This is a genomic window from Thalassospira lucentensis, from assembly GCF_011806425.1.
GTDB lineage: Bacteria > Pseudomonadota > Alphaproteobacteria > Rhodospirillales > Thalassospiraceae > Thalassospira > Thalassospira lucentensis_B.
The window spans coordinates 980,418-1,211,103 of sequence record NZ_JAATOV010000001.1 but is presented as its reverse complement, the minus strand read 5'-3'; the positions used below and the strand labels follow the sequence as shown (position 1 = coordinate 1,211,103).

Genomic DNA, 230,686 nt, shown 5'->3' with positions numbered 1-230,686 from the left:
ACATTCTCCGTCCCCCGCATCTGGCGGCAAGCCACTTTGGCGCAAGTTATGGCCGATCGCCATATTGCTGGCTGGTTTGGCAATTGCGAGGTCGGCTGGTGTTCTCGATTTTCTGTCATTTGATACGCTGCGCGACAATCGCCTGATCTTGCGCGACTTTGTCAGCAACAACCCCGCGGTTAGCGTCATTACCTTCATGGCGATTTATGCCGTATCAGTCGCACTTTCCTTGCCAATCGGATCACTTTTAACGATAGCAGGCGGGTTTATGTTTGGTGTCTGGTTGGGCACGGCTTACGTGGTGGTTGCGGCAACGCTTGGGGCGGTGATTGTTTATCTCGCCGCACGCTATGCACTGTATGATCTGATGCATGCCAAGGCCGGTAATGCCATTCGCCGGATGGAATCGGGTTTTGCTGAAAACGCGCTTAGCTACCTGATGGTGCTGCGCCTCATCCCGATTTTCCCATTTTGGTTGGTTAATTTGGTTCCCGCGCTTTTAGGAGTCAAAATACGGTCCTTTATCTTGGGTACAGTCATCGGCATCATCCCCGGCACGTTTGTTTATGTTTCCATCGGCGATGGATTGGGGGCCTTGTTTGACCAGGGCAAAACGCCCGATCTTGGCGTCATCTTCGAACCGCGCATTCTGACCCCGATCATCGGACTTGCCGTTTTGGCAATGCTTCCGGTTGCCTATAAAAAGCTGCGCAAAAATAGCAATAAGGCCCCATTGGATGCCGCAATTGATGAATAACGTTATCAAAACAGATATCTGTGTGATTGGTGCCGGGTCCGGCGGACTTTCGGTTGCGGCTGGTGCGGTGCAAATGGGTGCCGATGTTGTCCTGATTGAAAAGGGCAAGATGGGCGGTGACTGCCTTAATACCGGATGTGTCCCATCAAAGGCGTTGCTTGCGGCCGGCCATGCCGCGGAAAATGCCCGAACCGCTGGGCGTTTTGGGGTTTCAGCTGGGCCGGTTAAAGTCGATTTTGCCAAGGCAATGGAACATGTCCATGGCGTGATCGCGGGCATTGCACCGCACGATTCAGTTGCTCGTTTCGAAGAATTGGGCTGCACCGTCATTCAAGCCGAAGCAAAGTTTACGTCCCCAACTGAACTTGTTGCCGGCGGCAAAACCATTCATGCAAAACGGTTTGTTATCGCAACCGGATCACGGGCCGCTGTGCCACCGATTAACGGCTTGGACACGGTTTCATACTTCACCAACGAAACCATCTTTGAGAACAATACCTGCCCGGATCATTTGATCATCGTCGGCGGCGGCCCGATCGGCCTTGAAATGGCACAGGCCCACCGGCAGCTGGGTGCCAAGGTCACTGTCATTGAAATGGCAACCATCCTGCCCAAAGACGATCCAGACTTGGTTGACGTTGTGCGCACCGAAATCGACGCATCTGGCATTAGCCTTTATGAAAACGCCAAAACCGAAAAGGTCGAACCAAATGGCGATCAAATCCGCGTTGTGATCACACATAACGGGGCAGAGATCACCATCGAAGGCAGTCACCTTTTGCTGGCAACCGGGCGCGCACCGAATGTCGATAACCTTGGCCTCAAAGAAGCCGACATCAAATTTGACCGCAGCGGCATCGAAGTCGACGCACGTCTCAGAACAAGCAACAAAAAGATATTTGCCATCGGCGACGTGACGGGTGGTCTGCAATTTACCCATATGGCCGGATATGACGCTGGCATTGTTATTCGAAATGCCCTGTTTCGTCTGCCGGCAAAAGTCAATCACGATGCCGTGCCATGGGTAACCTATACCAGCCCCGAACTGGCCCAAGTCGGGCTGAATGAAACCGCTGCACGCGAAAAATTCGGCGACACCATTCGGGTCGTGACGTGGGATTATTCGGAAAATGACCGTGCCCGGGCCGAAGACGCAAAACAGGGCTTTATCAAAGTCATCACAAAATCAAACGGTCAGATTTTGGGGGTGGGCATTGTCGGACGCCAAGCTGGCGAGTTGATTAGCATCTGGACCTTGGCGATTTCACAGAAAATGAAAATCGGCGCGATGGCCGGGTTTATTGCGCCGTACCCGACCCTTGGCGAATTGTCCAAACGGGTTGCCGGGGCGTGGTACACACCGAAATTGTTCAGCGAAAAAACCCGAAAACTCGTTCTGTTCTTGTTAAAGTTCGCATAAGGCCGTTATCTGCGCCGATGTCGCTGTATCTCTGTACATTTTCATGCGTCTCTGACTAACATCGCCGATGGAAAAACCGCATCTTAAACTGCCCCCTTGGGCCAAATCACTGTCGGCACGCTTATTGGTGCTTACCGTCAGTTTTGTGATGCTTGCAGAAGTCTTTGTTTTTGCTCCCTCAGTTGCGCGTTTTCGCATTGATTGGTTCGAATCCCATCTGGATTCCGGATATTTGGCGGCCCTTGCCCTTGAAGCCACCCCCGATCAAATGATCCCCGATGATTTGGAAAAGGAATTACTGTCCAATGCCGGGATCGAAGCCGTTATTTTACGCCGTGCGGATCGCAAATTACTGCTTCAACGCGATGATATGCCCGCCAAAATCGACAAAGATGTCGATTTAACCCGCTTTTCCATTCCGATGGCCTTGTTCGAGGGTTTATCCACCCTAACCCAAACCGGAAACCGGATGTTGCGCGTGGTCGGCATGCCATCGATGGCCCCGGACTTTAAGATCGAAATTCTGGTTCACGAAAAGGCGCTGACCAAAGCGACGCGTGATTTTGGCTGGCGGGTGATGGGCCTGTCTTTGATGATTTCGTTCTTTACCGCCGGACTGGTGTATTTTGCACTTAATCGCATGATGGTCCGCCCCATGCGGACACTCACCCGGGATATGATCCGGTTTCGCGAAACCCCACAGGACAAAACAGCTGTCATTGATCCGGGGGATCGCGATGATGAAATCGGTGTGGCACGTCAGGAACTGGCAAATATGCAGCAAGATCTGCAAGCCATGCTTAATCAACGCAGACGCCTGGCCGCACTTGGCACGGCGGCCACCAAAATCAGCCACGATCTGCGCAACGCCTTGGCAACATCGATGCTAATGACCGAACAGCTTGCCAAAAGTCAGGACGACGAGGTCCGCGCGGTCGTGCCCCGGCTGCTGTCTTCGATGGAACGTGCTGTCTATATCAGTGAACAAACATTATCCTTTGCCCGCGAAACGCCGCCACCGCGTGACTTGGTTAAATTCACGCTTGTCGAATTGATCGAAGAAGTCCGCGATCAGATTTTGCTGCATAAGCCTGATCCGCTGACGGACGGCGCACCGCGGGATAAAGCAGCACAAACACAACCATGCACCGCCCAGATCAAGATCAATCTGCCCGATACGGTGATGCTAGAAGCAGACTACGAAATGCTGTTTCGCGCCTTTAGCAATTTGATCAGAAACCCACTGGAAGCCGGGGCAGACGAAGTAACGATCTCCCTCCTGCCGCCAGAGGGTCAAAATCAACCGCCTGAAAGCGAGCACCTTATCGAGGTTGTCATCGCCGATAACGGACCGGGCTTGGCGGAAAAAGCAATCAAGAACCTGTTTGTTCCCTTTGCCGGTAGCGGCCGCGAAGGGGGGACAGGACTTGGCCTTGCCATCGCACGCGAATTGATTGCGGTTCATAATGGCGATCTGCGTCTTGCGGCAACCGGGCCAGATGGCGCTGTATTTTGCGTAAAGCTGCCGGTTTCGCTTTGATCGCTTGCATGAACAATGCGCTGGCCCGGAATAAATAGATTTAATCTATCGATTTTAAATTAATAACCGATTTTAACTTTCACTGCCAATTTGGCACTTTGGGACTTAGGGCGATACCGGGCCTAAATCCCGATCCCCGATCCGCTCCTGACCCAGGGTTCGGTATCGTCCTCCCCCGCTCTATCCGACGATCCAGAAACAACATCCCGCACGACAAAATCGATCTGGTTTGAAATCAGGTTGGCCGGATGAATGAACGGCGAATTTCATCGATTTTAGGGCGCAAAAAACATCCCTCTGTGTGATCATTGATCAAGCCCATCGCCTGCATAAAGGCGAACATGGTGGTGGGGCCGACAAACTTCCATCCGCGCTTTTTCAAATCCTTGGACAACGCGACAGAGGTCGGGGATGTCGACATCGTTTGCGGAACGGCAACTTCTTTTTCATCTGGCTCAAACCGCCAAAAATACGCGGCCAATGATCCTTCCTGTTCGATCATCTCGCAGGCCCGCTTGGCGTTATTAATTGCCGCTTCGATCTTGCCGCGATGGCGAATAATACCCGCGTTTTGCAGCAATCTTTCAACATCCTGATCGGTGAACTTTGCGACTTTGTGAAAGTCAAAATCGGCAAATGCAGCGCGAAAGTTCTCCCGCTTTGTCAGGATCGTGCGCCAACTTAGTCCCGATTGAAAACCTTCCAGACAGATCTTCTCAAACAGGCGCTGATCATCCGCCACCGGAAAGCCCCACTCTGTATCGTGGTAAACATCAAAGTCCGGCGCCGTATCACACCATGCGCAACGACATTTCCCATCTGAACCAATTGTGGTTTTCGTCATGCGTCACCCCATCAGAAAATCAAGACGCTCATCCGCCCGTGCCGGCGTGATTTCAAAAATTTCATCCGTAACAATGCCTTCAATGACGAACGGATCATTTTTGATGCGGGCTTGAAGGTCATCACGCGTCACCCCGTGCGCCAGGATTGCACCGCCCAAATTCGTCTGCAAACTACCGACCATCACAAAGACCCCGTCATCGAACCCTTGCTTGATCCACTCTTTATGCCCGTCCATTAATTCCGGCGCTTTTGCCCGGTGTTCAGCGAACTTCAAAAAAACCGCAAACATGGTTTTATCCCTGTATCGTTCATTGATAATGGTGGCGTAATGCAATGATGTGTCGTTTGGTCATCAATGGCGAAGCAACCCGATCTGGTCATCAAGCCAGGCGCACATCAAATCAACTTCACGGCGCAGAAACGCATCATCGTTAAATGCATTTGCAAGTGTTGCCACACCCTGGCTACGACCAAGGATGTGCATTGCCAGTTCATCGGACTTGTCTGCAAATCCAAGCCGCTCGAACTGCCGACGCAGCCAGTTTCTAAACAAGGTAAATAGCGACGCGGCGTTCGGTTGTGCGGCATGATTGAGCTTGGCCAGTTCTGATGACAACGTCCCGACCGGGCAGCCGAATTTTCTGATTTTCTCGCCGTTAAAAATCAGAATGTGAATGAAACTACGAATGCGATCCGCCGGATCATCTCCCTCAATCTCCCAGCGATCCAACATTTGCTCAGTGTTGGCCAGACGGCGGTTAATCACCCCATCAAGGATGTCGTCCTTGGTCTTGAAATGATGATAAAAATTCCCCCTCGAAATACCGACAGCAGATGCAATATCGGCAAAGGATGTTGCCTCGAACCCCTGTTGATAGAACAGAAGATCCGCCGTTTCTAAGATCCGGTCGCGCGTCGCGGTTGCCATTCGAAACTCCTGCACGCTGCCTGCATGCCTCGGTTAAATCTGCCTACGCCCAAAATAGGACGATTGACCTAAAACAAAGAAATAGGTCAATTGTCCTATTTTGTCAATTCACGAAAAGCAAAGACCCGGACGAACGATAAGCTCGACCGGGTCTATGAATTTCGCGACACAATGACTTGATGAAAGTGACGGGTTTTAATCCCGCCAGAAAGCGGGGAATAGCAGCACAAGCACGGTAAAGACTTCAAGGCGCCCGATCAGCATCCCGATCGACATCAACCATTTTGCCCCATCCGGCAGGGTCGCAAAGTTGCCCGATGGCCCAACAATGGGGCCAAGCCCCGGACCGACATTGGCGATTGCTGTGCCCGCACTTGAAACCGCGGTAATGAAATCGAGGCCCATCGCACCAAGGGCCGCTGCCAATACAATGAAGCAAAACACAAACAGGAAGAAGAAGCTCAACACTGATTCAGTGACATCTTCTGACAAGGGTTTGCGGTTGTAATACGCGATGAAAACGCCATGCGGACGCAGCATGTGTGATAGCTGAACTTTGGCAATTTCATATAAAACCTGCAGGCGGAAGATTTTCACCCCGCATGTGGTCGATCCCGCACAGCCACCAATAAACATCACAAAGAAAAATACCGTCACCGCAAACGGCCCCCAAAGGCCGTAATCAGTGGTCGCAAACCCGGTCCCCGTCATCACCGAAACGATATTAAACGACGTATAGCGCAGCGCCGTCAGGAACGGGACCGCGTTGGTTTCGGAATGCCAAAAAGAAATCGCCAAAATGATCGAACAGGCAATGGTCAGAAACCATCGTACCTGACTATCGACAAAAAGTGCCTTTGCCTTACCGCGCAGCATCTGAAGATACAAAATAAACGGCAATGCCCCGGTCGCCATGCCAAGCGTGATAATGACGTCAATCGCGGCACTATCAAAATGACCCACCGATGAGTCCTTGGTCGAAAACCCACCCGTGGCAATCGTCGTCATCGCATGTGCAAGCGCATCAAAGGGTGTCATTCCCGCCCACCAAAGCATAATCGTCCAAAGGGCGGTAAAGCTCAGATACAAAACAGCGATGCCCATCGCGATCTGCGTTGCGCGTGGGAACGCCTTATCGGATTTATCCGAGTTTTCCATTCGGAAAAGCTGCATCCCACCAACACGCAGCATCGGCATGACCGCAATGGCCATAACAATGATCCCGATCCCGCCAAGCCACTGTAATAGTGCTCGCCACAACAAAATGCCCTGTGGTGCGGTATCGAGCCCGACAATCACCGTCGATCCGGTGGTGGAAATCCCCGACATCGCTTCAAAAAAGGCGTCGGTATAGGACATATCAAGATCAGAAAACGCAAACGGAAGGGCGGATGCAGCCGTCAAAACCAGCCAGCTGAGCGTCGTCAGGATAAAAGCCTGCCGCGCATTGATTTTCAGGTTTTCCGTGCGGTTCATCATGATCATTGCGCCGCCAACAAACAGCGACACAAAAGATGCGGCCGAAAACACGATCCAGTCTGACTGACCGTAATAAAGATCAACCAGCGCCGGCACAAACATGCCCACCGCCAACGTGCAAAGCAGGATGCCAATGATGAAAAGAATAGGACGAAAATCGATCAATGAAACGCCTCTTGGCATGTTTGCCGCGCTGCTTTGACAATCGCCAAATCAGCTTGATTATGTGCCGTTGAATTTTGCTGGGTCACTGCATAACCGAATTTGCGCACGTTATGTACCCTCTTCGTCATAAGTTGGCGAATTCTTCGCGCATGCGCGCGCAAAGTCCAGTCCTTTTCACCCACATCTTTTTGATATGCCAACATCACAATGGGCAGAAATCGGCCATATATGGGTTGGCATCGGGTGTTATCACCGCTATATCGACGTCTTGATCATATTTGATCCTGCTTATTTAAATCCTGCCGATTGCGTTATCGATCACGCCCAATCAATCCGTCAGACCAATTCATACCAATTCAACCCATGCAATCGTTTTGAATTTCGCCTAGATTTACGCAAACAGATTCAGCGCTAAACAAAAAATTGCAGTGCAGGGCATTACTTTATTTGGAGGCTTTCCAACTTGGGAAAGAAATTATACTTCGCGATCGTCTTGTGTTTTCTGTTGGCAGCAGGCTTTCTAACCACAAGTTTTGTCAGCTTTAATGTCGCACGGGACGCTGTGGAAACACAGATTTCGGAAAGCACTTTGCCGCTTACCAGCGACAACATTTATTCTGAAATCCAACGCGACCTCCTGCAGCCAATTTTCATCTCGTCACTGATGGGGCACGATACTTTTGTGCGTGACTGGGTGTTGGCCGGTGAAGAAGATGATGAAAACATCATCAAGTATCTTGGCGAAATTCAACGCCGCTACGATACGATTACGTCCTATTTCATTTCCGAGAAAACCCGCAATTACTATCACCCAAGCGGGATTGTCAAAAAAATCTCCGAAGAAGACCCGGACGACGTTTGGTATTTTCAGGCCCGCGACAGCGTCAAACCCTATGAGATCAATATCGACAGCGATACGGCTGACCGGTCCCGATTGGCGATTTTTGTCAATTATCAGGTGCGCGATTATGACGGCAATGTCATTGGCGTCACCGGCGTTGGGTTGTCGGTAAATGCGGTGACAAGCCTGATCGAAACCTATCAAAAGCGGTATGGTCGCACGATCTATTTCGTCGACCGCGAAGGCAAAGTCACCCTGAATGGCAGCGAATTTGGCACGGCGAGCTCCCTGCATGAACGGCGCGGGATGCGCTATCACGCGACCCAAATCCTGACCGCGCCCGGATCATCGATTTCTTACGAGGAAGATGGCGCGACCTATTTCGTGAATAGTCGCCTGGTGCCGGAATTTGGTTGGCTTTTGATTGTCGAAGAAAACAACTTCGCGGCCAATGATCGCATCGAAAAAACGCTTCTGCTAAACTTGGGCATTTCGCTGGCCATCACGATTATCGTTGGTTTGATCGCCTATCTGACAATTCGTAATTATCAGAACCGCCTTGAAGAAATGGCATCGCGCGACAAACTCACCGGCACCTATAACCGCCAAGTGTTTGAGATGCTGTTCGATGCCGCGCGAAAGGCGTGCAAACGCAAAGCGCAACCCATGTCGGTGATGACGTTTGACCTTGATAACTTCAAGGGCATTAACGACACCTACGGGCATCCGGGCGGGGATGCTGTCTTGCGCGAAGCTTTGACCAATATCCGCAATCACGTCCGCGACGCTGATATCATCTGCCGCTGGGGTGGTGACGAATTTGTCATCGTCTTCCCAGAAAAAGACCGCCAAGAAGCCTTAAGCACGGCGCGTGATCTTGCCGATCATGTCCGCAGTTCCCCCGTCCGGTTTGGCCGCGAAAACATCAACATCACCATCAGTGCCGGTGTAACCGAATATCGTGACGGCGAAGACATCGACACATTGATGATGCGTGTCGACAATGCGCTTTACACTGCAAAGGCATCGGGCGTGGATCATATTTCACTGGCATAGTTGCTCAACGACCAATGCGCCAAATGGCGTGCCCGACACAAAAAAAACGGCCCCGGTATTTCGGGGCCGTTTTTGTTTTAGTCTGGGACGTTGGCTTAGTCCGCAATCGATGCTTCTGCAATCTGTACGGCGTTCAATGCAGCACCTTTAAGCAGCTGGTCACCGGCAACAAACAGCTCCAAACCATGATCACCAAAGATCAGGTTGGTGCGGATACGACCAACTTCGACGTCGTACTGTTTGGTTGCGGTCAACGGCATTGGATATTTGTTGTTTGCCGGATCATCGACAAGTTTCACACCCTTGGCTTTGGACAGAACGTCACGTGCCGCGTCAGGGGTGACAACTTTTTCGGTTTCGATCACGATGGACTCGGAATGGGTCCGCTCGGTCGGGATACGCACGGCCGTGCATGAAACCGGAAGGTCGGGTGTCCCAAAGATTTTACGGGTTTCCCACGTAACCTTCATTTCTTCGCGGGTGTAGCCATTTTCCTGGAACGTATCAATGTGCGGAATGACATTGAACGCCAACGGCGACGAGAACACTTCTGCCGGAACCGGTTTACCGGCAAGACCCGCGGCCAAACCTTCGCGAAGTTCGTTCATGCCCGGCTGACCAGAACCAGACGCAGCCTGATAGGTCGAAACGATCACTTTTTTCAGGCCAAACGCCTGATGCAGCGGCCAAAGTGCGACAGCCGCAATTGCCGTCGTGCAATTCGGGTTCGCGATCAGCTTCGCCGTTTTGGCAAGGTCGCCATTGATTTCCGGCACGATCAGCGGAACATCGTCATCAAGACGGAACGCTGACGAGTTATCGATAACCAGCGCGCCTTCAGCGATCTGCGGGCCGTATTCCTTGGCGAAATCGCCAGAAACTGCAAGGAAGACAATGTCGCACTGTTTGGCTTCTTCGACAGAAAACAGCGCAACGGTCTTGGTGCCGAACTTAGTCTCGACGGTCTTGCCTGCGGAACGCTCTGACGCGAACAGGGTGAGTTCACCCACAGGGAAGTTACGATCAAACATAACGTTGATCAGCTCGACGCCAACCGCACCGGTTGCGCCGATGACACCGACATGGAGATTTTCGGCACTCATAATAATTGTCTAACCTCTTATAAAATTATTGTCGTAGTCGACGACCGCGATCCATCGCGGGCCGCGCATTATAGGGAATTATCAAGCTAAGGCAAATCTGCCTCGCGATATTGCACCTGGGCGCGCAACTTTTTAGGAAAACATAAGGATCATAACGTCGCGCTTAATCGTTTGTTCCACAAGGGTTTAACCACCCCCGAAACAACGATTGACCGCATACCGAAAGACGCCGGTGTCGTTAGTCCCGCCAGAAAGACGGCATCAGCAAAACCAGAAGGGTCTCAAACTCCAACCGGCCTAGGATCATCGCAACATCCAAAATCCATTTCGCTGAATCTGGAAGCGACTGAAAATTCCCTGCCGGCCCGATGATATTGCCAAGCCCCGGCCCGACGTTGGCAAGGGCCGTTGCCGCCGCACTCATCGATGTGATCAGGTCAAGCCCAGTCAAACCAAGTGCGACCGTCACCACCGCATAGCTCAGCCCCAAAAGACAGACAAAAACGGTCACCGCATTGAAAATATCAGACGTAATTTCATGGCGATCAATACGGCTCACCACGATGGCCGACGGGCTTCGCAGCCGCATGAAATGCGCCTGAAGACCGGTAAAGACCACATACAAACGGAACATCTTAAATCCGCCCGCCGTTGAGCCTGAACAGCCACCGATAAAGGTCGCAAAGAAAAACAGCATCACGGCCGCCGGGCCCCACAACAGATAATCGCCCGATGCGTATCCGGTTGTCGTAATCACCGACACAAGGTTAAACGCCGCCATGGTCAGCGATCGGAAAATGCTGTCATCTGAAATCTGTGCCAACCGCAATGTCAAAAGCAGGGTAAAGACGGAAATGATCAGGCAAAAAAGTTTGATCTGCTGGTTGCCAATCAATGCCTTAAGGCTGCGCTTGCGGATCAAAACCGCATAGGCCGTAAAGGGCAGCGCACCGGCAAACATGAACACGATACCGACCCAGTGCAGCGACAAGCTGGAATCAAACTTGGCAAAGGACAAATCTGACGTGGCATATCCACCCGTCGACAACGTCGTCATGCCGTAATTGATGGCATCAAACCAGTTCATGCCAAAGAACCGATACAGAATGACGCATATAAGCGTCAGCACACTATAAATCGTGACAATCTGCAGGCACATATCGCGAATGCGCGGGCTGAGTTTTTCAGAACGATCTGAACTTTCCATCTGGAAAAGCTGCATGCCGCCAACCCGCATCATCGGCAGAAGGGCAAGCGCGGTAACAATGATCCCAATCCCGCCCAACCACTGCATAATCGAACGCCACACCAACAACCCCGGTGGCATTTGATCAAGCCCGGACAGGACCGTTGACCCGGTTGTCGTCAGGCCGGAAACCGTTTCAAAAACGGCGTCGCAAAAGCTGATCTCAAGCGACGAGTACCACAACGGCAAGGCGCCGGTGATACTGACCGCGATCCAGGAAACAACCGTCAGGACATATCCCTGCCGCGCCGAAACGCGAGGGCCAATATCGGACCGACAGGCAAGACACGCCATGCCCCCCAACCCAATGGTCGTCATGGAAGCTTGCGCAAAAATTCGCCAATCCGGATTGCCGTAATACAAATCCACGGCCGCAGGCACCAACATCGAAAGACCGATGATGATGACCATAACCCCGACGACGAAAAAGATTGGTTGCAGACGAAACAAAGCTGCGTTCCTGAAAGGTGGACCAAAATCCGCTTTTAGCGCCAATTGATGCGAAATGCATCCCGTTATTGGCGCCGATCAATTTAGCACTTCACTAACCCGCAACAGCACAGCCTCCCCAAGCTTGATGAAGCTCGGCTGGCCCGGTCATTATTTCGCCGTTGTTTTTTGCTGTTCTGTTGTTATCGACGATGTACCATCCTCGTAATCGTTCGACCAACCGCAAACATGCCGAGGCCCGTTTGAAACGCTTATCCCGCCTGATGATCCTGATTGCCGTCCCCGCGCTGTTTGCCTTGGCCGTCTATATGCAAGACAAACCCGTTCACGCCGCTGGCGGCGAAGACACGGCAAAGGATGGCCGCACGGCGATTGAGGCAGAAGGGCGCGACATTTTAGTGATTGATGGCGATACCATCATGATCGATGGCAAGGTTGTCGACATTGCTGGCATGGATGCACCGGAACTGGGGCAGCAATGCCGCCACAATGGCAGTTTCTGGGATTGCGGCATGTCTTCGGCCATGCAATTGCGTAAATACTTCGCCATGGCCCCGTTTAAGGTCAAATGCTGGCCCGGTGATACGCAGGGCGACACCGCCACAGACGGCAAGTTTCCAACTGTTGAATGCGGCATAGGAGAGCGCGACGTCGCCGCAGCCATGATCACAGACGGCGAAGCCTTGCCCATTTTGGGCTACTCACACAGCTATGACAGCCTGTCAGCAGAAGCAGAAAATGCCGAAATCGGAATTCATGGCGGCGATATGATCCCGCCCGCCAAATGGCGCGATGGCCAACGTCTTGACGGCGAAGACGGTCGTTGTCTGTTCACCAAAACCGCCAACAACACCTATCTGGGCACGCTTGACCCGCGCTATGCCGACGCCAATCACACAGACGAAACCCGCATTTGCAGCGACGAAGAAGCTCGAAAACTTGGGCTGCATTATCAAACGCCAGCACCGTAAAACGCTTCCCCAACAGCATCGCCAAAAGATGCCATAGACGTTCGTTCTTAAATGAAGGGGAAAGCTGGAGCGGGTGAAGGGAATCGAACCCTCGTATGCAGCTTGGGAAGCTGCCGTTCTACCATTGAACTACACCCGCTTGCGGCGCGCTTTATAGCCCGCTTTTTTGACCGGCGCAAGCAGATCACATATCGGCCCTTAATTAATTTAACGCCCGTGATGATCCTGGCTTTACCCGTTTGGCACCATGCGCCAAATCACACTCGCATGATCATCCGAAATCAGGATAGAGCCATCGACATAGTGTTTCACATCAACCGGGCGGCCAATCACCTCGCCATTGCTGCGCAAAAAGCCGGATAGAAACGGGTTGGCGGTTACCGCTTTGCCATCACGAAATTCAACGCGCATGACCTTATAGCCATCCGGAATGGTGCGGTTCCACGAACCATGCAACGCCACCAGCGCATCCCCATCATCAAATGTAAGACCAAGCGGCGCATTATGGGCGTTAAAGGTAAATTCCGGGAAAATCGGGTCCCCTGGAATCTCTTCATCGTCAAATTGCGGGCTTCTGGTGTCGTTCCCCGCATACCACGGATACCCATAAAAACCGCCCGGCTGTGATGCGCGGTTTAATTCTTCGCGCGGGATATCATCGCCCAATCGATCGCCGCCATTGTCCGTAAACCATAGCTCGTTGGTGTCGGGGTGGAAGGTCAATCCGACGGAATTGCGAATGCCAGTGGCATACACCTTTGGCGCGCCGCCAGCGGTTGGGATTGAAATGATCGTGCCTTCAAGGCCACTGACCTTGCAAATATTGCACGGTGCGCCAACCGCAACAAACAGTCTGGCACCATCAGGCGACAGTGCCGCATACCGCCACCCGTGATGGCGTTCATCTGGAAGGTTGGTAAACAAGATACGCGGCCGACCAAGTGTTTTGCCGTCAAACCCATCTAAATCATAGGACACGATGCGATGCTGATCGGCGACGAACAATGTGCCGGGTTGATAGGCAATGCCGTTTGCCATTTTGAAATCATCGCCAATCAAATTGACCGTTTCGGCCACCCCGTCGCCGTTGTCATCGCGTGCGAAATAAAGGTTCGGGCCACGCGTGCCGACAAAGACACCCTTAAGTTCTGGCGCAACGGCGATAGACCGGGCATTGGGAATTTCGGCAAAAACTGTCAGGCGATAGCCAGCTTCGCCCGTCAAAAGCGATTTCGTTTTGGTGGTTCTGTCAAACAAATCTTGCGCCATCGCAGGCCCATGAAACAGGCCAACACCGACAAACGACAATAAGGACACGCAAACGCACAAACGCCCGGCCCATCGGGCCGCACACAGGGCAAGACGATGGAAGACCGGGCGTATTTCTGTACACATCCTGTACTCTCCTTGTCTGGCTTAATCGCCGACAGGATATACCAAAATGTATCTTAGGTCGATTAGCGTACCCGCTCTGAAATCGGGGCGTTCACAGACAATTCCATATCCCACGGGAAATAAATCCATGTATCTTGGGATACTTCCGTGACAAAGCTGTCAACGATTTCACGGCCAAGCGGCTTGGCATAGACCGTTGCGAAATGTGCCTTTGGCAATTTTTCGCGCACCGCCTTGGCGGTTTTGCCGGTGTCGACAAGATCGTCAATGATCAGCATATCCGTGCCATCACCTTCGATGCCTTTAAGCCATTCAAGATCGCCACGTGTTTTATCGGAATAACTGCGAATACAAACCGTATCAATCAGGCGAATATCAAGTTCACGTGCGATAATCGCGGCCGGCACAAGACCACCACGGGTAATCGCAATAATGCCCTTATACGGTCCCAGTTCCAAAAGACGCCACGCCAATGCACGTGCGTCGCGATGCATCTGTTCCCACGAAACCGGGAAACCTTTGTTATAAGCAGCTTCGCTCACAAGAATTCTCCTGCGCCAGATCTATTGGCTAAAACGGGTTATCTTCACATCGGAACCGATGACACACCGTCAAGCAAGCTCCGCTGTCTAAGAAATTAAGGCGCTTACCTACGCTTTGTCTGCCCATATGGCAAGTTTTCGCTGCGGATTTCGCGCACGATCGCGCATTGAAAATCGCGCGTGGCTCTAAACCAAACCCATTTCTTTTTATCACATAGGCGTTTGCGCGTTTTTTCGTGCCTGCAACAATGTTGAAAAATCAGCCGATAATTTTTCAACCGGTGCAGACCAATCCGCAGGCTTTTGTTGGCGATAGATTCGCATGCTCGGATACCACGGGCTGTCGGCACGATCCGCCATCCAGCGCCAGTCGGTTGTGTAAAGTTGCAACATCCAAACCGGAAGCCCCATCGCACCTGCCAAATGGGCCGGGGCACTGTCGATGGTGATGATCAAATCCATCGCCTGCATTAACGCGGCACTATCGCCAAAATCATGGATGTGATCGCCAAGGTCAGTGACAAAGGCCATAACACCAAGTTTTCCAATATCTGCCCGACGGTCATCGACCTGAAAACTGTAAAATGCCGCCCCCTTGGCCGACAAAATCGGCAAAAGCATATCCAGAGGACAGGAACGATCGCGGGGGTTAAGTTTCCCCGCCCAAATCAGCCCAACCTTAAGCACCGTGCCGCTTGCCGGGGCCAATCGGACCTGCTTGCCTTTCGGTGGCGAAACATACGGGTCGGCAGAAATGCGATTAAGCTCCGCCTCGCCAAGGCCCAGAACATAGGGCAAGCTTAGCAGCGGCACATGCACATCAAACTTGGGCAGTTGGCCGCCTTTTTCAACAATCGAACCACCCCCCGAAACAGTGCGCATAATCGGGATCAGTTCTTTGCGACATTCCACAATGACGTGGGCAGCCCGCTTGGCAACCAATGGGATAAACCGGGCAAATTGGATCATGTCACCGAACCCTTGCTCGGCCCGAAGCAACAATGTCTTACCGCGTAAATCCGCTTTGCCATCCCATTCTGGCGCGCTGTCTAATGGGCGAATGGGATTGTCGGCAAGTTTGCGCCGCGATTCATAGCCCGCCCATCCTTTGGCATAATCGCCCAATGCCAGATGTGCCAGCGCACTGTCCCAATTGGCATCGACATAGTCCGGGTCCATTTCCAACGCCCGATCAAAATAGGTAAGGGCCTCAGAAAATCGGTTCATATCCCGATAAACAAGCCCCGCATTGAACGTGTGCGATTTTATCGTATCGTCGAGTTCAAGCGCCTTTTTATGCGCTGCCAATGCTTCGTCAAAGCGCATCATTTCACGCAGGCAGTTGCCCATATTCGACCAAAGCCCTGCATTATCGGGCCGCAAATCCCCGGCCCGCCGATACGCCATCAGGGCCGCGTCAAAACGCTTACTGCGTCTAAGGGCCACACCAAGATTATTCCAAACATCGGGCTGATCAGGATTTTGACGCAAGGTCGCACTGTAAAGATTGATGGCATCATCAATCTGCCCCGCTTGATGGGCGGCCAATCCACGTTGGAACAGGTCATTCACGGCACTTCGCTTGCCCGCAAAATCGACTTTTGATCCTGATTGTGGATCGGATTTGGTCTCATTCTGCAGGGCTTTGTGAATCACCTTAACCGTCTGTGCTGGCGGCGTTACCGGCGCGACAGCAGCGGATTTTTGATCTGTTGGGTTTTCTGCAATCACATCATCCGACGGAACCGGTTTTTTCGACGTTTTTGCTGTCGACTGCTTTTTGCGCGGTTTACCGGTTTTCGCCATCTACGTTCCCCTGCCCCAGATCCGCTTAATCTGGATCCATTCATCTGTTCGAATCACACGCTGCGACGTCACCATCGATCCACATCGATCTGATTACCGCCCCGCCTATATAAGCACTCTAGTATATTTTGCTAAAAATTACCGCCTGTTTGAGGCGATTTATCCAATTGAATTCCCCCAAACCGAATTATCAACAAAACCATAGATTATTGTTTCGAAAATAAGATTCTTTGGGGTAGCCTTTTGATTGAGAAGCATATGCGCGTTAACACGCATGGCGCTTTCTCCACACAACCATAAAAAAACGTCGATTGTTTTGGATGCTGAACTGCGAAAAAACTACCGGCCATAAAACCGCTAAAGATCAAAAGTCGTCACCGGAAACGACATAACTCAGCGGCTATCTAGGGAACAGGGTGTAAATGGCTTCAAAGGAGCGGGAGACCTTAAATGGCCGAACCAAAAAGATCCGGCGCATCTGTCGGACGTAAAGTTATTCTTGTCATCGTGGTATTACTGGTCGTCGGATTTGGGGCAATGATGACCATCCAAACCGTTTCACAACGCAATGCCATGATTGAAATCATGTACAATGAATCGGTCGAAAAAACCGAAATGCTATCAACGGCGGTTCAACCCGGATTCATTGCAATGGATGGGGCTTCCGTTGAAAAGGAATTTCGTAAAATCACGGATAAGGAAGGCTCCCAGTTGGCAACACTGGAAGCAATCAACCCAACGGGCGATGCGATTGGCAGTTATCAATCCGAAACACTTGCCAAGCACGACCTCACCGCGTTGACAGAACCCTATCTTGAACAAATCGAAAATAAGGAAGTCATCAGCTTTATTTCAGATGATGCCGTGATCGTTGCATCGCCCATCACCAAATATTCCAAACGCCGGGATGCTGACATGTATCGCGGGATGTTGGTCACCGCCTGGAGCCTTGACCGCGTCAATGCCGAGGTCAAACAAGCGATCATTATTCAGCTTGCCCTGGCCAGCGCCATTCTGATTGTCCTTTTGGGCGTCACTTGGTTCGTCCTGCGGCATCAAATTTTGACCCCCATGGTCAAAATCAACGGTGCGATGGCGGCATTGGCCGAAGGCAATCTTGATGTCGATGTTCCGGGCAGTCACCGTAAGGATGAAATCGGTGAAATGGCGTCATCGGTCGAAATCTTTAAGGAAAATGCCAAACGCGTTGCACAGCTTGATCATGAACGCGAACAAGAACGCGCACGGGCCGATGCCACCCGCCGCGATGCCATGAACGGCCTTGCAGGACGGTTTGAACAGACCGTTATGGGCGTTGTGGATGGTGTTTCGGGGGCATCTGGTGAAATGCAGGAAGTCGCCCAAACCATGGTCGCCGCGGTTCAACAAAACGAGGCCGGTTCACAAGCGGTTGTTGCCGCAGTTGAGCAAGCCAATCATAGCGTTGAAACCGTTGCCAGTGCGGCCGAACAACTTTCGGTTTCCATCCGCAACATCAGCACGCGGGTGAATGAAACATCCAACATCACCGCCAATGCAAGCACCGAGGCCACCCGCGTCAATGACATGGTTCAGGGCCTTGATATTTCGGCACAAAAGGTCGGTGAAGTGGTGCAAATCATTCAGGCCATCGCCGAACAAACCAACCTTTTGGCGCTGAATGCCACGATTGAGGCCGCCCGTGCTGGCGATGCTGGCAAGGGCTTTGCCGTTGTCGCCAACGAGGTCAAAAACCTTGCCAACCAGACCGCTCGCGCGACCGAGGATATCTCAGCCCAGATTTCTGGTATTCAAGGATCAACACAAGACGCGGTCGGTGCCATTGATGGCATTACCAGTATCATTTCCAACTTAAATGATATCGCCACCGAAGTTGCCGCCGCCGTGCAAGAACAGGGCACCGCAACCGCCGAGATTTCCACCTCGGTCCAACAAGCGGTTCAAAGCACGCAGGAAGTCACCAACCACATCCACGAGATGCAAGCAGCCGCCCGTCAAACCGGCGAAGCAGCCCATCAGGTGCTTGGTGCGTCTGACAAGCTGAATGCCCAATCAGGCACCCTGCGCGGCGAAGTCAGCAACTTCCTTGATGAAGTCCGCCACAGCTAGGATCATCATTGACCAACAAAAACGCCGTCAGGAAAAACCTGGCGGCGTTTTTTTTGTTCAGATGTGATCGGTGTAACTAGCGCCGCGGCTTTCTGGTCAATGCGGCGTCATCAACGCGCATCATCATCACGTCATCAAGGTCGGCATAGCCATGCTGACGATAAAGCGGCTGCATGTCGTGGGTCGCCAAAAGCCAGCGTTTCACACGCTGCAAATCCGCATGACCATGCAACGCATCAATCATTTTCGCCCCAATGCCGCGCCGACGATAATCAGGATCAACAAACACATCCGCCACATAGGCAATCGCGATAAAATCACTGGCCGCGCGGGCGAAACCAACTTGCTTGCCGTCGCAATACGCGCCAACCGGCACCGACATTTCAACGGATTTATCAAACTCACCGCGTGTTCGACCACCGCCCCAATAAGAATTGGCGATCACCTCATAGCAATATGCCAAATCAAGCCGCGAACGATCCGTGCTAATTTCCACGTCCTTGTCACGACCCAACATCACATACACCCCACGCGGTTTTTAACTGAGCACCACCGCAACGGCCAACACGGCAATCGCCACCCAAAGCAAGAAGGTATGGCGTGAAAATCCGGTGCTTCTCCCCTGAGAATTTGCAGGCTTGCCCCGCATGGCGGCAACCGTATCTGGATGCAGGCGAAGTCCCTGATCGGTAAAGACCGCAGATGCCTGCTCTGCCGCCTCGATAACCCGGGGCAAACGACGCAACATCAAACCAGCCTGAAGGGTTACTTCCTTCACCTTGGCTTCTGGGCCCAAGTTTTCGCGCATCCATTCTTCGATCAATGGGCGCGACAATTCCCACATGTTTTCATTCGGGCTCAGGATCCGTGAAAGCCCCTCGGCAACGATCATGGTTTTTTGCAACATCAACAATTGTGGCTGGGTTTCCATGCCAAATTGTTCGGTAACCTGAAACAACTGGCCCAACAAACGACCAACCGAAATATCGGCCAGCTCTTTGCCCAAAATCGGTTCGCCAATCGAACGGCATGCCTGCTGGAAGTTTTCAAGGGACTGGTTGCGCGGCACATAACCGGCTTCGAAATGGACTTCTGCCACACGGTGATAATCGCGGGTCAAAAAGCCCAAAAGCATTTCAGCCAGATAAAGACGGGTTTGCTTATCAACCCGGCCCATAATGCCAAAATCAACAACACTGACCCGGCCGGTTTCATCGACAAACAAGTTCCCCGGATGCATATCGGCATGGAAAAACCCGTCGCGGAAAACCTGCTGGAAAAACGCACCAGCGGCCTTGGCCAAGAGGGCTGAGCGATCAACGCCCATGCTTTCAAGCGCCTCGACATTGTCGATACGCACCCCTTTGACCCGTTCCATGGTCATCACATGTTCGGCGGTACGTTCCCAATCAATCTGGGGAATGTAATAGGTCGGATCACTTTCGAAGTTATCGCGAAATTCCGATGCCGCTGCGGCTTCAAAACGCAAATCCATCTCAAGATGAACACTGTCTTCAAGCGTCTTGATGGTTTCCACCGGTTTAAGACGGCGCAGGCGCGGCTGGGTCAGCTCGACAATTTCCGCTACCCAATAAAACAGGTCCAGATCACGGGCAAAGCGCAGTCTGGTATCAGGGCGCAGCACCTTAACCGCAACTTCGCGACCATCGGTCGTGGTGGCAAAATGCACCTGTGCGATGGATGCGGCCGCAACCGGTTCGTCATCGAAACTTTCAAACAGAACTTCAAACGGTTCGTCGAGTTGTTCGGTTATAATCCGCCGGGCAATTTTGCCCGAAAACGGCGGCAAGCGATCCTGAAGCGACGAAAGATCCGCAGCAACATCATCGCCAATCAAGTCTGACCGGGTGGCAAGCGTTTGACCAAGCTTGATAAAGGCCGGGCCGAGTTCTTCTAACGCGCTGGCCAAACGTCGTCCCGGACGCATGTCAGATCGACGTGAAAACGGTGCTGTCAGGCGGGCAAAGAATGCAAGGATCTTGCCGCCCGGCACAAGGTCAAGCGGGAAAAGCGCATCATGACGTGCCAGAATACGTGCCATTCCCAGCAGGCGAAAACTGTTCCGAACAAACCGGATCATTCGTGACTGTTCCTTAAACCCGCCAGCCGGAATGGATTGCAGCAATCCCACCCGACAGATTGCGATACTTCACCCGTTCAAACCCGGCATCACGGATCATTGATGCAAAAGTTTCCTGATCGGGGAATTTGCGAATGCTTTCGGCAAGGTATTGATACGCTTCGCGGTTGCCCGCAATCATCCGCCCGATTTCAGGCAAAAGCTTAAACGAATAGGTATCGTAAATCTTGTCAAAGCCCGGCACGACAACCTTGGAAAATTCAAGACATTGAAACTTTCCGCCTGGACGTAGCACACGATAAGCTTCTGAAAGGGCTTCGGTAATACGCGTCACGTTGCGAATGCCAAAGGCGATTGTATAGGCATCAACCGACTTATCAGGCAGCGGCAATTTTTGCGCATCGCCGACGGTCCAATTGATGTTTTGCAAGATACCATGATCGGCTGCACGGTCGCGTCCCACATGCAACATTTCATAGTTGATGTCACAGACCGTGACCGAACCACCGCCGTTTTTCAGGAACCGAAAGGCGATATCGCCCGTCCCGCCAGCAACGTCGAGCAATTTCATACCCGGACGTGGCTTTAACTCGTTAATGAACGAATCTTTCCACAGGCGATGGATACCGCCGCTCATCAGATCGTTCATCAGGTCGTATTTGGACGCGACAGTGTCGAAAACCTCGCGCACCATGGATGCCTTCTGATTTTCGGGAACATCCCGGAAACCAAAATGGGTTGTGTTTTCGCCGTTTTCGCCCGCGGCAGGGTCTGTATGCTTGCTCATGGGCGGAAAATAGCGCAGCAATGTCTTTCCTGCCAGTGGAAAGCCACGCATTTTTGTAAATATCCTGTCGAACTGACGTGCTTTCTGCTAATGCAAAGCATTACGACAAAGAATATAACCTTAAAAGTTCCAAGACGAATCAGAACAGGACACCACCCCAATGAGCTGCATGGTAAAAATTTGTGGGATCAACAGCGAAGACGCCCTGATTGCGGCCATGAGTGCCGGGGCGGACGCATTGGGGTATGTCTTTTTCCCGCCCAGCCCGCGCCACATATCGCTTAAAGGGGTTGCGACCCTGACCAAACAGGTGCCCAACAGCATCCTTAAAGTTGGCCTGTTTGTTGAACCAAGTGACGGGGCGCTGACCAACGCGATTGAGGCCGGCAACCTTGATGTCATTCAGCTTCATGGCAAAGAAAGCCCCGAACGCGTGACCGAGATTAAGGAACGCTTTGGCCTAAAAGTCATGAAGGCAATCTCGGTCAGCACCGCTGAGGACATCGACAAAGCCCAGGCGGCCTATGATGGTGTTGCCGACTTCCTGTTATTTGATGCCAAACCGCCAAAGGACAGTGTCCTTCCGGGGGGTAATGCCGTGTCATTTGACTGGACGCTTTTGACCGGACGCAGCTTTAAAAGTGACTGGATGCTGGCCGGTGGTCTTGATCCGGACAATGTCGCCGAAGCCGTTGAAATTTCGCGCGCACCATGGGTCGATGTTTCATCGGGCGTGGAAAAATCCAAGGGTGTGAAGGATTCGCGCAAAATCGCAAGCTTCATCCATGCCGCTAAGGGCTACTAACCAGCAATACGGCATCCTGGAACCAGAATAAGACCCGAAACCACAACCAAGGCATAAGCCCTTGTGTTGTATGCTTAACCTTTTCTGAAACGATTGGCGCGAAGATCAGCAGGTAAAACTGCGATAATGATCGCCATAAGGGACCAGATGGGTAAAAGCCGATGAAGCCAACATTTCGATCACGGGTACAGATACTGCTTCACGGTGTCGACCGGAAGTCCCGTCTGTCCCTGATCGTGCATCTGGTTTTGGCCAGCGCCATCATCATCAACGTAGTGTCGGTCATTTTTGACTCAGTCCAAGAATTTGCCGACCGGTACTTTGTCACCTTTGCCGTGATCGAGGCCTTTTGCACCCTCATATTTACCATCGAATATGCATTGCGGGTGTGGTCGGCCCCTGACAATCCTGATTTTGCCGGGCCTTGGGCGCGTCTACGCTATATGCTGACACCGATGGCTTTGATCGACTTGATCGCCATCCTGCCGATTTTCCTTTGGATGTTCACGTCCATCGATCTGCGCTTTATCCGAATTGTGCGCCTGTTGCGGCTTCTGAAATTCACCCGCTATTCCACGGGGCTGGAATTGATGTTGCTGGTGTTTCGCCAACAGGCTGGCATCTTTGCCGCCGCCAGTGCCGCCCTTGCCTGCATGTTGGTTTTCAGTTCGGGGGCCATCTATCTTGCGGAACACCAAGCCCAGCCTGATAAACTCGGCAACCTCTTGGATGCGCTGTACTGGTGCGTGATTACACTTGCCACGGTGGGGTACGGCGACGTGGTGCCGGTCACCGCATTTGGCAAGGTCGTCGCCAGTGTCATTTCGCTGACCGGGATTGGTATTGTGGCCGTTCCCGCCGGTATTTTGGCATCGGCCTTTAACAGCGAATTGCGCCGCCGTGAAAACGAATACCGTCATCAGGCCACCCGTCAATTGCTGGGCAAACGCCTGACGGACCGGGTCCGCAACCGATTAAAATCCCATCAAGAAGACCTTGGCATCAGCGATGAACAGGCCCAATCCATCCTTGAAGATATTCGGGTTGTTCACCGCAGCGAAAGCGACGAAATTCTGACCTGCCCGCACTGCCATAACCCGCTGCATATGGAACTAAAAGACGCCGAAACAAATCCAAAACCGCAAAAGTCTTGACGGCAGTTTTTTTTGGGATCATGTTTTGGGTTATGAAAACACACGGCATGAACCCGATCCGCATTTCAAATCGTTGGTGGTGGCTCGCATAAGCGGGCGGCCAAAAAACATGCCCTAAACCAATCGGCCGCCTCATTCTTGCAGGCGGCTTTGTGTTTTCAGACTTCTTTTTTTCTTCTGATGATCACGATCCTCCTGCGGCGATGGCCTCAACAGGAGTTAAAAACGTGACCACCCCGTCCCCAGCCGCTGACAAAGTCACAGCAGCCCAAGAAAACAGCAGCGAATATCGCTACACCACCGATGGCGGTGTCTCTGTCATTCGTCGGATGACCACCATCACCTATGAAAACGCCACCGAGGCGCTGATTGACGCGCTTGATCAGACCAAAGGTGTTTTGCTGTCTTCAAGTTATGAGTTTCCGGGGCGTTATTCGCGTTGGGACATGGGGTTTGATGCACCACCGCTTGAAATCACCGGCCGCGAACGTGGTTTTGCCGTTCGTGCACTCAATGATCGCGGGCGCGTTTTGCTTGATATCATTTCCAACACCTTGGCCAATCACCCCCACATTGATGGCGTGACGGACGGGGATGACGGGCTGTATGGCTATGTCAAAACTCCGGCATCGTGGTTCCCCGAAGAACAACGCAGTCAACAACCAAGCCTGTTTTCCGTTGTCCGCGCCCTTCGCGATCTGTTTGCCCATAAGGGCGATGAACGTCTGGGCTTGTATGGGGCATTTGGCTATGACATCGCGCTTCATTTCGAACAGATCAACCTGACACAGGATCGTCCCGCCGATCATAAGGACATCCACCTTTTCCTGCCTGATCGCCTGATTACGGTCGATCATGCTTCGCGCGTCGCAACCAAAATCGAATATGAATTCATCACCCCCGATGGCCACAGCACCGCCGGGCTTGATCGTATTTCACAGCCGCATCCGCCGTCGCGCGGGGCGAATAATGTGGTTGAAAACGACATGAAATCTGGCGAATACGCCGCCATTGTTGATGAAACCAAACCACGTTTTGCCCGCGGTGAATTGTTCGAAGTTGTGCCAAGCCGCGTTTTCCGCACCCCTTGCACCACCAAACCATCGGAAATTTTCCGCCGCCTGAAACGCCGCAACCCCGCACCTTATGGCTTCCTGATTAATCTTGGTGACGGCGAACACCTGATTGGCGCGTCACCTGAAATGTATGTCCGGGTGAATGGGCAACGCATTGAAACCTGCCCGATCTCGGGCACGATTGCGCGTGGTCGCGATGCGATTGAAGATGCCGAAAACATTCGCACATTGCTGAATTCGACCAAGGATGAGTCGGAACTGACCATGTGCACCGATGTTGATCGCAACGACAAAGCGCGGGTTTGCAAACCGGGCAGCATCCGTATTCTGGGCCGACGTCAGATCGAAATGTATTCGCGCCTGATCCATACGGTTGATCATGTCGAAGGCCGGCTGCGTGACGGGTTTGATGCGCTCGATGCGTTCCTAACCCATTGCTGGGCCGTCACCGTTACCGGCGCGCCAAAACGGGCGGCCATGAAACATATTGAGGCCGTCGAACGCAGTTCACGCGCGTGGTACGGCGGGGCCATTGGGGCTGTTTTGTGCAATGGTGACCTTAATACCGGTCTTACATTACGCACTGTCCGCCTTAAACAGGGTGTCGCCGAAGTCCGCGCTGGCGCGACCTTGCTTTACGACAGCGTGGCCGAGGCCGAAGAAGACGAAACCGTCCTAAAAGCATCGGCCATGATTGATGCCGTCACGCGCGACGCCAAGGATGATGTCGCCATCGACCCGGCGGTATCGGGCATCGGCAAACGTGTCTTGCTGATTGATCACGAAGACAGCTTTGTCCAAAACCTTGCAAGCTATATCCGCGCAACCGGGGCCGAAACCCTGACCCTGCGTCCGGGTTTCCCCGACGAAGCATTTGATGATTTCAAACCTGATTTGGTGTTTTTGTCACCAGGCCCTGGCCGCCCGGATGATTATCGCTTACGTGACAGCATCGAACGTGCGCTTGCCGCGGGGCTTCCGGTTTTTGGGGTCTGTCTTGGCCTTCAGGGGATTGTCGAATTTTTCGGCGGATCATTGGGGCAACTTGTCACACCGATGCATGGCAAACCGTCAAAGGTGAAACTTGATACAACCGATCCGCTGTTTGACGGATTGCCCGACGACATCGTGGTGGGTCGATATCATTCGCTTTTTGCCAATGCAGACGAACTGCCCAGCGATTTGCAGGTTACTGCCCAAAGTGACGATGGCGTCATTATGGGCATCCGCCACAAAAGCCTGCCGATCAGTGCGGTGCAATTCCACCCCGAAAGCCTGCTGACCCTGCAAGGGGATGTGGGAATGCGCATGATCGCAAACCTGTTGCGAAATCCGCATGGGCATCGCCCCGAAGAAGAACTGCCCGACGAAACGGACGAAACCAACGAAGACACGTCGGAAAAAACATCAACCGTAAAGGCCGCCTGACACGCAGATGGCCTTTACCCCCTAAACCATAACGCACCCTGACCTGTCCCCGTCACTCCCCCCAGACGGATATGCACCCCAACAGGTCAGACACTGCAACGGCCGTGCCCCTCCCTCGCGGCCGTTGCTTTGTATCTGCAAAGCCGCATCTTTCAGAAAACCGGGATTACACGTTAAGCGTCTTCTTCATCGTCAAGATGGCCATCGATCACGCTGTAATCGGGCGGCGGGGCTTGGCGGAACTGTTCGGGATTGCCTTTACGTTTTTCACGCGTGCGCGAAATCCAGCCGCCATACTGGCCTTGGGGCTTTGGTTCGGTCGGCGCACCGGCACGGACCGGGCGCGGTGCAAAACGCCCCAAACTGATCAGGCGATCATACATCACAATGTTTGCGGCAATGGCGACATTCACACAAAAACTCATCGGGATTTTGATGATGAAATCGCATTTATCCTGCATGCTTTGCGAAAGGTTGCCGCGTTCCGGGCCCAAAATATAGGCTGCCTGCGATGGATGCTTGAAACTCGGAAGCTCAATCGCATCCGAGGTCAGCTCGACACCGACCATTCGGCATCCCGTCGGCAAAAAGAAATTATCGTGATTGGGGAAATGATAATACGGCATTTGTTCGCCGGACTTTGATGTGTCGGTGATGTTGGAACGCTGCTGGCGAAAGTCCGCATCAACCGTAAAGGCAAAGCTCGCACCAAATGCATGGGCAGAACGAAACAGGGTGCCCACATTTAAAGGCTTACTTGCCCCTTCAATTCCAATCCCGAAATAGCCGCGCATATCTTCCTCCGTGCCGCACCTTTGTCCCGTCGGGTAACAACGGTAACAACGCCGATCAAAACAATGGAACGGGCTATACCCGCATGCGCGAAATAAGGCAAGTAAAGCACCCCAAATCGCACCCCATCAGAATATCTCAACAAAGACGACGGAACATATCCCCATGTCAGCCGTTTGGAATACTAGAAGGTGAAAACACCTTAGGTACTTACAAATAAGGTAAGACACGAGCAAACTTCAACCAAAGCAGGAGAACCAAATGAATTGGGATCAAATCGCCGGACGTTGGAAACAGATGCGTGGTGATGTCAAAAGTGAATGGGGTCGCCTGACGGATGATGAAGTTGATCAGGTCGAAGGCAAGCAGGAAAAGCTTGTCGGCATCGTTCAAGAAAAATACGGCATCGAACGTGAAGAAGCCGAACGTCAAGTAAGCGACTGGTTCGACCGCCTCTAACGGTCCCGCGCCAAAAGACGGACAAAATATATCATTTCGCCCCCATGGACAGGTTCATCCTTGATCCGTGGGGGCGAAACTGTTTTGTATGTCGCCATTCTTAATCGACACCCGTCACCCTGACAGCAAAGATCAAAATCCCGATGGCCGTAAAATCACCCTGCACAGGTGTTTGTGTATTGGATGCTAAATCCGGATTTTGTTCGGGGTGTTTTCGCACCGGCGATGAAATTGGATCATGGCGGGATCTAAGTGACGGTGGCAAAAAGCGCGTGCTTGCCCAGCTTCCCAAACGGCGCGCCGCCACAAAAACAAACGCAAAAACGACATCAGAACGTCAAACAGCCTAGTCCACAACGCCAGTCCACAACGGCAGCCGGTTTGATCACAAACCGATTTTTCGGATGCAAAGCGTCCAAATTTTGCGCCTTAATCACTCTTATCAGACACATTAAACGCGCTTTTGCCACCATCGGCGCGTTCCTGAACGGTTTTTGGGATCGTGATTGAAAACGTCGTGCCCTGACCAATGTTTGATCGCATGTGGACATCCCCGCCCAAAACACTTTCGACAACGCTTTCAACAATCGCCATGCCAAGACCACTGCCCGGATTTGCCGCATTGGCGGTCCAGAACGGTTCAAACACGCGTTCATGTAACTTGGGATCAATGCCGCATCCGTTATCCTGAACGTCGATTTGATAAAAATCGCGGTCGGCATCCACCAACCGAACCGTAATTTCACCATTGGATTGGTCGGCGAAAGCATGCCGTTCCGCATTGTTGATCAAGCTTAGAACCACCTGATCAATCGCGTCGGAATAATGTTTAATCGGCGCCGTTTTCGGCCCGTCAAAAATGATTTGAATGCCGTCTTTTCGAAGCTGGTCGCGCAATGTCGCAACCAAATCGATTAACAGGCTGGAAAGATCAAATTCACGCAGATTGTGGTTTGATTGATCGGCCGCAGTTTGGCGAAAATGCCCGACCAGGGTGACGGTGCGATCCAGATTTTTCTGAACGATGCGAACACCATTTTGAAGATAACTGACATCGTCACGCAATGATTTTGGATCGATTTTTTGCCCATCAATTTTTGCCAAAAGATCATCCAAAAAGGCAGAAAGGGTCGATGTAACCGTCACCGAATTGCCGATGGGGGTGCGCATTTCGTGGGTCACGCCCGCAACGATACGCCCAAGTGACGCCATCCTTCGCACCGACACAAGATGCGCTGCGATACGCTCCTGCGATGCTTGCGCCTGCTTTCGGCGCAAATTGAAAATGCCAATAATACACGACAAAATCGCCATCAGAACGGCACCGATCAGCAAGATTGCAACATCGAACGGCCGCGGCGCCAACAGGGTGTTATATGCTGGCGCGCTCGCAATGATGTAAAGTTTTCCATAACTGCTTTGTGCGATGGATTCGTATGGCAGTCCCGATAATGCAATCGGGGTAATTAAACGGGCAGAATAAAATCGCCCTTCATGCCAAAACACATCCGCCGCCCCGGCATTCAAGGTAACTTTTTGCCAAAGGACTTGTTGATCGCGGGCCATGTTTTCAGGCGCACCGGTCATAAACGCCCAAAGCTTTTCCTCCTCAACCCCGGCCAACCAATAGCCATCTTTGTTCACAAGCTCGGTTCTGGTTGTGCTGTTGCTATCGCGGCCAAAGTCGGCAAGTGGTACGGCCATATCAAGATTGAAAACAAGATAACCGCGCCGACCATCCACCCCCCTGATTGGGGTCGCCAAACGCGCCGTCGGGCGCCACGGGATTTCAATCACACCCCGTTCAACATTAAGATCAATCGGGCTGATATAGACTTCGCCCGACGTCAGTTCCGCCGTTTCGGTAAAGTAATATCGGTTTGATTTGTCCTGCAAACTGCCCACACCAGCGACCTTTAGGCCATCTGGTGTGCGATCAATTCGTATTTCCTCAACCCCATCTTCGCCAAGGATGCGAAGCTGGCTAAAACGCGGTGCGATTGTTGCAATCGACCGAAGCTGTTGAACTGTGGCATTTGGCGCCTGATCAAAGTCGCGAATGGAAGTATTTTGCGCAGCAATCTGCAAAATCTGCGATGCCGCTTCGAACCAGCGGCGGATCGTGTTTTCCCGCGACACCGCGCCAAGCAGAACCTGCCGCGAAACAATATCGTTCTGTTGCTTTCCTTCAACGAATTGCCAGCTTGCCCAACTTCCACCGATCACGATCATGCCGATACAAAAAGCAATCAGCGACGTGCGCCAAAACACACGGCTTTGGTACCAAGTTCTTCCCGCTGATGGCAAAAGTGTAAGCGCAGGCGCGCCGTCCGGCCCCGACTGGCCAGATGCATTAATATCCGACATGCGCCGCGATATCCCAGTGCTTTAACCATTCAATAAAGGCATCGGGATCCATCGGTTTGGCGTAATAAAATCCTTGCGCTGTCTCGATGCCAAGCAGTCGGGCGATTTGATGCTGCTCTCGGGTTTCGACCCCTTCGGCAATCGATTTTAAGCCAAGATTATCTGCCATTGCCTTGGCCGTCGCTGCCACACTGCCGCGTGCCTTATCAATCGTCAGCGTGGAAATGAACGATTTATCGATTTTGATGCCATCAACCGTAAGTGAATCTAAATGACTTAAAGACGAATAGCCTGTGCCAAAATCATCAAGCCAAAGCTTAAAGCCACGGCGCTTAAGTGCAGCCACCCCCATGGATGCGTCTTCATCGACCGAAATTGCCTGGGTTTCGGTGATCTCAAACGAAATAAGTTCTGGCGAAAGATCACTTTCTTCGCATTGTCGGCCAAGGGCCTCGACGAAATCGGAATTACAGATATCTGGTACGGCAAGATTGATCGCGACCGGCAATCTCGACAAACCTGCTTTTTTAAGATCTGCCCAAAAATCCGAAACCGCCGCTAAACTCTGTAACGCAATATCTGCACTGAACCCGGCCCGCTCTGCGATTGGTATGAAAACTGACGGCGGAACAGCTTTGCCATTCATCGCCCACCGGCAAAGTATTTCCGCACCGGAAACATCGCCGGTGGCGACGTTGATTTTAGGCTGAAAAACAAACTTAAATTGCTTGGCCTTTGTTGCTTCGCGCAGGGCCGATTTTATCCGAACTGTTTTTTCAACGTCATGGGCAATATCAGGCGTAAACATCATTGTCGTGCCCGGATGTTCCTGCATCACACGCAGTAAGGTGCTGCGCGCGGCACGGTCAATGTCAGATGGAATTTGCCCTGTCGGGTCCAGATATAAAATCCCGGTTGATGCCGAAACCGAAATTCGGTTGTCTCTGATTAAAAAGATTTCGTCGAAAACACTGTCGATCACCGATTGGGCGACCTCACCAGTGGCATCAACAATACCAAGCGTATATTCACCAATGCGCGCAATCAAAACAGCCTCCCCCAAGGCGTCGCGCAAACGATCGTAAACAGCCGACATAACTTCTTCGGCAAAGGGCAGGCCAAAGGCAACAGCAAGCTGCGGCGCTTCCTCTATCGAGGCGAGTGCAACCGTCGCACTGGCCGATTTCCCCGAAACCAACCAGCCAAGTTCACGACTAAATGCATTATGATTGGGCAATCCCAACCGCTGATCAACAAAGGCAAGCTCACCCAAATGATTGATCAGATCGAGATTTTCAAAACAGATCGCAAGATTGCTGGCAAAAACCTGTAACAGCACGACATCCGTATTGGGCAACCCGCCATTATGTTCAAAGTAAATCACCAGTTCACGGCCAGTTTCGGTGCGAAAGCGCAATGCGATTTTGTTATCGCGCAGTTCGGGCGTCACATTGTCGGGGGCAACATCTTTTACCATGGTTAAGTCGACATCGTCGATCTCGCCCAACTCGGCCCCGACCTTTTCGGAAAAACGCCCAAGGCCGGCCATAACGACCATACGATTGCGGTCGCCATCTGCCGTCGGGCCCACTGCGCATATCGCACCTTCGCATCGCAATCGCAAAATGGCTGCGATCTGGGTCAGGACACCTTCGGCAAACAGCTCAAGATTTTTGTTACTATAAAGACGTTGCGTGCTTTCGATGACCATCTCAAGGCCCGCACGCGTGTCACTCAAACTGCGGATGTGATCATATGACCGTATCGCCGTCGTAAGGGATGTGATCAGTCTTGTACGGCTCAGTTCGTCCTTGGTCCGATAATCATTGATGTCGTAATTTCGGATGACTTCATCTTCTGGCGCCTTCCCGGAATAGCCCGTCCGCAGGATAATCCGTGGTTCGGTAAAGCCAAGATCGCGAATTTCCCCCACCAGACGCAGACCGGTATCAGGCTCCTCCATCACCACATCAAGCATGATCACGGCGATGTTCGCATGGGACTTTAAACAGTGAAGAGCTTCTTGGGCATTGTGTGCATGTAAAAGTTCCACGCCCCGCCCCAGGATATTGACCCTATTAAGCGAAAATACGGTCGCCTCGTGCACATCAAGATCATCATCGACAATCAGAATTTTCCACGTCTCTTCGGACAAAGAATCCGAACCATCATCCTTTGTCAGATCATCATTTGGTGGTGTCGAAGAAGTCTCTTGTTCTTGCGGGCGGGCAGTTTCGGAATAATCGGACATTGCAGATTGCCTCAACAAAAGATCAACACCAAAACGCGGGCTTTGATGCGTCATCGTATTTTGCGGATCAGATAATTCCCTACCTTTGTAATATATGAATAGATGTAAATATTACAACGCCCGGACATATACGTGTGTATAAAACCGCAACACTTCGATGAACCGTTATTCGCCGGATTTAAATTTTCCCTTTCGTAACAATTAGATGACCAAGAAAACGTCATTTCCACATCGGAAAAATAAACCACCAAAAGTTGATTTCCCATCGGCTCTGGGAATCAAATCCGACCATAAATTCCTACTAAAACGTACTTTGCGCGCAATATCGGCCTAAGCAAACTTCCCACGAACGTGGACAGACAAATCGACCCTTTCCGATGTTTACATTTGCCATTTGTCTCTGTGTCCTAACGGCCTAAGATTGCTCTGCGAAATACCGCCCGAAACGATCAAACCGACCCGCAAAAGGCATTGCAAAATGGCCAACACCCCCGAAAAACCAACCGCATCGGCATCTGATCTTCGGCGTATGTGCCGGCAATCACACGCGGCTGTTCTTGCCACCACCGCCATTGGTCATAAGCAAGTTGGCGACGGATGGCCGGTTGCCTCCATGGTGGTTCCGGCCACTGATCTTGATGGCGCGCCCATCCTGCTGATTTCGGAACTGGCCGATCACACCCGCCATTTAAAGGCAGATGCCCGGCTTTCACTGCTTTTCAGCGGATCAGACAATCCATCGAACGCCACGTCACAGATCCAAACCGATACCGCACGCCTGACCCTGTTTGGCCGCGCCATCCCAGATACCTCTGCCGCGGTTCGGAACCGCTACCTTCTGGCGCATCCGGATGCAGCCCAATATGCAGATTTCGCTGATTTTGGATTTTATCGCGTCGACGTGGAAGCCGCCTATTGGGTTGGTGGATTTGGCAAACAACGACGCCTGACCGGCAAACAATTTCTGATTGATGACTGCGACGCGCTTAAAGAAGGGCACGACCAGATTATCAATCATATGAATGCCGACCATCTTGATGCCATTGCCGACATCGTCGCGTACGAGACCGATCATGCCAGTGATCTTGACTGGAAGATGATTTCCATTGATTGCGATGGCATGGTTTTAGGAACCGATTTGCCCGAGTCCCCCAACATCAGAATAGAATTCCCCCATCCGGTGCACGCGCCCACCGACGCACGGCAGATTTTGGTCGAAATGTGCAAAAAATCGCGCGACTTAAAGGCCTGATTTGGTTTGTGAAGATTTAATTGTCGGGTCTGAACACAGAATTTTCACAAACGCAAAAACACCTACGTTTTCCTTGGTATTTGGCAAAAGGACCGGTTGCTTTTAAGACACCTTTGTAACAATATGTCTCTACGCAAACTTTTCCCACAATTGTTTGTGTAAAATTGAAGATTTAACCCCCAGATTCAATTTCCCACCAGGAGAGATTCGTGCTGCAATCAGGACCCGTTGTCAGCCGTGTAGGCCTTGAAACTCATGGCCTCAAAAACCTTGGCGCCGTTCATTGGAACCTTGACGCTGCTGGCCTTTACGAACATGCGATCCGTCGCAACGAAGGTAAAATCGCTAAGGGTGGTGCCTTTGTCGCACTGACCGGCGAACATACCGGCCGTTCCCCGCTAGACCGCTTCATCGTTGAAGAAGAAAGCACCAAAAATGATATTGATTGGGGCGACGTCAATCGCCCGGTCAGCCCGGACGTTTTCGAGCGCCTGTACCAAAAAGTGCGCGCTTACTTCCAGGGCACCGAACTGTTCGTTCAAGATTGCTATGCCGGTTCCGATCCGCGTTTCCGCCTGCCGGTACGTGTGATCAACGAAAATGCGTGGCATAACCTTTTTGCCCGCAACATGTTCATCCAGCCGCAAAAAGAAGAACTGCGTGATTTTGCGCCGGAATTTACCGTGTTGCATGCACCAGGTCTTCAGGCCGATCCAGAAGTCGACGGAACCCGTTCCAACGTCTTCGTGATGGTCAGCTTTGAACGTAAAATGGTTATCATCGGCGGCACTTGGTATGCCGGTGAAATGAAGAAATCGATCTTCTCGGTTCTGAACCACATTCTGCCGGGCAAGGGCGTCATGCCGATGCATTGCTCTGCCAACATGGGCAAAGACGGCGACACCGCCATCTTCTTTGGTCTGTCTGGCACCGGTAAAACCACCCTTTCCGCTGATGCATCGCGCACCCTGATTGGCGATGACGAACATGGCTGGGGCGAAGAAGGCGTCTTTAACTTCGAAGGCGGCTGCTATGCCAAGGTGATCAAGCTTTCCAAAGAAGCTGAGCCGGAAATCCACGCCACGACCGAACGTTTCGGAACGGTTCTTGAAAACGTTGTGATGAACAAGCAATCGCGCGAGCTTGATCTCGACGATGCCCGTCACACCGAAAACACCCGCTCCTCCTATCCGATCGAATTCATTCCGAACGCATCGGATAACGGCCGTGGTGGTCACCCGAAAAACATCATCATGCTGACCTGTGATGCCTTTGGCGTTTTGCCGCCGATTGCAAAACTAAGTTCGGCACAGGCGATGTATCACTTCCTGTCGGGTTATACCGCAAAGGTTGCTGGCACCGAAAAAGGCGTCAAAGAACCGACCGCTGCGTTCTCTGCCTGCTTTGGCGCACCGTTCATGCCGCGTCATCCGTCCGTCTATGCCAAGCTTCTTGGTGAACTGATGGAAAAACATGGTGCAAACTGCTGGCTGGTGAATACCGGCTGGTCGGGCGGCGCCTATGGCGTTGGATCACGCATGAAGATCGGTTACACCCGTGGCCTTTTGAATGCAGCCCTGAACGGCGAGTTGGAAAATGCTGATTTTGCAACCGATCCGTATTTCGGTCTGGCCTATCCGACCGCCTGTGGCGACATTCCGGCAAGCGTGCTGAACCCACGTGAAAGCTGGAACGACAAAGACGCCTACGACAAGGCGGCTGCCAACCTGACCGGTCTGTTTGAAAAGAACTTCACCAAGTTCGAAGAACACGTCACCGACGACGTCCGCGAAGCTGCCATCCGCAGCAGCGCAGACGTCAAAGCTGCCGAATAAGTGGCGCGTTGACCAAAACGACGACCAAGACAAAGGCCGGTGCATGCACCGGCCTTTTTTCGTTGCTGTCGCATTAAGAACAATCTGAAGAATTTCGACGCATAAGACCCGAAACGCAGAGTTCGGCTTTATCGGCGTCGCGTGCTGTTATCGCGCCAATACAAACTGATGTCGGCCTCGGGCTTGCCAAACAAGTAACCTTGGGCAAAATCAAACCCGGCCTTGGTGATCAGTTCGCGCATTTTGTCGGTTTCGATCATCTCGCCGACCACTTTGACATCAATTGAATGACACAGATCGACCAATGATCGCATGAACGCCTGACCTTTGCGCGACTTCATCGACTGGTGAATGGATTCCCCGTCAATCTTGACGTAATCAACCTCAAGCGCGCTGAGATATCGGAAATTCGACGCCCCGGTGCCAAAGTCATCCAAACAAATCTCAACACCAAATTCCCGGAACCGGCTGATCCATTTCGCCGCGCTGTCTATGTCGCTGATTTCGGATGTTTCGGTGATCTCGATCATCAATTGACCAAGCGTATCGCGGTTGCGTTCAAAAAGCGCAATGACCGACCGGCAAAAATCGGGGTTGCCCAATGAATGCCCCGACACATTGGTCGCGACCCGCACGGTTAAGCCTTCATCAAGTTGCGATCTGATCCATTTGATGGTTCGGCGCATCATCGCCAAATCAAGGCGATGCACCATATTTACCTGCTCGGCAAACGTGATCAGCTGCTGGGTCGGGATCAGCTCGCCATCGTCGTTATAGAACCGAACCAGCACTTCAAAATGATGAATTTCCGCCGATGGCAGGCGCACAATTGGTTGATAGGCCGCATCGAACTTTAATTGATCGACCCGGGTGCCAAAATCATGCATCGCGGAAAAGGTATCATTGACCAGATTATTCGCCTGCCCCATGAGGCGCGAAAACGTAAACCCGTGTTCCTGACGGTCACAAAAACGCCGGATGGAATACAACACACCGCGCGCCAAATCACCGGGCGGAATAACTTCGGCGGTGAAATCGGTGACCGATGAACTGACTTCGATGCCAAGTCCTTTTGGATCGGCATCGCGTGCGCAATCGACAATCCGTTGTTCAAGTTCGCCAATCGGCACATCCGGGCGATGAAGCATTCCAAACTGATTGCTGCCAAGACGCCCAGCCGTATCGCCCGCCACAGAATGCGCGCGCAAAAACGCCCCAACACTTGCCAAAAGCTCGTCGCGTTCAATCTGCTCCATGCGTTTACACAAAGGATCAAACGCGTTGAGTGTCATCAAGGTAAATTTATGCTGGATCCCGGTTTCGCGCTGCGTGACAAGGCGTTCGGTCACAACCTTGGACAGGCTTTCTTCGTCCAAAAGCCCGGTTTCGTGATCACGCTGAATGGATCGGGCAACGTCGGGCGGCAATGCGTTGATCGCAACCCGAAGCGCTACAAAAAAGTGATCGCCAAGATCAGGCAGGAAATAGCCACTCATCGATACCGGCGGGGTCAGCTGTTGGTCGGCCTGAACAAAGCGCACCTGAATATTGTCCATCCGCCCGCGTCTGCGCGCGACCTGAAGCATTTCAGTCACCAGCGGCTGAAACTGTTTTGCCAGCAGGCTGTGGAAAAGATGGCCTGATAAGTCTTGCGGTCGACGGCCAAGAATGCTGTCAGACGCACCAGACGCAAAAACAATTCGAAAATCGCCATCCAGTTCCAAAAGGATGTCACCCCAAACAAATGCAAGTGCAGCAAAGCGATTGCGCTCATTTCGAAGTTCGGTGGTGCGCGCCTTTGTAAGCTTATCCAAAGCGTCCTCTTACGCTGTTTCGAAATACCGAAACCATTCACTTCCCCGGATACGATAAATACCGAGAAAACATCGTCTTTTGCAACATGGCCTCAGGCATCATCCCCCCATTGCCGTTAACAAGGGTTTTACGTCTTCATGATTTCTCATTGCGATGCGTAAAGGGGAAAATTCGTAATGCCAAAGAAACCAAATGCACGTGAACGACGTACTGACCCATGTATCGTTATCTTGGGTATTTTTGGTCTCGGCGCGAGGTTTTAAACTGAGAAAGTTAACAATTTAAGCCATAACACGCTGCGCATAACGCATAGCTACAATGCTTTTCATCGCCGCACATACCGATGGTTTGCAATAACACACAGATCGCCTACAAATATCCATATCGTTCACACCACGCGTAACCTCATTATTGATAAGGCCTGCTGATCATGACATCGCTCCTGAAACCCCGCTCGGACCTGCCCCGTATGGACGCGGACTCGGTTCTGATTTTTGATCTCGACAACACGCTTTATCCTTCTGCCTGCAACCTGTTTGCCCAGGTATCGGACCTTATCGGCAATTATGTGCGCGATACCCTTTCTTTGGAACCGGACGAAGCCCACCGAGTTCAAAAGGACTATTTTCATCGCTATGGCACCACGTTGCGCGGACTGATGACCGAACATAAAATCGATCCGGCCGACTATCTTGATAAGGTGCACGACATCGATGTGTCCGTTGTCGCCCCGGCACCTGATCTGGCAAAGGCCCTGGATGACTTGCCCGGTCGCAAGCTGATTTTCACCAACGCATCGCGTGGCCATGCCGAACGTGTGATGGGCCGCCTTGGCATTGCCGATCGGTTTGAAACCATCTTTGACATCGTTGATGCCAACTATATCCCCAAGCCACAGCAAGAACCCTATGACCTGCTTTTGGCGCGTGATGATATTAATCCTGCCAAAGCCGTCTATTTTGAAGACATGGCAAAAAATCTGCTGCCGGCCAAGGAAATGGGCATGACGACGGTTTGGGTGCATACCGATGTTGAATGGGCGCAGGCCGGCAATGACGACCCGCGCATTGATCACCATACCGACGATCTGGTTGGCTTTTTGCGCACCCTTGCCAAGGCCGCGTAAAACGCCATCAGGGTGACTTTTAATGCGTTGGGGATCAATCACGGCAAGGCATCTGGCCTTGCCACGCGCGCTTGGCATGATTTGTAATCGTTACAACGTTGAGATTACCACCGTCTTCGTTTATTGCTGTTCCCCATACGGATCAGGATTGGAACGTGGCCGACATAGGCCCGTGTACGCAAATTGGCGGAGTTGACTTCAAAGCCTGCTTTGACCATTCTCCGCCCGACGAATTTAAGGCTGACCGCAAGGACCTTCGAACAATGAACAAAACCGAACTTGAAGGCGTGATTAACGTCGCTTGGGAAAACCGCGACGAAATCAATTCCGCCACACAGGGCGAAATCCGCAAAGCTGTTGATCAGGCACTTCATGCCATGGATCGCGGTGAACTGCGTGTTGCCGAAAAGATTGAAGACAAATGGGTCGTCAATCAGTGGGCAAAAAAGGCGGTTCTGCTGTCTTTCCGTCTCAATGACATGACCACCATCGCAGGTGGTCCGGGCGAAAACACCAACTGGTGGGACAAAGTCCCGTCGAAATTCGAAGGTTGGGGTGAAGCCGAATTTAAAAATGCCGGTTTCCGCGCCGTTCCGGGCAGCATCGTGCGCCGTTCGGCCTATGTCGCACCGGGCACCGTTCTGATGCCAAGCTTTGTCAATCTTGGCGCGTATGTTGATACCGGTGTGATGGTTGATACTTGGGCGACGGTTGGCTCCTGCGCACAGATCGGCAAAAACGTTCACCTTTCGGGTGGTGCTGGTATCGGTGGCGTTCTTGAACCGCTTCAGGCCGGACCGGTCATCATCGAAGACAACGCCTTTATCGGCGCACGTTCAGAAATCGTCGAAGGTGTCATCGTTGAAGAAGGTGCCGTTATTTCGATGGGTGTCTTCATTGGCGCATCGACCAAAATCATCGACCGCACCACTGGCGAGACCTTTGTTGGTCGCGTCCCGGCCTACTCGGTCGTCGTGCCGGGCAGCATTGCGGGCAAACCGCTTCCCGATGGAACGCCAGGACCGAGCCTTTATTGCGCGGTGATCATCAAACGTGTTGATGAAAAAACCCGTTCGAAAACCTCGATCAATGAACTGCTGCGCGACTAATCTGCGACGCGCGATGCGATCATGATATTCATGATATAAGGGGCGAAACGGATGGCTGTTTCGCCCCTTAATGTATATTTGTTCTTCTTTTGTTTCACGTGAAACAAAATAATAGGTGTAAATTCCTATTCCCCACCAAAAGACACGAACCAAGAGAATGCCAATGTCGACAGCCCTTGAACTTGCACAATCCCTGATCCGCTGCCCATCGGTGACCCCGGCCAATGCGGGTGCGCTTGATGTCCTGCAAAAGGCACTCGAAGCGCGCGGTTTTGAATGCAAACGCAAGGTGTTTGACAGCGATGGCAGCGATGCCATTGATAACCTGTATGCCCGTCTGGGCACCAAGGGACGCAATTTCTGCTTTGCCGGGCACACCGATGTTGTGCCCGCAGGCGATCGCGATGCATGGACCGTCGATCCGTTCGGTGGCGAAGTCAAAGACGGCCGGCTGTTTGGGCGCGGTGCGGTTGACATGAAAACCGGAATTGCCTGTTTTGTCGGCGGGGTCGATGCGTTTTTGGCCGCCCATCCCGATTTTGATGAAAGCATCAGCTTCCTGATCACCGGTGACGAAGAAGCCGACGCCATCAACGGCACCGTCAAATTGATCGAATGGTGCGACCAGCAAGGCGAAAAATTCGATACTTGCCTGGTGGGGGAGCCGACCAATCCAAAATATCTCGGCGAAATGATGAAGATTGGCCGTCGCGGATCCATCACGGGATGGCTGACGGTGTTTGGTGCGCAGGGCCATGTCGCCTATCCCCATTTGGCAGACAATCCTGTGCCGCGCATGATCAAGGTTCTTGATACCCTTAATTCCCGTGAACTTGATCAGGGGACGGATCATTTCCAACCCAGCAACCTTGAAGTCACCACCGTTGATGCGGGTAACAGCGCAACCAACGTTGTCCCGGCCAAGGTTTCAGCCGCGTTTAACATCCGCTTTAATGATCAGCATACCGGTGCTGATCTTGAAAAATGGATCCGGGATGTCTGCGCGCAACATGCCGGCGCACATGACCTGACAGTCAAAATTTCCGGGGATGCCTTCCTGTGCAATCCCGGCAAACTGGCCAATTTGATTGCCGATGCTTCGGAAAAAGTCACCGGGAAACGCCCGGAAATGAGCACGACCGGCGGCACATCCGACGCCCGCTTCATTCAAAAATACTGCGAAGTCGCCGAATTTGGCCTTGTCGGGCAAAGCATGCACAAGGTCGATGAACATGCCATGGTCGACGACATCGAAAATCTGAGCACGATTTACAGCGAAGTTTTGTCGGGATACTTTCAAAAAGACTGAAGAAAGACCTGAAGATAGATAGGACCGATCTCGTAAGGGACATGTACAGGATATCTGCGAAATGACCGGAACAAAAAAGCCAACCAATCGCCCCACCAAAATCACACAGGGGGACTTTGTTCCAAAGGTCATTTTGCCAGATCGTGCGGGAAAATCCGTCGACCTTACCGATCAACTTATCGCGGGTAACACGCTGGCCTTGTGGCTGCTAGATGACAAACCCACCAAGGCCGAATGGCAAGAAATCGACCAATTCCTAGAAGACACCAAAACCCACGAAGTTTTGACGTTTCTGGTGATTGGCGGGAAGAAAAGCCCGAAAAAGGCCGAAAAATCATCCAAGAAAGTCACCGAACTGTATGACGAGGCAAATGCGGTTCGCGCATTATTTGATGCCAAAGAACCATCAATCGTCATCATCGATCCAAACCATCGCCTTGCGGCAATCGAACCACGCAGCAACCTGAGCAAGGTTGTTACGACCTGCCAGTCGATACATACGGCAAGCAGCCCGACAGCCGCCAATTACCAAGCCCCGGTTCTGGTGATGAAAGATGTGCTTGAACCGGAACTATGCGCGGAATTGCTGCGCTATTGGCAAGACGGCGACAAGCGTGCTGATGGCGTTTCCCAAGGATCGTCGAACAACAGCACAGCCAAGGCAGAGATTAAGAAACGCAATGACGTCGTGCTGCTTGACGAGGCGTTGTTCAACCGAGTGAAAAGCCGCATTGTTTCGCGCCTTGCGCCAGAACTGTTAAAGGCGTTCCACTTCCGAACCGCCAGCATGGAAGTCCTGCGTATCGGCTGTTACGACGCAGCCGAAGAAGGCCATTTTGCCCGCCACCGCGATAACCGCACAGCATTCACCGCCCACCGCCGGTTTGCCGTGTCGCTTAATCTGAATGACATCGATTATGAAGGCGGTCAGGTCCGGTTCCCTGAATACGGCCAAACTTTGTATGCCCCGCCCCCCGGTGGCGCGCTTGTCTTTTCCTGTTCGTTGCTGCACGAAGCCATGCCGGTGACCAAGGGAAAACGTTTTGCCATTTTCACCTTCTTGACCGACGAAGCAGGCGCATTGGCCGAACAAAAAATGATCGCCAGCCGAAACCAGCAAATTTCGCCGCTGGCGATGAAGCGCTAACGCAGGCGGAGGTCGGGGGCCGCGACAATACGGCTTTGCCTCGTTAGCCGCCCGCCCCACCTGCGCGCAGGTTGTTTGCCCGCAATTCATCAAGCGTATGCCCTGACCTAGCCCGCCACCGCCGCCGCCTGCGGGCGTGGCGGCACGTTTTCGCATGCCTAATTTGAATTAAAGACCATCGGAATGCCGGGCAACCTCTTGCCCGAACCGATCATTGCATCCGCACCGAAAAATAATTCCCGCTTAAATTTGACTGTCAGCAAAGGGTTGCGCCACGAACAACTCTTTTCTTGCTGTGGATCAATGTAAATTACAAAGCAAGTATGCTAATTAAAATGACCATCCTGCGAACGCACTTGGCGACACCTAACGTGCGTACTTCACGCTGACTTCCGTCAAAGCCGGCCCCATTTTAAGGACTTTTGACATGCCCATCCATAAAGTTGATCTCAACGACCAATCCACATTGCGCGATATCTACACAACGGACGCCTCGGAAAATAGCCTTCCGAAGTATCGCTTGCCCGATGGTGGTTCAGAGCCCCATGCAGCTTATTCGTTGGTACGTGATGAACTCCTTTTAGACGGGAACGCCCGGCAAAACTTGGCAACGTTCTGCACAACCTGGGTTGAGGACGAAGTTAAGCAATTAATGACGGATTCCGTCGATAAGAACATGATCGACAAAGACGAATATCCACAAACTGCCGAGATTGAAAATCGGTGCGTGCATATTCTCGCCGATCTTTGGCACGCTGAGAAATCCTGGGAAACCATTGGTTGTTCGACCACGGGTTCGAGCGAGGCCGCGATGCTTGGCGGACTGGCCTTTAAGTGGAAGTGGCGTGCGCGGCGCGAGGCCGAAGGCAAAGACACAAGCAAACCAAATATTGTGACCGGCCCCGTGCAGATATGCTGGAAGAAATTTGCCCGCTATTTCGATGTTGAAATCCGTGAGGTTCCGCTGAAAGGCAATGCCCTTGGCTTGCAGCCTGAAGACCTGCGCGAATATTGCGATGAAAACACCATCGGCGTCGTTGCCACATTGGGTGTGACCTTTACCGGCATCTACGAGCCAGTCGAAGCCTTGGCGCGTGAATTGGACGCCATGGAACGCGATCTTGGGCTTGATATCCCAATTCATGTCGATGCAGCGTCCGGCGGTTTTATCGCGCCATTTATTCAAGAAGACCTTGTTTGGGACTTCAAGATTGAACGTGTTCGGTCGATCAATGCATCAGGCCACAAATACGGTTTGGCGCCACTTGGTGTTGGCTGGGTGATCTGGGCATCCAAAGAAGACCTTCCTGAGGATTTGATTTTTTACGTGGATTACTTGGGCGGCAACATGCCGACATTCGCGTTGAACTTCTCGCGCCCGGGCGGTGAAATTATTGCGCAATATTACAATTTCCTGCGCCTAGGCCGCGAAGGATATACCGCAATTCAGCAGGCTTGTTCCGATACCGCCCAATGGCTGGGCAAAGAGCTTGCGAAAATTGGGCCTTTCGAAATGGTCTATGACGGTCATGGTGGCTTGCCTGCTGTTGCCTATAAGCTGACAGATGAAGATCACGGCTTCACACTTTATGACCTGTCCGAGCGGGTTCGTATGCGTGGCTGGCAGATCGCATCCTATCCACTGCCGTCCGACCGCCAAGATACGGTCGTTCAGCGCATCCTGATCCGACACGGGGTGAGCCGCGATCTGGCCAAACTTCTTCTTGATGATATGAAGCGTGCGCTTGATCACCTGTCAAAGAACCCCATTGTTCATTCCACTGCGAAACCGGGGTTCCATCATGGCTAGTCGAGGCGGCCTAACGGCCACTATGGCAAGGCTTGCCAAGCTGCTGCCCTGCTTATCGTTGCTTGTTGTCTCTGTCCCTGCATTTGCGCAAAATGCGGGGACAGAGTCCTCGCCGAGTGTTGTCGGGCAAATATTTGACCGGATCGAACCGGTTACCGAAGCCGGAATTCACGGGTTTTTCCAACTTCTCGATAACCAGCCGATTGCCTTTATCCTGCTTGCGCTGACACTTGGTACTTTCATCGGCAAGTTCAGCGTCAAGACGATATCTCTTGGGTCGACCGCAGGCACCCTTTTGGTTGGGGTTGTGCTGTCGATGATTGCCCAAGGTGCGTATGGCATCACCTATTCGATCCCGGGGATTTTATCCTCGTTCATGCTGCTTTTATTCATGTATGCGCTTGGCTTGAAAGTTGGTCCCCAGTTCTTTTCGGGGCTGCGCAAAGGTGGCTTGGCCTTCATTGGGATCGGGGTAATTGTTTGGGCGCTGAATTGGGTCATCTGCTATTTCGGTGCAAAGCTGTTTGATCTTGCGCCGGGCTATGCAACCGGCCTGATTTCAGGAAGCTATACAATCACCGCCATCCTTGGTGTTGGTCAGGGGGCGATGGCCAGTGGCGCCTATGTGCCACCTGTCGGCATGACGGTCGAAGAAGTCGGTGCCAACATGGCCGCCGCCTACGCGATCAGCTATGTTTTGTCGACGGTCGGCATCATCCTTCTTATTCGTTATCTGCCGCGTATCTTTGGCTTTGACGCCAAAGCCGACGCAAAACTGGCAGAAGCGGAATATAGCGGCGGGGCCAGCCACCCTGTACCGGGGGCACCCGGGGCGTTGACCATGGGGGCATCCCCCTATGATCTGCGCGCCTTTAGCGTGACCCACCCGCTGTTTATCGGGCGGACCATTTCGCAATTGGCCGAAGATTTTCCAGATGTTCCGATTTTGCGCATCGTGCGTAATCAGGACGTTTTGGATCTATCAAGTGATCCCAAGATCGCCGAAAACGACATCGTGACGGTACGCGCAAACGTACATGATTTGATCCTCAAAGAAGGCGAGTTGATTGGACCTGAATCCGATGATCAGCTCGCACGTAACGTGCCGCTGGAAGTCGCCGATATTCATATCGGCTCCCACCAGATTTCTGGGCAGACGCTTGAACAGCTTGAAAGCCACGGAACCGGCGGGATAGAGGTTCAAGCTCTTTTCCGTGTGGGCAACGAACTGCCGCTCGGGCCCAAAAGTGATGTGCGTTTTGGCGATGTTTTGCGCCTGACCGGCCCCGACGCCGCAATCAAGGCGGCTGCAAAGCAACTTGGTGGGCATGCTATCTTGCCAACCCTGAAATCCGAGGTGCTCTTTCTCGCCCTTGCCATGCTGGTGGGGTATTTGGTCGGGATCATCACAGTTACGATTTCGGGTATCCCATTCGCCCTGGGAACATCGGCTGGCGTCATCATGGCCGGTGTGCTTGTCAGTTACCTTCGTAGCCGAAACCCCGGTTTTGGCGGCCCGGTGCATGAAGGTGCCAGAAGCTTCCTTCAGGACTTCGGGCTGAATGCTTTTGTCGCGGTCTTGTCGGCCAATGTCGGCCCCAAAGTTATTTCCGCACTTGGTGGGGAAACGATCTTGTGGCTAGCCCTGATCGGGGTTGTGGGCGCACTGATACCGCCACTGGTCGCTTTTTGGGTCGGGGTCAAAGTGTTCGGGCTGAATTCGATCATTTCCGATGGTGCAACAACCGGGGGCCGAAACAGTACCCCGGGCCTGAATGCGATTATGGAAGAATCGAAAAGCTCGGTCGCAGCGGTTCCTTACCCCGTCAGCTATGCCCTGACGACGGTGTTGGCATTGATTGGTGGCTACTTCTCGATGATTTTATCATAGAAAACCCGTGCGCTGATATATCGAAACATCAGCCACGTGCTTAACAAACAGGACTGCCCCGCTCATGGAAATGACGCGGGGCAGTCCTGTATTATCAATAACCCAAAACGGATTTGGGTTTGAAATCGACTATGGCGTCCACGTGATCGGCACATATCCCCGAACCGCCTCAATACGCACCAACCAGGCCCGAATGCCCGGATAATCAGCAAGGCTGATTTTGCCAAGTTCGGCCCGATGCGTGTAGGCATAAAGAGAAATATCAGCAAGTGAAAGCGCATCCCCCACCAACCAGTCATGCCCCGACAGGCGCTTTTCCATCAGATCAAGTGCCCGCTTGGCACCAGCCTGTTTCATGGGTTCGAGAATGTCGGCATTGTCTGGCAGTCCCTTGATCTCATACCAAGAGATCAGAACGGCGACATTAGGTTCATGGTCATATTGCTCAAAGAACAACCAACCCATCATCTCGGCCCGTTCATAGGCATCGTTTGGGATAAAATTGGTCCCCTCTGCCAGATAGGTCAGAATGGCGTTGCTTTCGGCCAATGTCCGGCCATCATCCAGAACAAGTACAGGGATCTTGCCGTTCGGATTGATCTTTTCAAGGTAATCTGGCGTGCGGGTTTCACCCTTCATGATGTCGCGTTCGACATACTCAAACGGTTGACCCAGCATTGAAAGCAGCAAACGAACCTTATAGCCGTTCCCCGACATCAAATAGTCGTTCAAAATCATGGTACTTATCCTTGTGGCACATACATTAAAGCATTCACTAAAAACTGCATTGGCCGGCCAGGTTTGATATTTGCCGCTAGATTGCGCCCCGACAATCGAATAGTTTTGATAGTATTGTTCAACATTTTTGATCAAACATTCTGATCAAAGGGGTGGCCTATGGATTCCGATCTGTTGCGAAGCTTTGTGGCGTTTGCCGAATGCGGCAGCTTTAACCGTGCGGCGGATCGCATTGGCCGGACGCCATCCGCCTTTTCCATGCAGATGAAGCGCCTTGAAGAACTGGTGGACAACAAGCTGTTCGAACGCGACGGTCGCAATGTTTTGCTGACCAACGAAGGCATCACCTTTGTCGGATATGCCCGGCGCATCCTGTCGCTTCAGGATGAGGCAATGGGAAAACTTCGATCCCAGGATGCAAGCCGCCCGATCCGCATCGGTTGCCCCGATGATTATGCGCAAAAGATATTACCGGTTGTCCTGCGTGCAATTAGCACCGCCTATCCAAATGCGCAGTTCTTTGTTTCGGTGAACCCAACCATTTTGCTGCGTCGGATGCTTGATCAGGGCGAGCTTGACCTGTCAATTGTCAGCCGATCCGAAAAGGGGGAAGAAGGATATTTCCTGCGCCATGAACCCGGCGTTTGGGCAACATCGCCCGTGCACAAGCAACACATGCTTGATCCCATGCCATTGGTTCTACCGGCCGAGGATTGCAAGTTTCATGCTTGGGCGATTGACGCCTTTTCGAAATCCAATCGGCCCTTTACGCTTTATGCCACCTCGCGTCAGGCCGCATCGCTTTTGCATCTGGTGCGTGAGGGGCTGGGTGTTGCGGCCCTTGCCGCGGCCAGTGTGACCCCTGAGTTTCAGGTTCTTGACGCCCGCGATGGTTTTCCACCATTGCCCGCCGTTGGGGTGGCCTTGATGCTTTCGGAGGCATCCCACCCACTGGTCGATCGGCAACTTGCCACCGTCATTCAAGATTATCTGAACCAAAACCTTGATGATGACTTGACCAAACAGGCCGCAAGCTGATTGGATGCCGCGCCTTCATCGTTGCCGATGCCGACTTTTATATGGATAAAGATCACCCCGATGACCACAAAACCGCGCCTGAATATCTGTGTGACCTGCACGTACTCTGCTGCTGATGGCAAAAGCGAGCCGCGCGACGGCAAGGTGCTGTTTGATCAGATGAAATCTGCCTGTGAAAACCGCGATGTGCCGTTTGATCTGCATCCGGCGGAATGCCTGACCAACTGCAAGTCTGGCTGCTCGGTCGCGTTGAATGGTGCGGGTAAATGGGGATACGTTTATGGCAATGTCGATGCCCAGACCATGATCGACGATCTGTGCGAACTGGCAACCAAATATGCCGAAAGTGAAAACGGCATTGTCGCATGGCGCGAACGCCCCGACAGCCTGCGCCGCAACGTTATCGCCCGCATTCCGCCTTTGGATTGATGCAGGCGGCATCCAACCTTCTGGCGCGTGATTTACCCCGACAGACCTTGATTAAGGTCCTGCCAAATCCGATGAACATCGCCTTCTAAGATCAATTGTTCCATCAGTCGGTTCAACGCCGTCACCGAGATCGGTGATTGGGGCGAAATCACCGAGACAAGATCATGGATCGCATCGGGGTCACGTCCGACTTCAATTTTCTCGCGCAGGCTTGGGTCTTCAACGAATTTGCGCGCAAGAAATCCGGTGGAAATAATCCCGATTTCAGCATCCCCGCGCACAACGCCGTTTAACACTTCTGTTTCGTTATAGGCCAAGTGGATGTCGAACAATTCGGCAAGGTGTTCTGGATCGGCGTTAAAATCGGCAAAACCATAATGAAAGCCCAACACGCAGATGATGGACGAAAGATATATATTTTCAAAAGGTTTGCGACGGGGCGGCGCGTCATGCCGGCGGATATATAGGTCTTCTGTGGTAATGATCTTGTCAGAATAATTGACGTCAAAGTCCTGCCACCCCCATAGCGGGTTTTCGAACATGACAAGATCAATTTTGCCTTCTTCCAGGTCTTGGAAACGCCGACGCGATGACGTTTCAACAAGATGGAAGTGATAATCGGCTTGGATGTCGTTCAACAACTTAATCAGTTTCGGCACCATGCCGCGCGGCTTGCCATCTTCAAAGAAATAAACAACGCCGTACTCATAGGCCCCGACATTGACCCGCACTGGATTCGCCGTGTTCGCCGCAGAGCCATCAGAATCGATTACAATCGACGCCAAAAGCACCAAAGACGTCATGAAAAAATGTCGAACCAGTCGCACAAACACCGAAATAAGTCTCCTTCGGCTTGCCACCACACCAAATGGCAAAAGTTGTTTTTTTGAGTTTATCTAAACTGCGTCAGCTTTACCTATATACGGCGTAAACGCCAATTTTCCAGAAGGTAACGCGCAATTGAAATCGGACGCGGCAGGTTTATGCCCTTATCGGGCAGGTGTTCCACCTCATCGCGATGGACCCACATGGCAAATTCGATTTCTTCTTCGTCGATGGTGATATCGGTCGTTTCTGCTTCGGCGATAAAGCCCAGCATCAAAGAACCGGGAAACGGCCATGGCTGGGACGCGACATATTGTGCGCGCTTAATCTTGATCCCGACTTCTTCATAAACCTCGCGCGCCACCGCCTGTTCCAACGTTTCGCCCGGTTCGACAAAACCGGCCAAAACCGAAACCATGCTGGGCGCAAAGTGGGGGGAACGCGCAAGCAACACCCGATCTTGGTGATGAATAAGCATAATCACCGCCGGGTCTGTCCGCGGAAAATGCGACTTCCCACAATCGGGGTTGGTGCATTCCAACCGATATCCGGCCTCGGTCACCCGGTTTTCATGCCCGCATGCCCCGCAAAATTGATGCCCGCGATGCCAATTAAACAGCGCACGCGCCTGCGCAGCAAGACCGGCCTCGTCGTGTGAAAGTGCGGCCATGCGGCTGCGCATATCACCAAACCCACCCCCAAGGCGGCGCACTGCATCGTCGCGATCGGCAATCACGGGTGCGATATCCACCGCAATCACCGGCCCGGTGCCATCGCGGCCCAGATAAATCCATTCCCCGCCATGCAGATCCACATCAAGATGCGGGATCGCCAAGGCGCCCAACACAACCAACTCATGCGCGTCGACGTCTTCGGGCCAGGCAAATAGCGGATCGCCCTCATGACAGATCACGATGCGCAGCGACTCCTCTGCCAACAGAATCTGACGCCAGTTATCTGATTTACGCAGGACCGCATCACGATCAAGATCAACGGATTCGTAAAACTGCCTGTCCATTGGGCGGATATCCTTAATTTTCCACACCATCCGCGATGACAAGTAAACGGCCAAGCAAACGGTGTTTTCCGGGGTGACGGGGCCCGACATTACCGCGCCAAGCCCGTTGCAAAAAGCCACGATTGCGTGCGTATCGAAAAAATCCCAGCCAACACTTGCGTTTTGTCGTGTCCTGCGCGATATAGGGGGCGAGAGGCTGGCTGCGGACGGACCGCTCGCCAACCCGGTCAGGACCGGAAGGTAGCAGCCGTAACGAGTTTTTCCGGGTCGCGGTTCAGTCTCTCACCCTTTATATTCCCCCATTTAAATCGCTGTTTGGCACCATGTTCCTGATCCCATCAGGCATGAATGGGTTTTGTGTGGGAAAATTGCCACTTGGCCTTTCCCATGCGGGCTGGAAGCTGTTAAAACCTAACCAGATTGCAACATGTCGGACCGGATGAATGACGGATCAGATCGAGACCGCCAGCCAAGACACGCCCGAAGGTGAAACACCTGCGCCAGATGCCGCAAAGCCCGAACAGGCTGCCGCACCCGTGCCAAGTGACAGCACCGACGAGGCCCCCAAAAGCGAATATCAGGTTCTTGCGCTTAAATATCGCCCGAAAACCTTTGATGAGCTGATCGGTCATGGCCCGATGGTCAAGACGCTTTCAAACGCACTTGAAAGCGGTCGTCTTGCCCATGCGTTTGTTCTGACCGGGGTCCGCGGGATTGGTAAAACCACGACTGCGCGTATCATTGCACGCGCGCTTAATTGCATCGGGCCCGATGGTAACGGTGGCCCGACGATTGAGCCATGCGGGGTGTGTGAACATTGCCGCGCCATCGCCGAAGATCGCCACGTTGACGTTCTGGAAATGGATGCCGCGTCGCGTACCGGTGTTGATGACATTCGCGAGCTGATCGAAGGGGTGCGCTATCGCCCGACTTCGGCCCGCTACAAGATATACATCATCGATGAAGTGCACATGCTTTCGAAAAGTGCGTTCAACGCGCTTCTCAAAACGCTTGAAGAGCCGCCAGAGCATGTGAAATTCATCTTTGCCACCACCGAAATTCGCAAAATTCCGATCACCGTTCTGTCGCGTTGTCAGCGGTTTGACCTGCGCCGTGTTCAGATTGACGAGCTTAGCGCCCACTATACGCGCATCGCAAAACTTGAACATGCCGACATCGAAGAAGAAGCCGTCGCCCTAATCGCCCGTGCGGCCGATGGGTCGGTCCGTGATGGCATGAGCCTTCTTGATCAGGCGATTTCGCATGGGGCGGGCAAAGTCACCACCCAACAAGTGCGCGATATGCTCGGTCTTTCGGATCGATCACGCATTTTCGATCTGTTTGATTCCACCATGAAAGGTGAAATCAACGAAGCGCTTGAGCTGTTAAGCGCGCAATATTCCCTTGGCGGTGACCCGGCCGTCATGCTGCAAGATATGCTTGATCTGACCCATTGGTTGACCCGTGTGAAACTGTCACCCGATGCGGCCAATGATCCGGGTGTTTCGCAAATCGAACGTGAACGCGGCAAAGAAATTGCGGCAAAGCTTGCCATGCCGCAATTGACCCGCGCATGGCAGATGCTGCTTAAGGGCCTTGAAGAAACACGGATCGCACCATCACCCATTCAGGCGGCTGAAATGATCCTGATCCGTTTGGCCTATGCGGCTGAAATGCCGCCGCCCGGTGATTTGATCAAAAAGCTGCGCCAGGACATGGCCAATTCCGGCGGCAACGCCCCGCAGGGTGGTGGCAATGGTGGCGGCGGCAATGGTGGTGGTCCGGGCCCGCGCATGCAGGTCGTTAATGGCGGTGGCGGCAGTGCGGCCGTGGCCCAACGCCGTCCTGATCCGCTTGGCGTGCCCGAACAGGTTGAACAACCGGTTTACGCCCAAATGCCCGAAAGCTTTGCCGCGGTCGCCGACCTGTTGGCAAAGGACCGCGAAACGACCGGCATCGCCATGCAGGTCAAAAACTATATGCATTTGGTGAAATACGAACCGGGCCGCATTGAATTTCGCCCGGCACGCGGCGCGCGTCAGGACCTTTCGACCCAGCTGATCAAGGCCCTGAATGGTTTGACCGGCACGCGTTGGCTGGTCAGCGTTTCCGAACGCGAAGAAGGTGCGCCGACCCTTAAAGAACAAGAACTCGAAGCCCTTGAACAGCGTAAGGCAGATGCCTCCCAAGATCCGCTGGTCAAGGCAATCATCGAAGGTTTACCCAAAGCCAAAATCGTTGCCGTCCACCTTCCTGCCGGCCAAGAAGAAGGGGCCCAAGAAGCGGACGAAAGCGGTTCAGTATATGACGACGCATTTTATCTCGAAGGAGACGACGAGCTATGAAGAATCTTGCAGGGATGCTCAAACAAGCCCAGCAAATGCAGTCCAAAATGCAGGACATGCAAGAAGCCCTGGTTGAACTTGAAATCGAAGGTCAGTCCGGTGCTGGTATGGTCAAAGTGATGCTTAATGGCAAAGGCGAAATGCGTGGCCTTTCGCTTGATAAAAGCATCGTTGATCCGAACGATACCGAGGTTCTCGAAGACCTGATCGTGGCTGCCTATAACGACGCCAAGGTCAAAGTAGAAGCCCAGGTTCAGGAGAAGATGAAGGACGTCACCGGTGGCATGAACCTGCCAGAAGGTTTCAAACTGCCGTTTTGATCGCCCATCGGATCATTTGAAAATTTCGCGTTTTATCGCGCAGAATGAAGGGTGGCATTGCGCCGCCCTTTGTTTTTGATACAAGCTAAACACACGCAAAACCAAAAACGGGGTCACGATGACCGGACGGGAAATCGAAAATCTGATCAAACTTCTGTCGCGCCTGCCCGGCCTTGGGCCGCGATCGGCACGCCGTGCGGTGCTGCAGATGCTCAAAAAACCCGAAATGTTAATGATCCCGCTGTCCGACTCCCTGCGTGCGACGGCCGACGCCATGACCACGTGCGAAAACTGCGGCAATATCGATGTTACCGATCCGTGCCATATCTGTGCGGACCAAACCCGCACCGCCGATATCATTTGCGTCGTTGAAGAAGTCCAAGACCTTTGGGCGCTTGAACGTGGGGCGTCATTCAAAGGTCAATACCATGTGCTGGGCGGCACCCTATCGCCACTTGATGGCATTGGCCCCGATGACTTGAAGATCGATCAGCTGATCAATCGTGCCCGCAATGAGGCCGTCACCGAAGTCATTCTGGCGACCAATGCCACGGTCGATGGTCAAACCACCGCCCATTACATCACCGAACGGCTGATCGAAACCGGGGTCAAGGTAACCCGTCTTGCCCATGGTGTCCCGGTTGGCGGCGAGCTTGATTATCTTGATGATGGCACGCTTGCAGCCGCCCTTCGGTCCCGAAGTTCGGTTTAACAAATCACCCCAAAACCGCCTCTGCGGCCATGCGCCTGTCACCCTATCAAAAACGCAGCCTTTAAAGCTGCTTATTGATTAGGCCGGGGCGGATTGCCGCAATTATTCAAACGACAAACGTCTTATTTCACAATGGAAAAGATGGCTATGCCGCAGAAATTTTCTCTGCCGCCAAACGGGTTGCCAGTTCATAGCCATAAGCCCCCGCACCGGCCATTACCGCATCCGCGACGGAGCTGATCCAGCTTGTATGGCGAAATTCTTCGCGGGCATGGGGATTGGAAATATGAAGCTCGATGATATACCCCTCAAACGTTTTTAGCGCATCGTGAATGGCAATCGACGTGTGGGTATAGGCGCCGGCATTTATAATAATGGCGGCTGATTTTTCGCGGGCTTCATGGATCAGATCAATAATCGCACCTTCGTGGTTCGATTGCGCGAACCGCACGCTGACATTCAATTCTTTGGCCAGTGCGGCGCATTTCGTTTCAATCGATTCCAGCGTGTCATGCCCATAAATCTCAGGCTGGCGTTGGCCAAGCAGATTCAGGTTCGGCCCATTAATGACAAGAATTTCCGACACGCTCATTTTTATTCCCCTGAATCTTGTTTGATACGCGCTGTCACTTCGCGAACATTCCGCGCAATTTCAGCCCGTCGTGAAGGTAGCTTTTCACCATCGACCATAAGATACGATGTCACTTTGTCAGTTCAAAGACCAAACCTTTGTCTTTTGACCTATATCGCCGGTTCTTTTTTCTCGATGACGTGATTTCACCGATAACAAGCGGCGTAACGCCCCGTCCTAACCAACCGCTAACGATATGGCTTTTATGATCGAGATCGCGGTTCGTCGGCCAAGCACAACAAGATGGTGTGCGCGGTAAAAACAAACCGTGGCACGTGCAAAACTGATTGCTGTAAATTCCTGTGTTTGTGCTAGTTTAACTGTAGAATTAATCCGCGTATCTGACGCAACACCTTTTTCCGAAGTGAATTCTGTGAACACTCTGACCGACCCCACATCACCGCAACTTGCAAAAATCGCCTCGCGCATTCTGGCGGGCAGCTTCCTGTTTGAGGATCTTGATCCTGAACTGCTTGAACAGCTGTCTAATCAGGCAACCGTGCGTCGGCTTGAAGATGGGCAATTGCTGTTTGAAAAAGGGGCCCCGGCCGACGGTCTTTATGCCGTCGAAGCGGGCAAAGTGCGCATTTCTTCGGTATCGGAAACCGGCAAAGAAATCGTGTTGAACGTTCTGGCACCCGGTGCCGTATTTGGCGAAATCGCCCTTTTGGACGGCGAACCGCGCACCGCGACCGCGCGTGCGGTGGGGCCAACGCGATTCTTGTTTATTTCGCGCGATGCCTTCTTTGAAATTTTTGACCGCGAAGCACCGCTGCGCCGCCATATCACCGCCCTTCTGTGCCGTCGGTTGCGCTGGGTCAGCAGTCTGCTTGAAGATGCCAATTTCCTGGATCTTATGGCGCGACTGATCAAACGTATTTTGTGGCTTGCCGAACGCCACGGCGGCCCGGACCCCGAAGGTATTCGCATTGCCCTGCCCCTGTCACAGCAGGAACTTGGGCTTATGCTGGGTGTGACCCGCGAAGCGGTGAACAAAAAGCTGCGTGAACTTGAAAAACGTGACCTGATCACACGCCGTGACGGTCGCTTGGTGATCAAGGATCGGGACGGCCTCAACCAACTTCTTGCAGATGCAATCAGAAACTGAACCGTCGACGTCATTGTTTGACCGCCTTGTCGCACGCGAAGAAAAGCGCGGGCTGATTGTGGTTGCGTTTTTGCGCATCTGCATGCTGGCCTTTATCCTGCTTTTATTTAGCAAACCCGATGAACCCACCGGCACGCTTTATAAATTGCTCGAAGTTCTGGGCTGGTTCATTCCGGGCGTTTTCATCCAGTTGCTGGTTGCCGCGCGCGGGGGTCGATGGGTCTGGCTTTTGTATCTTTTGGCCGTGGTTGATGCCGGGCTGATTGTTTATGTTTCTGTCGTGCCCGATCCGCTTAATCCGCTGACCGACCATCCGGCGTGGCTATATGGTTTCGTTGTGCGTGACCGCGGCGTTGTCTTTTCCATGATCATGATGGCGTTGGTCATCATGACCTTTTCGCCGCGCCTGATCCTGTGGTTTGGCTTTTGGTTATTCACGGCATGGGTTGCGGCCATCCTCTGGCTCATGAACCGACCGGGCGTGATCGTGTCACAGCATTTTGGCGATGACTGGAACCCGACACAGCAAGAATTGATCGACACCCACAACCTGCCGGAATTTGTCGATATTTCCGCCTTGGCCGAACAGGTCATTATCGTCGTTGTCTTTACGCTGGCCTGTGCGGTGATGGTGTCGCGGTTGCGCGTGCTGATCAATCAGTTCGCAGCCGCCGAACGCGCGCACGGCAATCTTGCACGGTATTTCCCAACGGTTCTGGCCGACCGGCTTGCCGATCGCGATGAACCTATTCGGATTGGTGAACGGCGCGAATGCGTCATTATGTTCGCCGACATTATCGGTTTTTCCAGTTTCGCCGAAAAACGCGACCCGCAAGACGTCATGCGGTTCCTCAACCAGTTTCACCAGATCGCCACGACCCAAATTGGGGCATATGGGGGGATTGTTGAAAAATATATTGGCGATGCCGTCATGGCGAGCTTTGCGGCCTTTGACGACGTCGCCTGCCCGGCGGCAAATGCCCTATGTGCCAGTCAGGCCATCGTATCCCAGGTTGCCGAGTGGCAAAACCGTGAACCCGCCGATGGTGGACTGCCGCTTCGCATCGGTGTCGGGCTTAATTTCGGTCCGGCTGTTGTCGGCGACATTGGCCAAAGCGAAGCCGTCACACCCGCGGTAATCGGGGCCACCGTTAACCTTGCCGCCCGGCTGGAACGCGCCACGCGCAAGCTTAAAACCGATACGGTCATGAGCGAGAGTTTCGCCCAAAAAATTCGCGCCGAAAGTCCGGTTTCCGGCAATGTGTTGTTGCAGCACCATGATCAACGCGAATCTATTCGGGTCAAAGGATTGAGCGAACCGATATCGGTTTTATTTCACCACACACCCGAAACAGGCCTGGCGGCTCCTTAAGCATACAGCAAGCATTTCCGATCTAGGCTCTTGAAATCTCTGTAGAACGACCCAAAATGCGATGAACCTAATTCAATTGCGCTGAACAATAATCAGCAGGAGGAAGCCATGGTGACACCGACAGAACCAACGCCCTTGGAAACGACGACGGTTGAGGGATCTGTAAGGTTAACGACCCTGTTTGGCGAACGCGAATTTGAATGGGACAAAGCCATTTACTTTCCCGCTGGCCTTAAAGGCTTCCCCGATCACAACGTCTTTGCACTGGCGAACTTCCCGGGCGAAGGGGAAAGCAACTTTCTGTTGATGCAATGCCTGACAGAGCCGGAGCTGGCCTTCATCGTCGCGCCTTACAATATCGAGAGCGACACGATCCAGCAGGAGCACCTTGAACAGGCTTTCACCATCCACGGCGTTAAAAGGGATCAAGGTGCTGTCCTGTTGATTGTCACGCTGCACAAATCAGATGACAATGCAGATGTATCCATGTCGGTCAATTTGCGGGCACCAATCATTCTTGATACCGAGCGTCAGTCCGCCTACCAACACAACCTGCCTGACGCCGGACATTACGAAGCCCATCACGTCGTAGAATAAAAGCATACAGACCTCGTGGCGCGAAACCGCGCAGATGCAATCAATTACTTGGCACCGGTGTCCCGCAATGGGCACCGGTTTTCTGCATTAAGGTACGCTTATTCACGTCCTATTTTTCGCGATTTCAAGGGGATAGTCATCTGAATCGACTTAAATTTATCGATCCCCCTCCATGATGCTGCCATTTTTTCACGTGAAGGTAGCATCCATAAATTCATTTTAACCAAACAGGGGATCGTTAATGTCTGCAGCATTGCGAAATCGTTTTGCGCTGGCCGCACTTTTAGGGTCAGCTGTTTTTCTTGGTCCTGAAATGGACGCGGCGCGCGCACAGGACGCTGGCGAAACACGGGCCAAACTTCATACCGCAATTCCCGTTTCGGCAAACAATCGTACCAAATTGCAGCTCAATGTTTATCCCGGCAATCTGGCGATGATTGCCGAACAGCGCAGCGCATCCATCCCGGATGGGCAAAGCCTTTTGGCGATTGATGGCATTGCACCGACGGTGATGGACGATACGTTTTTGCTCGGTACCGCCAAAGACAGCAACCTTGTCTGGACGTCACTTCGCAATACTGTGAATGGCCCGGATGCCATCACAGGGCTTCTGCGCAGTCAGATTGGCAAGGAAGTCACGATCCGGCGCGATGATGACCTGATCGAAGGGACATTGTTGTCGCTGTCGCGCATGGCATTGGTCAAAACCGATGCCGGCGTTGAACAGGTGCCGATCAACCAAATTATCATCGACAAACTGCCCGATGACTTTTCAGCCGCCCCAGTGATGGAAGCCGACATTGCCACCGGTGCCGCCCTTGACCATGTTTCCATGGCGTATCTTTTAAGCGGGATCAGCTGGACCACATCCTATGTCGGGCAGTATGACAGCACCGCCAACCGCTTAATGCTTTCGGCCATTGCACGGGTTAACAACCAGTCTGGCACTGCATTTGAGGACGCGCAATTGCGCCTTGTCGCGGGCGATCCAAACCGTGCAAGCCAGTCGCCGATGTATGTCGCCAAGGCTGCGCGCAACGAAATGATGACCGCCTCGATGTCGGACTCAGCAGGTGCTGCGCCGGAACGCGAGAAATTCGAAAACCTGCATGTGTACGGCCCGTTTGACGGTCTTTCGATGCAGGACGGCGATACCGTGATGCTGCCGCTTATTGATAAGCAGGCCCTTCCGGTTAAACGTCGTGCGATTTTCAATGGGTCAAGCAACGCCTATAGCATGGGCCAGAATGGCAAACCGGACTTTGTCCGTCCGAACCTTGAAATCGAAATCACCAATGAAGGTGGCAAGGACGAAAAAAGCCCGTGGCCAGCAGGTGTCGTGCGCGTCTTTGCCGATAGCACATCAGGGGATGCGCGTTTTGTTGGCGAAGATTCCCTGTCCCTGACCCCGGTTGGCCGTGATGCCACCCTGCGTCTTGGTAAAGCCAGCGATATTTCAGGCACCCGTAACGTCACGTCCTTTAGCCGCAAGGCACGTAAAAACATGCCTGATGCGGTCACCGCCGATCTGGAATGGAAAATTACAAATAGCAGTTCGCGCGACGAAACGGTCACCATTAACGAAAACATGCCGACCGACTGGGTGGTCAATACGTCGAACTACAAACACAACATGGACCAGCCGGGCATGATTACCTGGGACATCAAAGTCCCCGCCAACAAGGAAGTCACCCTGACTTGGTCTGTCCAAAGCAGCAGCTAAAACCTGGCTTTGACAAAATCATCAAAGGCGCAACCCGATACCACGGGTTGCGCCTTTTTTGTTGGGTGTTTGCTGTGCCGCTCAAAATAATGCGTCACGATAGATTGGACGCCACCATCCTATGATGCGCCCGTTTTGCTTTTGTAAAATGCCTGTGCCAACGGCAACAGCAATCCTGCGTCGGGCAGGTGGCCTGTATCCTGACAAAGCTCGGCATAGATACAAATCAGCTTGGTCAGCAAGATAAACGCATCCTGATCATTCATTCCGGCAAATCGGCCCAAAACCCGAAGCGCCTCTGCCGCGGCTTCGCGGGCAAGATCAGGCTGCCCAGAACCGCGCATTGCCAAAACCAGTGCCGCGAGTGAATAACCAAGATCCAAGCGTTCCAAATCATCCTTGCGCCCGACACAGGCATTTAATCGGTCGCGGCGCAACGCAACTGCCTGCGATGCCGCATCAATCGCCCATTCCCATTGCCCCGCATCGATTTCAAGGGCCGCACGGTTATTAAGGCTTAGCGACAACCCAGCAATTGCTGCGTCGCGGGCCTTGGATAAATGCCGGACAAAAATCTGATCCGCCTTATCAAACAATGAAAGTGCATAGTCGCGCTTGCTGTGATGCTGGCTTGTTGCCATTTCAAGATAATGTCGTGCCAGTGTTAAGGATCCGGGTTCGGTCGCCTCGATAAAGGACAAACGCAACGCATCTTGGTCTGATTCGTCCTGCATCTTTTTTCCGTCACCCCACGTTTGCGATCCCCAACGCCAACCATCGACGTTGCAGACAATGACGCTGGTTACGGGTATCTTGTGAAGGATGGTCAATCAGCGATAAGCTGTTTGCGGACCATAAACGGCCTGATACACATTCTGCTTCACATTCGCCCCACAGACCGGAAAACAGCCCCGCATGAATATGTCGACCGAAACCCTCCGTGCGCTTTACGGCACTTGGCGCATTGCCCGTGGCGACGCTAAGGGTCTGACATTTTTTAACTATTCCATCAGCGGATTTTGGCGATCCTTCTTCGCCGCCGTGATCGTCTTTCCGGCCTTTGCCTTTTTACGCTGGCACGATTTGCTCGACGCGCCGGAAAACTTCCCGGTTGGGCGTTATATGACCGTCGAAATCGTCGCATTTGTCATCAAATGGCTGGCATTTCCGGTTTTGATACATCAGGTGCTGCCGCTTTTGGGGCGGGCGGAACGCTATATCGGGTTTATCACGGTCTATAACTGGTCCAGCGTTTTGCAAATGGCGGTTTATCTTTTCGCCCTTGCGCTTGGCACCTTGTTCCCGATGCTGGGTCCAGGTGGCTTTGTCATGATTGCCGTCATCGCCATGCTGGTTTACGGCGTCTATATCGCGCGTTTAACCTTGTCCGTCCCCATCCCGACCGCCAGTGCGATTGTGTTGGCCGATTTCCTGTTATCGATGGTGATCACGTCCATCGGGATCCGGCTGGCAATGGGACAATTATTCTAAAAATATAAACGACAAAAATCATCCTCATCAGGGAGAAACACATCATGAAACCGGTTCTTGCCGTTACCCGCCGACTTCCCGACGCCGTTGCGAAACGGGCATCTGAGACCTATGACATTCGCACCCAGGAAGACGACGATCCATTGTCGCGCAACGAAATCCTTGCGCTGTGTCACGGTGCGGATGCCGCCCTTGTGTCGGTGGGCGATCCGATTGATGCGGACTTTTTTGACGAACTGCCAGACAGTGTCAAAATCATCGCCACATTTTCGGTCGGGACCGATCATATTGATTTGGATGCGGCGCGCAAAAAAGGCGTGATTATCGGCAACACACCCGGTGTTTTGACCGATGCCACCGCTGATATTGCGTGGCTTTTGATTCTGGGCGCCGCACGGCGTGCCAGCGAAGGCGAAGCAGAAGTGCGCAACGCTACATGGTCAAGCTGGCGCCCGACCCATTTGATGGGCACACAGGTCACCGGCAAGAAACTGGGCATCATTGGCATGGGCCGCATCGGACAGGCCGTTGCCAAACGCGCAAGCGGGTTTGATATGGACGTTCATTATTTCAATCGCCGCCAATTGCCCAAAGATCAGGAACAAGGTGCCACCTATCACGACAGCATCGATGACCTGCTGCCTCATTGTGATTTCTTGTCGCTTCATTGCCCTTCGACCGCGGAAACCAAGGGCATGGTCAATCGCGACTTCATTGCCAAGCTGCCCGATGGGGCGATCATTGTGAACACCGCACGGGGCGATGTGGTCAATGACGGCGACCTGATCGCAGCACTTAAATCAGGCAAGCTCACAGCGGCCGGATTGGATGTTTTTGCCGGTGAACCCAACATCGAACCGGCTTATCGCGACTTGAAAAACACGTTCTTGCTGCCGCATCTGGGTTCGGCCACCGTCGAAACCCGAAATGCCATGGGCTTCCGCGCACTTGATAACATCGATGCATTTGTTGCGGGTAAGGACGTGCCGTTTACGGTTTAACGCCCCACCCCACGCATCAGAACGCTATCCTGATGGCATCCTGAAACATCCCACCGACACAAGCCAAAGGCGCCGAAATTCGGCGCCTTTTTATTTCGATGTATTTCATGTGAACGCGAAACGATAGGGCATTTGAGGCCCGAAATTGGGGGATCAGCCAAGATCGCTTTCTTCACCGGCGGGCAGGATACAGGCGATTTCGCGGCCATCGCGACTGACCTTGACCCGGCCGCCATGAATTTCAACCACGGCACGCACCATCGCCATGCCAAGCGCGCGTCTTGCCGATGGGCTTTCGCCGTCGCGCAGTCCTTCAAACAGCATTGGTTGCGGGGCTTCGTCAGACAGCGAAATCGCAATTTCGATATCTTCGCCGCGTCTGCGGGCCACGACTGAGACCTCGCTGCCTTCGGGGGCGGTGCGCAGCACATTTGTCACCAGAATAAACAACGCCTGTTTCAAGCGACGTTCATCGGCGACCATCCAGCCAATATTGCGCGAACAATAAAGCCGCAGCGACACGTTAAGCTCGGCCAGGCGTGCGCGGGTCAGTGCTTCAAGCGATCGCAACAGACGCCGGGGGTCAACCGTATCGAGTTCAAGCGCAACCTGCCCTGATCCAAGCGTTGCCAGATCGCGCATGTCATCCACAAGGGCCAGCATGCTTTGCGCTTCGGACCGAATGGTTTCAACCGACTGGGCGACATTGCCAGACAAATGCGGCAACATACGATCCGATTCGCCATTGATGTGATCAAGCGGCTTGCTAAGTTCGCGTGAGACCGTCGAAATAAAGTCCGACTTCATCTGATCGGCGGTGCGCAGTGCCTCGTTCCGTTCCCGAAGTGCGCGTTCCACCCGGATGGTGTCGGTCACATCGATATAAGACATCATCACCGCCCCATCGGGCAGCGGCACAATGGCAAAATCGACAATCGAATTGTCTGACCGTTCAAGTCGCCCATTCATCGGTTCATGATTGGTGATGCGTGCCACCATACGGCTTTTGAACTTGTCCCAATCATCGCGTTCCTGCCAATATTCACGCGACTTTTCGACCACTTCTGCCAAATGCGGCGAACCGTCCAAAAAGGCGGCTTCAAGGCCCCAAAGATCGGCAAAGCCATGGTTATAGAGGCGTAAACGGCCATCGCCACTGATCACGCCCACCGCTTCATGCAGGCTTTCAAGTGTTTCACGCTGAACTGCGATCAGGGTGTTATAGGAACTTTCAAGAACCAGTTTGTCGGTGACGTCTTCATAAACAAACATCAACCCGCCAAACGGATGGGGGGAAATGATCCGGCGCAACGTCATGCCATTTGGCAAATGCATCAAATCTTCTTCGGATTTTAGAAGATCGGTAAAGCGCTGATTTTCGGTGTTGCGGAACTGGGCGAAATCGGTGACTTCGGGCAGTTTTCGCTCATCACGCAGGCGGCGCAAAACATCATCATGTGATGGTTCTGCCCATAGCCATTCATCATCAAGGTCCCAAAGCTTGGTAAAGGCGGTATTAAAGAAAATAAGCCCCTTATCCGCACCATAAACCGCAATCGCGGTGCCAAGATTTTCCAGTACTTCCGCATGTGCCCGGATATGGCGCGACAGGTCGGACTGCAATTCTTCGACCGGGGTGCAATCAATGGCAAAACCAATCAGCTCGTCCGGCGCATCGGGATTTTGCGACAGCATTTCGGTAATGCGCAGCAATTTGCGATCACCGCGAATCACCACGTGATAATCGCGTGTCAGGTTTTCACCATTGCGCTGCACAGATGCCGCAAGCGACCGTCCGTGATCGGGAATAATCCCTGCGCCAATTTCCACCTGATTTTCAAGTGCATCTTGGATATCGGTCCGTTCGACCGCATCGGCATAGGCCGCATTACAGTCAATCAGGCGCAATTCGCTGTCACGCCGCCAAACCGGAAACGGCAAGCTATCAAGCAACAGGCGAAGGCCAGAAACCTCGCGCTTAAGAAGTTGGAAATCGCCAAACTGGTTTTCACGTTCGCGGGTGTGGCGGGTTTCATCGCGGAACCACAAACCATGGGCCAAAACTTCGGCGGATTTGTCTTTGCGCGCGGCCATGCCCGTTACGTGATATTTACGCTCGTCAACGGTATTGACCCATTGCTCGAACCGTTCATGCCCGGTTTTAAGGTTACGCACCCGCTCTTTTAGGAGCTTGGCATCCTCGTCGCGCAACTGTTCAAGCAAATCGGGAAAACGGCCATCCGCGCCCAATCCGAACGCACGTTTCAAAGTCGGACTGGCCCCTTCGGCGAAGCCCTTTTGGCTCCAGTAATAAACCGGGTCCGGGCCGGCATATAATAGCTGGGTGAAAAGTTCGGTTTCACCGGCAAGTTCGTGTTCGTGATCTTCGACTTCTTCAAGGTGGCGACGCGCACGCAGCGACAAGCGCCACCCGACCCAAGCCGCAATGGCCGCACCACTAAACGCCGCCAGACCAACCACAAGCCAGTCACGGTCACTTAACCCGGCCAAGCTGCCAAAAATTGTCGCACCGATGCCGGTCGGGGCATCCGATGCCGACGCATCCGGGGCGGCGGTATCTAGTCGGAATTTATCCTGTGCATAAAGGTCGGTTGAAAGAACCAGCGAGCCAAGCGCACCACATCCCCACTGCCAAATTTTGGACAGCTGGAATTTTGACTGTTTGCGCAAAAATACCCTCACTTTTTCCTTTCGCCGAACTTGATCGGATGCCTGCCGTGTCACGTGTTGTTAACCGTTTGTGTTTATGAGCTATTATTATGGTGAAAACGGGGTGGTTTTACCACCGTTTCGCATCATTGCAGCAATAGCCTTGGTTAAAGCCCACTTTCGCAAGCAATCCTTATGCAAAAACCGCGATGACATGGCTTTCCAAACGGGCTATGTCTGCACGTAAGCACGAAGCATTAACAACAGATACAGCGTACCCGTCATTTCCAATATGAGTGCCAAACCGCAACTAGACCTTTTTGCATCCCAAGCGAAGGCGAAGCCAGCCGCGCTCCAGAAGGAGTCTGCCGCGCTCAAGGAAGCAAAGAATGCGGGGCCGGAAATCGGCGATCTGTTTGACACAAATTTCAATGCTGATGACATTGCCGAATGGGAACTGCTGTTTCGCGATGCGCCGCAATATAACTACCATTTCAAACGGTCCCAGATCGCATCGGCCTTTGATCGCCCGCTGCATAAAAAGCTGATCGCATCGCACGCGTTTGAACGGCTGCGCGAAATTTCGTTTTTAGGCGCGATTGATTACCTGTTCCACCCCAATGGACGTCCGGCCAATATCCGTCATTCGCGTTATGACCACACCATCGGTGTCGCCCTGCTGTCGCAGCAATATTGCCGGTTAATGGGGCTTTCGGATGCGGATCGGGATTTACTGGGTGCGGCGGCCCTGTTGCATGATATTGGCCATGGCCCATTTTCCCATACGCTGGAGCCGGAATTTGCCCGGCGGTTTAACCGCAACCATCATCAACTGACCAATCAGATCATCACCGGCGAGGTCGAACTTGACCTGTCAGTTAATCATCTGTTGGTCAAGCACGGCGTTGATCCCGACGAAGTCATCGCGTTGCTGTCAAAAAAATCGACCCATCCGCATGCCAGCTTGCTGTCGGGGCCGGTCAATATTGACACCCTCGAAGGGATTAGCCGCACCAAGACATATGTTCATCCGAACTATGTCCATTGCCATCCGCGCTTGTTGCTAGAAGCCGCCGTAAAGCTTGATGACGAATCGCTTAAACGGCTTGATAAGTTCTGGCAGCTTAAAGAAGACATCTATCGCAATTTCATTTTTGGTCCGATGTGCTTTGCCACCGACCATTTGTGCCGCGAATTTGTGATCAACAACGCGCCGGACTTTGCCACCGATGACTTCCTGCTGACGGAAAAGGCGTTCTTGCAACGTCACCCGGCCTTTAAAAAGTTCCTTTTCAGTTTGAAAAACCGGATTGAACTTGATGGCGTTGCCGATGTGATTGATCCTGAAATCAGTGCGGCCTTGATGGACCCGAACGCAACCACGGTGCCCAAGCGCGAATTTCACATCAATACCGATGTCGACGTCCAAAGCTTTGCCGATCTTGGCAAGCGGTACTACGAAGAAAAGAATTCATTCTTACGCCGAGTCGGCAACTTGACCGATCCCGCGCAACAGGCCGCAGCGGCAAGCCTGTTCGATTAAGACACCGACCATACACCGCATCATTCCGGCAGTAAGCCAACGACGACTGCTGCATCCGGGAATCCACCATAAGGAGGAACCGTCGATATGGCCAAAAAACGTAACCGTTCATTCGTGATCATCGGGCTTGGCACTGTCGGCAGCACCGTTGCAACCGACCTTGCGCGCAACGGCAACCATGTCATGGGCATCGACATCCACGAAAAATCCGTCGCCGCCCTGTCTGATATTCTGTCCGAAGCCGTGATTGCCGATGGCCGGGACGAAGATGCGCTTCGCGAAGCAGGGGTGGATAAATATGACGTTGCCCTGATTGCAATCGGCGAAGACCTTGAAGCCAACATTCTGTGCACGATGAATGTCAAACTGCTCGGCGTGGAAACCGTCTGGGTGAAGGCGATCAACAAAACCCACCACCGCATCCTGACCAAGCTTGAGCCCGACCGGGTTATCTTGCCTGAACAGGAAATTGGTCAACACATCGCCCAAAAGCTTCATAACCCGGCCGTGCGCGATTACCTAAGCCTTGGCAACGGTATGCATGTCATCAATCTTGAAGTTCAGGAAAATATGGCCGGTAAAACGATTGAATCGCTCGAACTTGAAGGGTCCCACGAATTGCGCTGCCTTGGCATTTTGCGCGGGTCGGAATTTGTCAGCTGTGACACCGGTTCTGTGACCATGCAAGAATGCGATAAAATCCTGATCTTGGGCCGTCGCCAAAACCTGCGCGACTTTAGCAACGGCATATAACCCATGCGGGTATCATTCCCATTCCTATCGCGTAAACAGGTGCGGATTGCACCGCCGCTTTTGCTGACGATCCTGTATCTGGTGCTGATCCTGATTGGTTCCGGGGCACTTTACCTGCCCGCATCGGTCACGCAACCGATCACTTTTTCCGATGCACTGTTTACCGCCACCTCCGCCGTTACGGTTACCGGTTTGGCGGTTGTCGATACCGGATCAAATTTCACCTTCGTTGGTCAGGCATTGATTTTGATGCTGATCCAGCTGGGTGGATTGGGTTTGATGACCTTTGCCGCCCTTGTCCTTTCCGTTCTGGGGCTACCCATTGGGCTGCGCCATCACAACTTTCTGCTGGAAGATTTAAACCAGACATCCCTTCATCATCTGGCCGGCCTCATCAAAACCATTCTATCGGTTGTCCTGACCTGTGAATTGGTCGGCAGTATTTTACTTTTGACCGTGTTCGTGCCCGATCTTGGCTGGAAACAAGGGGCGTGGTTTTCCGTCTTCCATTCGGTTTCGGCGTTTAACAATGCCGGTTTTTCCCTGATGCCCGATAGCCTGACCCGCTGGGCGACCAATCCGATGATGAACCTGATCATCCCGGCCCTTTTGCTGATTGGTGGTATCGGGTTTAGTGTGATTTCAGATGTTTCGCGTCACCGCAATTGGCGCCAGCTTTCGCTGCACAGCAAATTGATGCTGACGGGGTCGGCGGCCCTGATCATTTGGTCGGTTGCGATGTTTGCCGCCCTTGAATGGACCAATCCAGACACACTTGGCGCATTCACAAACCCGCTTGATAAGCTGCAAGTCAGCTGGTTTCAGGGGTTCACCACCCGAACGGCGGGCTTTAACACGGTCGATATCGGGGCACTTCACGATACGACGGCACTCACCGTGATGCTGTTAATGATCATCGGCGCGGGCAGCACATCGACCGCTGGCGGGATCAAGGTCACCACCTTTATCGTATTGGTGATGGCAACCATCGCGTTTTTCAGACGCCACAATCATTTGCACGCCTTTGGCCGCAGCATCAAACTCGAAGAAGTCATGAAAGTCCTGGCACTGACCATGATGTCGATCTTCGTGATCATGAGCGGTATTTTCGTGATTACCCTTTCGCATGATGGCGACTTCCTAAGCCTTGTGTTTGAGGTTACATCGGCGTTTGGGACTGTCGGCCTATCACGCGGGATGACCGGGGAACTTGATACCTTGGGTCGTATCGTGATCGAGGTGACCATGTTTATCGGCCGTGTTGGCCCGCTTAGCCTTGGCTTCTTCCTGGCACGCCGAACCGCACCGCGCATTTCCTATCCGGCGAGCCAGATTTATTTGGGATAACCCCGCATATAGGCGGGCAAAGCTAATCACGCTCAAGCGAGGTGACAAATGTTTGATTCGCCGTTTTCAGATGGTTTTCAAGGGCGGCCATTGCCCCATCCTCATCACGTCTGAGGATGGCATCAATGATGGTCAGGTGTTCTTGGGCAGCAAATCCATTGCGTTCAACTTGGCGCTTTTTGCACCAACGGTAATGGAAATGGAAAATCAAAGAGATTGAGTCTTGAAAGCTGTCCATAAACCGGTTGCCCGCCGCCGCGTTTAAGGTGCGGTGAAAGCGTGTATCAAGCTCGGAAAATTCGGTGAACCGCGTTTTGATGTCGCGATGAAGCTGCACATGTTCTTCGCGTAGGCGGATCAGTTGCCCCCAAAACGGGGCTTCTGGCGGAATATCGAAAACCGCCTTGATCGCGCGATGTTCAAACAATTGGCGGACTTCATGAAGCTCAAGCGCATATTGCTCGGTAAATCCTTCAAGGATCCAGCTGCGATGCGGTTCCTTGCGGATAAAGCCAAACCGACTGAGCCCAATCAGAAATTCACGCACAACGGTGTTTGAGACACCAAATCGCCGGGCCAATGCTGCTTCGCTTAATCGGCTTCCCGGTGCGGGCTGCGCATCTTTCAGCCACACCATAAAATCGTTCTCAAGCTGCTCTTCAAGGCTTCTGATTTCGCGAAGCTCAAAATAATCAGCACGGGTTGGTTTGCGTAAAAAATCTGCCGGGGATGACACATCGGAAATCAGTTTGATCTCTGCCCCGCGAAGCAAAACATTGCGCGCAATGGTCCGGCTGACCCCAAGTAACCGTGCCACACCCGATATCGTATCGGGCATGTTGCCAATCAACACGCCATCAAGCCACGTATTAAAGCTGGTTTTGAATTTACGGTCTGAACGCGCCATCGGTGAACTGTCTTTATCCCTGTTTTTTAAGCATTAAAGACAGTTGAGTGCGATAGCAACTCTTCCCTAAGATAAAACTGAAAATAGAACAAAAAAGACTATGAAAATCATGGAGGTTACAATGTTCACCCGGAAAATTATCCGAGGCACTTTAATGGGGCTAACCGCCCTTGCGGCACTCGCATCCGTTGTTGGCACAGCCCAAAATGCCACCGCACAAGAAACACTGAAATTCGGCCACGTCTATGAGGTAGACACCCCTTACCACCGTGCCGCGTTAAAGGCATCCGAACTGTTCGCCGAACGCACCGATGGCCGTTACAAAATCGAAGTTTTCCCGGCATCCCAGTTGGGCAAAGAAGCCGCGATTAACGAAGCCCTGACCTTGGGCACAATCGACATCATCTATACCGGTGTTGCCTATCTTGGGCAGTCGTACCCGCCGATTTCGATTTCCGATTATCCATTTGCGGTACGCGGTTACGAACATTGGCTGAACTACACCAAATCCGACCTGTTTGCCGAACTTTCCCAAGAATATACCAACGTTACGGGCAATGCGATTGCCGGTCTGGTCTATTACGGTGCGCGCCATGTCACGTCGAACAAACCGATTTTGAAACCGGCTGACATGAAGGGTCTTAAAATCCGTACCCCGAATGCGCCTGCCTATCAGATGTTCCCGAAGGAAACCGGTGCAAACCCGACCCCGATGGCCTTTTCCGAAGTCTATCTTGCCTTGCAACAGGGTGTTGTCGACGCACAGGAAAACCCGCTGCCGACGATTAAGTTCAAAAAATTCTATGAAGTTCAGTCCAACATCAATCTGACTGGCCATATCCTGAACTCGCTGATCATGCTGGTTTCGCCAAACACCATGGACAAACTGGGTGAAGAGGATGCCAAACTTCTGATCAAATCCCTGCAAGATGCCGGGACTGAGGCCTCAAACGAAATCGTTCAGAACGAAAAAGAACTGGCCGATTGGTTCCGCGAACAGGGTGTCACGGTGAACGAAGTCGACCGTGGGCCGTTTATTGATGTCATCGCACCGCGCCTGAAAAGCAGCGACATGCCGTGGGATCCGGAAATCTTTGAGCGCCTCCAAGCAATCGAAGGTTAATCCCGCCCGACATTTCCGCTTTAAACCGGGGGACATCACGTTCCCCGGTTACGTCATGTTCGGTTTCCGACGGAGAGACAACTATGTCTGACATCAACAGGGATCTTTTCACCGAACAGGAACAAGAAGATCTCGCCGCCACTTCCTCTTTTAAGCTCACCTTGGCTGACATTCCCGCCTTGATCATTTTCGCTGCCCTGTTCGCCACCGTCTTTCTGCAATTTTTCACGCGATATGTCTTAAATGACTCTGTCGCCTGGACCGAAGAAATTGCGCGTTATTTGCTTATTCTTCTGGCGTTTGTCGGCGCGATCAAATGTCAGCTTGTCGACAGTCACATCCGGCTTGAATTCATCGATAAGCTTGCCGGGCGTAAATTGCCCATTCTTAAAATCCTGTCGCTGATCCTGTCGGCTGGTTTCTTTGGGTTTGCCATCTATTCGCTCAATGAACTGATGACCAAAACCGCCTACCAAAAAATGGTCTCCTTGCCGGTCCCCAAATACTACTTTTACGGTTTGATCATGGCCGCCCTTGTGGCGTTGGTCGCCGTTCATATCCGGCAAATTTACGTGCTTTTGCGGGGTAAAAAATAATGGCCTTCCTGATCCTTTTAATATCGCTGGTCGTGCTGATTATTGTGCGCGTACCCATCGCGGTTGCCCTTGGCCTGTCGTCGCTGTTTTACATCCTGATCGAAGGCATGCCGTCGGTCGTTTTGCTGCACAACATGATCAATGGCATGAACAGCTTTCCGTTGCTGGCCATTCCGTTCTTTATCCTTGCCGGTGGATTGATGAACTCTGCCGGGATCACCAGCCGTATTTTCGCCTTTGCGCGCGCCCTTGTCGGTTGGTCCCATGGTGGATTGGGGCACGTTAATATCGGTGCCAGCATCGTGTTTGCCGGCATGTCCGGTGCTGCTGTTGCAGATGCCGGTGGGCTTGGTGCCATTGAAATCAAAGCCATGCGCGATGCGGGCTATGATGATGACTTTTCGGTTGGCATTACCGCGGCCTCATCCACCATCGGGCCGATTATTCCGCCGTCTTTGCCCTTGGTCATTTTTGGCGTCATGGCATCGGTTTCCATCGGCGAGCTATTTGTCGCCGGGATTATTCCGGGTCTTTTGATGGCGGCATCCTTGATGGTGATGGTCTGGTGGATGGCGCGCAAACGCAATTACCCGCGTGATGTCGCCTTTAGCCCAAAACTGGTTGGCTCAACCTTCAAAACCGCTGTTTTGCCGCTGATGACGCCAATCATCATTGTTGGGGGCATTGCATCGGGCATGTTCACCCCAACCGAGGCCGCCGTATGTGCCGCAAGCTACGCGCTGATGTTGGGCATGTTGGTCTATCGCACGCTGAGCTGGAAAAAGTTGATGCGGGTGTCGATCGATACCATCGAAACCACCGCATCGATCCTTTTGATTGTCGGCACGGCCAGTGTCTTTGCCTGGATCCTTGCCGCCAATCAGGCCGCCGTCATTTTTTCCGAAACGCTTTTGGGACTGACTGAAAACAAAACCATCATCCTTTTGATCATCACGCTGATTGTTTTGGTGATTGGCCTGTTCATGGAAACGATTGCCGCAATTTCGATTCTGGTGCCGGTTCTATTGCCCGTTTCGATCCAACTGGGCATCGATCCGGTTCATCTTGGCATTATCGTTATTTTGAACCTGATGATCGGCCTTTTAACGCCACCAATTGGCATGGTGCTTTATGTGTTGTCCAAGGTGTCATCGGTTCCGTTTGAACGATGTGCCAAGGCAACGATGCCGTTTTTGGTTCCGTTGATCGGGGTGTTGCTGTTGCTGACGTTTGTGCCGTCCATAACGCTGTTCTTGCCCGATCTTCTATATCGGCAATAAGGGCACGCACATCGGGCTGCACACTGCATGGCCCTGATCAAACGATACATAATGAAGTGATCCCAGCTGGTTACGGAAACCAGCTGGGATCACGCAAGCCTTAAGGCTTAAGGCTCAATCGACAACAAACAGGGTCGCACCCGTTTGCGTCGAAGACCGGTGTGCTTCGGCATTGTCCGCCACCTGATAACTCATACCGGGTTTGAGGGTATAGGTCCGGCCATCGTCAAGCTCGGTCACCAATTCACCCTCCAAACACAACAAAATATGCCCCTTGCTGCACCAATGGTCCGCCAGATAGCCCGGGGAATAGGTCACCATCCGCACCCGGATCGGGCCGAAATTCTGTGTCCGCCAGGTTGCCATACCTGTCTCACCAGTATGTTCGGTGGGCTCAATCGCGGACCAATCGGTGGTGCCAAACGGCAAATTGGCGATATCCATGGTAAAATCTTTCACTAAATCTGGGACCAGCTCAAAGGACGGGACATGACGCCAAATTAGTCGCCGTGCCCAAAGACGGTCAATCGCTGTCCGCGCACACCTGTCATATCAGTTAAACGCGGTATTAATCTTTACACTATAGTCAGTTAGTTGGTGATCAACGAGTCGCACCCAAGGACAAACCGTATTTTGTTACCCACAACCATCGCAACCAATCAAAATTACTCGGCACAACGTCTGTCGGACATGCGCCGTGCTTTGGCTGCGCGACTGACGGGGGATAATTTTTGTGTGGTTGTCACCGGGTCCTATGGCCGCCACGAAGCATCTGATCAGTCCGATCTTGATTACTTCATCATTGGCCGCGAAGCCGAACGCGCACAAGCGCCGCACAGCGAAGTTTCAGACATTCTTGGCAAGATGGTTACCAAGAAACCGGCGGTAAACGGGCCATTTTCGTCCTATATCACCGCCGAGGAACTGGTGAACCGCATTGGCCTTGATGGCGACACCAACTCCATCACCACCCGGCGGCTGTTGTTTTTGCTTGAATGTGAATGGCTTTATAATGAAACGGGCAAGCGGAAATTCTTTGATGATTTGATCGCCAATTACGTGACAACTACGGTCACCCGGGATTCCATTGCGCGCTTCTTGGTCAATGACGTGATCCGCTATTACCGCACCATCAGTGTTGATTTTGAAATCAAAACCCGCGAAGGCGACGCCAGCAAGGCATGGGCACCACGGCGCCTGAAACTCGTTTTCTCGCGCAAGATGCTTTATTTCGGCGGCATTATTGCCGCAGCAGAAACCGCAGGCCGGGATTACACCGGAAAACGCGAAAAACTGTCCGAACTTTTGCAACTCCCGCCGATCACCCGCCTGCAAACCGTGTTTGGGACGAAAAGCCTGCCAGCCCTTGAACTGTATGATCGGTTCCTGTGCGAATTGTCTGATCCAGAAGTCCGCGCACGCCTTGAAAAGGTTGGCCCAAATGATCGCAATGACACCGAACTTCGGTCCTTGCTTGATGCCGGTAAAAGCTTTTCGCGCGAATTGATCAAACTTCTTAAGGACCGCTACGGCCCGGATCATCCGATCCACGAAGCTCTTTTGATGTAGGCATCCGTAACGAACTCGAACACCCGTCCAAAGACGTTGGCTAGTTCGATGGTTCGGTCACATATTTATGGTAATTGGCCCGATCAAGGTCATGAACCTCGACCGAAAATTGCACCGCATAGTCCCCCACCAAATCTGCCAATTCTGCCCGAAGCAAACCAAGCGCCGTTTCACCGGTGGTAAACTTGACCGCGTCACTGCGCCCCGACAGCATTCGAATATCCAGATGCACCATCGCATGCTGTGCACCACCATCGGCAATCACGACGGTATCAAGCGGTGAAATACGGGTCTTAAACGACCCCAGTTCGGCATCCGCCGTTTTGGCAATCGCATGATGAAGGGCAACAGCCAGTGCGGGCAATGATTCGGCAATCGGCAGTTTGGCGGAATATTCGATTTCAAGTTGGGGCATATGGGTGATCCTTTTTGGTTATTTTGACCTTAGCCCAAGGCGGCTTTGCCCCAAACAAAAAAGCCGGCCCGAATAAACGGACCGGCTTTGATGCACATTGGCAGATGCCAATTAGTAACGATAATGATCCGGCTTGAACGGACCTGCCTGCGGAACGGCAATATATTCAGCCTGTTCTTTCGAAAGCTTGGTCAGTTTCACGCCAAGACGATCAAGGTGCAGGGCTGCAACTTTTTCATCAAGGTGTTTCGGCAGGACATAGACCTTGTTTTCGTAATTCGCGTGGTTTTTCCAAAGCTCGATCTGGGCCAGCACCTGGTTGGTGAAGGAAGCCGACATCACAAAGCTTGGGTGACCGGTTGCGCAACCAAGGTTCACCAAACGACCTTCGGCCAGAACGATCAAACGTTTGCCATCCGGGAATTCGACTTCGTCGACCTGCGGCTTAACGTTTTCCCATTTGTAGTTCTTAAGCGAACCAATCTGGATTTCGGAATCGAAGTGACCGATGTTGCAAACAATTGCGCGGTCTTTCATCGCACGCATGTGGTCAAGCGTGATGATGTCGATGTTACCCGTGGTGGTGACAAAGATATCGCCAACCGGTGCTGCGTCTTCCATGGTGGTGACTTCGTAACCTTCCATCGCGGCCTGCAATGCGCAGATCGGATCGATTTCGGTCACAAGAACACGGGCACCCTGGCTACGAAGCGACGCAGCCGACCCTTTACCAACATCACCAAAACCGGCAACAACACCGATTTTACCGGCAACCATTACGTCGGTTGCACGTTTGATGCCATCGACCAGGCTTTCGCGGCAACCATACAGGTTGTCGAATTTCGATTTGGTGACCGAGTCATTGACGTTGATCGCCGGAACCTTAAGCGTGCCTTTTTTCGCCATTTCGTAAAGGCGGTGCACACCGGTGGTGGTTTCTTCAGAAAGACCTTTGATGTCTTCAAGAAGTTCCGGATATTTGTCGTGGATCAGCTGGGTAACGTCGCCGCCATCATCAAGGATGAGGTTCGGCTTCCAACCGTTCGGACCCGTAATGGTCTGCTCGATGCACCACCAAAACTCTTCCTCGGTCTCACCTTTCCAGGCAAATACCGGGATGCCAGCAGCAGCCATCGCCGCAGCAGCCTGATCCTGGGTCGAGAAGATGTTGCATGAAGACCAGCGAACTTCCGCACCAAGCGCGGTCAGCGTTTCAATCAGAACAGCGGTCTGAATGGTCATGTGCAGGCAACCAACGATGCGTGCACCCGCAAGCGGTTTGGCAGAACCGTATTCTTCGCGCAGCGCCATCAGGCCCGGCATTTCGGTTTCGGCAATCGCGATTTCCTTGCGGCCCCATTCGGCCAGCGAGATGTCTGCGACCTTGCAATCGGTAAAGTTCGACATGTCGTCTCCAATCAAACAGAAATGGCGCAGCCGCAATGGCACCTGCCGTACGGTTACGCTGATAAATTCTTGGGCAGCCGTTATCTCGGCTGCGATGGAAGACATATAAAGATTTCTTTATGTCTATTTCAAGTGTTTTCTTCTGTAAAATTTTGGTGCGCAAAACAATGCCTTGCCTTGGTCCGACAAAAGTCGAGCAAGATCAAAAGGTCACCATCATTTGTATGAGGAAAGAAATCGCGCAGATATTTATTCACGCAAGATCATTGAAATCATCAAGCATCATCGCAATGCGGGCGGAATCCCATTGTTCCATCACGCGGTCGGCCTGATGTTTGGAATTGCGCGTATCAAGACGGCGCAAACGTTGTTTGACCAACAGTAAATTCACCGGCGACATCGACAAATTGCGCAACCCAAACCCGATAAACAGCGGCACATAGCGCGGGTCACCGGCCATTTCGCCGCATACACTGATCGGAATATCGCGTTCGTTCGACAGTTTGATCACATCGCGGATCAACCGTAAAACGGACGGATGCAACGCATCAAAAAGCCCGGCAACCTGATCATCGGTACGGTCAATCGCCAGCGTATATTGGGTTAAATCGTTGGTGCCGATGGCAAAGAAATCGCATTCTCGTGCCAAGGTATCGACCGCAATAGCCGCCGCGGGAATTTCAATCATCGCCCCAAGCGGGGGTAATTGATCGGGAATGGCGTGGCCTTGTTTGCGCAGGCGTTTTGCCACCGCCTCGTAAATTTGGCGGGTGCGCGTCATTTCATGAACGCTGACCACCATTGGAATCAAAACACGCACATTGCCATGCAACGATGCGCGCAAAATTGCGCCAAACTGGGCTTCAAGCAGTTCGGGCTTGCGCAATGACAATCGAATGCCACGCAATCCAAGCGCCGGGTTGGGCCCAGATCCCATATCGGCTTGCAACGCGACCGCCAATTTTTCCCCGCCAATATCAAGGGTACGGATCGTGACCGGTTTGCCATCCATCCGCTTTACGATATCGGCCAGTTCTTCATATTGTTCGTCTTCGTCGGGCAGGTAGTCCTTGTTCATGAACATGAACTCGCTGCGCAAAAGACCGATACCACTGGCACCGTTTTCAAGGGCGGCGGAAAGTTCGATTGGTAATTCGATATTGGCATGCAGATCGATATCGACCCCGTCGCGCGTGGCCGATGGCACATCGCGCAGGCTTGCCAATTTATCGCGCGCGGCCAGCCAATCGGCCCGCCGTTGGGTGTAATGCGCAATATCATCCTCAGTCGGCGAAAGGATGACCTCACCGCGTCCGCCATCGACAATGATTTGATCGCCGCCCGACACACCGCGAATAATCTCTGCCGCACCAAGGACAGCCGGGATGCCAAGCGACCGCGCCATGATTGCGGTGTGGCCTTCTGCCCCGCCGAGGGCGGTGACAAAGGCGGTAAGTTGGCCGGGGTTAAACCGGGCCATATCCGCCGGGCTGACATCTTCGGCAATCAAGATTGATCCGGTTGGCGCCATATCGGCCACACGATCGGTTTCCCCGATCAAGCAGCGCATCAAACGCAAACCAACATCGCGAATGTCCGATGCGCGTGCCGCGATATAGCGATCATCAATCCCTGAAAACTGATTGGCAATCACATCGATCACTTCGCTGACCGCATGCACCGCATTGAGCTGACGCGATTTAATCAGGTCTTCTGCCCCGCGCACCAAGCGCGATTCGGTCAACATATGAATGTAGGCATCCATCAGGAAACCAAGTTCCTCTGACGCTGCACCGCCCACATTGGCCGATTGGGATTTTAAACGTTTAAGCTGATCGATACTTTCGGCAACAGCGTCATGAAGACGTTTGATTTCGTCTTGGACCGCGTCGTCGGCAATTGGTTTGCGGCTGACCTGAACATATTGGCGGTTTAAAACAAACGCCCGCCCAATAACAATACCCCCAGACGCCCCCAACCCCGTGATCACACGGCGGTCGGCGGTTACATGGTCATTGCGCGTCGATGGGTCTTTTGGCGGAACTGTCAAACCGGGGTTCAGGACCTATCTTGTTGTTTCCCGAAAGTCATTTTACCCCCAATCATCGTCAGGGGTGCTTTTTTTATTCTTCGTCGAACTTGTCATTCACAAGAACGGTCAGTGCTTCAATTGCTTCTTTGGCGTCTGGGCCCGTGGCCTCAACCTCGATCTCGGTGCCAATTGATGCGGCAAGCATCATAAGCCCCATGATCGAAACACCTGAAACTTCGGTACCACGGTTGCGCACCATGATCGCCGATTCAAATTCACCCGCCAGTTTAACAAATTTTGCCGCTGCGCGCGCGTGAAGGCCGCGCTGGTTACTTATTGTTAAAATGCGTTTTTCCGTCTGCGCCATGTATGTCCCCGCGCTATTCCCGGCCAAAGCCCCAGCCTAACCCCAACTGGCCGGACACGCGTTAGCCATGCGCCCGGCCCTGATTTTTATCTTCGTCTTATTCTTCGCCGCTCAGCAGTCGTGATGCGACGTTGATGTATTTGCGTCCGGCTTCTTGGGCAGCATTGACCGTTTCGGCCAAAGTGCCTTCCCCCCGGACAGAGGCCAGTTTAATCAACAAAGGTAAATTTACCCCTGCGATGACTTCGACATGGGCCTGTTCCATAATGGAAATAGCCAAGTTCGACGGGGTCCCGCCAAACATGTCGGTCAAAAGCACAACCCCGTTGCCGCTGTCGACTTTTTCGACACTGGCCAGAATATCCGCACGACGTTGTTCCATGTCATCATCGGGTCCGATACAGACCGCTTCGACATTATCCTGCTCGCCCACGACGTGCTGCAAGGCAGATACGAACTCTTTCGCGAGATCGCCATGGGTGACAAGCACCATCCCGATCATGCAGTTTTCTCCATGTTATCAATCCCCCGAATGCGGTTCATCGGGCTTATCACGATGACTGAGATGAACGTCATATCCCAGTTCGGCAATCCAGTCATTTAGTATCCGTGCGATATAAACCGAACGGTGTTGGCCCCCGGTACACCCGATTGCGATGGTCAGGTAACTTTTACCTTCACGGGCATAACGCGGTAAAATCGGCTCGAGCAACGCCCGAAGCCGATCAACAAACCCGGAAAAATCCGGGTCTTCTTCAATATAGTGCCCCACCTTATCATTTAACCCGGTCAAAAGACGGAGATCCGGATCATAGTGTGGGTTGCGCAGAAAGCGAACGTCAAAAACCAAATCCGCCTCGGCGGGCACACCTTGGCGGAAGGAAAAGCTTTTAACAAAAACCGACATGCCTTCGATTTCACCGATGTGAAACTGGTCTTGCAGGATTTTGCGCAGTTCGGCTGATTTCAAGCGCGATGTTTCAATGGTCATGTCCGCGGTCGCGGCAATCGGCGCCATCAGGCGTTTTTCATGCTCGATCGCATCCACAAGCGGCCTGTCATGCGCCAGCGGATGGGGACGGCGCGTTTCGGTAAACCGGCGCTGCAAAACGGATGTTTCCGCATCCAAGAACACCACAAGCGGATCAACACCCTGCTGTTCACGAAGTTCGGCAATGATGGACACAAACTGATCGACGCCAAAATCACGGGTTCGGATATCAAGGCCAATGGCGGTCGGTTGTTCGGGGCGCTTGGCGCCGGAAATCAGGGCGGGTAAAAGTCGAAGCGGTAAGTTATCCACCGCATCAAACCCGAAATCTTCAAGGATTTTAAGGGAAGTCGTCCGTCCTGCGCCGGAAACCCCGGTCACAAGAACCAATCGATTTTTGAAATCTGTATGATCCACAAAGTCACCATTGGGCTGATCTGCCCGATCTGAGTTTACCGGTTCTTTATCTACCGGATCTGACGCCGTTGTCGCGCGATGTTCTGGACGTTTGGGCAAATCGGTTTCCTGTTGAACTACGGTTCAAGTTGCATCTGACCCGTTGCAAGCGCCAAAGCTACCCCAATCTTGGCCTCAACCGCCAGATCAGAAACACAAAATTTCCACTTTGGGATTTCGATCCCGCAAACCTGCTCGGATTCTGGGTTCGGCATACGGTCGATATCGCCCAGATCGTCGACCAAATCAACAATCAGCCGCACATCGCCCTCGGCCTTGGTTGGAAATCCGCGCACGACCCCGATACCGCGCACCTCAAACAGCCCGGCGATTTGCGGCGGGCAGGATGCAATCAACCGGCCATCGCGTGCGCAAAGATCGGTTCGGTCGTCGGAAATCAACACCGCACCCGATGACATCAGGCGAAGCGACAAGCTGGATTTTCCAGAACCTGACGGACCGCGCAGCAAAACGGCATACGCGCCGATCAGGATACAATTTGCGTGAATTTGGGACATAATGAAAAACGATGCTTGGCGGACGGGGCCTTGTCAAACCCCAAACGCACACGCCCCATCAGGATGTTTTGAAAACCGGCAAAAACCGATCATTTCCAATCAATCAAGCGGCAATTCAATGGTAAAGACCGCACCCTTAACGTCACCATCGACAGTCCGATTCTTTGCGGTCAGTTCCCCGTTATGGGCCGACATGATCCGTTTGGAAATCGACAAGCCAAGCCCGGAATGCTGGCCAAACTTTTCGGTCGATGGGCGTTCGGTATAAAAGCGGTTAAAGATCGCTTCTTCTTTGCCCGGTTGAATCCCCGGACCATCATCTTCGACGGTGATAATCGCCTGATTTTTATCGCGCCATGCCCGAACACGGACTTCGCCGCCTTCCGGGGTAAAGGTGATCGCGTTTGAAATCAGGTTTCTAAACACTTGGGTCAGACGGCTTTCAAGGGCCGGGACCACCAGATTTTCAGGAACCGAGACCTTAACCCGCGGACCATCCGGATTGGCGTTATAAAGTTCGCCGATCGTTTGAAGCAACGGACGCAGATCAACCTGTTCAGATTCTGTGCGCGACAGTTCCGCATCCATACGCGAATAATCGGAAATATCACTGATCAACCGATCAAGGCGCTGCACGTCTTCGGCGATGATTTCCATCAGTCGGCGTTGGCGTTCGGGATCTTTAAGGCGGGTGGCGGTTTCCACCGCACTGCGCAACGACGTCAGCGGGTTTTTAATTTCGTGGGCAACATCGGCCGCAAACCGTTCAATCGCATCCATACGATCCCAAAGCGTTTCGGTCATGTCACGCAAGGTCGTTGAAAGGTCGCCAATTTCGTCATTGCGATCAGACAAATCGGGAATGGCGAACTGGCGGTTTTTGCTGCGCCGGACCCGTTCGGCAGCCCGGGCCAAACGATTAAGCGGGCGCGTAATTACCCCTGCCAAATAGATCGACAGCAAAACCGTGATGCCAAAGGCAAAGACAAAGATTTTCAGAATATCAAGCCGCACCGCATGAAGGGCGGTTTCAATCGTATCACCGCTTTTGGTCATCATCACAGATGCCAAAACCTGTTTGAACCGGGCCACAGGTACGGATACCGACAAGACCCGGCGCCCTTGACCATCCACACGGACAACGCCGCGCGAATATCCCGCAAGAGCCGCCCGGACTTCGGGGTAATCGGCCGCACTGGCAACCGGCGGATCAACATACAGCGGAAGCGGCTGATCACCCTCAAACAGGGCCAGCAAACCGTCAGTCAAATTGCGCATAACTTCGGCGAAAAAGTCGTCGTCGCCAGGGGCGGGAAGTTCTTCGGCCTGAATGGCCCCGGCCCCAAACGTCTTGATATTGCGACTATCGGCAATCAGATTGCCATTCACCGCAAAAAGGCGCGTGCGTGCGCCCGTAATACCAACCAAACGACGCACCATTTCGCGCGCCACTTCAAGCTTGACCCGATTGGTGGCATCATCCCCGGAGCTGACCGCTGACGTCGAAAGCGCAGCGGCATACATTTCCGCCTGAACCGCCATGGCTTCCAGTTCGGAATGGATCAATTCCTGCTTATAACGGCCAAGATACAAAATCCCGGCAACAAGCACGAACAACGCCAACGCATTCACAGCCAGAATGCGCCATGTCAGCGGGGAAAAAAGCCCATGACGTTCTTCTATACGTGCTGTGCGCGTTTCGTGCTGGACCGTTGTTTGGTCGTTATCGTCGGCGGCAAAGTCGCTCATTCAAACCCGCAAATTCAGCCGGGCCGGATCAAAATCCGGCCCGAAAAACGTGGTGTCAGCCCGCTACTGTGGCTGTGTCACGATACCGATATCCCACACCGTACAAGGTTTCGATTTCCTTGAACTCGTCATCGGTTTCGCGGAACTTCTTGCGCAGGCGTTTGATGTGACTGTCAATCGTACGGTCATCAACATAGATATGTTCGCCATATGCCGCATCAATCAGCTGGTCACGGTTTTTCACGTGGCCCGGATGCTTTGCCAGCGCCTGAATAAGCAGGAATTCGGTCACCGTCAGGTTCACGTGCAAGCCTTTCCAGCTGCACATATGGCGCGACGGATCCAGAACCAGATCGCCGCGCTGGACAACATCGTCCGACCCGTTCGGGCGTACGCCACCCGCACGCATGATTTCCGAACGGCGCAACAAGGTGCGAATACGTTCAATCAGCAAACGCTGGGAAAACGGCTTTTTGATATAATCATCCGCGCCCAGACGAAGACCGGTCAATTCATCGACCTCGTCATCTTTGGATGTCAGGAAAATCACCGGCATCTGCGTTTTCTTACGCAAATGGGTCAGAAGCTCCAATCCATCCATACGCGGCATTTTGATATCAAGGACCGCCAGATCGGGCTCTTCTTTGGTCAGGGCATGTAACGCCTCGGATCCATCAGAATATGTAAGAACCTCATATCCTTCTTCTTCCAACGCCATCGATACAGACGTCAGGATATTCCGGTCGTCATCTACAAGTGCGATCTTACTCACCTGAACCTCATCCCTTGGACAGATAAAATTTGCTCGAAATTCTCATGATTATACAATTTACATTCTAATGTGGCGAAAAAATAACCGCATTAGACATAAATAAGGCTACGTATTTCGTAAATTTTGCACGCAACACGCATACTTGTATCAGTTGACTTTCCTAAGCGGGGACAAATAACAATCCATCACGCAATATTGTCTGAAATTGCCCATATGGCCCCGCCAACCGATCTGCAACGCCCCAAAAGCATAAATGATCCCAAACCCGCCTGGAGGCATCCATTTTTTACTGGTTAAGCAATTATAGCCGCATAACGCTCAGCCTGGCCGGGGTGATGATTGCCGGGCTTTTCGTGTGGCTTGCGGTGAGCTCGACCGGCAATCTGACAATCAGTGAACTGGAAAAAACCGCACAGGCCCGCCTTGCGCTTTATGACAGCTCGTTGCGCGCGGCCATCGACCGGTATCGCTATTTGCCTTACGTCGTGTCGCGCCACCATCAGGTGATTGATGCGGTTTCGGGGCTGGGAAATGCCAATACGGCCGACCGTTATCTACAACAGGTCAATGAACGGTCCGGCGCGGCGGCACTTTATGTTTTGGATCGATCTGGCAAAACCATCGCATCAAGCAACTGGAACACCCCAGATAGTTTTGTCGGCGAAGATTACAGTTTCCGCCCCTATTTCAAGCAATCCATTACCGGCGCCGAAGGATTCTTTTTTGGGATTGGAGTGACAACCGGGCGATCCGGCCTGTTCATTTCCACACCGATCCGACGCAACGGTCCGATTGATGGCCAGATCATTGGCGTCGTCGTCGTAAAGCTTGAACTCGATGAACTGGAACGAAACTGGCAAGACGGCGGCGAAGTTGTATTTGTTGCCGATGCGGATGGTGTGATCACCATGACCAGTCGTTCGGACTGGAAATATCGCACCTTGTTGCCGCTTTCGGCCCAAAACCGCGAACGGATTGTCCGCAACCGGCAATATTCCGACGAAAAACTGCAAAGCTTAGACATCGGTGGGCAAATTGCCGACGGTAGCGGCACCCTTGCCATCGGATCAGACAAATTCCTTTATGACGTCAAAAAAATAGACGGCAGCGATTGGCGCATTTTCTTTCTGACCCCGATGAATGAGGTCACCGCCCGACAAGGCATGGTGATGTTAATCACCGTCATTGTTTCCGGATTGATCCTGTTGATCATTCTGTTTTTGCGTGAACGTGAATTGAAACTGGCCTCCCAACGCGAAGCATTGGAATTCGAACGCATTCAGGCGCTTAATACCCGGCTTGAGGAAGAAATCACCGAACGCCGCAAAACCGAAAACGAATTACGCGGCACCCAGAACGAGTTGGTTCAGGCGGGAAAACTGGCCGCACTGGGGCAAATGTCGGCCGCCATCGCCCATGAAATCAACCAACCGATCGCCGCCATCCGTACATTTTGTGCCAGCGCCAAGCTTATGATCGAACGCGGCAAGACAGAGCAGCTTGATCAAAATATTTCGCAAATTTCGTCTTTGACCGAACGCATGGGCGCGATCACAGGTCAGCTCAAAACATTTTCGCGCAAATCGACCGGTGTTCTGGAACCGGTCGACCTTAAAGTCGCCCTTGATAACGCCCTGCAGCTTTTGGGGCCGCAGCTGGATGCTGAAAACTGCCAGCTTGAACGCAATCAACCGAACAGCCCGCTTTGCGTTCAGGCCGATTTGGTGCGGATCGAGCAAATCTGCGTCAATATTATCCGCAATGCCCTTGATGCGATGATCGACAGCCCCGAAAAACGCATTCGGATCGACCTGACATCAGACATTGATACCGTAATCATGCGCATTTCCGATACAGGGCCGGGCATGAGCGATGATGCATTGGCCCTGTTGTTTGATCCATTTTTCACCACCAAGGAACCGGGCCAAGGTGTCGGCTTGGGGCTTTCGGTCACATATGGCATTGTGCGCGACTTCGGCGGCAGCATAAAAGCCTATAACGCACCATCGGGCGGGGCATGCTTTGAAGTCCGCCTGCCATTGCTTAGGGATTAAGGATCAGACATCGTGACGATCGATCAAACATCTTCGACCGCCAGCAGAGCGCACATCATCATTGTTGATGACGATGAAGCCATGCGCGTTTCACTGGCACAATGGTTGGAACTGTCTGATTTTGACGTCACGGTTTATTCCGATGCCCGTGATGCATTGGGTGACATAACGCCCGATTTTGCCGGCGTGATTTTGACCGATGTGAAAATGCCCAAAATGGATGGCATTACCTTTACCAAATCGGTTCTAACATGTGATCGCGATATCCCGGTGATCATCATGACCGGGCATGGTGATGTGCCCATGGCGGTCGATGCAATGAAAAGTGGCGCCTACGATTTTGTCGAAAAACCGTTCGAGCCCAAAGACATCGTCGAAAGCATCATTCGCGCGATTGAAAAGCGCAAGCTCGTCATCGAAAACCGGGATTTGCGGCGTCAGATTGCCAATATTTCCAGTCTCAGCAATCTTGATGGTCGCCTGATCGGCAATAGCATCCCGATGCGGGCCCTTAAGCAAGAAATCGCCAACATCGCCGGGACCGAGGTGCCGGTTCTTGTCGCTGGTGAAACCGGAACCGGCAAGGAACTGGTCGCGCGCGCCATTCACGATCTAAGCCAACGGCGTGATGAAAAATTCGTCGCGGTCAATTGTGCCGCCATCCCGGAAAGCACCGCCGAAAGCGAATTGTTCGGCCACGAAAAGGGTGCCTTCACTGGCGCCACGGGGCAGCGTATTGGCTGGATCGAAAACGCCAATAAGGGCACGCTGTTTTTAGACGAAATATCAAGCATGCCCTTGGCACTTCAGGCCAAATTGCTGCGCGTCATTGAACAGCGCGAAGTCGTGCGGGTTGGATCGAACGCACCAGTCAAAGTCAATTTTCGTCTGATTTGTGCGACCAACGAAAACCTGGTCGATGCTGTTTCTGCGCGCACCTTCCGCGAGGATTTGCTGTTTCGGATCAATACGTTTGAACTGCCCATCGCACCTTTGCGCGATCGTACGGACGACATCACCCTTTTGTTTGATATTTTCGCCGAACGCGCCGCCGAACGGTTTGAACGTCCCTATGACCGGCCCAGCCCGGCCTTGTTCGGTCAACTGACAAAACATGAATGGCCGGGCAATGTCCGCGAATTAAAAAATCTTGCCGAACGCTATGTGCTGCTGGTCGGCGCGCCAGAAGAAAGATTTCAGCGCCTGTTTAAGGGCGGCTTTGAGCCCCAAGGATCAGTATCAAACGCCCTTGCCCTGGCAGATCAGGTTAAACATTTCGAAGAACGCCTGATTCGGGATGCGCTGGATCGCCATAACGGCAACGTTAAATCCGTGATGGAAGAACTCGATATTCCACGGCGGACACTGAACGAGAAAATGAAGAAACTAAACATCCGCCGCGACCAAACTGCGTAGGCGACCGAATCCGATACGATTAAGCCCCCCAAAAGCCCCTGCGCGCAAACGAATGCACGCAACACATAAGCGGAAATCCGCCGACTAAACCGGCAGCATCGGCAACTATCCGCTTATTCGCAATGCGGCACTTTATTAAACAATTGAATTTAAAAGATAAATTTTAATTCTGTTCTTTGGCATACACATTGCACATTCGAGTACCAAAATGATAAAATGAAAAAAAACAAAGGGAGAAGAATGGCAACACGTCCAATTTGGACGCTGCGCTTTTTGGCTATTGTTCATTTCATTTTCCAAAAGATTTCACCGATTGCCCGGTTAAGAACGGCGATACAGCCGGTTTTCTGGGATCGATCGGAATGCTGCGGCACTTTGTGCACAAATCGCAGGATTTTTCGATTTTACGATTGAAATCCAAAAATAACAGGCCTTTCAAAAGGGCCGATTTTGAACCCAAAGATCCATCATTTGACGATGATCTTTTGTCCGTAACGACGAAACGCGTGTTTAATAAGGGAGGACTACCATGAAGCTACGTAATCTGCTTTCAGCAGCAGCCGCAGCCATGATTCTCGCCGCTGCACCCGCATCGGCCCAACAGCTTTCCATCGCAACCGGCGGCACCGGCGGCACCTATTACCCGTACGGTGGTGGCCTTGCCGAACTGATCACCAAATATGTAGACGGTTCAACCGCCGTTGCCGAAGTCACCGGCGCATCTGTTGAAAACATGGGTCTGATTTCCCGTGGCGACAGTGACATTGCTATTGGTCTTGCTGACACCGTCTATGCCGGTTTCAAAGGCACTGGCAAATTCGAAGGCCGCACCCTTGATAACGTGCGCGCACTGGCATCGATCTATCCGAACGCCGTTCAGATCGTGACCATGGCCGACAGCGGCATCAACAGCCTTGCCGACCTTAAAGGCAAGCGCGTCTCTGTTGGTGCACCGGGTTCGGGCACCGAAGTTTCGGCCAAAACCGTCCTTGAAGCCAATGGCATCTCTTATGACGACATCGAAGAACAGCGCCTGAACTTCAACGAAACGGCAGATGCCCTGCGTGATGGCGACATCGATGCCGGCTTCTGGAGCGTTGGCCCACCGACCAGCTCGATCCTTAACCTTGCAACCACCCGCGATATCAAGCTGATCGGCTTGACCGACGAGGAAATCGTTGCGTCGCTTGATGCCGAACCGACCTTCGCACCTTATGCGCTGCGCAAAGGCATCTATGAAGGCGTGGAAGCACCGGTTAACACCGTATCGACCCCGAACGTTCTGTTCGTGAATGCCGAAATGGACGACGAACTGGCTTATCAGATCACCAAAGCCCTGTTTGAGCATGTTGATGAACTGATCGCCATTCACCCGGCAGCCAACGATACCACCGTTGACTTCGCGCTGAACTCCACCCCGATTCCGATGCATCCGGGTGCGCTTCGTTTCTACGAAGAAACCGGTTCACCGATTCCGCCTAAGCTTTATCCATGATTTCGCTAAATTGGGGGCGGCCAGCATTGGCCGCCCTTACCATTCTTCTGTCGGCCTGTGCGGGCCCGTCCCGCCACGTCGAAACCATTCCGGGCACCGTAAACGACCAGCTTAAGGTCATTGCGGATGACGGAACCGTTTTGGCCCAAACATCCATTCCCCGCCAAACCGGCTGGTGCCTTTATTGGAATCACTCGGTCACCGGCGATGGGGTCATTGACTGTTATGTCGATGATCTGGGGAAAATGGTTCTTCACCGTGCCTATCAACCCGATTTTGCCGCAGGTCTTGGCCATTATCCGGGGCGTGGAATCCTGACCAGTGCCAAAGGTGGTGGCTATTGGATTGAGGATATCGACGAACCTGTGCCGGGCAATGCCTATGCCCTGCGTGTCGGCAGTCTTGCTGTCGACCATCGCATCGTCACAACCGATGGTGACGAAATATATCTTTCAAAGATGGCTGAACACACCCGTGTCACCATCCGCCTTGATACCGGGGAATAAGTTTCATGTCTGAACCGGCACCACTGCCATCCATGGCCAACAGACTGCCACAGCCGAAATTTGTTGTGATGACAATTTCTGTTGTTGCGATCGCACTGTCTCTTTTCCAGATGTATGCCGCGGGGATTGAACCGCTGGGCCTGTTTTATCAGCGCAGCATCCATCTGGCGTTCATCATGTTCATGACCTTCTTGATGTTCCCCGCCTTTGGCGGCGACAAGAAACGCGGCGTGCTGGGCTGGATTATTGATATCGCCTTTTTGGCGGGTGCCTTTACCACCGGCTTTTATCTGTCATTCTTCCTTGATGCGATTTTCAACCGCGCCGGATTCTGGAGCGAAACCGACCTGATCATCGGCATCATCGCCACCGTCACCGTGCTGGAGGCAAGCCGCCGTGCGGTTGGCCTTGGCATGACCGTTATTGGCATTGTCGCCATTGTCTATGCCCTGTCGGGGCCGCGCGGTTCGTTGCCATGGGTTGGCGAATGGTTGCCTGGTATTTTGGCGCACCGTGGGGCGGATGTTGACCGCCTTGTCGGGCAGCTTTACCTCGGCCAGGAAGGCATTTACGGCCTGCCGATGGGGGTTGCAGCGACCTATATCTTCATGTTCGTGCTGTTTGGCGCGTTCCTTGAAGTCACTGGTGCGGGTAAATTCTTTATCGATATGGCCTATGCCGCCACGGGCAAAAAGCCCGGTGGCCCGGCAAAGGCCGCTGTTTTGGCATCGGCTGGCATGGGGTCAATCAGTGGGTCGGCCATTGCCAACGTTGTGACCACGGGTGCCTTTACCATTCCGCTGATGAAACGCCTTGGTTATCGCCCGGCACAGGCCGGCGGGATTGAGGCCGCGGCATCAACGGGTGGGCAAATCACCCCGCCGCTGATGGGCGCTGGTGCGTTCCTGATTTCGGAATATACCCAGGTGCCGTATCTCGACATCGTGATGGTATCGATTTTCCCGGCCATCTTGTATCTCGGCACGGTCTATCTGTTTGTCCACATTGTTGCGCTTAAGAACGGTATGCGCGGCATGCCGGTCGAAGAACTTCCAGATTGGAAACAGGTCCTTAAAGAAGGCTGGCAGTTTATCTTGCCGCTTGGGGTTTTGATTTACCTGTTGGTGATCAACATCTCGCCCATGCGTGTTGGGTTCTGGGCAATCATTTCCGTCATGGCGGTTGCCGCCCTTCGCTATGCAATTTGGTTCTTCTTTATCGCGCCCCAAAAAGGCGAACCGCGCAACCATGATGCCCTGAAAGCAGCGATTGTTAAGGGCATTCAAATCACCCTTGCCGCCCTTGAACTTGGTGCCAAAAACGCGGTTGCGGTCAGCATGGCCTGTGCGGTTGCCGGCATCATCGTCGGCGTTGTGGGTCTGACGGGTCTTGGCCTGAAATTCTCATCGATGATGATTGCGTTTTCAGGTGGCCACATTGTTCTGGCACTGGTTCTGGTTCTGATTGCCAGCTTGATCCTTGGTATGGGTTTGCCGGTTACGGCATCCTATATCGTTCTGATCGTTCTGGTTGGTCCGGCTTTGTCGAACGAATTTGGCATTCCGCTTCTGATCGCGCATCTGGTCGTGTTCTGGTATTCGCAGGATAGTAACGTGACACCGCCCATTGCGCTGGCGGGCTTTGCGGGGGCTGCCATCGCCAACGCCAATCCCATGGAAACCAGTTTCCAGGCGTGGAAATTTGCCAAGGGCCTGTATCTTATTCCGGCATTCATGGTGTTTAACCCGGAAATCATCGAAGGCGGATCCATCCAGATCGTGCTTTGGACCGGTTTCACCGCCATCTTGTGCCTTGTTGCTTTTGCTTCCGCACTTGAAGGTTACTTGTTTGCCCATATGGACATCATTTCACGCATTGTGATTGTTCCGGCCACCATTGGTGTCTTCTGGCCTGATCTTCGGGCTGAGATTGCCGGGACGATTGTCCTTCTGGTGGTTCTTGGTCTGAACTGGTGGAAAGGCAAAAAGAACGGCCCAACACCGGCCGTCGCCACAAGTTAGGGCCACCTAAAGCCATCTTCCAAAATGCCCGCAAGTTTGATGCTTGCGGGCATTTTTCGTTTCAGGCACAAGCCCTACCCAACCGGGCACTAGACAGGTCGATTTTCGACCCATAGTATTCCTCATACTATTTAACGTCACCTCAAACCGTCTGCTAGAATCCTCATGCAATTCATCTTTCTGCTTCGCCAAGCCCCACGGCAACTAGCCTTTGGCGCGCTGCACAGCTTCGGATCATCGTTCGGGCAGACCTTTTTGATCGCGCTTTTCGTGCCGTTCATTTCGGCAAGCTTGGCCTTAAACGAAACCGAGTTTGCCAATATCTATGCCGGTATCACGATTGCCAGTGCGCTGTGTTTGCCTGTGGTTGGGCGCTGGATCGATAAGGTCGACATTCTGTCTTACAGTGTTGCGAGCATGGTCTTGCTTGCAATTGGCTGTGCGATGATTGCGTTTGCGCCAAATGTCTGGATGCTGATTGCAGCCTTGTTTGTCCTGCGTCTTGCCGGTCAGGGTTTAATGAGCCATGTCAGCATGACCGGGATTGCGCGCTATTTTGATCGCCATCGCGGACGCGCCCTTGCGATTGCCAGTTTCGGCTTTCCCTTGGCCGAGGCGGTTTTACCCGCCACCCTTCTGGCCCTGATCGCGCTTGTTGGCTGGCGATATACCTATGGGGTGGCTGGCGCGTTTATTATTATCATTATGGTCCCGCTTGCGATTTGGTTGATCCGATCAGACAAACGGTTTCGCGATGCCCCCTCCAAAACCGAACCCGCCAATGCCGCCCCCAAGCAAACGGCCGATGACACCGACGCGGCAGACAGCACTGCCTCGGATTCGGCGGGCCACAGCAGCCATCCACGTCTGTTTCGATCGCTCTATATCTGGTTTTGTATGCCCATGCTGGCCGCACAGCCGATGGTGATGACGGCCCTGTTTTTCCATCAAGGGGCAATTGCCAGTCACAAGGGCATTGATCTTGGCTGGTTTGCTGCCGGGTTTACCGTCTTTGCCATCACATCCGTACTTGGCGCCTTTGGCAGCGGGCCCTTGATTGACAGATATTCCGCCCGTCGTCTTTTCCCATGGCATTTAGTCCCGGTGATGGTCGGGGTTTTGTTGCTAACACTGGGCAATCATCCGGTGATGATTTTGCTTTATATGGGATTGGTCGGCATCACGACCGGATTTGCCACAACGCTTCGCACCGCCATTATCCCGGAACTTGTCCCCATGGATGAAATCGGTGCGGTGCGCAGCAATATGACCTCGGTCATGGTGCTGGCATCGGCAATTGGTCCGGCGATATATGGCTGGATGTTTGCCGCCAACATACCGATTGAGGTCATGCTGGGACTGACCATTGCCGGTCTTGGCATCATTACGGTGTTGTCGTGGATCTCTGAACGCCCGGGCTTTTACGAGCCACCCGGCGTCACCAGCCCGACGCGGTCATAAACCACGAACGTTCGCCAGATCGCCAGATCGCCAGATCGCCAGTCATCATAAGTGACGCAACGTCTGAAGCGTGGACAAAAAAATGGCCCGGATCACAAAAGTGACCGGGCCAGTCGGGAAAACAGCGTCAAATAGGGAGGAAGACGCTAGATAGTAAAAGTAGATCAGCTTGCGGGAGCACCTCTTGGGGAGGAAATCAATCGGCGCTCAACCGTGACAAGCTGATTAGGCAGCACCACCAACGGTGCCTGCCGGATGCTTCGAACCCGAAACCTGATCCGACCCTTTGAACAGGTTACGGAAGAAGTTACCGACGAACTCAGCGCGGAGCTGCTGACCTTTACGTACGCCAGCTTCGATTTCGGTGGCTGAGATGTAACGGGTGGTGATTTCTTCGTAAGTGGCCATGATGACCTCCTGATAATTCGGTTTGTGCGACGACCCCGTCGCTTTCGATGAACCCAATCTAATTTCCTTTACGGCGAAAGAGAATTCCCTCAATATGCACATTACTTGTGAAAGAACGTCATAAATAGGATCGTCGAGATATGGATCGCGCTGCTGAAATGGAAATCTTTGTCCATGCTGTCGAAGAGGGGAGCTTTTCGGCTGCAGCCCGGACAATGCGCTTGTCGCCGTCAGCTGTTTCAAAATACATATCGCGCCTTGAAGACCGCCTTGGTGCGCGTCTGTTGATGCGCACCACCCGTCAGCTTAGCCTGACAGAAGAAGGCCGCGCCTTTTACGAACGTGCGCGCACGATCCTGACTGAGATCGAAGAAGCCGAAGAAGTCGTAACCCAGCTTTATGCCGCCCCGCGCGGCACCTTGCGGATTAATGCCTCGGTCGCGTTTACGAAAATGCAGGTCGTACCGCTGATCCCGGAATTTCTGGCGCGCTATCCCGATGTGCGCATTGAATTGACGCTTGATGATAAATTCACCGATCTTGTCAACGATGGCTATGACCTTGCCATTCGTCTGTCCGCGCTCGAGGATTCATCGCTGATTGCGCGTAAATATGCGGTCAACCGCCGCATGATCGTCGCATCGCCGGAATATCTCGAAAAGAACGGTATTCCGCGCAAGCCTCAGGAACTTGAAAACCACAACTGTTTGCATCTGTCATCGCGCGAAAGCTTCAATGACTGGCATTTCGAAACCCCGGATGGCCATGTATCGTTCAGGGCTCAGGGCTCCTTCTCTGCCAATGACGGTGACGTGCTCCACGAGGCGGTTGTCGCCGGTCTCGGCATGGCGCGTTTGGCCGAATATCTGGTGCATGAAGACATTCGCGCCGGGCGTCTGACGCCGGTTTTGACCGAATATGTCCATGATCAGGCGTGGATTTCGGCGGTGTATCCGCATAAACGCCACCTGTCGCCCAAGGTCCGTGCCTTTGTCGACTTCCTGGCCGAGAAATTCACCCCGGTCCCACCGTGGGAGCTTGGCTTCCGCGATGCGCGTGCCGTTCGCCGCAACAGTGACGGCACCACCGATACATCCACAACCGTCCACGATGTCGACAAATAGCGGGAAGGTTAAAGTCCTAAAACGTCAGCGCTTGCTGATAGGCGCTAAAATCAAAGCGAAACTGCAATTCCGAGGATTGGCTTAGATCATCAAGAATGCGGCTTTCCCCGGTTCGGGCAAAGCCGCATTTTTCGTAAAAACGATGGCCGGCTTCAAAGCGCGTATCGGTCCACAGCATCACGGTTTCACAATCGGGATGGGTCTGCCCCAGCCATGCCAACGCCTTGGCCAGCAGTTGTTGCGCCATGCCTTGCCCGCGTGCAAAGGGATGCAGATAGACCTTGTGCAATTCGGCCTCGTTGGCGCTGGCATCATACTTAACACCGAAACAGCCCATAACCCGGTCTGTCGCATCCACCGCCACCCAGATCCGGCCATCATCGGATTTGAAATCATCGGCAATCGCATCGAGTTCGGGAAATTCGCCCGCACGGTCAAACAAACAGCCCGGATAATCGGCAAAGACCAGCGCAATCAGATCGGCGATGCCATCGCCATCGCGGTTAAAGGCGGGCCGGATCGTCAAATCACCGACCGTATCTGTCGCAATATGCGTCGCAGTTTTTGCCATCAGCCGAGCTTGACCCCCTTTGCCAGCTTGTCATAGCCACGCAACACCGCATCGGCATCCATCACCGCCTTGCCGGGGCGCTGAATGCGGGTCGGGCGCAGCGCACCAGTGCCACAACCAATCGTCAGCGTGTCATCCAGAATTTCGCCGACCGGGCCGGATTGGTCTATCACCTCGGCGGCCTGCACCTTGATGCGTTCCTTGCCCAGTTCAAAATAGGCCCCCGGCCACGGCGTAAAGGCGCGAATTTTACGTTCAAGCGCGGCGGCATCCTCATTGAAATCAAGTTTGGCCTCTGCGCGTTCCAACTTTGCGGCATAGGTCACGCCGTCTTCGGGTTGCTTCACCGGGGTCAAGTCGCCGCTTTGCAGTTTTGCCAGTGCATCGACAATCATGGTTCCGCCAAGGGCAGCCAAATCATCATGCAGGCCATTGGCATACGTTTCCGCCGTAATCGGAATTTCCCCCACCGACAGCATATCGCCGGTATCAAGGCCGACATCCATCTGCATGATGGTCACACCCGTCGCCGCATCGCCGGCCAAAATCGCCCGCTGGATCGGGGCCGCACCGCGCCACCGCGGCAAAAGCGACGCGTGAATGTTCAAGCAGCCATATTTGGGCGCATCCAAAATCGCCTTTGGCAGGATCAGGCCATAGGCCGCGACCACCGCCACATCAAGATCAAGGTCGGCAAAGTCCTGCTTGGCTTCGTCGGATTTCAATGAAACCGGCGTTCTAACTTCGATCCCCTGTTCCTGCGCCCAGGCATGCACCGGGGTTGGCGTTTCCTTTTGCCCGCGGCCAGACGGACGTGGCGGCTGTGAATAGACACAGACAACGTCATGCCCGCTTGCAACCAGATCCTTTAACGCCACAAGGGCAAAATCCGGGGTTCCCATAAAGGCAATGCGCAGTTTGGTCATGTCATGCGTCCATTCATCGTCATGTCGGTGGTGCTTCGGTCGTATCCGTTGCGTATTTTTAATCGCTTGGCGGCAATTTGGCGTTATCTTGATCAAATGACAAGCCAAGCCTGCGCCAAACTCCGCAAATATACTGTCGACCATATCTGGCATGCCGACTGGAGCATCTCAGCCACCGGCCGCTGGGTCGCCAAGGCCCGCCGCACAGATACCGGATGGCAAATCCATGCGATTGAACCGGTTGGGATGCTTAATCAATTTCGTCATGGCCTAAACCACGCCGCCAAAACTCAATCCATCTGGCTTGGCTTGGACATGCCGATTGGGTTTGCCCGTTACTGGTTCGACTCCGCAGGTGTGGATAGCTTCGCAAACCTTTTGGAACTGATGCGCACGCCTGATTGGCAGGAATTCTTTGACGTTTGTAAAACGGCTGAACAGATCAGTGTTAAGCGCCCGTTTTATCCCGCCGCATCCGGGGTAAAGGGCAGTGTGACGCGCGATCACCTTGTGCGCGGCCTTGGGCTTTCGCGGTTTGATCAGCTGTATCGACACTGCGAACGCGCAACAACTGATCGCGCGGCGGCCTGCCCGTCCTTTTGGACGCTGGGTGCCAATCAAGTTGGCAAGGCGATGTTACATGGCCTGAAAAACCTGATCATTCCCGGTTATCAGGATGGCTTTAACATCTGGCCGTTTTCTGGTGATCTTGCCGCCTGTACGGCAAAGCCCGGTGTGACCGTGATCGAAACCTATCCGGGGGAAGTTTATGGCTGGCTTGGTCTGACATCCTTGACCAAATCCAAACAGGAAAGCCGCAAAGAAGCGGTCGCATCGGTGCATAACATTGCAACGGATCACGGCATTGAAATCCTGCCCGCCGTTTTTGACGACATCAAAGACGGATTTGCCCCGGGTCAGGGCAAGGATGATGCGTTTGACGCGCTGATTGGCCTGATGGGGTTGATCATGATTGCCGAGGGAAAACGCGCCGAAAACCTGCCCACCGCCACAGCCATTAACACCCGCGAAGGCTGGATCGTGGGTCTGGATGCCGCCAAGATTAAAGACCCGACAAAATAAAAGGGCCGGAAACCCGGCCCTTCGTAACATGTAGCGACATCTGACAGATGGTGTCAGGCAGACTTTTTGCTTTTCTGAAGCTTCTGAACCTTTTTCAGGATCATATTGCGTTTTAGCGCGCTCAGATAATCGGTGAACAGAATACCATCAAGGTGATCGACTTCATGCTGGATGCAGGTCGACAGCAACCCATCAGCTTCGATTTCCTGCTCTTTACCGTTTTCATCAAGATAGCGCACACCCACTTCAATCGGGCGCTCAACATCTGCATATTGCTCTGGGATCGACAGGCAACCTTCCTGATAGACCGAGGTATCCTCGGACTCCCAGATGATTTCCGGATTGACCATTTTAAGCGGCTCTGGCTTTTCCTTGTCATCGGAAACATCCAAAACGATCACGCGTTTCATCACACCAATCTGTGGTGCGGCCAAACCGATGCCCGGCGCGGCATACATGGTTTCAAGCATGTCGTTAAGAAGCTCTCTGATCTCATCATTCACCTCTTCGACCGGGTCGCACTCTTTCTTAAGGCGCGGGTCTGGAATAATAAGAATTTCACGCAGGGCCATGGGTCTTTGATCCGATTTCGAGCAGTTTTTAAAACGGTGTTGATCTTACGATTATAGCGAATTTCGCGCTTCGAGATAAGGTTTCCCCAACCTCAAGTCAAGCAAACTGCCCCAAACCATCTGATCAGCCGTCCCACATTATGTATGGGCAAACGTGGTTTGGGGCGTTTTTAGCGCCCGTTTCGCGCTTAATCCTTGGTGGTTTCGTCGCCAATTTCAGCGCCGCTTGCGTCTTCCGGGCCGCCCAACAGCTCCATCTTGGTGATTTCGCGTACATGGGTTTCGGACGCGGCGGGTTCTTCGATCATGCGATCATCAGCAACGATGTGCTTTTCTTTTAGTTTGCGTGCTGAAACAAGAACCGACCCCTCAAGCGAGCCAAGCGTTTTGTTATAATGCTTAACCGTGCTTTCAAGCGATTTGCCCATCGATGAGAAATGCTTGGCAAGGACCGCCAAACGATCATAAAGCTGCAAACCGATTTCACTAATATCGCGGGCACTTTCGGCCAAGGCTTCTTGACGCCAGCCATATGAAACAGCCTTAAGCAAGCCGAGCAAGGTGGTCGGGGTCGCCAAAATAACCCCATCGCGGAAGCTATCCTCGATCAGGCGCGGGTCCCGCTCAAGGGCGGCGGAAAAGAAGCTTTCACCGGGCAGGAACAGCACGACAAATTCCGGGCTATCTACCGACTTCCAATAGGATTTTTTCGAAAGCTCCGCGATTACTTTGCGCACGTTGGTCACATAGGTGCCCATCAAGGCTTCGCGGCGGTCATCGTCGTATTTTTCGTCAATCGCCTCAAGATAGGCCGATGTTGGGGCCTTGGCATCGACCACGATATTCTTTCCACCGGGGAGGTGAATGACCATATCGGGTTTCTGAACGCCTTCGTCGGTATTGAAATGAACCTGTTCATCAAAGTCGCAATGCTTAAGCATCCCGGCCAGTTCAACAATCCGGCGCAGCTGCAATTCACCCCATTTGCCTGATACTGACGAACTGGACCGCAATGCGGAGCTTAGTGTTTGGGTTTCCTTGGTCAGCTTGGTTTGCGATTGAACCAAAGTCCCGACCTGCTCACGCAATTCGCCGTAGGCTTCCTTGCGGTTTTTCTCAAGCTCGTTGACCTTGGTATCAAATGCTTCAAGCCGTTCACGGATCGGCTTAACCATGCCGTCAATTGCCTGCTGACGTTTTTCAAGGTCGCCTTTGGCACCTTCTTGCAGGCGTGAAAAGTTTTCGCGCGCCAGCTTCATGAACTCGTCATTATTGACCTTAAGCGCATCGGACGACAGGGCCTTAAAGCTATCAAGCAGCTTGGTTTTGGCATCTTCAAGCATCGCAAGCTTTTCAGCCGCGGCTTCGCGTTCTTTTTCCAACGCGGTTTCAAGTTCCGACCCCTTTTCGCGCCAATGATCGAGAACCGTACGCAGTTCTTTCATCTCGGCCTCAAGCGACGGCACGCGCTGGGCCGTTGTTTCGGCAATCGCACGTTTTTCGGCAGCATCGGAAAGCTTGTCACGCATCACAGCCAATTCAGACGCCAGTTCACGCCGGGTCACATCGGCCTGTTCGAGTTGCGCATTAAGCAAGGCTGTCCGCGACTCTGCCTCGGCCATCGCGGCTTCTTTGGTTCGTTTGACCATCAGCACACTAAAAATCAGTGCGACGACCAACGCCGCAATGGCGCCCGCTGCAAGAGAAATCGGATCCATAATTCCCACCGTTTGATATCAATTGGTATCGTTGTATCTGTTTTGTTCTCTTAAATCCAGACAACAGACCAGACACTTGGCAGAACAATCAAAAGGGATCCCCCCGATGTTAAGGAGATCCCCAAAAATCAGATTTTAAAAGCTTACTTTTTCAAGGGTCAGATCAACACCAATACGCGCAAGCATCCGCTCAAATTCAGCAATCTCATAGCCAGGCGCCTCGGTCGCAATCGCATGGATCTTTCCATGTCCCATCGGACCAATATCAAGCTGTTCGACCATGGCATCTGCCGGATCAAGGAAAATGCAATCTGGCGCGGCACGTTCAAAATAGTCGCGCAACCATGGCAAGTGAGTGCTGGAAAGTGTCAGCACATCGATCAACGGATCGGCAGCCCGGATTTCTGACACCAGTCGATCAACCGTTGCCTGAGTCACATCTGGCTTAAACAGGAAATCGCCATTTTCAACATGATCAATCGCGGGTGACGCATTAAGGCCGGAAACCGTTGCTTGCCCCGCAAAGGGGGCAATGAAATCGGCAAACATCACGCTTTCCACCAACGACTGAACCCCCATGATGGCAACATGCCCTGTCTTGGACTTTTCAATCGCTTCGGCAAGCGGCGGTGTCACACCTGCAAGTGGCGTCTTCACTTTGTTGCGGATCGTTTCAAGTACCATGATCGACGGGGCATTGGACGCAATGACGATACTCGCTGGATGATAGCCTTCCAAAAAATGGATGGTCCGCAACATCACTTGCCCAAGTTCGTCCGAATCTTTGCGCCCATACGGAAAGCTCGCACGGTCGGCCAAATAGACGATGTCTTTTTGGGGCCATTTTTCACGAATCCGCGCAACAATCGAATAGCTTCCGATGCCGGCATCAAAAACCGCCACCGGCGAAATCAGATCGGTTTGGGTCATGTTCGGGCCTTTGATGATGTTTTAAAACAAAGTGGATTGGGTCAATTGCGCGAGTATTTAAGAGCCACCTGGCGTCTTTGCATCTGTTTTATTCGGTCAATTCCAAAACACACCACGCCAGTGCGCCCTAAAATTACCGAATTCTTTTGTGCAGTTGGAACTGGCGATGTTGGAAATTGGAACTACATTTCAATAACATATCGCGGATACAGCATTCTCTGCCGCACGGGTCCCCACCGCCGCATCCCAAAACAGGCAACCCGGGCAGCGATAAGATGGATCTTGAAAAAGCAATCTGCCGTTCGTTTGGCATTTTGCCCCCGTCTTAAGTTGTATTCCATCAAGACCCTCGGCGCACTAGCATAGGGCGCTAAGCGACAGGATCAGGTTTGCCATGCTCATGGGCCGTTATGGAACGGCCATATCCGCAAAGGGTCTGACCCTGAACCGCACCGGAATATCGTATCGGCCCAAGCCACCAAATCTTAAGCGGGCGGGTGTTCGATACGAACGTACAGACAACAGGAAACGAACAAGAGGCCACATATGTCTGCGAACGTTTATCCCGTCCCCGACGACATCGCGAAAAATGCCCTGATCGACAAAACAAAATATGACGCGATGTACAAACAGTCGATTGAGGACCCGGAAGGTTTCTGGGGCGAACATGGCAAGCGCATTGACTGGATGAAGCCGTATTCCACCGTCAAAAATGTCAGCTATGACGCCAAAGACCTTTACATCAAATGGTACGAAGATGGCACGCTGAACGTTTCGGCCAACTGTCTTGACCGTCATCTGGAAAAACGCGGTGATCAAACGGCCATCATCTTCGAAGGTGATGATCCCAATGTTTCCGAAAACATCACCTATCGCGACCTGCATGAGCGCACCTGCCGATTTGCCAATGCGCTTAAATCCATGGGCGTTGGCAAGGGTGATCGCGTTGTCATTTATCTGCCGATGATCCCCGAAGCCGCCGTTGCCATGTTGGCCTGTGCGCGCATCGGTGCAATCCACTCCATCGTGTTTGGCGGATTCTCGCCCGAGGCGCTTGCTGGACGTGTTGAAGATTGCGGCGCGAAAGTCGTGATTACGTCTGACGAAGGTCTGCGCGGCGGGCGGGCGATCCCGCTTAAACGCAATGCCGACGAAGCGCTGTCACATCCGGGTGTCAAATCGGTTGAAAAGCTGGTTGTGGTTAAACGCACCGGCAAAGACGTTGCATGGAACGATGCGCGCGACGTTTGGTATCACGAAGTTTGCGACGCCGCGTCCCCCGATTGCCCGCCGACCGAAGTCAATGCCGAAGACCCGCTGTTTGTGCTGTACACATCGGGTTCAACCGGCAAGCCAAAGGGCGTTTTGCATACCTCTGGCGGGTATCTCGTTTATGCATCGATGACCCACCAATATGTCTTTGATTACCATGAAGGCGATATTTACTGGTGCACCGCCGATGTCGGTTGGGTGACCGGTCACAGCTATATCGTTTATGGACCGCTGGCCAATGGTGCCACGACCCTTATGTTTGAAGGTGTGCCAAGCTATCCAGACGCATCGCGTTTCTGGCAGGTTTGTGAAAAGCACAAGGTCAACATTTTCTATACCGCACCGACCGCGATCCGTGCCCTGATGCGCGAAGGCGAAAGCTGGGTCAACAAGGCCGACCTGTCGTCGCTTCGTATCCTTGGTTCCGTGGGCGAGCCGATCAACCCAGAAGCATGGGAATGGTATAACCAGCATGTCGGCAAGGGCACCTGCCCGATTGTTGATACATGGTGGCAAACCGAGACCGGCGGCATCCTGATTTCACCGCTTCCAGGGGCGACCGACCTGAAACCGGGTTCGGCAACCTTGCCGTTCTTTGGCGTTGAACCGGCCCTTTTGGATAACGAGGGCAAGGAACTTGACGGGGCCACCGATGGCAATCTTGTGATCAAGGATAGCTGGCCGGGTCAGATGCGCACGGTTTACGGCGATCATGAACGCTTTATCCAGACCTATTTCAGCACCTTTGCCAACGTCTATACGACCGGTGATGGCGCACGTCGGGATGAAGATGGTTATTACTGGATCACGGGCCGTGTTGATGACGTGATCAACGTTTCGGGTCACCGCATGGGTACCGCCGAAGTTGAAAGCGCGCTTGTCGCCCATTCCAAAGTGGCCGAGGCCGCCGTGGTGGGTGTTCCCCATGACATTAAGGGTCAGGGCATCTATGCTTATGTGACGCTGAATGCTGACGAGGAACCGACCGAAGAACTTCGGATGGAACTGATCAAATGGGTCCGCAAGGAAATCGGCCCAATTGCCAGCCCCGATTACCTGCAATGGTCGCCGGGCCTGCCAAAAACCCGTTCGGGCAAAATCATGCGCCGTATCCTGCGTAAAATTGCCGCCAACGAATATGATCAGCTGGGCGACACATCGACCCTTGCCGATCCGGGCGTTGTCGATGACCTGATTGATAACCGTCAGAACCGCTAAGGTACCTGATAGGTTTTCAACCCAAAACTTTGGCCAAATGGCCTGCAAAACCCGCCGCATTGTCGGCGGGTTTTTTCGTTTATGCCCCGGTTTGAACAGATGAAACCGGCAATACTGCGCAGGTCCTCGCGGTTGTGCTTATGTTCAAATTGGTATAGGTACAGCCTGCTGCCATGCAGCACCACGCACGTAAGGACGGTAACAACACCTAGTCGCCGATGATGATCTTGGCTGACGGGTTTTGCATCTACCCCCTGATGACATTCCAGCCCCGCGGACACCCCCGTGAAAACAGTGGGCTTACGGATACGGAGATTTTCTGTGAACAGCGATTTTCTACCGCGTTTGCGGGCTGAATGGCTTGGCAATATTCGCGGCGATGTGCTTTCGGGCCTTGTTGTTGCACTGGCCCTTATTCCAGAGGCCATCGCCTTTTCGATCATTGCCGGGGTTGATCCCAAAGTCGGGCTTTATGCGTCCTTCTCAATCGCTGTGATCACCGCGATCTTTGGCGGGCGTCCGGGCATGATTTCGGCGGCGACTGCGGCCACGGCTGTTCTGATGGGCGCGCTTGTCCGCGATCACGGACTTGATTACTTGCTGGCCGCAACGGTTTTGGCCGGTGTGCTGCAAATGATTGCCGGTGTGCTGCGTCTGGGCAATCTGATGACGTTTGTGTCCAAATCGGTGATGACCGGGTTTGTTAACGCGCTGGCGATTTTGATCTTTATGGCGCAATTGCCCGAACTGACCAATGTCAGCTTTATGACCTATGTGATGGTCGCAGGCGGGCTTGGCATTATTTATCTGTTCCCACGCATTACCAAAATCATTCCGTCGCCACTGGTGTGCATTGTGGTTCTGACCTTTGTGTCGGTGGCCATTCATGCCGATGTGCGCACGGTTGGTGATATGGGCGCGCTGCCTGATGCCTTCCCGGCGTTTTATCTGCCGAACATTCCGCTGAACCTTGAAACACTTCTGATCATTCTGCCTTATTCGGCGGGTGTTGCGGCTGTCGGTCTGTTGGAAAGCCTGATGACCGCACAGATCGTCGACGAGTTGACCGATACATCGTCCAACCGTACGCGCGAATGTTACGGCCAAGGCATTGCCAACTTCTTTACCGGTTTTATCGGCGGCATGGCGGGCTGTGCGATGATTGGTCAGTCCGTGATCAACGTCAAATCGGGCGGGCGTGGCCGTTTGTCGACCTTCCTTGCGGGTATTTTCCTTTTGATCCTGATTGTGGTTCTGGGCGATCTGGTGGCCATCATTCCGATGCCGGCCCTTGTTGCCATCATGATCATGGTATCGATCGGGACATTTAGCTGGTCGTCGATCAAGGACCTTAAGCACCATCCGCGCAGTTCGTCGATTGTGATGCTTGCCACCGTGATTACCGTGGTTGGCACGCACAATCTGGCGATCGGGGTTTTGGTGGGTGTTCTGCTGTCGGGTATTTTCTTTGCTTGGAAAATCTCGCAGATTTTCCGGGTTACCAGCACGCTGAGCCGCAATGGCAACCATCGGACTTACGAAGTCCGCGGTCAGATCTTCTTTGCGTCGGTTGAAAACTTCTCGGACGCTTTTGATTTCCGCGAAGCACTTGATAAAGTCACGATTGACGTCACCCACGCACATATCTGGGACATTTCAAGTGTTGCTGCCCTTGATATGGTCGTATTGAAGTTCCGTCGCGAAGGGGCCGAAGTCGAATTGATCGGTCTCAATGAAGCCAGCGAGACAATTGTCGATAAACTGGCCATCCATGATAAGCCCGGCGCGCTTGATCGCCTGATGGGCCACTAGGGATAAGGGAACGATCCATGACACATCTGATCGCACTGATTGACGGGTCTGGCTATTCGCAAAGCGTGGCGGATCTGACACGCTGGGTTGCTGAGCGCACAAACGCATCCGTCGATTTGATGCATGTTCTTGGCCGACGCGGGGTTGGTTCGGAACGTGCTGACCTTAGTGGCAATCTTAAACTTGGCGCGCGTTCGGCGTTGCTCAAAGAACTGTCCGACCTTGACGAGCAAAAAGCCAAGCTTGACGTAAAACGCGGCCGTTTGCTGCTTGAAGATGCCAAAGCCGGTCTTGAAGAAGCTGGCTTGACCACCGTTGGTACCAAACTGCGCCATGGCGACCTGATTGAATCCATTGCCGAGTTCGAAGGCGATGCCGATTTGATCGTGGTGGGCAAGCGCGGCGAAGCGGCAGACTTTGCCAAATTGCATTTGGGATCAAACCTTGAACGCGTGGTGCGTGCGGCAAAGAAACCGGTTCTTGTCGCGTCGCGCGCGTTTAAGCCGATCGAGAAGTTCCTGATCGCGTTTGATGGCGGCGAAAGTGCCATGAAAGCCGTGCGCCACATTGCCGAAGGTAAGCTGTTTACCGGGTTGCCTTGCACCTTGCTGTGTGTTGGTAAACCAACCGAGGGCATGCAGAAAAAACTTGATGATGCCGCCGACATCTTGCGCAAAGGCGGCTATAGCGTCGATGCCCAATTTGCCAAGGGTGAGCCCGAAGACGTCATTAAGGACCGGATCGAAGCGGACAATATCGGCCTTCTGGTCATGGGCGCCTATGGCCATTCGCGTATCCGCAGCCTGATCATCGGCAGCACCACCACCGAAATGGTCCGTTCGTGCCATGTACCGGTGATGATGTTCCGCTAATCCGGTCCAGATCCGAATTTCGGAATGGTAAGATTAAAAATACCTCTGCCCTATCATTGGCGGGGGTATTTTTTTGTCCCAAACGTCCTAAAACGGGTTTTAGGACGCCAAACGCGATCAACCGGGTCATTGATCAAACAGTCGATTTATTCCTCATGAAAGGTCTTGATGTGACCCACTTTATGCTTCTGTTTTTCGTCATCCCCGTAATCACCTTACTGTCGGGTGCGGCATCTGCCAGCGACGTCGGGTTTAAACCCCTGTCACTATCGGCAGAAAATCCTGATCAACGCACCCTAAAAGGCGGCATCTGGTATCCATCGCAGGATGACCAACCCACACAAAAAATTGCCGACAACATTGTGTTCTTTGGCGAAGACGTCCGTCCCAATGCCACTCCGTTGGCGGGGCACCATCCCTTGGTCGTTCTATCGCACGGACTAAGTGGCAATTGGCGCAACCAGGGTTGGCTGGCCACGGAACTTGTGCGCCAAGGGCGCATTGTTGTGGCGATCAACCATCCCGGCACCACCAGCCGCGACATGCAACCCAAAGAAGGCCGCATGCTTTGGAAACGCCCGCAGGACATCCATCAGGTGATTAGTGCTTTAACCACCAATCCCGCGTGGGCATCCCTGATCAAAGCGGACGATATTGCTGTCATCGGCCATTCATTGGGCGGATGGACAGCATTGGAAGTTGCAGGGGCGCGGATGAATGCCAAACGCATGCTGGATGATTGCGCCACCCATCCTGAACTTGCGGCCTGCGATATGGTTGTCGATTTTGGCGTCGGTGAAACCGCGTCCGATCAAAAATCACTTGCCCAATCGGGCCGTGAACCAACGGTTTCCAAGGTGGTCAGCATTGATCTTGGATTGGCGCGCGGCTTTACCCCCGAAAGCCTGGCAAAAATCGATATCCCGGTTCTTTTGATTGCAGCGGGCAGCCCGAACCCCAAAGTACCCCACGCGCTTGAAACCGGTTACCTGAATAAGCACCTTCCGGGTCCATCAACCGATGTTCATGTGATTGATCAAGCCGGACATTTCAGTTTCCTGCCCCAATGCAAACCCGGCGCAATTCCCATCCTTGAAAACGACGTGCCCGGTGACGGCATCATTTGCCTAGACGGGGACGCGCCGCAGGAAAATGTGCGCCAAGAGGTTCACCAACAAGCAACCAAACTGATCATCGATTTTTTGAACCGCAAATACTAAGCACGGTTTGCCCGCGCGTCGGCGCCATGGCGTAAATCACCACATAAACAGAAAGCCCGGCAGTAATTCTGCCGGGCTTTTTTCGGGCATTACATTGCCAATTTTTGGTCAATTCAGCCGATTTTAGCCGTCTGATTAACGCACCAGAAAACGACTAAGATTGGCGTTGATCTGACGTTCAAGTTCGCGGTCCAAATCCATCAGCACGACAGCTGTTTCGTCATAGATGACTTTTTCACGCTCTGCGACTGACATTGATTCTGAAAGGGTATGGGACCGTTCCGCCATGGCCTGTACTTCGCCCTTCTGAACACCGTTGGCATCAAGAAGTTCGAGTTTGGCGGCAACTTTCAGATCAATGCGTTCTGACTGATCATCGGTGAAGGCACCTTTGATCCCGCCGGTGGTTTTAAGCGGGTTTGACGTGATTGAGGCTTCTGTGACCGAATACCGCAGCATATCGCTGGTACCTGCCGTCTGGATGCGGTCATCAGGCCAGTTCATTGCCATTTTGCCGATACTAAACGGCAAGCTGCTTGCCAGTGATCCTTTGACCTTTGATTCCCATGCTGCGACTTTTTCAACCGGGCCCGCAGAAAACACAATCGGGTCAAGATGACGCCAAGTGACATCCGGGTAATTTGCCACCGGCGTGCTGGTGCAAGCCGCCAGCAGCGCAACCATTACACCGGCAAAGGCTGCACGCATGCCATTGATGGACAATACCTTCATGAAATCAAACTCCCTCGTCATTCAAATCACAAACAAAAACGTCACCATGGATCTGGTGTTCCACGGTGACGTTGCGTGAGGATTAAGGCAAGGCTATGACGAGGTCACATTTACCCACCTAAAGCCCTGCGATACCTTAAGAAGCTTGGCTTTCATCGGCCTTAAGCGTGCGAAGGTCTGCTTCGTTAAAGGCATAGCGCGTGTTGCAGAACTGGCACGATACGGCGACTTCGCCCGTGGCGTCTTCGCGCATCGACAGCAATTCATCGAGCGGATAGGTCACAAGCGCGCCTTCGATTTTCTGGCGCGAGCAACGGCATTTGAACTGCAAATTAGCCTGTTCATATACACGCGGCTCTTCATCGTGGAACAGACGCCAAATCAGATCGTGTGCAGACAGCGAGATGTCGATAACTTCGTTTGCGGTCGCGCTGTTCATCAAAATGGTCGCGCGGTTCCAGTCTTCTGCAACCTTTTCGGCTTCTTCCGGGGTTGCGGCATCGCCCGATGCACTGACCGGCAAACGTTGCAGGAACAACGCACCAACCCACCAATCGGCAACCGTTTCACCGCTGTGGACTTCAATCTTGAAGCTGCTTTCAAGCTGCTCGGACTGTTTGAAATAGGCTTCCGCACATTCAGCAAGGGTTTTGCCTTCAAGCGATACAATCCCCTGATAGCGTTCATGCTCATCACCCTGATCGACGGTAAAGGCAATATGCCCGTTGCCCATCAGTTTAAGAACCTGTCCGCGCAGGGCTTCTTCGCCACCTTCTTCGGCGGCGATCAGCGTATTGAGGCGGTCTTCATCCACACGCAGACACGCGCGCACATTGCCCTCGCTATCGACATCGACCACCAGCATGCTGATCGGTCCATCCGATGATGTCTGAAGGGTGAAAAGCCCGTCATATTTCAGCGACGAAGACAACAGCACCGCAAGCCCGATCAGCTCAGCCAACAAATGGTTGGCAAGCGGCGGATAGCTATGCTGACCAATGATGGTCTGCACCAATGGGCCAAGGCGCGTAAAGCGGCCGCGAATGTTGGAATGGTCCAGCGTAAAGGGCTGGCAAAAATCGACAGCGATCTGCATGTTGGCTTCCGATGTTGTTTTGGGCCGTATAACAAGGCCGACCCATTCTTGTCGAGACGCTTTCATCAAGCGCCAAATACCATATCATAACAAAGGGGCGGCCAAAGCCACCCCTTCTGATACCGTCCTATTTAGGCCGCAATATCAAGATGGCAAGCCGTTAAAGCAGTATAGCAGAACACCCTTCTGCGCATGCAGTCGGTTTTCCGCCTCGTCAAAGACAACTGATTGCGGCCCGTCAATCACCTCGTCGGTGACTTCTTCATTACGGTGTGCCGGCAGGCAATGCATGAAAATCGCATCATCCTTGGCCTGGCCCATGGTTTTGCTGTTGATCTGATAAGGTGCCAACGCTTCCATACGGGCATCGTAATCCTTGTCCCCCATCGAAACCCAGCAATCGGTCACAACCACATCTGCATCAGCAAGTGCGTTATCAAGGTCGGTCAAACGCACGTTGGCACCGTCAGAATTCGCAGCTTCGATCAATCCCTGCTGCGGGCGATATCCGACCGGGCATGCCATATCAAGCGCGAAACCAAATTTAGTTGCCGCATGAACAAAGGATGTCAAAACGTTGTTGCCATCGCCAACCCACGCGAACTTAAGCCCGTCAAGACGGCCTTTATGTTCTTTGACCGTCATCAGGTCAGCCATGATCTGGCACGGATGGCTTTGATCAGTCAGACCGTTAATCACCGGCACCGTGGCGTATTTTGCCATTTCGTGCAATTTCGACTCATCGGTGGTGCGGATCATGATCGCATCAACAAAACGCGACAAAACGCGCGCCGTATCGGCAATGGTTTCACCGCGGCCAAGCTGGCTGCTGTCGGCATCAAGCACAACAACATCCCCGCCAAGCTGACGCATGCCAACTTCAAAGGATACACGGGTACGCGTCGAGGGTTTTTCAAAAATCAGGGCCAAGGTTTTTCCGGCAAGCGGCTTATCGCCAAACGGCGCTTTGCCGGCTTTTTCGGAATCCCCAAGGGCAAGAATATCGCTGAGCGTTTCTGATGGCAGAACGTCAAGATCAAGAAAGTGGCGAATATCAGTCATAGATCAATTTCCTTACTGCACGCCATTACTGCGCAAAAGCGGCGGCCGCGGCATCAATTGCTGCAAGCGCCTCGTCAACATGGGTTTTGGTGATGTTAAGCGGCGGCAAAAGACGCACGACATTATCGCCCGCCGGAACCGTCAAAAGGTTCAATTCACGCAGCTTTGCGACAACATCCCCATTGGTTGGCACCATTTTCATGCCCAAAAGCAGGCCCATGCCACGCACTTCATCAATGAAGCCCGGATGTTTGCGGGCAATCGCATCAAGTCCATCGCGGAGCAAACCGCTCATGGCGACAACATTGTCCATAAAACCGGGTTTCAGAACTTCGTCGAGAACCGCATTGGCGGCTGCTGTTGCCAGCTGATTACCGCCAAAGGTCGTCCCGTGCATGCCCGGCGTAAAGGCTGCAGCGGCCTTTTCATTTGCCAAAAGTGCGCCGATGGGGAACCCACCGCCAAGCCCCTTGGCAGAGGACACGATATCGGGCTGCATGTCGGACCATTCATAACAGAACAGCTTGCCGGTACGGCCAATGCCGGTTTGAACTTCGTCAAACATCACAAGCAAACCGAACTCGTCAGCGGCCTTACGCACCCCTTCAAGGTATCCGTCCGGGGCCTTGCAAATACCGCCTTCCCCCTGAATGGGTTCAAGCAAAATGCCACCGGTATTTTCGGTAATCGCATCGCGCAATTCATTCATATTGCCAAATGCGACCCGATCAAAACCGTCTGGCATCGGGCCAAAGCCCTCGCGATATTTTTCACTGTATCCGGCGGTTAGCGTGCCCAAGGTCCGGCCATGGAACGCATTGGTCGCGACCAAGATCCGGTTCTTTTCCGGGTGCCCTGACACATGCTGATACCGACGCAGCATCTTAATGCCCGCTTCGTTGGCTTCAGCACCGGAATTACAGAAGAAAACCGTATCGGCAAAGCTATTGGCGACCAAACGTTCGGCCAGTTTTTGCTGACCGGGCATTTGATACAAGTTCGACGTATGCCAAAGCTTACTCACCTGTTCGGTCAGTTCTTTGACAAGGTGCGGGTGCGAATGGCCAAGGGTATTCACCGCAATGCCAGACCCGAAATCGAGGAATCGTCGGCCGTCCTGCGCCACGAGATAAGGTCCATCACCTTTCTCAAAGGCCAAATTGGCCCGCGCGTAGGTCGGCATGACGGGAGTAATCACTTTTTCATTCCTCGAATTAGGGTAAAAACTTGGTTCCTGACCATTTGGTCAATGTCGGCAGAATACCGCGAAGCCGAGGAGTATCAAGAGTTTCCTACCCCCTGTCAACGACGCAAAACCACTTAGAACCGCACTGCAAAAATGCAAATGGGCAGCATCTGCATTTTGATGCTGCCCATAAACCTGATTTTGCGCCAAATGTCTGGCGGGCGGGTTACGCCTTAAGCTTGTAACCGCTTTTGATCATGCGATAGCACAGCAACCACAGCAACGCGTTAACCGCAGCCAACACAACGACGCCTGTCATGATGGTGCCATCCGAAATCCCGGTAAAGCCATAGCGGAACCCGTCGATCATGTAAAAGAACGGGTTGAAGTGCACCAATACCTGACCGGCTTCGGGCAGGCTTTCCGCACTGTAAAAGGTGCCTGACAAGAACGAAAGCGGGGTGACGACAAAGTTTGTCACCACGGCAATATGGTCAAACTTCTCGGCCCAGACACCCCCGGCAATCCCCAAAAGGGCGAGCATCAAGGATGCGGACACCCCGAAATACAAGATCGCCCAAAAGTTATGGATTTGGATGTCGACAAAGAATGCCATGGCAATTGCGGTTACCGCACCCACCATCACGCCGCGCGTGACCGCACCAAAGGCAAAGCCCGCCACCATTTCACCGGGTGACAATGGCGGCATCAAAACATCGACAATATTGCCCTGTACCTTTGAAATCGTAAGTGAACTGGATGTGTTGGCAAAGGCGTTCTGCGCCATGGTCATCATGACCAGGCCGGGCGCAAGAAACGCTGCGAACGCAATTCCATTCACCGTTTCAACCGCGCGGCCAAGGGCCAGCAGGAACACAGCAAGGAACAACAGGCTGGTGACGACCGGGGCCGCAATGGTTTGCAGATACACATTCAGGAAGCGTCGCACTTCCTTGGCATACAGCGTCCAAAGACCAAGCCAGTTCACCGCGCCCATATGACGGGGGGCAAGAGCAAGCTGCTCTGACTCTTTCATAGAATTTCCTTCGGAAAAATGCAGACAATTGCCGGTAAAATAAGGAGACTAGGCCCCTAGTTGCAAGGGTGCGTATTTATTCATTATGGCCGACATGACACAAAAGCAGCGCCAAAGCCCGGAAAACCGCACGTCTGACGACGAAAACAAGTCTGTCGGAAACGCCCGTTTTTCGACGTCAAACCGGCAAAATGGCAAAAACAAACAGCGTGAACCCAACCGCCCACGCCGTGTCACCCGCGATTATTTGATGAATTACGCGACCTGGTATCTTGAACGGTTTGCCGCTTCGCGTGCGCGGCTTGAAAAACTGATGCGCGGGAAAATCCGCTTATCGGTTGCCGAATATGGCACCGATCCGGAAGAAGCCGAAAACTGGATGAAGTCGGTTTTGGCCTCCTGTGAAAAAGCCGGTTTTATCAATGATGATGCCTATGCCATGGGCCGTGCCAGATCACTTTTGCGCAAAGGCAAGGCAATCCGCGTGATTGCCGCCGACCTTTCGGCACGCGGCATTGCATCGCACCAGATTGATCACGCCATTAAAGAACTTAAGGCCGAAGCAGATCAGGCCGCCTATGAAGAAGTACGGGGCACCGATCCAAACATTGCCGCTGCCGCGGCCTATGCCCGGCGCCGTCGTCTTGGCCCGTGGCGCCGCCCTGATATCCGCGATGAAAAACGCGAAAAGGATATGGCGGCCCTTGCCCGACAGGGATTTGGCTATGACACCGCAACCCGTATCATCAATAGCGATTTAGATGAATTGGCTGATTTGCTATCGATGATTGATGGGATTTGATCACCAGTACATTTGATCATGGGCGCAAAGGCCGCTATCACTAGGGTAAGCCGTTAGGAACCCCTTCTGCGATACGGAGAATAGACACATGATGGTCCGCATCTACCACAATCCGCGCTGTTCGAAATCGCGCCAGACATTGGCCTTAATCGAAGAAAAGGGCATCACACCCGATGTGATTTTCTATCTTGATACCCCACCAACTCCGCAAGAATTGGCTGAACTGATCAATATGCTCGGCATGCAGCCCGAAGACATCCTGCGCAAGAAAGAAGCCAAAGAAGAAGGCATCGCCGATCTGCGCGGACAGGAATTGATCGAAGCCCTTTGCGCCCATCCGCGTGCGATTGAACGCCCGATTGTGGTCAATGGCCACAAGGCAGCATTGGGCCGCCCGCCGGAAAACGTGCTCGATATTCTGTAATCAAATCGCGTAACCGACCATCGGTTACACACGGCTTTTGGCCCGCCAAGCGCGATGCCAAAACCGACCAAAGCAAACGCCTGTGCCAGTTTGGCACGGGCGTTTTTCGTTATTAGTAAAAGTCTAGGGCCCCGAATGCCATTATGTCATAGGCTTAGAAACCAGAAACAAACCGCACCTATCGGGAGGCCAGTAATGATTGCCGCATTCGCCCTGATTCTTGTTTGCCAATTATTTGGCGAAGTCATATCCGAATTGTTCGACATGCCTGTTCCCGGCCCGGTGATCGGGCTTGTTTTGCTGTTCTTTGGCCTGCTCATCAGTCGAAAGCCGCCCAAGGTTCTGACCGATGCGGCTGATAATTTGCTGATGCATTTTTCATTGCTGTTTGTGCCTGCCGGTGTCGGCGTTGTGACACAGATTGACCGCCTGAAAGGCGACTGGCTGCCGATCGCCGCGGCGTTGATCGTGTCGACCTTGCTGACCATCGTTCTGACGGCGGTTCTGATGTCCAAACTTTTGCCCAAACATACGTCAAGTTCCGGCGTGACCGCCACCGATAGCGGATCGGATGCATCATGATCGATACCGATATCACACAGCTTTGGGTCTATTTGTCGACCAAGCCGTTGACTGGCCTTACGATCACGCTGGTGGCCTATGCCATTGGGTTTTGGCTGTATCAAAAAAGCAACCGTAACCCAGTCTGTAATCCGGTGGTGATTGCGATTGCCCTGATCGCGTTTGTCTTGCACGTCACCGACACGCCCTATGCCACCTATTTTGAGGGGGCGCAGTTCGTGCACTTCTTGCTGGGTCCAGCAACCGTTGCCTTGGCCGTGCCGCTGTTTCGTCAGACCGAGACACTTAAACGCGCGATGCCGGTAATTGTATTTGGCGTATTGTTCGGATCATTGGTCGCCAGTGCCAGCACCGTTCTATTGGCGTGGCTGCTTGGCGCCAGCCCGGAAACATTGGCATCCTTGGCGCCGAAATCAGTCACCACGCCGGTCGCCATGGGCATTGCCGAAAACATTGGCGGTGTGCCGGCCCTAACGGCTGTGTGTGTGATCGCAACGGGTATTGTCGGTGCAACGCTTGGCCCGATGGTGATGAACATGGCGCGGTTAAAAGACTGGCGGGCGCGTGGTTTTGCCATGGGGGTTGCATCACATGGGATCGGCACCGCACGCGCGTTTCAGGTGAATGAAACGGCGGGCGCATTTTCCGGCTTGGCGATGGGGCTTAACACCATGGCCACCGCCATCACCATTCCGTTCCTGTGGCATTGGATATTTGGCTGAGGATTTTCAGCTAACTCGATATTCGGGTAGGCCGAAAGCATGTCACTTTTGGCCCACCCGACATTTTTGATTAGCCTGCACGCAGATGGACAAGAAACTCTGAAACTGTGTCCTGCAGGGTATCGATCTGTTTGGCAAGATCGGCAACAGTCACATCAAGTTCACCCGCCGCAGCACCGCTGTTGCTGGCCGCTTCGTGGATTTCATCCATGTTGGCGACAACTTCGTTCGACCCCGTCGACGCGCTTGTTGCACTGTTGGCAATTTCGGTCACGGCCGCGTTTTGCTCGGACACGGATGACGCGATGCTGTTGGCAATTTCGCTGATCGACGAGATTGTCTGGGTGACTTTCTCGATGGCATCCACGGTAACCTTGGTTTCATCCTGAATTGCCCCGATCTGCTGGGCAATTTCATCGGTTGCCTTGGCCGTCTGGTTGGCAAGGTTTTTGACTTCTTGCGCAACCACGGCGAACCCTTTGCCAGCTTCACCAGCACGGGCGGCCTCAATCGTCGCATTCAGGGCCAAAAGGTTGGTCTGTGATGCAATATCGTTAATCAGACTGACCACTTCGCCAATGCGTTCGGCCGCTTCGGCAAGGCCACCGACCATTTCATTGGCCCGCGATGCTTCGCTTACTGCGGCCTGCGCAATCGACGTTGATTCTTGCATCTGGCCACCAATCTGGCTGATCGATGCTGAAAGCTCTTCGGTCGCCGAGGCCACCGTTTGAACATTGCGGGCCGACTCATTGGCTGCTTCTGAGACCGTTCTGCTTTGATTGACCGAATGATTGGCAGACTGACGCATCGTTTCGGTCGATTTCAACATGCCGCCCGTTGCCGCACGTACCGATGTGACGATCTGACCAATGGATTGCTCCAGCTCGACCGCCAGACGGTTACGCTGTTCAACGGCTTCTTCCACAGTGCGTTTTTCAGCAATCACACGGGCTTCTTCGGCTTCCTCGATTTTTTCGGCAGCTTCGCGCCAGCGCACCAACCCATTTGCAATCAGGCCGATTTCATCTTTGCGCTCGGTAAAGGATACTTCTTCGCTAAAGTCACGTTCGACGAAGCGCGAAATGGTGTGCCCCAATACACGAAGCGGGCCAAGCTGCAGACGCAGCATCACGAACAAAAGTACCGCTGACACGATGGCAACGATCAAACCCACAATCACGATGCGGGTTTCGATGGCACCGGCAACGGCGGCGACTTCTGCTTTTTTGATGCCGACATACAAAATGCCCAAAATATCGCCGCCAGGCGTCATGATCGGGCTGTATTGCGTGACATATTCCGTTCCCAGAATAAGGGCTTCGCCGCGGAATGTTTTGCCGGCCATGATCGGATCATAGGCCGCACTGCCTTTCCCCAGCATCGTGCCAACCGCACGCGTGCCATCTGGTTTGATGATGTTGGTCGACACCCGGATAAAATCTTGTTCTGCGGGAACATAAGCAAACACAGTTGCCGTTTGCCCGGTCGCCGTACCAATCCGGTCAATCAGTTCATGCGATGTTAAGTCCGGAATTTCGGACATTACCAGCTTGGATGTTTCGCCATCCTTGGTGATTTGCATTTTGAAGTCGGGATTTGCATCTTGCAGCAAAAGGGCAGCAACACGCAGATTTAGTTTTTGCGACGCCAGACTATCGTCGGCCACCTGCTGATCGATCCGCTGCATGATCAGGGCACCCAACAAGATGATCCCCCCCATCAAAATAGCGATCGTCACAAGCGCCACTTTTAAAATCAGACTTTTCGACATGATCTCTCACTTCCCACTTTTTCAGCCTTTTTTTCGCTGAAACCCTGCCCAATTCGGCGCGACCCCACCAAGCTTTCCTGATCTTGCGTCAGGATAAAAAGCATTCTCTTCTTTTAAGAAGATTTCCAACTATAAGGCATGACGCATAAACTAAAAGTATAAAGTATAAAACGCCCCCAACGTGCTGGTTATATTGAATTACTTTCGCAACGCGGCATTTATTTATTAGTAAAAATGATTATTTAAATAACGACAAGCACCAAACACTGCGCCAAGTTTGGCACAGGTTGGTATTGCTTCATGTCATAGAATTTTTGCCAATAATCAGCCGGCTTTGATGATTGACGCATACGCGGTTTGCGCGTGGATGAGTAATCAACCTTCACAATGCTAGGCCCATTACCAGAAACATCAGTTGCTCAAGATGCCTGCTGGTCGCACAAGACGGATGCCGTCGCGAATATTACGTCCGATCAAATAGATATTGATTGCCCCAGCCAAAAGCTCGATCCCTTGGATAATGGTAAAAACAGCGTCAAAACGCCCGTGCTGGGCCATCAAGGCAAGCGATATGGCACAGGGCATCAAAAACAACACGCCATTGGCCGCGATGATTTTCATGCGACGCAGCTTTACGCCGAGCAAGCCTGCCTTCTTACCGCCCGATAACCGAAAGCCCGATGCCCCCGTTGTTATCAGACACGGGATTAGAACCAACAGACCATAGGCAACAGCCGTTTTGACCATGACAATCTCTGCGATATTTCCACGTAATTCGACGATGACGGTCGAAATCCAGAAAGTAGCGATCAACAACAGGGCCATGACACCGGCAATCCGGTGCAGGATGGATAAAGGACGACGGGTATGTGTGGACATCGGAATCTCTCTTTGATGATCAATGATTGCGATGTGGCGCCACACGTATTTAAATAGCATACTATATATTACATAGCAAGCTATGCATTTACCTGAAGAACTGGAAAGCCAATGCCCCTTACACGTCATAAATCTGCTGGCTATATGACCAACTGGGCGGCCCGCCTGTTCGCCCGAGTGATTGACCGCAAACTTAAACCTCTGGCCCTTGGCAGCGGTTACTTGCCGGTGTTTTTTGCCTTGTCTGATGGCGGGTCGCGGACCCAAAAGGAACTTGCCCTTGGCGCTGACATTGAACAGCCGACAATGGCCGCAACCCTGAACCGCATGGACCGCGATGGCTTGATTATCCGCGAAAAGGATCAAAACGACAGACGGATCACGCACATTCGTCTTAGCGATTCGGCACTTGCACACGCCGCCCAGATCAAAACCATCGTTGATCAGGTCAACGAAACTGCATTGTCGGGTTTAAACAGTCAGGAGCGCCAAGTATTCCTGGAGGCACTTACCAAAGTGACGGCAGCCCTGTCACAGGCAGACGATCCGTCCAAATAAAAGCAAGGACAAGGTCTGATCGCTGATCAGTAATCGACCTTTACAAAGTAAAGCCCATCGGCCGGTGATGTTGGTCCACCTGCCGCGCGATTGCGCGCTTCCAGCGCCTTTTTCACGCGAATCGGCTTCCAGTTTCCTTTGCCGACCAAAACCAGTGTGCCGACCATATTACGCACCTGATGATGCAGGAAAGACCGGCTTTCGGTGTGAATGCGGATTTCAAGCGGGTTTTCGATGCTGCGCGTGACTTCCAGTTTTTCCAACGTCTTGATCGGGCTGTTGGCCTGACATTCGCTGGCACGGAAACTGGTGAAATCAAATGTCCCAATCAAATGCTGGGCCGCTTCGTTCATCGCATCAATATCAAGGGGTTTATACACCCCCCACGCAAGGCCGGACTCAAATGTCAGCGGCGCACGGCGATTGATGATCCGATACATGTAGTAGCGTTTTTTGGATGAAAACCGCGCATGGAAGTCTTCTGAGACTTCCTCACACTGCTTTACCGCCACAGGGGCCGGTTTCAGGTAGTGGTTGATCGCATTCATCACTGCTTCGGCCGGGTAATATTTCGCCAAATCAAAATGAACAACCTGACCCAGAGCATGCACCCCGGCATCAGTCCGGCCCGAGACATAGACACGCACAAATTCACCGACGAATTTTTCGATTGCGGCCTCAAAGACCTGCTGAACCGAAATCACTTCGTCCTGATACTGCCACCCGTGATAGGGGCGACCATCATATTCCACGGTGCATTTATAGCGTTGCATGGGCTCTCAAAATTCAGTGTGGCGCATACCCGTCGCCGGGCACGGCATAGCGTGACGCGATGTGGTCTCGTTATATCCCGATATCGGGCCTAACAAAAGAAAACGAGGGGCTTTGACACCCCTCGTTCCCGTCTTCACACACAACAGGTGTGATTATTTCAAGTCGTCGTTGCCGTAGCCAAGACGCAGGCGCAGCGCGTTCAGCTTAATGAAGCCTTCTGCGTCGTGCTGGTCGTAAACGGTGTCGGCCTCGAACGTGACGTGTTCTTCGGAATAGATCGAATTTGGTGATTTACGTCCGGTCACGGTCACGTTGCCTTTATAAAGGTCAAGGCGCACGGTGCCGTTGACTGAACGCTGGGTGTCATCGATCAGGCGCTGCAGGGCCTGACGTTCTGGCGACCACCAGTAACCGTTATAGATCATCTCGGCGTAACGCGGCATCAACTCGTCTTTGAGGTGCCCTGCATTACGGTCCAACGTGATGCTTTCCATCGCACGGTGTGCGGTCAGCATGATCGTGCCGCCCGGAGTTTCGTAAACACCGCGGGACTTCATGCCAACGTAACGGTTTTCAACCAGATCAAGACGACCAATACCGTTCTTGCCGGCCAGTTCGTTGAGCTTGGTCAGCAAGGTTGCCGGGCTCATGCGTTCGCCGTTGATGGCAACCGGATCACCTTTTTCGAATTCAATTTCGATGGTGGTGATGGCATCAGGTGCATTTTGCGGCGATACCGTGCGCACGAACATATTTTCGTTCGGCTTGGTCCACGGATCTTCAAGGGCCTTGCCTTCGTACGAAATGTGCAGAAGGTTGGCATCGGTCGAATAGGGCGGCTCATCGCCACCAGCTTTGTCGGCCGAAATCGGAATCTGATGCTTTTGGGCGAAGTCCAAAAGGGCCGTACGGGAATTCAAATCCCACTCACGCCAAGGTGCAATCACCTTAACGTCAGGTTTCAGGCCATAATAACCAAGTTCGAAACGAACCTGGTCGTTGCCCTTGCCGGTTGCGCCGTGCGACACGGCATCGGCACCAACTTCTTTGGCGATCTCGATCTGACGCTTGGCAATCAAGGGGCGCGCAATCGACGTCCCCAGCAGGTAAACACCTTCATACAGGGCATTTGCGCGGAACATCGGGAAGACGTAATCGCGGACAAATTCTTCGCGCAGATCTTCGATGAAGATTTGCTTCACGCCAAACATCTCTGCCTTTTTGCGGGCTGGCTCAAGCTCTTCGCCCTGGCCGAGATCGGCGGTGAAAGTCACGACTTCGCAGTTATATTGTTCGCGCAGCCATTTCAGGATGATGGAGGTATCAAGCCCGCCTGAATAGGCAAGCACCACCTTTTTGACCTGATCGCTCATTGCAGTGACGCCTTTCTTTTTTAATACAATTCAGGGAATGGAACAGATTTGTCCGCTTCCCTGTCATAGACGCAATCTGTTGATTACGTCGGGCCCCGAAAGCCTTAATGGCGCTCCGACGGCTCTTTATGCAAAATCTGCGACATCTTGCATAAAGAGCCCTAGACCTTGAGCGCGGAGTATAGGAAAACACTAGTAAGGGGCAAGGCCGAAGATTGGGCTTGGTGCTAAAAAGGCACAAAAACCCGTAAAATCTCGTAGCACTTTTGGAAAAAATCGCTCCGAATGCTCAAAACGACCGAAGAAACCGAAATCGACCTGCCGAAAATTGGCCCGCTGCCGGTCCGACTGCGCCCCAGTGCGCGGGCAACGCGACTCAAGCTGCGCATTGATCCGGCGTTTGACGGGGTCGAAATCGTCGTACCCAATGGGGTGTCGCGCAAAACAGCGCTTTCGATGCTCAATCAACATGGCGATTGGGTCGCGGCCCATATCCAACGTTTGCCCGAACGGGTTCAATTCGTACCGGGTGCGTGGATTCCGTTTCTGGGCGAAGATTACGCCATTCGCGCCGTGCCCGATGCCAAACGCGGCGTCTGGGCCGAGGCGGGGGTTATTTGGGTATCGGGACTGCCAGAACATACCAACCGGCGCGTAACAGATTTCCTGAAAAAACAGGCCAAACTTGAAATCGCCCCGCGCGCGCAAGAATATGCTGATCAAATTGGCAAGAAAATCAACCGCATATCCCTTAAAGACACCCGCACACGTTGGGGCAGTTGTTCGTCAAACGGCAACCTGTCTTTTAGCTGGCGGCTCGTTTTGGCCCCAGAAGACGTTCTTGATTACGTCGTCGCCCACGAAGTCGCCCACCTGCAAGAACTCAATCACAGTGCGCGATTCTGGGCTGTGGTTGATGATCTTTATGGCCCATCGAAAAAACAACAACACTGGCTCAAAAAGAACGGCTCTGTGCTCCATCGTTATGGGGCTGGAAGCTGATTGCGAACACTAAGTAAGTTAACTAACTCAAACGATGATCTCTAACACGCTATAGGTCCCCGATGCTGATCCCACTTGAAACACTTGCCATTTTCATCCCGACCGCCTTGGCGCTGAACATGACGCCGGGCAATGACATGCTGTTTTGCTTGGGCCAAGGCCTCAAATCCGGGCCGGGTGCGGGAAATGCCGCTAGCCTTGGCATTGCAACCGGTTCAATGATCCATACCCTTTTGGCCGGATTAGGATTGGCAGCCTTGGTCGCAGCCCATCCGATTGCGCTGGAGGTTTTGCGCTGGGCCGGGATTGCCTATCTGGTGTGGTTGGCCATTGCCGCGTTTCGTTCCGAAGGCCCAAGCATGACTGCGGCGAAAACACAGCAGTCATCAGCCTTTCACGCATGGCGCGATGGGATTGTTGTGAACCTTCTGAACCCGAAAATCATTGTATTTGTGTTGGCATTTATTCCGCAATTTGTCGACGCGTCGCGGGGATCTGTTTTGGTGCAGTTTTTGATCTTCGGCCTGATCCTCAATATCGGCGGTACGGTCATTAACTGCCTTGTTGGCAGCTTTGCCGGAAAGCTTGGAAAAGTCCTTTCACAATCGGCCCGGTTGGCACGTGCGTTTCAGGTTTTCACCGGCTGCATCTTCCTTGGCCTTGCCGCCAAGTTGGCCTTTGAGCGCCGCGTTTAACGCAGATTTACGTCGACACTTAATCGGTTTGAAAATGGATGTGATCATCGTGCCGCGCTGCGTAACAGCCTTGAAACTTCAAGTTTTGACCGCTGAGACCAAGCTCTGACAACAAGTGTGGTTCAACAAACACCTTAGTCACACCCAACCTTCGACCTTTCTGCGCAAGCCACCTAATCGCATAGGCAGTCCGCTTAGGCTCCAGAACCAAGTCGTTGTTCAACACCGAAAACCAAGCCATTTCCCAGCGCATTGAGAATCCGGCATCAACAGCCGCGCACGCATCGCGCTGGTTGTCCTTTGGCAATTCGAATGCCCAGTACCCGATAGGGGATTTTGTTTTTCCGATTTGATAACCGTCGCTGAGGTCGGCGTAATAGAATGCCAAATCAAGCTTGTTTCCATCGTCATGCGACAAATGAGGAAGAAGCGGGAAACCGTCCAAAAATGGAAAACCGGCATCCAAGGCCAAGGTCTTGGTCCCCGGAAACTTCTGATCAACGTCGTGCGCCAATTCTTCCGCGATCTGAAGAAGGTCTGAACGGACATAGTTACGATTCATCATGCAGTACATTGGCGACTGCATCATCAAATGGGAGGGCGCATTCCCAAAACACGGGATCGGATACCGCCCCACCAACGGGGCCAAGTTTGCCGCCCCGTACCAAACACCTGCGTAAACAACCAAAAAGCATACAGCCGCATTTAGCAATCGGTGACGTATCCATTGCCGGGAAACCTGGCGCAGGGGCAGACTTATTAGATACGCAATGCCGCCTATTTGCGTCGCAACGGTCAACAAAACAAAAAGCAGGACTCGTATTACAAAGGACATTTAACCGCTTTCGGTGTCGTTGAGATTAGATCACGCAACCGCTTTTGCGCAGGTTGGGCAGTTCGGCACGCAGGAAGGCCAAGAAGCTTTTTTCCACAGCACTGAGTTCACGCGATGCGGTAAACAGGGCCACGTCCCAGTCAATCACCGGGGTAAGCGTGCGCGCGACTACTTTGGTTTCATCAACCAACAACGCAGCGAACGGATCAATGACCGCAATCCCAACATTGCGCTCCACAAGGCGCGAAACGGTTCGAATGGTACGCGCTTCGACCGCAATGTTGCGCGGCCAACCCGCGATTTGGAAAATATAGTCGATCTTGGTACGAAGCGGCGATCCAATCGACAGCTCAACAAAGCGTTCACCGCGCAGCAAATCGATATCAATCGATTCAAACCCAGCCAATCGATGATCAACCGGCATCAAGCAAACCGCGCGCGATTGTGCAAGTGGGGTGACGACCATATTGGGGTCTTGCAGATCAAGGGTAATGCCGATTCCCAAATCGCATTGCCGGGTTGTGACCAATTCAAGCATGCCTTCAAGACCGGTATCGACGATACTGATCGCAACATTGGGATGGGCCAATTTGAATTTGGCGACCACATCAAGAAGATACGTGTCGACATAAATCGGCTGCGCAGCGATGCGAATAGAACCAAGCTGATCATTGGCAATCGCGCGGGCCTGGGTTTCGATTTCACGAAGAGAGTTCAGCGAACGCACCACGGTGATATGAAACTGATGGGCTTCGTTGGTCGGGATAAGTTGATTGCGTTTGCGGTTGAATAACGGAAATCCGACTGACTTTTCAAAGCTGTTAAGCAAACGACTGACCATCGGCTGGCTGATATTCATCGCCAGCGCGGCTTTCGTGACCGACCCTTGGGTCATAAAGGCATTAAAGCTTTCCAACTCTCGTAAGTTCATATAGGGCGCCCCATCTTCAGTATGTAAATTAGTTATACTCGAATTAATTTTTTGCGCCAACAGTTATGGATTAGCTATGCATGATACCCAGAAGAAGAAAAGTATCGAGCATGGCAATCCTGCCACCACCAGACAGGGAGACATGAAAATGTTTCGACAGCTCAAAAAAGCAGCCGGCATTGCCGCTGCCATCCTTGCGACGACAACCATGATTTCGACCGCACAGGCCGACGACTATCCTGAAAAAGCAATTACGCTGGTCGCACCTTATGGTGCTGGCGGTGCTTCTGACCTTGCTGCACGTGCGCTGGCAGAAACCGCCCGCAACTACACCGACGGCCAGCCGGTTGTTGTTGTCAACAAAACCGGTAACGGCGGCATGAATGGTGCCCGTTTCGTTTCTGAATCCAAACCAGATGGCTACACCGTTCTGTTGTCACGTGTTGGCATGGCGCTGTATCCGGCTGTTTACACCGACAGCCCGGTTGCTTGGGATGACTACACCTTCCTTGGTATGCTTGAATCCACCCCGATGATCCTGGCCGTGAATGCAAATTCCGACATCCAGACCATCGACGACCTGATCGAAAAAATCAAAGACAGCGACGGTGCAACCACCTATGCCGCATCTGGCCCGACCGCGATTGACGGTTTCTCGGTTCAGGCGCTGCTGTCTGACGTTGGCCTTGACCCGCTGACCGCTTCGACCCTGGTCCCTTACAAAGGTGGCTCGGCTTTGGCTGCTGCCCTTCTTGGTGGTCACGTTGACTTCCTCGCAATTGCTGCTGGTTCGCTGATGCCCCACATCGAAGCAGGCAAAATGCGTCCGCTGATGGTGTATTCGCCGAAACGTATGGAAGCCCTTCCGGACGTCCCGACCGCCAAAGAACTGGGTTACACCCAGGCTGGTCAAGTTGGCGGCTGGAGCGGTCTGTATGGCCCCAAAGGTCTTTCGGATGAAGTTGTTGCAAAATGGACCGAAATCCTCGGCGATGTTGCGACTGACGAACAGTGGCTGGACCTGGCGAAAAAACGTGGCTCGATCTCGATCATCGGTGATGAAGATCCGTCAGCTTACGTCAAAAGCCAGTTCGAACTTTACAACGGCATGGCCAAAAAGTTCGGCTACATCCAGTAAGACGTTTTTCAACGTCCTGTAATTTAAGACTTTAATGCGAGACGGAACCATGAACCAAAATCGCGATTTCTACGCTGGGCTGGTCGCCACGGCATTCTTTGCCATCGTCCTGTTCATTTTGATTCCGGTCTATGTGAAGGTTCCGTCTTTCATTCCCGGATTTGCCCCACCGCCTGATATGTGGCCGCGCGTCATTGCCGTGCTTGGCCTGGTCATGGGGGTTCTGGCACTGATCCTTGCGTTTCCAAAATCACGCAAAGCCAGCGGCGAAAAGGTCACAACCCTTGGGTTCTATTTGAACCGCAACAAGGTGTTCATGACACGTTTTGCCATTTTGCTGGTTGTGTTTGCGGCCTTTGTTTACGGCCTGCCTGTGATCGGGTTCGTCCCGGCAACGGTTTTGTTGCTTGGTGTTCTGTTCCTGATGACCGGTAACTTTGACCGCCGGTTCTGGATGCTGGGTTTGACGCTTATTTTCCCGGTTCTGCTGTATTTGCTGTTTACCGAAGTCAACCACACCCCGTTCCCCGAAGGCACGCTGTTTTCCAGCAGCCTTTCTAACCTTACCACCCTGATCTGATCGAAAGTCCTACCGTTATGTGGAATGAATTGCTTTTCGCCTTCCAGTCAGTAGCGACGCTTCCGAACTTTCTGGCGATGTTTGCCGGGATTTGGGGTGGAGTAATTATTGGCGCGATTCCGGGCATGACCGGGACCATGGCTGTCACCTTGGCCTTGCCTTTTACCTTTTATCTGCCGCCGGTCACGAGCATCTTGCTCCTGGTGGCTTTGTATAAAGGCTCAACCTATGGCGGATCGATTTCCGCCATCCTGATTAAAACGCCGGGTACAGCATCGGCTGCCTGCACCGTGCTTGATGGGTATCCGCTGGCGCGCTCTGGTAAAGGCGGCAAGGCGCTTAACATGGCGCTGGTATCAAGCTGCATCGGCGATTTTGTTTCAAACATTTCGCTGTTCTTCCTTGCCATGCCTTTGGCGATGTTTGCGCTGCGCGTTGGACCGCCTGAATTCTTTATGCTGATGGCGTTCTCGCTGACGATTGTGGCAAGTATTTCTGGCCGGTCGTTGGTTTTGGGCATCATTGCCGCCTGCCTTGGGCTGTTGCTGGCAACCGTTGGCGAAGACATCTATGGATCGTACCGTTTTGCCCTGTCTGAGGACATGAAATCGGGTCTTGGCATGGTGCCGGTTCTGATTGGTCTGTTTGCCCTGCCTGAACTGATCAAAATGATCGTGTTCCGCCCGGAAGATAACAGCGAAGCCATGAAGCTTGGCGACAACCGCCTGACCTTGTCGGAATTCCGCGGTTCGTTGAAATCGATCTTCCGCGGGTCGCTGATTGGTGTGATACTTGGTGCCATTCCGGGTATTGGCCCGTCGACCGCCGCGTTCTTTTCTTATAGTGAAGCACGCCGTACATCGAAAAACGGTGATCGGTTCGGCGAAGGCGAGATCGAAGGCATTGCCGCATCGGAATCGGCCAATAACGGCGCATGTGGCGCAACCATGATCCCGCTTTTGGCCCTTGGTGTGCCGGGTGATGTGATCACGGGTGTGATGCTCGGCGCGTTTATGATCCATGGCCTGACACCGGGACCGCTTCTGTTCCAAAACAACCTTGGCGAAGTTTATTCGCTGTTTATCGGCATGCTGTTTAGTTCAGTCTTCCTGTTTATCGCAGGCAAGCTGACGGCAAGTGCCTTCACCAAGATTTCGCGTATTCCGCAAACCTTGTTGCTGCCGTGCATTTTGATCCTGTGCGTCTATGGCATCTATTCCATCGGGGCCAGCCCGTTTGACGTCACGGTTCTGTTGGTGATGGGCGTTGTTGGCTTTGCCATGATGTTGCTGAACATCCCGGCGGCACCGTTCCTGATCGCCTTTATCCTGGGTCCGATGTTTGAAGATAACATGCGCCGGTCGCTGGCGATTTCGCGCGGTGATCTTGGCGTCTTCTTCCAGTCCTGGATTTCATGGGGCTTCTTCGCGCTGACCATCCTGTTCATCATTCTGACCATTCGTCGTGAATGGACAAAATGGCGCAACAAAAGCCGTGACGCGGCGCAATCGGCATCCTGATCTGAGAAACGAGAAAGAAAAAATGAGCAAACCAAACATGTCGCGCCTCCATAATGCCATTGATATCCTTGGCAAGCTGGTCGCGTTCGACACCACAAGCAAAAACTCGAATCTCGGTCTGATCCATTTTGTCCGCGACTACCTGGCGCAATATGGCATCGAAAGCACCCTGTTTCATGATGAAACCGGCGAAAAAGCTAACCTTTTGGCGACCATCGGCCCCAAAGGCGTGCCGGGCATTGCCCTTTCGGGGCATACCGATGTGGTGCCTGCCCTTGAAAAAAGCTGGATCAGCCCGGCGTTCGAGCTGACCGAACGCGACGGAAAGCTGTTTGGCCGTGGCTCCACCGACATGAAGGGCTTTGCGGCCTGCGCGCTGGCACTTATTCCAGAACTTGCCAAACGCGATCTGACCATCCCGATCCATCTTTGCCTGTCTTATGACGAAGAAGTTGGCTGCATTGGCGTTGGATCAATGGTCGACCATTTGGCCGCCATGGATACCCCGCCGCGCATTGCCGTGATTGGCGAGCCGACCGAGATGAAAGTCATCAATGGTCAAAAAGGCAAATATTCTATGCGCGTGACCGTAACCGGCACCGCTGGCCACAGCTCGTTTGCGCCCAACCATGTGAATGCCATCGAATATGCCAGCCGCGCGATCAGCCTGATCGCCGACAAGGCCCGCACATTCGAAGAAAACGGCCCGTTTGATGATGATTTCACCGTGCCGCACAGCACCATGCTGACCACCACCATTGGCGGGGGTACGGCCACAAACGTGACACCGGATCATTGTGAATTCACCTTTGAAATCCGCCATTTGCCTGAACATGACGCCGAATCCGTGATCGCGGAAATCCAGCAGACCATTACCGAAACGCTGGATGCGGAAATGAAAGCCAAAGAACCCGAAACCGGATTTAGCTGGGAAAAGATCTTTTCCTATCCGGGCATGGGCGATTGCACTGATGCACCAGGCTTTGAGCTCGTCCGCAACGTCATTGGCGAAGTATCGGGCAAGGTTTCTTATGGTTCCGAGGGCGGTGTCTTTGAAAAACAAGGCAACATCCCGTCAATCATTTGCGGCCCGGGCAGCATCAAGCAGGCCCACAAACCCAACGAATTTATCGAGATTTCGCAAATCGAGGAATGCATCGAATTCCTTGAAGCGCTCACGGATCAGGCCGTCGCGGCCTGATATCCTCACCATGGCGCTGTCTATACACGGCGCCAATCGGTGCGCAGCATCAGGGTGATCCACCCTCATCCCTGACTTAATGCGCGCCCCGACAGGTGAGACCCCCTTGGCTGCATCGCCCCCCAACTTGGTGCAGCCAAAGCAAACCAAACTTAGACCGGTTCGTGAACACGATGCCGGTCTTTTTTTGTCCGCCTTTGGACCAATTACATCCTGATCCTAGCGTGCAAATTGCTCCTTGAGCTTCAACACCTTCTCCTGCCAGTCATCCCCCCTCAATTCATCTATATCTTTTGCAAATATTGGATTTGCCCCGTACAGACAAAATGCAAATACGTTTTGCGCAAAATGCTCACTAAACAAAACATCAAAATCAAAACCTGGATCAAACGTTAGCCAACTTAAATTTGCTCCTAACTTTTCAAGTTCCTTGAAAATCGAAAAAGCAAAAGATTCCCAAGAATCCGGGAGCTCGTGAAGTTCAATGTCAAAGACGTAACAGTCATATTTTTGCGAACCATTGGGTGGCTCAAGATAAAACGGCTGTGATGATTTCTTCAGGTGATATTTAGCCAGTTCCAATGGCGCCAAAGGCGGTCTCTCTCGGGAGAACATACCGTAAAATGGAATTTGATAAGAACCCTCGTATGCAAAAAAGGCATCCTCTAAACTTTTTTGCATAATTGCATTCCTCATCTAGTTTCTCGTTAGAAAATTGGCCTATGTAAAACACATCGGGAATTTTTTTTCTCAACAGAATCATGAAGAAAGCGCTTCACAAACAGCAATCAACTTTTTCAGTCTACCGAAAAATTATGGCCTGTTCAGAGTTTAATAAAAGGAAACATTTCGCAGAATCTTTTCTCAATGTGTGGGTTCTGTTGAAGAGCATTAAGCGCTTCATCGAGTTCAATATGAACGTCATAACCCAAGGGACCATCATAGAACCCACGTTTATAAGCTATTCCTGTAAGCGCATCGCTTTCGATCTCACTCAAATCGCTTGAAGTAAAAAAACCGATTGGCCCATTGGCTCCACGAAACATTTCCCTCAAATCCTTTGCGTCCAAAAGATCAAAGAAGTATGTGGGAATGTCATCGTAGTGCTCAATCACGTGATACAGCCACTCACGAAGCTCGTCTTGGCTAATTGCACCCGACATGAGGCACAGTTTAACAAACGCAATATCTGCGCTATCATTTTTCGTCAGTCGTAGTCTACTGTCCATTATTACCCTCTAGACATTGCTTCACCGCTAATGTGTCCAGTCCGTTTATGAACACTCTCCTTGACCAATTGCATTCTGCTTTGATCTTGTTGACGGTGCCATGGGTCGCTAGAAATAAATCTGTTTCCTTTTTTCCCTTTTTTCTAAGAGCTTTTTGCTGGACACATCGAGCGGAAACAAAAGGTCATGTGAATGACGTTTAATGAACTTAAGAAGTTTATTTCTGAAAATAGTGGAGACAGCATTGAGTTTGGCTCAAAAGAGCACGCTCCTTCCGCCGAATGGATATTGAAGGCGGAAGAGGCCCTTGGCTGGGATTTTCCTTTTAGCTACAGGTGGTTCTTGGAAAATTATGGAGGCGGCGAGATACATGGGGATGAAATATGTTCCATCTACCAGCGGCCGTTTGAAGAGGTGGTCGGAGGAGATGTGGTTGCGCGCACCCTTCTTGATCGACAAAGCGGTTTTATCCGCTCTTCTGACATTTCGATTTGCACAACGGCTTTCGGTGAGTTCTTTGTGTTGGATACGCTCGTCCCGACAACGAGTGGTGAATGTGCCGTGGTGAGAATTACAGGGCAGAACCGTGAAGCCTATGCTGCAAGCTTTGCAGAATTCATTGTAAAATTTGTCGGTGATATTGCTGTTTGATCAAGATCAGGAAAACGGGACTATCATATTTGCGGTATCTTCTTTTAGGCTAACCAGAGCGCAGGTCTGGATTCCTTGAAATCATTACGAATTCCCGCCGTCGCAGGAATGACGGATGGGGTGGAGATTGATCGGGCAAACGGGTTGAACGAAAACAGGCGGCCCGAAGGCCGCCTGTGAGTCGATATCCGCGATAAAGGTGCAAAAACTGTGCACCCAATTATTGCTTTTCATTGCCCGAGCTATAACCCTTCGTGAAGTCGCGCCAACTTTCATCTTCGCCGATTTTTTTGGACCGCGCCAATGCGGCCTTGCCAAGCGACCTCACGGGCAGGTTTTGATGGGCATGGAGCATGAAATCGTGCCACAGCTTGGCCGGTAGGCCACCACCGGTGACGTGATCCATCGGACTGCCATTATCATTCCCCATCCAGACACCGGCAACCAGATCGGCGGTATAGCCAATAAACCATGCATCCCGGTAATCAGACGTCGTCCCGGTTTTACCCGCCGCCGGGCGGTCAATAATGGCGTTGCGCCCTGTGCCCTTGGCAATAACCGAAGCCAGCATATTGTTCATTTCCCCCGCATGGAGCGGGTTCATCAAGCGTGCGGGGAAATCGTCGCTGCGCTCATAAAGCACATCACCACCCCGTCCGGTGATTCTGCTGACCGCGTGGGGGAAGACGGCAAAGCCGCCATTGGCGACAATCGCATAGGCACCCGTCATTTCAAGCATGGAGACCTCGCTCGTGCCAAGGGCAAGGCTTGGTTCCCGGTTTAGCTGCGATGACACGCCCATATCATGGGCCTTTTGAATGACCTTATCGAGGCCGACCTCCATCGCAAGCTGCACAGCGATCGAGTTGTTGGAAGTTGCCACCGCATCACGGATCGACATGGTGCCATGATGTTTGCGGTCAAAGTTGCGGGGTTCCCAGCCATTGATCGAAATCGGGACATCGCGCATCCAATCATTTGACCCAAGCCCCTTATCCAAGGCGGCCAAATAGGTGAACAGCTTAAACACCGATCCGGGTTGACGACGGGCCTGTGTCACACGGTTATACTGACTTTCGTAATAATCACGCCCCCCCACAAGGGCCCGCACCGCCCCATCGGGGGTCATGGCCAAAAGCGCTGCTTGGCCCACGCGTTTTTCGGCAGCAGTCGGACTTTCAAGGGCGCGTTCAAGGTTGCTTTCGGCGACTTCCTGCAGACGGGAATCAAGGGTCGTATAGACAAGCAAATCCTGATCGACATAGCCGACATAATCGCGCACGCGATCCAGCACCCAGTCCGAGAAATAGCGCACCCCTGGCCCTGAACTGGCACGGCGTGCCGTGCGCACACGGGTTTGTTTCGCACGTTCCGCCCGGGCCTTGTTTAAGACGCCGTTTGCGACCATCGCATTCAGCACGATGTTGGCGCGTTCGGCGGATCTTTTCGGATCGACCATCGGGTTATAGCGACTGGGTGCCTTTGGCAGACCGGCCAGAACGGCGGCCTCATACAGGTTCAAGCGGCGCGGATCGGTACCGAAATAATGGCGCGCGGCCGAATCAATCCCATACAGGCCCTGCCCGAAGTAAATTCGGTTAAGATAAAGCGACAGGATTTGTTGTTTATCGAACTTAAATTCCAGCCAGACCGCCAGAAGGACTTCTTCGATTTTGCGGCCAAAATTACGTTCTGGGGACAAAAACAGGTTTTTGGCAAGCTGCTGGGTGATGGTGCTACCACCCTCGGCGATACGGCCAGCCGTCAGGTTGGTCCATGCCGCGCGGGCGATGCCCAAAAGATCAATGCCAAAATGGTCGTAGAACCGGCGATCTTCGATGGAAACGAAAGCTTCGCCAACGTAATCGGGAAGATCACGCACCTCGACCGGGTTGCCATATCGGTTGCCATAGGTCGCAAGTGTTGCGCCATCGATGCTCATGACCCGGATAGAGGGTTTGCGTTCACTGGCGATGTTGAAACTGACTTTATCGGGCAGCCCATATCCGAAATAAGCCACCACACCGCCGCCCAGCACCATGACCCAAATGGCGCACAAAACGGCAAAACGAATAAGGGCGTCTGGCCCCGGGATCAGTCCGCCCATCCGCGAAAACAAACCGCCTTTGCGTTTGCGGCTGCTGCTTGTGCGTTTTTTCCCCTTGGATCGTTTGGCAGTTGATCCTTTACGAACGCTTGTTCGTCTTTTGAATGGTCTTTGGGCCACAAATGCACCTTTTACTCAGATACGGGCGCACGGCAATCTATCTGTCTGTGCGCGTCATCAAGAGTATTCTCCTGATGGTCAGACAGACGGAAAAGCCGCGTCAGCCGGCGTTTTTATCGTTTTAAGCCCCAACCGAGAAGCGAGTCCCCGTCTCCCCGCTTTGCGACGGTTTTGTCAGTTTTTTCTGCCAAGGTCATGTTTCCAAAGATCGGTTACACCGTCGCTTTCGCGGCGTCTTTGGGAGGATGCCCGGACCATTGAACGGATTGCGAGTCCTTCATGGGCATCAAGCATAAATAACCGCCACAAAGACGCAAGCTCTACATCCCCGCGGACGTCCATTCTGCTGTTATCATCATTGCCCGCCCATACAACCGTCGTCAGATCGGACGTAAACCCGGCAAACCAAGCATCAGATCCACCGCCCGCGACCGTGCCATACCCGGCAAAGGGGCGGTCCAAGCGCAATTGCGGATCGGTGACGCTGGCAAAAAGAACGTAAGACCCTTGGATCGCCTCGTCGGTCAGTTTCTTTTCTTGTTCCGGATCAACGCGCTGGTACAAAACTTCAGGATCTGGCGCATTGCTGCTGTAAAGCACGGTATTGATGATCGTGATTTGGGCTGGCTTGCCTGAATTGTGCGGCAAGGTATGAAGCGCGCCAACACCTGCCAACGTCACCGGATCAAGGCCAACGACAGTGCGAATATCGGTCGAAAGTGGGCTTTTAATCCCGATGTCATGCAAATATTGACGAACATTGAGCAACCCGAACTGATCGGCAAGGGTTGTTGGCACGGTATTCACGTCACGCACGAATGCCTCGCGCAGTGAAATCTGCCCTTTATATTCATGGTCCGGATTAACTGGCCGCCAACCAGCCACCGCCATGCGGTTATCGCGCACCCATTGGGCGGGATCGCTATTTTCATTTAAGGCATAGTAATAGGTACCGATCTTGACCATCCGGCCGGGAAGCTGTGGTACTTCGAGCGCGCGGTTGCGCTGGAACGGGGAGTAATCCGCCCCGCCAATCATTGCGCGAATACGGCCATCGTGGCTCATGGATAGCAACGCGACCTCGTTCGCCCCGCGGGGTTTAAGACGCAAATTGGCAACTTGTGGGACAATGTCCTGGGCGAGTTTTTGCACCTTAAGATCGATGCTTGTCACCACATCAATGTCGCGGCTGCTATAGCCCACGATATCGGCAACTTCTTTAAGCACCATATCGATCAGATAGCCCGACACGATCCGTTCTTGGTATTGAACGTTCAGCTTTGGCTCCAGCAAGGCCAGGGCCGAGACCCTGTTACTTTCCATAAACTTGTACTGGGCAAGTTTTGACAGAATATCGTTGGCTTCTTGGGCGGTTTTACGCGGATGAAGCATCGGATCAAAGGCAACAGGGTCGCTAATGGCTGCGGCTAGCACAGCCGCCTGATGCAAAGTCACCCGTTCAATCGGGCCGCCATACCAAATGCGCGATGCCGCCGAAATGCCAAAGATGCCGCGCCCGACATAGCTGCGTTCCAAGTAACTGCGCAGGATTGTCTTTTTGCTGAATTTCATTTCCAGCCATAGGGCGACAATGAATTCCTGTAAATGCCGACCGGCACTGCTGGATTTTGTGCGGAAGAAGCTGCGCGCGACCTTCATCGTGATGGTCGAACCCGCCCCCGGGCTGCCCGAAAAGATGCGGGCAAAATCACTGCCCGATACGCCCGAATGATTATAAAAATTCGGGTCGGCCGCGGCGACAAATACGTTCTGAACCCGTTCGGGGATCGTGGTCAGGGAAACGTCCTGACTATAATGGCCTTCGACGGTTTCCAGCACCGCACCGTCATAGGCCAGAATACGGATTTCCGGGCTTCTGATCATGTTGCGGCTAAGATCGAGGTTCGTCTGAATGGAATACATCATTCCAATGACCGAACCGATGGTCAGGATCAAGAACCCGCCGATCAAGATCATACGCCGACGCCTTACGCGTTTCCGTATGATCCGCATCTCGCGTTCAGCTATTTTCTGCATCGCTGAATCGGCTGCGGATCTCCCGCCGCCTGTTTGCGCTTCGTCTTCGTCGGCCACACCAGAATCCCGTAAGTTGCTCGTCGTGTTATATTGTTATTCATCAGTAAAGCGACAAGCGGTTAAGAAAATACTTTGATGGCGCAATAATCATACAAAGGTATGGACTTTCCCGCCGCGCAAAATTTCTGATTGAGTAATCAGCGCCGAATTTTGCTTGCCTGATGAAGGTTCTGTCCGCAATAAGATAGGCAGGGTCGGCGATGGCGTCGCCAACGCAGCATGCGTTCCCAACATCACCCATACATATCCTGAACGCCGGGATCTTGCTTTGTCGTTGCCATGACAGGGGGAGGTCACATCCCCTTTAAGGCCGCGCCTAAAAGAGGGATTTAGCGAATGGATCGTCCTGAATTTTACCGTTTTCACCAAGGGGATCGCGTTCTGCCGTTTGACGCGGCGGAATATGAAACTCGTCTTGGCAAGCTGCGTGCCATTATGGACGCGCGGGGCATAGATGCATGTGTCTTCACCTCGATGCACAACATCGCCTATTATTCCGGCTTTCTATATTGCGCTTTCGGTCGGCCATATGCGTTGGTGGTCACCGCAGACGCAAACGTCACGATCAGTGCCGGGATCGACGCCGCCCAACCGTGGCGCCGGTCATATGGAAACAACATTACCTATACCGACTGGCAGCGTCACAATTACTGGCGCGCGGTGCGGTCCGTGACGGGCACCGGCAAAGTCATTGGCCTTGAAGGTGACCACCTGACCCTTGCGCAAAAGGCGTTATTCGATGAATTCCTAGCCCCCTCCAGCAGTGTTGACATCACCGCCGACACTATGCGCCAGCGCATGCACAAATCAGCTGCCGAAATCGCCCTAATCCGAAGCGGGGCGCAAGTTGCCGATGTGGGCGGCTATGCCATTCGTGATGCCATCAAAGAAGGTGCGCGTGAGATTGATATCGCCATGGCCGGACGTGACGCGATGGAACGCGAAATCGCCGCGCGCTTCCCCGATGCAGAATATCGCGATACGTGGGTATGGTTTCAGTCGGGTATCAATACCGATGGCGCACACAATCCGGTGACGGCGCGCAAACTTATGCGGGGCGATATCTTGTCGCTGAATACCTTTCCGATGATTTCAGGATATTACACAGCGCTTGAGCGCACCTTATTTCTGGGCGAGGTGGATGATGCCAGCCTCAATATCTGGCAAGCCAATGTGGGTGCGCATGAATACGGGATATCGCTGCTTAAACCCGGCGTGTCTTGTGCGGCTGTGACCGAAAAGATCAATGCGTATTTTGCGGAACGCGACCTTTTGCAATATCGCACCTTTGGCTATGGCCACAGCTTTGGCGTGCTGTCGCATTATTATGGCCGCGAAGCCGGGCTTGAGCTGCGCGAAGATATCGACACCGTGCTTGAACCGGGCATGGTGATCAGTATGGAACCGATGCTGACCATTGCCGAAGGAAAACCCGGTGCTGGCGGATATCGCGAACACGACATTCTGGTCATCACCGAAGACGGCAATGAAAACATCACCGGCTATCCATATGGGCCGGAATTTAACGTGATCGGTTAATCCCGGTTAACGCTATAGCCATAAAAAACGGGCCTGCATTTGCGGGCCCGTTTTTGGAATAACGAAGCATCGGACAGGGAGTCGAGACGGGGAAAACCGAGGGCAGCCAATCTAGTCACTGTGGATTGGCACCAAACCCCGTTTCCTTTGCCCGGCTCAGGCTAACCGTTGCTAAATCATAACTTGGTGGCATCTGACCAAGGGCCTCAGGCCTGACATCTGCCAGTCTTGGCTGTTTTCTATCCTTGTCGGAAACAACCGCTTGCTGGCCATGAAGTTGCCACTCAATGCCAAGATCGGGATCATCCCAAGCAATGCCACGATCATGTTCCGGGCTGTAATAGTTCGATGCCTTGTACATGACATGAGTATCGGGTTGCAGGGTTTTAAAACCGTGCGCAAAGCCATCCGGAATCCAGAGCTGATACCAGTTTTCCGCACTCAGCTCGATCTTGATATGCTCGCCAAAAGTTGCGGAACGCGGGCGAATGTCGACTGCGACATCTAGGATGGCACCCTGTGTCACGCGGATCAGCTTGCCTTGGGCATAGGGGCTGGTTTGGAAATGGAGGCCGCGAATGGTGTTGATCGGCACGCTGATCGACTGGTTTTCCTGCACCAGATCAATCTCGCCAACCACCTCGCAAAAATCGTCATGGCGAAATGTTTCGGCAAAAACACCACGCTTATCCCGGTGTCGGTTGGGGACAAACAAAACCGGACCTTCGATATCAAACGCATCAAATTCGACAGGCATTGTGTTTACTCCTTGATCGAGATCGGAACACGGATCAGTTGGCGCGAGACACGCCAGCGATCCTTGTAGGGTTTCGGGACAAGTCGGACGAAAAGGAGGCTGGCAGCATCATCAACCGTTCCAAACAAGCGGTCTGCGCTGTCTTCGTCTATGATCGATGGATAGGCCGAAAAGGGCTCGCCTTTGGCCGCATCACGACGGAGCGGCTGACGATAAAGCAGTTTCGGCGCAGACCAGTTTTTCAGATCTGTCGAGGTCGAATAGAAGAAACCGGCGCTATCGGGTTCACCCTTTTTACGGATGCGGTGCTGATAAACCGTGATGAAGCTGTTGGTGGCTTCATGGCGCACCAGACCACGGATCGATGAAACACCCACCGGCCCGACGCGGGCACATTCGGTTTCGCGCGCCGACCAACCCTGATCGGTCAGAGTTGCGGCCATCTCAAAATCCGACCCGTTCCAAACGTCCCATCGTTTGGGATCGTCAATCGGGGCACGCACCAGACAATTGCGCGACTCTTCCCAGTTATCGGCGCGCCGCCAGACAATGGCGTAGTAGTAGTTCTGCCAAGAGGTGATGTTGGTCACGGTCACATAGCTTGGCGCGCGTTTGCGATCATCGCGATATGGCTCGGGCGGCGGAAAGGGTGCGTGATGAGGCGGATTACCCAGATAATCAAAGGTCTTGCCACCATCACTGGATTTCAGCGTCACCAGCCCATTGATCCAGCAATCGGTACGTTTGGTGCGCCCCTTACATGGCATGTCATGGCGATAGGGCATGAAACTGGCACTGCCCAAGGCATAGACATTGCGCCCGTCACGGGTATAGATCGCCTGAAGCCAGGTGCGGTCATCAAGAAGATCCGGTGCCGCTTTGCCCGCCGCCTTAAAGCGACTGTCGCAATCGGGTTTTAGGCTGTTAAAGCCATAGCCAACGAAGGCACGGTTCTGAAAGTTCGGGGCAAAAAGAACCATTTTGCCCTGATCATTGCGAAAAGCACGGGCGGGTGAATCCGGTAGATGATGATTGTCGCAGCCGGTGACATCGCTATCAAAAATAACGGTTTCCGCGCCAGACGCGGTTAAGTCGGCCGCGCGCACATCCGGGTTCCAGCCAAGCATGCCACCAACCGCCAATCCGATCAGGAATGCCGATAGGCCCGTGATGCGTTTTGATACGTGAAGCTTTTGCAAGGTTTCACCTGCCGCCATTAAAATTGAATGAGAAAATGTGGTGCGTGGCGTCACTGGGGGTTCCGCCACGCACCAAACAGCAATGTCACGCCGCGTCTGCGACGTATGGGGTCGGGGAACTGCCCAAGCGGTGCGCCATGCTGTTTTCTTCAAGGAAGTTTTTCAGATCGCCAAAGCGCTTCTGATAGGTCTTTTCGAACAGGTCGAAATCGGCATTGTCCCACGCCTCTTCGAACGAGAATTTGTCCATGTAACGACCATCCACGAACGGTATGCCAAGCGTTCTGACGAACTCACGGGTGCGGGTATCATAGGTGACATAAAGGGCGGGCACTTCGTTGGCCAAGGCCAGCAAATTGCCATGCAGGCGATAGCCGGTCACCGCATCAAGGTTCTGTTCGGCCTGTTCGAAATCGGCGACACTTTCAAACACCGAAAGCGACGATTTATAGAGCTGAAGCAACGGGTCCATCGGACCATAGATCCATTTTTCGGCTGTCAGCTTTTTGACCGCGTCGGCCATGACTGCGGCGTCATTTTCAACCTGTTTGGAGCGCGCGTAATAGATCTGCTTTTCTTCGAGTTCGCCCGCACACAAGATTTCCGTGTCATAGCGTTCGGCAAGGGTTCGCAACATAAAGCGTTGCTGGGTCTGGAAACCATGTGTCTTGCGACGCAGAGTAAACCCAAGCCGTTTGATCGATGATGCATCCACCCGACGCAACTTCAGTTCCGGTTTACAATGACGGAACGCCGTTGGGCAGCCAAAGATGCGGACATTTTTGATCCCGATAGAGTTCAGCGCCTTCTTTGACAAATTGCCGCGCACGCCAATCGATACCGAGCGATCTGCAACCAATTGCAAGAAGCGCTTGGTCGATTCATTGACATACTCGTCGGAATTGTCGGGCACCTGAACACCGATACCAAAGGCCATCACCGGGACCTTGGTTTTTTCAAGAACCGCTGTGATCGGGTCCCATTGGCCGTTGGTGTTGATATAGTTCGATCCGCGCAAAAAGATGTAATCAAGCCGATTGATCTGTTCGATCAGGGTTTCCGAAATATTCCCGTCCGCGGGCACATAGATCGGGAAAATTTCCGAATAGTCGAGAATGCGCAGCGAGGAATCATAGACAAAGCAGTCACCGATATTGGTGAATAACGTCTTTGCCTTTTCCGGATCATTATAGGTGTGGGTGACAACACCAAGATTGCCTTCAAGACGGCCAGCGGGCATCAGCACACCAATGCGGGGCTTACGCCCCCCGGTGGGAAGTTTGGGTTCCATCAGTAATCTCCTGCGGGTTTGGTTCGTGTCATTTTTGACGTTGTTCGAACCTTTGCTCGTGTCTGGAAATGCACGTTGGGATGCGTGCCTAAGCCGCACTTACTTGGCGGACTTTAAGGTTTTGTTCCCAATCAAGGGCATGGCGCACGATGGCATCAAGATCATCATGAACCGGGGACCAGCCAAGTTTTTGGCGAATGCGGTCACCTGCAGCAATCAGGGCTGCCGGATCACCCGGGCGGCGGTCGGACAGTTCGACATCAAAATCGATGCCTGAAACCTTTTTGACCGCGTTGATCACTTCATGAACCGAGAAACCACGACCATAGCCGCAATTCATCACGTCGCTTTCGCCACCGTTTTCGAGATATTCAAGGGCAAGAACATGCGCATTGGCCAGATCAGACACATGAATGTAATCGCGAATGCAGGTGCCATCCGGGGTTTCGTAGTCCTCGCCATAAATGGCCATTTGCGGCCGCACGCCGGTCGCGGTCTGGCAGGCGATCTTGATCAGATGGGTTGCCTTGCGCGATGTCTGACCTGCACGGCCTTTGGGATCTGCCCCGGCAACATTGAAGTAGCGCAGTGCCACATAGCGAAAATCGTGGGCAATGGCGGCATCCTCCAACATCCGTTCCGTCATCATTTTTGAATTGCCGTATGGTGAGATCGGCTTAAGGGTAAAGCTTTCGTCGATCGGGGTGTTTTTGGGTTCGCCATAGACGCCAGCGGTCGAGGAAAAGATGAAATGTTTTACCCCGGCATCAACAGCAGCCTGGGCAAGAGCACGCGAATTGACCGTGTTGTTGCGGTAATATTCCAGCGGATAGATGACCGAGTCCGGAACAATGATCGAACCGGCAAAATGCATGATCGCGGTTACGTTATGTTCGTCGATAACGCCGCGCACCAAATCTTCGTCGCCACAATCACCTTCGACAAACGCCGCCCCGGCGGGCACAGCCCACCGATGCCCCTGACTTAGATCGTCCAGCACGACGACATCGCGTCCGTTATCAAGAAGTGCAAGTGCTGCGTGACTACCGATATACCCTGCGCCACCAGTTACAAGTACCGTCATTGCCGTGTCTCCTTGTTGATGTTGCCCATTTTGGTTCGGGCAGCTTTTGGAAGGCACGGCCGCCCGGCGATCCTGATCCGGAACGCCAGAACGGCCATACCGGGTGGATCAAGCGACCTTTCTTTGAGGCTGCTTTTCAGCTTTCATGACATCGACCATTTTGTGGTCGATGTTGTTTTCCGTCAGGAACTGCTCCATTTCGCGATAGGTCTGGAACCAAGCGCGGTTGAACTTGTCGAACAGATCCTGATTCCAGTAATCCTCAAGCACGAATTCCTTTTCAGAGAACACGTCATAGGACGGGATTTGATAGGTTTCGGCGAACTCGACAGTGCGGCTGTCATAGGTGAAGTAAATCGACGGCACACCATTGGACAGGGCCATCAGGTTGCCGTGCAGACGATAGCCCAGCACGCAATCCTTGGTCCGCACCAGATCCTCGTAATCGGAAACGACATCGGAATAGAACAGTTTCTCGCGATAAAGGCGTTCCATCGTGTCATCAAGATACCAATTCTTGACCCAGTCGTTATTTTTCAGCGCCTGCATGGCTTCTTCTCGCTGAATCTCGCTGCCAAAGACGAGCTTCTTCTCTTCGGGTTCGCCCTGGGCCATCAGGGTCATGTCATCGAACCGACCTGCGAGATGTTTGACCAGATCACGATGGAAGGTGAGATAGCGTTTGATGTCCTGCGCATAGGCCGGTGAAACTTCACGCCGCAGCGTAATGCCGACATTTTTCACGCTATCAAGCGATGGCAATTTGATGCGCATTTCGGGATTGTTTTGCCGGAATGCGGTCGGACAGCCGACAATCCGCACGTTGGTGATGCCAATATCCCAAAGAACTTGTGCGGTATAAGCACCCCGCACCCCGATGGATGTGGTGGAATCGGCCATCATGTGCAGAACTGTTTTGGTCTGTTCGGACAGTTCGATCTTGCCTTTGACCGGGGCCTGCGCCCCGATACCAAAGCCCAGAACCGGCAGCTTAAGGCGTTTAAGAACGTCTATGGTATTGCGCCAGTCCATTTCCGAATGGATGTAGTTCGACCCGCGCAGGAAGACATAGTCATATTCCTCGCGGAGGCGATCGATGTCTTCCATCTTGGGATCGGCAATCGGCAAGACACCGAGCTTGTCATAATTCATCAGTTTAAGAGATGAATCGAAGACAAAGGCGTCGCCGATATTGTGGTAGTGATTGATGCTCTTTTGAACATCCTGGTAGTTGTACCATCGGACGCAGTCGTGGTCGTAGACTTCGCCTGACGGGATCATTACGAGAACGCGCGCCATGTTGTCTCTCCTTGGTTAATCACGTTTTTGTTCTGAATTCATGCCGTGCTTGCCACGGTTTGCGGGCGCGCAGCCTTTGCAGACAGACGGCGCGCTTCCAGAACCTCCCGATACTGCGCGAGATGTTGCTCGGCGCATTCCTGATAGGTCGTTACGCTTGGTAGCCCCTCGCGCATGCGATCCCAGATCTTGTTGTCGCTAAGGACTTCAATCATCCGATCGGCAAGGTCTTCGGCACTTCCAACCCGGAAATGCAGACCATTCACCCCGTCGGTGATTTTTTCGGCCATGCCGCCAATGTTTGAACAAAGCATCGGACGCCCGTGGAAGAAGGCTTCCTGAATGACCACGGGTGAGTTTTCCCACCAGATCGATGGAATGATCGTCCAGTCGGCAAGTTCCATCAGCTTGGGCATTTCCGTGTTTTGATAGGCCCCGTAAAAGCGAACACGTTCACCAGCCTTTTCGATAAGGTCGTGAACCTTGTCCTGATATTCCTTGGGTTGGCGATCAAGGTTACCGCCAAAGATCATCAGCCGCGCATCATCGCCCCAGATTTCATCGGGCACACGCCCGACCGCATCCAGAAGGATATCAGCGCCCTTGAACATCGTGAGCTGCCCGAAAAAGGCAAAGCGCGACCGGCGTGGTTGAGTTTTGGAAAGCGGGCGATCCTTGGCCCGTTCATTGATGTCGAGACCATTTTCGATCACCGACATCTTTTCAGCCTTCATGCCCCAATCAATGAAGCGATTGGCAAGAAATTCACTGGGCGACACATAGTGATCGGCCAGTTCCAGCATCGCCTTGATAAAGCGTTCCCGCCGTAGGAAAGACGCCGGCGAGATATTGGGGAAACAGCCATTGCAATCAATCGGACTTGCCCGGTTGCACAGCTTGGTTCCGCCGCTTTTGATCATCTGCCCGTGATTGTGGCAGATCGTCAAAAACTCGTGGAAGGTAAAGAAAATCGCGGTTTCAGGCAGGGCTTCACGGATGGCATAGATGGTTTCCAGACCAAGCCCGAGATAGTGATGGAAATGCACGACATCGGGTTCGTAATCCGTCACAAAGCGCAGGAAATCCCGATCGATTTCATCGGTGCTGCTGTTCGATAGCAGGAAATGATCATAGTTTTCCGCGTGATAGAGGATTTCATTGTCCTTTTGACGCAAACTCATCAGCGCCGATGCCCCGTGACGCGGGACGGGATTACCGACCCGCGCCATATAGAAGCTTTCGACCCCATCGAGTTTGTTCAACCCTTTGTGCAGGTTGTAGGAGGCCACTTCGGCCCCGCCCAGCGAGATGCTGGGATGGCCGTGCGAAATAACGAGGACGCGTAAATCAGTCGACGGCATTGTTGTGGCTCCGCAAGTTTGAAACGACCAAAGACCAGCGGCGATCGAACGCCCAGCGGTCAAGACGATTGGAAAGTTCCTCCCAGGCAGGGGCTTTGCTTATGGATTGTTCACTGCCCAGTACTTCGACATCGGGGATCCAGTAGGATGGCGTACCGGCCATGCGCAGCTTAAGCGCAAGGTCGAGGCTTTTTTCCCCCGGCCCGATATAGCCACGGGTAAAACCATCGCTGTCCTTGAAGGCCTTGCGCGGTAAAATGCAGCATTCAAACGTGCCGGCACTGACTTCGCTGGGTTGGGCATCGGCAAGTACCGCGCACGGATAGCCGACATAGCGATCCGACAGATATTGCCCGCCATTGGCATCAGCCTTGATCCAGGTTCCGGCCCAACGCACAGAATCATCTTCAAACAGGATTGTCGGTGAAACGAGGGCTTTGTTGCCGCGTTTGGTGTAGGCGGCAAGCAACTGATCAAACCAGCCATCATCGCGCGGCAGGATATGTGCCGACACCAGCCCGACGGTTTCGGAATTGGTGGCATCCACCCCGACTTCAAGCGCATCGCAGAAGTCTTCGATCCCTTCGGCGAAAACGATCCGGGTGTTGAGCTTGTAAAACGCGGCAAGGCGCAAGATTTCGCTGCCAACCTGATCAAAGCTTTCGACCGGCCCGGCAATAACAATCGGCAGATGCCGGGTGGCACTATCAAGGCCCAAAAGGGCAATGGTGACGCCAATATCATTGATCGTGTCATCCACGCCGACCACAAGGGTCACCGGCGCATCTTCGTCAAAGTCGCCGATATCATGGATATCCACCGCATAGGGGCGCTGTGCGGTCATGGCCTGTAACATTGGGCCAAACTGACGTTCGATGCTGTTTGACGCGGTGACCGAACGCGGATCAAGCGACGGCAGAACCCTTGAAAGTGCCTGACGGGCCGAGGCGCGTGTCGGGTTCAGCGGGTAATAGGCCGGAAAGGCATCCGCAATACCGAGTTCAAGATAGGTTGCCTGATCGGATGGCGGGGTCGTTTCCAACGGACAAAATACCAAAAAGCCGTGATTATTCCGGGCCGGATTCATGCCCGAAAACATCGGATCATTGGCAAAAGCATCGGTGACGTCAGCGCGCGATTGCCGCGTCCAATGATCATCGATCCGTACGACTTCGCCACCAACCCGCAGTGATACACCTTCGACCGCGCGGTCAGGATCCAACATCCAGCCCGAAATCAACACACCGCTTCCTTCGATCAGAAGCGAGAAATCAATACCGATGCGGACCGGGCGATCCAATTCGGACACGGTGTCGCGGCCATCAAAACGATGTGCGGCCATTTTAAGATTATGCAGTATTTTTTCCGGTGCGCGCACACGATCCAGAACCGACCGAATATGGGCCGGAACATCGGGCGGCGCGACCAGAACGCGGTGCTGATACACCTCGATTGAGTGCCAGGTATCGCGCCCGCGGAAATAAACCCGTTTGAGTTTTTTCGGATTAATCGGCTTATCGCCCAGCATCAGGCCGGTCACGCCAGATGCCTCGTCGCCAAGGTCATCACGCTGAAAATCGGCACTGGTCAGTTCGGCCAGCATCGGTGTGTCTGCCATGGCAATCACACGGGTGCGCCCGGTGGGGAAGCCGCTTGACCAGCCCTGGATATAAACATCGCCTTCTTCCAGCCCGCCCAGCACTTCGATAAAGCCGTTGCTGCGCGCAGCGCTTTGGATCAGTGCGGCCACCTTGCTGAGCCGTTTTTTATCCGGATCTCCGGCGAGCAAAGCTTCGATCAAACCATCGATTACGGTGGCAAAGGCCGGCCCGGATTGATCGGCGACGGAGGACAGAACGGCTTCAATGCGTTGCTGCCGATTATCGATGCGGTATTCACGCGGTTTGCCCGCCCCCCGGAACAGGGCGGTTTTCAAACGGCGGGCTGAGACATCCTTCATCGGCAGGAGGGCGACAAAGCCATAGGCGTTGTCGGGGTCCGCATCGTGACGACGCCATGAAATGATCGATGCCTGTACTTTGGCGTCAGACTGGCCATTGAGGTAAATATCAATCGTTGCCGGCAGGGCGTTCCCCACCCCGACCATCAAAGCCAGACCCTCGTCGACCAAGGCGGCGACGACGGTTCTGCCATCCAGTGGCATTCCGTGCTGTTCTGTCATGTCCGGGCCTCCTTGTTGTTATCGATGTGTTTCAAAGGGGATGAATGCCTCGTCATGGCGATCACCAGACAAAGGCACCAATTGCCAATCCGGTGGTCACGCCAATCAGGCAGGCCAGAATCAACAACGGGGTTTTGAGATCATTGGTGTGGCGGGCTGTCAGGACTGAAAGCCGTTCGTCAAACCCGCCCAGCGATTTGTCAAAGCGCACCAGAAAGACTTCGAGTTCTTCCACCCGACTTGTGAGTTCTTCCTGACCGTTGCGCACCAGCTTCACACCGGCTTCGATGCCGTCATCGGCCGAGGCAAGTTCGTCCATGCGCTTTGACGCGCTGACCAGGCGTTTGGCGGCTTCGCGCTGCCCGTTTTGCAAAATGTGCTGGGCGGCAAGCAGCCGGTCCAACCGATCAAGGATTTTACCCAGCGGCGCGTTGAGCGCAGTGTGCGCTTCCTGTTCGCTTTGCGACGGGATGCGCAGGATGATTTCATCCTTGGTGCCGGGCATGACGGCACAGACAGACAGATTTTCGACACTGGCAACGGCGGCATCGGGCAATTCGACCTCGAACGCGTGTTTGCCATCGCCGATACCGTTGCGGCGCAGATCGACACGTTCATTTTCAGCCGTCACGCGCAGCAGGGCATGACCGTTCAGGCGCACGACCACCTCGATCCGGGCATCTGGGCTTTGCGGTGACCAGACCCAACCATACAGCCGGTTCTGATCAATGGCATCTACCCGCCCTTCAAGGGTTGGTGCCGGTTGTTCGCCACCCTGCGCACCTGTCGATGCCGGGGCCGGTGTCGGGTTTTCTTCCAGTGTCTGTTTTTCGGCAACAGCCATAGTGGCCTCCTTTTTAACACTCAGGCGGCAACAAAATCAGGGCGAACCATTCGGCGGATCATCGCGAGATATTCCTCGGCAACATCATCGATCCCGGGCGGGGGCCGAACATGGCCGGACAGTTTTTTCCAAAGTTTCGGATTGGTTGCGCAGTCTTTCATGACGCGCGCCAGTTCTGCCGGATCGTCGGGGCGGACATGAATACCGTCATGACCATTGCGCACCATTTCGGCCATGCCGCCGATGGAACTGGTGATCACCGGACGGCCGTGCTGGAAGGCTTCCTGAATGACCAAAGGCGCATTTTCCCACCAGATCGAAGGCACTACGACCCAGTCGACACGCGCCATCAAATCGGGAATATCTTCGTGTTGATAGGCGCCGATATGGTGAACCTGCGGGCCGCTTTGTTCGAACAGGTCGGCAATGCGACTGGTGAACTGATCGGTTTGATAAAGTGCCGCACCATGAATGCGCAGATTGAAATCAACCGCGTCTAGGCCAAGGATCCGCGCGGCTTCAAGCAGGACATCCGCGCCCTTCCACGGGTTGATATTGCCGAAATAGCCAAAGACATTGGGCATTCCGGCAGAGCCGATATCGCGTTTAGGTGCGGACGCAACAGTCGGTCGGCCATTGTGGATTACGGAAATCCTGTCCGGATCGATGCCCCATTCGATATAGCGGTCACGCAGGAATTCACTGGGCGAGATGAAATGATCAACCGCGCGCAGATGGTTGCGCAGATTAACCGCGCGCATCGAATGTTGATCGGGTGTAAAGCCATCAAGCCCGGACAAACGCCCGGTGGCATCGGCTTTGGTATAGCGGGTTTTGGTCCCGCGATGGATCATCAGGCCGTCATTTGGGCAGATCTGATAATAGTCATGCAGGGTCATCACAATCTTGCAATTGGGCAAAACACGACGGATCAGCATCGGCAATTCGATGCCCCACAGGACCAGATGATGAATATGCACAACATCCGGCGCCCAACTTTTCAGAAGACGGGTGAAATCCGGCGCGACCGCATAAAGATCGGTCTGGGACATGTTGAACCGGTCAAAATGCCCGGCCCAGAACAGCATTTCATCACCAGCCTCATTGATGGCCTGAAAGCTTGTGCCCGGGCGGCGTTCACGATGGACATCATTGGTCGCACCGATGAAAAGCGCATCACATTCCGCGCGCTTATAGGCGTGAAACAGATCATGGGCGAAAATTTCAGTCCCACCCGGATGCAGATCAGGGTGATTGTGGGCAAGCACCATTATCCGGGGGTTCATGCGGTCCTCCGAGGTTTCTGGGCAATTAGGAAATCCTGATAATGAGCGGCAGCTTTGCCGCGCCAGGTGCCAAAGCTTTTGGTGTGGATGTCAAACCCGGCATCAATCAACGCGCCATCGAGAAACGCATCGTCGATACCGACAGCCGCCATCGGGTTTTCGCCGCGCAGATGCCAGCAAGGTTGACCTTCGGCCTTTTCAAAATCCTTGAGGCGGGCATCGCGGTCGGGATTTGACGGGTCGTCATCATCACAAATGACAAACGCAGTCAAAAACAGCCGACCGCCCGGGCGCAGCACGCGAAAGACCTCGGAACAATAGGTTTCGATTTCGTCTGGCGGCAGGTGGGTTGCCACCGAGATCATTGCGGTGAAATCGAATGTTCCGTCCTGAAAAGGCAATCGCATGCCGCGCCCGCTAATTTCGCCTTCAGGGTTATAAAGTGCGTTCTTGATGTCGGAGCATTCAAAGCGGAAATTCGGGTAGGCTGGCGTGATGGCGCGTTTGCACCAGTCAATGCCGCCGCGCACCGGATCCATGCCGCGATAGATCGCCTGTTTGGGGTCCAGAAACTGGGTCAGCGGCACGGCAATCCGGCCGATGCCACAGCCGATATCAAGAACATCTTCGGTGGTTTTAAGCCCGCCCATGCGGACAAAATGATCCAGGAACTCCGCCCCGATGGCGCGGTAGTCGCCATCGCCGACAAAGACGTCTTCTTCGGGCGGGATTGGCAGGAAACGGTTGGAGATGACCTGTTGGCACAACCATGTAAGATGGGTATCGGCCATATCAGATGACAGCGGGGATGGGTGGTCGGGCAGTGCAAGAACTTGGCTCATGCCGCTTCTCCGTCAGGGGTTTGGTATGATCGGTCTTGCGGCACACCGTTGGTGTGAATGTCTTCGAGCACATCCGCCCAGCGCACGGCATGCAGCCAGGCGTTATATTGGGAAGCGACCCCGCGCATGTAATCGGCATGTGTCGAGATGGATTTGCGTTCGAAGTGATAGAGGCTGACATCGGGGATGTATTTGATGTCGAAATCGGCCTTCCTAATTTTCAGACAAAGGTCGCTGTCTTCGTAATCGCCAATGACGTAGTCTTCGGTAAAGCCGCCAACCGCCTCAAAGGCATCACGGTGGATCATCATGCAGGCACCGGTGACACCGGGGACCGAACGTTCAATATTGGCATCCCTGAACTGGTCGGGCATGCCTTTGTGATAGTGGTAGTTCAGCCAATTGCCGCTTTCGTTACGGGCAAAATACATGCCTGCATGCTGTATAGAGCCATCTTCAAACAGAAGTTTCGGCCCAACCAGCGCGACCTCGTCAGCACCACCGAGCTTTGAGGCCAATCCCTGTGCCCAGCCCGCTGTATGGGGGATGACATCGGAATTGAGCATTGCCAGATAATGACCACGCGCCTGCCCGGCACCGGCGTTGCACGCCTTGGCATATCCGCCATTGCGCGTCATCACGACCAGACGCATCGGAATGCCATAAAGAATATGCAGACCGCGCAACAGATGTTCGCATTCTTCGGCCTGTTCGGGGGAATCCAGCACAAAGATCAGTTCGCAATATTTCGCGACCCAATCATCACAGGCAAAGGCGCCGACTTGCGCACGCAGGAAGCCAAGAACGCGATAAAGCGGAACAATAATCGACACATCCGGGTTCTGGTGGGGCGTGCCGATATCGATCACCCGGTCAACCTTGACAGATGCCATCAGCTTTTGCTGCAGGTCACCAATCACAGGGGCCAAGCAGTTTTCGATAATGTCGGATGTCAGGTGTTGTGGCGGAACGGCACGCAGGATGCGTGCACGGGCCTCAGCCGGATCAATCGGTTGGGCAGGTGGTACCATCAGATGGCGGTTGCCTGATTTCAGGCGCATCAGACTTCGAGGCTGAAGGATCGGCACCGGGCTTTGGATATCCTGATAAAAGCCGACAAAACCGGTTGCCGGAATGGTCTGACCATCATCCTGTACGTTACCTTGATAACGATAAAATCCGTCGCCAAAGGGATGAGCGATGCCGTTACTGTCAAGAAGGTCGATGCTGGCGATCATATCAACAGGGTCGCGATACCAGCCGCCAATCAAGGTGCCACGCGCGGTCGTGACAGCAAGGTCCACTTCGCCACTGGGAAGCGACCCGCCGCCCGATACGCGCTGACTGGAAAGCGGGCAGCGGAGCTGAAATTCAATTGCCGCTTTGCTGGATTTGATATCGGAGCGGGCAAGCGCGCCAATGATGTATTCGCGCAAATCGGCATCGGATTTTCCCTTGCCTTGCCACCAGCGCGCCAGCGACGGCAGGGTTGAGGTGTCTGGCAGACGGCGAATGGCAAGGGTGCGCACGCCGGTCACAACCAGATAGGCCCCGGTTGTGGTGCTGGGCTGGTCGGCAATCATGTAAGCCAATTGATGGCCGCGCGGCCCGGACTGGCTGATATAGGGAAGCTGTGTCAGGCGCTTGAAGCCCGTCGGTGCGACAATGAATACGGCCTCGATATCGGTAAAGGCATCGGGCAGTGCCGTGGCCAGTAGAATTTTTTCATCGGAAAGCTTTGCAACTGCCTTGGCCGCTTTCGGTCGATCGACAATTTCGGCAACAAGATCAAGAAGGAAACTGTTGTAGCTTCTGGACAACCGCAGACGAAACAGGCTGGCCCACATACCCAAAAGGGTCGAGACCAACGACAGCCGCCCGGCAGGTGTTACGCCGTTTAGAAGCGTTGATGCCGTGGCAAATTCAAAATCGCCATCGGGGTCGATTGTAATCTCGTCCTTGCGACCCAGCGTTCCGGCCTCAGCCAGAAGCGTGATTGGCGCGTCCTTTGGCCGGCGGATGACGCGCAGCAACCGGGTACCGCCCCCATCAAGGGGTAACCGCAACGTAGCCTGCGGCGAAATCGCAGCGCCATCAATGGTTTCAAGCCGGGGAACTTCCCACAAACGGGTGGGTGTATCCCAACTTAACAACAACGTATCAGGGTTCAGCAGGCAAACACCGGGCGCTTCGCCGGTCGTCCGCACTGCATCGGACGAGGCAAATTCAAGCATGACAATCTTTCACTTACTTGAAGTTCAGGACGGGTCGCCCGCAGCGAAAGCTGCGGACGCCGCCAACGGATTACTGGACGCTAAAGAAGCTGTCCGGATTGTCCTGTACGTCTTCGGCATCGACATTGTTGAGGGTTATGGAATCCCCATTGCCAAGGTCAATGACGGTGTTGGCACCGACTTGCGTTGCACGCGCAGCGACGTCATCGGCACTTTCGATGCCGGTGTCGTTGATATTGCTGCTAATGGAAAGCATGTCCTCGCCAGCCTGGAAGTCGAGCACGACGTCGTTGCCGCCGCCGCCCGAGAAGACAAAGGTGTCTGCACCGGAACCACCGGACAGAATATCGTCCCCAGCGCCGCCTTCGAGGACATCATCCCCTGAGCCGCCCAAGAGAACGTCATTGCCCTCGCCGCCCTGGAGAACATCGTTTCCAGAACCACCAAGCATGACATCATCACCGGCACCGCCGAGCATGATATCGTCGCCACCGCCGCCGATCATGACATCATCGCCAGAACCGCCGTCGAGAACGTCGTCGCCTGATCCGCCAAGCATGATATCGTCACCCGATCCACCTGACAGAACGTCTTCGCCAGAGCCACCTGATAGCAGGTCGCTGCCAGCACCTCCGATCAGTGCATCGTCACCCGATCCACCAAACAGAAGATCATCACCTTCGCCACCAGCGGCTACGTCATCGCCTGATCCGCCGAACAAGACATCATCGCCTTCTTCGCCGAACAGCACGTCGTCGTCACCTTGTCCGAAGATTGTATCGTCTCCGCCACGTCCAAAGATGACGTCACTGAAACGAGATCCGAGAAGCGCATCATCAAAGGCGCCGCCTTCGAGAGTTGCCATGTAATCCTCCTTCGTGTCCCAACGTTATTGACATCGCGGGGATGTTTCCCTCGCGAGAGGATGGCCGTTCCCTCTGGACGTTCTGAGTCCCGTGGAAACGGCCACTCAGAAATCCTATATTTTTTTACTTTGTCATTGGAGGGTATTGTCGTGTTTTTATTTTGTCAACATTGTGACCTGGTTTAATATTCATTACATTTATTGCACGAATACTATTTCTATTTTACTTATTATTTACTTCAAATTTCGATCTATACTTGAAAAGAAAAGGGCCAATCCCGTGAAAAACTGGGAAAGGCCCCCTAGTTAAACCCGCCTTTGACGGGGGAGGATCACTCTTCGCGGAAGGCTTTTTCCATGCTTTGGGTAATCGGATCGATCAGATAGTCGATGGCCCTGCGCGGTGTTTTCAAAACCAGAATGTTGGCCGGCATGCCCGGACGCAGATGGATGTCATCATGTTTTGCCAGTTCGGCCGCATCAATCGCCGCACGCACGATGTAGTAAGATGCATCGCGCTGTTCATCGACGGTCTGGTCGGCTGCAACGTAGCTTACCTCGCCGTTCAGGGGGGCCAATCGACGCTGACTATAGGCGGTCAGGCGAATTTGCGCCTTTGAACCGACCTGGACCGAGTCGATATCCTGTCGGTTTATCCGGGCCTCGATCACCAATGGCTCATCTTCAGGGATGATATCCATGATCGGCTCCGCCGGACTGATAACGCCACCGGGTGTTCTTATCTGGATATTGGCAACCGTTCCGGCCTGAGGCGCGCGCACTTCGAGACGATCCAGCACATCCTTACTTGCGCGGATCCGTTGCGTGACATCATTAAGGGCAAGCTGGGCTTCCTGAATTTCGGTTGCGATATCGCTTTGCCATTCCATTTCGATTGAGGCCAGATTGATTTCAGCTTCGGCCTTTTGCTGTTGGGCGGCCGCGCGCTGGGCTTTGAATTCACCCATATCGCCGACCAGATCGGACCAGCTATTTTCAATTTCGACCAGTTGGGTGCGCGTGGCGAAGCCCTTTTCCGCCAGCTGGCGAATCCCTTTCAACTGCTCGGCGACGAGCTTTTCCTGACGGGTGCGGGCATTGATCTGGGACACCAGTGCCTCGGCCTCGGCTTGGAATTGTTCGATCTGTTTGGCCTGCGCATCGCGTTTGGCGGCATAGACTTCCTTGCGTTTGGCAAACAGGCGTTTTTCATCGCTCAGGATATCGCCGACATAACCTTCGTCACTGAACAGGAGTTCCTGAGGGAACGTGATGCTTTCCTGCCCGCGCTGTTCTGAGCGCAATCGGGCAAGCTTGGCCATCAGGCCAAAACGCTCACCGCGCAATTGGCCAAGTTCTGACTCGCTACGTGTCCCATCAAGAAGGGCAAGGGTTTGACCCGGTGTGACTTTTTCACCTTCCTCGACCAGAAGCTTTTTGAGAATGCCGCCCTCATAGTGATTAACGACCTTCTTTTTGGAATCGACAATTACCGAGCCGGTGGCGACAGCCGCACTATCAAGTTCGGCAGTGAAGCCCCAGGTCAAAAATCCGCCAAATCCCAAAACAATGACGAACAATCCGGCCAGAACCGGCTTGCGCAGGCTTTGGCGCGAGGCGTCACGTTCTTCCGAAAGAATCTGATGCCACGCGACTTGCGGCTCATCCGTCGGAAGCCCCGCACCACTGCTCTCAAGGTTAATCACACGGGTCATGCCGCACCTCCGTTTTCGTGTTTACGCTTTGCCGGGGGCAGCGTTTTGATGTCTTCGCTTTCATTGGACAAATTGCGGACCACGTCGGTTCTCTCCCCAAACTGTTTGACCCGCCCTTCCTGCAGGACCAGAAGCTTGTTGGCATATTGCATGATGCTTTGCCGGTGGGCGATCAGCACGACCATGGCACCGGAATCGGCGGCTTGGCGCACGGCACGGATCAAGGATGCTTCGCCGTCGGCATCGAGATTGGCGTTGGGTTCATCGAGGACCAACAGACGCGGCCAGCCATATAGTGCGCGGGCCAAGGCAATACGCTGCTGCTGCCCGCCAGACAGTGTATGACGCCCGGCACCAATCGGCGTGTCATAGCCAAGTGGCAAGCGCCCGATCATTTCATGAACACCCGCAGCACGGGCTGCTTCGATCACCTTACGCGGATTGGAATCGCGCATGCGGCTGATATTGTCGCGGATGGTGCCGTTCAGAAGTGATACCGATTGCGGCAGATAGCCGACCATGTCACCAAAGGATCCGCGTTCCCAAAGATAGGCATTGTGCCCATCAAGATAGACACCGCCTGTCGCAGGCTTTGCCGTACCGACCAACAATCTGGAAAGTGTTGATTTACCCGCCGCAGATGGCCCCACGACACCAAGGATCTCGCCGGGCAAAAGTTCAAAACTGATCCCACGCAACACCGGAACGTTTGAGCCCGGCACGGCATAGACCAGATTATCAACAACAAGCGGGCCTTCGGAACGCGGGGTTGGTTTGATTTCGCGTTCGGACTGACTTTCTTCAAGCATCAAGCGAATGCGTTTCCACGATGAAAACGCCCCGACCCATGCCCGCCAATCGCGGGTCACATTATCGAACGGCAGCAACAGCCGCCCCATGATCACTGTACCACCGATCATGGCACCCGGCGTGGTTTCACCGCGAATAACAAGATACGCCCCCATCGCCAGAACAATGATCTGCATGCCAAAACGGACAGAGCGGGTGACGGAATACATGCCTTTGCTGCGCATGTTGCCAACATCAAGCAGTTCGCTAGCATGGATTTGCGCTTGCCGCCAGCGCAAGGCGAGTGCCGGCATCATTCCCATCGCCTCGATCACTTCGGCGTTTGAAACCGTCGATCCGATGTCGCCGATAGTGCGCAGATTGGCGTCAGTTCCTTCCTTGGTGACCTGACGCACCATAAGATCCCCCAGCAGGCTGAGCCCGATCAGCGTCAGAACGGCGACCAGCCCAGCGATCCCGTAATAGGGATGCAACGCAAACATCACAAACAGGAAGATCGGCGACCAGATTGCCTCAAGCGGGGCGGCGATAGTTGTGCCGGTGATGAAGTTGCGCAAATCAGAAAGATCGCGCAGGACCTGGGTTCCGTGCAGCGATCCTTTTTCAAGCGCCACACGCATGGCCGCAGAAATTGCCGGCAGGTTCAACCGACGCAATAGCGACTTTGCCATTTCCTGAAAGACAAGGGCACGCAGGAAATCAAGGATGCCATACAGAATGATCGCCCCGACTGCGATCACCAGAAGCAAAAGCAGCGTATCGGTGCTTTGACTGTTGATCACCCGGTCATGCACCTGAAGCATGAACAGCGGCACGGTAAGTTGAAGAATGTTGATGAAGCCGCTCATGAAGCCGGCCCACCCCAGCCCGCGCACGAACGTAAAGCGGGCCTCGCGAATGACCGATTGGGCATCAAGTTCGGGCCGGGCTTCCTTCGAATTCACAGGAGAACTCACCGGTTTTGCCAGCTTTTTGCGGCGAATTTGCATCGAAAATCATCCAATTGATCAAAAGTCATAGTTTTTCCGCAATCTAATCACATAGTTGCGATGACATGATGATCTACAATAAAATTAAATATGTCGATCTCATGTTGATGATTAGACAATGTAAAAACATTAACTACGGAAGTAATTCAAAAATAAAAATACTTTAGAATTACTTACAGACAACGAGCAAAACTGCGGGAAGAAAGAGGCGTTCGGAAAAATTGTTCAAGAACAACGTCTTGTTATCTTCCCCACAAGAAACTTGTGTCAGGGCAATTGCGCCTTGGCATCAACTCTCGCTTGGGACCAGATAACGGATCGAAACTCATGACCGTCACTCATCTTGAACTGGCAAATACCGTCGAACGCATCTATAGGCGGTTTGCGGATTTGTTGCGGGTGGATCTCATTCGACTCGGAAAGGATGACATCAGCCCGGCGCAAGTGGCGCTGCTTTTTACCATCGGCGAAGATGAACTCTCGGTACGCGATCTTCTAGATCGCGGCCACTATATGGGCTCAAACGCGTCTTATAATCTTAAACAGCTCGCAGAATCGGGCTATGTCGAACGTCAGGTCATGGCACGGGACAAACGTTCTGCCCGTTTGAAATTGACCACAAAGGGGCGTGAACTTTGTCAGGCATTGAATGAATTACACGCGGAATATCACGATGCCCTGACCAACAATCTTGAAGATCAACAAGAAATGGAAACAGCTTTGCGCACCTTGCGCAGACTGGAAGAATTCTGGACACAGACCCTCAGATACGGAGGCGCTCCCATCAATGGGTCCGTCGCCGTGCGGGAGGCCCGAAACAGACGATGAAAATTGTCCTTGTTCATCGTCATGGACCGGGACAGTTTGTGCATCTTGCCTGCCATCTGGCCAATGCCGGATGGCAGGTTTCCTTCCTGTGCGAAGCAATGAATGTACAACTGCCCGGCATCCGGACACTCCGTCAGCCAGTCACACCCCCACCGCCTGCCATGCCATTTGCGCAATATCATCAGGATGTGGGCCTGAAGGCTGCCAGAACACTTGAAAGTCTCGTGCGCCAAGAAGGCGCACCAGACATCGTTTACGGCCATATCGGTTGGGGCAGTATGATGTTTGCCCGCGATGTTTTACCCCGAACGCCCCTGATCGGATATTGCGAGCATTATTATCATGCCACCGGACGCGATGTCGGTTTTGCCCCCGATGATGACGTCTCCTTTGCCAAACGCCGGCAACTTAGGCTGCGCAACAGCGCCCAACTAAGCTCACTTGATCAGCTTAATGCTGCGATCAGCCCAACGCGCTGGCAGAAATCCGCTTTTCCCAAGGCCTACCATCACAAGATCGGCGTCTGCCATGAGGGCATCGACACTCATCGATGTCGACCCAACCCACAGGCTACGCTGGTGCTTCCCGATGGCCGGACACTCAGCGCCGATGATCAGGTCATCACGTATGTCGCGCGCGACCTTGAGCCATATCGTGGGTTTCCTACTTTCATACGCGCAGCCGCCAAGCTTGCTGAAGAAAAACCGGATGCTGTTTTTGTCGTCGTCGGCGGTGACGGGGTCAGTTATGGACAACCACGCGCCGACGGCCAGAAGTGGCGTGAGGTGATGTTAGCCGAAACCGGGATCGATCGCTCCCGCATTCATTTTCTTGGCCAGATCCCGCATGACCAATTGATCCGCATGTACCAGATCAGTTCGGCCCATATTTATCTGACTTATCCGTTTGTGCTGTCCTGGTCGACGCTTGAAGCAATGGCATGCGGTGCCCCGGTCATTGCCTCGGACACCGGCCCCTGTCATGAGGTCATCCGCGATGGCCATAACGGACTTCTTACGGATTTTTGGGACAGCGATGCACTGGCTGCAAAGATGGCCTATTGCCTGACACACAAAAGCGATCTGCGCACAATGCGTGAACGGGCCCGCAAAACGATTATTGATCACTTTGACCTTGGGCAGTGCCTTGAGAAACAAACCAGTTTGCTCGAACGTATGGCATCTGGGAACACGGAACTATGAAACAGGGTGGCCGTCCAAGTTTTACCCCCATGTAAGCGCAACGGATGCGAGCTAAATAGGCAGCAGGACAGACCGCAAGGCGGCGCAGACTTTTAGTTTACGCATCGAGATATTTTGAGATTGCGCAGGGCTCAGAAACATTTTTGCTGGTTTGGGACGATCATAAAGGAAGGGTAGTCATAGCGACGACAATGTCTATCAATGCGCCTCAAAAGCAGCATCAATAGAATTCTCCGGCCTCAAGCCAAGCATGACATTTTTTACCCCGACCAATGTTCGAGGCTAGGGGCAAACGCCTGAATGCGGTAAACGCAGAGGATAAAAATGGAGCAGAGTAAGCTCAGATCACTTATTTGAACTTACTCTGCCCGTTCTAATTTTACGCGTCACAGATTCTAAATTTATCTGTCGCGTTTCTAGTTTTATACGCCAATTCACATCACAAGATGTCAGGCGTTAGACATCAAGGTTGGAAACCTTAAGCGCGTTCGACTGAATGAAGTCGCGGCGTGGTTCAACCACATCGCCCATCAGGGTAGCAAAGACTTCTTCAGCTTCATCGGCGTGGTTGACTTTAACCTGCAGCAGCGAACGGACATTCGGATCCAGCGTGGTTTCCCAAAGCTGATCCGGGTTCATTTCGCCCAGACCTTTATAACGCTGGACAGAAATGCCGCGTCGACCAAATTCCATCACCGCATTGACCAGATCGACCGGACCGTTGATTTTCCAGCTCTTGTCCTTGGCGACGAATTCGGCACCCTTTTCAAAGAGTTCACGTAGTTCGCCAAGCATCCCGGCAAGGGCACGTGCCTCGGCAGAGCGTAGGATATTACCATCAATGATGTGGCGTTGTTCAACACCGCGCAGCATGCGCCACAGAACGATTTCGTCCATTGGTGCTTCGCCGTTCCAACCGCGGTCATAGTCTTCTTCAAGGCTATCAAGGTGCTTGGCAAGAACCTGTGCGGATTCAAGGCGTTTGGCATCGTCATCAAGCAAAGCCGGGTTCAGTGCACCTGCAAGCGTTGCTTGCTCCAGCACGGAAATCGGAAGTTTGAGCGACAGCGGTTCAAGCAGCGATTTGGCCTTACGCGCCAGCTCGACAATGCGCACCAGATCCGGCCCCGCAACCTGTACACCACCGTTCAGCGTCAGCACCGCTTCTTCGGTACCCTGTGCGGTCAGGTACTGTTCCATTTCACGGTCGCCCTTAAGGTACTGGACCGAGTTGCCGCGTTTGGCACGGTAAAGTGGTGGCTGCGCGATATACAAATAACCGCGTTCAATCAGTTCAGGCATCTGACGATAGAAGAAGGTCAACAGCAGGGTTCGAATATGCGCGCCGTCGACGTCAGCATCGGTCATGATGATGATTTTGTGGTAGCGGGCTTTTTCAATGTTGAAATCATCGCGGCCAATCCCGGTTCCCATCGCGGTGATGAGCGTACCGATTTCTTGGCTCGAAAGCATTTTATCGAAACGCGCCCGTTCAACGTTGAGGATTTTACCACGCAGCGGCAAAATCGCCTGGAAACCACGTTCACGCCCCTGTTTCGCCGATCCACCTGCGGAATCACCCTCCACGATGAACAGTTCGGCTTTGGACGCATCGCGTTCCTGACAATCGGCAAGTTTGCCCGGCAGTGACGAGATATCAAGCGCCCCCTTACGACGGGTCAGTTCACGCGCTTTACGTGCGGCTTCACGGGCAGAGGCCGCTTCGACCACTTTGCCAACAATCTTACGCGCGTCAGCAGGATGTTCTTCAAGCCACTGTGCCAGACGGTCATTGACGATGTTTTCAACAACCGGACGGACTTCAGACGAAACCAGTTTATCTTTGGTCTGCGACGAGAATTTCGGATCAGGAACCTTCACCGAGATCACACAGGACAAACCTTCGCGGGCATCATCGCCCGACAAGCTGACCTTTTCCTTTTTTGCAAGACCACTTTCCTGCGCATAGGCATTGATCTGACGGGTCAGCGCGGCACGGAAACCGGCCATATGCGCCCCACCGTCGCGTTGTGGAATGTTGTTGGTAAAGCACAAGGTGGTTTCGTGGTAGCTATCGTTCCACTGCAAGGCCACTTCAACGGCAATGCCGTCTTTTTCGCCAACAATAACAATCGGCTCTTCGATTTGCGCGGCTTTGTTGCGGTCAAGATATTCGACAAAGGCCTGAATACCACCTTCGTAATGCAGCTTCTGCTCGACCGGCTCACCACTGCGTTCGTCCCGCAGGGTCAGGATCACGCCAGAGTTCAAGAAGGCCAGTTCGCGCAAACGGTGTTCAAGGGTTGGCAGATCAAACTCGACCATCGTGAAGATTTCAGCGTCCGGATAGAACGTGACTTCGGTCCCGGTCAGAGGCGTGCCATCTTCGGTCAGTGGTGCATCGCCGACAACTTCAAGCGACTTGATCGCATCGCCGCCGGAAAACTCCATGTAATGTTCTTTGCCATTACGCCAAACGCGCAATTTCAAAAGGGTCGACAGCGCGTTCACAACCGAAACGCCCACACCGTGCAAACCACCGGACACCTTATAGGAATTCTGGTCAAACTTACCGCCGGCGTGAAGCTGGGTCATGATGACCTCGGCGGCGGAAACGCCTTCTTCTTTGTGCATGTCGGTCGGAATACCGCGACCGTTATCGCGGATGGTCGCCGATCCGTCGCCATTGAGCTGCACCCAAACGGTATCGCAATACCCGCCCAAGGCTTCGTCAATCGCGTTATCGACGACTTCATAGATCATGTGGTGCAAACCGGTTCCGTCATCGGTATCACCGATATACATGCCCGGGCGTTTACGCACCGCTTCAAGGCCTTTAAGAACCTTGATCGATTCTGCACCGTACTCCTGCGCATTTTCGGCAGTATTCGGAGCTTCTGTTTCGTTGGTCATAGCGTCAACAACCTCGGCATTCACGGAGTGGTTTCTAGGGTCAGTGTGGCATCTTCCACGCGGAAAAATTGCGCACGACTGTCCAAACCTTCAAACAGCGCCCGGTCCGTACCTGTCATCCAGGCTTGGACGCCAAGCGCCACGATTTCATCAAATAGGTGTTTGCGCCGTTCTGCATCCAGATGGGCAACCACCTCGTCAAGTAACAGCAGCGGGCCAGCCCCGCGTGCTTTGGTTTGCAGGCGGGTATTGGCCATAATCATCGACAACAACAACGCCTTTTGCTCCCCGGTGGAGCATTGATCAGCTGGTTGGCCCTTTGCATCGTGCCACACCAAAAGATCACTGCGTTGTGGGCCAACAATCGCCCCGCCATAGGTCGCATCACGTGACCGTCCGTCGCGTAATGCAGCCCGCATTTTGTCTTCGACCTCAATCGCTGGCAGGTTTTCCAACCAGTTTTCAAGATCCCCCGCAAGCGCCATACGCGCCGCAGGAAACGGTCCGACCGCCATCGTTCCCGCCCGGCTTAACCGCGCCAAAAGATCGGCCCTGGCAACGGCCACTGCGATCCCGTGGCGGACCATCGAATCTTCGATCGATGCCAGCCACTTGTCATCGCCCTTGCCTTCCTTAAGCAGCTTTGCGCGGCTGCGCAGGCTATGCTCATAGGCGGCAACCCGGCTGCTATGTTCCGGATCAAGGCCATAAACCAACCGATCCAGAAAACGGCGTCGCGCGGATGGACCATCCAAAAACAAGCGATCCATTTGCGGTGTCAGCCATACCGCGGCACAGACCCGGCCCAAGGCCGCCTGACCGCGCTGGTTTTCACCATCAATGCGCACCAGTTTGCGTTCGCGCCCTTGCGCAAGCGCTGCCGGATCAAGACCACTGCCAACCTGAAACGCACCATCTGGCGTTTCCAAATCGGCCGAAACCGCCCAGGCCCGGCTTTCGCCGTTTTGGGGCACCGGAAAGTTCCGCGCGATTTCGCCCAGCTTGGCCCGGCGCAAACCGCCGCCCGGTGCCAAAAGCGACACAGCCTCCAGCAGGTTTGTTTTGCCCGCCCCATTCGGCCCTGTCAGCACCACCGGCGTGCTGTTTAACGAGAGCCGTAGGCTTTCGTAACAGCGGAACTCGCTGAGCTGGATACGGGAAACTGCGAGACGGCTTGTCATGGACGCACCGTCTCTTGGCATGAGGTTATCGGCAAGAACAGCCACTGTGTTGTGCGATTACCGTTAAACACGCATCGGCATAAGAACATACAATGCCGAAAGGTCATCAGTATCGCGAAGGATGGTCGGCGATGATCCGTCCGACATCAGAAGGTTCAGGGTATCGCCCTTTACCTGCTTTGCGATGTCGAGCAAATAGCGCGAGTTAAAGCCGATCTCGATGTCCTCGGCGTCGTAATTGATTTCAAGTTCCTCAGACGCGGTGCCGTGTTCGGGGCTGGACGCTGACAAGGTCAGGGTCGTGCCCGACAGGACAACTTTGACCGCGCGGGATTTTTCAATCGAGATCGCCGAAACACGGTCAACCGCATCGGCAAAACCCTTGCATTCGATATCAAGCGTTTTGTCATTGCCCGACGGAATAACGCGTTCGTAATCCGGGAAGGTGCCGTCGATCAGTTTGGAGGTCAAAACCGCCTTGCCAAAGCCGAACCGGATTTTGGTATCGGACATGGCGATATCAACGGCTTCGCCGGTTTCATCAATCAGCTTACGCAATTCGCCAATGGTTTTGCGCGGCACAATGACGCCGGGCATGTTTTCCGCACCATCGGGTAGCGGTGCTTCGACCCGGGCCAGACGGTGCCCGTCGGTCGCAACGGCGCGCAGGATTTTCGTCCCTTCGGCGTCGGTGGCGTGGAAATAAATACCATTGAGGTAGTAACGGGTTTCTTCGGTCGAGATCGCAAATTCGGCGCGATCAATCAGGCCGCGCAACTCAGCAGCAGCCAAGCCAAAGCTGACCGGCAGATCGCCGCCAGACATGACCGGGAAATCATCGACAGGCAAGACCGCCAGATTAAATTTCGACCGACCCGCTGAAAGGGTCAAACGGCCAGCACCCGGCTCAAGCGAGATTTGCACCTGCGAACCTTCGGGCAGCTTGCGAACGATTTCATAAAGGGTATGTGCCGGGGTGGTTGTTGCACCGGCTTCTGCCACTTCCGCGGTCGTGGTTTCAACGACCTCAAGGTCCATATCCGTTGCGGTCAGGGAAAGCTGGTCGTTCTCTGCCCGCAGCAAAATATTGGACAGAATCGGAATGGTATTGCGGCGTTCGACCACACTTTGAACATGGGTCAGCGATTTCAACAGAGCCGCGCGTTCGATGGTCAGCTTCATGCCCGTCCTATCCGTCTGTCAGTATTGGTTTAACACTTTGATTTTTAATCAGTTTTCTTACCTGACCCCCACCCTTACGGATGAGGAGCGCGCATTATAACATGCATGTCGGGAAATCGAAGGATTTTTACGGCTTAAACCCAAGCAAATAAAAGGATTCGACACATAAAAAAACACCCAAAACGTGCAAAGCGCCGTATAGCGCGAGACTCGGGGTTTTCAGGCCCTATTTTGAGACGAAAAACACATCAAATTAAACCCGCCTTTTGCACAAAAAAAAGCCGCCGAATTCGGCGGCCTTTGTTTTTTGGGACGAGACGACTTGGTATCAGCCTTCGAGCATCCGGCGCAAAAGATCAATATCCTCGGACAAGGACGCATCTGTCGTGTGCAATTCTTCGATCTTACGCACCGCATGCATAACGGTGGTGTGATCGCGCCCGCCAAACTTGCGGCCAATCTCTGGCAAGGAATGGGTGGTCAATTGCTTGGACAGATACATCGCCACCTGACGCGGACGGGCAACCGCCCGGGCACGACGGGCCGAATGCATATCCGACACCTTGATGTTGAACTGTTCGGCAACGCGCTTTTGGATTTCCTCGATCGACACACGGCGCTCGGACGCACGCAGAACGTCATGAAGAACATCCTGAACCATTTCCAGGCTGATTTCGCGACCAACCAACTGGGAATGAGCAATCACCCGGTTCAGCGCACCTTCAAGCTCACGGACGTTGGCCGTGATTTTGTGGGCCAAGAATTCCATAACACGTTGCGGCAGTTCGACCGCCTGACGTTCCGCCTTGGATTCGAGAATGCCCAAACGCAGTTCGTAGGTGGTTGCATGGATATCGGCAACCAAACCAGAACCAAGGCGCGAGCGCAGGCGCTCTTCGATATCTTCAAGATCGGACGGCGATTTATCGGCAGACACAATGATCTGACGGCCCTGATCGACAAGCGCGTTGAAGGTGTGGAAAAACTCTTCCTGGGTCGAATCTTTGCCTGAAATGAACTGGACATCATCAACCATCAGCACATCGACCGAGCGGAACTGATCTTTGAAATCGACCGTGTTTTTGTCACGCAGCGCCCGAATAAAGCGATACATGAACTTTTCAGCGGACAGATAGATCACCGTACGGTGCGGCTGGGTACGACGGATGTGCCATGCAATCGCATGCATCAAGTGCGTTTTACCAAGACCAACGCCACCATACAAAAATAGTGGATTGAACGGTACAGACTCGGCCTCGGCCAAGCGGCGTGCCGCGGCATAGGCAAATTCGTTCGGCTTGCCGATCACGAAATTATCGAAGGTATAACGCGGATCAAGCGCCGCAGAGATACCATCGTCAGACATGCTGGCAATCGCGGTGCGGTCATTTGATTTTTGCGACGGCGCAGTAGATTGCGGCGCAGGGTCGCCGTGCGACCGGGTATTTTGGGGTTCGCGCGGGGCATTACGCGAAGATGAGCTTTGTGACGATTTCGACCCAGCCGCATCAGATGCACGAGGGGATTCGTTCGCACCTGATGACGATCCGTTACCGGCATTGCCATTGGCGCCAGACACGATGTTGATTTCGACGAAATGGACGTTGGGGTCTTCGGCATGCCACAGGGCTTGAATGCGGTCCAGATAGTGCTGGGTTACCCAATCACGCATGGCACGGGTCGGCGCACCCAAACGAGCAACGCCCGCCTCGACACCCATCAAACCGACAGGCTCAAGCCAATAGCGATAGGCCGTTGCACCAAAGTCGGCGCGCAGCTTTTCACGAATGATTTGCCATATTTCGACCATGTGGTCGTCAAGTGCGGCATTCTGCTCGTTCGACAAGCCATCGTTGGACTGTCCAAGAGCTGAATGCGTTCCCCTTGCGGCGTGCTGCACTGTTAGAACCTTTCCCCGCTATCCTAATTTCAACACCAACAAGACTGCAAAAGGCAAAACAGCACTGCACCGCGTTCATCACATCTGTGATCAACACGCTGGTCTTCCGCACTATCCTGGAAGCGTACTCGCGCCTTTTGTTTTTTGGTTCTTCGTCCCGGACCACTTGGCGTGGCCTGCAAAGTCGCAACACTGTACTGATGCGATCCACATCAGGCAAGGCGATCTTTAACAGAACGTTAAAAGGATTTCGGCACCAAAACGGTCCTTGTTTCCTGCGGTTTTTCCGCTTGCGCAACCAAGGAACAAAAGGTGATTCACCGAAATCCGGGCAGCGAAAAGGCCGCACCATGGGTGCGGCCTTCGACTCGCCATCCCCTAAGGGATAAATTAAAGCGCTTTGATGCGCGCGGTAAGACGCGAAACTTTGCGAGCAGCGGTGTTCTTGTGCAGAACGCCAAGCTGTGCGCCGCGCGCCATTTCCGGCTCAGCGATTTTCATCGCAGCCAGAGCAGCATCTTTGTCGCCAACGTTCAGCGCAGCTTCGACCTTCTTAACGTAGGTACGAATACGGCCGATACGTGCACCATTAACGGTAGCACGTGCGGCGTTGCGGCGAATGCGCTTCTTGGCCGATTTATGGTGAGCCATTGCGAACCTGTCTCTTAAAACAAATGTTACTTAATTCGGAGCGCGGCTTATAGCTCCGTCATCACACCTCGTCAACCCCCGATACCGCTTCGATGCCTCATTTTCCGCGGTTTAGGACTCTTGGGCGGCGCAATGCAGATATGCCCCGCCCCAAAGTTGGGTCAACAAACCCTGATCAGCGCTGCTTGAAATCGGGTTTTCTCTTTTCCACAAAGGCTTTCATGCCTTCTGCACGGTCTTCAAGCGCAAAGGTGGAATGGAACTCGCGACGTTCGAACATCAGCCCTTCGGTCAGGGTCATTTCATAGGCCTTGTTGACCGATTCTTTGACCTTCATCGATACCGGAGCCGAGAAAGAGGCGATTTTTTCGGCCAATTGCATGGCTTCGTCCATCAGCGAGTCGGCTGGGACGATTCGCGCCACAAGCCCGGCACGTTCGGCTTCTTCGGCATCCATCATCCGCCCGGTCAGGCACATTTCCATTGCCTTGGCCTTGCCCACAGCACGCGTCAGGCGCTGTGTACCGCCTGCGCCAGGAATCGTTCCGATGGTGATTTCAGGCTGGCCGAACTTGGCGGTATCAGCCGCCAGCATGATGTCGCACATCATCGCCATTTCACAGCCGCCCCCTAGTGCGAATCCGGCAACCGCGGCAATGGTTGGCTTACGGCAGGCCGCGACACGGGTCCAACCTTTGGTGATGAAGTCGTTTTTATAAACGTCCATATAGTCGTAATCGGCCATTTCCTTGATGTCCGCACCGGCGGCAAAGGCCCGTTCCGAACCAGTAATGACAATCGCACGGATGTTGTCATCGGATTCGAAATCATCAAGAGCCGCACCAATATCGTCGATCAAGGCCGCACAAAGCGCATTCAGCGCCTTTGGTCGGTTCAGGGTAATCAGTCCAACATTGCCCTTTTTCTCAGCGATGATGTTCTCATATGTCATGCTTTTAGATCCTTTTATCGCCAACAAGGCCCGATTTATCGGGCCGATTCGCCTGAAACCATATTTCGATACTGTTTTACCGATTTTGACCACAAATCGCAACCAACCGTCGATGCGCAATTCGTTACGGAATCCATGAAACGGAGTCGGCGGCCCCAAACGCCGCCCATCACAGACTTGCTCCCCGGCGTTCACCGCCCTTTTTACGGGGCAACGTCACCCGGATTGGGACTTATCGCTGACACGTTGGGCAGAAGAAAGTCGACCGCCCTGCCTGTACGATTCGCTCGACCGTGCTGTCACATTCAGGGGCATTACAAACATCGCCTTCGCGGCCATAAACCCGGAAGTTATGTTGGAAATAACCAAGTTCGCCATTGGCCTGCCGATGATCTTTTAAGCTTGATCCGCCAGCAAGTATGGCATCCTCAAGCACCAACCGGATTTCGCGGTACAGACGATCAATTTCGTCAGGTTTTAAATCCTTTGCCAAACGGTCCGGCGCAATGCCCGACCGGAACAAGGCTTCGCAGACATATATATTGCCAAGCCCGGCCACCAGTTTCTGATCAAGCAAGACAGTTTTGATCGGGCTGGCGCGTTTGACGATGCCAGCTGCAAGGACAGCCGCATTAAACGCATTCCCAAGTGGTTCAGGACCAATACCCGCCAGCATTTTGTGCGTGGCAACTTCGTCCGCGCCAATCAGGGTAATGACGCCAAAACGCCGCGGATCGGTGAAGCGTACAACCGCACCGCCCTGCATAACAAAATCAACATGGTCGTGTTTTTGCGGGGCGGGAACGTCAATCGTGCGATCATCATGAATGGTCATGCGCCCGGACATGCCCAAATGGATCAGCAACACTTGCCCATCATCAAGATAGCCCAGAATGTATTTCGCCCGGCGGGTCAGTTGATCGATCTTGCGCCCAGCCATGCGGTCAACAAAGTTTTCCGGAAACGGAAAGCGCAAATTGGGGCGCCGTTGCACCACATGGTCGACAACATGGCCTTCCATCACGGGGATCAGGCCACGGGTAACGGTTTCGACCTCTGGCAATTCGGGCATCGCGATACTCATATTTTTCAATAAACTGGACCCCATATCTAGATACCGGCCCCATGATTGGCAAGGCGCGACATCTGGTTTCGGGCCCGCCGCGCGACGCCAACGTAATCTTGCGATGGACGCCCCCTTCAAAGCCCTTATGATGACGCACATTAAATCAGCTGATATTTCGGCCTCACACCTTCGCGGTTTTTCTGACCGTCCTCCAAGCCTTGGAATTTCAAAATATGGAATTTGGTTTCGACCTTTTATTGATTTTATTCGCCGTCGCCGCCCTCGCCGGATTTGTCGATTCGATTGCGGGGGGCGGCGGCCTGATTACCATTCCAGCCTTGCTTTGGGCGGGCATTCCACCGGCACAGGCACTTGCCACCAATAAACTGCAAGGAAGCTTTGGCAGCTTTTCCGCGTCGCTCAGCTTCATTCGCAAAGGCCATGTTGATCCGCGCAATATGGTGCTGGCGATTGCCTTGACTTTTGCCGGGTCAGCATTCGGGACAATTTTGGTTCAGATGCTTGATCCGGGAATCCTGATGACGGTTCTGCCGGGTCTTTTGATTCTGATCGCGCTTTATTTTCTGTTTTCGCCGCGTGTTGGGGATTTGGATGCGCATCAACTGATAAGCACATCGACCTTTGCCTTTACCGCCGGGTTTGGCATCGGGTTTTATGACGGGTTCTTTGGCCCTGGAACGGGATCTTTCTTTTCCATCGCCTTTGTCGCGTTGCTTGGATTTAACATGACCAAGGCAACCGCCCACACCAAGGTTTTGAACTTTACGTCGAACTTTGCCTCGCTTGTTATGTTCATTGCGGGCGGTGACGTTGTTTGGGTGGTTGGTTTGGTGATGGCGGTTGGGGCGCTTGTTGGGGCGCAGATCGGATCGCACATGGTGATGAAAGTCGGATCACGGCTGGTGCGGCCGTTACTTGTGGTGACGTCTATCGCCATTTCGATCAAACTGATCATGGACCAATATGGGCCGCTAATTGGTCAAAGTTGGGAAAATGTTCGCCATTGGATTGGCTAAACACCACTGTTTTCCCCAATGAAAAACCCGTCAACCAACAGGCTGACGGGTTTTGTTTAGGCCCTTAGGGCAGCAGATCATACTTTGGCAATCGCGCGATTATGCGCTGGCACCACTTTCGACAAGCACCGCATCACGGCGATCCAAAAGGTGGCTCCAAACAGTAAACACCAATGCCAGAACCGCAATCACCGCACCCAGCCAAGGGATATGCTGATAAGAAATGCCGTGCGTGATCGCCAAGCCGCCAAACCACGCCCCACTGGCATTGCCAAGGTTAAACGCCCCCTGATTAAGGGTCGACGCCAGATTGGGCGCATCAGACGCCTCGGTCACGACCCGCATCTGAAGCGGGGAAACCAGCGCAAAGGCAACCACACCCCAGATCATCACGGTGATGACCGCCGGGACAAAGGATGTCAGCGTTTCGGTAAAGATCGCCAGCACGGCAATCAACATGACAAAAGTAATGATAATCGCCGGCATCAAACGCCAATCGCCCAAACGACCGCCAACATAGTTGCCAACCGTCAAACCGACCCCAAACAACAACAAGACATAGGTCACCTGACGCGGTGAAATGCCGGTAATTTCCTGAAGCATCGGGGTGATATAGGTAAAGACACTGAACATGCTGGCCGATGCCAGAACACTGATCAGCATGGCAAATAGGACTTGTACTTTCCCAAGCGACTTTGCCTCAGCCAAAAGGCTTCCGCCGGATGCGGCGATCTTACGCGGCAAAGCAAAATACAGGGCCATAGCGGCGACAACACCAATCGCGACAACTGCCCAAAAGGTCGAGCGCCAGCCAAGCTCCTGCCCCATGGCGGTACCAAACGGAACCCCCAACACATTGGCAAGCGTCAGCCCAGAAAACATAAAGGCGACTGCCTGCACACGTTTTTGTGGCGGCACAAGATTGGATGCGACAACCGCACCAAGCCCGAAAAATGCCCCATGGCAAAAGGCGGTAACAACACGGGCTGCCATCAGCAACCAGTAATCCGGGGCGATTGCGCACAGCAAATTGCCAACAATGAAAATCGCCACCAACAGCAACAAGGCCCGACGACGATCCATGCGCGCGGTCGCAATCGCCAGAAACGGCGCGCCAAACGTCACCCCCAACGCATAGCCGGTTACCAGCAATCCTGCGTCCGGGATGCTGACACCAAGATCGGCAGCAACATCGGGCAGAAGCCCCATAATGACAAATTCGGTGGTCCCGATCCCAAATGACGCAAGCGCAAGTGCAAGAATCGGGAGGTTACCAAGTAACCCCCACCGGGAAGAAGTATCGGCCATGTCAGAAACATCCATTGAAACCCGCACGACCATCGCCAGCAGGTTTTGTGCAAGTGCGAGATCATGATCTTGCACGATTATTTGAAACGATTCAATCGTGCCAAATTGCGCCCAAGGTGACCATCGCGAAAACCGCATGGCGCCATGCAGCGCAATTGGATGATTTGAATATCGCCCAAGCGCCTCTTAGAGGGCGTAACCTGAACTTTTAACCGGTGACGCTCGGTACTGGCGCTTGTCGCGAGGTAGGGTTTTAGGACAATTCGGCAACAATGCGCTTTGCAGCATCAACAGGGTCTTCGGCCTTGGTGATCGGACGGCCGATGACCAAAACGTCGCTACCCATGGCGACCGCGTCTTTGGGGGTTACGATGCGTTTCTGATCGTCACTGGCGGCCCAAGCCGGACGAATGCCCGGCGTGATCAATTTAAAGTCCGGGCCACAAGCCGCGCGCACCGGGGTAATTTCCTGGGCCGAACAGACAATCCCATCCAGTCCTGCCTTTTGGGTAAGCTCGGCCAATTTTACAACGCGGTCTTCAATCGGGCCTTTCAGGCCGACATCATCCAGATCATTTTGATCCATGCTGGTCAGGATCGTCACGGCAATCACCCAAGGCGCTTCAACGCCAGCCTTGGCCGCGGCTTCGCGCGCCGCGTCGCCCGCACGCTGCATCATCTCCATCCCGCCAGCGGCATGGACATTGACAATCTTAAGCCCCATTGGGGAGACTGCACGAATTGCACCGGCCACGGTATTGGGAATGTCGTGGTATTTCACATCCAAAAAGACCGGCATACCGACCTTTGCCACGGCCTGAACGCCCTGCGGACCATGGGCTGCAAAAAACTCTTTGCCAAGTTTCGCCCCGCCAATCACCCCGGAAAGCTTCGATGCCAGATCAATGGCACGATCAAGATCGGTTGTATCAATCGCGCAAAAGATACGGTCTTTGGGGGAAATCTGCTGGGTCATGGCGTCCTCTTTTAAGTTTGCGGCGGGCCTGAATGCGTTTTGCGGTCACTTTCTGGCCCCAACATCGCACCATCTCAACGGGACCGGGCATGGCTTAGCCGATTTACGCCAAAAGGCCAATGTCAAATCGCGAACCCAGCGTGCAGAAAGCAATGCGGACTTACCACGCGAAATCGTAGACATAAAAAAAGGGCCCCTGACGGAGCCCTTTGATTTTTCGGTCTTAGCTGTGGCCAAGTGCCTTATGATCGGTATTGGATTGATCGGCCTTTGGCGTTTCGTCTTCGGCTTTGACGCGTTTAAGTTCGCTGTCCATCCGCCGCGCAGCACGGCGGTGCTTGCTATTTACCAGCCACTCATAGGCCAAGCCAATGCCAAGCCCCACCAGCAGAGCAACCATAATCGGCAGGAAAAGCGGCAGTTCAAGTTCATAGGGCAGCGGCCAAAGCGACAATGTCACAGCAGCCCGGTTCGAGACGGCAAACACCGTAATCAGAACCGCAACGGGGATGGCAATAATCCAATAGAGGACGCGCATTACTTAAGCTCCTTGTGCTGGTCGAGAGGCATCATCGAAATGTGTGACGCGCAATCAAGACCAGCCGCAGGTCACGTTTGAAAATTAGACCGACAGTATGGGATAAGAACGAGACAAAAGCCATGCCCGCAATAATCCAACAATGGCGCGCGCTGTTCACGCCAAAGTTGAAAGGAAAAATCCCACGACCAAAGTCTCGTTTAACAGTTGGTCAGAGATCAGTTCAAACGTTCGCGAAGCTGTTTGCCAGTTTTGAAATAGGGGACCTTTTTCTCGCCAACCGGAACGGCATCACCGGTACGCGGATTGCGCCCAACACGTGCGTCGCGATGCTTGACCGAAAAGGCCCCAAAGCCGCGAAGCTCGACCCGGTCACCGCGCGCAAGGGCATCGGTAATTTCATCAAAGATCGTCGCAACAATCCGTTCAACATCTCGCTGATATAGATGCGGGTTCATTTCAGCAAGGCGGGCAATCAATTCTGATTTCGTCATTTCCAGGCCCCATCCTGTTCGTTCGACCAGTCACATTCAACCGCGGATTAGATTATGCTATTAGGAAACTCTTATTGAGGTTGCCAGACCGTCAGCAAACCGTCAAGTTTAAGCCCCTCAGATGTCAGCACTTTTCCAAGACTTCCCTTAAGCAAATTGCTCATAAGGCCGTCGTCCGGGTACTCGATTTCAAGCGGCACAATATCCGCTTCCGACGTGACACCAGCTTTATCTTCAAGCCAGCGTAAGGCTTCACGACGGCCACCAATTTCATCAATCAAACCATTGGCAAGCGCTTGCTGTCCGGTATAGACGCGCCCGTCTGCCAAGGTCTTTACAGTATCAATCTGCAGATCACGACGATCTGCGACCATCCCGACAAACACGTTAAACATGTCGGAAATCAGGCTTTGCATCGCTGATCGTGCGGCATCGTCTGTTGGCTCAAACGGGTTTGGCACGGCTTTAAGCGGACCGCTTTTGACAGTCAGTGGCTCGACACCAAGCTTTTCCAACGTTCCGTTAAAGTTCATCGACTGGAAAATCACACCAATCGATCCCGTAATCGTCCCGCGATGCGCGACAATGTGATCAGCGGCAATCGCGGCCATGTACCCGCCTGATGCGGCAACAGTGCCCATTTCGGCCACGATGGGCCGGGTTTCACCAATACGGCGCAATGCCTCAAACAGTGTTTCGCCACCCACCATCGTGCCGCCCGGGCTGTTGATGTGCAAAATCACACCGACAACGTCGGGATCTTTTTCAACATCGGCAAGCGCATCCAAAAGATATTGGTCTTCGGTAATCACGCCTTCGATATCAATTTCGACAATTCGCGGCCCAAGGGATCCAAACATCCCCTGGTTCAAGCCGGTACCGGCCAGACCAATCAGGATGACGGCCAAGATTGCGACCGCAGCCACAACGCGCCAGCGAAACACCGATTTTTTTAGTCGACGTCGATCTAGTAGAATGTCGGCATCGAGTGCCATGGACGGTGCCCCAGTTCTAATTGCTCAATCAATTACTTACGGGGAATTCCCCTAAAAACCTGTCTTTTCAAATGGTTTTTCTCGCCCCAGATGGCAAGAACAAAAAACGTTTAAAATCAAAAATTTCGCGATTTTATACCTTTCCCTGCCAATTTCGGCGAAATAAACGGCCAGATTGAAGATCGCCTACAGTCTTAACGGGAAAGGCCAGAACCCCTTGCCACTTGGTCGGGCAAGCAACGCCGGCAGTTAGACGCCGAAAAAACCGTCGAGATCGGGATTCGCGGATTAATCTCAACAGTCAAGTATCCAGTTTTAACAGGATGCCCAACCAAGCACCGCATTCGCAGGGTGGTTTTCCGATCAACCGGCCGCTCCAATAAACGGGACCGGAACGCCGAGCATAAATTGCACGCAAAAGAAAACGGGCCGCGCAAGGCGCGACCCGTCTTTTCGATCCACAAAGGATGCAGACCGTATTCCGTGGAGGGTGGCTTATTCGCCGCCTTCCTGTTTTTTGCGCAGAGCTTCGCCGAGGATATCGCCGAGCGATGCACCGCTGTCTGCCGAACCGTAGTCAGCCATAGCTTTTTTCTCGTCAGCGACTTCAAGAGCCTTGACCGAGAGGCTGACTTTGCGGGTTTTGGAATCGATCGCGGTAACACGTGCGTCGATTTTTTCGCCAACTGCAAAGCGTTCCGGACGCTGTTCTGAACGCTCACGCGCCAGTTCAACTTTACGGATGAAGCCTTTCAGCTCGGTGTCGCCAACAGAAACCTCGATGCCACCGTCGTTAACTTCGGTGATTTCACAGGTGACAGCTTCGCCACGTTTGATGCCGGTGACAGCTTCTTTGAACGGATCGCCAGAAAGCTGTTTGATGCCGAGCGAGATACGCTCTTTCTCAACGTCAACGTCAAGAACCTTGGCTTTGACGACGTCACCTTTTTTGTATTCTTTGATGACTTCTTCACCAGCGCGGTCCCATGACAGGTCCGAAAGGTGAGCCATACCGTCGATGCCGCCGAGCAGGCCAATGAACAGACCGAATTCGGTGATGTTCTTGACTTCGCCTTCGATCTCGGACTCGACCGGATGGGCTGCAAGGAAGGCATCCCAAGGGTTCGAGGTGCACTGCTTGAGACCAAGCGAGATACGACGTTTCTGTGCATCAACGTCGAGCACCATGACTTCGACTTCCTGCGAGGTCGAAACAATTTTGCCCGGGTGGATGTTTTTCTTGGTCCAGGACATTTCGGAAACGTGGACCAGGCCTTCGACACCAGCTTCGAGTTCGACGAATGCGCCGTAATCGGTGATGTTGGTGACACGACCTTCGAATTTCGAACCGACCGGGTATTTGGCTTCGACACCTTCCCACGGATCAGCTTCAAGCTGCTTCATGCCAAGCGAGATACGCTGGGTTTCGCTGTTGAAGCGGATAACCTGAACCTTAACGGTCTGGCCGATCTGCAGAGCTTCGGACGGATGGTTGATACGTTTCCAAGCGATGTCGGTAACGTGCAGCAGGCCATCAACGCCACCAAGATCGACGAATGCGCCGTAATCGGTGATGTTTTTGACAACGCCGTCAAGGACCTGACCTTCTTGAAGGTTCTGGATCAATTCAGCACGCTGTTCAGCACGGGTCTCTTCGAGAACTGCACGACGCGAAACCACGATGTTACCGCGCGAACGATCCATTTTCAGGATCTGGAACGGCTGCGGGTTGTTCATCAGCGGGGTAACGTCACGTACCGGACGGATGTCAACCTGGCTGCCCGGCAAGAATGCCACGGCGCCCGACAGGTCAACGGTAAAGCCGCCTTTAACGCGACCAAAGATGGTGCCGTCAACGCGTTTGCCTTCGGAGAACTGTTTTTCAAGCTCGACCCAAGCTTCTTCGCGACGCGCTTTTTCACGCGACAGAACGATCAGGCCATCTTTGTTTTCGTAACGGTCAACGTAGACATCAACGGTGTCGCCAATGTTTACTTCGCCGGTACCAAATTCTTTAAGCGGAACGCGGCCCTCAGATTTGAGGCCAACGTCAACGATTGCGTCATCGTCAGTTTTCTTGACGACCGAACCGGTCATCACGCGACCGACAAAACCTTCGTCTTCAGAACCAAGGGCTTCGGCCAACAGGGCGGCGAAATCTTCGCCAGTTGAGAATTGTGCTTCTTCAGCGGTGGTCATAAACCAGACTTCCTTTCGAGTATCGTCACTATATTCTGGCCAACCGGTTGTATCCGGTGGTCTTTGCCGCAACATCGCGGCGATCGTATCAGTCACTGTCCAAACCCGGACATATATAGAAGGCACCCCTTCCATACGCGAAAAGGTGAACGCACAAGTCGTTCACCTTAGGGACAGGTCATAAGACCGGCACCTCGGGATCGTTCAATGGCCTGACGGTTAAAACGCCCTTTGATCAGTCATCCGCGCCCATATGGGTGTGGATATGTGCCATAACGGCGTCATACACTGCGTTGGCATTCAGACGGTCCGTATCAATGTGGATTGCGTCGTCTGCCATCTTAAGCGGTGCAACATCGCGAGCACTGTCTCGGGCATCCCGTTCTTCAAGCTCTTTAAGAACGCGCTCGTATATAGCAGCGGGATTTTTTTCCTGCAACTGTTTGAACCGACGGTTTGCCCGTTCTTCAACACTTGCTGTCAGATAGAACTTAATTGGCGCTTGGGGACAGACCACCGTTCCGATATCGCGACCATCCAGAACAGCCCCACGTTTCCCATCGGGCGGGGTGGTGGCAAGACGGCGCTGAAAATCAAGAAGCGCGGCGCGAACCCTTGGAATCGCTGCAACTTTTGATGCGGCCGTGCCAACCTCTTCGCTGCGCAACGCATCGCCGGACAAATCATCAGCAGTCAGGCTTTCGGCCACTTTGACCGCAACTTCTTCGTCGGCGGGGTCCGAATTTTGCGCCAAAACTTTTGCGCCCGTCGCCCGATACAAAAGCCCGGTATCAAGGTAAGCATAGTTCATTGCGTCCGCGACTCGGCGTGCCAAAGTCCCTTTGCCCGAGGCGGCGGGCCCATCAATGGCGATGATCATTTGCTTCGCTCCCTTGTTTTTACCTGTATCTATATTTGCGCAATATATTGGCTTATTGGGTCGTATCGGTCAGGACTTCAGCGCAAATTTTGCGCCCATGTCGCCCATCAGCTTTTCAAAGCTGGGGAAGCTTGTCGCAATCGGATTGGCATCATCAACAGCAACCGGTGCATCCGCGCCAAGTCCCAGAACCAGGAATGACATCGCAATCCGGTGATCAAGATGCGTTTCAACCATTCCACCGCCCGGAACATTCCCACCCGTCACGATCAAATCGTCGCCTTCGATGCGGTGAATAACACCGTTGGCCTTAAGCCCCGCAGCAACCGCCGCCAAACGATCCGATTCCTTCACGCGCAGTTCTTCAAGGTCGCACATGCGGGTTTCGCCCTCGGCATACGCCGCGGCAACCGCCAGAACCGGGTACTCATCAATCATGGATGGTGCGCGCTCAGCCGGAACAACAATGCCCTGCAAACGGTTTTTACCTGTCACGACAAGATCACCGATGGTTTCACCGGCTTCTTCGCGTTCATTGGTAATCGTAATATCACCGCCCATTTCAATCAGGGTGGTGATCAAGCCCGTGCGCAGTGGATTCAAACACACATCGCGAATCGTTACGTTTGATTCTGGATGGATCAAGGCCGCCACCATCGGGAACGCGGCCGAGCTTGGATCGGTCGGCACGACAATATCGGCCGCCTTCATTTCAGCCGGCCCGGTCAAGCTAACTGTGCGCCCGCCATCGTCATTGACCTTCACATCCACATCGACACCAAAATGACGCAACATACGTTCGGTGTGATCGCGCGATGGTTTGGGTTCAATCACGGTGGTGGTGCCCGTGGTGTTCAAACCGGCCAACATCACCGCAGATTTCACCTGAGCCGAGGCCATTGGCAAAGTGTAGGTAATCGGCTTTGCTTCGTCGGTGCCAATCACCGCCATTGGGGGGCGACCACGATCACGGGTGATAAATTGCGCGCCAAATTCGGCCAGCGGATCGGCAACACGGCCCATCGGGCGCTTGCACAGCGACGCATCGCCGGTGAAAAAGGTTGTGATTGGATGGGTCGCCACAATGCCCGCCATCAGGCGAATACCGGTTCCGGCATTGCCCATATCAATCACACTATCAGGTTCGCGAAGCGCCCCAACACCCACACCGGTCACATGCCATGTGCCATCGTCGTCGCGGGTAACCGTGGCGCCAAGTTTGCGCATGGCATCCGCGGTTGCCAGAACGTCTTCACCTTCGAGCAGGCCGCTAACCTTGGTGGTACCAATCGCAAGACCGCCAAACATCAGGGACCGGTGGGAAATCGATTTATCACCCGGAACCCGGATATCGCCCGAAATCGGTCCTGTTTTTGCCGACGAAAGCGGACGTTTGGTCTGCGAAGCACTCATGGAGCCATACCTGTCAGTAACTGTTTGATCATTATAGTCGGCCGACTTGAAAAAGCATTGCGCTGTCGCCAACCTTTACAAAGGCAAAACTGGTGGACACAAGCCATTCAATCACCGGGGCAAAGCTCTAGCACAAGCGAATGTCGCGCACCAGTATCGAACCCGAATTTTGACGGTGGATGCACGCCATCTAAGGGCCATAATTGATTGATCCGCACAGGGAACAAAAAATCGCGCAATTTCCTTTTGACAAGGCGTCAACAAGATGGCAATTGGGCGTCTTGGACATGATGATACGCGCGGCGTTGCCGCATATTGCGCTTAACAGCCATACTCTTCGAAAATAACGGTAATTAAGAGGGTTTGCCGTAATGTCAGCACGCGGTAAGAAACGTCACTGCCTCGCCTGTGGTACCAAATATTACGATCTGAATCGTACCCCGGTCGTTTGCCCAAAATGCGGTGCACCAGATGGTGTCACCAAGGTCAAGAAAGCCGCAGTTGCCAAACCGGCACCGGAAGAAGACGAAGACGTCGATGACGTTAGCGATCTTGATGATGATGATGTCGAAGATGTCGATGACGATCTTCTCGTAGACGCTTCTGATCTCGGCGAAGACGACGACGATCTTGGCGAAGTCTATGAGCATGTCGATTCAGACGACGACGACAGCTAAGATTTTTTCAAAATAGGTCTTGCCAACATTTGGCGAACCTTCTAAATATGCGCCGCGCCGCGAGGCTTACGAATGTAAAGCTTGCGACGCGGACAAAGTGGGGCCGTAGCTCAGTTGGGAGAGCGCTACAATGGCATTGTAGAGGTCGTCAGTTCGATCCTGATCGGCTCCACCATTCAAAACCCGTTGCCTTTGGCGACGGGTTTTGTCGTTTCAGCTCCATCTGGAACGTCATGTGATCGCGATATCCCCCCATGGCAGAAAAGACGATGATGCCCTAACATGGGCACTTGATCCATTTGCGCGGGTCCAGCCAACAAGATTTGGCCAGATCACAGCCCCAATCATCATACAGGGAGAATACAATGCCCAAAGTTTGGACCGTTTATTTGTCGGGCGAAATTCATAGCGACTGGCGTGAGCGTATTACCGCTGGCGTTAAAGAAGCCGACTTACCCGTCGAATTGGTCGCCCCGATCACGGTGCATGAGGATTCTGATGATTGCGGGGTCGCCGTTTTTGGCAAAGAGGAAAACAAGTTCTGGCATGATCGCAAAGGCGCGCAGTTAAATGCCATGCGCACCAAGACATTGCTGGCTGGTTCAGATATCGCAATCATCCGCTTTGGCGAGAAATACAAGCAATGGAACGCTGCCTTTGATGCCGGCCAAGCCGCCGCACTTGGGATCCCCTATATTACGCTTCATCCGACCGAGCATGACCACGCGCTAAAAGAAATCGACGGTGCAGCCAATGGTGTGGCCCGCGAACCAGAACAGGTTGTTGCGGCACTCGCCTATATCATCCGTGGCGACATGCCCAAGGCGTAAAGATTGCTGCGCGCTTCCCCTAATTCTGGGATCGCAAAACCGCACATACGATTAAACCCGTTGCACTTGGCAACGGGTTTTGTTTTCGCAAAGTTTATTGGAACTGCATCGCGCCTGACATCGCACGCGCTTAGATTTGCTGCATCAGTGAAGGGTTGGCACCGGCGGCGTTTCACGATCAGGGATCGGCATAAGGCGTTTGGTCCCGGTCTGCAATTTATGAACAGCACGGGCGACAATCATGCGGCCTTCGACCGCGGTTCCCTTTTCCTGACGCAAGGTGCCAAGCGCATCAGAAACGACTTCAAAACCACATTCCGCAATCCATTCGGTGATGGCGCGCGTGTGGTGACGGAAACGCTGCCCCGGACCAAGGTCATAAGGAAACGCTTCGCCGTGTTCGATGCTAAAGGCCAGCAATCCACCTGGTTTAAGACGCGCATGAGCCGCCTGCAATGCCGGGGCTAAATCGCCCAGATAATTCATCACATCGGCGGCAACGATCAGACCATAATCCGTGCCCAGACTATCGGGCATGTCGGTGATATCCCCCGCGACCAAGGTCCGATAAAGGCCCTTGGCCTTTGCGCGGTTAATCATGCGCGGGGACAGATCGATACCGTCAATCGCACCGACAGCGCCGCCAAATACCTCGGCAACCAAACCAGTGCCGCAACCAAGATCAAGAACCTCAATCGGGGCCGTCAGGGCGGCGAGCTGTTCACGGACAGCTTCAAATAACAGTTCCGGTCCACGATAAGACAAGCGATCGCGCAGACTGTTTTCAAAGCGCGGCGCGTAATCATCAAACAGGGCACGGACATAATCGGGCGGCAGGCGATCGCGCATGGCCGCGGCACCCAGCAAGGTTAGGCGAACCTCACCGCCCATGCGGTCAATCGGATCAAGGATCAGATATTGGCGATACGCTTCGATCGCGTTTTCATTGTCGCCAGCGCGCTCATAAATGTCGCCTACCGTAAAGTGGGCTTCGTCCCAACTGTTATCAGCTTCAAGCGCCGCACGTGCGACATCAATAGCAGCGGTGTAATCGCCCTCGGCGACAAGTGCCAAGGCAATATCAAGTCGGCGGCTGGCCAACACACGATCTGTGCTCATCTGTTTTTGAAATCCGAAAAGACCGCCGCAGGATGCAGGCGGAAATATAACGTTGTGTCGCTATATCCGCCAATTTTCGAACTTTGGCAAGATAGGTAATGACGCGGCGGTTAAAGTTATTCGTCATTATTCACGCCACAACACGCAACTTTGGCCGACACGGCGCCAAAATCGCCTTTGGCATTGATTATTTTAATATGTGCGAATATTTTAACATACATAATATGCAAATCAGATATCAAGGGATATCAATATGGAAAACTTCACCCCTGTTTCGGCGCTGATCGGCGGCGGGCTGATCGGTTTGGCATCGGGCATGTATCTTCTGCTAAATGGCCGCATTGCGGGGATCAGCGGCATCATTGGCGGGTTATTTGGCCGCAATGGCACGGGTTCAGCAATATTTGAACGACTTGCCTTCATCATCGGACTGATCGCCGGACCGCTTGTTTTAATGACGACCACGTCGATTTCGGTCAGCAGTGTCGTCACCAGCCCTATGCCAGTGATCGTCATCGGCGGCCTTTTGGTTGGTTTTGGCACGACCCTTGGCAGCGGCTGCACCAGCGGACACGGGATTTGCGGTTTGTCGCGGCTTTCCATGCGTTCACTTGTTGCGACCTTATCGTTTATGGCCGCGGGCTTTATCACGGTGCTGTTCACCCGCCATCTGATTGGGGGTCTATGATGCGTATTCTTGTTTCCCTGATCTGCGGGACGATATTTGGCGCGGGACTGTATATTTCGGGCATGATCGACCCGCAAAAGGTTCTGGGGTTTTTGGATATCTGGGCGATTACCAATGGCGGTTGGGATCCAAGTCTGGCCCTTGTCATGGCCGGCGGATTACTGGTTGCTATGCCGATCATTCAATTTGCCAAAAATCGCCGTGAACCGGTTTGTGGCGGGGAAATGGCCCTTCCAACCAATCACAAAATCACCCGCAAACTGATCCTTGGCGGTCTCATGTTTGGGACCGGTTGGGGGCTTGTGGGATATTGTCCGGGGCCTGCCATCAGTGCACTGGCATTTGGCCAAATCGATACAGTTATTTTCGTAGTCGCAATGTTAGTCGGCATGATGGTGTGTAAATTCAGCCGTTTGGCTTGATTTTTCGAATAGATCAAGATCAACACCCAGCCCCAACAACCGCAGCCCATTCAACGGTCGCGGGCTAAATCCGGGCGGTTTCGCATTTCTGGTTAAAAATTGTCTGAAATCTCGCAGGACCGGGCTTGTCTTTGGCGTTAAAATCTCATACCTGCAGATCAATGCAGAATTGATGACACGTTTATCCATTCCGCCCCACATGACGCCAAAGAAGGTTTCCAAATGAAAATCGGCATCCTTGAAACCGGACTGACACCGGAAAATCTCCGCGATGAATTCAAAAGCTATCCCAGCATGTTTGAATCCCTTCTTGGTGCGGTTGACCCCAGCCTGACATTTGAAACTTGGACCGTACTGCAAGACCAATTCCCGGCGTCGATTAACGATGCGGATGGTTGGATCATCACCGGGTCCAAACACGGCGTTTATGAAAATGCCCCGTGGATGATCGAATTGCAGCAATTCCTGCGCGATGCCGTATCCGCCAAATTACCGGTATTTGGCGTTTGCTTTGGCCATCAAATTTTGGCAACCGCCTTGGGTGGGAAAGTCGTTAAATCCGACAAGGGATGGGGTGTTGGCGTTCATGAATACACCGTCACCAAAAGCACACCAGATTGGCTTGCCGATGGCGGGCCGACCCTTCGCATTAACGCGTTCCATCAGGATCAGGTCGTCGAACTGCCCGAAGGCGCGACCGTGTGGGCCAGTTCGGATTTCTGCCCCTATGCCGGTTTGCAATATGGCGAAAACGCCGCATCGATCCAGCCGCACCCGGAATTTGCCCGCCCTTACGAGCTGGCCCTTTTGGAATCGCGTGCCGATTTGATGCCCGAAGACGTATACAGCAAGGCGATGCAGTCGCTTGATACGCCGGTCACAAGCCCGGAATTTGCCAAATCAATTGTCAAATTCATGACCAGCAAGCGGGCACAAAAAGCAGCCTAAGCACCGTTCGTCATATACCGTTATGATTCAAAGCCATCAGCATTGTCTGGTGGCTTTTTTCATGGCGATATCATCACAACCTTTTATCAACTAAAAGCCGTGCATAATGTCGCGAAATTTATGCGGTGATGCGTGACCATAACACGACAACACCGCCCAAAATACGCCGTTAAACCAAGCACATATAACGTCATATAACAAAGACGAGCACCCGCAAGATGATCCAGAACCTGCGTCTGTATTCAGGACTGACACTGTTTGCCTATGTCCTGACCCATTTGCTTAATCACGCAGCGGGGATCGTTTCGCCGGAATTCATGGAAACGGCGGCAAATTACACGACGGAACTTTGGCAGTTTCCGCCGCTTGAAATTTTGCTTTTGGTGGCGCTGATTACCCATTTCCTGCTCGCAACAGCACGGTTAACCAGCCGCCGATCGCTCCGCCTTCGTAAATCGGAATGGGCGCAGATGATCTTGGGGCTGTGCATTCCGTTTTTGTTGTTTCGCCATATCATCGCAACCCGGGTCGTTGATCTCGGGTTCAATGTTGATCCCGCCTACGAGCGGGTTTTGCTTGATCTTGCGGTGTTTTTGCCAAGTCAGGGATTGTTGCAGGCCATCACCATCATTGTGGTTTGGACCCACGGCTGTATCGGTATTTATTTCTGGTTACGGGTCAAACCGTTCTTTCCCAAATGGCGCAACGTACTGGGTACGCTTGCCATTTTGATCCCGACCCTGGCCCTTGCCGGATATGGCGCAGCCGCAGCCGAAATTATGCGTCGGGTCGATGAAGGTGGGCGCAAATATGTGTTTGGCGTGCTTGATGCGGCCAATGTGAATGATGCGGCGGTAGCCTTTTATGAAAAGGCACTGGTGCCGTGCATGATCGCTGCGATCTTGTTGGCCTTGGCCCCGTTTGTTGTACGCCAAGTGCGCCAGACATTTGATCGGGTCAAGCGCGGACCCATCTTGAACCTGCCCAATGGCCGCACTGTGCGGGTCGCCCCCGGTGCCACCGCGCTTGAAGCATTGCGCGATGCCGGCATTCCGATGGCATCGGTATGCGGCGGTCATGGACGGTGCACAACATGTCGGCTTCATTGCGGATCTGGTTTGGATCAATTGGCGGCACCCGGCCCGATTGAACATGCCGCGCTTAAAAGTATCGGGGCACCGAACGGCATGCGTCTGGCGTGTCAAATCCGTCCGCAAAATGATTTGGCGGTGGCGCCGTTATTGCCGCCAAACGCATCGGCCCGCGATGGTCGACGCCCGGGTGGCCTTTCGGGCAGCGAACGCCAAGTCGTTTCAATGTTTGTCGATTTGCGCGACTCGACCCGTCTGGGCGAGATGAAAATGCCCTATGATGTGTTGTTCATCCTCAATCAATTTTTCGCCGAAATGACCGAGGCACTGCGCAGCACCGGTGGGTTTTATGCGCAGTTCACAGGCGATGGCTTAATGGCGCTTTATGGACATCAAAGCGACGATACAGAACGCATGATTTTAAATGCGTTTGAGGGTGCAGCAGAAATGCTGCGCCGGATTGACGCCTTAAATGAGCATCTTAAATCCGAACTTCCCCATACCTTGCGGATCGGGATTGGCATGCATATGGGCAAGGCAATCGTTGGGGAAATGGGCCCACCCGGCCACGAAAATATCAGTGCGATTGGCGATACCATTAATACCGCCGCCCGCCTTGAAGCCCAGACCAAGGGACATGGTGTGCCGTTGGTGATTTCAAAAACCTTGTTCGACCATGGCCCGATTCCCCTGCCCGATTACGCGGTCCTGCACGAAGTAGCCTTGCGCGGGAAGGATCGGTCGGTTGCTTATTACGCGCTTGAAACCATGCCCGACCTGACGGGGGCGATGGCAGGTACTGACCAAAAGCCAGCAATGGCAACCTAAACGCCGATATCGCCCGGTTTTAATGGCGCTTTGACAACGGATTTACACAGGCAACACTTGACTATCCCTGTCAAAACCACATTTATTCGGGTATAAAGTATTATCGTTTGGTGCCGATGTGATCGGGCCAGACAAACAGACGCCCAAAACGCATTCCGCGTGGGGTCTGACTACTAATCACACTCGCTCTGACGGAGGAGGTGCTGCAAATGTCGCGAATTTCCATGTTCAACAGCCCACTATTACTGGGTTTTGATCAAATTGAACGGGTTCTCGATCAGGTTTCGAAAACCAAGGCGGAAGGCTATCCGCCCTATAACATCGAACAGTTTGGCGAAAACAAACTGCGCATCACGGTCGCAGTTGCCGGTTTCGCCGAGGACGATTTGTCCGTAACCACAGAAGACAACCAGCTCATTATTCGTGGCAAACACGGCGAAGATGACAATGAGCGTATCTATATCCACCGTGGCATCGCGTCACGACAGTTCCAGCGTTCCTTTGTGCTGGCAGAAGGCATAGAGGTTGTCGGTGCACATTTGGATAACGGATTGCTTCATGTCGATTTGAACCGTCCAATTCCAGAACCGGTCGTGCGTGAAATCGCCATTGGGTCAAACAAAAACAAAGCCGTGTCATCCAAGACAATCGATATGAAAGTCGATGACGAGGACAGCACCGCAGCCAACAAAAGCAGCGATGCCTAATAAGGAGTGGTTCAAATGACAGACCGCACAGCACAGCTCAGCCCGAAAACCACCCCACGCGGGGCACAAGACACCGGGCTGTTGTCAAACGTTGATTTTGCCATGCTTGGCATTCACGATTTCGCCTATGTGCGCGAAGTGCCAAATGCCGAAGAAGACAAAGACGAACTGGTCTTTGGCGTCTTCACCGCCGATGGCACCCACATTGCGTCCTTTGACAGCCAGGCCATTGCCCATGCTGCCATTCGTCAGCACGATATGGAACCACGCGCAGTCCATTAAGGGCGACGCAAAAGATCGCATCAAACACGGCAGCAATGCCCGAATTTGGTGCGATAAAATTGATCCGGGAAAGGCAGCCATTGGGCTGCCTTTTATCGTATGAATGCCCTATGTTTTATCGGATTTCGATGACTTCGCCTGGCACGGCAATGCGCACTTGGGTGTTGTGGGCCAGCATGCGGGCCATATCGGACCGTGCGTCACGCTTAATGTGATACAGCCAAAACCGGGCCCCGGGCATATCGGACGCCAATTGCATCACCGTTTCAAGATCACAATGGGCCGCATGTTGCGGATCATGTTTTGGCAAATAGGTTTCCTGAAACACAAGGTCGGCACCGGTAAAGAGCGCCGCGGTTTCCGCCGTAACATTCCCATCCCCGGAATAGGCAAATCCCTTGCCCGCGAAGCGCAGCAAAATCGCATGGTTCTGAACACTATGATCAGATCGGCCAAAACGGCATTCAAACGGGCCGATGGTGCTGGTATCCGCAATCGAATGCCAAATCACTTCAAACGGCCATGCCGAGCCCAAACCGGTAAAGCCAAGCACCATCAGCTGTTCAAGATGGCTGCGCAATTGCGGTGAACACAGGATATGCAATGGTTTTGATCGGCCATCGTCGCGCCAATTCAACATGACAGGCACAAGACCGAAAATATGGTCGGGATGCATATGGGTAAAATAAATGGCGTCGATGGCATCAGGATCGGGGAATTTCGCCATGACCAAACCGGGGACCGTTGCCCCACAATCAATCAAAATGCGGTAGCCGTCAGCCGTAACAACGACAGACGAGTTTGCGTAATAAGGGTCAAAGGCCTCGCCCACGCCCAACACATCAATCCGCAGATGGTCACTTGCCATTGCTTTTACCGTCCATTCCCACTTCGGCACTCAAAGCATCTTAATCGAAGGATATTTTTGCGACTTACACGCAAACAACGCAAGCGGTTCTGAAAATCCACCTGCAATCGTCTTCAAACTGTCATAGGAACGTAAAAAGGATGGAACAGCTGTTCCATCCTTTGTTTTTGCAAACTGATTTAAGGTTTTTGTTTTAGCGTGGTGTCACTCAGCCAATGGTTCACGACATTACTGCGTTAGAACTTCGGCGGCCTCTCGGGTTTTATTCACCGATGCGGCGACTTCGTCGCTGGTTGACCGGATGGACGCCAGATTACGTGTCAGTTCTTCGACGGTGCCGGCCATGTCGCGCATATTCGCACTCACCCCGCCGGTCACCGCTGTTTGTTCTGCCACCGCAGATGAAATGTTGGTCACATCATCGCGCACGGTTTCAACCGAACTTCGAATGGTCTGAAGCGCGGTTACAACTTCGGCTGAAATCGACTGAATGCCTGAAATTTCCTGGGAAATATCCTCGGTCGCGCGGGCGGCCTGATTGGCAAGGTTTTTGACCTCGTTGGCAACCACGGCGAATCCTTTGCCCGCTTCGCCGGCACGCGCACTTTCAATCGTGGCATTCAATGCCAACAGATTGATCTGACCGGCAATATTGCGAATAACCTCAACAATGCTGCCCATCTGATCGACCACGGTTGCCATACGTTCCGTCATTTCATTGGCGGTTTCGGTTTGACCAAAAGCCCGTTCGGTTTCGACTTGCGACTGAGTCATGCTGCGCGAGATTTCAGAAATCGATGCGGCAAGTTGATCGGCACTGGCAGCGACTTCGTGGGTGATCGACATGGTGTTATTCGAAACATCGACGCTTTCGGACGTGCGCAGATTAAGATTGGCAATATTGCCATCAATCTCGGCAAAGTTTCCGTCGATCATTTTCTTAAGATCCAGCAGAAGCTTGATTTTCTCGGTGATGTCGGTGGCAAACTTCACCACCTTCAGCGGATTACCAACTGCATCAAGCACCGGGTTATAGGTGGCTTCGATCCAGACCTCTTTTCCGCCCTTGCCCACACGCATAAACTGACCGGCTTGGAATTTCCCTTGATTAAGGTTCTGCCAAAACGCGCGGTATTCCGATGAGTTTCGGTCTTCTTTGGACACAAAGATGCTGTGATGCTTGCCTTTGATCTCATCAAGGCGATACCCCATCACCGCCAGGAAGTTTTCGTTGGCGTTCAGGATTTTGCCTTCAAGATCAAATTCAATCACCGCCTGCGATGAACTGATTGCTTCGAATACACTTTGCAGCAACGCACGTTCATTCCGTCGTTCGGTAATATCGCTGGCGAATTTAACGACTTTAAACACCTGTCCCTTGGCATCGACGACCGGGTTATAGGTCGATTCCAGCCACAACACCCCCCCGTCTTTACGCTTGCGCGGAAAGGCACCGCTGGCAAATTCCCCATTAGCGAGCTTTTTCCAAAACGATTTATATTCTGCCGAACTTACAAACTGTTCAGGCACAAATAATGAGTGATGCTTGCCGATCAGCTCATGGCGTTCATAACCCATGATTTTGAGGAAGTTGTCATTGGCATCAAGTATTTTGCCATGAACATCAAATTCGATACGCGCCATGGAACGAGTCAACGCGGCGGCGACCTGTAGTTCCGCCTGTGCATTTTTATTGTTCTTAAAAAATCCAAAAGCCACGTTGAAATACCTCAATCATGTATCGTTAAACAAAGTGTCCAGCCGATCCTTAAAAAAAGATCAGGCACAAGTACCGCACAGCGTACAGACATCCAATTATGCGCAGGCAACAAGGCCCGGACCTAAAGATGCCCAAACATGGTGCTATCGGTTACAGAGGGAAATTTTGTACTCAGAGAAAAGCGTGTTTTTCGACCGGTGAAATCGGATTTAAGCGCTGAAAACGCGCGCTCTCACACGTACTTCTTGATCGATCCAATAGCCGCCTTGGTTTTTCCAAGATGACTTGGCGCATTCTGCCATTTAAAGGCACTCTTGAGACGCTATATCACACCGTTATTTTTATAGTCGCAGCTCGATACGGCATGAAGCGCTTCGCGGATCACACCGACTTATGCTTTTCGGCAATAATTCTTCAGTAAATTCACAGCACAATATACGGACGCATACATCAGTGGCGCTGGCCCAATATTATGACCGCGCCAAAACACGATCACCTGAAAGAAAAATGCGCTCAGACAACGGCAGCTTCGCCGCCTATTTGAAATGACAAATACGCCAACGCGTTAACGCCCGTGCATTATGCCGGCCATTTGACGATATAACGGGTTAGGTCAGGATGTGCTTCATCTTCGGGAATGCACATCCCTTGCACCGACATGCCGGCCTTGATGGCGGAATTTGGATCGCCGGTAATCAGCGGATGCCAATCGGCAAGTCCTTTGCCTTCTGACAACAAACGATAGGCACAGGTGGATGGCATCCAGCCCAATGTTTCGACATTTTCCTTGGAAAGCTGGACGCAATCGGGAACATGCTGTGTCCGGTTTGGATAATCCTTACAACGGCAAGAGTCGCAATCAAGCAATCGACACGCGACCGACGTGTAATAGACCGCATCATCATACTCGTCCTGAAGCTTGTGCAAGCAGCATTTCCCGCATCCATCGCACACCGATTCCCATTCTTGTTGGGTCATCTCGGAAAGTTTTTTAACTTCCCAAAACGGTTTTTCGGGGCGTGCGGCAGTATCTTTATCGGTCATTTTCTCTCTCGCTTGGGCCACCTTTAAACGTGGCGGCGTCCAAGTATATTGAATGTCGTGCGGGCTTCATCAAGGAACCCCTGCCTATCACATCAAAGGGCCGTGCCCTTAGAAAAAAGACACACTGAACCGCAAAATGGAAACGAGACAGCCAAACTAGGCGTCTTCTGGCCGGGCCGAAATCACATGGAAAAACGAACCAAAGACAGTCCCATGCATCAGCCCTGCCGTACCAAGGTCATCACCCATGGCATTTTTCATATGGCAAAATGGCGAACCGTTTTCTGACAGTGTGCTGGCGTAATGAAATTCATGGCCGCGTACAACTGTGCCTGCGGGGCCAAATGGTGTGGCCTGCGCCAAGCTTGCCTGCCGATAACCAAGATGAAGCTTGCGCGCAGCAAAACTGGTTTCGACCGCCAAAAGCCCCAGCATTTCATAGCGGTCGCCATTGGCATCAATCAGGGACTCGCCCAACACCATATAGCCCCCGCATTCGCCGTAAATCGTAACACCGTTTTGGGCGGCAGTTCGCATTGCGGCTTTAAACTGGGATGCGTCTGCCAGTTCGGCGGCAAAAAGTTCAGGATATCCCCCCGGCAGATAAATCGCGTCCGCCGTCGGATCGGGGACCTCGTCATTTAGCGGGGAAAAGAACGAAAGTGTTGCACCGGCGCGCGCCCAGCCATCAAGCAGATGGCGATAGGCAAAGGCAAACGCCGTATCACGCGCAATGGCAATATGCTGCCCCAACGGCGAAATATCCGCCGATTGCCCCATGGGCGTTGGTTCATTCGCTGTGCTTTGCGTCATCAGTGATGATTGGGACGAAACCAACTGCGCAAAAGCCTTAAGATCGACGTCTTGGGCGATGATATCGGCTGCCCGATCCAGAAAATCATCCAGCTTGCGATGTTCGCCAGCCTGTACAAGACCAAGATGGCGTTCAGGTAGGGTTAAATCAGCACTGCGGCGCACCGCACCGATGACGGGAATGTCTGGCAGGTGTTTGGCACAGGCATCCATAATCATCTGTTTGTGGCGGTCACTGCCCACCCGGTTCAGGATCACACCAGCAATGCGGGTATCAGCCCGAAACGTGGCAAAGCCGGAAATAAGCGCCGCGGCGGACGCCGATTGCCCTTTGACATCTACCACCAAAACAACCGGCCAATTCATCATCGCCGCCAAATCGGCCGTCGATCCGATGCCGTTTGCCGCCCCGTCAAAAAGGCCCATCACCCCTTCGCAGACCATAAACGCGTTTGCATCGCGCTGATCGGCAAGTTGCCGGGCAACAAGTGTCTGGATTTGGTCGCGGTCCATCGCCCAGGAATCAAGATTGATGCAGCTTGCCCCACAGGCCGCCGCCTGAAAGGCCGGATCAATATAATCAGGACCGGTTTTGGCCGCGGCAACCGCAACACCGCTACGTTTTAAGGCACGCAGCAGGGCCAAGGTGATCACGGTTTTACCGCTGTTCGATGACGGGGCCGCGATCACAATACCGCGTGGGCTGGGCGCGCCAGATGTGCCGGATGCTTTGTTATGCATTTAACATGTCTCCGACCTCTATCGCGCCCACCTGACTTGGCCGGACCATAACCTGGCCCAGCTTGATTTGGCCCCGTCTCATTTAAATCAGCCGCGCTTTTCCACAGCCTCGGTAACGCCCTTGGCCATGTCTTCAGGGGGCGTGCCATAGTTAAAGTGGCGAATAAAGGCCCCGTCACGGTCCATCAGATACACAAAGGATGAATGATCCATCAGATAGGAATCTGTATCTTCGGGCTCACCATCCGGGATCGATTTGGCGTAATACACACGATACGCCTTGGCCGCAGCAGATGTCTGGGCAACCGTACCTGTCAGGCCAACCATGCGTTCGTGGAAATGCGGCACATAGGCGCCCATCGCACCAATCGTGTCACGCTCCGGATCAACAGAGATAAAGATCGGCGTGACTTCCTTGGCGATGTCTTCTGGCATGATATCCAAGGCCGTGCCCATGACCTGCAATTCGGTCGGGCAAACATCCGGACAGAATGTATAGCCGAAATAGACCAGCATATATTTTCCGGCGAAATCCTTTTCGGTGACAGTATCGCCGTTCTGAGTAACCAGTTCGAACGGCCCGCCAATGGAACCGGCACCAGATGATTGGGTTTCGGTTCCCATCATCATCAGCCGATAGGTCAACCCGATGCCCAGAACCAGCGCAATTGCCAGAATAGCCAAAAGCGTCTTTTTGCTCATGCGCCCACCTCTTTACGTGTATTTGTCGATGGCCTGTGTCAGGCCAATCAAGTGTGAAAACTGTGCGGGCACTATAGATGCCCATTGTAATCATGCAAGTATCGCAGATGTGCGACAGCTCACACTTGCGCAACCCGACGTGAATTTTTTGAAATCATCGAACGACAGACCACTAGGTCAACGATTGTGATGCCATAACAAAAAGGATGAGCGCATTAACAATCATCAATCCCCGCCCAACCGGCACCATCAAGGCCCGGAACCGCCCGGCGGCATATTGGCCGACAAAGCCGGTAACAAACATCATCGGCACCGTGCCCAGCCCAAAAACCATCATGACCAATGCACCGCTGATCATTGCGCCGGATGCGGCGGCCAGAACCAGCGCACCATAAATCAAACCACACGGGATAAAGCCCAGCATCACGCCAAGCAGATACCCGCGCAGTCCAAACGGGGCGGCAAAAAGCGGACGCAACCAATCGCCAAACGTGTTGTTCCACCAAGATGTTATTTTTTGATTTGCGGACGTTTTCCCGGACTGCTTTTGACCAGACCGCTGGGGAAATAAGCCCCCTAAATGCGGGACGATGCCCATCACCCCGAACACCAAAAAGAACAGCCCGGCCAGAATCAACAGAACCGGCCCAATCCACCAAACTTCGACCAGTACCGAAACACTATCGGCAAAGAATCCCGCCAATGCGCCCAGAAGGCTATAGGTGGTTAATCGGCCAAATTGATAAGGCAGCAAAGCCGCCCCTGTCAGGCGACGAAACTCGCTCATTTTCTCAAGCGGAAGCTGTTCCATCCGGCTTGTGACCTGACTGATCACAAACGGGCCACACATGCCAACACAATGGGTGACACTGCCAACCAATCCTGCAATCAACGCCGTCGCAAAAACCCCGCCATCATCCTGTAGGATTTCCGCACATTGTGCCCAGCCGCTTTCAAGGATGCGGATCAATACTTGTTGTTCGTCCATGATCCATCCCGGTTCATTCGATGGATATGATTGTGACCATCAAAGAGGGCCCTAACAACGATATAAATCAATTGCCTTGGGAATTGCGTTAAAGGAAATGCCGCGCGCCATGCCTCTTAGGCTTTTATCGGATCAGCCGGGGTGGAGATCAGGTCAAGGATTTGCTCAAACGGGATGCTGCGCACTTCTTTGACGTCATCTTGGGGCGACAACCAATTCAAACGATCGCGCATGCTGACCACCTTACCCAGAATACAAACCGCCGGTGGTTCAACCCCGGCACGTTCGACGTCATCGGCCGCGTTGGCAAGGGTGGTAATCAAAATACCCTGATCTGGCGTGGTGGCCTGATTAATCACCGCCAGCGGCTCATCGCCAGACCGGCCATTGGCCATCAGCTCGGCCGATATCCGGCGCAAATGTTTCATCGCCATATACATCACCAACACGGGCGATCCTTGCGCCAAGGCCCCCCAGTTGATGTTATCAGGCACATCCCCGCTGGACCCGTGCCCGGTAACAAATGTCACCGACGCATTGCAATCGCGATGGGTTGTCGGAATACCCGCATAAGCCGCACCGGCAATCCCGGCGGTAATGCCCGGCACCACCCGAAACGGCACATTATGATCGACAAGGGTCATGCCTTCTTCGCCGCCGCGTCCAAAAACAAACGGGTCGCCGCCCTTAAGGCGCAACACACGCAGATTCTTTTTGGCATATTCAACAAGCTGCAACGAAATATCGGTTTGCTTGGATGACGGGCGCCCACCACGTTTACCGGCATAAATGCGTTCTGCATCGGGTCGCAACAGGTTCAGAATCCGGTCATCAACCAGCGCGTCATAGACAACGACATCCGCCTGTTGCATGGCATTGACAGCATGAAGGGTCAGCAAGCCCGGATCACCCGGACCCGCACCAACAAGCCAAACCCAACCCGGTTCAAAAACCGGAAAATCAAGACCCAGAGAAGTCATCGCGCATTACTTTTGTTCAAGGTATCGTGGCCCATCTGTGCAGGACCATCGCAAGAGGATATGTTAAACAACAATCAAACGATACGTCCAACATATTTCCGAATAATTATCGTATTATTTAAAATACAACACAGAAAAATATGTTTAATAGAAAAATTCTGTTCGCAGCAAAGGCTGCCCGTGCCATCAATAAAGGGTACGGTGACGTGATTAACAGGAAAAAATCCCACTAATGGCAAGAAAACCGGATGGACCGCTGCGCAAAGGATGGACAACGGGGGCTTGTGCCACCGCAGCCACCCGTGCTGCGTGGCAGGCCATGCTTTCGGGTCAGTTTCCAAATCCGGTGACCATCACCCTGCCACGTGGTGAAACACCGTCCTTTGCCTTGATCAAGGCCGAAGCCGGCGATGGCTGGGCACGGGCCAGCGTGATCAAGGATGCTGGTGATGATCCTGATGTCACACATGGCGCAGAAGTCATCGCAACCCTGCGCCACGGCACACCGGGCAACGGCATTACGTTTCACGCCGGTGACGGGGTTGGGCGCATCACCAAACCGGGCCTTCCGTTGCCCGTGGGCGAACCGGCAATCAATCCAAAGCCGCGCGAAATGATGATTGGCCAAATTACCGAACTGGCCACAGAATTTGACGTGGCTGCCGATGTCGAAATTGAAATTTCCATTCCGGGCGGGCAAGAAATCGCCACCAAAACGTGGAACCCGCGCCTTGGCATTGTCGGGGGATTGTCGGTCCTTGGCACAACCGGGATCGTTATTCCGTTTAGCTGTGCGGCATGGATCCACTCGATCCACCGCGGCATTGACGTTGCGCGTGCCACCGGGCGCGTCCATGTTGCCGGTGCAACGGGCAAAACGTCCGAGGCCGCCATTCGCACATTTTATGACCTGCCCGACGAAGCCATCTTGGATATGGGTGATTTTGTCGGCGGGATGTTGAAATATCTGCGCAAAAATCCGGTCGCGCATATCAGCATCTGTGGGGGATTTGCCAAACTGGTCAAACTGGCCCAAGGGCATATTGACCTTCACAGCAGCCGGTCACAGGTCGATTTCGATAAACTGGCAGAAACGGTAAAACAATGCGGCGGCGACACCGCCCTTCAAGACGCGACCCGCACCGCCAATACCGCCAAGCAGGTGTTGGAACAATGCCAAGCAGAAAACGTTAATATACCAGAGCTCATTGCACGTCAGGCCAGCGAGGCCGCGCGTGCGACATTGGATGGGGCGTCTGCGGTCGAAATTGTCATTATCGACCGTGACGGAACAATCATCGCCCGCCACAGCCATGGCGATTTTGATCAGTTCCGCCCATCTATGACACAGTAGTAATGTGACCATCTTGCGATCTGTTTGCCCGAACAGACCCCGTAAAGCCCGATTTTGGGCCAAAAACCAAAAAGGTTATGATTTATGCCGCGTCCCCGATCTGCCACACGCCCGATGCACGTTCTTATTTTCGGGGGGACAGGGGATGCAAACCGAATAATCCACAGTCTTCAGCATGAATTTGGTCAAGACGTCCGATTGCAATTATCCCTTGCCGGGCGAACCAGCGCACCAAGCATCCCGGACGGAATCCCGGTGCGCATCGGCGGCTTTGGCGGGCCAGAAGGCATCATCGCCCATTTCAAAACCGAAAAAATCGATCTTGTGATTGATGCAACCCATCCCTATGCCACCGCGATATCGGCCAACATTGCCAAGGCATGCCATGCGGTTGCCATGCCCTGTATCCAGTATCATCGCCCCGCATGGGAACGCACCGACCAAGACAACTGGATCATGGTTCAATCCATCGAAGAAGCCGCCGCTGTTTTGCCCGATCACGGCACCCGTGCCCTGATCGCCAGTGGTGCCAAAAACCTGCATGCGTTTGAAGGACTTGAAAAAACGTGGCTTCTTGTGCGCACGATTGATGCGCCGCGCGATACGTTTGATCTGGCCTATGGGGAATGGATGTTCGCACGCGGGCCGTTTAGTGCGGACAACGAAATCGAACTGATTGAACGCAACGAGATCGATGTCATTGTCTGCAAAAACAGTGGTGGCAAAGCAACCTTTGGCAAAATCGAAGCCGCGCGTGCGTTAAATATCCCCGTCATCATGATCGCACGCCCCGGCGGGGAGCCGGTTTTGCAGGCGTCAGATACCGAAACGGTCGTTCAGAACGTGCAAAACTTCCTCGACGAACACTAAGCACCCGTTATCGGAAATTCAGTCCGCTGCTGACCCCGCTTGATCCCAAGCGGGGTCTTTTTATTTACATCTATCCCGCATAGCCAAACATGCGTGGCAGCCACAACACCATGTCCGGGACAAAAACCAGCACCAAAAGTGCACCCAAAAGCGCGAAAACAAACGGCCAGATTTCGCGAATGATGTCGCGCAGCGGAATGCCCGTCACCCCATTCAGGACAAACAACAAAACACCATAAGGCGGGGTGATAAGCCCGATCATAATATTGATGGTGATCACGACCCCGAAATGCACCAAATCAATGCCCAGCATGCTGGCCGTTGGCAAAAACAGCGGCACGACAATCAACAGCAATGTGGTTGCATCAAACAGACAGCCCAGTGCCAGAATGATCACATTGATCAGCAACATGAATGCAAGGGGGGACATGTCGGTTGACGACAGGCTATCAGCGACAATCGACGGCAGATTTTCACTGGCAACCAGGTAATTGAGCACCAAGGCCGACGCAATGATCAGGCCGACAACCGATGTTGATTTCGCCCCATCCAAAACCAGCTTATAAAAATCACGCCAGCTGACCGAACGATAAAACAGCGCGGCCAAAATCAGGGCGTAAATCGCGGCAATCGCTGCGGCCTCGGTCGGGGTGGTAACGCCGCCATAAATCCCATACAGCAAAATCACCGGCAACATCAAAGCCGGGAACGCCCGTAAAGTCAGACGCGGGATATCGCGCAGTGGCACGACCTCATCGCGCTTAAAATCGCGCTTATGCGCCACAATCACGTTAAGGATCATCAAAACCAAGGCCATAAACAGGCCCGGTACAATCCCCGCCAAAAACAGATAGCCAATCGACGATCCTGAAATCAGCGCATAAAGGATCATGGGAATAGACGGGGGAATGATCGGGCCAATCACGCTTGAGGCCGCCGTCAATGCGGCGGCATACCCACCGGGATAGCGATTATCGCGTGTCATCAATTCAATGATCACCCGGCCAATCCCGGCCGCATCGGCAATCGCCGATCCCGACATGCCCGAAAAAATCACACTAGCCAGCACATTGACATGTGCCAGTCCGCCGCGAAAACGCCCGACAATGGCGATACAGAAATTAAGCAACCGATCACTGATCGTACCGGCATTCATAAAGTTCGCCGCCAAAATAAACAGCGGCACGGCCAGTAAAACATAGCTGTTAAACAGCCCGTTTAAGGCCTGCTCGGCAACAAGGCCCACATCTTGCCCGGACATGAACATATAGGCAATCGCGCCAGCCAGTGCGGCAATCGCAATCGGCATCCCGATCGCGCCCAACAGCAAAAAACCACCCAGACTAATGAGGAAAGCAATGCTCATGCCTTGGGCTCCGGATCAGAATGGGACGTTAAAGCAGGGGTTGGCGGCATTTCATCGGCCATCGCAGCGGTTTCTTGGTCACACGTTTGACGGCGCATCAATCGCCAAAGCGATATGCCACCGCGGATAATAACGGCGATCATGAAGACCGGGAAAATCGCATAGATGTAATCAAGGCCAATGCGCGTCACGGGTGCCTTTTCGATCCGCATAAACATCACGTAATCGATAATCACCGGAAGCCCGGAAATGAAGGCCACCGTAATACAGGACAGACCAAGAATGGCCATGACCCGACGCGTCCTGTTTGGGGCGGCCTGAAACAGCATGTTAAATGAAACATGATCAGACTCCCGCAACAAGAACGCCGATGTCCAGAACACCAGCCAAATATAAAGGATAACGCACACCTCGACCGTCCAACCAAGTGGGTTGTTCAGGACATAGCGCGCAAAAATTTGCAAAAGAAAGATCCCGAACATCGCGATGAACAATGTCACCGCGACGAGTTCGGCACCTTTTCTAAGATACTTGCTCAGATTGGGCACAGATAAATCACTTTACCGCGTTGATCTGTTCAACGATGCCTTCTGGCCAATCTTCGGCAAAATCGCTTTCAAGATAGGCGTTCTGGACTTTGGTACGGAAGGCCGCAACATCAGGCGCATAAACTTTAAGGCCCTCACCTTTAAAGAAGTCGATCAGCGACTTTTCATCGGCAATGCGCATTTTGTTGTTATAGGCCGTGGCAACGGCTGCGGCGTCCTTGACTTTTTTCTGCTGCTCTTCGGTCAGATCGTCATAGGTATCTTTGGCCATCGACAGGAAAATTGCATCCACCAAATGATCCGTCAGAACGATCTGATTGGTGACTTCGTAAAACTTCACCGCCTTCACGGTCGGAAGCGGATTGTCCTGTCCGTCAATGGTTCCTGTTTGAAGGCCGGTGTAAACTTCACCAAAGGCAAGCGGGGTGGCATCCGCACCCAATGCGTTGCCAAGGAACAGCCACGCATCAGACCCCGGCATGCGCAATTTCACACCTTCAAGGTCATCCGGAGTGGTAACTTTCTTGTCCGTGGCAAGGTTAAGTTCACGCGTCCCCAAATAGCCAACATCAAGAATTTCGATGTTCATATCGTCGGCGACCATGTCATAGAATTTCTGGCCGATTTCGCCGTTGAATACTTTTTTCTGATGGTCCGGGTCGCGGATCAAATAGCCTGCCGTAAAGACCGACCATTCCGGAATCTGTTTGGCAATGTCCTGGGCGGAAATCATCGCCATATCAAGGTTGCCACGCTGCATCGCGGCGGGCTCTGTTCCTTGTTTGAACAGGCTGGCATTGAGATGAATTTCAACATCGAACTCGCCAGGGGCGGTTTTGGCCAACTCGTCTTTGAAAACGGTCAGCATTTTGGCATGCCAATCAGACTCTACCGCCGGGCTTGAAATACGCAGCTTTACCGCATCCGCCGCAAAGGCCGATGTCGCGCTAAGCGCAAGCGTGCAAAGGGCTGCGGATGCAAATTTCACAAGGCTGCGCCCTGTTCGTAACATTGTCATTGGTTTCCTCCCTGACGGGTAAATAACTGATTTTCTAAGTTATCGTTCTTATTCTTGATCGGTTGACGGATGAGAATCAACACATCTGTACTAACACGATACCTATTGTATAACTAACATGTTAGTGCTACACAACTAATTGATTACAAACAGCCAAAATGCCGCCACCAACGGCCCCAATCAGGAAGCTTCAATGACCGTCACCAGAACCGAAAAATTTGGGATTTCATCCGCCATTACCACACCGTTTACCGATACGGGGGCGATCGATACCGATCTTTTAACCGCGCATGTCAAATCCGTGCTGGATCAGGGATGTTCATCTGTGACCCTTGGCGGAACCACCGGTGAAGGGCCGTCTTTATCAGTCGATGAAATGATTTCTGCCTTTAAGGCGCTGACCACCGCATCGATTGATCCAACGAAAATTGTGTTTGGTATTTTGCAATCGGCCCTGCCCGATGCCGTTGATGCCGCGCAAAAAGTATCGGCACTTGGCGGCAAATATGTGCTGGTCGCCCCGCCCTATTATTTCAAAGACGGCAGCGATGCAGGACTGGTGACCTGGTTTGATCAATTTCTTACCGCGATTGCCGATACAAACCTTAAGGTGATTTTGTATCACATCCCACAGGTAACCGCCGCCCCGATCACCCCCGATGTGGTCGGACAGATTATCAACGCCCATCCGGGCATGATTGCCGGCGTCAAAGATTCATCGGGCGACTGGGAAAATGCCAAAATCCTGCTGACGCGTTTTTCAGACAAGCACCATATCCTGATTGGCGATGAACGCCTGCTCGGCGAAGCCATCAAACGCGGCGCATCTGGCGCAATCAGCGGTGTCGCCAACCTGACACCCGGTCTTTTGACGCCGCTTTTGGACGGCGAAGCACCTGATAAAAACCTGACACCGTTTGTAAATGCGATTTTGGCGCATCCGGTGACCCCGGCGATTAAAACTTTGCTGGCCCACATCACCGACACGCCCGCATGGCGGCGCGTTCGCCCCCCGCTTGTCGAACTTGATCAGGCGCAGTATGAGTTACTGGCAACAACCTATGACAGCCTGTTTAAACCCGGAACCAATTAATGAATGACACCAAGCGGTCGCCAACCCGACACAGCAAGCGCAGCGAAGCCTATGACAGCTTTACCGAGCATCTGTTGTCGCGCGCCATTCATCCGGGGCAGTTTATCTCGCAGCGTGAGTTGGTCGAAATTACCGGCATACCGCTCAGTGCCATTCGCGAACTGATCCCGCGTCTTGAGACCGATGGTCTGATCACCACCGTGCCTCAACGCGGGATGCAGATTGCCCACATTGATCTTGATCTTGTGCGCAATGCGTTTCAGCTGCGCTTTTTCCTGGAACTTGAAGCGGCCCGATTGTTCACCCGTCAGGCCAGTGACGAGACCATTGCAAAACTGCGCAAAGAACATGAAGACGTTTTGAAATCGGCGGCAAACGGCATCACGCCTGAGTTGCTTGAACATGCACAGAATGTTGACTGGTCCCTGCATGATCAGATCATCGATGCGCTGGATAACGAAATCATCGCCAAGATTTACAAGGTCAACTCCGTCAAGATCCGCCTGATCCGACAAGAACGGTTCCGTTTAACCGACAAACTGCTGCAAACGGTGATGAACGATCATTTGGCCATCATCGCGGCCTTTGAAAAACGTGATCCGGAATTGGCCGCCGACTGCCTGCGCCAGCATCTTGAAAATGCGCGCGGTCGCGCCTTGGGCATTAGCGACCGATAAGGCAATCACGCTTTCAACCTATCGCTTCATGGCAATAAAAAACCGGCCGGAACCTGTGTTCCGACCGGCTTTAATCCCCTTATGGGGTAATCTGTATCGCGCAGCTTATACGAAGCGGCGGAATTCGCCCGATTTGCGCGGCGGGCAGAAGCGTTTCAAATAGGTCGGGGCAATTGCCTCAAGGCTATTTGGCTTAATGCCAAGCTCGGCGAAACCATCGGTGCCCTCAGATACGACATTGTCGGTTTTCAACAGGCGAACCTGATCCGGGGTCAATGGCGGCACCGGCAGGAACTGCAGGAAGAATGCCTGAATTGAGGCCAACCAGAACGGGACCGGCACCAAAATTGCGCGCTGACGGGTGATGTGCAGCATATCGCGCAGAAGCGCCATGAACGAATAGACTTCCGGCCCACCCAGTTCATAGTTTTTACCTGCGGACTTGCCTTCGACCAATGCGGTAACGAATGCCTCTGCCACGTCGCCGACATAGGCCGGCTGGAATTTCGGACCACCTTCGCCCAGCAAATCAACCTTGCCTTCGCCCAGATCAACCTTCGGCAGGCCCGGCGCACCAATAACCGGCAGAACCGGTGAATAGCGGGCCATTGAGGCAAACGTATTAAGGAAATTGTCATTCGGGCCAAAGATGACCGACGGACGGAAAATAACCGCATCGGCAAACGCATCGCGAACAGCCTTTTCACCGGCCAGTTTCGACGTCGCGTAATTTGCGCTGGTGTTTTTATCCACACCAAGTGCCGACATATGCAAAAGCGTTTTAACACCGCAAGCTTTGGCTTCTTTGGCAATGCGCTCGGCGGCTTTGACATGAACGTTCAGGAAATTGTTTTTGCCCCGTTCATACAAAATGCCCAACAGATTGATCACGGCTTCGGAGCCCTCAATCACGTCTTTGATCGAGTCTTCATTGCGCACATCGCAATAAACCGGAACCACCTGGCCCAAATAGCCCATGGGTTTGAGTTTCTTAACACGCTCAAAGCTGCGCGTCGGAACGCGAACGATAAAATCACGCTCAAGCAGACGCTTGACGATGTGACGTCCGACAAATCCGGTACCGCCAAAGACGGTTACGATACGACGATCCATGCTTGCTCTCTCCTTGCTGATCATTCTGCGCGCGGGATACCGCACAACCATACCAGCGCTAGATGCCTTCAAAGCCGGCTATGGCGACCGGCCCGATCAGAATGCTTTCCTGTGGATATTCATACTGCACCAACACATGGGACGATATGAATATCCACAGGCCCTTGGGTTATATACGACGCGAAACACGCGTCAACAATGCGCTTTTGTTAATCAACGCCGTCATTGGCGGTCTTTTCGGTCGTTCATTTCATCATAAAGCGCCAAAAGACCGGCTTGATAATCCGGGTAACGCAGTTTAACACCCAATTCTTGCTTTATCCGGGTATTTATAACGCGCTTGTTATCTTCGTAAAAGCTTGCCGCCATTGGGCTTAGCTTTGCCGTGGCAAAATCCTGCAAAGGCGGGGGATCAACACCCAGCAATCCACAGGCATGGGCAATCACATCCTGTGGCGGGGCGGCATCATCATCGCACACGTTATAGGCCGCACCGCAATTGGGGTGCTTAATCGATGCCAGAACGGTCTGGGCGATGTCATGCACATGAATGCGTGAAAACACCTGCCCTGGTTTCACAATCCGGCGCGCCCGACCCGATTTCACGGTTTCAAGCGCATTGCGCCCCGGGCCGTAAATCCCAGCCAGCCGGAAACTTTGCACACACAAACCATGGCGCTGGCCCAAATCAAACCACGCCTTTTCGGCGGCAACCCGCCTGCGCCCGCGTTTGCCCGTTGGCATCAATGCATCATCTTCGGTGACTTCGCCGCCATCGCGATCGCCGTAAACCCCGGTTGTCGATAAATATCCGATCCAGGTACCTTCAGGCAGGGCTGCCAAATCGACGCCATGATGCTTGATGACCGGATCGCCATCGCCGCCGGGTGGGGTGGAAATCAGAACATGGGTCACGCCATTAAGGGCCGCTTTGATGTCTTTGATCGGATGATTGTCGTCAAACAGGACGGCTTCATACCCCTGTTGCTCAAGACGTTCGGCCTTTTCTGCGGTGCGAGTAGTGCCCGCAATTTGCCAGCCATCCGCCGCCAACTGGTCGGCAACAAGGCGCGCGGAAAACCCTATCCCGAAACAAAACAGCTTATTGGTCATACTACCCCTAGGGTCTGTCATCACTTGGTCGTTTGGCGACTTTATCGATTTGCCACTTAAATCATGTCGTCAACATGGGCGCACAGTAACGACCTTAACCACGCCAGACAAAACCTTTCCTTAGGCAAGGATACGGCGGCACGTACCAGCAATAGAATAAACACCATCATTATCTTGCCGTTTTCATGATGTTTTTTGCACAATCAAACATTCTGGCATGGTCTGCATTGGGTTTCATCGCCTATGCTCCATCCGCACGACGTTTACAGAAAGGGAGCTTCTTTTACCATGGCACGCCGCGCGACCAGCAACTTTGTGAAACACGCCTGCCCGCTTTTACTGGCGGGGATGATCGCGATTGGGTATGCGCCAAACAGCTTTGCCCAAAGCACAAAAGGCATGACCACCGAAGAAGCCCAGCAATATAAAGATTGCCTGAAACTGGCCCAGCTACGCCCCGAAGACGGGTTTGAAAGTGCCATTGAATGGCGCGATATGGGCGGCGGGGAACCGGCGCGCCACTGTGTGGCTGTATCGTTGATCTCGCTTGGTAAATATAAAGAAGCCGCAACCCGTCTTGACGCGCTGGCCAAAGACAGCACCGCCGAGCCACATGTGGTTGCCGGGATGCTTTCGCAGGCCGGGCAAGCATGGATGATGGCCAGCAATCTTGAATTTGCGTGGCGCGATCAGACCCGCGCACTTGAGATTGTTAAAAACGATCCGCAACTTTGGATCGACCGGGCGATGGTTCTGGGCATGGCCGGCCAGTATTGGGAATCAATTGATGATTTGAACAAGGCGCTTGATCTTGAGCCCGATCAGATCGATGCCCTGATTTACCGCGCGACCGCGTGGCGCATGCTTAAAAGTTACGATTTGGCAATGACCGATATCGACAATGTTTTGTCGAAGGATCCAGACAATATGCAGGCGCTGTTTGAACGGGGCAACCTGCATCGCATTGCTGGCGATAATGACAAGGCACGCCGTGATTGGATGACTGTCATAGAAAATTCAAATGGAACCCCTGTCGCTGATGCCGCAAAAGCGAATATAGAGAAGATGGATGTTCGCACCGAGTCAGAATAGGCTCGCTGCGGTTTGATTTTATCTTTTACATGGTTCGGCATGACAGTCCGCCGAACCATGGCCGGGTGACCGGGAAAATTTGGGGGCCGCAATGCGTCGTACGCTTGCCATTACTGCTTTTACTGCATCTATCGCACTTGTCTCTGCCGCGTCTGTGGCACAGGCACGCGATCAGGTCCGTATTGTCGGATCATCAACGATTTTTCCGCTGACCACCAAGGTTGCCGAATATTTCGCCAAGACAACCGGATCCCCCGCCCCCGTGGTTGAAAGCACCGGTTCAGGCGGCGGATTTAAGCTGTTTTGTGGCGGCATCGGGGAACAATATCCCGATATCGTCGATGCATCGCGCCAAATCACCGGGTCAGAAACCGCAATTTGTGCCGCCAATTCCGTGCGCAATATCAGCGAAATCAAAATCGGCTATGACGGGATTGTTTTGTTGGGATCGCACGAAGCACCGGGAATGGCACTCACCGCGCGTCAGCTTTACTTGGCCCTTGCGCGCACGGTTCCGGTCAATGGGGCCAGTGTGCCAAACCCCAACGTAAAATGGTCCGATATTGACCCGTCCCTGCCGGATTTGAAAATTCGCGTATATGGTCCGCCGCCAACATCGGGCACACGCGATTTGATGGGGCAGCTGTTGCTTGATAAAGGTTGCGCAACCTTTTCCGATATTGCCAACCTTGAAAACACCGACCAGGACAGCTTCCGCCTTCTATGCCGGACGTTGCGCGAAGACGGTGCCTATATCCAAGCTGGCGAAAATGACCGTCTTGTCATTAGCAAGCTCGAAAAAGACCCAACATCCTATGGCGTGATGGGCTTTAACAATCTTGATCGCAACCGCGACCGTCTACAAGGTGTGCCGATTAACGGCGTCAAACCAAATTACGACACCATCCTTGAAGGCAGCTATCCCGGTTCACGTCCGCTTTATCTGTATGTAAAGGACGATCACCAGCAGCTTGTCCAATCCTTGGCCGATTTTGTATCGACCTATGTGTCGGACGCGGTGATTGGCGAAGAAGGACTTTTGGCCGATAACGGCCTTGTGCCACTAACCGCCGCTGAACGCCAAGAAACCCACGCCGAAGCAGCAAAGTTTTCTGGCAAATAAGCCTAATATAATCGCGTGATTTGAAACGGCCGGGCTTGTCAGTCCGGCCGTTTTGCGATCCAGACCTGATTGGTGGCATATCGCGGCGGATTGCCTTTGAAATCAGAAAATTCCGTTATCGAAACGAAACCGGATAGCTCCAACATCAACCGCATTTCACTGCGATGCACCCAGCGCAAATAATGCCAGGCGTCTTCGCGCCGAAGGGTTGCGCCATCCGCGCCAATTTCCTCAAACCGCCAATGCTCTTTAAATTGCTGGGTCAGTGGATCATTGGTGCGTTCCATGGCGGTAATACGCAAATGGCTTCCGGGCTGCCCCACGCCCTCTGGCATCGGAAGAAGCGGAAGCTCAACCACCTCTGGATCGCCTTCGGGCAGGCAATAGCGCAAATCCGGATCAATCAGATCAAGGGCGATAACCCCACCAGGTTTCAGATGGGCAAAGGCCCGTTCAAGCACACGACGTTGATCGTCGGCATCGGTGACTTCTTGCAGGCCACGAAACGGGATAATGATCAGGCCAAATTCCCGCCCCAGATCAAAGTCGCACATATTGCCATGGTGCCACGTCAGGTCGGGATATTTGTCGCGTGCTTGGTCCAGCATCGCGTTGGACAAATCCAGTCCTTCGACCGGAATGCCTTTCTCGGCGATGGCCGCCGAAATACGGCCCGTCCCACAGCCAAGCTCAAGAACCGGGTCGCCGGTTGGCCCGACAAGGCGCTGCGCCAAATCCGAATAGAATGGAATGGGATCTTCGAAAATTTTACGATCAAGATCAGCCCGAAGATCGTAACTGACCGTATTTAACCCTCCGACAGGGTAGAATTCATCAGATTGAGATGAATGCGTCATTCAAAATCCAGATCGGCATAATGCGCAGAGGGCGGGAAACTGGCCTGCCGGTCGGTCAAAATATCGCGCATAGAGGGGCGGCTTTTCACCCGCATATACCAATCTTTGGCGCGCGGATGCTTCGACCAATTGATATCACCCATGTAATCAATCACCGAAATTTGCGCCGCCGCGGCCAAATCGGCCATGGTCAAATGATCGCCGGCAAGCCAGTTGCGCCGTTCAAACAACCACCCGACATAATCAAGATGATAGGCCGCATTGGTCCGCCCAGCACGCAGAACCTTGGTATCGGGTGTGCCGGTGGCAAAGAAGCGTTTAAGCAGCTTTTCACCCAGCAAATGGTCGGTGACTTCGCGGTTAAATTTGCCATCAAACCACGCGACAAGGCGGCGAATTTCAGCCCGCTCTTTGGCATCGCCACCAAACAGTTTTGGCACGTCTGCGTCGGCATAAATCTCGTCGAGATATTCGCAAATTACGACAGAGTCACATAAAACCGTGCCGTCTTCATCCTGAAGCACCGGCACTTCGCCCGCAGGATTAAGCAACAGGAATTCGTCGCGCCGTTCCCAGACAGGCTCGGCCTTTAAAGTGAAATCGAGCTTTTTCTCAGCCAAGGCCAAACGCACCTTGCGCGAAAACGGCGATAGCCAAAAATGATGTAACTGACGCATAGACGTAAGAATACCAGACCAAGGATGAACTTTTTACAAAGACCGGCCTGCTGACGGGGCGATTTTTAACCGCGCCCAATCCTGTTCGTTTCAGTACCGGAATTGCAATTCTGTCAAACCACGCGGCACCGATTAAGTAAAGAGCTTCTCACCGTCCAAGCAGCGTTTTTGTTACTTTTTAGGCGGATAATCATCCCAAGCACAAAAAGCAGCCTGCCACGGCGGTAAAAACAGGCCATCGCGCGCCATTACAATCAATTATGCACCGCAGCTTTTTGCCAATGCCAGCATCCCGTCCAGATCAAGACAGGATTCCAAATGATCGGCCAATTCATCAAGGCTGGAATCAATCCCGGCCTCAAAATTCAGCGCATTTGAAACACCATTTCCGCCGATCCGGGCCAAAAAGGCATGGCGAAAGGCATCACTGCCAAACAATCCATGCAAATAGCACCCCATGACGCGGCCATCGGCACCAATTGCGCCATCAAGAACACCCGCACTTGGGTTGTTGGTTAGATCACCCGCTGGACCATCGCCAAGCCGCAACCAACTGCGCGCCCGATCTGGGCCATCCGTCTGGCCCATATGAATCTCATACCCCGCAAGGTTGATGTCGGCACCAAGACCATACGCATCGCCAACGGTCACCGCATGGGTCTTGCGCAGGGTTTTATCCCCAGCCATCACCGTTTCAACATCCAAAAGCCCCAGCCCGGCTTCGCTGCCCGGTGCGCCTTCGACCCCGTCCGGATCATGAACCATGCGCCCCAGCATTTGATAGCCACCACAAATGCCAATGACATGGCCACCGCGCCGATGATGGGCCCAAATATCAATGTCCCAGCCTTGATCTTTTAGGAACCTCAAATCCGCCATGGTGGATTTACTGCCCGGCAAAATCACCAGATCGCAATCCCCGGGGATCACCTGCCCCGGCTTGATCAGCAACAGGTCAACGTCCGGCTCCGCTGCCAGTGGGTCAAGATCATCGAAATTGGCAATACGCGGCAAATGAGGCACGGCAACCCGAAGGCGCACGCCAGTGCCAGCACCGGCTTCATCGCCACCATCCTCAGCATCGCGGCAATACTTCCCGGATTTTTCCAGTGCAACGCCGTCTTCGGCGGGCAGTTTATAGGCCCCCGGCCAATACGTTGCGATACCGTAACTTTTAAGGCCGGACTTATCGGCGATGATGTCAGTCGCTGATCCAAACAACGATACATCGCCGCGAAACTTGTTGATGACATAACCCTTAAGCCATCTGCGATCGGCATCCGATAGCAATTCATAAGTGCCAACGATGGATGCGATGACACCGCCCCGGTCAATATCCCCCACCAAAATCACCGGAATTTTGGCCGCCTCGGCAAAGCCCATATTGGCAATGTCTGCGCCGCGCAAATTTACTTCGGCCGGCGATCCTGCACCTTCTACCAGCACCAAGTCCGCGTCTGCTGCCATGATTTCAAAGCTTTCGATCACCTTGGGCAACAAATCACGCTTTAAGCGGTAATAATCGCGTGCCTTGGCCGTGGTCAGGACTTTGCCCTGCACCACCACCTGCGATCCGATATCCGATTGGGGTTTTAACAAAACCGGGTTCATATGCACCGTGGTTGGCACCCCCGCCGCACGCGCCTGAAGCGCCTGCGCACGGCCAATTTCACCGCCATCATCGGTGACGGCGGCATTATTGGACATGTTTTGCGGTTTAAACGGGCGCACGCGCAAACCCCGTCGGGCAAAGGCCCGGCAAAGACCGGCCACCAACAGGGATTTTCCCACGTCAGATCCGGTACCTTGCAACATCAGGGCGGGAACAGATTGCACACTCATTCCGGTTTCAAAACTTTCACATCCACAGCCTTCAATGCCTGATTAAACCGGCAAACTGTGCCACCATCTGACGATAGTGCGTTTATCAGAATTCAACGCCAATCTGCGCTTTGATGCCCTGTTCGCGGAAGGGATGTTTGATCATGGTCATTTCCGTCACGAGGTCGGCGGCCTCAATCAAAGTATCTGGCGCATTACGCCCGGTCAGAACCACATGCTGATCCGGCAGCTTTTCGGCCAACGCACCCAACACATCTTCAAGCGGCAGAAAATCATAGCGCAGCACGATATTAATCTCGTCCAAGATCACCATCGAAAAGCTTGGATCGCGCATCATTTCAAGCGCCTTGTTCCATGCTTCCCGCGCAAGGGCGACGTCTTGGGCACGGTTTTGTGTTTCCCACGTAAACCCGGCCCCCATGGCATGAAATTCACACAAATCGGGAAATTTGCGCAGCAATTTGGCTTCGCCGGTTTCCCAGCCGCCCTTGATGAACTGAACCACGCCCACCTTCATGTCATGACCCACACAGCGCATCGCCATGCCAAACGCCGAAGATGATTTGCCTTTACCCTTGCCGGTATGGACAATAATCAGGCCCTTTTTATCGATCTTCTGGGCCATCATTTTGTCGCGCGCAGCCTTGATCTTCTTCATCTTCTCGTCGTGGCGCGCATTCACATCCACGTCAGGCTGGGTCTTATCGGTCATGGTTTTGGGCCTTTGTATTTTCGGGCTAGATGGTTGCAGTCGCATATAGCGGAACAATGCGGCCAAGCGCGCTGGGGATCAAGGGCAGTTTTGCGGCGCCCGATCCAAATCAAGATGGGCGATTACCCCCTGAAAGCCAAGTTCTTTGGCCGCCGGACACAAGCTTTGCGGGTCATTTCCAACTTCCATTTCGTCCAGATACTCAACAGCAAAAACCGGTTTACTCATCTCGGCATAGGGTTCGAAATCTTCCATAAAGCCCAGTCGATACGCCGATTCAAGAAGGGCGAAATCCATTTTATCGACCAATTCCGGCACAAGGTCCGGCGCGTTTTTCTGCCCAATGGCAAGACCGCGCGCATGGGCCTGATCAATCAGCCAATTGACGTATAAAAGCTGATCCTTGCGGGATAAATCAAACCCGGTTTCCTTGTTGGTCGCATCGGCTTCATAGGCGTCAATATTATCAGGCTCAATCGCCAAGAACCCCTTGTCACGACACAGGTCAAACCGGGCCAAAATCACATCGGAAAACCGTTCAAACCGCCGAATGTTTAGCCAGTATTCACCGGGCCAGCCCCAATACGCGTTGCCAATGCTATCGGGTGGAAACTGGTTGCGATCCGAACGCCAATCTTCCACCGCACCAACATTCACATAACAAATCGGAAAAATCCCGGCATCACGCCATGCCCGGACTTGTTCAGCCGTCGTATCAAATGCATCACTGCCAACAACCTTAATGTGGCTACCCAGCTTAATATCGCCTTGTAACTGCCAATGGAACGGCCCACTAGGCACGTTTGGCCAAGCGTGCGACGATGAAGTTTGCGATGATGTTTGCGCCGTCACCGATCCGATTGGCACGGCACAAACGACCACGCAAAAAGCAAAACGCGTGAAAAACGTTAAAAGCTTGGCGGCGAAGGGGGATTTCGTTGTGTGCATGGCGCGGTCCCGACTGTTTAGCCGTAACTGTGCCCGTCGCCTTGCATTTATACAACTGCGCAATGGGATAACCCGGTACTGAAAAATCGGTGAATTGATACGACCCTGCCCCACCAAGCAGACAAGTGAAAAGCGCGATCCAAATGACCGCGCTTTTCTGGCCCCATCGCGGGGCGCTCCCCCTCCCCAGGCGGGAATGAATGGGGATATGATTGCGTTCGATACGCGCCCTTAGCGTGGCGACAACCCAAGATCACCTGTTACCAGGTCCGCCCATTTATCGGGCTCACGCATATCGATACTGCGCAGTTCCGGGCGACGCATTTTGGCCTTGTTAAAAAGCTGCAACCGATCGCCGGGCGACATACGGCGCAGGCGCATCAGCGCCCGATGGACCGCGTCATTTGCCGGACCAGATGGCCGCTGGAAGCTTTGCTCCACCACTTCAAGGCGACGTTCAAGCCAATTGCGGCTGGTCACCACTTGCTCGATCAAGGATTTGAATTCCCGCACCACCGGAAAATGATCCATCTGGAGGTGGGCAACAGATACGGCTGCGCGCCAAACTTGGCGTTCGACACCCTGCAAATACCGCCAATAGATTTTCACCTTGGCATCGATTTCGACCGGGGTTTGATCCGGTCCGGGTAAATGGCGTGAAATTTCGGCCAGACCGTCGCGAAATTCGTCAAACCGTACCGGGCGATGTTGGCCACTAAACTGTTCACGTACCTTTAAAACAGCCGGGATTGCGCCGCGCGCCGGGCGGTATTTCCCGTGCCCTTGCAAATCATCGCGCAGCCAATTTGGAATATCACAATCAGCAATCAGTGAATCAATGATGTCCGCGTGTCCGCCATAGGCGGGTAAAGGCGTCTGCACATAGTCAGGCAGTCGAACATCAGAACGAGAAGTGCGTCGAACGTTGGTCGTTTTTTGCATCGCGGCCTCCGAACTCGTCGATCGGTCTGCGATCCCACGCAGGCGATCAGAAAGAAGTGCCCCGTCCCTCACAACTATTAACAGTTGGTTAATCAGGATATGGTGCGTAATCGAAACGTTTCAACTGCTGATAATGTTCCGAAAGTAAAATTTTCGTGAGTCCGTCGGCGTTTAGGGCACTTATATCTGGTCGATCAGATCACGCGAAACGCTGTTACGCTTTGGCTGCCACAGACCGCGTTCAATCGCTTCGCGCAGGCGGTTTTGAATATCACGCAGTGCATCTGGATTGTGCTTGGCAATAAAATCACGCACAGCTTCATCATCAAGATAGGCATCATAAACCAAATCAAAATGATGGTCTGCGACACAGCGTGACGTCGCCGCAAACGCAAAAAGATAATCAACCGTTGCGGCAATCTCAAACGCGCCCTTATAGCCGTGCCGCATGACGCCATTGATCCATTTCGGATTGACCACGCGCGAACGCACAACGCGGGCTATTTCTTCTTCAAGGGTCCGAATTTTGGGGTTTTCCGGGCGGGAATGGTCACTGTGATAGACAACTGGCTGCTTGCCCGAAAGGCTGCGTACCGCAGATGTCATTCCGCCTTCGAACTGATAATAATCATCGGAATCCAAAAGGTCATGTTCACGGTTATCCTGATTATGGACAATCGCATCGACCTTCGAAAGCCGGGTTTCAAAAAGTCCCCGTGCGGCTTCGCCACTTGCCCCATTGCCATAGGCATAACTGCCCCAGGCCAGATAGGCATCGGCAAGATCGTCTTCGTCTTCCCACAGCTTTTCATCAATCATGGCCTGCAACCCGGCGCCATAAGCACCGGGTTTAGAGCCAAACACCCGAAAGGCCGCCTGCCGGTCGGCCTGATCATCGCTTAATCCCTGCCCGCGCAGCTTTTGCGTTTCCTGTGCGACCCGGGTGGCAATCGGATTGGTTTCTTGGGGCTCATCCGTTTGGGCCGCCACCGCGCGCACCGCACTGTCAAACAAATCGATCAGCCCGGGGAACGCATCACGGAAAAACCCGGAAATGCGCAAGGTCACATCGACGCGCGGACGCCCCAAAACCGATCCCGGCATAATTTCAAATCCCGTCACCCGACGTGATGCACTATCCCATGTCGGGCGGACCCCCATCAGGGCCATTGCCTGGGCAATATCATCGCCGCCTGTGCGCATATTGCTCGTACCCCACACCGAAAGCCCAAGGGCGGCGGGCCATTCACCATGATCTTGCACATGGCGTTCAAGCAAAAGCTCCGCCGACTTCCACCCCAATTGCCACGCAGCAGGGGTTGGGACCGTGCGTGTATCGACGGAATAAAAATTCCGCCCGGTTGGTAAAACATCGGGTCGCCCACGGGTCGGCGCCCCCGATGGCCCCGGCGCGACAAACTTGCCCGCAAGGCCGTGCAAAAGACCATCAATTTCCGCCGCCCCACAGCCAACAACAGATGGTCTGATATGGGCATCAACATCCGAAAGAACGTCACAAACCGCTGACCATTGGGGTTCGGGTTTTACGGTACCGTTGATCAGGTCGCGGGCAAGAAGTTCGATCCGCTCGACCGTATCGCCATAGGTGCGCCATGGCCCAACATCATAAGCCCCGCACTCATCATCGCCATTACCCGCGTCATAGCGGGCCAAAACATCCGGCTTTGTGCCGGACCAGACGTCGCCAAAGGTACAATTAAGCGGATCAAACCCGTCCTCATCCAAAAGGTCCTTGGCAATCGCGCGGTGTAGCGATGCGGTGGGTCCAATATCCGATCCGCGCGGCAAACGCGCCAATGCGACCAAAAGATCGGTCAAAAGATCGCCTTCTGGGGCCTTGCCAAAGATATGCAGACCGTCGCGAATTTGAAGTTCTTTAAGCTCGCACAGATAGTTATCAAGCTTGGCCAAGGCACTTTCTTCGTCTTCGCCAACTTCAATGCCGCAATCACGGTCAAGACCGGTGCGAATGGCAAGTTCAAGAATATCGCGTTTCAGGATCGCCAGACGGCGCGGGTCAATGGCGGCGGCTTCAAAATACTCATCGACCAATGCTTCAAGGTCTTTGAGCGGCCCATAACTTTCCGCCCGGGTTAAGGGCGGGGTTAAGTGATCAAGAATCACGGCCTGTGCACGGCGTTTGGCTTGTGTGCCTTCGCCCGGGTCATTGACGATAAAAGGATAGAAATGCGGCGTCGGACCAAAGACGGCCTCGGGGAAACATTCGGCTGACAGGGCCAATGATTTGCCGGGCAACCATTCCATATTGCCATGCTTGCCAAAATGAATAATCGCATCGACGCCAAATTCATGGCGCAACCAGATATAAAACGCGAAATAGTTGTGTGGCGGCACCAAATCGGGCGAGTGATAACTTTCAAGCGGGTTGATATTGTAACCGCGCGCAGGCTGAAGACCGACGACGACATTCCCCATCGGCACGATCGACAGGGCAAAGCTGTCCTGACCCGGCAGGTAAAATGGATCCGTATCGGGCGCACCCCAGGCATCGATCACCTGATCACGTATTGTCGCGGGCAAGGCATCGAAACCGCGCTGATAGGCCGCCATCGGCAGCGTGACGCGAATATCGCGCCCCGCAAGCGACTTAAAATCATTTGTCGGACCGGCCTTAACCGCCTTCATCAGCGCATCGCCATTTTCGGGCACGTATTCAAGCGCGTAGCCTTCTTGTTCCATCGCACGCAGGGTTTCAATCATGCCTGCCGGGGTATCAAGGCCCACACCATTGCCCAATCGGGCGTCCTTGTTGGGGTAATTGGCCATGATCATCGCAACCTTGCGCGATGGGGCATCGCGACGGCGCAGCTTGGCCCAATTGGCCGTCAACGCGGCGACAAATGCCACCCGATCACGCACCGGGATATATTTCACCAGATCAATCTGGGTCAGGGGGTCTTTGCCTGCCGATCCTTTAAACGAAATCGCACGCGATAAAATGCGGCCATCGACTTCGGGCAGGGCAACATTCATCGCAATATCACGTGCGGCAAGACCATTGACGCCATCGCGCCAGGCCTGTTCGCTGCCACCCGACAGGACAAGCTGAAACACAGGTGCATCGACCGCGCCAAACGGCCCATCTTTTCGTTGCGATCCCGGAACAGAAATCGAAAACCCGGTGGTATTTAAAACAATATCGGCTTGTGTTTCGACCAACCAATCACTGACCAAGGCCGCGGCCGCCGGGTCCTTAAGACTGGACACAAAAATTGGCAGTGGGTTCAGGTTGTTGGCCTGTAATTCCTCAACCAGAACATCAATAATATCTAAATTAGCAGATTGCACCAAGGAACGGTAGAAGATAATTGGCGTAACCGGTTGATTTTGCGTCCACTTTTCGCGGATACCCGCCAAGTCAATATCGGCATTTCCCGGCCAATATCCCCCCGCCTTAACCAGTGGCGCGGCGGGTTTCCAATTCCAGTTAACAGATGAATTCAACTTTTCATATATAAGACGAAGTAAACTCTCGGAATTTTGTGGGCCGCCTTCGATCAAATAGCGCCAAATATGCTGATAATCGGCCCCCTTGATGGTCGACAGCGACAACAGCTCCGCATCGGGTTGATCGTCGCCGGGCAACAGCACCAGCGGAATGTCTTTTGACCGGGCAAGGGCGACCAATTGTTCGATGCCGTAATCCCAATATCCCCGTCCGCCCAAAATGCGGACAATGATAAATTTGGCATCACACAACACATCATCGACATACAGATCGACCGACATGTTGTGACCAAGCTGTAATAAGCTGGCCAAACGCAAAGACGGAACATCATCGGCAAATTCAGCCACCAACCGATCCTGCGCCCCGGCAAGACAGGCCAACTCGGACTCTGCTGCTGACAGGATCACCACATCGCCGGGTTCCTGTCCAAGATCGACGGCTTCGCTGCCGTCTGTCACCATTCCGGGCTGTGCTGCCAGCAAATGCATCGGGAATTTCCGTCTCTTTTTCTTAGGCCATTAGTGGGTGGTCGTTAGCTACGACGTCAGTACCCATTGTATCGGGGCGACCCCGCATCCCAGACGTGGCAGAACCATCGCCGGGGATGCGGGTATCAAAGGATCATTTCGACGTGAAACTGTGAAACAGGGCCTTGCAACCATAGGACAGAAATACTGTTTCACGTGAAACAAAATAGGAACATTTATTCTTACGCCGCCTTAATCGCTGCTTCAATTGCAGGACGGTCCAGCCCATGCAACCCAATCACAACCAGTTCAGACCGGCGTGTTTCACTGTCGGCCCACGGACGGTCAAAATACCGCTGGAACCGTTCGCCCACCCCTTGGACGACATGGCGCATTGGCTTGCCTGGGACATCAAGAAATCCTTTGATGCGCAGCACATCAAATTGACGCACAACCTCAATCAGGCGTTTTTCCAACGCGGCCGGATCAGAAACCGCATCAAGGCTGACGATAAAACTATCAAAATCGTCGTGGTCATGGTCGTGACCGTCATCATGATGGGATGGACGACTATCAAGGTCATCCTCAGCCGCGGCCCCAAGACCCAACAAAATAGCATTTTCAATGCGGGCATGATCCGTCGCGATGATCTTGACCGATGGGCGTTTAAGCTCAGCGCGAATATCGGCTTCAACCTGGGTCCGTTCCGCGTCGCTGAGAAGGTCGGTTTTGTTCAACACAACCATGTCTGCGCAATGAAGCTGTTCTTCAAACAGTTCTTCCAACGGGCTTTCATGATCAAGGTTATCATCTGCTTCGCGCTGAGCCTGAACCGCGTGATGATCATGGGCAAAAAGCCCATCGCGCAATGCCGCCCCATCAAGTACCGCGACCACGCCATCAACAGTAACGCGTGACCGGATTTCCGGCCAATTAAACGCTTTTACCAACGGTTTTGGCAGGGCCAAACCAGATGTTTCGATAACAATATGATCTGGCGGTGTATCACGGTCGATCAAGCTTTGAATGGTCGGCAGGAAATCATCGGCCACCGTGCAACAGATGCAGCCATTGGCCAGTTCAACCACATCGTCTTCTGCACATCCTTCGATGCCGCAACCGTTAATGATGCCCCGATCCACGCCAAGATCGCCAAATTCGTTAATGATCAGCGCAATCCGTTTGCCGTTGGCATTTTCCAGCATGTTGCGGATCATGGTGGTTTTGCCCGCACCAAGAAAACCGGTAATCACAGTTGCGGGAATTTTACCCATTTGTGCCATGTTCGAATGTCCTTAAATCTTAAATTTAATGCTGAAATATCGTTGGGTTATGATTTGACCTGCATCGGAATGCCCGCAACCACCAACGTCACGTGGCCTGCAATTTCGGCGATGCGCTGATGCAGGCGCCCGGCGTGATCGCGGAAGCTCCGTGCCATTGCATTTTCCGGCACGATCCCAAAGCCGACCTCGTTTGAAACCAAAAGAACCGGGATATCCAGTTTGGGCAAAAGATCACAAAGCTGATCAAATTCCGCTTCAACATCGCGGTCTTCAAGCATCAAATTGGTCAGCCATAAGGTCAGGCAATCGACCAAAACTGGCTTTGCGCCCGGTTGATTGCACGCACGCAGGGCATCACACAATGCGATCGGTTCTTCGATCGTGTGCCATAAATCGCCGCGTGTTTGTTTGTGAAGATCGATGCGGTTGGCCATTTCCTCGTCCCAGGCGCGCCCGGTCGCGATATAGGTTCCGCCACCTGCCTGAAGGATGAGGTTTTCGGCAAACCGGCTTTTGCCCGATCGGGCACCGCCAAGGACCAAATGTATCCCGGCAAGCGGTTCTGTTTGGGTCATCCCGTTTTCCTCGCCATGGCCTCCCACCGAGGCCCGATTGCGTCGCCTGCACCTTTGCGTGCTGACACCTTCGGCTGGTTTCCTGGCTGCGGGCGTGAAAGCAATCCGCCTTCCCGGTTTCCCGGTGGCTGGCGCCAAAGCGCCTAGATCACCCAACCCGATACAGTTGCGGGGGCAGCACCGGCATTTCACCGATTTCCCATCACCGAACGGTGCGCCGAACCTAACAGCTTTGCAGGTTAAGCCAAAGCGCTATCTCTACCCTATGCTCAAGGTCAGTATTTGTCAGAATTGCGTTCTTGAGACCGACGGTCATTTAAGAGACCATGAATATGCAACAAGCTGGAAAGCGGCAAAAAAACAAGCGCCCGCCAGCATGACGACCGGAAAAAAGAACAATCATATCCGGTTGGTTCCACGGACATGCATCTTCGATCTCTTGGGAAAAATAGAAAACTGTAAGAATCAGATGGCAATTCATGACCACCTACACGAAATCCAGGCACGCAGAATGCCAATCTGGATTACTTCGTCACGCAAAGATATGTGGCTCGGCCTGCTTGAACGTTTGCACACGCATGACAGGTCGTTTCATAAATTCCTAGAAAGCCATGCGAAAGACGGCGAAATCACCCTTGCCCGGCGCGACGTGCGCCAAATTTTCGCAGAAGATGCCTTAGCCGGAATGATCGCGACCATTGTCTGGTCCCATTCGCGCGGGATGCGTGTGAACGCCTTGTCTATGCTGGTGCGCGATTTGCCGACACTCACCACATTAATGTCGATAAATGACTTCCGGGAACAAGAACTTAATGAACTTTTGGCCCAGCCCGGAATTTCAGTCCCAACCGCAAGCAAAATCCTGTCTGCCTGCGGCAAAACATATTGCGGGATGCCGGCGGCCATTTTGGATGACACCATCATTCAGGTCATCGAAAGCGATACATTTGCCGATGATTTTCCAACGGTTGCGCACCTGCGCAATAAGTCACGCAGCCGACCGATCCCGTATTACAATGCCTACCTTCGCGACGTCAGTGCACTTTGCGAAAAATACGATCTGACCAGCGATATGATCGACCGATACCTTTCGGAATACGCATTGGGTAACGTCGCGCAACAGCAAGAATTAAAATCTGCCTAAACATCACCGCCACCAAAAACCAAACTACGATAGGGCCACGATATTGATCAGATGATCGTGGCCTGCGTGATGTTTGGCTCATTTAATAGCGCTGATTGACGGATGTTACCCGCCAGCCGGGTTCGTCAACGCCGTCGATATATTCCAGTCGCGTTAACGCTAGCGTATCAATATGAAATGAAAGGGCGGCTTCCAGCGACAGCCCAAGCGCATTGGCAAGGATGGCCCGCACTGTACCTCCGTGGACGACGGCAACAATATCGCGACCGGCCCAATAACGATTTAAACGGCTAAATATTGGGCCGACACGGCTAACAACGTCGGCAAAGCTTTCGCCATTTGGCGGTTGCTGGCGGGCAAAGTCAGTCCAGAATTTTGTCGTCTCGCCCTTGGGCAGATCATTCCAATGTTGCATTTCCCATGCCCCAAAATGCTGCTCGGCAAGGGCGGCTTCACGGGTTGGGGTAACGTCTTCGTCGATCAGTTCCTGTAATTTCAGTGCCGTATCAAGCGTGCGCGATAAATGGCTTGTGACCCAAACAGCATCTTTGGGCAGATGGCGCGCCAAGGATCGCAAGGCCTTTTCATCGGATAAATCGGCTTGCATATCGCTTCGGCCATAAACCAGACGATCCGGGTTTAAAACCGGCGCATGACGCACCAACCACCACCGCGTTGTTTGAATTGTCATGTCCTGATCCCACCAAAATCCCAGATGAAGCCTGCGACCTCATCAGCGTAAATGCGGCCTAATTATACAGTGCCGATTGCAGCAATAAATCCCATGCCGACAAACAGTTCCGCGATCATTTGGGTCGCCCCCAAAACATCACCCGTTTGGCCGCCGATTTGCCATTTGGCAATTGCACCCATCAAAACCGTTGCCAGCATGGCAGCCAAAAGAACAGCAAGCACCACAAATAGCCCTGATAAAGCCCAAACAATCCCCGAAGCAACGACAAGTCCCAATATCACATATCGCCATTCAGGGTGTCCGGCGCCTTTGCCAAGGCCGTTATCACGTGCGGGGGGAAGAACCGTCATTAAAACCGGCATGGCGGCACGTGACATGACCGCCATAATAAGCAAAAGAACCACTGCCTGCCCGGCATTTGCCGCCTGAACCAACAATGCCACACGCAAGCCAAGACACAGGACAAGTGCAACCACGCCATATGTGCCAATACGGCTATCGCGCATGATTTCAAGCTTGCGGGCGCGTTCCAGCCCCCCACCAAAACCATCGGCGCAATCGGCCAGTCCATCTTCATGCATGGCACCGGTTAATAATACCAATGCCAAAACCGCCACAATGGCAAAGACAACGGCACTTCCTGTTAAGTACGCGGCAAATTGGGCCGGGATAAGTGCGATACCCACCAAGAACACCCCAACCAATGGCCAACACCAGACAGACCTTGCAATCGTAACCGGGCGAAAATCATCCATCGGAAAGACCGGAACCCGGCTGAGCAAGACGAGTGCACGAAAGAAATCAGACAGAACCGGGATCGTGCCAAAGGAAGAAGTACCGTCCTTCGGTGCTGCACCATCTACTTTCGGTGTTCCGCCGTTTTCATCAGAACTTTGCATGTTTGTTTCGATTTGGTTATGATCTTCGGGCACCGTCATTTTCCGATTTTCGATCTGGTATTGTGACGATCTTGGTTCTAGGTTGAGGCAACCTTGGAACTTTGATTGTTAAGAACGTTTCGTTGATCCGCTTAGTCGCCGTATAAAACATGTCTTAATCCATGCAAGAATACCAGACTAGGCTGTTTTGCGCTGCACGTGCTGATCGTTGCATAACATGTGCCCCGTTGGACGACACGGACAAAAAGACGGAACGAAACGGCCTTAAAAACTGGGTCTCAACCTAATAATTACCATAACAAACGCCAAGCATAACGCGCTTAGCACCACCGCCCGCCACCCGGAGAGCAATATGTTCAATCCCAAACATCCGCCGCAAAACCTTGATGAAATCCGCGCTATGCTTGCAGAGCTTCCTGCTGCGGATCGCGAGGCGCAAGAAGCGGTTTTGCAGCGGGAGCCGACCCTGACAAAACCGGCCGGGTCGTTGGGCCGCCTTGAAGATTTCAGTGTGTGGCTGGCTGGATGGCAGGGAACATCCCGCCCGAATATGTCGCGCCCGCGTGTCACGGTTTTTGCTGGCAGTCACGGCGTTGTCGCCCAAGGCGTGTCAGCCTTTCCGGCCACAGTGAACCAGCAGATGGTGGAAAACTTTATTAATGGCGGGGCCGCGATCAACCAGATTTGTAAATCGGTTGATGCCGAATTGCGTGTGATGGAAGTCGCCCTTGAAATTCCAACCAATGACTTTGCGCAAGAACCCGCCATGGATGACGAAGGCTGCGCAGAAGCAATGGCATTTGGCATGAGCGCGATTGAAAAGGGCCTTGATCTGTTTGTGCCCGGCGAAATGGGCATCGGCAACACGACATCAGCCGCCGCCATTTCCCATGCGCTTTATGGGGACGACGCCGCAGACTGGACCGGTCGGGGCACTGGAATTGATGACGAAACCCTGATCCGTAAAACCCGCGTTGTTGGCGATGCGATCATTTTACATAAAAACCAGATGCATGACGGGCTTGATGTTTTGCGCTGTGTCGGCGGGCGTGAAATTGCTGCGATGGCCGGTGCGATTATTGCCGCACGGTTTGCCCGGGTTCCGGTTTTGCTAGATGGTTACGTATCTTGCGCGGCGGCGGCGGTTTTGGCCGCCATTCGCACCGATGCGCTTGATCACTGTCTGGTCGGGCATGTTTCTGCTGAACCTGGGCACAGCCGCCTAATTGAAAAACTTGGCAAAGACGCCCTGATTAATTTTGGGATGCGGCTCGGCGAAGGATCGGGTGCTGCCTTGGCGATCCCGCTTTTGCGGGCTGCGGCGGAATGCCACAACAACATGGCAACTTTTGACAAGGCCGGCATCGACGGCAAGGACTAGGGCGTTCGCCCGAAAGGCTTTTCTGATCCGACCGAACAAGACATCTTAATAGCGCCGGTTAAATCGGCGCTATTTTTTTGTCCGTTCACTCATCAAGTGCTCGACATGGCGCCCTTGGAACATGGTGATATTGATCGAATGACCAAATTTGATCGCCCGTTCATCATCGCAACGGCACATAATAACGCGGGTGTCCCCTGCCTCCGCCACTGTTTCGCGCATGGCTTCTTTATGGGCGTCATCCATGTTTTCCATTTCCGCATCCCAGTACATCTTGATCATATCAACACCAAGCTTGTTCCGGTTGATATAGGGAAGCGACAAGTGACTGATCCCGTCAATACAGATGCGATACCCGCGATCACGACAGAAATCACGCGCAAAGAAAAACGCCCCCAGATCCGCAAAGACATCGATCTTTTGCAGTTCCAGCACGATGGTTCCGCGCTGTCCGGCCTTAACATTGCTATCGAATGTTAAAAAATCGGGTGACAGCACCGTTGAGACATTCAGGTTAATGCTAACCGAACCGGTAACCGACGCATCATTGCTGCGGGTAAGCAACGACAACATACGACGATCCAGAATTTCTGTCAGATGCTGAAACAGCCAGCGGTTGGACAACACGTTGACGTCGGGCAGCAGTGTATCCTGCAAATCCTTGATCGAAATGAATAGTTCGTGGAACACCGGCGTTGGATTGGCATCCCCCACCACAGCACAGATTGCCTGTCGGCGCATCAAGTTCGATAAATCAGCACGACGCAGGGATTCATCAATCCGCCCCAGGATTTTTGGCGTCAACGGCATCCGATCATCCGCATCATCCGGATGATCATTATGCCGTTCGGCCGCTTTGCTGATCGCGCGGGGACGATTGGCGTTGGAGCGCACCAGTGTCTGGGTTAAATGCAAAAAATCTTTGTATTGCTGTTCAACGTCAAAATAGTCAGTGAAATTGGCTGGATCCCCATTTTCATCCTTGCTCTCGCTGATCAGCGGATCGTCGTTAAACAGGAATTTAAGCCGGAAAATGACTGCATTAACTTCGTCTATTTCAGCCGCATCGAAAATGAAAATCAGATCCTGATTAGACAGGGTAAAGATGCGTCCTGTGACCTCGGGAACGATGTCTTCAAATGATGCAATGGCGGTACGGATATGATGATCACGGCGATTGAACGCGATTAGTTTTGAAAAATGCACATGAATAGCAGCCACACCTTCCTTGCGCCGTTCAAGGCGGCGCACATAATCGACAAGGAAGGCCTCAGGGGACGGCAGCGTGCTATCAGACATAAATGGCGACCAGATAATTGTTTCACGGCAAACAGAGCATACACCCCGCAAGCACTAACATTACGAATATAGTGGAATATAGAGTCTGTCGATTAACAGCTTATGTATTTATCACCCGCGACCTTTGAAACCAAAGGTGAAAATGGGCCAAATTCATGCATCGCGGCGACAGCGATAAGTCGTAGCTTTCCGCTATTCAAACTGATAGTTTCAGCCCGATTTGCGGCAATAGAACGATCAAAATTTCCTGAACCGTTCTGAGTTTGACCGCAAATATGTACAATTTTACGACACAGTGATTGCCTTGCAGGGTTTATCCCACGTCTTTGGATTTGGAAAAATGGATATTAAAAGCTTTTTCGATGCCGAATTTGACGAGCATCTTGATCTGGTCGACAAAACCCGCGAAGCAACCCGCGATGGGTTTATCGAGCTGGTTGAAATCTGCACCGATGCCTTGAATGACGGCAATAAATTGCTGTTTTTCGGCAATGGCGGATCGGCAGCTGACGCGCAGCATATCGCGACCGAATTTACCGTACGTTACATCAATGATCGTCGTGCCCTTCCGGCGATTGCGCTGACGACTGATAGTTCGGCATTGACCGCGATTGGCAATGATTTCGGATTTGACCATCTGTTTTCGCGTCAGATCGAGGCACTTGGCAATCCCGATGACGTGGCGATCGGCATTTCGACATCCGGCAACAGCAAGAACGTTAATCTTGGCCTGGCGAAAGCACGCGAGATGGGCTTGATCGCAACCGGCTGGACCGGCAAAACCGGTGGTGACATGGTCGATCTTTGCGATCCATTGATGATCGTGCCCAGCAACACCACCGCGCGCATCCAGGAAATGCATATCCAGCTTGGTCAGATGCTGGTGGGGGCGTTGGAACATACCCTTGGCCTGACGAAGAAATAATTCGACCTTATCACGACAACGACAAAGCAAAGACATCATACAATGACCGATCTCAGCCATCTGGCCCGTCAGGTTGAACAACTTACCAACGCCAAGGTTCTGTGTATTGGCGATGTCATGCTTGATCGTTTTGTCTATGGATCGGTCAATCGGATTTCACCCGAAGCTCCCATTCCAATCCTTCGGGTTGAGCGTGAAAGCGCGATGCTGGGCGGGGCGGGCAACGTTGCCCGCAATGCCACCGCCCTTGGCGCAGCTGTGCAGTTTTTATCGTTGGTTGGGGACGATATTTCCGGGCGTGAAGTCATGGAATATGTCGCCAATGACAAGGGTGTTGAACCTTATATCCAGACGGAACGTAACCGCCCAACAACCATCAAAACCCGCTATATCGCGGGCGGCCAGCAACTGTTGCGGTCTGACAACGAAACCACATCTGTCATTGCGCCAGCCACCATCAGCAACCTTTCTGCCCTTGCTGAACAGCTTTCCCCCGATGTTGAAGCCATCATTTTGTCTGACTACGGCAAAGGCGTTTTGCATGCCGATGTGGTCGCAAGCGCGATTACCGCCGCCCGTGCGGCCAACAAGCCGGTTATCGTCGACCCCAAAGGCACCGATTACAGCATTTACCGTGGTGCCACGGTTGTGACCCCAAACCGGGCAGAGGCAGAGGCGGCAACTGGCATTGCGGTGCATAGCAACGAAGATGCGGTTGCCGCAGCCACCAAAATCATTACCGAATGCGGGATTGATAACGTTCTTTTGACGCGCAGTCAGGACGGCATGACCTTGGTGACCAAAGACGGCGATGCCATTCATTTACCGACCGAAGCACGCGAAGTTTTTGATGTATCAGGTGCCGGTGATACGGTTGTTGCCTGTCTGGCCGCCGCAGTTGCAGCAGGATCGAGCCTTTCGGATGCGGCGCGGATTGCCAATGTCGCAGCAGGTATCGTTGTTGGTAAGATCGGCACAGCCATCGTGTATCCGGATGAGCTGATTTCAGCCCTGCATCACCATGACCTGATGATTGGCGAAGCCAAACTGATGCCGCTTGATCGTATGGTCGACCGCGCGGAACGTTGGCGCCGCAAGGGATATAAAGTCGGATTCACCAATGGTTGCTTTGATCTGTTGCATCCTGGGCACCTTAGCCTGCTCAAACAGGCGCGTGCCGCCTGTGACCGCCTGATTGTCGGACTGAATTCCGATGCATCGGTCAAACGGCTTAAGGGGGAGTCCCGCCCGGTTCAGTCCGAAGCTGCCCGTGCGGCTGTGCTTGGATCGCTTGAAACGGTCAGTGGCGTGGTAATTTTCGGCGAAGACACGCCGGTTGAGCTGATATCGGCCATCAAACCCGATATTCTGGTCAAAGGGGCCGATTACACCATTGATAAGGTGGTTGGTGCTGATATCGTTCAGGGATATGGCGGCAAAGTCGTTCTGGCCAATCTGGAAGACGGATTTTCCACCACATCGACCATTGCCCGCATGAACCAAGGCAAAGATTAATCAAGTTCCACCGCGCTATCGGGCCAAGGCATTACCGTAAGGTCGGGCCAAATTTTCTGCCACCTTGCAACTTTGGCCTCGTACACGGCGCGCACCGGTAAAACCGGATTGGGGATAATCACGCCATCAAGCACCGCATCCAGCCCGAACGGCGCGTAAAGCCGATATTCGCCCACGACTTTGCGCAGTCCAATGGCGGTTGTGCGATAGGCAAACCGATCAATCCCACCACTGGCCGCGTTCACCGCCCCATATTCAACACCGAACTTTTCCCGATACCATATCGGCACCCGTGCCTGATTGCGGATTTCGACCCGAATGGGTAGGCCTGAAAACATATCTGCAACCGTGTTGATCATGGCATCTTCTGCCTGCCAGCTGGTGTCTGGATCAAAGTAAAACAGGTCATAATCGGCAATCGCCTGTTCTGCTGGACGGTTTGCCTGCACATTCCAGACCGATTGTGCCAAGCAGCCTGCCGTCATCCACCAATCAGAAAGTTCCGCCTCAGAAAATCGATCAACGACGATCTGATTAAACCGGTTGCGCAAAGCCAGATCCAGAAAGACCGCCCCGTTGGGGACTTGATCAACCGGCAAACCGTCACTCATAGCAAAATCCAAAGCGCCTTTAGGGCGACGGGCCACGCCGCATTGATTAAACAAGATATCGTGTAAAGGGAAAGGGCGCGGTCAATATCGATGGCCAACGCGTCGCGCCGCCCTGAGCCGATATAGGGATCATCGACAATTTCATCACCATATTGTCGCGGCCCGGCAAGCGAAAGGTCCAGCGCCCCAGCAAATGCGGCTTCCTGCCAACCGGCATTGGGTGATTTGTGCTTTTTGGCATCGCGGATCATTGTCTGCCATGCGGCCCCGCCACTGGTTTTCGACCCAAGTGCAGCAGCAAGGCAGATCACCCCACCGGCGATGCGGGCTGGAATGAAATTGGCGACATCATCAAGACGGGCAGCAAAACGCCCAAAATATAGATACCGCGCATTCCGATGCCCGATCATGGAATCAAGGGTGTTGATCGCCTTATAGGCGCAAAGCCCGATGGGACCGCCAAGGACATACCAAAACAGGGGTGCTACCACGCCATCGGAAAAGTTTTCAGCACAGCTTTCAATCGCGGCCCGGCTAATACCTGCCTCATCCAATGCATTTGGATCACGCCCGACAATCATTGATACGGCCTTGCGGCCGCCAACAATCCCGTCCTTTTTCAACGCGACCGATACTGCTTTCACATGTTGATAAAGGCCTTTTTGCGCGATCAGAACGGCAAGCAATAATACTTCTGCCGTCCAGAAAACATCGCCCAACGCCGAAATTTGCCCAACCAATGCACCAAACAGGGATGCCACCCCAATCACAGCCAGGCTTGCAATCGTGCCGCGTGTGATCAAATCGGTCTTGCCGCGATCTGAACGATTCAACCGCTTTTCAAACCAGCCAATCAGATTGCCGACCCAGACCACAGGATGGGGAATGCGCCCAAACAACCAAGGAAAATCGCCAAAGACCGCATCCAACACCAGTGCCAGCACCAGTATTGTAAAAAGCGGCCCGGAAAAACCAGACGCCGGGATCAAAAAATTAGCAAGCGACGTGTCCATGGCGGCAATGTGCGCGGTGACACGCCCCTCGTCAATCAGAATGACCTCGCCCATGAAGCCCAACTATTCTGACAGCGTAATTTGCAATATTTGCGGTAGCTTGCTACAAGAATTTCACACGAATTATTTTTTCTTCATACGGCGATTGCCACCGATTTTGATGATCCCGCGACGGGCTTTGTACGTATGAAAACCGCAATCCATGCATCCAATAAGGCACTTAACACACCACAACATCTTTGGCGCATCAGACCATCCGCCACACAATAACTAGTAATTTCGCCCCGACATCCCTGTTCGACGCATGTTATGTTACCTGCCGCTTGCATTCCGTAAGCCAATCGGTGAAAACGGGGGTGGTTTCGGGTACCGCGTTTGCCAAAAGCATCGCGCACAACCAACAGAGAAAGACAAAGGAGCAGCCTTTCATGTCCACCAAAGGCGCAGTAATGATTTGCGGTCACGGTTCGCGCGACGAGCGCGCGGTTTCACAGTTCAACGCCATGGTTGAAACGATGAAACAGACCCACCTTGCCGACTATGATGTCGAAAGCGGCTTTCTCGAATTTGCGCACCCGATCCTGCGTGACGGCTTTGAAAAGCTAAAAGACCTGGGTCACAAAAAGATTTATGCCCTTCCGGGCATGCTGTTTGCTGCCGGTCACGTCAAAAATGACCTGCCGAGCGAAGTTAACAATTTCGCCAATGAAAACCCCGATATCGACGTGAAATTTGGCCGCGATTTGGCGATTGATCCGAAATTGCTAATTGCAGCCAAGGAACGTATCGAAGAAGCGCTTGCCACCGCCGATGACAGCGTTGCGCGCGAAGACACACTTTTGATGGTTGTTGGGCGCGGCACGAACGACCCGGATGCCAATTCAAACGTTTATAAAGTCGCCCGCATGCTGCAAGAAGGCCTTGGTTTTGGCCGGACCGAAATCAGCTATTCCGGTGTGACCCATCCGCGCGTTAATGCCGGTCTGCGCGAAGCCATGAAACTGGGTTATAAACGCGTTGTCGTTTTCCCCTATTTCCTGTTTGCTGGCATTCTGATCGACCGGATTTACAGCCATACCGATGAAGTCGCCGCCGAGTTTGGTGATGTCGAGTTCATCAAGGCAGGGTATCTGAAAGATCATCCGATGGTTTTGGCAAGCTTTGCCGAACGCCTGGCCGAGATCGATACCGGCGACAACAACATGAATTGTCAGCTGTGCAAATACCGTGAACAGATCATTGGTTATGAAGGCGATGTTGGCACCCCGCAGGTCGGCCATCACCATCACGTCATGGGCATCGGCACCGACGGTCATAGCCACGGTCATGATCATGGTCACGGCCATAGCCATGGACATTCTCATGGACATGGACACAGTCATGGTCATGGTCATGGTCATAGCCACGGGCACAGCCATGCTTCCGAGCATAAACACGGTCATGACCACGGACACAGCCACGATCACGGCCATGATCATGGCGACGCAAAATCGACCGGCTCTTAACCGGTCGATACCGATCCTCTGAAAGGCGCGGCAATGTTTGACTATCTGCGTGATCCGCAGGAAATCTACGCCCAAAGCTTTGCCACCATCGAAGCCGAGGCCGACCTTGCCCGCTTTTCAGACGATCAGCGGACTGTTGCCATACGCATTATCCATGCCTGTGGCATGGTGGAGATTGTCGATCAAATTGCCTTTGGCGGCGATGTCGTGACGCGTGCAACCAACGCGTTGCGCCAAGGAAAACCGATCCTATGTGATGCTGAAATGGTCCGACACGGCATCATTTCCCGATTGCTTCCGGCTGAAAACCCGGTTGTTTGCACATTAAATGATGCCAACACCCACCAAGTTGCCAGCAAATTGGCAACAACCCGGTCGGCGGCCGCCGTGGATGCATGGGCTGAACATATCGAAAATGCAATAATTGCGATTGGCAATGCGCCCACCGCACTTTTTCATCTGCTCGAAGCCATTCACACAGGAAAGCTTGCCAAACCCGCCGCCATTATCGGCATGCCGGTTGGGTTTGTTGGTGCGCGCGAAAGCAAAGAAGCCCTGATTGACCATAGTGCCGATGTGCCATTTATCACCCTGCGCGGTCGGTTTGGCGGCAGTGCTGTGACTGCGGCCACGGTCAATGCCCTTGCAAGACTAGCACGGGGGGATGACAGCACCCCGGATGGCACACGTGACCGTAAGCTTCAGGGTTGCCAGCCATGAACGAACAATCCCCGCAAAAAGGCCGCATCACCGTGATCGGCATCGGCGAAGATGGCTATGACGGCCTGTCGCCGGTTGCACGCACGATGCTTGAAAATGCCAAGGTTATTTTTGGTGGCAAACGCCATATCGGGATGCTGCCTGAAACCAATAACGCGACCCAGAATAAATGGATCACGCCGTTTGAGGCCAACCTTGCGCTGATCGAAGACTGTCTGGATCAAAACCCGGTAGTACTGGCCAGTGGCGACCCGATGTATTTTGGGGTTGGCAACACTTTAATTAAATATTTCGGATCCGATCCGATTTATTCGATCCCGGCACCATCGAGTATTTCCTTGGCCGCGTCACGCCTTGGCTGGCCACTGTCGGAATGCGATGTCGTTACCCTGCATGGGCGCGATCCGGAAATCATCCGATCCCATTTGCGCCCGCACGGCAAACTGATCGCACTAAGTGCAGACGGATCAACCCCGGCCTTAGTGGCGGTGATGCTGTGCGAAGCAGGATATGATCAAAGCCGCATGACGGTCTGCGAACGCTTGGGCGGGACGCATGAACGCATCACCACCCAGACTGCACAAACGTGGCAGTCCACGGCAACGTCGATGCCAGATGTCCAATCAATTGATCCGCTGAACTTGATCATGATCGACCTTCATGCGGGGCCCAATGCCCGCCCCCTACCAAAAGGTCCGGGCTTGCCCGATGATGCATTTATCCATGATGGCATGATCACGAAATCAGAAATCCGTGCCCAAACAATATCATCGCTTGCCCCGTTTGCGGGTGGTGTGCTTTGGGATATTGGTGCTGGATGCGGATCGGTTTCCATCGAATGGATGCGCATGGGTGGAACTGCCGTCGCGATTGAACGCGATGCAGATCGCTGCGCAATGATTGCGAAAAACGCCGTACGCCTTGGCACACCGGGACTTTGCGTCGAACAAAAAAGCATCGAAGATGCCCTCGTTTTTGCTGATCGCCTGCCAAAACCGGATGCGATTTTCATTGGCGGTGGCATTACCCAAGATGGCCTTTTAGAACACTGCTGGGCAAAGCTTGGCCCGCATGGGCGGCTGGTCGCCAATACGGTGACGCTGGAAGGCGAAGAAAAATTATTACGTTTCTATAATAAAATGGGTGGCACGCTGTCGCGACTGTCGGTATCCCGGCTGGTCCCGCGTGGCAATTTTAAGGGCTGGAGCAACCTTGCCCCTGTCACCCACTATGTCGGAGTAAAAGCATGACCCGTGCGGAAATTGCATCCGCAGACACCCAAAGCCATCCGGTCGCCGGAACGGCTTATGGTCTTGGTATTGGTCCGGGGGAACCGGATCTGATCACGTTAAAAGCCTATAACATCCTGCAAAAGGCCGACGTGATTGCCTATCCCGCCCTTGAAGACGGCGTCAGCCTTGCCCGGCAGATTGTCGATCCGCACATCCCCAAAGGCCGCATCGAGATTGCCATCCGCATTGCCATGGGCAAAACCGCCGATCCGGTTTATGACGCTGCGGCGATTGAAATCGGCGAACACCTAGCAGCGGGCAAAACCGTTGCGGTTCTGTGCGAAGGCGACCCGTTCTTTTACGGAAGCTTTATGTATCTTTATGGCCGTTTGGCCGATGCCGGGCATCCGGTTCATACGGTTCCGGGTGTGAGTTCGATGATGGCCTGTGCGGCACAACTTGGCGCCCCCCTTGCGGCGAAGAATGACGTTTTACAAGTCATCCCCGGCCCGCTTGATAAAGATCGCCTGCGCGCCCAACTGGCCGACACCGATGCCGCTGCGATCATTAAACTAGGGCGGCATTTTGCCAAGGTGCGTGAGGTGATTAACGAGCTGGGCCTGACAGATCGGGCGCGCTATATCGAACGCGCCACCCTTGATAGCCAAAAAATGGTGCCTTTGGCCGATCTTCCGGCCGATGCCACAGCACCGTATTTTTCCATGATTCTGATCCACCGTCGCGGAGACGCATGGCGATGACCGCCCATAACAGCTCAAACACCCCGACATCGGCCTTGCCGACCGATCCGATTGCGCCGATTGCGGTGGTTTGCCTGACACAGCGTGCCCTTCCGATGGCAAAGCGCATTGCCGCCAGCCTTCAGGGCGCCTCGGTCCATGGTCTGCGCACCCGGGTATCGACAAATGATGTTGATGTCGCGTTTGATGATACCATTGCACATCTGCAACGAACATTTTCATCCGATCACGTCATCATTGGTGTCTGCGCATCAGGTATCTTAATTCGCGCCCTTGCGCCGCTTTTGGCCAACAAATGGCAAGACGCCGCCGTGATTGCGGTTGATGAAGCAGGCCAAACCTTTATCCCGCTGTTGGGTGGCCATCATGGTGGCAACCGATTGGCGCGTGATCTGGCCGACCGTCTTGGCGGTATTGCCGCCATTACAACACCCGGTGATGCCATGCTGGGCCTTGCCTTGGACGAGCCGCCAAAGGGTTGGAAGCTCGGCACGCCGGAAACGGTCAAGCCTGCGACCGCTGCCCTTTTGGCTGGTGCCTCTGCGCGTCTTGAGGTGGAAGCCGGATCTGCCGCCTGGCTGACCAACAGCGCCCTTGCGCAATCTGATGACGGTACCATCCTGATCACCGCCACCGCACGCGAAGGTGCAAGTGATGACGCCATCAGCGACACCGCAGAAACGGCCATTACCTATCACCCACCTGTTCTTGCGCTAGGTGTCGGGTGTGAGCGCGGCTGCCCGATTGATGACGTGTACGAACTGGTCATGGAAACGCTGGCAGGGCAATGCCTGAGCCCAAAAGCAATTGCCTGCGTGGTGTCGATTGATCTGAAAGCCGACGAAGCCGCGGTGCATGAACTGGCATCTCGTCTTGGTGTGCCAGCACGGTTCTTTGACGCCGAAACACTCGAAGCGGAGGCGGAACGCCTTGTAACCCCGTCTGATGTCGTCTTTGCCGAAACAGGCTGTCACGGCGTTGCCGAGGGTGCCGCCCTTGCTGCTGTCGGCCCGAATGGCAAACTGATCATTCCCAAACACAAAACCAAACGTTCGACCTGTGCGGTGGCCTTGTCGCAACATGACATTATCCCTGAAACCGTCGGCAAAGCCCAAGGCAAGCTTTCGATTGTTGGCATCGGACCGGGCCAAATTGGCTGGCGCAGCCCAGAAGCATCAGAACTGATTGGGCGGGCCAGCGATATTGTCGGCTATCAGATGTATCTGGATCTGCTTGGCCCACTGATCGACGGCAAGGATTGCCATCATTCCGATCTTGGCGCCGAAGAAGCCCGTGCGCGCCATGCACTCGAACTGGCTGCCACCGGCAAGGACGTTGCCCTGATTGGTTCTGGCGATGCCGGCATCTATGCGCTGGCAACCTTGGTGTTCGAACTGCTTGATCGCGAAGACCGGGCGGACTGGAACCGGGTTGCAGTACAGGTATCGCCGGGGATCTCGGCACTTCAGGCGGCGGCATCGCGGATTGGTGCGCCGTTGGGCCATGATTTCTGTGCGATTTCACTATCTGATCTTTTGACCCCGCGTGAAGATATCCTGCGCCGCCTTCAGGCGGCAGCAGAAGGCGACTTTGTCATCGCGTTTTACAATCCAGTATCCAAGCGCCGCCGGGATTTGCTGGCCAAGGCACGCGATATCCTTCTGGCCCATCGTGATGAGGATACGCCGGTGGTTCTCGGTCGTCAGTTGGGCCGCCCGGACGAGGAAATCACGGTTGTTCCGCTTTCGAAACTAGAAGTCGATATGGTCGATATGCTGACCACGGTTCTGGTCGGCTCCAGCAACAGCCGACACATCACGCGCGGTGAAAACGAATGGGTCTATACCCCGCGTGGTTATGCCAAAAAAGGCCCGGACGCTGCCAAGGCACCGGTTTTAAGCACGCCCAATCATCGCAATACCGATACCCCCGCAAACGACAAGGCAGAATAATGACCGTTCATTTTATTGGTGCCGGTCCCGGTGCCCCGGACCTGATCACCGTACGTGGCTTGCGCCTGATCGAAAAATGTCCGGTTTGCCTGTATGCCGGGTCACTGGTCCCCGAAGAAATCGTCACATCTGCCCCCAAGGATGCACGCGTGATCGATACCGCGTCGATGCATCTTGATGAAATCATCGCCGAAATCGAAGCCGCCCACGCCAAGGGCCAAGACGTTGCGCGTGTGCATTCTGGCGACCCATCAATTTACGGGGCCATTGCCGAACAAATCCGCCGCCTGGATGACCTTGGCATTGCTTATGACATCACCCCGGGCGTGTCGGCCTATGCGGCCGTGGCCGCCGAAATCGGGGCGGAACTGACACTTCCCGATATTTCGCAAACCGTCATCCTGACACGGACCGCGATGCGGTCATCTTCGATGCCAGATGGCGAAAGCCTTGCGGAACTTGGCAAGGCACGGGCGACGCTGGCGGTGCATTTGTCGATCAACAATCTGGCCAATGTGGTGCGTGATCTGACCCCGCATTACGGCGAAGCCTGCCCAGTGGTGATTGCCTATCGCGCGACATGGCCCGATCAGCAATATATCTTTGGCACCCTTGGTGATATCCGTGCCAAGGTCAAAGGAACCGGCATAACGCGAACTGCCCTGATCATGGTGGGGGATGTTTTTGGCCGCAAAGATTTCACCGACTCCCGGCTTTACGCTGCCGATCACACGCATGTTTTGCGCCCGGCCAAGTCATAAGCAATTTGGGCGGACCGCAAGTCCGCCCGTTTTTTGCACAAAGCACATAATCAACAAGTTTATTTTTTGCGCATTATAGCCAGTTTGCTGAAAATTATGCCATTTCAACCCTGAACTTCCTTGACCGCCCCTTACTCAACCGCCTTTAATCAAAAGGTAACAAGGGGAATGTGCATGTTCAACGAGATGAAGACCGACGACCAGGTTCGAGAACCTTATCGCGCCTTGGTTGAATGGATGGAAGCAAGCGGCCCAGAAGTTCTTGAGCAAAAGCGTCTGGAAGCCGAAACCCTGTTTCGCAAAATCGGCATTACATTTGCCGTTTACGGCGAAGGTGGCGATCCAGAACGGCTGATCCCATTTGATTTGATCCCCCGCATTTTTACCGCAGGCGAATGGCGCAAACTTGAACGTGGCGTCAAACAACGTGCCCGCGCGCTTAATACATTTTTGTATGACGTTTACCACAACGCCGAAATCATCAAGGCCGGGATTGTGCCCGCCGAGCTGGTCTTTAAAAATGCCGCGTTCGAGCCCGCCGTCATTGGCATTGATCCCCCGCGCAAGGTTTACAGCCACATTGTCGGCGTTGATATCGTGCGCACCGGACCAGAAGATTTTTACGTTCTTGAAGATAACTGCCGCACGCCATCGGGCGTGTCCTATATGCTTGAGAACCGCGAAATCATGATGCGCATGTTCCCCGACCTGTTCAAAAGCCTGCGTATTGAGCCGGTCGAAGGCTATAGCGACATGTTGCTCAAAACGCTTAAAAGCATCGCGCCAAACAAATGCGACCGCGACCCGAATATTGTGGTGTTAACCCCGGGTGCGATGAACAGCGCATATTACGAGCATTCATTCCTTGCCGACCAGATGGGCGTCGAACTTGTCGAAGGACAGGATTTATTCGTCTCGGGCGGGCGGGTTTATATGCGCACCACGCGCGGCCCAGAACGGGTTGATGTGATTTATCGCCGCATTGATGACGACTATATCGACCCGCTGTGTTTCCGTTCTGATTCCGTGCTGGGTATTCCCGGCCTTATGAATGTTTACAGATCCGGCGGGGTTGCGATTTGCTCGGCTCCGGGTGCTGGTGTTGCCGATGATAAGGCGGTCTATACCTATGTCCCGGATATGATCCGATTTTATCTGGGCCAGGAACCAATTTTAAATAACGTGCCGACATGGAAATGCGGCAAGCCAGATGACCTTAAATACGTGCTTGAAAACCTTGGCGATCTGGTGGTGAAGGAAGTCCATGGCTCGGGCGGGTATGGCATGTTGGTTGGCCCCGCATCGACCAAAGAAGAGCAAGTCACCTATGCCGAACGCATCAAGGCCGATCCGGGCGATTTTATCGCCCAACCCACCCTGTCCTTGTCGGCCTGCCCGACATTCGTCGAAAGTGGCATCGCCCCGCGCCATGTGGATTTCCGGCCATTTTGCCTTGTTGGCGATAACATTCGCCTTGCACCGGGCGGCTTGACCCGTGTTGCCATGCGCGAAGGATCGCTTGTCGTTAACTCGTCCCAAGGCGGCGGGGTAAAAGACACATGGATCATGGCAGAATAACGAAAAGGGGGTTTCAAGATGCTTAGTCGTACTGCGGACAACCTTTTCTGGCTGTCGAGATATGTTGAACGGGCCGAAAATATGGCTCGTCTTATGGAAATGGGCTATCGCATGGCGCTGATGCCATCGACCGGGGATGGCAACCGGTCTGAATGGGAATCAGTGTTATCTGCATCCGGCTGTCAGGGGGGATATGATCCAAACGCCCCTTTGCGTCAGGAAGAAGTCGCCAATTTCCTGATTTTTAACCGCGACAACCCGTCTTCAATTATCAATTGCTTTGAAGCCGCGCGGGCCAGTGCGCGGGCAATGCGCACCGCCATTACCGCCGAAATGTGGGAGGCACTTAACAATGCCCTGATGGAGCTTCGTCGCCCATCAATCCACAATCTGGCCAAAAACGAACTTCCTGAATTTATCGATTGGGTCAAACGTCAGGGGTCGCTGTTTCGCGGTACAACCGATTCCACCCTTTTGCGCAATGACGGGTATGACTTTATCCGACTGGGCACGTTTATCGAACGGGCAGATAACACCGCACGCCTTTTGGATGTGAAATATTATGTCCTACTGCCCGAAACCAGCATGGTTGGCGATGGTGTGGATAACTATCAATGGACCACGGTCCTGCGTGCGGCATCGTCCCTACGGGCATTTCACTGGGTATATCGGGATGATTATTCGCCCTATCGGATTGCGCATTTCTTGATCCTCAATCCGTTTAGTCCGCGGTCACTTGCCCATTGTTCAGAACATATTACCCAGCATCTTGAACGGCTTGCCCGCCATTATGGCCAACGGCGCCCGGTGCATGGACAGGCGGTTGAGATGTATTCGCTTCTGACCCAAAGCGACATGGAAGAAATCTTTGCCAACGGGCTTCATGGGTTTCTCAATGACTTTCAGGCGCGCAACCGCGCGCTTTCGGCGGCAATTGCTGAAACTTATCATTTCGGGGGACAATAAAATGCGCCTGACAGTCGAACATCACACCCATTACCGGTATGACACCCCTGTTCGCTATGTGGTGCAAAGCCTTAAGTTAACCCCGGCGGCATTTGACGGGCAGAAAATCCTGAACTGGTCAATCACCGCAGAGGGATGCGTGATCAATTCGGAATTCACCGATGGGAACGGCGATGTTATCAGCACTTTGACCGCGGGTGGGCCGGTGGATGAAGTCGAAATCATCGTAAAGGGCGAAGTCGAAACCACCGACATGGCCGGTGTGCTGCGCGGCCACAAAGAACGCGCCTTTCCCGAGGTGTTCTTGCGGT

Annotated in this window: 203 protein-coding genes, 2 tRNA genes, 1 other RNA gene and 1 riboswitch (2 of these 207 only partly in view); of the genes, 94 read left to right on the top strand and 112 right to left on the bottom strand. The window is 53.2% G+C overall.

Translation table 11 applies throughout. From position 1 onward, the window contains the following. The 3 genes from HCZ99_RS05610 to HCZ99_RS05600 all read left to right on the top strand — a co-directional run. Positions 1-757: the 3' portion of a TVP38/TMEM64 family protein gene (locus tag HCZ99_RS05610; RefSeq protein WP_167445895.1), read on the top strand. It extends 50 nt beyond the left edge of the window; only the last 757 of its 807 coding nucleotides appear in the window; the start codon falls outside the window, past its left edge; its stop codon occupies positions 755-757. Further along, positions 750-2,177, top strand: a complete 1,428-nt coding sequence (locus tag HCZ99_RS05605) for a dihydrolipoyl dehydrogenase family protein (RefSeq protein ID WP_167445894.1) — start codon at positions 750-752, stop codon at positions 2,175-2,177. The genes HCZ99_RS05610 and HCZ99_RS05605 overlap by 8 nt, the downstream gene beginning before the upstream one ends. Positions 2,178-2,244: 67 nt before the next feature. Next, positions 2,245-3,717: a sensor histidine kinase gene (locus HCZ99_RS05600; RefSeq protein ID WP_167445893.1), complete on the top strand. Its 1,473-nt coding sequence runs from the start codon at positions 2,245-2,247 to the stop codon at positions 3,715-3,717. 235 nt (positions 3,718-3,952) lie between these two features. On the opposite strand, the gene HCZ99_RS05595 is transcribed toward HCZ99_RS05600, so the two are convergent. The 4 genes from HCZ99_RS05595 to HCZ99_RS05580 all read right to left on the bottom strand — a co-directional run bounded on the left by HCZ99_RS05595 (position 3,953) and on the right by HCZ99_RS05580 (position 7,135). After that, positions 3,953-4,561 (bottom strand): DNA-3-methyladenine glycosylase I, encoded by a 609-nt coding sequence (locus HCZ99_RS05595; RefSeq protein WP_167445892.1) that lies wholly within the window; start codon positions 4,559-4,561, stop codon positions 3,953-3,955. A gap of 3 nt (positions 4,562-4,564) precedes the next feature. Continuing rightward, entirely contained in the window at positions 4,565-4,852 is a 288-nt protein-coding gene (locus tag HCZ99_RS05590; RefSeq protein ID WP_167445891.1) for a YciI family protein, read from the bottom strand. A 63-nt stretch (positions 4,853-4,915) separates the two neighbouring features. Next, the gene (locus HCZ99_RS05585) at positions 4,916-5,491 is read right to left on the bottom strand and encodes a TetR/AcrR family transcriptional regulator (RefSeq protein WP_167445890.1); all 576 of its coding nucleotides are present in this window, start codon (positions 5,489-5,491) and stop codon (positions 4,916-4,918) included. Between the two features lie 195 nt (positions 5,492-5,686). Beyond that, positions 5,687-7,135: a TrkH family potassium uptake protein gene (locus HCZ99_RS05580; RefSeq protein ID WP_175581385.1), complete on the bottom strand. Its 1,449-nt coding sequence runs from the start codon at positions 7,133-7,135 to the stop codon at positions 5,687-5,689. Positions 7,136-7,697: 562 nt separating this feature from the next. Between HCZ99_RS05580 and HCZ99_RS05575 the strand changes: the two genes are divergently transcribed. Continuing rightward, a complete protein-coding gene (locus HCZ99_RS05575; protein WP_368484232.1) occupies positions 7,698-9,032 on the top strand; it encodes a diguanylate cyclase in 1,335 nt (444 codons plus the stop codon). A gap of 95 nt (positions 9,033-9,127) precedes the next feature. Here the strand turns inward: HCZ99_RS05575 and HCZ99_RS05570 are convergent, their stop codons facing one another. Both HCZ99_RS05570 and HCZ99_RS05565 read right to left on the bottom strand, forming a co-directional pair. Continuing rightward, positions 9,128-10,135 (bottom strand): aspartate-semialdehyde dehydrogenase, encoded by a 1,008-nt coding sequence (locus HCZ99_RS05570; protein ID WP_167445888.1) that lies wholly within the window; start codon positions 10,133-10,135, stop codon positions 9,128-9,130. 238 nt (positions 10,136-10,373) lie between these two features. Further along, positions 10,374-11,831 carry a TrkH family potassium uptake protein gene (locus HCZ99_RS05565; RefSeq protein ID WP_254869437.1) on the bottom strand — a complete coding sequence of 486 codons (1,458 nt, stop codon included), beginning with the start codon at positions 11,829-11,831 and terminating at the stop codon, positions 10,374-10,376. A gap of 191 nt (positions 11,832-12,022) precedes the next feature. Between HCZ99_RS05565 and HCZ99_RS05560 the strand changes: the two genes are divergently transcribed. Then, positions 12,023-12,802, top strand: coding sequence for a thermonuclease family protein (locus HCZ99_RS05560; protein ID WP_254869436.1), 780 nt, complete (start codon positions 12,023-12,025; stop codon positions 12,800-12,802). Positions 12,803-12,867: 65 nt separating this feature from the next. On the opposite strand, the gene HCZ99_RS05555 is transcribed toward HCZ99_RS05560, so the two are convergent. The 4 genes from HCZ99_RS05555 to HCZ99_RS05540 all read right to left on the bottom strand — a co-directional run bounded on the left by HCZ99_RS05555 (position 12,868) and on the right by HCZ99_RS05540 (position 16,545). Continuing rightward, positions 12,868-12,941: transfer RNA gene (locus HCZ99_RS05555), tRNA-Gly, on the bottom strand. A 92-nt stretch (positions 12,942-13,033) separates the two neighbouring features. Beyond that, entirely contained in the window at positions 13,034-14,197 is a 1,164-nt protein-coding gene (locus HCZ99_RS05550; RefSeq protein ID WP_167445887.1) for a PQQ-dependent sugar dehydrogenase, read from the bottom strand. A 62-nt stretch (positions 14,198-14,259) separates the two neighbouring features. Continuing rightward, positions 14,260-14,739 (bottom strand): xanthine phosphoribosyltransferase, encoded by a 480-nt coding sequence (gene gpt / locus HCZ99_RS05545; protein WP_167445886.1) that lies wholly within the window; start codon positions 14,737-14,739, stop codon positions 14,260-14,262. Between the two features lie 210 nt (positions 14,740-14,949). Next, positions 14,950-16,545, bottom strand: a complete 1,596-nt coding sequence (locus tag HCZ99_RS05540) for a tetratricopeptide repeat protein (RefSeq protein WP_167445885.1) — start codon at positions 16,543-16,545, stop codon at positions 14,950-14,952. A gap of 450 nt (positions 16,546-16,995) precedes the next feature. Here HCZ99_RS05540 and HCZ99_RS05535 point away from each other — a divergent pair, with 450 nt between their 5' ends. Then, on the top strand, positions 16,996-18,654 hold the full coding sequence (locus tag HCZ99_RS05535; protein ID WP_167445884.1) for a methyl-accepting chemotaxis protein: 1,659 nt from the start codon (positions 16,996-16,998) through the stop codon (positions 18,652-18,654). Between the two features lie 76 nt (positions 18,655-18,730). Here the strand turns inward: HCZ99_RS05535 and HCZ99_RS05530 are convergent, their stop codons facing one another. Genes HCZ99_RS05530 through ubiE form a run of 3 tightly spaced genes read right to left on the bottom strand, consistent with a single transcriptional unit; the run spans position 18,731 to position 21,542 of the window. Next, on the bottom strand, positions 18,731-19,171 hold the full coding sequence (locus HCZ99_RS05530; RefSeq protein WP_167445883.1) for a GNAT family N-acetyltransferase: 441 nt from the start codon (positions 19,169-19,171) through the stop codon (positions 18,731-18,733). Positions 19,172-19,192: 21 nt separating this feature from the next. Then, on the bottom strand, positions 19,193-20,755 hold the full coding sequence (gene ubiB, locus HCZ99_RS05525) for a 2-polyprenylphenol 6-hydroxylase (protein WP_167445882.1): 1,563 nt from the start codon (positions 20,753-20,755) through the stop codon (positions 19,193-19,195). Positions 20,756-20,768: 13 nt separating this feature from the next. Beyond that, the gene (ubiE, locus tag HCZ99_RS05520) at positions 20,769-21,542 is read right to left on the bottom strand and encodes a bifunctional demethylmenaquinone methyltransferase/2-methoxy-6-polyprenyl-1,4-benzoquinol methylase UbiE (RefSeq protein WP_167445997.1); all 774 of its coding nucleotides are present in this window, start codon (positions 21,540-21,542) and stop codon (positions 20,769-20,771) included. Positions 21,543-21,702: 160 nt separating this feature from the next. Between ubiE and HCZ99_RS05515 the strand changes: the two genes are divergently transcribed. The 3 genes from HCZ99_RS05515 (at position 21,703) to HCZ99_RS05505 (ending at position 26,005) form a co-directional block, all read left to right on the top strand. Beyond that, entirely contained in the window at positions 21,703-22,347 is a 645-nt protein-coding gene (locus tag HCZ99_RS05515; RefSeq protein WP_167445881.1) for a phosphoribosylanthranilate isomerase, read from the top strand. Between the two features lie 161 nt (positions 22,348-22,508). Beyond that, complete coding sequence (locus HCZ99_RS05510; protein WP_167445880.1) at positions 22,509-23,501, top strand: ion transporter; 993 nt, start codon at positions 22,509-22,511, stop codon at positions 23,499-23,501. 227 nt (positions 23,502-23,728) lie between these two features. Continuing rightward, the gene (locus tag HCZ99_RS05505; protein WP_368484231.1) at positions 23,729-26,005 is read left to right on the top strand and encodes an anthranilate synthase component I; all 2,277 of its coding nucleotides are present in this window, start codon (positions 23,729-23,731) and stop codon (positions 26,003-26,005) included. A gap of 173 nt (positions 26,006-26,178) precedes the next feature. Here the strand turns inward: HCZ99_RS05505 and HCZ99_RS05500 are convergent, their stop codons facing one another. Continuing rightward, on the bottom strand, positions 26,179-26,799 hold the full coding sequence (locus HCZ99_RS05500) for an RNA methyltransferase (protein WP_167445878.1): 621 nt from the start codon (positions 26,797-26,799) through the stop codon (positions 26,179-26,181). Between the two features lie 259 nt (positions 26,800-27,058). On the opposite strand from HCZ99_RS05500, the gene HCZ99_RS05495 reads away from it, so the two are divergent. Together HCZ99_RS05495 and HCZ99_RS05490 are read left to right on the top strand one after the other, a co-directional pair. Further along, positions 27,059-27,256, top strand: coding sequence for a CsbD family protein (locus HCZ99_RS05495; protein ID WP_167445877.1), 198 nt, complete (start codon positions 27,059-27,061; stop codon positions 27,254-27,256). A 143-nt stretch (positions 27,257-27,399) separates the two neighbouring features. Then, positions 27,400-27,606, top strand: coding sequence for a DUF1289 domain-containing protein (locus tag HCZ99_RS05490; RefSeq protein WP_167445876.1), 207 nt, complete (start codon positions 27,400-27,402; stop codon positions 27,604-27,606). Between the two features lie 79 nt (positions 27,607-27,685). Here HCZ99_RS05490 and HCZ99_RS05485 read toward each other — a convergent pair whose 3' ends face one another. Beyond that, on the bottom strand, positions 27,686-29,623 hold the full coding sequence (locus tag HCZ99_RS05485) for an ATP-binding protein (RefSeq protein ID WP_167445875.1): 1,938 nt from the start codon (positions 29,621-29,623) through the stop codon (positions 27,686-27,688). Then, entirely contained in the window at positions 29,610-31,874 is a 2,265-nt protein-coding gene (locus HCZ99_RS05480) for an EAL domain-containing protein (RefSeq protein ID WP_167445874.1), read from the bottom strand. The genes HCZ99_RS05485 and HCZ99_RS05480 overlap by 14 nt, the downstream gene beginning before the upstream one ends. Before the next feature lie 478 nt (positions 31,875-32,352). On the opposite strand from HCZ99_RS05480, the gene HCZ99_RS05475 reads away from it, so the two are divergent. Continuing rightward, entirely contained in the window at positions 32,353-33,126 is a 774-nt protein-coding gene (locus HCZ99_RS05475; RefSeq protein ID WP_167445873.1) for a HugZ family protein, read from the top strand. A gap of 209 nt (positions 33,127-33,335) precedes the next feature. Continuing rightward, positions 33,336-34,961: a phosphoenolpyruvate carboxykinase gene (locus tag HCZ99_RS05470; RefSeq protein WP_167445872.1), complete on the top strand. Its 1,626-nt coding sequence runs from the start codon at positions 33,336-33,338 to the stop codon at positions 34,959-34,961. 128 nt (positions 34,962-35,089) lie between these two features. On the opposite strand, the gene HCZ99_RS05465 is transcribed toward HCZ99_RS05470, so the two are convergent. Beyond that, the gene (locus tag HCZ99_RS05465; protein WP_167445871.1) at positions 35,090-36,775 is read right to left on the bottom strand and encodes an EAL domain-containing protein; all 1,686 of its coding nucleotides are present in this window, start codon (positions 36,773-36,775) and stop codon (positions 35,090-35,092) included. A 431-nt stretch (positions 36,776-37,206) separates the two neighbouring features. On the opposite strand from HCZ99_RS05465, the gene HCZ99_RS05460 reads away from it, so the two are divergent. The 6 genes from HCZ99_RS05460 to HCZ99_RS05435 all read left to right on the top strand — a co-directional run bounded on the left by HCZ99_RS05460 (position 37,207) and on the right by HCZ99_RS05435 (position 45,168). Further along, positions 37,207-37,902 carry a pyrimidine 5'-nucleotidase gene (locus tag HCZ99_RS05460; RefSeq protein ID WP_167445870.1) on the top strand — a complete coding sequence of 232 codons (696 nt, stop codon included), beginning with the start codon at positions 37,207-37,209 and terminating at the stop codon, positions 37,900-37,902. Positions 37,903-38,165: 263 nt separating this feature from the next. Beyond that, positions 38,166-39,011, top strand: a complete 846-nt coding sequence (gene dapD, locus HCZ99_RS05455) for a 2,3,4,5-tetrahydropyridine-2,6-dicarboxylate N-succinyltransferase (protein WP_167445869.1) — start codon at positions 38,166-38,168, stop codon at positions 39,009-39,011. Between the two features lie 163 nt (positions 39,012-39,174). Next, positions 39,175-40,320 carry a succinyl-diaminopimelate desuccinylase gene (gene dapE, locus HCZ99_RS05450; RefSeq protein ID WP_167445868.1) on the top strand — a complete coding sequence of 382 codons (1,146 nt, stop codon included), beginning with the start codon at positions 39,175-39,177 and terminating at the stop codon, positions 40,318-40,320. A 61-nt stretch (positions 40,321-40,381) separates the two neighbouring features. Beyond that, positions 40,382-41,467: a 2OG-Fe(II) oxygenase gene (locus HCZ99_RS05445; protein WP_167445867.1), complete on the top strand. Its 1,086-nt coding sequence runs from the start codon at positions 40,382-40,384 to the stop codon at positions 41,465-41,467. Between the two features lie 427 nt (positions 41,468-41,894). Further along, complete coding sequence (locus HCZ99_RS05440; RefSeq protein ID WP_167445866.1) at positions 41,895-43,277, top strand: glutamate decarboxylase; 1,383 nt, start codon at positions 41,895-41,897, stop codon at positions 43,275-43,277. Then, positions 43,270-45,168 carry an aspartate:alanine exchanger family transporter gene (locus tag HCZ99_RS05435; RefSeq protein WP_217701455.1) on the top strand — a complete coding sequence of 633 codons (1,899 nt, stop codon included), beginning with the start codon at positions 43,270-43,272 and terminating at the stop codon, positions 45,166-45,168. The genes HCZ99_RS05440 and HCZ99_RS05435 overlap by 8 nt, the downstream gene beginning before the upstream one ends. Before the next feature lie 129 nt (positions 45,169-45,297). On the opposite strand, the gene HCZ99_RS05430 is transcribed toward HCZ99_RS05435, so the two are convergent. Continuing rightward, a complete protein-coding gene (locus HCZ99_RS05430) occupies positions 45,298-45,906 on the bottom strand; it encodes a glutathione S-transferase family protein (RefSeq protein WP_167445865.1) in 609 nt (202 codons plus the stop codon). A 159-nt stretch (positions 45,907-46,065) separates the two neighbouring features. Between HCZ99_RS05430 and HCZ99_RS05425 the strand changes: the two genes are divergently transcribed. After that, complete coding sequence (locus HCZ99_RS05425; protein WP_167445864.1) at positions 46,066-46,944, top strand: LysR substrate-binding domain-containing protein; 879 nt, start codon at positions 46,066-46,068, stop codon at positions 46,942-46,944. 60 nt (positions 46,945-47,004) lie between these two features. Beyond that, the gene (locus tag HCZ99_RS05420; RefSeq protein WP_254869435.1) at positions 47,005-47,373 is read left to right on the top strand and encodes a DUF1636 family protein; all 369 of its coding nucleotides are present in this window, start codon (positions 47,005-47,007) and stop codon (positions 47,371-47,373) included. Positions 47,374-47,405: 32 nt separating this feature from the next. Here HCZ99_RS05420 and HCZ99_RS05415 read toward each other — a convergent pair whose 3' ends face one another. After that, complete coding sequence (locus HCZ99_RS05415) at positions 47,406-48,176, bottom strand: hypothetical protein (protein WP_167445862.1); 771 nt, start codon at positions 48,174-48,176, stop codon at positions 47,406-47,408. Positions 48,177-48,289: 113 nt separating this feature from the next. After that, the gene (nudC, locus tag HCZ99_RS05410) at positions 48,290-49,216 is read right to left on the bottom strand and encodes an NAD(+) diphosphatase (RefSeq protein WP_167445861.1); all 927 of its coding nucleotides are present in this window, start codon (positions 49,214-49,216) and stop codon (positions 48,290-48,292) included. Positions 49,217-49,407: 191 nt separating this feature from the next. Between nudC and ffs the strand changes: the two genes are divergently transcribed. The 4 genes from ffs to recR all read left to right on the top strand — a co-directional run bounded on the left by ffs (position 49,408) and on the right by recR (position 52,593). Then, positions 49,408-49,502: signal recognition particle sRNA small type (gene ffs / locus HCZ99_RS05405), an RNA gene on the top strand. 157 nt (positions 49,503-49,659) lie between these two features. Beyond that, on the top strand, positions 49,660-51,561 hold the full coding sequence (locus HCZ99_RS05400; protein WP_167445860.1) for a DNA polymerase III subunit gamma/tau: 1,902 nt from the start codon (positions 49,660-49,662) through the stop codon (positions 51,559-51,561). Then, positions 51,558-51,881, top strand: a complete 324-nt coding sequence (locus HCZ99_RS05395; RefSeq protein ID WP_167445859.1) for a YbaB/EbfC family nucleoid-associated protein — start codon at positions 51,558-51,560, stop codon at positions 51,879-51,881. Before HCZ99_RS05400 ends, HCZ99_RS05395 begins: the two co-directional genes overlap by 4 nt. A gap of 118 nt (positions 51,882-51,999) precedes the next feature. Then, a complete protein-coding gene (recR, locus tag HCZ99_RS05390; RefSeq protein WP_167445858.1) occupies positions 52,000-52,593 on the top strand; it encodes a recombination mediator RecR in 594 nt (197 codons plus the stop codon). Between the two features lie 145 nt (positions 52,594-52,738). Here recR and aroQ read toward each other — a convergent pair whose 3' ends face one another. Continuing rightward, positions 52,739-53,185 carry a type II 3-dehydroquinate dehydratase gene (gene aroQ / locus HCZ99_RS05385; RefSeq protein WP_167445857.1) on the bottom strand — a complete coding sequence of 149 codons (447 nt, stop codon included), beginning with the start codon at positions 53,183-53,185 and terminating at the stop codon, positions 52,739-52,741. Between the two features lie 412 nt (positions 53,186-53,597). Here aroQ and HCZ99_RS05380 point away from each other — a divergent pair, with 412 nt between their 5' ends. From HCZ99_RS05380 to HCZ99_RS05365, 4 genes are all read left to right on the top strand, one after another. Continuing rightward, a complete protein-coding gene (locus HCZ99_RS05380) occupies positions 53,598-54,332 on the top strand; it encodes a Crp/Fnr family transcriptional regulator (protein WP_167445856.1) in 735 nt (244 codons plus the stop codon). Beyond that, a complete protein-coding gene (locus HCZ99_RS05375) occupies positions 54,316-55,704 on the top strand; it encodes an adenylate/guanylate cyclase domain-containing protein (protein ID WP_167445855.1) in 1,389 nt (462 codons plus the stop codon). The genes HCZ99_RS05380 and HCZ99_RS05375 overlap by 17 nt, the downstream gene beginning before the upstream one ends. A 108-nt stretch (positions 55,705-55,812) precedes the next feature. Next, on the top strand, positions 55,813-56,301 hold the full coding sequence (gene fliW / locus HCZ99_RS05370) for a flagellar assembly protein FliW (protein WP_167445854.1): 489 nt from the start codon (positions 55,813-55,815) through the stop codon (positions 56,299-56,301). Between the two features lie 241 nt (positions 56,302-56,542). After that, positions 56,543-58,024: a DUF4139 domain-containing protein gene (locus HCZ99_RS05365; protein ID WP_167445853.1), complete on the top strand. Its 1,482-nt coding sequence runs from the start codon at positions 56,543-56,545 to the stop codon at positions 58,022-58,024. A gap of 119 nt (positions 58,025-58,143) precedes the next feature. Here the strand turns inward: HCZ99_RS05365 and HCZ99_RS05360 are convergent, their stop codons facing one another. Beyond that, positions 58,144-58,758, bottom strand: coding sequence for a hypothetical protein (locus HCZ99_RS05360; protein ID WP_167445852.1), 615 nt, complete (start codon positions 58,756-58,758; stop codon positions 58,144-58,146). 181 nt (positions 58,759-58,939) lie between these two features. On the opposite strand from HCZ99_RS05360, the gene HCZ99_RS05355 reads away from it, so the two are divergent. Together HCZ99_RS05355 and HCZ99_RS05350 are read left to right on the top strand one after the other, a co-directional pair. Further along, on the top strand, positions 58,940-59,515 hold the full coding sequence (locus HCZ99_RS05355) for a hypothetical protein (protein ID WP_167445851.1): 576 nt from the start codon (positions 58,940-58,942) through the stop codon (positions 59,513-59,515). Positions 59,516-59,559: 44 nt separating this feature from the next. Next, complete coding sequence (locus HCZ99_RS05350) at positions 59,560-60,516, top strand: 2-hydroxyacid dehydrogenase (RefSeq protein ID WP_167445850.1); 957 nt, start codon at positions 59,560-59,562, stop codon at positions 60,514-60,516. Positions 60,517-60,669: 153 nt separating this feature from the next. Here the strand turns inward: HCZ99_RS05350 and HCZ99_RS05345 are convergent, their stop codons facing one another. Beyond that, positions 60,670-63,207 (bottom strand): sensor histidine kinase, encoded by a 2,538-nt coding sequence (locus HCZ99_RS05345; protein ID WP_254869434.1) that lies wholly within the window; start codon positions 63,205-63,207, stop codon positions 60,670-60,672. A gap of 271 nt (positions 63,208-63,478) precedes the next feature. Here HCZ99_RS05345 and HCZ99_RS05340 point away from each other — a divergent pair, with 271 nt between their 5' ends. The 3 genes from HCZ99_RS05340 to HCZ99_RS05330 all read left to right on the top strand — a co-directional run bounded on the left by HCZ99_RS05340 (position 63,479) and on the right by HCZ99_RS05330 (position 66,829). Further along, positions 63,479-64,729 carry an HD domain-containing protein gene (locus tag HCZ99_RS05340; protein ID WP_167445849.1) on the top strand — a complete coding sequence of 417 codons (1,251 nt, stop codon included), beginning with the start codon at positions 63,479-63,481 and terminating at the stop codon, positions 64,727-64,729. Between the two features lie 87 nt (positions 64,730-64,816). Further along, positions 64,817-65,482, top strand: coding sequence for a potassium channel family protein (locus HCZ99_RS05335; RefSeq protein ID WP_167445848.1), 666 nt, complete (start codon positions 64,817-64,819; stop codon positions 65,480-65,482). Positions 65,483-65,485: 3 nt separating this feature from the next. Beyond that, positions 65,486-66,829, top strand: coding sequence for a TrkH family potassium uptake protein (locus HCZ99_RS05330; protein ID WP_175581384.1), 1,344 nt, complete (start codon positions 65,486-65,488; stop codon positions 66,827-66,829). Between the two features lie 22 nt (positions 66,830-66,851). On the opposite strand, the gene HCZ99_RS05325 is transcribed toward HCZ99_RS05330, so the two are convergent. Beyond that, complete coding sequence (locus HCZ99_RS05325; protein ID WP_167445847.1) at positions 66,852-67,736, bottom strand: GntR family transcriptional regulator; 885 nt, start codon at positions 67,734-67,736, stop codon at positions 66,852-66,854. A 121-nt stretch (positions 67,737-67,857) separates the two neighbouring features. Here HCZ99_RS05325 and HCZ99_RS05320 point away from each other — a divergent pair, with 121 nt between their 5' ends. From HCZ99_RS05320 to HCZ99_RS05310, 3 genes are all read left to right on the top strand, one after another. Beyond that, the gene (locus tag HCZ99_RS05320; protein WP_167445846.1) at positions 67,858-68,859 is read left to right on the top strand and encodes a sialic acid TRAP transporter substrate-binding protein SiaP; all 1,002 of its coding nucleotides are present in this window, start codon (positions 67,858-67,860) and stop codon (positions 68,857-68,859) included. A gap of 83 nt (positions 68,860-68,942) precedes the next feature. After that, positions 68,943-69,455 carry a TRAP transporter small permease gene (locus HCZ99_RS05315; RefSeq protein ID WP_167445845.1) on the top strand — a complete coding sequence of 171 codons (513 nt, stop codon included), beginning with the start codon at positions 68,943-68,945 and terminating at the stop codon, positions 69,453-69,455. After that, positions 69,455-70,735 carry a TRAP transporter large permease gene (locus HCZ99_RS05310; RefSeq protein ID WP_167445844.1) on the top strand — a complete coding sequence of 427 codons (1,281 nt, stop codon included), beginning with the start codon at positions 69,455-69,457 and terminating at the stop codon, positions 70,733-70,735. Before HCZ99_RS05315 ends, HCZ99_RS05310 begins: the two co-directional genes overlap by 1 nt. Before the next feature lie 114 nt (positions 70,736-70,849). On the opposite strand, the gene HCZ99_RS05305 is transcribed toward HCZ99_RS05310, so the two are convergent. Further along, on the bottom strand, positions 70,850-71,179 hold the full coding sequence (locus tag HCZ99_RS05305) for a DHCW motif cupin fold protein (RefSeq protein WP_167445843.1): 330 nt from the start codon (positions 71,177-71,179) through the stop codon (positions 70,850-70,852). Positions 71,180-71,368: 189 nt separating this feature from the next. Between HCZ99_RS05305 and HCZ99_RS05300 the strand changes: the two genes are divergently transcribed. Continuing rightward, a complete protein-coding gene (locus tag HCZ99_RS05300; protein ID WP_167445842.1) occupies positions 71,369-72,304 on the top strand; it encodes a DUF294 nucleotidyltransferase-like domain-containing protein in 936 nt (311 codons plus the stop codon). Positions 72,305-72,344: 40 nt separating this feature from the next. On the opposite strand, the gene HCZ99_RS05295 is transcribed toward HCZ99_RS05300, so the two are convergent. From HCZ99_RS05295 to HCZ99_RS05255, 9 genes are all read right to left on the bottom strand, one after another. Further along, complete coding sequence (locus tag HCZ99_RS05295; RefSeq protein WP_167445841.1) at positions 72,345-72,719, bottom strand: 5-carboxymethyl-2-hydroxymuconate Delta-isomerase; 375 nt, start codon at positions 72,717-72,719, stop codon at positions 72,345-72,347. Between the two features lie 111 nt (positions 72,720-72,830). After that, a complete protein-coding gene (ahcY, locus tag HCZ99_RS05290; protein WP_167445993.1) occupies positions 72,831-74,126 on the bottom strand; it encodes an adenosylhomocysteinase in 1,296 nt (431 codons plus the stop codon). 253 nt (positions 74,127-74,379) lie between these two features. Then, positions 74,380-76,176, bottom strand: a complete 1,797-nt coding sequence (gene ptsP / locus HCZ99_RS05285; protein ID WP_167445840.1) for a phosphoenolpyruvate--protein phosphotransferase — start codon at positions 76,174-76,176, stop codon at positions 74,380-74,382. A 73-nt stretch (positions 76,177-76,249) separates the two neighbouring features. After that, positions 76,250-76,525 carry an HPr family phosphocarrier protein gene (locus HCZ99_RS05280; RefSeq protein WP_167445839.1) on the bottom strand — a complete coding sequence of 92 codons (276 nt, stop codon included), beginning with the start codon at positions 76,523-76,525 and terminating at the stop codon, positions 76,250-76,252. 97 nt (positions 76,526-76,622) lie between these two features. Then, positions 76,623-77,027 carry a PTS sugar transporter subunit IIA gene (locus HCZ99_RS05275; RefSeq protein WP_167445838.1) on the bottom strand — a complete coding sequence of 135 codons (405 nt, stop codon included), beginning with the start codon at positions 77,025-77,027 and terminating at the stop codon, positions 76,623-76,625. Between the two features lie 18 nt (positions 77,028-77,045). Next, on the bottom strand, positions 77,046-78,032 hold the full coding sequence (gene rapZ, locus HCZ99_RS05270; RefSeq protein ID WP_175581383.1) for an RNase adapter RapZ: 987 nt from the start codon (positions 78,030-78,032) through the stop codon (positions 77,046-77,048). A 17-nt stretch (positions 78,033-78,049) separates the two neighbouring features. Continuing rightward, on the bottom strand, positions 78,050-78,490 hold the full coding sequence (locus tag HCZ99_RS05265) for an HPr kinase/phosphorylase (protein WP_167445837.1): 441 nt from the start codon (positions 78,488-78,490) through the stop codon (positions 78,050-78,052). A 99-nt stretch (positions 78,491-78,589) separates the two neighbouring features. Further along, entirely contained in the window at positions 78,590-80,239 is a 1,650-nt protein-coding gene (locus HCZ99_RS05260) for a stimulus-sensing domain-containing protein (RefSeq protein WP_254869433.1), read from the bottom strand. A 55-nt stretch (positions 80,240-80,294) separates the two neighbouring features. After that, positions 80,295-81,011 (bottom strand): response regulator transcription factor, encoded by a 717-nt coding sequence (locus HCZ99_RS05255; protein WP_167445836.1) that lies wholly within the window; start codon positions 81,009-81,011, stop codon positions 80,295-80,297. A gap of 335 nt (positions 81,012-81,346) precedes the next feature. On the opposite strand from HCZ99_RS05255, the gene HCZ99_RS05250 reads away from it, so the two are divergent. The 6 genes from HCZ99_RS05250 (at position 81,347) to HCZ99_RS05225 (ending at position 89,964) form a co-directional block, all read left to right on the top strand. Further along, positions 81,347-83,065, top strand: coding sequence for an ATP-binding protein (locus tag HCZ99_RS05250; RefSeq protein ID WP_167445835.1), 1,719 nt, complete (start codon positions 81,347-81,349; stop codon positions 83,063-83,065). Between the two features lie 12 nt (positions 83,066-83,077). After that, positions 83,078-84,481 (top strand): sigma-54-dependent transcriptional regulator, encoded by a 1,404-nt coding sequence (locus HCZ99_RS05245; RefSeq protein WP_368484230.1) that lies wholly within the window; start codon positions 83,078-83,080, stop codon positions 84,479-84,481. Between the two features lie 529 nt (positions 84,482-85,010). Continuing rightward, positions 85,011-85,976 carry a TAXI family TRAP transporter solute-binding subunit gene (locus HCZ99_RS05240; RefSeq protein WP_167445834.1) on the top strand — a complete coding sequence of 322 codons (966 nt, stop codon included), beginning with the start codon at positions 85,011-85,013 and terminating at the stop codon, positions 85,974-85,976. Further along, on the top strand, positions 85,973-86,482 hold the full coding sequence (locus HCZ99_RS05235) for a DUF1850 domain-containing protein (protein ID WP_167445833.1): 510 nt from the start codon (positions 85,973-85,975) through the stop codon (positions 86,480-86,482). Before HCZ99_RS05240 ends, HCZ99_RS05235 begins: the two co-directional genes overlap by 4 nt. Before the next feature lie 5 nt (positions 86,483-86,487). Then, positions 86,488-88,503 carry a TRAP transporter permease gene (locus tag HCZ99_RS05230; protein ID WP_167445832.1) on the top strand — a complete coding sequence of 672 codons (2,016 nt, stop codon included), beginning with the start codon at positions 86,488-86,490 and terminating at the stop codon, positions 88,501-88,503. Between the two features lie 165 nt (positions 88,504-88,668). Beyond that, positions 88,669-89,964 carry an MFS transporter gene (locus HCZ99_RS05225; RefSeq protein WP_167445831.1) on the top strand — a complete coding sequence of 432 codons (1,296 nt, stop codon included), beginning with the start codon at positions 88,669-88,671 and terminating at the stop codon, positions 89,962-89,964. A 225-nt stretch (positions 89,965-90,189) separates the two neighbouring features. Here the strand turns inward: HCZ99_RS05225 and HCZ99_RS05220 are convergent, their stop codons facing one another. Continuing rightward, positions 90,190-90,372 (bottom strand): hypothetical protein, encoded by a 183-nt coding sequence (locus tag HCZ99_RS05220; protein ID WP_167445830.1) that lies wholly within the window; start codon positions 90,370-90,372, stop codon positions 90,190-90,192. A gap of 140 nt (positions 90,373-90,512) precedes the next feature. Here HCZ99_RS05220 and HCZ99_RS05215 point away from each other — a divergent pair, with 140 nt between their 5' ends. Beyond that, entirely contained in the window at positions 90,513-91,496 is a 984-nt protein-coding gene (locus HCZ99_RS05215) for a LysR family transcriptional regulator (protein WP_167445829.1), read from the top strand. A gap of 16 nt (positions 91,497-91,512) precedes the next feature. Here HCZ99_RS05215 and HCZ99_RS05210 read toward each other — a convergent pair whose 3' ends face one another. Continuing rightward, positions 91,513-92,067 (bottom strand): GNAT family N-acetyltransferase, encoded by a 555-nt coding sequence (locus tag HCZ99_RS05210; protein WP_167445828.1) that lies wholly within the window; start codon positions 92,065-92,067, stop codon positions 91,513-91,515. Then, positions 92,067-92,993 (bottom strand): methionyl-tRNA formyltransferase, encoded by a 927-nt coding sequence (gene fmt / locus HCZ99_RS05205; protein ID WP_167445827.1) that lies wholly within the window; start codon positions 92,991-92,993, stop codon positions 92,067-92,069. The genes HCZ99_RS05210 and fmt overlap by 1 nt, the downstream gene beginning before the upstream one ends. A 3-nt stretch (positions 92,994-92,996) precedes the next feature. On the opposite strand from fmt, the gene HCZ99_RS05200 reads away from it, so the two are divergent. After that, positions 92,997-94,076, top strand: a complete 1,080-nt coding sequence (locus tag HCZ99_RS05200) for a methyltransferase type 12 (protein ID WP_254869432.1) — start codon at positions 92,997-92,999, stop codon at positions 94,074-94,076. Between the two features lie 53 nt (positions 94,077-94,129). Here the strand turns inward: HCZ99_RS05200 and def are convergent, their stop codons facing one another. The 3 genes from def to HCZ99_RS05185 form a co-directional block, all read right to left on the bottom strand. Beyond that, positions 94,130-94,648, bottom strand: coding sequence for a peptide deformylase (def, locus tag HCZ99_RS05195; protein WP_167445826.1), 519 nt, complete (start codon positions 94,646-94,648; stop codon positions 94,130-94,132). A 188-nt stretch (positions 94,649-94,836) separates the two neighbouring features. Then, complete coding sequence (rmuC, locus tag HCZ99_RS05190) at positions 94,837-96,366, bottom strand: DNA recombination protein RmuC (RefSeq protein WP_167445825.1); 1,530 nt, start codon at positions 96,364-96,366, stop codon at positions 94,837-94,839. Positions 96,367-96,501: 135 nt separating this feature from the next. Continuing rightward, on the bottom strand, positions 96,502-97,296 hold the full coding sequence (locus HCZ99_RS05185) for a glutamate racemase (protein ID WP_217701454.1): 795 nt from the start codon (positions 97,294-97,296) through the stop codon (positions 96,502-96,504). A 546-nt stretch (positions 97,297-97,842) separates the two neighbouring features. Here HCZ99_RS05185 and acs point away from each other — a divergent pair. The 4 genes from acs (at position 97,843) to HCZ99_RS05165 (ending at position 103,690) form a co-directional block, all read left to right on the top strand. Beyond that, positions 97,843-99,786, top strand: coding sequence for an acetate--CoA ligase (gene acs, locus HCZ99_RS05180; protein WP_167445824.1), 1,944 nt, complete (start codon positions 97,843-97,845; stop codon positions 99,784-99,786). Between the two features lie 321 nt (positions 99,787-100,107). Beyond that, positions 100,108-101,598, top strand: a complete 1,491-nt coding sequence (locus HCZ99_RS05175) for a SulP family inorganic anion transporter (protein WP_368484229.1) — start codon at positions 100,108-100,110, stop codon at positions 101,596-101,598. 17 nt (positions 101,599-101,615) lie between these two features. Then, on the top strand, positions 101,616-102,470 hold the full coding sequence (locus HCZ99_RS05170; RefSeq protein WP_167445823.1) for a universal stress protein: 855 nt from the start codon (positions 101,616-101,618) through the stop codon (positions 102,468-102,470). 155 nt (positions 102,471-102,625) lie between these two features. Further along, a complete protein-coding gene (locus HCZ99_RS05165) occupies positions 102,626-103,690 on the top strand; it encodes an alpha/beta hydrolase family protein (RefSeq protein ID WP_167445822.1) in 1,065 nt (354 codons plus the stop codon). A 135-nt stretch (positions 103,691-103,825) separates the two neighbouring features. Here the strand turns inward: HCZ99_RS05165 and HCZ99_RS05160 are convergent, their stop codons facing one another. The 5 genes from HCZ99_RS05160 to HCZ99_RS05140 all read right to left on the bottom strand — a co-directional run bounded on the left by HCZ99_RS05160 (position 103,826) and on the right by HCZ99_RS05140 (position 108,802). Beyond that, entirely contained in the window at positions 103,826-104,422 is a 597-nt protein-coding gene (locus HCZ99_RS05160) for a hypothetical protein (protein WP_167445821.1), read from the bottom strand. Between the two features lie 136 nt (positions 104,423-104,558). Next, entirely contained in the window at positions 104,559-105,518 is a 960-nt protein-coding gene (locus tag HCZ99_RS05155) for an Hsp33 family molecular chaperone HslO (protein ID WP_167445820.1), read from the bottom strand. A gap of 144 nt (positions 105,519-105,662) precedes the next feature. Further along, the gene (gene argF, locus HCZ99_RS05150; protein WP_167445819.1) at positions 105,663-106,580 is read right to left on the bottom strand and encodes an ornithine carbamoyltransferase; all 918 of its coding nucleotides are present in this window, start codon (positions 106,578-106,580) and stop codon (positions 105,663-105,665) included. A gap of 25 nt (positions 106,581-106,605) precedes the next feature. Further along, positions 106,606-107,763: an aspartate aminotransferase family protein gene (locus HCZ99_RS05145; RefSeq protein WP_167445986.1), complete on the bottom strand. Its 1,158-nt coding sequence runs from the start codon at positions 107,761-107,763 to the stop codon at positions 106,606-106,608. A 229-nt stretch (positions 107,764-107,992) separates the two neighbouring features. Further along, complete coding sequence (locus HCZ99_RS05140) at positions 107,993-108,802, bottom strand: ABC transporter permease (RefSeq protein ID WP_167445818.1); 810 nt, start codon at positions 108,800-108,802, stop codon at positions 107,993-107,995. A gap of 85 nt (positions 108,803-108,887) precedes the next feature. Between HCZ99_RS05140 and HCZ99_RS05135 the strand changes: the two genes are divergently transcribed. The 4 genes from HCZ99_RS05135 to HCZ99_RS05120 all read left to right on the top strand — a co-directional run bounded on the left by HCZ99_RS05135 (position 108,888) and on the right by HCZ99_RS05120 (position 111,332). Further along, a complete protein-coding gene (locus HCZ99_RS05135) occupies positions 108,888-109,604 on the top strand; it encodes a regulatory protein RecX (protein WP_254869431.1) in 717 nt (238 codons plus the stop codon). An 88-nt stretch (positions 109,605-109,692) separates the two neighbouring features. Beyond that, positions 109,693-110,028, top strand: a complete 336-nt coding sequence (gene arsC, locus HCZ99_RS05130) for an arsenate reductase (glutaredoxin) (RefSeq protein WP_167445817.1) — start codon at positions 109,693-109,695, stop codon at positions 110,026-110,028. A gap of 195 nt (positions 110,029-110,223) precedes the next feature. Further along, a complete protein-coding gene (locus HCZ99_RS05125) occupies positions 110,224-110,610 on the top strand; it encodes a CidA/LrgA family protein (protein ID WP_167445816.1) in 387 nt (128 codons plus the stop codon). After that, a complete protein-coding gene (locus tag HCZ99_RS05120) occupies positions 110,607-111,332 on the top strand; it encodes an LrgB family protein (RefSeq protein WP_167445815.1) in 726 nt (241 codons plus the stop codon). The genes HCZ99_RS05125 and HCZ99_RS05120 overlap by 4 nt, the downstream gene beginning before the upstream one ends. A 70-nt stretch (positions 111,333-111,402) precedes the next feature. Here HCZ99_RS05120 and HCZ99_RS05115 read toward each other — a convergent pair whose 3' ends face one another. Both HCZ99_RS05115 and HCZ99_RS05110 read right to left on the bottom strand, forming a co-directional pair. After that, positions 111,403-113,106 (bottom strand): methyl-accepting chemotaxis protein, encoded by a 1,704-nt coding sequence (locus HCZ99_RS05115; RefSeq protein ID WP_167445814.1) that lies wholly within the window; start codon positions 113,104-113,106, stop codon positions 111,403-111,405. A 411-nt stretch (positions 113,107-113,517) separates the two neighbouring features. Further along, a complete protein-coding gene (locus HCZ99_RS05110; RefSeq protein WP_167445813.1) occupies positions 113,518-113,985 on the bottom strand; it encodes a hypothetical protein in 468 nt (155 codons plus the stop codon). Positions 113,986-114,096: 111 nt separating this feature from the next. On the opposite strand from HCZ99_RS05110, the gene HCZ99_RS05105 reads away from it, so the two are divergent. Further along, on the top strand, positions 114,097-114,543 hold the full coding sequence (locus HCZ99_RS05105; RefSeq protein WP_167445812.1) for a MarR family winged helix-turn-helix transcriptional regulator: 447 nt from the start codon (positions 114,097-114,099) through the stop codon (positions 114,541-114,543). A gap of 26 nt (positions 114,544-114,569) precedes the next feature. Here the strand turns inward: HCZ99_RS05105 and truA are convergent, their stop codons facing one another. Both truA and HCZ99_RS05095 read right to left on the bottom strand, forming a co-directional pair. Continuing rightward, positions 114,570-115,316 carry a tRNA pseudouridine(38-40) synthase TruA gene (truA, locus tag HCZ99_RS05100; RefSeq protein WP_167445811.1) on the bottom strand — a complete coding sequence of 249 codons (747 nt, stop codon included), beginning with the start codon at positions 115,314-115,316 and terminating at the stop codon, positions 114,570-114,572. A 153-nt stretch (positions 115,317-115,469) separates the two neighbouring features. Continuing rightward, positions 115,470-116,690 (bottom strand): argininosuccinate synthase, encoded by a 1,221-nt coding sequence (locus HCZ99_RS05095; protein ID WP_167445810.1) that lies wholly within the window; start codon positions 116,688-116,690, stop codon positions 115,470-115,472. 285 nt (positions 116,691-116,975) lie between these two features. On the opposite strand from HCZ99_RS05095, the gene HCZ99_RS05090 reads away from it, so the two are divergent. After that, positions 116,976-117,692, top strand: a complete 717-nt coding sequence (locus tag HCZ99_RS05090) for a M48 family metallopeptidase (RefSeq protein ID WP_167445809.1) — start codon at positions 116,976-116,978, stop codon at positions 117,690-117,692. A 62-nt stretch (positions 117,693-117,754) separates the two neighbouring features. Beyond that, positions 117,755-118,387 carry a LysE family translocator gene (locus HCZ99_RS05085; RefSeq protein ID WP_167445808.1) on the top strand — a complete coding sequence of 211 codons (633 nt, stop codon included), beginning with the start codon at positions 117,755-117,757 and terminating at the stop codon, positions 118,385-118,387. Positions 118,388-118,406: 19 nt separating this feature from the next. On the opposite strand, the gene HCZ99_RS05080 is transcribed toward HCZ99_RS05085, so the two are convergent. Both HCZ99_RS05080 and HCZ99_RS05075 read right to left on the bottom strand, forming a co-directional pair. Further along, positions 118,407-119,222, bottom strand: a complete 816-nt coding sequence (locus HCZ99_RS05080) for a hypothetical protein (RefSeq protein WP_167445806.1) — start codon at positions 119,220-119,222, stop codon at positions 118,407-118,409. A 25-nt stretch (positions 119,223-119,247) separates the two neighbouring features. Then, the gene (locus tag HCZ99_RS05075) at positions 119,248-120,153 is read right to left on the bottom strand and encodes a LysR family transcriptional regulator (RefSeq protein ID WP_167445804.1); all 906 of its coding nucleotides are present in this window, start codon (positions 120,151-120,153) and stop codon (positions 119,248-119,250) included. Between the two features lie 148 nt (positions 120,154-120,301). Here HCZ99_RS05075 and HCZ99_RS05070 point away from each other — a divergent pair, with 148 nt between their 5' ends. The 4 genes from HCZ99_RS05070 to argE are packed head-to-tail and all read left to right on the top strand — an operon-like array spanning position 120,302 to position 124,592. Continuing rightward, positions 120,302-121,291: a Bug family tripartite tricarboxylate transporter substrate binding protein gene (locus HCZ99_RS05070; protein ID WP_167445802.1), complete on the top strand. Its 990-nt coding sequence runs from the start codon at positions 120,302-120,304 to the stop codon at positions 121,289-121,291. 49 nt (positions 121,292-121,340) lie between these two features. Continuing rightward, positions 121,341-121,871, top strand: a complete 531-nt coding sequence (locus tag HCZ99_RS05065) for a tripartite tricarboxylate transporter TctB family protein (protein ID WP_167445800.1) — start codon at positions 121,341-121,343, stop codon at positions 121,869-121,871. 17 nt (positions 121,872-121,888) lie between these two features. Beyond that, positions 121,889-123,391, top strand: a complete 1,503-nt coding sequence (locus tag HCZ99_RS05060; protein ID WP_167445799.1) for a tripartite tricarboxylate transporter permease — start codon at positions 121,889-121,891, stop codon at positions 123,389-123,391. A 22-nt stretch (positions 123,392-123,413) separates the two neighbouring features. Then, positions 123,414-124,592 carry an acetylornithine deacetylase gene (gene argE, locus HCZ99_RS05055; protein ID WP_167445797.1) on the top strand — a complete coding sequence of 393 codons (1,179 nt, stop codon included), beginning with the start codon at positions 123,414-123,416 and terminating at the stop codon, positions 124,590-124,592. 219 nt (positions 124,593-124,811) lie between these two features. Here the strand turns inward: argE and HCZ99_RS05050 are convergent, their stop codons facing one another. The 3 genes from HCZ99_RS05050 to HCZ99_RS20870 form a co-directional block, all read right to left on the bottom strand. Then, on the bottom strand, positions 124,812-125,273 hold the full coding sequence (locus tag HCZ99_RS05050; RefSeq protein ID WP_167445795.1) for a hypothetical protein: 462 nt from the start codon (positions 125,271-125,273) through the stop codon (positions 124,812-124,814). 143 nt (positions 125,274-125,416) lie between these two features. Further along, positions 125,417-125,821, bottom strand: coding sequence for a hypothetical protein (locus HCZ99_RS05045; RefSeq protein WP_167445794.1), 405 nt, complete (start codon positions 125,819-125,821; stop codon positions 125,417-125,419). 2 nt (positions 125,822-125,823) lie between these two features. Further along, the gene (locus HCZ99_RS20870) at positions 125,824-125,937 is read right to left on the bottom strand and encodes an HNH endonuclease (RefSeq protein ID WP_368484236.1); all 114 of its coding nucleotides are present in this window, start codon (positions 125,935-125,937) and stop codon (positions 125,824-125,826) included. Positions 125,938-126,013: 76 nt separating this feature from the next. Here HCZ99_RS20870 and HCZ99_RS05035 point away from each other — a divergent pair, with 76 nt between their 5' ends. Continuing rightward, positions 126,014-126,472 carry an SMI1/KNR4 family protein gene (locus tag HCZ99_RS05035; protein WP_167445792.1) on the top strand — a complete coding sequence of 153 codons (459 nt, stop codon included), beginning with the start codon at positions 126,014-126,016 and terminating at the stop codon, positions 126,470-126,472. A gap of 220 nt (positions 126,473-126,692) precedes the next feature. On the opposite strand, the gene HCZ99_RS05030 is transcribed toward HCZ99_RS05035, so the two are convergent. After that, positions 126,693-128,579 carry a transglycosylase domain-containing protein gene (locus HCZ99_RS05030; protein WP_254869430.1) on the bottom strand — a complete coding sequence of 629 codons (1,887 nt, stop codon included), beginning with the start codon at positions 128,577-128,579 and terminating at the stop codon, positions 126,693-126,695. A gap of 294 nt (positions 128,580-128,873) precedes the next feature. Next, positions 128,874-130,676 (bottom strand): transglycosylase domain-containing protein, encoded by a 1,803-nt coding sequence (locus HCZ99_RS05025; RefSeq protein ID WP_254869429.1) that lies wholly within the window; start codon positions 130,674-130,676, stop codon positions 128,874-128,876. A 456-nt stretch (positions 130,677-131,132) separates the two neighbouring features. Between HCZ99_RS05025 and HCZ99_RS05020 the strand changes: the two genes are divergently transcribed. Then, positions 131,133-132,335: an aminopeptidase P family protein gene (locus HCZ99_RS05020; protein WP_167445787.1), complete on the top strand. Its 1,203-nt coding sequence runs from the start codon at positions 131,133-131,135 to the stop codon at positions 132,333-132,335. Positions 132,336-132,450: 115 nt separating this feature from the next. Here the strand turns inward: HCZ99_RS05020 and rfbC are convergent, their stop codons facing one another. The 14 genes from rfbC to HCZ99_RS04950 all read right to left on the bottom strand — a co-directional run bounded on the left by rfbC (position 132,451) and on the right by HCZ99_RS04950 (position 151,093). Beyond that, on the bottom strand, positions 132,451-133,092 hold the full coding sequence (gene rfbC, locus HCZ99_RS05015; RefSeq protein WP_167445785.1) for a dTDP-4-dehydrorhamnose 3,5-epimerase: 642 nt from the start codon (positions 133,090-133,092) through the stop codon (positions 132,451-132,453). A gap of 5 nt (positions 133,093-133,097) precedes the next feature. Next, complete coding sequence (locus tag HCZ99_RS05010; RefSeq protein ID WP_368484228.1) at positions 133,098-134,345, bottom strand: hypothetical protein; 1,248 nt, start codon at positions 134,343-134,345, stop codon at positions 133,098-133,100. Between the two features lie 31 nt (positions 134,346-134,376). Then, positions 134,377-135,582 carry a polysaccharide pyruvyl transferase family protein gene (locus HCZ99_RS05005; protein ID WP_167445782.1) on the bottom strand — a complete coding sequence of 402 codons (1,206 nt, stop codon included), beginning with the start codon at positions 135,580-135,582 and terminating at the stop codon, positions 134,377-134,379. 88 nt (positions 135,583-135,670) lie between these two features. Next, positions 135,671-136,666, bottom strand: coding sequence for a UDP-glucose 4-epimerase GalE (galE, locus tag HCZ99_RS05000; RefSeq protein ID WP_167445780.1), 996 nt, complete (start codon positions 136,664-136,666; stop codon positions 135,671-135,673). Between the two features lie 108 nt (positions 136,667-136,774). Next, positions 136,775-137,965 carry a polysaccharide pyruvyl transferase family protein gene (locus HCZ99_RS04995; protein ID WP_167445778.1) on the bottom strand — a complete coding sequence of 397 codons (1,191 nt, stop codon included), beginning with the start codon at positions 137,963-137,965 and terminating at the stop codon, positions 136,775-136,777. Positions 137,966-138,003: 38 nt separating this feature from the next. Continuing rightward, positions 138,004-139,326 carry a glycosyltransferase family 4 protein gene (locus HCZ99_RS04990; protein WP_167445776.1) on the bottom strand — a complete coding sequence of 441 codons (1,323 nt, stop codon included), beginning with the start codon at positions 139,324-139,326 and terminating at the stop codon, positions 138,004-138,006. Continuing rightward, entirely contained in the window at positions 139,313-141,508 is a 2,196-nt protein-coding gene (locus HCZ99_RS04985) for a hypothetical protein (RefSeq protein ID WP_167445774.1), read from the bottom strand. Before HCZ99_RS04985 ends, HCZ99_RS04990 begins: the two co-directional genes overlap by 14 nt. A gap of 61 nt (positions 141,509-141,569) precedes the next feature. After that, positions 141,570-142,352, bottom strand: a complete 783-nt coding sequence (locus tag HCZ99_RS04980) for a hypothetical protein (RefSeq protein WP_167445772.1) — start codon at positions 142,350-142,352, stop codon at positions 141,570-141,572. Between the two features lie 20 nt (positions 142,353-142,372). Then, positions 142,373-143,638: a glycosyltransferase family 4 protein gene (locus HCZ99_RS04975; RefSeq protein ID WP_167445770.1), complete on the bottom strand. Its 1,266-nt coding sequence runs from the start codon at positions 143,636-143,638 to the stop codon at positions 142,373-142,375. After that, entirely contained in the window at positions 143,635-144,480 is an 846-nt protein-coding gene (locus tag HCZ99_RS04970; RefSeq protein WP_167445768.1) for a class I SAM-dependent methyltransferase, read from the bottom strand. Before HCZ99_RS04970 ends, HCZ99_RS04975 begins: the two co-directional genes overlap by 4 nt. Continuing rightward, positions 144,477-146,714: a glycosyltransferase gene (locus HCZ99_RS04965; protein WP_167445766.1), complete on the bottom strand. Its 2,238-nt coding sequence runs from the start codon at positions 146,712-146,714 to the stop codon at positions 144,477-144,479. Before HCZ99_RS04965 ends, HCZ99_RS04970 begins: the two co-directional genes overlap by 4 nt. A gap of 70 nt (positions 146,715-146,784) precedes the next feature. Next, complete coding sequence (locus HCZ99_RS04960; RefSeq protein ID WP_167445764.1) at positions 146,785-147,579, bottom strand: calcium-binding protein; 795 nt, start codon at positions 147,577-147,579, stop codon at positions 146,785-146,787. 332 nt (positions 147,580-147,911) lie between these two features. Continuing rightward, the gene (locus HCZ99_RS04955; RefSeq protein ID WP_167445763.1) at positions 147,912-149,294 is read right to left on the bottom strand and encodes an HlyD family type I secretion periplasmic adaptor subunit; all 1,383 of its coding nucleotides are present in this window, start codon (positions 149,292-149,294) and stop codon (positions 147,912-147,914) included. After that, positions 149,291-151,093 (bottom strand): type I secretion system permease/ATPase, encoded by a 1,803-nt coding sequence (locus HCZ99_RS04950; protein WP_167445762.1) that lies wholly within the window; start codon positions 151,091-151,093, stop codon positions 149,291-149,293. Before HCZ99_RS04950 ends, HCZ99_RS04955 begins: the two co-directional genes overlap by 4 nt. Positions 151,094-151,420: 327 nt before the next feature. Here HCZ99_RS04950 and HCZ99_RS04945 point away from each other — a divergent pair, with 327 nt between their 5' ends. Both HCZ99_RS04945 and HCZ99_RS04940 read left to right on the top strand, forming a co-directional pair. Continuing rightward, the gene (locus tag HCZ99_RS04945; protein ID WP_167445761.1) at positions 151,421-151,921 is read left to right on the top strand and encodes a MarR family winged helix-turn-helix transcriptional regulator; all 501 of its coding nucleotides are present in this window, start codon (positions 151,421-151,423) and stop codon (positions 151,919-151,921) included. Further along, positions 151,918-153,123: a glycosyltransferase gene (locus HCZ99_RS04940; RefSeq protein ID WP_167445759.1), complete on the top strand. Its 1,206-nt coding sequence runs from the start codon at positions 151,918-151,920 to the stop codon at positions 153,121-153,123. The genes HCZ99_RS04945 and HCZ99_RS04940 overlap by 4 nt, the downstream gene beginning before the upstream one ends. Before the next feature lie 456 nt (positions 153,124-153,579). On the opposite strand, the gene gyrB is transcribed toward HCZ99_RS04940, so the two are convergent. The 7 genes from gyrB to mutM form a co-directional block, all read right to left on the bottom strand. After that, complete coding sequence (gyrB, locus tag HCZ99_RS04935) at positions 153,580-156,036, bottom strand: DNA topoisomerase (ATP-hydrolyzing) subunit B (RefSeq protein WP_167445757.1); 2,457 nt, start codon at positions 156,034-156,036, stop codon at positions 153,580-153,582. Positions 156,037-156,056: 20 nt separating this feature from the next. Next, the gene (gene recF, locus HCZ99_RS04930; RefSeq protein WP_167445755.1) at positions 156,057-157,217 is read right to left on the bottom strand and encodes a DNA replication/repair protein RecF; all 1,161 of its coding nucleotides are present in this window, start codon (positions 157,215-157,217) and stop codon (positions 156,057-156,059) included. A gap of 63 nt (positions 157,218-157,280) precedes the next feature. Next, positions 157,281-158,399: a DNA polymerase III subunit beta gene (dnaN, locus tag HCZ99_RS04925; protein WP_167445753.1), complete on the bottom strand. Its 1,119-nt coding sequence runs from the start codon at positions 158,397-158,399 to the stop codon at positions 157,281-157,283. 328 nt (positions 158,400-158,727) lie between these two features. Further along, positions 158,728-160,299 (bottom strand): chromosomal replication initiator protein DnaA, encoded by a 1,572-nt coding sequence (gene dnaA, locus HCZ99_RS04920; protein WP_167445752.1) that lies wholly within the window; start codon positions 160,297-160,299, stop codon positions 158,728-158,730. A gap of 390 nt (positions 160,300-160,689) precedes the next feature. Continuing rightward, positions 160,690-160,950 (bottom strand): 30S ribosomal protein S20, encoded by a 261-nt coding sequence (rpsT, locus tag HCZ99_RS04915; RefSeq protein ID WP_167445751.1) that lies wholly within the window; start codon positions 160,948-160,950, stop codon positions 160,690-160,692. A 175-nt stretch (positions 160,951-161,125) separates the two neighbouring features. Then, positions 161,126-161,902: an enoyl-CoA hydratase gene (locus tag HCZ99_RS04910; protein ID WP_167445750.1), complete on the bottom strand. Its 777-nt coding sequence runs from the start codon at positions 161,900-161,902 to the stop codon at positions 161,126-161,128. Positions 161,903-162,134: 232 nt separating this feature from the next. Continuing rightward, on the bottom strand, positions 162,135-162,974 hold the full coding sequence (gene mutM, locus HCZ99_RS04905) for a bifunctional DNA-formamidopyrimidine glycosylase/DNA-(apurinic or apyrimidinic site) lyase (protein ID WP_167445982.1): 840 nt from the start codon (positions 162,972-162,974) through the stop codon (positions 162,135-162,137). Between the two features lie 227 nt (positions 162,975-163,201). Here mutM and HCZ99_RS04900 point away from each other — a divergent pair, with 227 nt between their 5' ends. Then, positions 163,202-164,005, top strand: coding sequence for a TSUP family transporter (locus HCZ99_RS04900; protein ID WP_167445749.1), 804 nt, complete (start codon positions 163,202-163,204; stop codon positions 164,003-164,005). A gap of 99 nt (positions 164,006-164,104) precedes the next feature. On the opposite strand, the gene HCZ99_RS04895 is transcribed toward HCZ99_RS04900, so the two are convergent. The 8 genes from HCZ99_RS04895 to aroA form a co-directional block, all read right to left on the bottom strand. Beyond that, positions 164,105-165,313: an MFS transporter gene (locus HCZ99_RS04895; protein ID WP_167445748.1), complete on the bottom strand. Its 1,209-nt coding sequence runs from the start codon at positions 165,311-165,313 to the stop codon at positions 164,105-164,107. Positions 165,314-165,566: 253 nt separating this feature from the next. Beyond that, positions 165,567-166,289: an orotidine-5'-phosphate decarboxylase gene (pyrF, locus tag HCZ99_RS04890; RefSeq protein ID WP_167445747.1), complete on the bottom strand. Its 723-nt coding sequence runs from the start codon at positions 166,287-166,289 to the stop codon at positions 165,567-165,569. Positions 166,290-166,512: 223 nt separating this feature from the next. Next, positions 166,513-166,827, bottom strand: a complete 315-nt coding sequence (locus HCZ99_RS04885; RefSeq protein ID WP_167445746.1) for a LapA family protein — start codon at positions 166,825-166,827, stop codon at positions 166,513-166,515. Between the two features lie 218 nt (positions 166,828-167,045). After that, positions 167,046-167,321, bottom strand: coding sequence for an integration host factor subunit beta (ihfB, locus tag HCZ99_RS04880; protein ID WP_028791807.1), 276 nt, complete (start codon positions 167,319-167,321; stop codon positions 167,046-167,048). Positions 167,322-167,392: 71 nt separating this feature from the next. Continuing rightward, positions 167,393-168,316, bottom strand: coding sequence for a signal peptide peptidase SppA (sppA, locus tag HCZ99_RS04875; RefSeq protein ID WP_167445745.1), 924 nt, complete (start codon positions 168,314-168,316; stop codon positions 167,393-167,395). 495 nt (positions 168,317-168,811) lie between these two features. After that, on the bottom strand, positions 168,812-170,515 hold the full coding sequence (gene rpsA / locus HCZ99_RS04870; RefSeq protein WP_167445744.1) for a 30S ribosomal protein S1: 1,704 nt from the start codon (positions 170,513-170,515) through the stop codon (positions 168,812-168,814). A gap of 235 nt (positions 170,516-170,750) precedes the next feature. Further along, the gene (cmk, locus tag HCZ99_RS04865; RefSeq protein ID WP_167445742.1) at positions 170,751-171,395 is read right to left on the bottom strand and encodes a (d)CMP kinase; all 645 of its coding nucleotides are present in this window, start codon (positions 171,393-171,395) and stop codon (positions 170,751-170,753) included. A 69-nt stretch (positions 171,396-171,464) separates the two neighbouring features. Then, positions 171,465-172,808: a 3-phosphoshikimate 1-carboxyvinyltransferase gene (gene aroA, locus HCZ99_RS04860; protein ID WP_167445741.1), complete on the bottom strand. Its 1,344-nt coding sequence runs from the start codon at positions 172,806-172,808 to the stop codon at positions 171,465-171,467. Between the two features lie 371 nt (positions 172,809-173,179). On the opposite strand from aroA, the gene HCZ99_RS04855 reads away from it, so the two are divergent. The 3 genes from HCZ99_RS04855 (at position 173,180) to HCZ99_RS04845 (ending at position 174,315) form a co-directional block, all read left to right on the top strand. Further along, on the top strand, positions 173,180-173,485 hold the full coding sequence (locus tag HCZ99_RS04855) for an FYDLN acid domain-containing protein (protein ID WP_167445739.1): 306 nt from the start codon (positions 173,180-173,182) through the stop codon (positions 173,483-173,485). 99 nt (positions 173,486-173,584) lie between these two features. Continuing rightward, positions 173,585-173,660, top strand: a tRNA-Ala gene (locus HCZ99_RS04850). Positions 173,661-173,850: 190 nt separating this feature from the next. Further along, on the top strand, positions 173,851-174,315 hold the full coding sequence (locus HCZ99_RS04845) for a YtoQ family protein (protein ID WP_167445737.1): 465 nt from the start codon (positions 173,851-173,853) through the stop codon (positions 174,313-174,315). Between the two features lie 144 nt (positions 174,316-174,459). Here HCZ99_RS04845 and HCZ99_RS04840 read toward each other — a convergent pair whose 3' ends face one another. After that, positions 174,460-175,434, bottom strand: coding sequence for a class I SAM-dependent DNA methyltransferase (locus tag HCZ99_RS04840; protein WP_167445735.1), 975 nt, complete (start codon positions 175,432-175,434; stop codon positions 174,460-174,462). Between the two features lie 253 nt (positions 175,435-175,687). On the opposite strand from HCZ99_RS04840, the gene HCZ99_RS04835 reads away from it, so the two are divergent. The 6 genes from HCZ99_RS04835 to HCZ99_RS04810 all read left to right on the top strand — a co-directional run bounded on the left by HCZ99_RS04835 (position 175,688) and on the right by HCZ99_RS04810 (position 180,400). Further along, positions 175,688-176,122: a YeeE/YedE family protein gene (locus HCZ99_RS04835; RefSeq protein ID WP_167445733.1), complete on the top strand. Its 435-nt coding sequence runs from the start codon at positions 175,688-175,690 to the stop codon at positions 176,120-176,122. Then, positions 176,122-176,544: a DUF6691 family protein gene (locus HCZ99_RS04830; RefSeq protein ID WP_167445731.1), complete on the top strand. Its 423-nt coding sequence runs from the start codon at positions 176,122-176,124 to the stop codon at positions 176,542-176,544. Before HCZ99_RS04835 ends, HCZ99_RS04830 begins: the two co-directional genes overlap by 1 nt. Positions 176,545-176,766: 222 nt before the next feature. Beyond that, positions 176,767-177,492 carry a glutamine amidotransferase-related protein gene (locus HCZ99_RS04825; RefSeq protein ID WP_167445729.1) on the top strand — a complete coding sequence of 242 codons (726 nt, stop codon included), beginning with the start codon at positions 176,767-176,769 and terminating at the stop codon, positions 177,490-177,492. A gap of 218 nt (positions 177,493-177,710) precedes the next feature. Beyond that, positions 177,711-179,411, top strand: a complete 1,701-nt coding sequence (locus HCZ99_RS04820; RefSeq protein WP_167445727.1) for an adenylate/guanylate cyclase domain-containing protein — start codon at positions 177,711-177,713, stop codon at positions 179,409-179,411. 209 nt (positions 179,412-179,620) lie between these two features. Next, positions 179,621-180,118, top strand: coding sequence for an Hsp20 family protein (locus HCZ99_RS04815; RefSeq protein ID WP_167445725.1), 498 nt, complete (start codon positions 179,621-179,623; stop codon positions 180,116-180,118). Positions 180,119-180,133: 15 nt separating this feature from the next. Continuing rightward, positions 180,134-180,400: a DUF1150 family protein gene (locus HCZ99_RS04810; protein ID WP_167445724.1), complete on the top strand. Its 267-nt coding sequence runs from the start codon at positions 180,134-180,136 to the stop codon at positions 180,398-180,400. A 115-nt stretch (positions 180,401-180,515) separates the two neighbouring features. Here the strand turns inward: HCZ99_RS04810 and HCZ99_RS04805 are convergent, their stop codons facing one another. From HCZ99_RS04805 to cobA, 7 genes are all read right to left on the bottom strand, one after another. Further along, complete coding sequence (locus HCZ99_RS04805) at positions 180,516-181,268, bottom strand: MBL fold metallo-hydrolase (protein ID WP_167445723.1); 753 nt, start codon at positions 181,266-181,268, stop codon at positions 180,516-180,518. A gap of 228 nt (positions 181,269-181,496) precedes the next feature. After that, on the bottom strand, positions 181,497-182,987 hold the full coding sequence (locus tag HCZ99_RS04800; RefSeq protein WP_368484227.1) for a PAS domain S-box protein: 1,491 nt from the start codon (positions 182,985-182,987) through the stop codon (positions 181,497-181,499). A gap of 580 nt (positions 182,988-183,567) precedes the next feature. After that, positions 183,568-184,032, bottom strand: a complete 465-nt coding sequence (locus HCZ99_RS04795) for a YcgN family cysteine cluster protein (protein WP_167445722.1) — start codon at positions 184,030-184,032, stop codon at positions 183,568-183,570. 156 nt (positions 184,033-184,188) lie between these two features. Continuing rightward, complete coding sequence (locus tag HCZ99_RS04790; RefSeq protein ID WP_167445720.1) at positions 184,189-185,586, bottom strand: cobyrinate a,c-diamide synthase; 1,398 nt, start codon at positions 185,584-185,586, stop codon at positions 184,189-184,191. A gap of 87 nt (positions 185,587-185,673) precedes the next feature. Beyond that, positions 185,674-186,288: an SCO family protein gene (locus tag HCZ99_RS04785; RefSeq protein ID WP_167445718.1), complete on the bottom strand. Its 615-nt coding sequence runs from the start codon at positions 186,286-186,288 to the stop codon at positions 185,674-185,676. A gap of 172 nt (positions 186,289-186,460) precedes the next feature. Further along, complete coding sequence (locus HCZ99_RS04780; RefSeq protein WP_167445716.1) at positions 186,461-187,276, bottom strand: sulfite exporter TauE/SafE family protein; 816 nt, start codon at positions 187,274-187,276, stop codon at positions 186,461-186,463. Positions 187,277-187,392: 116 nt separating this feature from the next. Then, the gene (gene cobA / locus HCZ99_RS04775) at positions 187,393-188,256 is read right to left on the bottom strand and encodes a uroporphyrinogen-III C-methyltransferase (protein WP_167445714.1); all 864 of its coding nucleotides are present in this window, start codon (positions 188,254-188,256) and stop codon (positions 187,393-187,395) included. 232 nt (positions 188,257-188,488) lie between these two features. On the opposite strand from cobA, the gene HCZ99_RS04770 reads away from it, so the two are divergent. Together HCZ99_RS04770 and HCZ99_RS04765 are read left to right on the top strand one after the other, a co-directional pair. Beyond that, positions 188,489-189,610, top strand: coding sequence for a cobalt-precorrin-5B (C(1))-methyltransferase (locus HCZ99_RS04770; RefSeq protein ID WP_167445712.1), 1,122 nt, complete (start codon positions 188,489-188,491; stop codon positions 189,608-189,610). 84 nt (positions 189,611-189,694) lie between these two features. After that, positions 189,695-190,480 carry a cobalt-precorrin-6A reductase gene (locus HCZ99_RS04765; protein WP_167445710.1) on the top strand — a complete coding sequence of 262 codons (786 nt, stop codon included), beginning with the start codon at positions 189,695-189,697 and terminating at the stop codon, positions 190,478-190,480. A 70-nt stretch (positions 190,481-190,550) separates the two neighbouring features. Here the strand turns inward: HCZ99_RS04765 and HCZ99_RS04760 are convergent, their stop codons facing one another. From HCZ99_RS04760 to HCZ99_RS04750, 3 genes are read right to left on the bottom strand one after another with little or no spacing between them, the layout of a single operon-like run. After that, entirely contained in the window at positions 190,551-191,846 is a 1,296-nt protein-coding gene (locus HCZ99_RS04760) for a TRAP transporter large permease (RefSeq protein WP_167445708.1), read from the bottom strand. Then, positions 191,843-192,394 carry a TRAP transporter small permease gene (locus tag HCZ99_RS04755; protein ID WP_167445706.1) on the bottom strand — a complete coding sequence of 184 codons (552 nt, stop codon included), beginning with the start codon at positions 192,392-192,394 and terminating at the stop codon, positions 191,843-191,845. The genes HCZ99_RS04760 and HCZ99_RS04755 overlap by 4 nt, the downstream gene beginning before the upstream one ends. A 7-nt stretch (positions 192,395-192,401) precedes the next feature. Then, on the bottom strand, positions 192,402-193,412 hold the full coding sequence (locus tag HCZ99_RS04750; RefSeq protein ID WP_167445704.1) for a sialic acid TRAP transporter substrate-binding protein SiaP: 1,011 nt from the start codon (positions 193,410-193,412) through the stop codon (positions 192,402-192,404). A gap of 193 nt (positions 193,413-193,605) precedes the next feature. Here HCZ99_RS04750 and HCZ99_RS04745 point away from each other — a divergent pair, with 193 nt between their 5' ends. Then, positions 193,606-194,505: a dihydrodipicolinate synthase family protein gene (locus HCZ99_RS04745; protein ID WP_167445703.1), complete on the top strand. Its 900-nt coding sequence runs from the start codon at positions 193,606-193,608 to the stop codon at positions 194,503-194,505. After that, on the top strand, positions 194,505-195,182 hold the full coding sequence (locus tag HCZ99_RS04740) for a GntR family transcriptional regulator (RefSeq protein WP_167445701.1): 678 nt from the start codon (positions 194,505-194,507) through the stop codon (positions 195,180-195,182). The genes HCZ99_RS04745 and HCZ99_RS04740 overlap by 1 nt, the downstream gene beginning before the upstream one ends. Positions 195,183-195,287: 105 nt before the next feature. On the opposite strand, the gene HCZ99_RS04735 is transcribed toward HCZ99_RS04740, so the two are convergent. Both HCZ99_RS04735 and HCZ99_RS04730 read right to left on the bottom strand, forming a co-directional pair. Next, on the bottom strand, positions 195,288-196,295 hold the full coding sequence (locus HCZ99_RS04735; RefSeq protein ID WP_167445699.1) for a complex I NDUFA9 subunit family protein: 1,008 nt from the start codon (positions 196,293-196,295) through the stop codon (positions 195,288-195,290). A 222-nt stretch (positions 196,296-196,517) separates the two neighbouring features. Continuing rightward, complete coding sequence (locus HCZ99_RS04730) at positions 196,518-197,408, bottom strand: SDR family oxidoreductase (RefSeq protein WP_175581382.1); 891 nt, start codon at positions 197,406-197,408, stop codon at positions 196,518-196,520. 288 nt (positions 197,409-197,696) lie between these two features. Here HCZ99_RS04730 and HCZ99_RS04725 point away from each other — a divergent pair, with 288 nt between their 5' ends. Beyond that, positions 197,697-198,500 carry a tetratricopeptide repeat protein gene (locus HCZ99_RS04725; RefSeq protein WP_167445695.1) on the top strand — a complete coding sequence of 268 codons (804 nt, stop codon included), beginning with the start codon at positions 197,697-197,699 and terminating at the stop codon, positions 198,498-198,500. A 91-nt stretch (positions 198,501-198,591) separates the two neighbouring features. Then, the gene (locus tag HCZ99_RS04720; RefSeq protein ID WP_167445693.1) at positions 198,592-199,623 is read left to right on the top strand and encodes a substrate-binding domain-containing protein; all 1,032 of its coding nucleotides are present in this window, start codon (positions 198,592-198,594) and stop codon (positions 199,621-199,623) included. A 38-nt stretch (positions 199,624-199,661) separates the two neighbouring features. Here HCZ99_RS04720 and HCZ99_RS04715 read toward each other — a convergent pair whose 3' ends face one another. The 9 genes from HCZ99_RS04715 to cobU form a co-directional block, all read right to left on the bottom strand. Next, a complete protein-coding gene (locus HCZ99_RS04715) occupies positions 199,662-200,480 on the bottom strand; it encodes a class I SAM-dependent methyltransferase (RefSeq protein WP_167445691.1) in 819 nt (272 codons plus the stop codon). Then, positions 200,477-201,157, bottom strand: a complete 681-nt coding sequence (locus tag HCZ99_RS04710; RefSeq protein WP_167445689.1) for a glutathione S-transferase family protein — start codon at positions 201,155-201,157, stop codon at positions 200,477-200,479. The genes HCZ99_RS04715 and HCZ99_RS04710 overlap by 4 nt, the downstream gene beginning before the upstream one ends. A 258-nt stretch (positions 201,158-201,415) precedes the next feature. Then, a complete protein-coding gene (locus HCZ99_RS04705) occupies positions 201,416-202,999 on the bottom strand; it encodes a cobyric acid synthase (protein ID WP_167445687.1) in 1,584 nt (527 codons plus the stop codon). Positions 203,000-203,084: 85 nt separating this feature from the next. Beyond that, positions 203,085-203,711, bottom strand: coding sequence for a cob(I)yrinic acid a,c-diamide adenosyltransferase (gene cobO / locus HCZ99_RS04700; RefSeq protein WP_167445685.1), 627 nt, complete (start codon positions 203,709-203,711; stop codon positions 203,085-203,087). Positions 203,712-203,789: 78 nt separating this feature from the next. Further along, entirely contained in the window at positions 203,790-204,659 is an 870-nt protein-coding gene (locus HCZ99_RS04695) for an endo alpha-1,4 polygalactosaminidase (protein ID WP_167445683.1), read from the bottom strand. A 231-nt stretch (positions 204,660-204,890) separates the two neighbouring features. Next, complete coding sequence (locus tag HCZ99_RS04690; RefSeq protein ID WP_167445681.1) at positions 204,891-205,601, bottom strand: hypothetical protein; 711 nt, start codon at positions 205,599-205,601, stop codon at positions 204,891-204,893. A gap of 180 nt (positions 205,602-205,781) precedes the next feature. Beyond that, positions 205,782-209,579, bottom strand: a complete 3,798-nt coding sequence (gene cobN, locus HCZ99_RS04685; protein ID WP_167445679.1) for a cobaltochelatase subunit CobN — start codon at positions 209,577-209,579, stop codon at positions 205,782-205,784. A 221-nt stretch (positions 209,580-209,800) separates the two neighbouring features. Beyond that, positions 209,801-210,841 carry a cobalamin biosynthesis protein CobW gene (gene cobW / locus HCZ99_RS04680; protein ID WP_167445677.1) on the bottom strand — a complete coding sequence of 347 codons (1,041 nt, stop codon included), beginning with the start codon at positions 210,839-210,841 and terminating at the stop codon, positions 209,801-209,803. Between the two features lie 47 nt (positions 210,842-210,888). Beyond that, on the bottom strand, positions 210,889-211,419 hold the full coding sequence (cobU, locus tag HCZ99_RS04675; RefSeq protein ID WP_167445675.1) for a bifunctional adenosylcobinamide kinase/adenosylcobinamide-phosphate guanylyltransferase: 531 nt from the start codon (positions 211,417-211,419) through the stop codon (positions 210,889-210,891). Positions 211,420-211,474: 55 nt separating this feature from the next. Next, positions 211,475-211,656, bottom strand: a riboswitch (cobalamin riboswitch). 274 nt (positions 211,657-211,930) lie between these two features. Here cobU and HCZ99_RS04670 point away from each other — a divergent pair. Beyond that, a complete protein-coding gene (locus HCZ99_RS04670) occupies positions 211,931-212,563 on the top strand; it encodes a hypothetical protein (RefSeq protein ID WP_167445673.1) in 633 nt (210 codons plus the stop codon). A gap of 82 nt (positions 212,564-212,645) precedes the next feature. Here HCZ99_RS04670 and HCZ99_RS04665 read toward each other — a convergent pair whose 3' ends face one another. Further along, positions 212,646-213,254, bottom strand: a complete 609-nt coding sequence (locus tag HCZ99_RS04665) for a histidine phosphatase family protein (RefSeq protein WP_167445671.1) — start codon at positions 213,252-213,254, stop codon at positions 212,646-212,648. A 62-nt stretch (positions 213,255-213,316) separates the two neighbouring features. Continuing rightward, entirely contained in the window at positions 213,317-214,195 is an 879-nt protein-coding gene (gene cobS / locus HCZ99_RS04660; protein ID WP_167445669.1) for an adenosylcobinamide-GDP ribazoletransferase, read from the bottom strand. Between the two features lie 313 nt (positions 214,196-214,508). Here cobS and cobT point away from each other — a divergent pair, with 313 nt between their 5' ends. Next, on the top strand, positions 214,509-215,537 hold the full coding sequence (gene cobT / locus HCZ99_RS04655) for a nicotinate-nucleotide--dimethylbenzimidazole phosphoribosyltransferase (protein WP_167445667.1): 1,029 nt from the start codon (positions 214,509-214,511) through the stop codon (positions 215,535-215,537). A 69-nt stretch (positions 215,538-215,606) separates the two neighbouring features. Here the strand turns inward: cobT and HCZ99_RS04650 are convergent, their stop codons facing one another. After that, positions 215,607-216,836 (bottom strand): hypothetical protein, encoded by a 1,230-nt coding sequence (locus tag HCZ99_RS04650; protein ID WP_167445666.1) that lies wholly within the window; start codon positions 216,834-216,836, stop codon positions 215,607-215,609. A 340-nt stretch (positions 216,837-217,176) separates the two neighbouring features. Between HCZ99_RS04650 and HCZ99_RS04645 the strand changes: the two genes are divergently transcribed. Both HCZ99_RS04645 and rfaE1 read left to right on the top strand, forming a co-directional pair. Beyond that, positions 217,177-217,761, top strand: coding sequence for a D-sedoheptulose 7-phosphate isomerase (locus tag HCZ99_RS04645; protein WP_167445664.1), 585 nt, complete (start codon positions 217,177-217,179; stop codon positions 217,759-217,761). A gap of 42 nt (positions 217,762-217,803) precedes the next feature. Further along, positions 217,804-219,276, top strand: a complete 1,473-nt coding sequence (rfaE1, locus tag HCZ99_RS04640; RefSeq protein ID WP_167445662.1) for a D-glycero-beta-D-manno-heptose-7-phosphate kinase — start codon at positions 217,804-217,806, stop codon at positions 219,274-219,276. On the opposite strand, the gene HCZ99_RS04635 is transcribed toward rfaE1, so the two are convergent. Together HCZ99_RS04635 and cbiB are read right to left on the bottom strand one after the other, a co-directional pair. Then, positions 219,273-219,887 carry a nucleotidyltransferase family protein gene (locus HCZ99_RS04635; protein WP_167445660.1) on the bottom strand — a complete coding sequence of 205 codons (615 nt, stop codon included), beginning with the start codon at positions 219,885-219,887 and terminating at the stop codon, positions 219,273-219,275. The two genes, rfaE1 and HCZ99_RS04635, sit on opposite strands and share 4 nt — an antisense overlap. Further along, positions 219,884-220,954 carry an adenosylcobinamide-phosphate synthase CbiB gene (gene cbiB / locus HCZ99_RS04630; protein WP_175581381.1) on the bottom strand — a complete coding sequence of 357 codons (1,071 nt, stop codon included), beginning with the start codon at positions 220,952-220,954 and terminating at the stop codon, positions 219,884-219,886. The genes HCZ99_RS04635 and cbiB overlap by 4 nt, the downstream gene beginning before the upstream one ends. A 374-nt stretch (positions 220,955-221,328) precedes the next feature. Between cbiB and HCZ99_RS04625 the strand changes: the two genes are divergently transcribed. From HCZ99_RS04625 to HCZ99_RS04585, 9 genes are all read left to right on the top strand, one after another. Then, positions 221,329-222,405: a sirohydrochlorin chelatase gene (locus tag HCZ99_RS04625; RefSeq protein ID WP_167445658.1), complete on the top strand. Its 1,077-nt coding sequence runs from the start codon at positions 221,329-221,331 to the stop codon at positions 222,403-222,405. A 33-nt stretch (positions 222,406-222,438) separates the two neighbouring features. After that, positions 222,439-223,125, top strand: coding sequence for a precorrin-8X methylmutase (locus HCZ99_RS04620; protein ID WP_167445656.1), 687 nt, complete (start codon positions 222,439-222,441; stop codon positions 223,123-223,125). Beyond that, on the top strand, positions 223,122-224,375 hold the full coding sequence (cbiE, locus tag HCZ99_RS04615; protein WP_167445655.1) for a precorrin-6y C5,15-methyltransferase (decarboxylating) subunit CbiE: 1,254 nt from the start codon (positions 223,122-223,124) through the stop codon (positions 224,373-224,375). The genes HCZ99_RS04620 and cbiE overlap by 4 nt, the downstream gene beginning before the upstream one ends. Continuing rightward, positions 224,372-225,118 (top strand): precorrin-2 C(20)-methyltransferase, encoded by a 747-nt coding sequence (cobI, locus tag HCZ99_RS04610; protein WP_167445654.1) that lies wholly within the window; start codon positions 224,372-224,374, stop codon positions 225,116-225,118. Before cbiE ends, cobI begins: the two co-directional genes overlap by 4 nt. Further along, positions 225,109-227,070, top strand: a complete 1,962-nt coding sequence (cobJ, locus tag HCZ99_RS04605) for a precorrin-3B C(17)-methyltransferase (protein ID WP_167445653.1) — start codon at positions 225,109-225,111, stop codon at positions 227,068-227,070. The genes cobI and cobJ overlap by 10 nt, the downstream gene beginning before the upstream one ends. Beyond that, a complete protein-coding gene (gene cobM, locus HCZ99_RS04600) occupies positions 227,070-227,831 on the top strand; it encodes a precorrin-4 C(11)-methyltransferase (RefSeq protein ID WP_167445652.1) in 762 nt (253 codons plus the stop codon). The genes cobJ and cobM overlap by 1 nt, the downstream gene beginning before the upstream one ends. A gap of 174 nt (positions 227,832-228,005) precedes the next feature. After that, complete coding sequence (locus HCZ99_RS04595) at positions 228,006-229,409, top strand: circularly permuted type 2 ATP-grasp protein (protein ID WP_167445651.1); 1,404 nt, start codon at positions 228,006-228,008, stop codon at positions 229,407-229,409. A gap of 18 nt (positions 229,410-229,427) precedes the next feature. Then, a complete protein-coding gene (locus tag HCZ99_RS04590; RefSeq protein ID WP_167445650.1) occupies positions 229,428-230,375 on the top strand; it encodes an alpha-E domain-containing protein in 948 nt (315 codons plus the stop codon). A 1-nt stretch (position 230,376) separates the two neighbouring features. Continuing rightward, positions 230,377-230,686: the beginning of a transglutaminase family protein gene (locus HCZ99_RS04585; protein ID WP_167445649.1), read on the top strand. 509 nt of this gene lie beyond the right edge of the window; only the first 310 of its 819 coding nucleotides appear in the window; it begins with the start codon at positions 230,377-230,379; its stop codon lies beyond the right edge, outside the window.

Excerpts from the sequence above, each read along its gene's own strand:
- HCZ99_RS05115 (WP_167445814.1), bottom strand. The coding sequence starts at position 113,106 with ATGTCGAAAAGTCTGATTTTAAAAGTGGCGCTTGTGACGATCGCTATT.
- HCZ99_RS05510 (WP_167445880.1), top strand. The coding sequence starts at position 22,509 with ATGAAGCCAACATTTCGATCACGGGTACAGATACTGCTTCACGGTGTC.
- dapE (WP_167445868.1), top strand. The coding sequence starts at position 39,175 with ATGTCGACAGCCCTTGAACTTGCACAATCCCTGATCCGCTGCCCATCG.
- HCZ99_RS05160 (WP_167445821.1), bottom strand. The coding sequence starts at position 104,422 with ATGAAGGTATTGTCCATCAATGGCATGCGTGCAGCCTTTGCCGGTGTA.
- HCZ99_RS04795 (WP_167445722.1), bottom strand. The coding sequence starts at position 184,032 with ATGACCGATAAAGATACTGCCGCACGCCCCGAAAAACCGTTTTGGGAA.
- HCZ99_RS05365 (WP_167445853.1), top strand. The coding sequence starts at position 56,543 with ATGTCTGCAGCATTGCGAAATCGTTTTGCGCTGGCCGCACTTTTAGGG.
- HCZ99_RS05120 (WP_167445815.1), top strand. The coding sequence starts at position 110,607 with ATGATCGATACCGATATCACACAGCTTTGGGTCTATTTGTCGACCAAG.
- HCZ99_RS05005 (WP_167445782.1), bottom strand. The coding sequence starts at position 135,582 with ATGGAACCCAAACTTCCCACCGGGGGGCGTAAGCCCCGCATTGGTGTG.
- HCZ99_RS05165 (WP_167445822.1), top strand. The coding sequence starts at position 102,626 with ATGAAAGGTCTTGATGTGACCCACTTTATGCTTCTGTTTTTCGTCATC.
- dnaN (WP_167445753.1), bottom strand. The coding sequence starts at position 158,399 with ATGAAGCTGACCATCGAACGCGCGGCTCTGTTGAAATCGCTGACCCAT.
- HCZ99_RS05350 (WP_167445850.1), top strand. The coding sequence starts at position 59,560 with ATGAAACCGGTTCTTGCCGTTACCCGCCGACTTCCCGACGCCGTTGCG.
- HCZ99_RS05435 (WP_217701455.1), top strand. The coding sequence starts at position 43,270 with ATGGCTAGTCGAGGCGGCCTAACGGCCACTATGGCAAGGCTTGCCAAG.
- galE (WP_167445780.1), bottom strand. The coding sequence starts at position 136,666 with ATGACGGTACTTGTAACTGGTGGCGCAGGGTATATCGGTAGTCACGCA.
- recF (WP_167445755.1), bottom strand. The coding sequence starts at position 157,217 with ATGACAAGCCGTCTCGCAGTTTCCCGTATCCAGCTCAGCGAGTTCCGC.
- dapD (WP_167445869.1), top strand. The coding sequence starts at position 38,166 with ATGAACAAAACCGAACTTGAAGGCGTGATTAACGTCGCTTGGGAAAAC.
- HCZ99_RS05490 (WP_167445876.1), top strand. The coding sequence starts at position 27,400 with ATGGCCGTAAAATCACCCTGCACAGGTGTTTGTGTATTGGATGCTAAA.
- cobN (WP_167445679.1), bottom strand. The coding sequence starts at position 209,579 with ATGCATTTGCTGGCAGCACAGCCCGGAATGGTGACAGACGGCAGCGAA.
- truA (WP_167445811.1), bottom strand. The coding sequence starts at position 115,316 with ATGCAACGCTATAAATGCACCGTGGAATATGATGGTCGCCCCTATCAC.
- HCZ99_RS05500 (WP_167445878.1), bottom strand. The coding sequence starts at position 26,799 with ATGCGCGGCTATTTCGGGATTGGAATTGAAGGGGCAAGTAAGCCTTTA.
- HCZ99_RS05105 (WP_167445812.1), top strand. The coding sequence starts at position 114,097 with ATGCCCCTTACACGTCATAAATCTGCTGGCTATATGACCAACTGGGCG.
- HCZ99_RS05375 (WP_167445855.1), top strand. The coding sequence starts at position 54,316 with ATGCAATCAGAAACTGAACCGTCGACGTCATTGTTTGACCGCCTTGTC.
- HCZ99_RS04645 (WP_167445664.1), top strand. The coding sequence starts at position 217,177 with ATGGATATTAAAAGCTTTTTCGATGCCGAATTTGACGAGCATCTTGAT.
- HCZ99_RS05265 (WP_167445837.1), bottom strand. The coding sequence starts at position 78,490 with ATGTCCCAAATTCACGCAAATTGTATCCTGATCGGCGCGTATGCCGTT.
- cobW (WP_167445677.1), bottom strand. The coding sequence starts at position 210,841 with ATGGCACAAATGGGTAAAATTCCCGCAACTGTGATTACCGGTTTTCTT.
- HCZ99_RS05560 (WP_254869436.1), top strand. The coding sequence starts at position 12,023 with ATGTACCATCCTCGTAATCGTTCGACCAACCGCAAACATGCCGAGGCC.
- pyrF (WP_167445747.1), bottom strand. The coding sequence starts at position 166,289 with ATGACCCAGCAGATTTCCCCCAAAGACCGTATCTTTTGCGCGATTGAT.
- cobA (WP_167445714.1), bottom strand. The coding sequence starts at position 188,256 with ATGACTTCTCTGGGTCTTGATTTTCCGGTTTTTGAACCGGGTTGGGTT.
- HCZ99_RS05235 (WP_167445833.1), top strand. The coding sequence starts at position 85,973 with ATGATTTCGCTAAATTGGGGGCGGCCAGCATTGGCCGCCCTTACCATT.
- HCZ99_RS05475 (WP_167445873.1), top strand. The coding sequence starts at position 32,353 with ATGGCCAACACCCCCGAAAAACCAACCGCATCGGCATCTGATCTTCGG.
- HCZ99_RS04735 (WP_167445699.1), bottom strand. The coding sequence starts at position 196,295 with ATGGATCGTCGTATCGTAACCGTCTTTGGCGGTACCGGATTTGTCGGA.
- rmuC (WP_167445825.1), bottom strand. The coding sequence starts at position 96,366 with ATGGATCCGATTTCTCTTGCAGCGGGCGCCATTGCGGCGTTGGTCGTC.
- HCZ99_RS05535 (WP_167445884.1), top strand. The coding sequence starts at position 16,996 with ATGGCCGAACCAAAAAGATCCGGCGCATCTGTCGGACGTAAAGTTATT.
- aroQ (WP_167445857.1), bottom strand. The coding sequence starts at position 53,185 with ATGAGCGTGTCGGAAATTCTTGTCATTAATGGGCCGAACCTGAATCTG.
- HCZ99_RS04730 (WP_175581382.1), bottom strand. The coding sequence starts at position 197,408 with ATGACCAATAAGCTGTTTTGTTTCGGGATAGGGTTTTCCGCGCGCCTT.
- HCZ99_RS05185 (WP_217701454.1), bottom strand. The coding sequence starts at position 97,296 with ATGACCCAAACCGATCTGATTTCGCCGGTGGCGGTTTTTGATGCCGGC.
- ubiB (WP_167445882.1), bottom strand. The coding sequence starts at position 20,755 with ATGATCCGGTTTGTTCGGAACAGTTTTCGCCTGCTGGGAATGGCACGT.
- HCZ99_RS05485 (WP_167445875.1), bottom strand. The coding sequence starts at position 29,623 with ATGTCGGATATTAATGCATCTGGCCAGTCGGGGCCGGACGGCGCGCCT.
- fliW (WP_167445854.1), top strand. The coding sequence starts at position 55,813 with ATGGTGACACCGACAGAACCAACGCCCTTGGAAACGACGACGGTTGAG.
- HCZ99_RS05600 (WP_167445893.1), top strand. The coding sequence starts at position 2,245 with ATGGAAAAACCGCATCTTAAACTGCCCCCTTGGGCCAAATCACTGTCG.
- argE (WP_167445797.1), top strand. The coding sequence starts at position 123,414 with ATGAGCAAACCAAACATGTCGCGCCTCCATAATGCCATTGATATCCTT.
- HCZ99_RS04670 (WP_167445673.1), top strand. The coding sequence starts at position 211,931 with ATGCCAATCTGGATTACTTCGTCACGCAAAGATATGTGGCTCGGCCTG.
- HCZ99_RS04985 (WP_167445774.1), bottom strand. The coding sequence starts at position 141,508 with ATGACAGAACAGCACGGAATGCCACTGGATGGCAGAACCGTCGTCGCC.
- HCZ99_RS05080 (WP_167445806.1), bottom strand. The coding sequence starts at position 119,222 with ATGTCCTTTGTAATACGAGTCCTGCTTTTTGTTTTGTTGACCGTTGCG.
- argF (WP_167445819.1), bottom strand. The coding sequence starts at position 106,580 with ATGACTGATATTCGCCACTTTCTTGATCTTGACGTTCTGCCATCAGAA.
- HCZ99_RS04770 (WP_167445712.1), top strand. The coding sequence starts at position 188,489 with ATGGCAAGAAAACCGGATGGACCGCTGCGCAAAGGATGGACAACGGGG.
- HCZ99_RS04620 (WP_167445656.1), top strand. The coding sequence starts at position 222,439 with ATGTTTGACTATCTGCGTGATCCGCAGGAAATCTACGCCCAAAGCTTT.
- HCZ99_RS05155 (WP_167445820.1), bottom strand. The coding sequence starts at position 105,518 with ATGCAGATCGCTGTCGATTTTTGCCAGCCCTTTACGCTGGACCATTCC.
- HCZ99_RS05050 (WP_167445795.1), bottom strand. The coding sequence starts at position 125,273 with ATGCAAAAAAGTTTAGAGGATGCCTTTTTTGCATACGAGGGTTCTTAT.
- HCZ99_RS05275 (WP_167445838.1), bottom strand. The coding sequence starts at position 77,027 with ATGATCGGGATGGTGCTTGTCACCCATGGCGATCTCGCGAAAGAGTTC.
- HCZ99_RS05250 (WP_167445835.1), top strand. The coding sequence starts at position 81,347 with ATGATTGCCGGGCTTTTCGTGTGGCTTGCGGTGAGCTCGACCGGCAAT.
- HCZ99_RS05325 (WP_167445847.1), bottom strand. The coding sequence starts at position 67,736 with ATGGCGCGTTCAGACCGTAAATTCAAAACCAGCTTTAATACGTGGCTT.
- aroA (WP_167445741.1), bottom strand. The coding sequence starts at position 172,808 with ATGAGTGCTTCGCAGACCAAACGTCCGCTTTCGTCGGCAAAAACAGGA.
- cobM (WP_167445652.1), top strand. The coding sequence starts at position 227,070 with ATGACCGTTCATTTTATTGGTGCCGGTCCCGGTGCCCCGGACCTGATC.
- HCZ99_RS05480 (WP_167445874.1), bottom strand. The coding sequence starts at position 31,874 with ATGTCCGATTATTCCGAAACTGCCCGCCCGCAAGAACAAGAGACTTCT.
- HCZ99_RS04990 (WP_167445776.1), bottom strand. The coding sequence starts at position 139,326 with ATGCCGTCGACTGATTTACGCGTCCTCGTTATTTCGCACGGCCATCCC.
- HCZ99_RS04740 (WP_167445701.1), top strand. The coding sequence starts at position 194,505 with ATGAATGACACCAAGCGGTCGCCAACCCGACACAGCAAGCGCAGCGAA.
- nudC (WP_167445861.1), bottom strand. The coding sequence starts at position 49,216 with ATGGACAGGCAGTTTTACGAATCCGTTGATCTTGATCGTGATGCGGTC.
- HCZ99_RS04710 (WP_167445689.1), bottom strand. The coding sequence starts at position 201,157 with ATGCGTCAGTTACATCATTTTTGGCTATCGCCGTTTTCGCGCAAGGTG.
- mutM (WP_167445982.1), bottom strand. The coding sequence starts at position 162,974 with ATGCCCGAATTGCCAGAGGTCGAAACCGTTACCCGTGGCCTGATCCCC.
- cmk (WP_167445742.1), bottom strand. The coding sequence starts at position 171,395 with ATGATCATCGCCATTGATGGGCCCGCCGCCTCGGGCAAAGGGACTTTG.
- HCZ99_RS05320 (WP_167445846.1), top strand. The coding sequence starts at position 67,858 with ATGTTCACCCGGAAAATTATCCGAGGCACTTTAATGGGGCTAACCGCC.
- HCZ99_RS05340 (WP_167445849.1), top strand. The coding sequence starts at position 63,479 with ATGAGTGCCAAACCGCAACTAGACCTTTTTGCATCCCAAGCGAAGGCG.
- HCZ99_RS04595 (WP_167445651.1), top strand. The coding sequence starts at position 228,006 with ATGTTCAACGAGATGAAGACCGACGACCAGGTTCGAGAACCTTATCGC.
- HCZ99_RS04785 (WP_167445718.1), bottom strand. The coding sequence starts at position 186,288 with ATGAGCAAAAAGACGCTTTTGGCTATTCTGGCAATTGCGCTGGTTCTG.
- HCZ99_RS04760 (WP_167445708.1), bottom strand. The coding sequence starts at position 191,846 with ATGAGCATTGCTTTCCTCATTAGTCTGGGTGGTTTTTTGCTGTTGGGC.
- rpsT (WP_167445751.1), bottom strand. The coding sequence starts at position 160,950 with ATGGCTCACCATAAATCGGCCAAGAAGCGCATTCGCCGCAACGCCGCA.
- def (WP_167445826.1), bottom strand. The coding sequence starts at position 94,648 with ATGGCCCTGCGTGAAATTCTTATTATTCCAGACCCGCGCCTTAAGAAA.
- gyrB (WP_167445757.1), bottom strand. The coding sequence starts at position 156,036 with ATGACCAACGAAACAGAAGCTCCGAATACTGCCGAAAATGCGCAGGAG.
- fmt (WP_167445827.1), bottom strand. The coding sequence starts at position 92,993 with ATGACCAAACTGCGCATTGCCTTTATGGGAACCCCGGATTTTGCCCTT.
- HCZ99_RS04765 (WP_167445710.1), top strand. The coding sequence starts at position 189,695 with ATGCCGCGTCCCCGATCTGCCACACGCCCGATGCACGTTCTTATTTTC.
- cbiE (WP_167445655.1), top strand. The coding sequence starts at position 223,122 with ATGAACGAACAATCCCCGCAAAAAGGCCGCATCACCGTGATCGGCATC.
- HCZ99_RS04590 (WP_167445650.1), top strand. The coding sequence starts at position 229,428 with ATGCTTAGTCGTACTGCGGACAACCTTTTCTGGCTGTCGAGATATGTT.
- HCZ99_RS04845 (WP_167445737.1), top strand. The coding sequence starts at position 173,851 with ATGCCCAAAGTTTGGACCGTTTATTTGTCGGGCGAAATTCATAGCGAC.
- HCZ99_RS05020 (WP_167445787.1), top strand. The coding sequence starts at position 131,133 with ATGGATCGTCCTGAATTTTACCGTTTTCACCAAGGGGATCGCGTTCTG.
- rfbC (WP_167445785.1), bottom strand. The coding sequence starts at position 133,092 with ATGCCTGTCGAATTTGATGCGTTTGATATCGAAGGTCCGGTTTTGTTT.
- HCZ99_RS05595 (WP_167445892.1), bottom strand. The coding sequence starts at position 4,561 with ATGACGAAAACCACAATTGGTTCAGATGGGAAATGTCGTTGCGCATGG.
- ubiE (WP_167445997.1), bottom strand. The coding sequence starts at position 21,542 with ATGAGCAAGCATACAGACCCTGCCGCGGGCGAAAACGGCGAAAACACA.
- HCZ99_RS04705 (WP_167445687.1), bottom strand. The coding sequence starts at position 202,999 with ATGAGTGTGCAATCTGTTCCCGCCCTGATGTTGCAAGGTACCGGATCT.
- HCZ99_RS05030 (WP_254869430.1), bottom strand. The coding sequence starts at position 128,579 with ATGGGCGGACTGATCCCGGGGCCAGACGCCCTTATTCGTTTTGCCGTT.
- HCZ99_RS05305 (WP_167445843.1), bottom strand. The coding sequence starts at position 71,179 with ATGGATATCGCCAATTTGCCGTTTGGCACCACCGATTGGTCCGCGATT.
- HCZ99_RS05125 (WP_167445816.1), top strand. The coding sequence starts at position 110,224 with ATGATTGCCGCATTCGCCCTGATTCTTGTTTGCCAATTATTTGGCGAA.
- HCZ99_RS04895 (WP_167445748.1), bottom strand. The coding sequence starts at position 165,313 with ATGGCCGATACTTCTTCCCGGTGGGGGTTACTTGGTAACCTCCCGATT.
- HCZ99_RS05605 (WP_167445894.1), top strand. The coding sequence starts at position 750 with ATGAATAACGTTATCAAAACAGATATCTGTGTGATTGGTGCCGGGTCC.
- HCZ99_RS04805 (WP_167445723.1), bottom strand. The coding sequence starts at position 181,268 with ATGGCAAGTGACCATCTGCGGATTGATGTGTTGGGCGTGGGCGAGGCC.
- HCZ99_RS05095 (WP_167445810.1), bottom strand. The coding sequence starts at position 116,690 with ATGAGCGATCAGGTCAAAAAGGTGGTGCTTGCCTATTCAGGCGGGCTT.
- HCZ99_RS05430 (WP_167445865.1), bottom strand. The coding sequence starts at position 45,906 with ATGATTTTGAACGACTATTTGATGTCGGGGAACGGCTATAAGGTTCGT.
- HCZ99_RS05395 (WP_167445859.1), top strand. The coding sequence starts at position 51,558 with ATGAAGAATCTTGCAGGGATGCTCAAACAAGCCCAGCAAATGCAGTCC.
- recR (WP_167445858.1), top strand. The coding sequence starts at position 52,000 with ATGACCGGACGGGAAATCGAAAATCTGATCAAACTTCTGTCGCGCCTG.
- HCZ99_RS04715 (WP_167445691.1), bottom strand. The coding sequence starts at position 200,480 with ATGACGCATTCATCTCAATCTGATGAATTCTACCCTGTCGGAGGGTTA.
- HCZ99_RS04960 (WP_167445764.1), bottom strand. The coding sequence starts at position 147,579 with ATGGCAACTCTCGAAGGCGGCGCCTTTGATGATGCGCTTCTCGGATCT.
- HCZ99_RS05170 (WP_167445823.1), top strand. The coding sequence starts at position 101,616 with ATGACACATCTGATCGCACTGATTGACGGGTCTGGCTATTCGCAAAGC.
- HCZ99_RS04900 (WP_167445749.1), top strand. The coding sequence starts at position 163,202 with ATGGAATTTGGTTTCGACCTTTTATTGATTTTATTCGCCGTCGCCGCC.
- HCZ99_RS05140 (WP_167445818.1), bottom strand. The coding sequence starts at position 108,802 with ATGAAAGAGTCAGAGCAGCTTGCTCTTGCCCCCCGTCATATGGGCGCG.
- HCZ99_RS04750 (WP_167445704.1), bottom strand. The coding sequence starts at position 193,412 with ATGACAATGTTACGAACAGGGCGCAGCCTTGTGAAATTTGCATCCGCA.
- HCZ99_RS04835 (WP_167445733.1), top strand. The coding sequence starts at position 175,688 with ATGGAAAACTTCACCCCTGTTTCGGCGCTGATCGGCGGCGGGCTGATC.
- rfaE1 (WP_167445662.1), top strand. The coding sequence starts at position 217,804 with ATGACCGATCTCAGCCATCTGGCCCGTCAGGTTGAACAACTTACCAAC.
- HCZ99_RS05280 (WP_167445839.1), bottom strand. The coding sequence starts at position 76,525 with ATGGCGCAGACGGAAAAACGCATTTTAACAATAAGTAACCAGCGCGGC.
- rpsA (WP_167445744.1), bottom strand. The coding sequence starts at position 170,515 with ATGACCACCGCTGAAGAAGCACAATTCTCAACTGGCGAAGATTTCGCC.
- HCZ99_RS04885 (WP_167445746.1), bottom strand. The coding sequence starts at position 166,827 with ATGCGCGTCCTCTATTGGATTATTGCCATCCCCGTTGCGGTTCTGATT.
- HCZ99_RS05530 (WP_167445883.1), bottom strand. The coding sequence starts at position 19,171 with ATGTTGGGTCGTGACAAGGACGTGGAAATTAGCACGGATCGTTCGCGG.
- HCZ99_RS05200 (WP_254869432.1), top strand. The coding sequence starts at position 92,997 with ATGCGTCCATTCATCGTCATGTCGGTGGTGCTTCGGTCGTATCCGTTG.
- HCZ99_RS04975 (WP_167445770.1), bottom strand. The coding sequence starts at position 143,638 with ATGAACCCCCGGATAATGGTGCTTGCCCACAATCACCCTGATCTGCAT.
- HCZ99_RS04650 (WP_167445666.1), bottom strand. The coding sequence starts at position 216,836 with ATGTCTGATAGCACGCTGCCGTCCCCTGAGGCCTTCCTTGTCGATTAT.
- HCZ99_RS04815 (WP_167445725.1), top strand. The coding sequence starts at position 179,621 with ATGTCGCGAATTTCCATGTTCAACAGCCCACTATTACTGGGTTTTGAT.
- cbiB (WP_175581381.1), bottom strand. The coding sequence starts at position 220,954 with ATGGGCGAGGTCATTCTGATTGACGAGGGGCGTGTCACCGCGCACATT.
- HCZ99_RS04825 (WP_167445729.1), top strand. The coding sequence starts at position 176,767 with ATGAAAATCGGCATCCTTGAAACCGGACTGACACCGGAAAATCTCCGC.
- HCZ99_RS05330 (WP_175581384.1), top strand. The coding sequence starts at position 65,486 with ATGCGGGTATCATTCCCATTCCTATCGCGTAAACAGGTGCGGATTGCA.
- HCZ99_RS05590 (WP_167445891.1), bottom strand. The coding sequence starts at position 4,852 with ATGTTTGCGGTTTTTTTGAAGTTCGCTGAACACCGGGCAAAAGCGCCG.
- HCZ99_RS05400 (WP_167445860.1), top strand. The coding sequence starts at position 49,660 with ATGACGGATCAGATCGAGACCGCCAGCCAAGACACGCCCGAAGGTGAA.
- HCZ99_RS05085 (WP_167445808.1), top strand. The coding sequence starts at position 117,755 with ATGCTGATCCCACTTGAAACACTTGCCATTTTCATCCCGACCGCCTTG.
- acs (WP_167445824.1), top strand. The coding sequence starts at position 97,843 with ATGTCTGCGAACGTTTATCCCGTCCCCGACGACATCGCGAAAAATGCC.
- HCZ99_RS05415 (WP_167445862.1), bottom strand. The coding sequence starts at position 48,176 with ATGACGTCTTTGGTGCTTTTGGCGTCGATTGTAATCGATTCTGATGGC.
- cobO (WP_167445685.1), bottom strand. The coding sequence starts at position 203,711 with ATGACCGATAAGACCCAGCCTGACGTGGATGTGAATGCGCGCCACGAC.
- HCZ99_RS04665 (WP_167445671.1), bottom strand. The coding sequence starts at position 213,254 with ATGACAATTCAAACAACGCGGTGGTGGTTGGTGCGTCATGCGCCGGTT.
- HCZ99_RS05225 (WP_167445831.1), top strand. The coding sequence starts at position 88,669 with ATGCAATTCATCTTTCTGCTTCGCCAAGCCCCACGGCAACTAGCCTTT.
- HCZ99_RS05025 (WP_254869429.1), bottom strand. The coding sequence starts at position 130,676 with ATGATCTTGATCGGCGGGTTCTTGATCCTGACCATCGGTTCGGTCATT.
- HCZ99_RS04995 (WP_167445778.1), bottom strand. The coding sequence starts at position 137,965 with ATGGCGCGCGTTCTCGTAATGATCCCGTCAGGCGAAGTCTACGACCAC.
- HCZ99_RS04945 (WP_167445761.1), top strand. The coding sequence starts at position 151,421 with ATGACCGTCACTCATCTTGAACTGGCAAATACCGTCGAACGCATCTAT.
- HCZ99_RS04625 (WP_167445658.1), top strand. The coding sequence starts at position 221,329 with ATGTCCACCAAAGGCGCAGTAATGATTTGCGGTCACGGTTCGCGCGAC.
- HCZ99_RS05110 (WP_167445813.1), bottom strand. The coding sequence starts at position 113,985 with ATGTCCACACATACCCGTCGTCCTTTATCCATCCTGCACCGGATTGCC.
- HCZ99_RS04855 (WP_167445739.1), top strand. The coding sequence starts at position 173,180 with ATGTCAGCACGCGGTAAGAAACGTCACTGCCTCGCCTGTGGTACCAAA.
- cobJ (WP_167445653.1), top strand. The coding sequence starts at position 225,109 with ATGGCGATGACCGCCCATAACAGCTCAAACACCCCGACATCGGCCTTG.
- ahcY (WP_167445993.1), bottom strand. The coding sequence starts at position 74,126 with ATGTCGAACTTTACCGATTGCAAGGTCGCAGACATCTCGCTGGCCGAA.
- HCZ99_RS05335 (WP_167445848.1), top strand. The coding sequence starts at position 64,817 with ATGGCCAAAAAACGTAACCGTTCATTCGTGATCATCGGGCTTGGCACT.
- HCZ99_RS05045 (WP_167445794.1), bottom strand. The coding sequence starts at position 125,821 with ATGGACAGTAGACTACGACTGACGAAAAATGATAGCGCAGATATTGCG.
- HCZ99_RS04820 (WP_167445727.1), top strand. The coding sequence starts at position 177,711 with ATGATCCAGAACCTGCGTCTGTATTCAGGACTGACACTGTTTGCCTAT.
- HCZ99_RS04950 (WP_167445762.1), bottom strand. The coding sequence starts at position 151,093 with ATGCAAATTCGCCGCAAAAAGCTGGCAAAACCGGTGAGTTCTCCTGTG.
- HCZ99_RS04980 (WP_167445772.1), bottom strand. The coding sequence starts at position 142,352 with ATGGCTGTTGCCGAAAAACAGACACTGGAAGAAAACCCGACACCGGCC.
- HCZ99_RS05135 (WP_254869431.1), top strand. The coding sequence starts at position 108,888 with ATGGCCGACATGACACAAAAGCAGCGCCAAAGCCCGGAAAACCGCACG.
- HCZ99_RS05060 (WP_167445799.1), top strand. The coding sequence starts at position 121,889 with ATGTGGAATGAATTGCTTTTCGCCTTCCAGTCAGTAGCGACGCTTCCG.
- HCZ99_RS04830 (WP_167445731.1), top strand. The coding sequence starts at position 176,122 with ATGCGTATTCTTGTTTCCCTGATCTGCGGGACGATATTTGGCGCGGGA.
- HCZ99_RS05260 (WP_254869433.1), bottom strand. The coding sequence starts at position 80,239 with ATGAGCGACTTTGCCGCCGACGATAACGACCAAACAACGGTCCAGCAC.
- HCZ99_RS04810 (WP_167445724.1), top strand. The coding sequence starts at position 180,134 with ATGACAGACCGCACAGCACAGCTCAGCCCGAAAACCACCCCACGCGGG.
- ihfB (WP_028791807.1), bottom strand. The coding sequence starts at position 167,321 with ATGACGAAATCAGAATTGATTGCCCGCCTTGCTGAAATGAACCCGCAT.
- HCZ99_RS05440 (WP_167445866.1), top strand. The coding sequence starts at position 41,895 with ATGCCCATCCATAAAGTTGATCTCAACGACCAATCCACATTGCGCGAT.
- HCZ99_RS05460 (WP_167445870.1), top strand. The coding sequence starts at position 37,207 with ATGACATCGCTCCTGAAACCCCGCTCGGACCTGCCCCGTATGGACGCG.
- HCZ99_RS05495 (WP_167445877.1), top strand. The coding sequence starts at position 27,059 with ATGAATTGGGATCAAATCGCCGGACGTTGGAAACAGATGCGTGGTGAT.
- HCZ99_RS04690 (WP_167445681.1), bottom strand. The coding sequence starts at position 205,601 with ATGCAAAAAACGACCAACGTTCGACGCACTTCTCGTTCTGATGTTCGA.
- HCZ99_RS05240 (WP_167445834.1), top strand. The coding sequence starts at position 85,011 with ATGAAGCTACGTAATCTGCTTTCAGCAGCAGCCGCAGCCATGATTCTC.
- HCZ99_RS05310 (WP_167445844.1), top strand. The coding sequence starts at position 69,455 with ATGGCCTTCCTGATCCTTTTAATATCGCTGGTCGTGCTGATTATTGTG.
- HCZ99_RS05210 (WP_167445828.1), bottom strand. The coding sequence starts at position 92,067 with ATGGCAAAAACTGCGACGCATATTGCGACAGATACGGTCGGTGATTTG.
- HCZ99_RS05220 (WP_167445830.1), bottom strand. The coding sequence starts at position 90,372 with ATGGCCACTTACGAAGAAATCACCACCCGTTACATCTCAGCCACCGAA.
- HCZ99_RS05550 (WP_167445887.1), bottom strand. The coding sequence starts at position 14,197 with ATGTGTACAGAAATACGCCCGGTCTTCCATCGTCTTGCCCTGTGTGCG.
- HCZ99_RS04955 (WP_167445763.1), bottom strand. The coding sequence starts at position 149,294 with ATGACCCGTGTGATTAACCTTGAGAGCAGTGGTGCGGGGCTTCCGACG.
- arsC (WP_167445817.1), top strand. The coding sequence starts at position 109,693 with ATGATGGTCCGCATCTACCACAATCCGCGCTGTTCGAAATCGCGCCAG.
- HCZ99_RS05215 (WP_167445829.1), top strand. The coding sequence starts at position 90,513 with ATGGATCGCGCTGCTGAAATGGAAATCTTTGTCCATGCTGTCGAAGAG.
- HCZ99_RS04840 (WP_167445735.1), bottom strand. The coding sequence starts at position 175,434 with ATGAGCACAGATCGTGTGTTGGCCAGCCGCCGACTTGATATTGCCTTG.
- cobS (WP_167445669.1), bottom strand. The coding sequence starts at position 214,195 with ATGACGGTGCCCGAAGATCATAACCAAATCGAAACAAACATGCAAAGT.
- HCZ99_RS05540 (WP_167445885.1), bottom strand. The coding sequence starts at position 16,545 with ATGGCGAAAACCGGTAAACCGCGCAAAAAGCAGTCGACAGCAAAAACG.
- HCZ99_RS04725 (WP_167445695.1), top strand. The coding sequence starts at position 197,697 with ATGGCACGCCGCGCGACCAGCAACTTTGTGAAACACGCCTGCCCGCTT.
- HCZ99_RS05295 (WP_167445841.1), bottom strand. The coding sequence starts at position 72,719 with ATGCCCCAACTTGAAATCGAATATTCCGCCAAACTGCCGATTGCCGAA.
- HCZ99_RS05360 (WP_167445852.1), bottom strand. The coding sequence starts at position 58,758 with ATGCAGGACGAATCAGACCAAGATGCGTTGCGTTTGTCCTTTATCGAG.
- HCZ99_RS05230 (WP_167445832.1), top strand. The coding sequence starts at position 86,488 with ATGTCTGAACCGGCACCACTGCCATCCATGGCCAACAGACTGCCACAG.
- HCZ99_RS05570 (WP_167445888.1), bottom strand. The coding sequence starts at position 10,135 with ATGAGTGCCGAAAATCTCCATGTCGGTGTCATCGGCGCAACCGGTGCG.
- HCZ99_RS05070 (WP_167445802.1), top strand. The coding sequence starts at position 120,302 with ATGTTTCGACAGCTCAAAAAAGCAGCCGGCATTGCCGCTGCCATCCTT.
- HCZ99_RS04745 (WP_167445703.1), top strand. The coding sequence starts at position 193,606 with ATGACCGTCACCAGAACCGAAAAATTTGGGATTTCATCCGCCATTACC.
- HCZ99_RS04970 (WP_167445768.1), bottom strand. The coding sequence starts at position 144,480 with ATGAGCCAAGTTCTTGCACTGCCCGACCACCCATCCCCGCTGTCATCT.
- HCZ99_RS05065 (WP_167445800.1), top strand. The coding sequence starts at position 121,341 with ATGAACCAAAATCGCGATTTCTACGCTGGGCTGGTCGCCACGGCATTC.
- HCZ99_RS05585 (WP_167445890.1), bottom strand. The coding sequence starts at position 5,491 with ATGGCAACCGCGACGCGCGACCGGATCTTAGAAACGGCGGATCTTCTG.
- HCZ99_RS05145 (WP_167445986.1), bottom strand. The coding sequence starts at position 107,763 with ATGCCGACCTACGCGCGGGCCAATTTGGCCTTTGAGAAAGGTGATGGA.
- HCZ99_RS04940 (WP_167445759.1), top strand. The coding sequence starts at position 151,918 with ATGAAAATTGTCCTTGTTCATCGTCATGGACCGGGACAGTTTGTGCAT.
- HCZ99_RS04720 (WP_167445693.1), top strand. The coding sequence starts at position 198,592 with ATGCGTCGTACGCTTGCCATTACTGCTTTTACTGCATCTATCGCACTT.
- HCZ99_RS05090 (WP_167445809.1), top strand. The coding sequence starts at position 116,976 with ATGCTCAAAACGACCGAAGAAACCGAAATCGACCTGCCGAAAATTGGC.
- cobU (WP_167445675.1), bottom strand. The coding sequence starts at position 211,419 with ATGACCCAAACAGAACCGCTTGCCGGGATACATTTGGTCCTTGGCGGT.
- cobT (WP_167445667.1), top strand. The coding sequence starts at position 214,509 with ATGTTCAATCCCAAACATCCGCCGCAAAACCTTGATGAAATCCGCGCT.
- HCZ99_RS05035 (WP_167445792.1), top strand. The coding sequence starts at position 126,014 with ATGACGTTTAATGAACTTAAGAAGTTTATTTCTGAAAATAGTGGAGAC.
- sppA (WP_167445745.1), bottom strand. The coding sequence starts at position 168,316 with ATGGCACTCGATGCCGACATTCTACTAGATCGACGTCGACTAAAAAAA.
- HCZ99_RS05315 (WP_167445845.1), top strand. The coding sequence starts at position 68,943 with ATGTCTGACATCAACAGGGATCTTTTCACCGAACAGGAACAAGAAGAT.
- HCZ99_RS04910 (WP_167445750.1), bottom strand. The coding sequence starts at position 161,902 with ATGACATATGAGAACATCATCGCTGAGAAAAAGGGCAATGTTGGACTG.
- HCZ99_RS04695 (WP_167445683.1), bottom strand. The coding sequence starts at position 204,659 with ATGCACACAACGAAATCCCCCTTCGCCGCCAAGCTTTTAACGTTTTTC.
- HCZ99_RS04965 (WP_167445766.1), bottom strand. The coding sequence starts at position 146,714 with ATGCTTGAATTTGCCTCGTCCGATGCAGTGCGGACGACCGGCGAAGCG.
- HCZ99_RS04780 (WP_167445716.1), bottom strand. The coding sequence starts at position 187,276 with ATGGACGAACAACAAGTATTGATCCGCATCCTTGAAAGCGGCTGGGCA.
- HCZ99_RS04635 (WP_167445660.1), bottom strand. The coding sequence starts at position 219,887 with ATGAGTGACGGTTTGCCGGTTGATCAAGTCCCCAACGGGGCGGTCTTT.
- HCZ99_RS05075 (WP_167445804.1), bottom strand. The coding sequence starts at position 120,153 with ATGAACTTACGAGAGTTGGAAAGCTTTAATGCCTTTATGACCCAAGGG.
- HCZ99_RS05355 (WP_167445851.1), top strand. The coding sequence starts at position 58,940 with ATGAATATGTCGACCGAAACCCTCCGTGCGCTTTACGGCACTTGGCGC.
- HCZ99_RS05445 (WP_167445867.1), top strand. The coding sequence starts at position 40,382 with ATGACCGGAACAAAAAAGCCAACCAATCGCCCCACCAAAATCACACAG.
- HCZ99_RS05425 (WP_167445864.1), top strand. The coding sequence starts at position 46,066 with ATGGATTCCGATCTGTTGCGAAGCTTTGTGGCGTTTGCCGAATGCGGC.
- HCZ99_RS04790 (WP_167445720.1), bottom strand. The coding sequence starts at position 185,586 with ATGCATAACAAAGCATCCGGCACATCTGGCGCGCCCAGCCCACGCGGT.
- HCZ99_RS05515 (WP_167445881.1), top strand. The coding sequence starts at position 21,703 with ATGAGCTGCATGGTAAAAATTTGTGGGATCAACAGCGAAGACGCCCTG.
- HCZ99_RS05420 (WP_254869435.1), top strand. The coding sequence starts at position 47,005 with ATGACCACAAAACCGCGCCTGAATATCTGTGTGACCTGCACGTACTCT.
- cobI (WP_167445654.1), top strand. The coding sequence starts at position 224,372 with ATGACCCGTGCGGAAATTGCATCCGCAGACACCCAAAGCCATCCGGTC.